The following is a 230,686-nucleotide window of genomic DNA, read 5'->3' as shown; positions in this document are numbered from 1 at the left end:
GTCCTGACCCTGTACGTGGACTTCCCCGACGCCCCGGCCACCGACTCCACCGAGCCGTACGCCGCCCACCTCGCCCCGGCCGCCGGCTGGCTGGGCCGCGCGAGCTACGGCCGTCTGCGACTGGACAACACCCCACTGCACCGGTGGATCCGGATGCCCGCCGAGTCCACCTCCTACGGTTTCGCGCGCGGCCTCACCTTCGAGGCCCACGAGAAGTACCTCCGCGACGCGATCACGGCCGCCGACCCCTACGCGGACTTCTCCCGCTACGACACGGTCTACGTCGTCCCCGCCAGGACCGCGACCGCCATCCCCTTCTCCCCGACCTACCTCTACGACCCGGCGACGCCCGGAATCACCGCCGACGGCACCCGCCTCAAATGGGCCGTCACCTTCGGACAGGACATGTGGCGCTGGGGCCACAAGGTCGCCGCCCACGAGACCGGCCATACCTTCGGGCTGCCCGACCTGTATGCGTTCACCGGCGCCACCCACCAGTACGTCGGCGGCTGGGATGTCATGGGCGACATCGCCGGCCACGCCCCGCAATACCTCGGCTGGCATTCCTGGAAGCTCGGCTGGACCCGCGACGACCAGGTCGCCTGCCTGCCCGTGTCCGGTCGCCGGACCGTGCGGCTGACCCCGGTGGAACGGCCCGGCGGAACCAAGATCGCCGTGCTGCGGACCGGTGAGACGACGGCATACGTGGCGGAATCCCGCCGCGCCCAGGGCAACGACGCGGCCGCCTGTTCCACCGGCGTCCTCGTCTACAAGGTCGACTCCGCCGCCCGGACCGGCGAGGGCCCGGTGCGGATCATGAACGCGAACCCGACCACGACCCCGCCCACCGGCTGCACCCCGCTGGACCTGGCCGCGTACGCACCCGGACAGAGCTTCACCGACCCCGTGACCGGCGTGCGCATCGACGTCCTCGCGGGCGGACCGACGGGAGACACGGTGCGGCTGAGCCAGGAGTGACTCCGGTCGGGGCCGGTCGGCGTCCAGCCTCCGCCCCCTGACTCACCAGGGGCTGCTGCTGCTCGTCGAAGTCGGGCCGTCGGAGGCCGTGCGGGCCGGAGAGGCGGCGGGCGGGCTGCTGAAGACGGAGCCGCCCGACGAGCACTGGGTGGGGGAGTGGGCGGGGCCGCCCGTCGCGAAGCGGGCGAGAGCCGGCGTGGCCGACGTCGACCGCATCGCTGTCCATGACGGAACACCCTCGACCAGTTCGTGCGTGCGCTCGGCCCCCTCGCCGATCCGTTCCAGGCGCAGCACCAGATTGCGTTCGTGCTGGTTGCCCTGTGGCCAGTCCACGTCCTTGCTGGTGACCGTCTGCGTGGGGACTCCGTCCACCGTCTCCCAACGGCTCCTGACGGCCCGGACGTTGGGACGCCACCTGCCCTCGTACCGGTGCTCCACCTCCAGGTGCCAGCTCGGCGCGTCCACGTGCCGGACCGCCCCGACCTCGCCCGGGATCTCGATCCGCACTCCCCGTGAGCCGGACACCGCGACCACCGCGCGCTGCGGCCAGTCGGCGTCGACGCCTATGACGGTGATCCGGCAGGGGCCCTCGTACCAGGCCATGGGTGTCCTCCAGTGTTCTCGGGTCGGGGGAAGTCGCTTGCGGTCGGGGGCGGGAAGGCGTCAGACGCGGCCGAACTCCTGCGCCACCAGCGACGCGAGTTCGTAGTACGCGGCCCGGGTCCGGCCGCGCATCCACTCGGGGTCGACCTCGCAGCCACGGGCCAGGTGGGGGTCGTACGGAACGGTCACCACGGCCCGGCAGCGCTGCCGGAAGTGGGCGACGATCTCGTCGACCCGGAGCAGCCGTTCCGCTGACGACCGCACGCCGGAGACGACGGTCACCGCGTCCCGCGCCTTCTCCTCGTAGCCGTGGGCGGCCAACCAGTCGAAGGTGATGCTCGCACTGCTCGCGCCGTCCACGCTCGGCGTGGCCGTGACGACCAGCTGGTCCGACAGGTCCAGGATCCCGCGCATGGTGTCGTGCAGCATGCCGGTACCGGAGTCGGTGAGCACGATCGGGTACTGGCCGCTGAGCAGTTCGACGACCTGCCGGTAGTCCTGGTCGTCGAACGTCTGCGAGACCGCCGGGTCCGAGTCGTTCGCGATGACCTCCAGGCCGCTGGGCGCCTGGGAGGTGAACGCCCGGATGTCCATGTAGGTGCGCAGGTGGGGGATCGCGGTCACCAGGTCGCGCACGGTGGCGCCGGACTGCCGCGCGACGCGACGGCCCAGGGTGCCCGAGTCCGGGTTCGCGTCCACGGCGACGACCCGGTCGGCCCGCTCGCGCGCCAGCACCGCGCCCAGGGCCAGGGTGGTGGTGGTCTTGCCGACCCCGCCCTTCAGGCTGATCACCGCGATCCGGTGGCTGCGCCGCAGCGGGGTGTAGAGGGCTTCGGAGACGTTGCCCGGTGCCCGGCGCGGGCCGATCCGGAACCGCTCGCGGGAGGTGCGGCGCACCAGACGCTCACCGGACAGCTCCCGGTCCGCGGCCCGGCCGAGACGCCGTGACGGCGTCTCGGCGGCCACCGGGGTCTGTGCCGGGCGCACGGCTGGTGTCGGTTCCGTGGAGAGCGCCGCCGGCGCGGCCGGGGACAGGGGGGAGACCGTCTGCGGGGGCGCTTCGGCCGGGACCGGGGCGGTGGGTTCCGCTCGCGGCGCCGAGGCTTCGGCCGGCTCCGCGAGGCCGGCCGGATCCGGCGGGCCCGGGTCCGTGATCTCCGCCGGCTGCTCGCGCCCCGGCTCCGGCCGCCGCACCGGGTGGTCGGCGTCCGGCTCCCAGGCCGCCACCGCCGGGGCGGCGGCCGCGTTCGCGGCTTCGCCCGGGCCCGTCGGTACGGGTCGCGCGGGTACGGCTCCGTCACCCCGCGCGCCCTCTCCACGCGCCGCACCGGCGCATGGAGCGCCGTCGTCGTCCGCGTGCGGCACGGTCGGCGGCCCCCCGCCCCGCCCCGCGCGCCACTGCTCCGGGCTGTAGTCGGGGGCGTCCGTCCAGTGCCCGGGTTCGTCCATGTCGTTTCTGGCTACGACGGTGCCCACCTGGCGGTCCCCTCTCGTCGGTCGTCCGGAGGAACGGCCTGACAGGCGCATCCGGTTCAGGCGGGCGCGGGCCGCGCGGTCACACCGGGGCGAGGCCGCGCTGTTCCAGTACGGGGCGCAGTGCCCGTACGGCATAGAAGTTGCGGGACTTGACGGTGCCCGGCGGGATCCCGAGCACCGCGGCCGCGTCGGCGGTCGAGCGGTCGTTGAGGTGCAGCTCCACCAGCACCTCCCGGTGGTGCGGAGCCAGTTCGGCGAGCGCGTCGCCGATGGCGTGCGCCGCCAGGACCTCCTCGTACGGGTCGTCCGAGGTCGCGCGCTCCTCCGGCGTCTCGTCACCCAGCTCCTTCGCCCGGGCGGACTGCGCCCGGAAGTGGTCGATGGCGATCCGGCGGGCGACGGTGAAGAGCCAGGGGCGGCCGTGCTCCGGGCCGCGGGTCAGCGCCTGCGGGTTCTGCCAGGCGCGCAGGAAGGTCTCCTGGAGCATGTCCTCGGCCTTGCCCCGGTCCCCGCTGGTCAGGCGGAGCAACGCGCGGAACAGGGCGGAGGCGTGGAGCCGGTGGAACTCCGCCAGGGTGTCGCGGTCCATGACGGGTCTGGGCCGCGCTTCCGCGCGGGTGTCCGGCTCCACCCCGTCACGGACCGTGTCGTCCGTCGCGCTGTCGGCGCTGTGCCTTTGCGTTCCCACCCCGGCTGTTCCTCCCGCGCTGCGCCGTCGACGGCTCTGCGGCGGTCGACGGCGGTACCAACCGACCGCCGGCTCCATGCTCGCCGGGGTCGTATGGGGAGACACTCGCAACCTTGACTAACGCGTCGCTAATGATCCGCCCCTGGGAGCGCCCTGCGCGCTAACGCGTCGCTCGCCTGTCTCTGAAACGGTTCTGATCTGCGGTTCTCCTCCGGCGCCGGTGCCCGGTAGCCGCACGGTCGCCAACCCCGTCGCCGCCCTCGCGGCACCACGGCGGAGGCACCCGCCACCCCCGCCAGCACCGCCAGGGAAACGGCCGACACCCACCAGGCGGGACCCGCGGCGGACGAGCCGGGACCGGGCGGCATCACCACGCCGGGCGCCGGCGCCCGGGAACTCCGGGACGCGGCACCGCGCAGCTCCTCGGAGAGCACGGCGGTGACGGCGGCCACCGGGTCGACGGGCCCGTAGCCCCGCGCCGGGTCCGGCACACGTCCGCCCGGCCCCGACGTGGTGGCGCGCAGCCGGTGTACGAGCGCCTCGGCGCTCAGGTCCGGGTGGTAGCCGAGGATCAGAGCCGCGGTCCCGGCCACCAAAGCGGCCGCGTAACTCGGCCCGGACGCCGTGAACTTCCCCTTGCCCCCCGGCCCGGGGCCCATCACCGCCTCGCCCGGCGCCGTCAGGTCCACCCGGCCGCCCTGGCCGCCCTGGGGGCCCTGTCGGGGAGCCTCCCCGCTGGGGCCGGTCCCCGCCACCGACAGCACCCGCGGGTGGGCCGCCGGGTAGGACGCGCCGCTGTTCCCCCCGTCCGGGGCGGCCGGGGCGATCACGACCGCGCCCTCGGAGAGCGCGTACTGTACGGCGCTCGACAGAGCCGGGCTGTCCGCGCCGGCCACCGCCACCGCGGCGATGACCCGGGCGCCGCCCTCGACCGCCACCCGGATGCCCTTGGCGAGGAGGTCGGGCGTGGTGTTCCCGCGCCGGTCGGTGACCGGGACGTCGAGGATCCGCGCGCGGGGCGCGAGCCCCGCGAACCCCACCCCCGGGGTACGGGCCGCCGCGATCAGACCGGCCGTGAAGGTGCCGTGCCCGGCGCAGTCCGTGGCCGGGCCGCCGTCGAACTGGCGCGGTGCCCGCTTCAGCCGGTCGCCCAGCAGCCCGGCGGCGTCGTCCACACCCGAGCCCACCACGGCCACCGTCACCCCGGCCCCTTCGGACAGCGGCCAGACCAGGTCCGGACGCAGTCGGGCCTGGGGCCACGGCAAACCGGTGACCACGCGGTCCGATGCCTTGCGGCACGTGTCGTCGGAGAGCTGCTGCGTGATGGCGGGCAGCGAGGCGGGATCCGTACCCGGAGCTGCCCTGACCGCCGCCCGGGCCCCAGGCCCGCCGTCCGGACCGGGCGCGGCCGTCGCGCTCCCCGGATGCAGGACCAGGGCCCCGCACAGCAGGGCCGTCGCGAGGACCGCCGCACCTCTTCGTGCGCCCCGGCTCACGCGTCACCGCCCGGCACCCGGTCCCAGGGCACGTCCTGCGGCAGCAGCAGGCTCAGCTCGGCCACGTCGTCGACGTCGAGTGTGCTGAGCCGCCCGGCCTGCCGGGTGATCAACGACTCCAGGGTCTGGCGGGCGAAGCGGCCGTTGCCGAAGCTGCGGTCGCGGGGCACCGCCGAGAACAGCTCCGTGAGCGCGGACAGGGTCTCGGGCGGGCACACGTATCCGGCCTTGTCGGACAGCACCTCGACGATCCGTACCAGTTCCTCGTCCGTGTAGTGCCCGAAGGCGACGGACCGCGAGAACCGGGACGCCAGGCCCGGGTTGGAATCCAGGAAGCCTTGCATCTCGTCGGCGTAGCCGGCGACGATGACCACGACCTCGTCGCGGTGGTCCTCCATCAGCTTCATCAGGGTGTCGACGGCTTCCTGACCGAAGTCGTTGCCCGTGCCGCCGCGCGGCGTCAGCGTGTATGCCTCGTCGATGAACAGGACACCGCCCCGCGCCCGGTCGAAGGCCTCCTTCGTCAGCTGCGCGGTGTGCCCCACGAACCGGCCCACCAGGTCCGCCCGTGCCGTCTCGATCAGCTGGCCGCCCGGCAGCACGCCGAGCTCGGCGAGCAACTGGCCGTACAGACGGGCCACCGTCGTCTTGCCGGTGCCGGGCGGGCCCGAGAACACCAGGTGGTGGCTGATACTGGCCGTCGGGAGTCCGGCCTCCTTGCGCCGGTTGACCTGTTTGATCAGGTTGACCAGGTCCTCGACCTGCTCCTTGGCGGCGGGCAGGCCGATCATCGCGCGCAACTCGTCGAGCAGTTCCGTCTTGCGCTCCGCGGGCTCACTGCCCGTGGCCGCGGCGGCCGTCAGCCCCACGTCCTCGGGTGTGAGCAGCGCCAGGTCGGTGTTGCGGATTTCGGACAGCGCGGCCAGCCGTGAGGCCTGCCGGTCCACCATCTCCTCGAAGACCTTGCGCGCGGCCCGGCCGTTGCCGAAGTCGGCGCCCTTGGCCACGCCCTGGAAGCGCAGCGACAGCGCCTCGCGGGTGCCTGCGGCGAGCTCGTATCCGTGGGACGCCGCGGACATCGCCACGATCGTGGTCAGCTCGTCGTCCGAGTAGTTCTCGAACTCCACCGTGCGGCTGAACCGGGACGCGAGCCCGGGGTTGGAGTCGAGGAAGCCCCGCATCTCCTCCGAGTACCCGGCGACGATCACCACGACCTCGTCGCGGTGGTCCTCCATCAACTTGACCAGCGTGTCGATGGCCTCCTGGCCGAAGTCCGGCCCGCTGCCACCGGTGCCCTGCGACAGCGTGTACGCCTCGTCGACGAACAGCACGCCGCCGAGCGCCTTCTGGAACACCTCCGTCGTCTTGATCGCCGTACCACCGATGATCGACGCCACCAGGTCCGCGCGGGCCACCTCGACGAGATGCCCCGACGGGAGTACGTCCAGCTCGGCGAGGATCGAGCCGTAGAGCCGGGCCACGGTCGTCTTGCCGGTTCCCGGCGGACCCGCGAAGACCAGGTGGCGGCTCATCGGGAGCGCGGGCATGCCCGCCAACTCCCGGCGCCTGGCCAGCTTGTTGAGGTTGACCAGGGTGGCGACCTGCTCCTTCACCCCGTCCAGGCCGACCAGCGTGTGCAGCGCCTCCAGCGGCCCGTCCTGCCGGCGCGGCGCGGCGGGCGCCGGCAGGTCCATGACCTCACCGGAGGGGCCGCCCTTCGTGCCTTCACCGCTCTCGTCCCGGCGCCTCCCGCCCACTTCGCCCCCCGTCCCGAGGGCCGAGGCGGCGATCTCGCCGTAGGAGTCCGGCAGTTCGTTCTCCACGCTCGTCAGGTTCTCCACCGCCAGCCGGACCGACGGCTTGAGCTGGCGCAGCCCCGAACCCCGGTTGCCGGAGACCGTGCAGTCGTGCACCCGTACCGCCTCCGTGGAGTCGACGCGGATGCCGTCGGCCGTGTTGTCCACCGCCTCGCACTGGCTGAGCGTGGCCCGGCCGCCCGCCGCGACCCGGAAGCCGTAGCGGCGGCAGGACCGCGCGCGGGTGCGGGTCGCGGTCAGCTCCCCGCCGTCCTCGACCAGCACGCCCTCCTGCGGCGAGCCGGTGACGTCACAGTCCCGCAGCGTGGCCACCCCGCCCCCGCCGATCGACACCGCGACGCCACCGGTCTCCCGGACCACGGTGTTGCCGACGTACGCGTTGCCTCCGTCGGCGATCCGCACCCCGGCCTGGCCGGTGGCGGAGATCTCCGAGCCCTCCAGGCGGCCACGGCCGTTGCGGGTCACCTCCACGCCGGGTCCGGCGACGTCCGACACGGTCACCCGCCGCAGCATCGGGTTCGCACCCTCCAGCACGCGCACCCCCGCCCCCGCGCCGTCGCGCACCTCCAGCCGGTCGAAGTCCGGCGTGCTGTCCCCGGTCAGCTGGACCCCGGCCCCCTTCGCGTTCCGCACCGAGCAGCGCTTGAACGACGGCCCCGATGTCTCCTCCACCCAGATGCCGCTGCCCTCGGCCGCGGTGACCTCGCAATCCTCGAAGGAGCCGCGCGAACGGCCCGTGACGTGGATGCCATTGCCCTTCGTGCGCGAGGTGCGGCAGCGGCGCAGCGCCGGGTCGGTGCCCTCGGCGAGCGCGATGCCGTGCACCTTCGTACCGGACACCGAGCACTCCTCCAGGACCACCCGTTCCTTGGAACTGATGAACACGCCCAGCAGACAGTCCCGCACCGAGGTCCGCAGCACCCGGGTGGCGCTGTTCTGCTCCAGGGCGATGGCGGGCTTGTCGGTGGCCGAGATCTCGCAGTCCTCGATCAGCCCCCGGCCCTCGCCGTTGGCGCACACCCCGTTGCCCCGGGCGTCGCGCAGCACGCAGTTGCGGAACGTCGGATTGGCCCGCTCGCCGATGACCACCGCCGAGGTGCCCAAGTGCTCCACGACACAGCCGTCGATCACACTGGTGCCGGTGGACGTTTCCACGATCCCCGCGCCACCGGGGTTGGTCACCCGGCAGCCGCGCATCGCCAGCGAACCCTGCTGGCGGGTGAGTACGGCCGCCCAGGCATTGCCCACCACCTCGCAGTCCTGGAGCGCCGCCTGACCGCGCGGCACGTCGACGACCGGCAGTTCGTCGTCCTGCCCCTGCAGCACCAGCCCCGTCAGCTGCACTGCCTCGGCCACCACCTGCACTACCGTCCCCCGGGGCGGCACGATCCGCACGCTTCCGCGCGGCTCCTCGGCGGTGATCGTCACCATCTTCGTGACGACCAGGTTCTCCTCGTACCGGCCCGGACGCACCGAGATCACCGAGCCGCTGCGCGCCACCTCCAGGGCTGCCCCGATCGTGCGGTAGTGGCCGCCGGAACCGGACGGGCGGTCGCTCTGCGCCTCGGCGCTCACGGTCAGCACATGGCGCGACATGCGTGGATGTTCCCTTCGTCGTGGGCCGGTGGCCGCGGATGGACGGACCGCTTCAGGAAGCGGTGCACTCGACCCGGGCGGCGTCGCCCGCGTGGTGGGCGTAGGTCTTCTGCGAGCCGGACCAGTCGAGCCCCCGGTCGTGGAGCTTCACCGTCAGCTGGCCGTGGGTGATGGTGACGCTGCCCGCGCTGATCCATCGACCCTGCTGGGAGGTCTGGTTGACGGTGAAGGAGCGCAGGATCGGCTCGTTCCCCGTCGCACCGGCGTGCACGGTGTAGTACGACGGCTTGCCGCCGACCGCCTTGATGTCGCTGTTGCTCGGGATGTGCACCGAGACCTGGCAGGTGCCGGAGGTGACCGAGCCGGTACGGAACGTCCAACGCAGGGAGTTCCCGGCGTCCTTGCTCGCGCTGCCGGACATCGGCAGTGAGTAGAAGCCGCCGTCGCAGCCCGAGCCGGAGTAGCCGCCGGAGCCGTACCGTCGCCAGCCCTCCTTGCCGTCCGTGTACCAGCCGTTGTAGTCGAAACTCGCGCCCGAGCCCGCACAGCCCGGGCCCGCCACGGCCGCGTACTGGTTCTTCGCCGGGGGAGCCGCGGCCTTGCCGGGCGTGCTGACGGCCTCCCGCTCGCTGACGGTCTTCTGCTCCTCGCCGGGAGCCGCGCTGGGCTGGGTTCCGGGGGAATGACTGGAAGTGGGTGTGGAGCCGTCGGCGCCGCTGCCCACGCCCGTCCCGGCGCCGAGGCCGGCGGCGGACTTGGGCAGGGGCATGTTGGCGGTGCCGGGACTGCCTTCCCGTCCGTCGCCCGCGGCTCCCGGTGCGGCGGCACCGGGCAGCGAGGAACCCTTCTCCGGCGCGTCGATCCCCGGTACGAAGCCGTCGGAGCCTCCGTCGGCCTGGCTGTAACCGGCGGGGCGCGGAGGTACGGGAGAGGGCCCCGAGCCGCCGCCGAGCTGCGAGAACAGCAGGGGTACGCCCATCAGGACGACGCCCGAGGTGGCCGCCGCCGCGATCAGCGGCTTCGAAAGGCGTTTGGCGGGGCGGGAGCCGGCGCGAGGGGTCGCGGCGGTGGTCGCCGCCGCGGCGAGGCTCTCCACGTCGGGTGCCGCCTGCTGTTCGCCCTCGCGGCCGCTGGCCGGCGTGTCCTGCCCGGCGGCCTCGGCCTCGCCGTCGGGGGCGGCGGTTCCGGAGGAACCGGGGGTGGTGGCCCCGGTGCGGTCGGGGAGGGCCTGGGTGGCGCCGCCGACGGTGACGCCGGCGGTCTCCGGCTCGGAGACCGCCTCCGGCCCGGTGCGGGCGGGGGCGGTCCCCGGATCGGACCGGGCTCCTGTGTGCGCCGCGCCGGGCCCCGGCTCCGGCGCCGTGGCGCCCCCGGCCGGCTCTTCGCCCGCCGCCTGCCAGGCGACCGTCGGCAGGCTGATGGCCGATGCGGTCCGTGCGGTCCGCGCTTCGTCGTTGTCCACCCATGACTCCCCTCGGTCTTCGCGGACCCTCCGCGACAAGTACGAACGGTCCGGTGGTGTCCCGCGGTTCACCGGGCCCGGTCAGCTCAGGGGGAGGATCTGCGTCCCCTCCGGCGCCGGGGTCAGAACGAAGGCGGCGGCGCGCTCGACGACGTCCTGGCCGAGGGGGCCCGGGGCCGCGTAGCCGGGGCTGTCCAGGTGCGCGAGCAGTCCCGGTTCGGGAGCGAGCGCGTACTGCTCCAGGTAGTACGTGACGGTGTCCGTCCACACCCACTGCCCGTCCGTACGGAAGTTGACCGGCACCTCCGCGACCCGGGTGGGGTCCAGCACGTCGTCCGTCAGAACCGGTGTCATCAGTACGGGCGTCCCGGCGTTCAGCCGCTCCACCAGCAGGGCGCGGAGCTCCGGGTCCTCGATCACCGGGTGGTCCACGGCGAAACCCGGCCCAGTCTCCGGACCGGCGTGGTCGAAGACGGAGGCGAGCTGGAACTCCGGGTCGGTCATGGCGAGGTCCTGTCTTGGGATCGGGGCGGCCCGGCGGCCGCACGCCCCCGGAGGAACGTACGGAACACCGGACACGGTTCAGCTCCCGTGCGGCCCGGTCCGGTCAGAACGACCAGTCCACGGTCGGCAGCGTGAGGACGGCCCCCGTACCGAAGTGCACGTACCAGTCGTCGTCCGGGGACCCGTACCCCTCCCCGGCTGCGGCGGCGAACGCGCGCACCGCCTCGGCTCGTGCCGAGGCACCGGGGTCGCCCCCTTCCTCCCGTGCGCGCCACAGGTCGGCCAGCGCACGCGCCAGCACGGTCGGCCCGTTCATGCGCTCGGGGTCGGACCGCTCCAACTCGGACGCGATCGCATTCAGCCGACTGCCGTAGTGCGCGAGGTTGGCCTCCACGGCGCGCAGCATGTCGGCGTCCCGCTGACCGGCCCGTGCACCGTCCCGCAGGGTGAGGTGGTGGCCCTGGGGATCACCCGCCAGCACCGGGGTCACGGAGCCGGCGGCGGGGGCGCCCTGGACAGTGAACCGGTGCAGGGTGTGCTCCACGCCGTCGCGCGTGAAGCGGACATACGACTCGGGGTCGACGGCCAGCCGTATCCCGCCGGTGGCGGCCGGGTCGGTTCGCGCCTCCTGGACGGCGTCCGGCGTGGCGTAGAACTCCCTGACCGGGCCCCCGTGGTCCGGCAGCGCGAACCGGTGGTCCGCGGACACCTGGAGGGCGGGCCGCTGAACCGACTCGACGGGGCGCACCGGCCGGTACAGGGGGAAGGACGCGGCGTCGCCGGATGTGCCGTTGAGGGCGCGCGCGATGGGATCGGCTTCGTCCGCGACGACCTCCACGCGCGTCTCGCCGGCCCAGGTGTGCCATGTCGTTCCGCCCGCTTCGTAGTCGTCGAGGCGGTAGGGGGCGGACGGCGGGGCCTGCGGATCCTGGTCCGTGAGAGGTGTGGGCGTTCTGAACGGCACGGAGTCGGGGAGGTTCCCGGCACCGTCGTCCTGGGCGATGAGGTACCCGTCGGGGGCGGGGACCGTCTCGGGAACGGCGTCCGGTGGCAGTTGGCCGTCGGGCGGCATGTGCGCGCCGAGGACCGTGGCCTCGACCACGGCGTCCTCGCCCACCGGGAGGGTGAGGCGGACCCAGTGGTCGGGCTCGACGCGCGGCCTGCCGTCCGCGTCCCAGACGACCTTCCGCGCGACGGTCGTGTGACCGGGGCCCGTGACGTCGGTGGCGAACGGGCCGGTCACCCGGGGCACGAACCACAGGGCGGACCGGGGCGCGTAGGCGGTCAGGGGCAGGTCGGGCCGCAGCTCCCGGAGCGCGCGCAGGGTGCCGGCGGCGTACGAACGCTCCAGTTCACCGCCGGCACCGCAGGCGGCGAACTGCAGTGGCTTGGCCGTGTCCCAGACACCGTCGTCGGCGAGCCGGGACAGCACGGCGCCGAGTTCGCCGGCGGTGACCCGCTGCCCGCGCCAGGTGGGCGCCCCGTCGGACCCCACGACATGGCTCGCGAGCGTGAAGAACCGCTCGTCACGCGGGAACCGCCCGATGGCACTGCGCACCCGCTCCGCCTCGGCGGGGGCGGTGGCGGGGTCGATGAGGTGGCGGGTGTCGTTCTCCTGCCGTGACCGCGTGAGGGCCACGACGAGCTCGTCGACCCGGTCGGCGGAGTTCTGGAGGGAGGCGGGGGCCGGGGCGGGGGCGGCGTGCGGGGACGCCGGGGAGCCGTGGCCCCCGGCGCCCCCGAAGCCCAGAGCGCCGAACATGTCCTCGTCGTCCTCATCGCTCTCCTGCGCGACGGGCTCCGGTTGTTCCTGCCGCGCGTTGTACGTGTCACCCAGCCTTCCGGCCTCGGTACGCAGGCGCGATGTCCCGATCTCCTCGAAGTGCCTCTTCGCGGTGGCGTTGTCGGCGAACATCGCGGCCAGCTCGCGGTATTTCGTCTCGTACCCGAACCTTTCGTTTCCGTCGGTCTTGTCGACGAGCAGGAACCTGCGGTACGCCGGGAAATCACCGTCCGCCGGATCCACGGACACAGGTTCTCCGGCCAGCTTCGGGCCGCGTCCCGGCGTGGACCCTCCGCCGTCGTCAGGACTGTTCGAGGGCGGTTCGAAGTACTTGTTGAAGGAAGGCTTTCCGGCCCTGCGTTCGCCTTCGTCGTGGTAAACGCTGTAGCTCGTATAGGAGGAGAGGTCGGCCTGGTAGTACTGGTGGAACTCGTGGAACAGCTGCCGGACGGCCTTCAGTTCCGTGTCCCCCAGGTCCACGAGACGACGCCTGGCTCCCTCCGTCGTCATCACCGGCTTCCCGGTGAGTTTGAGGGCTGCCTCGGCGATCCACTGGAACGTGTCCTTGTGGTCGGTCTTTCCGCGGTAGTAGAAGCCCAGCGGGTCGGAGTCGACCATCAGCAGAGAGGCCTTGAACGCGAAACGGACCTCTTCCTCTTCCATGTCGCCCCAGAGGTGCCGGTAGCGGCTCATGAGCTCGACGGCGCCACGGTGCTCGGGTTCGTTGTCGTGTACGTCCTTCCCGTCGCCGTACATCGCCTTCGAGTTCAGCTTCTCGATGTCGTGGAAGAAGATCGCCTTGACGACGGCGTCCACGGGTACCAGGCGCGCGGCTCCTTCCCGCTCGTCGGCTACGAGCTTCAGGTACTGGCCCGCCACCATCTGCGCGTGCTGGTAGAACGTGTACTCCTCGTTCGCGGCGCAGAACACCTCGTAACGGCGGTTGAGCTCGGGGAACTCCTCCTTCAGGAGGTCGAGCATGCGGAACACCGGCTGGTTCTCCCGCCGGAGTGCGGTCAGCTCCGTACCCACCCGGATCTGCCGGGCGACCTCTCCGGCCCGCTCCTGGCGCATGGCGGCGAAGTCGTGCGCCACGGGTGTCGCCGTGACGTTGAGGTCCGCGGCGGCCGCCTTGTCCTGGCGCGCCAGTTCGAGGGCGATGGCCGCGTGCGTGGCCCAGACCAGCACCGTCTCGTGCATGAGACGGCCGACGGACGCCGGTCCGTACCGTGCCGCCCACTCAGCGGGCGCGGGGTTGACGACGTCGAGGAGATCCTCGTGCTTCGCCAGGAACTTCTCCAGTTCCCTCTCGCGGCCGGTATACGGGATGTCATCGTCCTGGAGGGCGTGCTGAACCCGGTCGACGGGCTTCTGGTTGAGTTGCTCCCATGTCACGTAGTGCTGGCGCAGTTTCCTGGATATCCAGTTGAGCTTGGATTCGCTGTTCTGATGGGTCTTGCCCTTGACGTAGGTGTCGAGCGTATCCGCGACCTTCTCGGAGGCGATCCAGGGGTTGTACTCGGCGCTCAGCTCACGGCTCTCGGAGTCGGGAATGCCGAGCCGGTCGCGCAGTTCGTTCACGTGCAGGTGTTCACCGTGCTTCTGGAAGGTGTGGCCGGGAAGGTCCTCGTCCTCGCTCAGGTGGTTCTTCGGGCCGTCGTAGTAGGTGATGAGGGAGTTCGGCAGAATGTTCTCGCGGAGCAAGGTGAGATCCGTCCCGCGGATTCCGAACTGGTTGCGGTCCGCCGAGTGGTCGACGTTGGTGGTCTTCCTGTCCGTGGAACCCTCTGGCGAGTCCAGGTGTACGGCGGCGCCAGTGATCCGGTGGTAGATGTCCTGGGGGACCAGGTAGGAGCGAATGAGCGGCTCCTTGCCCTCGCCGTGCTCCGCCCTGTACTTCATGCCCCAGGCGACGGCCCGTGCGGGAGTGCCGATGCTCGTCCACATGGTGGTGTCGCCCTGGCCGGTGCACAGGAGAACCTGTCCCGTCGCGGGGTCCTGCTGGACGTCCTTGTGGTTCTCGGCCGATGTGGCCCGTCCCCGCACACCCGGGGTGATCTCCAGAGCGACCTCCTCGACCACGGCGGTGTAGAAGCGCACGTACGGAGCGCCGTCGACCACCTCGACCTCCACCTCACCGCGGTGGACGTAGTGGTTCGTCTCGAACGCGTACCGCTTGTTGCTCCAGCGAGGCTTCGGGTCCGTGGGACGGCTCGGCCCCGGATAGCTCATGCCGGGGACGCCGATGGCCGGGGTGTTCCGGTCGGCCGGCCGCGACGGGCCCCGCTCGGAGCCCACGGCCGCCTGCGGGTCAACCTCGCGGATCTTCACCAGGGACCGGCCGTTCGCCGCCCGTGTCACCGACTTCACCTCGTAGTGCGAGCCGGGCGTGAAGACGATCCGGTCCCCGCCGAGGACCTTGCGCGCGTCCCACGCGACCAGCGGCTGGACCTCGAAGAGCACGTTGTCCCCCGGGCGGGACTCGTGACCCCGCCTGGTCGTCCAGCCGGGCACGGAGGGCACCAGATCACTCAGCGGACGTGCCGTACGAGCGTCCGCCAGCTCCCGGAGTCCGGCCAGCCGGTCGGCAGGGATCCGGGCACCGGACTGCACCGGGTGCCGGTAGGGCTTGACGATCTCGTGGATCTCGGCGATCGCCTTCGCCACCTGCTGGTCCGGCTCTTGTGCCAGGTCACGCAGAACCCCGTCGCCCTTGGCGTGACCGATGACCAGCGCCAGTCGCGAGACGTCGATGTCGACTCCGACGAGCTGCTGGAGTGCCCGCGCCTCCTCGTAGTAAGCCGTCAGTGTCCGTACGTCGCTGGAGACGGTGCCCCGGCGCCGCGACTCCGCCTGCGACGCGCCGCTCGGCGTGAGGGCCTCCTTCACCGACAGACCGCGCGGCCGACGGTCGAAGTCGACCTTGTCCACCAGCCTCTGAGCGGCGTCCGGCCCGCCCGCCGCGTTCTCGATGCTTCTGGTGAGCGCGTCGACGATGCCGTTCACGCGCTCGGTGGCGGCTTGCGCCGCCTTGGCGGGGATCCGGTTGTTGCCTCCTGCGGTCACGGTGATCGTGAGCTTCCCCTCGCGGGGCGGCTGCCGGCGCTCCAGCTCGGGGAGCAGCCGCGCGGCGAAGTCGTCGAGCTGCCCTCGCTGGTCCTCGCCGAGGCTCTTGCCCCCCTCGGGGAACCGCAGGGTCAGCGTTCTGGGTGTGGAGGGCTCGCCGCCGGGCCCGAAGAGCACGGTCAGCGACGCGTCGTCCTCCTCACCGACGTCACCGAACCGCACCGCGCCGGGATGCTCGAGGGTGCCCTCACCGGCGTCGCGCACGGCGTGGTCCGGGGCCCCGTCATGGTGGGTGGAGGTGCTTTCGGCGGTGTGGTCGTCCGTACCGAGGTCGGTGTAGCGGTGCCAGCTCGCGTCGTCACCGCTGACGGTGATCTTGCCCTCGGCGGTGACGCCGACGTGGCGCGCCGTGACGAGCGTGCCCCCCGGCACGGACCAGACCGGGGCGTCGGCGGCGAGCGCGGTGAGGGAGTCGGGCCCCGCACCCCCCTGGGCACGGTGCTTCCACAGGCCGCTCATCACCTCCCTGACGGTCGCGTCATGGAGGGCCGCCAGACCACAACCGGTGAACTGGATCTCGGTGACGCCGTCGAGCCTGCCGTCGTCGTGGGCGTCGATGAGTGCGGTGAGTACGAGGTCGGCACGGGGCGCACCGTCGTCGCCGGTGTGCATGCCGACGACGAACCGGTTCGGCTGCGGGCGAAGGGCGGCGAGCGCCCGGGCCTGGGCAGGACTCAGCCCACCGACGGCGATACCGGAGGGGATGCCGCGCACGGGCTGCCTGCGGATGAACTCACCCATGCCCGCGCTCAGTTCGTCCACCACGATGGACGTGTCGCGCCCCCAGAACTCCGGGGCGTGGCCGTCCTCCCCCAACAGCGCGGGCGGGTAGCCCTGGTCCACCAGGAGGCGCGGGACCAGGATCCGTACGTCGGCGGTGATTCCCGTACCCGGTGACGACGCCGGAAGGTCCGCGAAACCCTGGAGCGTCTTGACGAGATCGACGAGTGCCGTCAGCCGCACCCGGTCGCCCGGATCCGTGGACAGCACGTCGTAGTAGCGGTCGAAGGCGGTGTCGAGGCCGTCCCGGACGGGGTCGGGGGCGGGGAGGGATTCGGAGTCGGCGTCGTCCGGGTCGAGAAGGTAGAACCGCTCCATGATCGAGGTGAGCTCGTCCCGCACACCGATCTGGTCGTCCGGTCCGGCGTCGTCCGGCTGCTCGATGCGGCGCCGCAGCTCCAGGTAGGAGTCGGCGTGCAACCGCCGCCAGTCACCGATGCCGGTTCCCTCGCCGAGCGCCTCCCGCATCAGTCGGGCCGTACGGTCGTTCAGCCCGGGAGTCCCGGCCAGCAGCACGGCCAGGTCGCTGTCGTCGAGCGTGCGCGCATTGCGCGGCGAGGGCTGCAGGGGGGCGTCGGCCCGGTCCCGTGGGTCCACCAGCACCGTCTCACCGGCTTCGAGCCCTAGGGCGACCTCGTCCGGGAACCTCCCGCCGGGCATGGCCGACCGGAGCGACGCCTCGGGCAGTGGCGCGAGCGACCGGAACCTGCTCCAGTCGTCGGTGTACCCGAGCACGTCGGTGTGGTCCTCCCCGGACAGGACGTCCTTCTCGAAGGCGTCGGCCGCCGTCATGATCTCGTGGAAGGTGTGGTGGCCGATCGGAAGCATGTCCGCGAGCAGGGCCGACCGCACCAGTTGGTAGTCGACCGGCACCTCCCACTTCGTGGCCATGGCGTGGACGAACGCCAGGGTGAAGTACGTGGTGTTGGACGTACCGGCGCTCATCAGACCGCCGGTTCCCTCCGCCGTCACCTGACTCTCGGTCTTGAGCGCGATCTGGCGGTGGCGCTCGCCGGGCTCCCAGGTCAGCCGGTCACCGTCCAGCGCGTGCGCGCGCTCGCGGTCGCTGAGCGGCGGCACCACCTCGTCCGGCGCGAGCTCGGTCCGCCGGCGCAGCTCCAGAGAGGCGACGAGCGCGTCCCGCTCGGGACCCTCGGGCCGGGTCTGCAGGAGCCGCTGCCGGTCCTGCTCGATGAGCTGCACGACATCGGCGTCCTGCTGGATCCCCGGGCCCCACTCCCGCTCCAGGATCGCGGGCCTCTTCTTGGCCAGGCCCAACGGGCGGGCGAGGTCCGTGCTGTGAACCGCGGTGACGAGCAGGTGCATCCGCTCGCGGATGTTCCCCTTCTCGACGACCTGCCGCAGGGTCTCCGTATTGGTGCCGACGGAGCCGCTTCCGCTGCCCCCCGGACTGCCCAGCTTGTGGCGGTCCTCGGGGGCAGTCTTGTCCCAGAGGACCTCGACCAGCTTGCGCACCTGCTTCTGGACGTCCGGCAACTGGGCGAGGTACTCGCCCAGGGGACGCTCGGCGGCGCGCGAGGCCTCCGCGTACGCGATGCGGGTCGCCGCCCGGACGATCGCATGGTGCTCGGTGCGGTCCGGGTTGGCGTGCAGCGCCTGCCCGACGCGCGTCAGCACGGTCAGGGGCAGCGGCCGCGCCCCACTGGCGTACGGGCTGTCCGGGGTGTGCAGGCCCTGCTGGAACCGCTGGATCGCGTCGACCTGGTCGGCCGGACCGGTGACGGTGACGGCGGCCAGATGGTCCTTGCCGACCAGCAGCCGCCCGTCGCCCGTGTCGACGGCGCGCCCGGGGGGGATCCGCACCGCCAGCCAGTGCGTCGTGTTCGGCGGGAGTTCCCTGGTGAGCGTGGCGTACGGCTCGTCCCGGGTGCGCAAGTGCCGGTCCGCGAGGCCCACCAGCCGGACCGGGGCGTCCGGCAGCTCCAGATAGGCGGTGGTGTCCTCCCGCGTACGTGTGCCGAGGGCGTCCAGCTCCGCCCGCCAGTCCTTCGGACCGTCCGCCTCGTCCTCGTTCCCGCCGCGCGCCGATCCGTCCCGCGTCACGTCGCCCTGTCCGGCAGCGGGCCCGTCGGCGGTCGTGGACGCGCCGGTACCGGTCGGCGGGACATCGCCTCCGGCCCGTCGGCCCGTGGTCGTGTCCTGGCCGTCGCCGGGGTTCGGGTCGCCCGTCCGCGCGGCGTCGCCGGCCCGGCCGTCCGCGGGTGCGACCGACCGGGACCACTCGCGGCTCGACGCCACGGTGGCCATGGCCACGTCGGTCGCGAACTGCCGGAGTCGCGTGGCCTTCGCGGAAGGAATCCTGGGTTTCTTCCACGCGTTCTCGCCATGGAGCTTGCCCGGCAGAGGCACCGGGGTGATGCCGAGGTCCAGGAGCATGCGCGGAACCACGAAGCGGGTGTGGGCGGTGAGCGCGCTCTGCGTGGACGTCGTGAGCCCGGTGACCTGGTGGAGCGCCAGGACCGCGTCGGCGACGACTTCGAGCTGCTTCATGCGCCCGGTCGACGCGGCCAGGTCCGTCTCGTACTTCGCGAAGACGGCGTCGAGCTGGGACCGCGCGCCCTGCTCGGGCGGCTTCTGTTCGGTCCCTTCGATCCGGCCGAGCAGGGCCAGGTAGACATCGGCGTTGAGCGTGTGCCAGGCGCTGCCCGGGGTGTGTGCTCCGTCCAGGAGGTCGCGGAGTACGCCCGTCATGTTCTCGTCGGGGTCGGCCAGCAACCCCGGCAAGGCGTCCTCGGGCGGCAACGGTGCCGGCGGGGCGGTGGTCGTGTCCGGGACGGGCGAGGGGTGGGGCGTGGCGAGGGGGAGGTCGGCCATGCCGAGGGCCAGCTCGCCCGCGAGCACTCCGAGGACAGGATTCCGCCAGAACTCCGTGGTGCGGGCCTCGGGGGACAACCGCGCCGGGGGGAATCCCTGGTCGAGGAGCAGGCGCTGGACCAGGATCTCGGTGACCGGGGTGAGCGACCCGTCCGCTGTGTCCCCCTGGAGCCCCTTGAGCAGGCCGGCGATGGCTTCCAGGCGGCCCCGGTCGTCTCCGGCGGAGGAGACATCGGTGCCGTAGTTGTCGAACGCTTCCGTGATGTCGTCGTCGGACAAGCCGGCCCTGTCGGAGTCCGGCACCCGGGCCAGCAGCTTCCGGTACGCGTCCGCGTTCATCGTGTGCCAGTCGCCGCCCGGGTCCTGCCCGCGGTCCGCCACCTCTTCGAGCACGCCCGACCAGCGGAGATCGGACAACAGCAGTCCCCAGTGCTCCTGCGGAAGGTGCTGTGACAGGGGGCCCGCGGTCGCCCCGCCGCTTCCGAACGTGACGATCGCCCCGCTGCCCGGCATGAGGGGGACGCGCAGGTCATCGGCGCGGGTGGTGGTGAGATCGGGGGTGTGGTCGGGCGCGCCGGAGTCGGCGTACTCGTACCAGGCGGCGTCGTCGCGGCGGACGGACAGTTTGCCGTCAGGGGCGACGGAGATGTCGGCGGCGGTGACGAGACGGCCGCCGGGGACGTACCAGACGGGGGCGTTGGCGGCGACGGCCTTGAGGGGGCCCGGAGGCGGCACGTCGCCGGCGCGGTGCTTCCACAGGCCGCTCATGACGGTCTTGACGGTGGCTTCGTGGACGGGTGAGGCGAGGTTGCAGGCGGTGAACTGGATCTCGGTGATGCCGTCGAGGTTGCCGCGGTCGTGGGCGTCGGTGAGGGCCTTGAGGACGGTCGCGGGGTCGTGGGGGGTGTGGGGGTCGGTGTGCATGCCGACGACGAAGACGCCGGGGCGCTTGGGCAGGGCGTGGAGGGCGGTGTTCTGGGCGGGGGTGAGGGCGCCGACGGAGACGCCGGAGGGGATGTCCCGTACGGGGCCGTGGGGCGGGGTGGCGCCGTTGTCGTCGTCGCCGACCGTGGGCGTGGGGCCGGCGTCGCCGACGACTGCCGGATGCTGCGCGGCGGCGTCGCCGGCGGGCGTGCCGGCGTCCTCGACGTCGAAGAGGAGGTAGTCGAGTCCTTCGGCGGCAGCCTTGTCCGCGTCGGCTTGGAGCGGGTGGGGCTTGGCGCCGGGCACTCCGGCGCGGGCCTCCGTCGAGTCCTCGGCGGCCTTCGGCACGGGTGCGGCGAACTGGTCGCCACTGCTCTGGGTCACGGTGTGAGCCGTCGGCCGGTCCTGGTCCGTCGGCCGGTCCTCATCCGTCCGGTTCGAGGTCCGGCCCTCCGCGTCGTCGCCCAGCAGGGAGGAGAGGTCGGATGAGACGGTGGCCCGGGAAGGCGCGGAGACCGTCTCCGTGTCCGGGCCCTCCTCCTTGCCGCCGTCCTTCGTCGTGCCCCCGTCCGTGGACGTGTCGCCGTCGGATTCGGTCCGGAACAGCGGGTCATCGGCGATCTCGTCGGCGAACGACGGCCCGAGGTCGACGTCCAGCGGCTTGGCAGCGCCGTCACCGTCGCTCTCGACCTTGACGTCCGGCTGATGGGGGGCGTCCGCGAAGAAGGGGGTGCCGGTGAAGGGGTTGGAGAAGACCCACTTCACCATGTCCTTCATATCGCGCGCGAAGTTCGGGTCCGGTGTGTCCGACGTGGGGCGGGGCACCGGCCACGGTGCCGAGCTGCCCGTCATGTTCGCCACGAAGGAGGCGATGTTCAGGGGATGCAGCAGTCCGAAGTACTTGTTGTCGTCGGTGTTCTCGGCGTACTGGTGGCTCAGGATCCAGTTCTGGTACTTGATCATGACCGGCTCGAACATGCGGTGCAGGCCGTGGCTCAGCGCGCCCATGGCCACGCCGGCGGCGAACGGACCGGCGGTGACCTTGAACGTACCGTCCCCGAAGAACAGGTTGTAGAACCCCTCGCTCAGCATCTCGTGCGTGCCCTCGCTGAGGAGCGACGCGACGGCTCCGCCGAGCTGGTACATCGGGCTGCCCTGCAGGGGGTTCTCCTGCTTGAAGATGCGGGCCAGGGCGTTGCTGTGCTCGGAGCGGGCGAACAGGTCCGGCATCGCGTCGGCGAGGTTCTTGAGCGGCGCCAGCTGCCCCAGCTCGCCCATCGCCTTGGTGAGGAGTCCGGGCAGTTCGGCGTGGTCCGCACCGAGGCGGACCCACTTGCGGGCCAGCATCTCGCCGAACTCCCTGCCCGCCGCTTCGGCGCCCTTGTGCGCGAGGTGCTTGGCGAAGACGTCCCCCATCTTGTCGGCGAACGCGTTCGCGATGGTGCCCTCGCCGAACCGCAGGAACCCGGTCTCCAGCTGGCGGGTGACGCCGCCGAGGAGTTCGCCGACGTCCTTGGCGAAGTCCGAGCGCGCTTCCTTGGTGGCGAGCAGACCGTCCAGCGGGTTCTCGGTGTCGCCCGCGGTGCGGCCCGCCGCCGATGAGCCGGAGGACTTGGAGCCGGTCGTCGGTGCGTCTGCGGTAGCGGACTTGCCCGCGCCGGGGACGTCCTTGCCGCCGACGGTCTCCGGCTTGCCCGTGGCCGGAACGTCCTTCGTGCCCACGGCGGGAGCGTCCTTCCCGCCCGTCGTGGGTGCGTTCGGCTTGTCCTTGGCCGCGGCGCCGCCCGGCGCTTCCGGCTTCGCCCGGCCGGGGGCGGTCGCGGTGTCCGGCTTGGGCCGGGTGGCGGGCGGCGGCGTGACCCCTTCGGTGGCGGTCTTCGGTGGCACCGGGGGAGGCGTCACGGTGTCCGTCGTCCGGTTGACCGGCGTGGGCGGCAGCTCCTTGTCCGTCTTGGACGCGGTGTCGTCGAGCTTCGACTTCGGGCCCGCCCCGTCCGTCGGGACGTCCGGCGTCTTGTTCTTCGGGACGTTGCCCAGGCCGTCGTCGGCCTTGTTCAGTACGTCGTCGAGCCGCTTGCTGATGATCGAGCCGGGGGTCCTGCCGCCCAGGAGCCTGCCGAGCAGCTTGCCGCCGTAGTGGAAGACGACCTCCAGCGGGCCGCCGACCAGACCGGTCAGGGCGCCCTGCTTGATGGAGTCGATCAGCGATTCCGTGTTCCAGCTCGTGGTGTGGCCCGCGCCGAGCTGGTAGAGCTGGATCACCGTGTCCTGGAAGATCCCGCCGGCGATGCCGATGAACGTCTGGCTGAGGATGGTCTGGAGCAGCCACCGGAAGAGGTGGTGGATGCCCTCGCGGGTCGCCGCGAACATGGCCGACACGGGGCCCCACACCGAGCCGAAGGTGAACACCGAGAAGAGCGTGGCGAACAGGATCTCGGCCAGCAGCTGCACGAGCTGGAGGATCGCCATGATCTTCGTGTACTCGACCTGGTTGGCGACCTTCAGCGCCACCTCGGACAGCTGACGGGACAGGTCTGCCGTCTGCTCCAGCTGGTTCGCGCCCGCCGTCTGGCCCGTCAGGTCGTTCATGGCCATCAGGAACGAGTTGGCCGCCTCGCCGTCGAAGTCGTTCTTGACGATCGGAATGAGTTCCACGACGTACCCGGACAGCGTCTCCAGGTCCCGCGCGATGGAGCCGTAGTGCTCCGACACCCGCCGCATGAGGTCCTCGTCCGCCTCGGGCCATTCCATGCCCGATACGAAGCCGAGGAAGTCGGCGATCCCTTCCGGCGGATTGATGGCCATGGCGTGGTGGTCCTCTGATCGGGCGGACGGCTGTGCCCGGGGGAACGGGGACAGCCATCCGCACGGTTCAGCAGCGTCCGGTTCAGCAGCGTCCGGGTCGGAAGGTCCGGCTCAGAAACCGTCCGCCTGGGAGCCCGCCTCCTCGTCCGACTTCTTCATCTCGTCGGAGGTCTCGTTGCCGGCGTCCACCACCGTCCCCAGCCGCTTCGTGATGTACGCGAGGGTCTCGGTGAGGTTCTCGGTGGGGGCGTCGACCTGCTGGTGGTAGGTCTTGCCGATCTCGTCCTGGCCGGCGGACTCCTTGTTGATCCGGTTGATCTCCACGATCGTCCGGCTGAGGTCGGTCAGGCACCGCTTGTACTCGTCGTAGTACTGGAACTTGCCCTTGAGGTCGCCGAGTACTTTGAGGTCGTCAGCCATGGAACTCCTCCTGCTTCCCGATGGGGATGCGGCTCTCCGGCTCGAGGGCGAACTCCTCCTGCTTTCCTCCCTGTTCAGAGCTGACGAGCACCGCCTCGTCCTCGGCGGCGAACTCCTTCTGCCTGGCCGCCCTCGCCTCCTCCTGGGCCTCCTCCAGGCCGAAGGACGGACGCATCGCCCGCAGCGGCTTGAGCAGCTCCTCCATGTCGCCGGGCATTCCGCTCAATCCCGTCACGCTGCGCAGGTGTCCGCTGAAGTCCTCGAACCCCTTGATGTGCTCGATGACGTGGGCGCCCATCTCGGCCCGTGCCTCGTTGAGCACGGTGACCAGGGCGGCGGACAGTTCGGCCGGGGCCATGGACTGGTACGCCTTGGTGTGGAAGGTGAGCGAGACCACCTGGCCCTGGGGGCCGACCGTGACCGACACCATGTGGTCCTTGGAGGTGACGGACGCGGTCGCCGCGTCCAGTTCGCGCTTGGCCGCGAGCATCCTGTCGCGCTGGCCGTGCAGGGCCGACATCGCGTCCTTGAGCATGCTCTCGAAGTCGAGGGCCATGGGCCGCCTTTCGTGGGGCTGAGGTAGGTGGTGCCGTGACGTGTGTCAGCGGCCGATGACTCCGCTGACGGAGCCGGAGTCGGTGCCCCAGGTCTCCTCGTCCTCGGTGAGCCACGTGGTGCGCTGCCGGTCGTTGCCCTGGTTGGGCTGGCCCGCGCCCGCTCCGGCGCCGGGGCTCATCGGGGGCATCATGGGGGGCGTCATCGGCGTCGTCGTCCCGGTCATGCTGCCCGCGGGGCCGCCGGTCGACTGCTGCTGTGAACCGCCGTTGCCTGCCGTGGCGGTGCTCCCGAGACTTCCGGCGGGGAGGCCGATGGAGCCGGCCGCCCGTTCACCGAGCAAGGTGGCGCCACCCGTGCTCGTGGCGCTGAAGCTCTTGGGCTTCGGCGGGTCGCCGAGGCCGCCGCCACCCGAGCCGAAGTGGGTCAGGTCGGGCAGTTTGCCGGTCGTTCCACCGCCGCTGGTCATGATCTTCGCGTCCGGACGCGAGTTGATGGCGTGCTCGGCGTTGGTCAGCAGCTGGTGGGAGCGGCTGATCGGCTTGCCGTTCGCGTCGACGACGATGCCGTCCTTGAGGGTGGCTCCCTCGGGCAGGGCGTAGGGGTTGCCGTTGGAGTCGAGCAGCGGCTTGCCCTTGGCGTCGACCACGGTTCCGTTCGCCAGGACCTTCGCGCCCTCGGGAAGGCGGAGCTGGTCATACGGGTTCGAGCCCGCCAGCCCCCCGTTCTGGTTCTCGTCGCGCGGGGCCGGCTGGCCGACCTTGCCGCCGGGCGGCGCGACGACCTGCTTGCCGCCCGAGCCCATGACCGGCTTGCCGTTCGCGTCGTAGACCTTGCCGTCCTTGCCGATGCGGGAGCCGGGCGGAACCATGACCGGCTTGCCGTCGGGGCCGAGTACGGGCTTGCCGTTCTTGTCGAGCAGCGGAGCGGTGCCGCCGCCCGTCGACCCGGTCCCGGGCAGGCTGCCCGGTGGCGGGGGGCCCGTCCGGCCACCGTTCCCCCGGCCCGGGAGGGACTCGGGGATCTTGGTCTTCGGGCCGCCCGTGCCGCCCGAGCCGTTTCCGCCCTTGTTCTTGCCGAAGGGATCGCCGATCCCGGAGCCGCCGCCCTTGCCGCCGCCGATCCCTCCTCCGGTACCGCCGCCCTTGCCGCCGCCGATGCCTCCTCCGGTACCGCCGCCCGTGCCACCTCCGGCTCCTCCCGGGGGCCCTGCGGAGTTGGGTCCGGTGCCACCGGTGGGCATCTGGATACGGGGCTGGTAGATGCCGTCGCGCAGTGCGTTCCCGAGCTTGAGGTACGCGTCGTCCAGCGGGCCCATGTTGGCCTTCGCGGCTTGGTCGAGCACGCTCAGGTTCTTCGCCCAGTTCTGCTTGGCGACGCTCTCGATGCCGTCGAGCCAGAACTGCTGGGTGACCTCGGATCCGCTGTTGTCGAAGACCCTCAGGTTCTCCACCGAGAAGCTGACCGTTCCGGGTTTGTCCTTGCCGCTCTGCTTCCACGTGAAGGTGCACGTGGCGGCCGACATGACCCCCTTGAACACCTCGTACATCTGACTGACCGGGCTGGCCCCGGGGTTCATGTGGGGGCTCCCCGGCGGCCACCACCAGTTCGCGAGTTCGGTGTACATGTTCCAGACGGAAGTCCTCAGCCGGTTCTCGGCATCGGAGATGAGCGTCTCGTAACCGCTCGCCGCGGAGAGGTCGATCGTCTCCGGCGGCTTGGTGCCGGGCTGGATCTGGGGCTGTGCGAGGTCGAACTGGACCTTGCTCATCTCCGTGGAGATGACGTCGAGGAACTTCTTGAAGGCTCCGGCCGCGCTGCCCTTCCACTCGCTGTCGTCGGCGTCGACGTTCCCTTCCCATCCCTTGATGAGCGGGCCCCACTTCCTCAGCCAGGCGTTGACGTCACGGATCAACGCCGCCGCGGACTGGAACGAGGTGAAGTTGGCGACACCGGAATCGCGCGGCGAGAACACCAGAGCCGACAGGGCCTTGTTGGCGTCGTGGTGGAACATGTTGAACTTGGACTGGCCGTTGTCCAGGAGCCTCTTCCACGGCACGTTGAACCCGATCACGCACGAGAGCTGCCCACTCGCGTTCGAGTTCGTGTCGAGGGGGATGACGTGGGAGATGTCGAAGTTCTTGGCGTGGGACTCGCCGTTGCCGGCCACGGTCACCACATGGACGGTCTCTTGGTCGAGCCACTTCTCGGACATCACCGCATCGCGGTTCGTCAGCGAATTGGTGTCGGGAAGAAGCACCTTGATGGCCTGTTCCCAGGTGAAGTCTGCCATGGTGTGCGCGGAACTCCCTTCCGGAGGTGACGGCGCTCGCGCTACTTCTCGGGCGAGGGAGTGGGCCCGGTACTCGGGGCGGAGCCCTGCTGGATTTTGGTGAGGATCTCCCACATCTCGGCGACGTCGACCGATTCGTCGTCCGCGTTCTGGAAGGTCTCCTTGACGAACATCAGATCGAGGTTGGCGGACTTCGCGACGAGGCGGAACACGTTGAGCGAGCTGTTCAGCTGTTTGCAGAGCGACATGAAGCCCTCTTGCACGGTCAGGGCGCTCGGCAGCACCTTGCCGTTGCCCGGCATGATCTTGCTGTCGCCCGAGCCCTTCTCCCACTGGAGCAGTGCCATCACGGCAGGGTCCTGGAAGTCCCTGAGCAGCGTGTCGAACTTCCAGGCGTAGTCACGCAGGACGTCGTCGGTGATCGACGTGACCTTGCCCTCGTTGTCGCCGTCCGGGTCGTTGTCGTTCGGGGTTCCCATGCGTGCTCTCCTGCCGAAGTCTCGGTCGTAGGCCATCCGGACCGTCCGGCACGGAGAACGGAAACACACCGCGCGAAGGTTCAGCCCGGTCGGCCCGGAACCCGAGGACCCGGCACGCCCGGCGAACAGGGGCGGGCCGGGTCCTGCAGCGGGGTTCAGCGCTGGAAGAGGAAGGCGCTCTTGCGGTCCCCGTTGCGGATGATGCCGTGGGCGTCCGACAGCAGGTCCGCGCCCTTGTTGAACTGCTGCGACAGGTTGGAGTCCAGGCTGTTCACGGCCTGCTTGAACTCCGCGAACTCCTTGGCCGCCTCGCCGGTGAACTCGGACCGGATGGCGTCGAGCCGCTGGACGACGGTCTCCAGGGCCGAGTTCATGGTGGCGGCGACCTGCTTCATCTGGGCGTTCGCATCCTCAAGCGCGCCATGCTTGATGTCCATGTCCATTTCGCTCATGCGCGTTCCTTACGTAGGAGGGGAGAAGGGGCGGAGGCGGCGGCGTACGGGGAAGCGCCGGCCGGGGTCACTTGCTGAGGACGTCGTAGACGTCGCCGGACCACAGGTCCATGTTGGCGTCGGCCTCACCGGCGGTGTCCGTCATGACCTTGCTGGTCGTGCCGACGGCCTCCAGGAGGTCCCTGTACTCGGCCATCACCGTGCGGTAACCGCGCTGCCAGTTCTCGATCTTCGCGATGAACTTGGTGCCCGCGGAGGACCGCATGCTCATCGCGACCTGGTGCGCGATGTCCTCGGACTGCGTGTAGGCGCGCTCCATCGTCTGGAGGTGCACCTCCAGCTCGTTGAGGGTCTGGGTGAGTACCGCTGACGAAACCTTGAGGTTGTCGTTGGGAACGTCGGACACCTGATCTCCTTGGTCGTACGGTCGGTGGGATTCGCGGCAGGGGGAACGGGCCGTTCAGGGTGAGGGGTTCACCAGCCCTACGGCACCGGCCGCCCCCGCTACACGTCGTACGGTGGACACACCGGCGTTCAGCCCTTGGAGACCGGCTCCGGACACACCGGGTCGAGCGGGCCCGCGGGTGCGTCGACCACCCCCGCAGCCGCCAGCGCCTCCGGGTCCAGGCCCGGGCCCGACGGCAGCATGGTCAGCAGCGTCGCGGGCACCCCCACCGCCGTCGCGGCCGCGTAGCCCAGGGCCTTCGCGGACTGCTGCGTCGGCAGGGGGTACTTCACGCCGTTGTCCGCGACCAGGTACGTCGTCCCGGCCGCGCCCGCCCCGGACAGCGCCCGCACCAGCGCGCCGCCCCCGGGCCGTACGGAGATCCGGTCCGCCGTGCCGCACGCCGCCGTCACGCCCGGCTGGGGCGTCACCGGCCGGCCCGCGACCGCCGCCGTGTCGACCACCGTCACCAGGGTGCTGGGCCCGCCGCCCGCCGAAGGCCGGACCGCCGTGCACACGCCCTGTCCGGCGCCCGGCGCCACCAGTTCGGGCGGCGTCGCGGGAAGTCCCGCGTCCGGCAGGGCCCCGGCCGGCGCCGGGTGGGCGGCCAGGTCCGCCGCGCCCACCACGGCGGCGACCGCGGGAGCCCCCGCGTACGCCTGGTTCTGCGTGCGCGGGTCACCGCGCAGCAGCTCGAACCGGGTGCGGCTGAGCGGCGCCAGACCCTTGTCGGTCAGGACGTACGGCTCACCGCCCGGGCCCGTGAACAGCTGGCCCACCCGGGTCGGCAGCCCGGCGAGGGCGGGACCGGGACTGCCACGCTCCGCGAGCTCGGGCGCGACCAGATCGGGCCCGGAGGGAAGGGAGTTGAGATAGGCCGGTGCCACGGGGTACGGGGCCGGGGTGGCCGCGCCGTAGCCGAGCGCCGTCCCGGCACCCGCGCCCAGCCGCAGCCGCTTCCCCTGCCACAGCACGTGGCGGGCGCCGTCCGGGGTGGTCACCAGGAGTCCTTGATCAGGACCCAGCGCCCGGCCCTGGCTCACGGAGCCGACGGCCAGCGAGACCACCGGCCCGGCCTTCCCCGACGCCGTACCGCCCACCAGTCCGCACACCAGCCAGTCGCCCCTGGACAGCGCGGACGCGGCCGGGAGCCCGTCCGGCGCGCCCACGATTCCCAGCGGCCCGCCGCGCGGCGCCGACGCGAGCGACTTCAGGCCGACCTGGGTGACGGTCATCTTCTCCCCGGCCACCAGCCGGGCGCTGGCCTGGTTGAGCACCGGCCGCAGCTCCCCGCCGATGAACAGGTACCGGGCACCCGTCTCCTTGACCACCACCAGGTTCCCCGGCTTGGCCCAGCTCGTCGAGCCGCCCGGTCTGATCGCCCCGTACAGGCCCATCACCAGGGCGATGAGGACGGCGATGAACAGCCCGGTGCGCACACCGCGGGTGGTGCGCCGGGTGGGAAGGTCCAGGGCGTCCGGCTCGCCCCGCAGCATCCCGGCCCCGAGCCTGCTCATCACGAACAGGTGGGCCTGCACCTGGTCGCGCCTGGACTGCATGTGAACTCCTCAGTGAAAAGGTACGTGGGGGCGGGGGGACGTCCGGCGGCATTCGGCCCGCGTCGACGTCCCGGCCCCGGTGGGGCCGGCGGCGGCAACACTCACCCGGTGAGCCCGCGCACCCACGCGAACACCCCGGCCACGGTCAGTGCCAGCGGGAGCAGGCTCAGCGCCAGGGCGCTGTGCAGCAGGTCGGCGGCCCGCCCCCAGTACGGCAGCATCCGCCGCCCGGGCAGCGTCCACGAGACGATCGCGAGCGCTGCGGCCACCGCCGTCAGTCCCGCCAGCAGGTACAGGCGGCCGGTGGGGCCGAGGGTGAGTGCCCACGCGGTCGTGAGCAGGGCGAGTCCGTACACGCCGGGCAGGATCAGGGCCAGCCGCTGCCACCGGGAGCCCAGCTCCCGGGCGTGCAGGACCAGCAGCAGGGACAGCACGGCCGCCAGTGCCACGGGAGCCCAGCCGGGCGCGGAGGCCATCAGCGTGAGGCAGCCGGCGCACAGGGCGCCGGTCACCACGTGGAAGGCGGTGAGATAGCCGTCGGCCACGGCACTGCGGTCCACGACGTCCTGCGCGGGATACGGCTCGATGTCCTCCTGGAGCTCCTCGGCGCTGCGCGGCAGCGCGGGCAGCTTCAGCCCCGAGAGCCGGAAGGCGAACCCGGGCAGGAACGCCCCGAACGCCACCACCAGCACGGCCAGCATCCCCGCCGTCTCCGAGGCCGTGAACCCCGCCAGGAGGAGGGCACCCGCCACCGACGTGGCAACCGCGGTGATGAGCAGCCCGAGGAACAGGGGTGCCGAACAGGCCACGGCCGCGAGCGCGAGGACCGAGGCGCTCGCGGCCGCCGAACCGCCCGCGAGCAGGCGGGCGGCCGTCAGGTCGCTGTCCCCGGTCGGCAGCAGTGCCCCGGCCAGTGCCAGGTAGGGGACCGCCGCAGCGCCGAGCGCCGTACCGGCCCCCGCGTCGCCCACCGCCCGCGCGGCGCTGCCGGCGCCCAGGAGCAGCAGCATCCCGGTCACGGCCGCCGAGACCACCCGCAGCGGCCCGATGCCACCGGAGAGGGCCAGGAGGAGGAAGCCGCCCGCCAGCGCGAGCAGCGAGAGGCCGAGCGCCAAGTGGTGGGTGAGGGCAGGGCGCCACGCGTCGCCGCGCCGGTCGAGCCCGGCCGCGACGCCGTCGACGACGTCGTCGAAGTGCACCTCCGGCAGTGACTCGCGGCGCAGCCGCAGGTAGAGGCGTTCGCCGTCCCGCAGGCCCAGGGCCTGCGCCGTCCGCTCCTCGTCCAGTGGCTCCTCGCCGAGCCGCTGAAGCACCCAGCCGCCGGCCTCGACGGCCTCCTCCTCCAGGCCGTCCCCGGAGTAGCCGATGATGGTCGGCAACAGGTCCGCCAGGGGAACGTCGGCCGGTACGGAGAGTTCGACCAGCTTGTGTGGCCCGTGGAACCTCAACCGGCACAGCCCCGTCACCGCGCTACCGCTCACTGCCCGCGTGTCCTTCCCGCTGTCCAGCCGAGGTGGGAACGCCCTCGGCGTGCAGTTGAACGGAAGGAGCCGGGCGGCGGGTTCAGCCGCGGCGACGCAGTTCGCGTACGAGTGCCTCGACGCCCTGCTCTCCGTGCCGTGCCAGGAGCACGGCGACCAGGTCCGCCACGGTCCGCCGCTCGTCCTCGCTCCAGCCGCCCGCCGCCGGATGCTCGTCGACCACGAGCACGCGCGCGATCAGCCGGGTCTCCCGCGCCGGCGCGTCAGCGGGGGTGGTGGGGCCGAGCAGCCGGACCAGCGTGTCCTCCACCTCGGACGCTGTGGCCTCCGGCACGTCCAGGCCGGTCGCGGTTCCGGCGAGCGGATCCTCGTCCTCCGGGCGCGTGCTCGGCAGCCACGCGCTCAGCAGCGCGCGCGTCTCGTGCGCCTCTGTGTCCTGGTCCCCGTACACCGCTCTCCCGCAGACACCGCCACGACGGGCGTGCACACACCGCCTCGCCCACCCCGGAGACCGGTCGGTACGACGCCCCGGCGCGCGCACGTAGTCGCACAGTCTCCCACCCTTCGTCCGCTCCTGTCCTACGGAGTGATCAACGCGTCCCTCGGCCGTCGAGGTTCACCCGGGGCACCGCGCGAGCGGTTTGAACCGTCCGGCACCGCCCGTCCGTTCCCGACTGACGAGGAATCCGCACACAGTGGGCCACCAGGCGTGAGGAGCGTTGTTCGTTGAGCGTGGTACAAGTCAACCGCCCACCACGGCGGCCGGGCCCCGAGATGCCGGACGGCGAGATCCAGCTCCAGGAGCCACCCGGCCTGCCGGAGAAGCAGAACGGCATGGGCAGCATCATCACGATGGTGCCGATGGCGCTGTCCTCGCTCTCCATGGTGTTCATCTTCCTGCGGCCCAACGGCGGCATCATGACGTACATCGCGATGGGCACCATGGCCGTGTCCGCGATCGGCATGGTCGTCACCCAGATCATGCGCGGCAACGCCGACCGCAAACAGGAACTGACCGGCGAGCGCCGTGACTACCTGCGCTACCTGACGCAGATGCGACGCCAGGTGCGGAAGGAGGTCCTGCGCCAACAGGAGGCCCTGGCATGGCGGCACCCCGACCCGGCCGAGCTGGCCTCCCTGGTGCGGACCTCGCGGCTGTGGGAGCGGCGCTCGTCCCACCCCGACTTCAGCGACGTACGGATCGCGCTGGGCTCCCAGCGCCTCGCGGTGCGCCTCGCCCCGCTCGCCACCAAGCCGGTCGAAGACCTCGAACCGCTCAGCGCCCACGCGCTGCGCCGCTTCATCCACGCGTACGGCTCCATCGCCGGCCAGCCCGTCGCCATCCACCTGCGCGGCTTCTCCCACGTCCTGATCCGGACCGCTGACGGAGCCGAAGCCGACGGCGGGGCGCCGGACGGCGCCGACGACCGGCCCCGTGCACTGGTCCGCGCGGTCCTCGCCCAGCTGGCCACCTTCCACGCGCCCGACGAGCTGCGCGTCGCGGTGGTCGCCGCGCCCGACCGGCGCGCGCACTGGGAGTGGACCAAGTGGCTGCCGCACGCCCTGCACCCCACCGGGACCGACGGCGCGGGGCCGCTGCGGCTCGTCGCCGGAACGATCGGTGAACTGGAGCAGCTGCTCGGCGAGGAGTTCGGCGCCCGGCCGCCCTACGAGCCCGACGCCACCCCGAGCCGTGACGAGCCGTACACGGTCATCGTGCTCGACGGAGCCGCGTTCACCGCCCCCCACCGGGCCGCGCTCGCCGGCTACCGCAACGCCACCGTCGTCGATGTCGGCTCCACGCTGGAGTGGAAGCACAGCAGGCTCATCCTCCGCCTGCGGATCACCAGAGACCAGGACGCCACCGGCAGCGCCCTGGAGATGGTCGTAGCCGACCGCAACCGCAAGGACCAGGCCACCTCGCTCGGTGTTCCGGACGGTCTGGGGCCTGCCGCGGCCACCCGGCTGGCCGCGGCCATGGCCCCGTACCGGCTGGGCGACAGCGTCGAGCAGGGCGAGCCGCTGGCCACCGACTTCGATCTGACCGCCCTGCTCGGCATCCAGGACCTGCACCGCTTCGACGTCAAGGAGCACTGGGCCCAGCGCAACCAGTCCAACAAGCTGCGGGTTCCACTCGGCCTCGGCCCCGACGGCACGCCCATCGACCTCGACATCAAGGAGTCCGCCCAGGGAGGCATGGGCCCGCACGGCATGCTCATCGGCGCCACCGGCTCCGGCAAGTCGGAGCTCCTGCGCACCCTCGTCCTCGCCCTGGCGCTGACCCACTCCTCCGAGATCCTCAACTTCGTCCTGGTCGACTTCAAGGGCGGCGCCACCTTCCTCGGCCTGGACGGCCTGCCCCACACCTCCGCCGTCATCACCAACCTCGCCGACGAGTCCGACCTGGTGGACCGCATGCGTGACGCGCTGCACGGCGAGATGATCCGCCGCCAGGAACTGCTGCGCGCCGCGGGCAACTACGCCTCCCTCCTGGAGTACGAGACGGCCCGCGCCGCCGGCACCCCGCTGGATCCGCTGCCCACACTGTTCGTCATCGTCGACGAGTTCTCCGAGCTGCTGGCCGCCCACCGCGACTTCATGGACCTCTTCGTCATGATCGGCCGCCTCGGCCGCTCCCTCGGCGTCCACCTGCTGCTCGCCTCCCAGCGTCTCGACGAGGGGCGCGTGCACCAGCTGGAGTCCCACCTGTCGTACCGGATCGGCCTGCGCACCTTCTCCGCGATGGAGTCCCGAGGCGTCCTGGGCGTACCCGACGCCTACCAACTGCCCTCCCAGCCTGGCAACGGCTACCTGCGCAGCGACATCTCCACCCTCACCCGTTTCAAGGCCGCCTACGTCTCCGGCGCCTACCAGCCCAAGCGCCGTCCGGCCGCCCAACGCGCGGTCATCGAGGGCCAGGTCGTGGCCTTCGGCACCGACTACGTCGCCCCGCGCGTGCTGCCCACCGCCCCGGACACGGAGGACGAAGCCGAGACCGAGGCGACCGGGACGCTCCTCGACATCGGTGCCGAACGCCTCGTCGACGCGGGTCCCCCCGCCTACCAGGTGTGGCTGCCGCCCCTGGACGTGCCACCGACGCTGGACGAACTGCTGCCCCCGATCGGACCCGACCCGGAGCACGGCTTCACCGTCGAGGGCGGGGCCCGCGGCGGCCTCAAGGTTCCCGTCGGTGTCGTCGACCGGCCCTTCCAGCAGGTCCGTGACCTGCTGATGGCCGACCTGGGCGGCGCCGACGGACACATCGGCATCGCCGGAGCCCCGCAGTCCGGCAAGTCCACCTTGATCCGCACCCTGATGGCGGCGCTCGCGCTCACCCACACCCCGGCCGAGGTGCAGTTCTACTGCCTGGACTTCGGCGGCGGGACCCTGTCGGGTCTGCGCGGCCTGCCGCACGTCGGCGGGATCACCGGCCGTCACGACCCGGATCGCGTCGCCCGTACGATCGCCGAGGTCAACGCGGTCATCACCCGTCGCGAGCAGTACTTCGCCGAACTCGGGATCGACTCCATCGCCGCCTTCCGCCGCAAGAAGGCGGCCGGGGAGCTGCCCGACGATCCGCACGGAGACGTGTTCCTGGTCGTCGACGGCTGGAACACCCTGCGCCAGGAGTTCATGGACCTCGTCCAGCCGCTCACCCTGATCTCCCAGCGCGGCCTCAACTACGGCGTTCACCTGCTCGTCGGTACCACCCGCTGGGGCGAGATCACCGGAGCCCTGCGCGACCAGCTCCAGACCCGTTTCGAACTGCGCCTCGGCGACCCCGTGGACTCGGTCGTCAACATGCGCGCGGCGGGCAAGGTGCCCAAGACGCCCGGCCGCGGACTGACCGCCGACCAGATGCACTTCCTGTGCGCGCTGCCCCGCATGGACGGCATCGGCACCGCCCACGACCTCGGCGAAGGTGTCGCCGATCTGGTCGACGTCGTCGCCGACCACTGGTCCGGCCCGCGCGCCCCCGAGGTCCGGATGCTGCCGCTGGTCCTCGACGCCGCCGCACTGCCGGAACCTCACGGCTCGTTGAGGATCCCGCTCGGCCTGGAGGAGCATGACGTCCAGCCGCTGTGGCACGACTTCTCCCAGGACCCGCACCTGATCGTCGTCGGCGACAGCGAGACCGGCAAGACCAACCTCCTCAAGCACATCGCCACCCAGATCATGCGCGCCTACACCCCCGACCAGGGCCGCCTGATGCTGGTCGACTTCCGCCGCGAGATGTACGAGACCGTGCCCGAGGAGTACCGCCTCGGCTACGCGGTCTCCGCCGACCCGCTGCGCCAGATGGTCGCCGGCGCCGCCAAGGCGCTCACCAACCGCATCCCGCCCGCCGACATCACCCCGGACCGGCTGCGGCTGCGCGACTGGTGGAGCGGCCCGGAACTGTTCGTGCTCGTCGACGACTACGACCTGGTCAACAGCTCGATGTCGGCCCACCCCTTCGCCGCCGTCCTCGACCACCTCGCCCAGGGTGCGGAGATCGGCCTGCACGTCATCGTCGCCCGCTCCGCCAACGGAGCCGGACGCGGCCTGTCCGACCAGCTCCTGCGCAAGCTCCAGGACATCAACACACCGGCCGTCCTGCTGTCCTGCCCGCCCACCGAGGGCTATCTCTTCGGCGGTACGAAGCCGAAGGTGCTGCCCACCGGACGCGCACTGCACATCACCCGCCGCCGCACGGTGCAGCTCCAGACCCCACTGCTCGACCCCGACGGCCAGACCCCGCAGAACGGACACGCCGGATGACCACGTCCGCCCCCGCCACCGGATCGAGGGTACGTTCCGTCGGCCCGCACCTGCTGATCGCGCCCGAAGAGACGGCCGCGGCTCTGACGGCCGCGCTGAGCGGGCTGCCTCCGCTGCCCGACGCGCTCTTGGTCCTGGCCGCCGCGCCGGACTCGGCACCGGTGCTCCGCCGTGCCCTGCCGGACCTGGTCGCCCTCGCAGGGGAGCGCGGCGCGACCCGCCTGGTACTCGCCGCCTCGGGCCTGGCGGCGCCGGGCCCCCACGGCAGCCGCCCGGTGGAGACGGTCGCCGCGACGGCGGACTTCACGGTGATCGCTCCGGACGGCGTGGTGAGCATCGAGCCGGACGGCGCGCTGCGGATCGGGGAGCCGGGGACCTGGTGGCTCACGGAGCCGGGAGCGGAGCCGCGCGAGCTGGCGGCGGGGTGGCCGCCGGGGGCGGGGGAGCGGGAGAGCGGACAGACCGGGTCGCAGGAGCCGGAGGCGGCCGCACCCGACGACGGCCTTCCCGCGCAGCCGGGCGACGAGGACGAGGACCCACCGGTGGCTCTTCGCCTCGTGCCGGACGAGGATCCGGGGCAGGACGGGAGCACGCGGGCGGCCTCCCGGACCGGCCGGGACGGAGAACCCGCGCAGGAGGAGGAACCGCTCCCGGCGCCCGTGCCTCCCGTCCCCGTCGTGGCGGAGTCCCGGGGCGGTGCGCACGGGTTCGGAGCGGCACCGTCGCGGGACGAGAGCCATCCTGTTCCGGGCGGGCTCTGGCTGGGGCGACTGCCCGAAGCGGCCGAGTCCCTGATCGGCGTCGGCCCGGGCACCTTTCTCCTGGGGGTCGGCTCCCCGCGGCAGCCGGCGCTGACCGCCGCCGAACTCCTGGACCGCGTGCCGGAGGCCGCGGCGGACTCGCAGGACGTGCTGCTGGCCGCGCCGTGGGCCGCACCGTCGGAGCTCACCGCCATGGCCGTGGCCCTCGCGGACCACTTCGGCCGTACGGTACGGGTGGTCGTCGGCCTCCCCGTACGGATGGCCGACGACCACGCCACCACGATCCTCGACGAGCGGGGCGCACCCACGTGGCAGCCCCCGCTGTTCGAACTCGCCGCCTCGCCCGAGCACCGCCGCGTGGTGCCGTCGGCGTGGCTTCGGCTGCCCGGAATGGACGCGCTGACGCCGGCCCTGCACCGGTGCGCGGACCTGGAGGGCTGGGTACTGGAGTCCGTACCGGCGGGGCTCTGGTTGCGCCCGGCGGGCCAGGTGCAGGACTCCCGGCCCCGCATGCTGCGTCCCGACCCGGCGCGCCCTGTCCTGGTCGTGGGCGACGGGGAACAATGCGTCGGCCCCGAAATTCGGCAGGCGCTGCCCGGAGTGCTGGCCGCGCTGCCGGACCTGGGCGCGGCGGAGCCGTACGGACTGCTGGTCCACGGGAACGAACCCGATGGGGCGGCGGGCCGGCCCCGGGCCGTGGTGCCGGATCCGCACCGGCCGGGTCCCACGACGTCCGGGTCCGCGCCTGAGGTCCGTACCGGACAGGCCCCGCCTCAGGCCGCGGTCGAACCGGCCGGCAGCGCCCCGGAACCGGGGGAGCCGGAGGTCCCGCCGCTGCCCGAGCCGGACGAGGGGCCCGCCCCCACCACCCCGCCGGCTGGACCGCACGGCGGCGACGACCCGGCGTCGCGAGCGGTATCCGTCCCCGCTGCCGCTGCCGAGCCGACACCGGGACCGGGGGTGCGCAGCGGCCCCAGGGACCGAGTGGCTCTCCGGGGGCTCCTCGGTGAGCGGTACCACATCCTCGCCGGCAGGACGGAGTTGCTGGCCTCCCGGTTGCCCTCATTGCGCTCCACGGTTCAGGACGACCTCAAGCCGGACATGGTCGCCATCGCGCTGTACCAGGCCGACTCCCCCGACCCGGTGTCCCGCGCTGGACTGGCCGAGGCCGCGCGGGCAGCCGCACCGGGCCCCTTCACCCCGCTGCTGCGCTGCCTGGGCTCGGGCCTGCGCCGTCTGCCGGGTCACTACGGGGCGGTCATGCTCGCCGCTCCGGCGCAGGAGGTGCCGCTGGACCGGTACGTGCCGGGTGCGGTCTTCGTCGAGCCCGCCGCGGTGGCGGCCGTCCCGGCGTGCGACGTCGAGCTGGGGGGCGCGGTCGAGTTCGGGATCTGGTCCACCACCGGCCGCCGTACGTCCGTCTTCCTCGGTACGGACGACGAACCGGAGGTGGTGTTCCCACCGGGCACGGCCTTCTCGGTACTGGCCCTCCATCTGCCTCAGGACGACGCGTCCCCGATCCGCGTACTGCTCCGAGAGGTCTCGCCCGCGGACGCCCGGTCGGCGGACGGGACGGACGACCGCTTCCGGCAGCGTGACGCGCAGGCCCGAACGCGCCTGACCGACTGGTTCGAGCGCAGGGACATGCTCGAACCCCACGACCGCCGCACCCTGTCGAGCGCGTCACGCTTCCACGTGGCCCCGGGAGCGGCCCTGCGGTGAGAGATGAGCAGGGCCCTGTTATCGTGCGCCGATGTCAACGATCAAGCAGTTCCAAGTGACCTTCGACTGCGCGGAGCCTGCGCGCCTCGCCGCCTTCTGGTGCGAGGTGCTGGGGTACGTCGTGCCGACGGTCCCGGAGGGCTTCGCCACGTGGGAGGAGTACCACCTCTCGCTGCCGCCCGAGGATGAGATCTACTTCGCGTGCACCGATCCCTCGGGTGTGGCCCCGCGCTTGCTCTTCCAGCGAGTTCCCGAAGGCAAGGTCGTCAAGAACCGGGTGCATCTCGATGTGCGGGCCGGCACCGGGCTCGTGGGTGAGGAGCGCCTCGCCACACTTGAGGCCGAATGCGCACGACTGATGGCACTCGGCGCGAAACACGTGCTGACGCAGCGCGCTGATGGCGTCAACGAGTCGTGCATCACGATGCAGGACATCGAGGGCAACGAGTTCTGCCTCACCTGATCCTCCTCTGAGACTGCGAGGTGGGGAGCCATCTCCGGCCTTGGGGAACATCGGGGCAGCCGATGTCGGCTGCCCCGATGTTCCCCAAGGCCGGTCTCCCGCGTACCTCTCGGGTCCCGCATGCGGCGGGAGTCATCCCGCCCAACGCCACACCCCTGTTCGACGTCGAGCGATCGTCCTGCCGGGTCTGCCGATGTTCGCTCTCAGCGGCAACTGCGTTTGCACTCCACGCTTGCGCACCAAGATCAGTCCGACGGCACGAGGCCGTCAGGACTCCCCTGGAGTGGACATGAGTGATCGGCAGACCGGAACCGTGAAGTGGTTCAACGACGAGAAGGGCTTCGGCTTCATCACGCCGCAGAGTGGCGATGACCTCTTCGTGCACTTCAAGGCCATCCAGTCGGACGGATTCAAGTCCCTGAAGGAGGGCCAGCAGGTCTCGTTCATCGTTACCCGCGGGCAGAAGGGCATGCAGGCGGAGGAGGTACAGGTCATCTGAAGACTCCAGCTGAACCGCGACCTGTGCTGAGCGCGCCAGTTGGCCGGTCTGGCGACTGGCGCGCTCAGTCGCATGGGTCTGGTGACACAGTGAGGCGGGGGCGCAGCTAGTGGGCTGCGCCTGTCGCAGGCTCACGCGGTGGCCCTCGCCACCGGCCCGGAGCCCTACGGCGACGGATACTCCGTTGCTAGCGGCATCGAGGAAGCCATGCCGGCGAGTTTCGGCAACCGCGGGATCCTGCTCGCGACGAAGGACGGCCGGCCCATCCGTGTGGCTCCCGGAGACCAGCCCGACGTCCTGGCGTACTTCGCCAAGCAGGCGTACGGAGCCGCCGACGGAGGCCAGGTGGCCATCGGCCGCTCCCACCAGAGGGCAAGCGGAGTGGTCCAGTCATACGAGGAAGCCCTGAACGCCCTCGACCTCGCCGCACGTCTGGAGCTCGACAGTCCGGTGCTGTACGCGGCCGACCTCCTCGTCCACCCCGTCCTCACCCGGTACCGGCAGGCCATGGCCGACCTGGTCGAGAGCGTACTCGGCCCGCTCCAGCAGGCCCGCGGCGGTCCACAGTCCCCTGATCGGCTCTCGCTCAGCGTGCGAGCCTTCACCTGTCGGCTGGAACGGATCCACACGCTCACCCAAGCCGGGCCCGGTCGGTCTGAGGAGGGTCGCGGAAGGTTCAGCGGTGACCGAGGAGTCGGACCACTCCGACCGGGACGAGCGCGGGCCGGTAGGGCCGTACCTCCTCGGCCGTCTCGCCCCGGCATCCACGTCGGTGGCCGACCCGCGTACGACGCGGCGCCGTACGCGGGCCCCGGAGCCGGCTCAGCCCGTGGACCGGGAGTGCAGGGCCGCCAGTCCGCGGGCGTGGTCGAAGGCGGCGGCGACATCGGCGTGGTCGTCCCAGGGGGCCGCGCCGCACCACCCGCCGATGAGCCGGAACTGCTCCAGGGCCTGGGGGAACCGCCCCGTCTTCACGAGTGCGGCGGCGTAGAGATGCCGTACGGAGGGCAGCAGGCGGTCGTCCGGGGCGGCCTGGGCCAAGTCCTCCCGCACGCGGGCCAGCATGGACCTGGTGGCCCAGGTGCGGTAGGCCCCGTCGCCCTCCTGGCGGGCGGCTTCGTACACGGCGTGGAGGTGGATCCCCGTCAGCAGGCTGCCGGGCGGGGCGGACTCGGCCGCCGCCCTGGCGAACTGGAACATCAGTTTTTGGGAGCCGTGCCACTTCTGGCACCAGTACTGGAGGGCCTGCCAGTGGGCGTCGTAGTGGTGCGGCGCGCGGCTGACGACCTCGCCCCACAGCCGCCGGAACTCGTCGTGCGGGAGCCCCAGCCCCCGCGCGGCGGCGACCATGGTGATCCACGGCGACGGGTCGCGCGGTGCCAGCCGTGCCGCCTCTCCCGCGGCGTGCACGGCGGTCGGGAGCAGCTCGGAGAAGCGCGCGACCTGCTCGTCCGAGGTGTGCCTGATGTCCTTCTCGCCGCGGGCCTCCCAGGCGCGCAGCAGTATGGAGTGGGCGTGCACGACGACGGCGTCCGCGTCCTGCGGGCGTGTCGCGCGCCAGACGCGCAGCCAGTGCTCGTCCTCCACGCAGACGTCCGCGAACACCTGGACGAGCCGCCAGCGCTCGGCCCAGTCCTCCGACTCCGAGGCCGCCGCGAGCATCGCGGCGGCCGGCGCCCATTCACCGTCGAAGGCGGACTCGACGGCCAGGCGCAGCGCGGGCTCGTCCCGGGGCGGCCCCGAGTGGCGGGTGTCGAGCTGTTCGCGGGGGACGAGCCCGTATGCGGCGGCGTCGAAGCGCCCGGCCTTCCGGTTGCGCTGGGCGTTGCGCGCGGTACTGAGGATCGCCCAGAGGAGGACGGCGAGACCGATGACACTGACGAGGTTCATGAGCACGATGTGTCATCGTGCCTGATCACGGTCACGGTAAGCGAACGTTCAGGCCAAGGGCCGGACTCGTTTGGCCCGCGACTCTCGGCGCACCCCGGCACGCTGCGCCGCGACTCGGCTGCCAAGCCGCCGTCGCCGAGAGGGAGTTCGGCCGGTTCTGCCCGTATTGACTTGTTCGGCCTTTACCCGCCTGGCCCGCTGTGCGTATATTTGCCGTAGAGCAACTATTGCCGTGCATCAACTCTTGGTGCCGACGGGGGCGCTTGGGCAGCCGGTGAAGGGAGACCCGCGTGGTCAGCAGTGCGGCCGGTACGGCCGATGTCCGAGGTCTCGTGGTGGAGTCGCTGAAGGGCCGGGCCGACGACATAGCTGACCGCTGGGTCCTGCTGCAGATGGAGCGGGCCCCCATGGACCCCGCCAACAGCGAGCGCGAGTTGCGCTACGAAGCGGACGTGCTGGCCTCCGCGCTCCTGGGCGGTCTGGACGGCGCGCTGCCCGTGGAGCGGGTGGCCGCCGAGCACCGCGAACTGCGCGAGGCGGTCCGGGACCTGTCGCTGCGCCGGGCACGGGCCGGGGCGGCACCGACGGCGACCTCGCTGTCCGTACTGGCCCTCAAGGAGGTCCTGCTCGGGATCGTCCAGGAGAGCATCGACGACCCCCACGCGCTGCTCGCCGCGGCGCTGCTGATCAACCGGCTCCTCGACGCGGCCGGCGCGCTGTCCTTCGCCACCTACGTGGAAGGCCGCGAGGACATCATCCGGCGGCAGAGCCGGCAGTTGCTGGAGGTCTCGACGCCGGTCGTCCGGCTGTGGCGGCAGGTCGTCGCGGTGCCCCTGATCGGCACCCTGGACACCGCGCGCACCCAGGTGGTGATGGAGAACCTGCTCCAAGCCATCCAGGACGAGGACGCCCAGGTCGCGATCATCGACATCACCGGGGTCCCGACCGTCGACACGGCCGTGGCCCAGCACCTGATGCAGACCGTGCGGGCGGTGCGCCTGATGGGTGCGGACTGCGTCATCAGCGGGATCCGTCCCACCATCGCCCAGACCATCGCGCAGTTGGGCATCGACCTCTTCGACATCCTCACCCGGGCCACGCTCGCCGAGGCCCTGTCCGAAGCAGTGAAGATCACCGGCGGTTCCGCGCCGGCGCCCCGTGCTCCGGTCATCCGGTGACGGCGCCCTCCTCGGCCGTGCCGATCCTGCGTCTCGGCGACGTGCTGGTCACCGGGCTGCTCGACGAGCTGGACGACAAGTCGGCCGTCGCCTTCGCGCGGGAGCTCACCGAGCGGATCTCCGCCGACCGGGCACGGGGTGTCCTCATCGACATCTCCCGACTGGAGATCATCGACTCGTTCGTGGCACGGAACCTGTTGGAGGTCACGAGCATGGCCCGTTTGCTGGGAGCCAGGGTGATCGTCGCGGGGATGCGCCCTCCGGTGGCCATCACCCTCGTGGAGCTGGGAATCGAACTGGCCGGTGTGGAAACGGCGTTGCACGCCGAACAGGGCATGGCCGCGCTGGGCTGGACCCGGACGGCGCCGCCCCGGGAAGGGGCGCCAGATGAGGCCGCTGGCTGACGGCAAGCACACCAGGGACGGCGGCCACCCGGACGCCCCGCAGTCGGCCGTCCCCGACGACGGGCCCCTCCTGATCCCGTTGACCACGGAGGACCACCTGCTCATGGTCCGGCATGCCGTCCGTTCGGCCTCGGTCGCGGCCGGCTTCTCCATCATCGACCAGACCCGCGTGATCACCGCGGCCAGCGAACTGGCGCGCAACGCCTACGTCCACGGCGGCGGCGGGAGCCTGACGATCGATGCCGCGCGGGAGGAAGGACGCACCGGGTTGCGCCTGACGATCAGTGACCACGGCCCGGGCATCCCCGATCTGGCGGCCGCCCTGACCGACGGCTACAGCACCGGGGTGGGCCTGGGCCACGGGCTGGGCGGAGCGCGCCGCCTGATGGACGAGTTCGAGGTGCGCACGGAGCCGGGCGCCGGTACGACGATCATCACCACGCGGTGGCGGCGTTGACGTCCCGCGGCGTGTCACCGGTGTCGCCTCCGGGCCAGGGAAGAGCGGTGCGGGACGCACCGCGCACCGCGGGGCGGCTCTCCCCGGGCGTCCAACTTCCCCTGCGGAGCCCCCCGGAGGCGCTGTCCGCGCTTCCGGGCCACCCGGAGGACGCGGGCGGGGCGGCGGCGGTGGCGGCTCGGACCCCGCGACCATGAGCCGGCTGTTCTGGGCTCTGACGCCGCTGCGCGAAGAGGTGCGCGACCTGGCCGCGGTCTACCGGCTGCCCGCCGACCTGCGGGGACGTCTCGTCCTGTCCGTCACCGACATGGCCGCCCCCGAATTCGAGGCCGGGCATCCCGTCAGGCTGACCGCCGTCCGCGACGCGTCGGGCACGGGCGCCCACCTGGCCGTCACCCTGACCGCTCCCCGGGCACAGTGCCCCCTGCAGGCCGGTGGGCTCGCCCTGACGGCGCTGGCCGCTTCCGCCACCTCGGTGACCTGGAACATCACCCTGCCGGCCCCGGCATCCACGTTCCCCGGCGGAGCGCGGTGCGCCGACCGACCCGAGCACGGCCCCGGTGCACCGGCCGACCACACCGGAGCGGCTGACGAGGAACTGCGCGCCGCCCTCGCCCTCGCGGACGGGCTCGCGGCCGAACGCCGGCGGCTCAAACACGAACTGGCGGAGACCAACGCCGGGGTCCTGGCCCTGTACGTCCACCTGGAGGAGCGGGAGGAGGAGGCCGGCCAGGCGCACGGACGGGTGCTGCGGGAACTGGAGGACGCGTTGCGCCCCGAGCCGCTGGAGGTCGAGGGGGTGGAAGTGGCCGTGCACTTCGCCCCCGCCGATCCCGGCGCTCCGACCGGCGGCGACCTGTACGACTGGTTCGCCCTGCCGGACGGCACGGTGCACATCACCGTCGTCGACGCCCTGGGCCACGGCGTGCGCGGTATCCGGACCGCCATCACCGTCACCCACGCGGTGCGCACTCTGGCCCTGGAGGGGCATTCGCTGGACTCCGTCCTGGCCCGCAGCCACCACATCCTCATGTCCTTCGATGCCGATCTGATGGCGACGGTGCTCCTGGCCCGGCTCAACGTCGTCACGGGGGAACTCCGGATCGCCAACGGCGGCCATCCCGCGCCGGTTCTTGTGCGGACGAGCGGAACCGCCCGGTACCTCGAAGCACGGGGAAGGGGCATCGGTTACCCCGGCTCGGGCGGTGAGGGAGTGCGCGGGGAGCGCCTGGCCCCCGGTGACCTGCTCCTGCTGTACACCGACGGACTCGTGGAAAGCCGCGAGGATCCGGTCGAAGGCGGGCGCAGGCTCATCGCGTCGGCCCGGGCGCACGCCGACCGCCCTCTGCGCGAAGTCCCTGCCGCCATCGCCGCGGACATGCACTCCGTCGTCCCGCACGCGGACGACACCCTCGCCCTGGCCGTCCGGATCACACCCCGCGTACCGCCGTCGGCGCCGCCTCGGCCCGTGTGACGGTGGTGAGGTGCTCGGTGGAGGCACGGCGGGCCGGACCGGTGCAAAGGCGGCCCGTGGGACCGGTTCGGCCGGAGCGCCCCCGCGGCCGCTCACGGTCCAGGGGCGCGGCCGGGTGGAGCGCTGTCCGGGGGGTGTGCGGCGCGGGTGAAAGCGCGCAGGCCGGCCAGGAGGACGTCCCGTTCCGCGTCGGGCAAGCGCCGCAGGACGTCGCGCAGGTCCTCCGCGCGACGTTCGGACAGGGACAGGAGGGCGTCCGCGCCGTCCTTGGTGAGGGAGAGTCCGATCTCGCGGCGGTCAGTGGCGGCGCGGTCGCGGCGCAGGAAGCCTGCGGCCTCGAGCCGGTCGCACAGTCTGCTCGCTGCCGGAACCGATGCGCCGACCATCTCCGCCAACCGGGAGAGGTTGGCTCCCGGAGCGCGCCGTACGGCCACCAGGGCCCGGACCTGAAGGGCGGAGAGGCGGGGTGAGGAGTTCTGGCCCGCGCGGTTCCAGCAGTCCACCAACGCCTCGGCGGCGTCCGCGACCTCACGGGACGCCTCGTACAGAGGAGCGTCGGCCGGTTCCGCGCGGTCCATCGTGGCGGTCGCCTCCATGAGCAGGTGCAATGCCCCCAGAGGCCGCCGGCATCCGCCACCGCCTCCGCGCGGGGTCTCCCGCGTCTGCCCTCTCTGACGAGAGTATGCCCTCTGGGACGGCCGCGTCCCGCCCGTATACCGACGACAGCACGAGCAACTCCTGTCCCGGACGGCGAGTGGCGTCCCCGACCCGGAAGGTGAGGAGCGGCCGGCGCGCCGGGCCGGCGTCGGCCGTCATCTCGCCACGGAGCGCCAGGACTTCATGGCCGGGCGGCCTGCGAAGAGTGACCGGCGGGTGCGGGTCCCGCTTTCCTTCGGAAGCCCGCCCCGCCTATAGTTGCTGGAGGGCAACAGTTACCGTCAGGCAAACATCCGGACCTGCCGACGGGCCCCGGCCCCTGCCCGAAAGGCACCCTCGTGATCAGCAGCGCGGTCCGTACCCGCCCACGCGCAGAGCCCCGGCTGGAGCGGCGGAAGCGACAGCACCGGCCGCCGGGGCCTGCCGCAGCCGCACCGCGGCCCCCGGCCTCCGGACGGGGCGCCACATGAGGACCGGGGAACACGACAGGTGGTGGACGCACTGATGGCCTGCTCTCCCGCGCCGGCGACCCGCCGGGTGCGCATCGACCACCACAGCGCCGTGCACGACGCCGCCGAGACCGCACGGTCCCTCGCACGGGAATGCGGGCTGCCCGGTGCCATGCCGGACCAGGCGGCGGTCCTCGCCTCCGAGCTCGCCGGAAACCTCGACAAGCACGCCGTCGACGGCAGCCTCTACCTCCAGCCGCTGCCGCTGGGCGGCGGCCTGGAGATCCTGGCCGCGGACCGCGGGCCGGGCATGGCCGAACTCGAACGCTGCCTCACCGACGGCTACACCACCAAGGGCACCCTCGGCGCGGGGCTCGGCGCCGTCCGCCGCATCGCCACGGACCTCAGCATCAGCACGCGTGCCGGCACCGGAACCCTGATCTGCGCCCGGCTCGCCCTTCCCGACGCACGCGAAGCGGCCCGGGAGGCGGTAGGACTCCTCAGCCTGCCCGCCGCGAACGAGGACGAGTGCGGGGACGCCGCAGCGGTCACCGACCTCACCGGTCTGCGCACCGCCGCCGTGGTGGACGGCCTCGGGCACGGCCCCGACGCTTCCGAGGCCGCGCAGGCGGCGGTGCGCACCTTCCGGACCCACGCCGAACGGCCGCTCACGGAGATCATGGCCGCCATGCACCGGACCCTGCGTCACACCCGCGGCGCCGCCGTCGGCCTGCTGCGGCTCGCCGCCGGAGAGGCCGAGTACTGCGGCGTCGGAAACGTCCGGGCCGTGGCCATCGGCCCGGACGAGGTCCACCACCGGCTGACCGGCCGGCCCGGTACGGTCGGCTGGCGGATGCCGGCGCCCCGGACGCACGGCTTCCCCCTCGCCGGCGCCGCCACCGTCGTACTCCACAGCGACGGCATCGACCTCCGCTGGGCCCACACCCCACCGCCGCATCTGCTGCGTCTGCCGGCCCCCCTGCTCGCCGCCGCCCTCGTGCACGGCTACCACCGCACCCGTGACGACGCCACCGTGGTCGCGGCCCAGCCCTGCGGCTCACGATGACGCACGGTGAGACCTTCCGCGACGTGACGGCCCTGCGCCGGGCCGTACGCGCCCTCGCCCACCACCACCGGCTGCCCGCCGAGGTGCGCGGCCGTCTGGTCCTGTCCGTCACGGAACTGGCCACGGGGCAGTTCGAGGCCGGACACCACGTCGAGCTCGCCGCCGCCTGCGACAGCGGCACCGGACACGACGGCGCCCAGCTCGTCGTCACCCTGACCGCCCCGCAGGCAGCCGCGGCCCTGGCCTGCGACGGCTCGGCGCTGCCCGCCCCCACCACCACGGCGACCTCCGCCACCTGGCGGACCGCCCTCACGCACTCCCCGGGCCGGCTCCCCCCGCCCCGAAAGCAGACGTCCCCGGGGCGGTGGACCGACGCCCGGGCCGACGCGGACGCCCAGGCCGACGCCGAGGAGGAGATGCGCGCCGCACTCGCCCTCGCGGACTCGCTCGCGGCCGACCACCGGCTCCTCAAGCACGAACTGGCCGAGACCAACGCGGGCGTCCTGGCCCTCTACGTACAGCTCGCAGAGCAGGAAGAGCAGGCGCGCAGCGCCCACGGCAGGGTGCTGCGCGAACTCGAGGATGCACTGCGCCCCCCGCCACCGCGAGTCGACGGCCTCGAACTCGCCGTCCACTACGCACCCGCCGACCCGGCCGCCCCCACCGGCGGAGACCTGTACGACTGGTTCGTGATGCCCGACGGGACCGTCCACGTCACCGTCGTCGACGCCCTGGGTCATGGCGTCACCAGCACCCGCAGCGCCATCACCGTCACCCACGCCGTGCGGGCGCTGGCGCTGGAGGGACACTCCCTGCAGTCGCTCCTGGCCCGGACGCACGACCTCCTGAAACCCATCGACGCGGACCTGATGGCCACAGTGCTCCTGGGCCGGCTCGACCCGGCCACCGGGGAACTGCAACTGGCCAACGGCAGCCATCCGCCCGCCCTCCTCCTGCGGGATGACGGCACGGCGCACTACCTGGAGGTGAGGGGCAGGGGCATCGGCTTCCCCTCACCGGGCAGCGACACGGTCCTGACCGTCCCCATCGCCCCGGGAGACCTGCTGCTCCTGTACACCGACGGGCTCACCGAGAGCCGCCGGGACATGATCGAAGGCGAGCGCAGGCTGATCCGGGCACTGCGCGACCACGCCCACCTGCCGATGGCCGAGATTCCCGGCGCCGTCGCGGCTGACATGCACACCATCGTGTCCCACGCCGACGACACCCTGGCCCTGGCCTTCAGAATGAGGGGACCGAAGAGATGAGCCGGACCGGCATCCCGACCGGGCGGCACCCCGTGTGCCGCGGATGGGCACACGCGAGCGGGCTGGCGAACGCCCGCAGGGGTGACTAGATTGGTGCGATGCCGCACGCCTTCCCGTTGCCGTCCCCCCACCCCGAACAGGTGGCTCTCGAGGCGTCCGCTCTCCTGGAGATGCTGGACCTGCTTTGGGTCCGCGGTCAGGAAGCCATGACCGCCGTGCCGCCGTCCCAGCTGCGCGCGCTCAGCGTGATCGACGAGCGGGAGGGCATGAACCTGCGCGACCTCGGCGAAGTGCTCGGCTCGACGCCCCCGTCCGTCAGCCGGCTGTGCGACCGGCTGGAAGCCGCCGGCCTCATCCACCGCTCCCGCGCCACGTCCAACCGGCGGGAACTGGAGGTGCGGCTCAGCCGCGGGGGACGCGCCGTCCTCGCGTCCGTACGCGCCGTCCGGGCGGGCGAGCTCCAGGCGGTCCTCACCCGCATGTCGCCCGCGCAGCGTCGAGCCCTCTTCGAGGGCATGACCGCGTTCCACGGTGCCGCCCTGGAACACACGGGCGTCACCGAAGAAGCTCCCGCCGCGAACGGCATCTGCGACATCGCCTGATCGACGGATGCCGCCGGGCGGCGGGGCCAGTGCCCCTCAGCCCGCGACCGCGCGGCCGAACCAGTCCATGCACAGCACCAGGGCGTCGTCCTCGGCGTCCGCGCCACGGTGCACGGCCAGTTCCTGGAGGATGCCACGCGGCACCGCGGCGGCGGGCAGCAGACGGGTGGCCTGGATGGCCCGGGCCAGCGCCCGCTCGCTGTACGCCTCTCCGCCCGCGGAAGCGGCCGCGTACACACCGTCGCTGACGAAGACCAGCCGGTCGCCGGGCAGCGCGGCGAAGTCCTGCGTCACATAAGGGGTCTCCTCGAACATGCCCAAGGGGAGCTGCGCCTCGAACTCGACGCGCTCCACCGTCTTGTCCCGCAGCCTCCACAGCTGCGGAGAGCCGGCGTCCACCACGTGCCCGCGCCCCGTGGCCAGCTCGACGGACAGCAGGAGCGTGGAGACGTACTCAGCGCCCCGGTAACGGGCGTAGATGGCCTGGTCGGCCAGAGCGGCCTGATCGGCGATCCCGATGCCCGCCCGACGGGCGTTGCGGAGGGCGTTGATGGCGAGGTTCGTCAGCAGTGATGCCTCGATCCCCTTGCCCATGCCGTTGGTGACGGTCAGGGTGAGGGTCTCTCCGGTGGTGGACCAGTCGAAGTTGTCGCCGTGGATGTCGTAAGCGGGCTCCAGCTGGGCGCCGATCGCGTACTCCGGACGGGCACAGGAGCGAGCGGGCAGCATCTGCCACTGCATCTCCGCGGCCAGGGTGAGCCGGGAGGCCCGGCGTGCCTGGAGGTACAGGTCGGTGTCGCGTTCGGCCACGATGATCTCGTGCCCCAGCAGCTCTGCCAGTTCCCTCAGTTCGCGGACGGCCTCGGACGTGCATCTGTGCTCGGGAAGGCGCACCGTCAAGATCCCCAACCGGTCACCCCGTACCGTGACGGGCAGATGCAGATCGACGGCGCCGTTCTCGGCCGCGTCCTGCCGGTACGGTTCCTGACTGGCGAACGCCCTGCCTTCGGGGGTGCTCTGCACGGGGAGCGGCTCAGCGGTGTGGGGCAGGAAGGTCACGGGCTGCAGGCACGTGAGACTGTAATCCGCCATGAGCAGCTCCACCGCGGTCGCCTCGAAGTGCTCGACCAGCGCGTCGCGGAGAGTACGCAGGAGGTCGTCCGGGGCCGCCGTGCGGACAGCGCGCTCCACGGCCAGGAAGTTCGTCATGGTGAGGACCATTCTGTCGAGACGTTACGAAAGGGGAAGAGACCTGTGGTGTGGGAGCGCATGATGAGCCGTACGCGGCCGGGGGTGCCCGCACGACCACCAGGCCGAGCGGGTCCCACAGCCGTCGGGGCAGTCAGCCACCTTCATAGTTGTCATGTGGCAACTAAGAATGCCAACCGGCCCCGTGATGAAGACTCGCCGACGGGGAGCCGTCGAAGGGCGGCCGGCGCCGTGTCACCGCCTGCGCCCGGGCCTCTCCCTCGGGGGACCTCGCCGGACCCGGCCTCGGCCGTGGCGGCACTCGGTGTGCGGCCGGCGCGGCCGTCCCCCGCCCCCAGGCTCCGGCGGAGCGGCCGGAGGAGTTCCGGACTCCTTCACCACCTCTGCGCACATCGAGAAGGCATTGCGGCCGCTTAGTCCGCGGCATCACCAGAGGGGGACGGCACGGCCCTGCGTCCGCGCGCCGTCGGGGCCGGATGGCGCGGCATGCGGGCGCGTACGGTCTTCCCGCCGCGCCCTTCGCGGGTCACCGTGACCGCGTTCGCCAGGCGGTGCACCAAGGGCAGTCCGAACCCGCCCGTCTCACCGCTCACGTCGGGGGGACGGATGAGCGGAAGACGGGAGCCGGTGTCGCGCACACAGACGTCGACATGGCCTTCGGCGGCCGCCAGCTCGAAGGAGCACGTGCCGCCCGAGTGGCGCAGGGCGTTGGTGACCAGCTCGGAGACGACCAGCACGACCGCGTCGCCCACGCCCTCCTCGACGGCCGGGTCCAGACCCCGCAGGAACCCCCGTGCCCGCCTGCGCGCCTCCGCGGCAGCTCCGGGCCGGCGTGCCGAGAGGCAGACGACTTCCCGTGCCGACACAACGGCTGTGCTCTTCTCCCAGCGATTCACGCGGCTCACCTCGGCTTCTGGCCTTCCGGTTACGACGGCTTCCACCTCGAAGCAGTTGCCCGGAATAACAGGCGTGTAACACCGCCTGTCACGCCGTGCCGAATAGCCGCATCCCGGGCTCTTCCTCGCCGTGCGAAGCCGGTGCGAGCCGGCGGTCCGTGGTCCGGCGAGCGGCGGCGCCGAAGCGGAGTGGCGTATCGGCACGCTCTTTACGGGATCTTTAGTGGTGCGGATCGCTGTCGAGAGGCGCCGAAGCGCGCTTCCGGGGGTCGGTGATGCGATCGTTGTCCGGATCTGAGGTTTCCTGAGCGAACACGGCGTGCTGGGTGATCGCCCGTGAGGGCTCCCGCGGTGGGCTGAGGACGCCATGAGGGGGAAGGCGACGGGGATGAACTGGCTGATCACCTTCGGGGGCGCGGTCCTCGTGTCGGTCGTCCTGCGGGACGTGTTCCACACCCTATGGCACCCCACGCGCCACGGCGGCCTCAGCCGTCTGGTCATGACGACGCTCTGGCGGCTGTCCTCCCGCCGGCCGCTGCGCCGCGGACCCTCAGGGCTGGCGGGCCCCGTCGCGATGGTGGCCGTCGTCGCGGTGTGGGCCCTCACCGCGGTCGTGGGATGGGGTCTCGTCTACTGGCCGCACATGCCACGGGCCTTCACCTACGCCTCCGGTCTGCGCCCCGCCGAGCACGCGGACTTTCCGGACGCCCTGTACGTATCCCTGGTCCACATCTCCACCCTCGGCCTCGGCGACATCGCGCCCGCCGAGGGGTGGCTGCGCATCCTCGCCCCCGTGGAGGCCGTCGTCGGTTTCGCCCTGTTCAGCGCCACGGTGGCCTGGACCCTCGGCATCTACCCCGCCCTCGCCCGGCGCCGGGCCCTGGCCCTGCGGATCTCGCACCTCGCCCGTACCCGTCCTTCGACGGAGCAGATCGACGCCGACGCGGGCGCGGCCATCCTCGACGGCCTGGCGGGGGCCGTCTCCGTGGTGTCCGTCGACTTCCAGCAGTACGCCGAGTCCTACTACTTCCACGACGGGGACGACCGCACCTCCCTCGCCCGCCAGATCACCTCGGCCCTGAACCTGGCGGACCAGGCGGCCGGCGCCCGTCACCCGGACGTCCGGCTCTCCGCCGCGGTGCTGAGGGCGGCGCTGGACGACCTGGCCGCCATCCTCGACGAACGCTTCCTGCATGCCGGAGGCACGGCGCGCCAGGTCTTCGCGGCCTTCGCGAGTGATCACGGCCGCCACGCCGGGGGCGGCGCCTGACCCGCGCGGCTCCACGGCTCCGGGGACGGTGCGAACGCCGGCCGGAACAGGGCCCCGTGCGCCGCTCCGCGTCAGTGCAGGGGGCCCGCGATCGCCGTGAGCGCGGCGATGTGACGCCGGTATGCGGCGGCTCCGGCCTCGGTCAGGAGCAGCCAGGTCCGCGGCCGGCGGCCGACCTGTCCCTTCTCGACCGTCACCCAGCCCGCTTCCTCCAGGCGCGAGACCTGTTTCGACAATGCGGAGTCGGTGATCTCCACGAGGTCGCGCACGTAGGCGAACTCGGCCTTCTCCACGCCGGCGAGGGCCGCGACGATCGACAGGCGCACGGCCGACGCCAGGAGGGTTTCGAGCCCGTGTCGCGGGTGAGGACCCCGCCCCGCGGCCGCTGCGGTTTCAGGGGTCATGCGGAGCGCGCCTCCCGCCAGGCCGTGAAGCCGGCCGGCAGCGCACACGCGAGGGCGGCCGCGGCCGCGAAGGCGACGCTGTCCACGAAGGCGGTGAGGCCGAGGGCGAGAGTCAAGGCGTAGGTGACCGCCCAAGCGCCGATCACCCTGAGGTGCCGGCCGGCGTAGCCGCGCGGAACCACGGGCTGCCGCACGGCGAACACGGACAGCCCCACGACCACGAGGGCGTTCGCCAGTGTGCTGACGATCGTTCCCCTCGGCCCGTGCCACAGCAGCACCGCGGGCACGAGGACCAGCTGCCACGCGGCGAACAGCCACAGGTAGCGGGAGTGCCAGCCGCTCCGCCCCCGCGCTGTCGCCTCGATCCGCGCGATCCCCTTCAACGCCGCGGCCGCGTCAGCCTGTTCACCCATCCCGAACCCCTCCCGTGGTCGCCGGGCACCTCGTACCTGTCTACCCGGCATGTACTTGCCATAGTAGCAACTACTTGCCAAAGGGGTGGCGACACCACGCTCCTGGGGCCGGACACCGGTGCCGCCCGGCTGGTCGGCGACGCGCCCGGAACTGCTCACCGCCGTGGACGGGGTCACCGCCCGGCCCGTCGCGCAGATCCGCTCCCCCCGTCGCAGCACCCCGACGGACCGGCCGGCGGCAACCGCGAGCTGCCGTGAGCAGATCGGCGGGCCCGGTCAGATCGTGACCGGGCCGTGGGCGGTGGCGAACTCGACCGAGACCAGGCCCGGTTCCTCGTCCTCGACCCAGGTGACGTCGATCTGGTCGAGGGGGTGGTCGGCCGGTTCGCCGAGGAATTCGGCGATGGAGGCGGCGTCGCCGGCGATGGAGACCCCGCGGATGGTGGTGGAGGTGCGCGGGCCGGCGCTCGGGCGCTCCTCGGCGGGGACCAACCACTGGAGGAAGTAGGGGAGTTGCGGGTCGTCCAGCAGTTCCAGCAGGCCGATCTGCTTCCACCTCAGGTCGTAGCCGTCGGGACGGACACGGTGGCCCTCGGCCGAGGTGCGGCCGAGGCGGGCCTCGACCGGGGCGATGTCGTCGACGGAGACCACCCAACCGAGCCAGCCGCCGCCCTCGGCGGCGCGGCGCGCGACCGCCTGGCCGAAGGGCGCGCGGTCGGCGGCGGGGTGGTCGAGTGTGGTGACGACCTCCACGTAGGTGCCGCCGCTCAGCGGGAGAACGAAATTGCGGGTGCCGAACCGCGGGTGCACGCCCCCGTCGACGAACCCGGCTCCGAGGGCCGATCCGATCCACTGGACGGTCGAGACGAAGCTGTCGCGGGCCACCGCGTAGGACACGTGATCAAGTCGCACCGCGCCATCATCACCCGACAACCCGCACAAATCCCGGCGCCACGCACGCCACCCCGGACGCCGTGGATTCAGCCGCGGGGCTCCGGGGCCGGCGTCGCGGTTCCCCGGGCCCCTGATGATGACGAGACCGTGCCATAGGCCCGGAGGGCGTCGGCCAGTTCGCCGGGGCGGCCTCGCACAGTGGCGTCCAGAAAGGCGAGGGTGGCCGCGACGACGACGCGCGGGCTCTCGGTGCGGCCCAGGGTGCCGACGATCGAGGGCACCGGCGGCAGGTAGAGCGGGCCGTCCATGAAGGTGAGGTGCCCGGCGCCGGGGACGGTGAGCCGGTAGCTCGTCGCGGTGTTGTTCTCGAGGGCCTCGGTGAGCCGGGGCAGGTAGCGCGGGTCCGTGCCGGCGGTGATCTCCTGGGTGAGCGCGAGCGCCGGCTGCTCCAGGGCGGGCGCGGTGGGGCCGTGGGGGTAGCCGTCCAGGTCGATGACGGCGTCGAACCGGCGGTCCTGCCGGGCCGCCCGCAGGGCGGCGGCTCCGCCCAGGGAGTGGCCGGCCACGGCGGCGCGGCCGGTGTCCAGGCGTCCGGCCAGCGGGTCGGCGGTCTCACCGTGGTCCAGTCGCTCCAGCCGGGAGAGTACGAAGCCGAGGTCGGCGGCCCGGACGGCCGTCCAGCCGGCGGCCAGCTCCGCGTCCTTGTCGCGGTCCCCGGAGGAGGCGGTGACGGTGCGGATCGTGCGGCCGTCGGCGAGGACGACGACGCTGGAGTCGTACGGGTGGTCGAGGGCGGCGACCAGGTAGCCGTGGCTGGCCAGCTCCTCCGCCCAGGCCGTGTTCTGGGACCGCACCCCGCTTGACCCCGGGGAGAAGAGGACGACCGGGAACCGCTCACCCCCGCCGGCCACCGGGGCGTCGACGACCGCGCGGCTGCGGGCCCTCGGGACGCCGTCGACCAGGAAACCGGGCAGGCCGACCCCGTCGGCGAGGGCCTCGGAGACGGTCCGCGCCTCGCCCTCCGTGCGTCCCAGGTACTGGGCCCGAGGGATGCCCGCGGGGCTCTTCCGCGCCGGGTACCAGAGCTGGACCACGACCGTGCGCCGGTCGTCCGGATCGGCGGTGAAACCCTCGGGGCGCTGCGGGTCGGTCCACTGCACCACCCGGGTGCCGACTGCGAAGGCTCCCGTCGGCTCGGGGAAGACGGGCACGGGGAAGGCCCAAGCGGCTACCGGGCCGGTGGCGATCAGGCCGGCGCAGGCCAGCGATCCCGGCAGGGCCAGCCACCAGCGGGCCCGCCACGCCGGTCGGCCGGCACCGCGCCGCAGCAGGGGCGGGAGGGCGAACGCCGAGGCGACGGCGGCGCCGGACAGGACCGGCAGCATCTGCCAGCGGATCCCCACGACGCCCAGCACGAGCGCCGACGGCACGAGGACCGCCCCCGCCGCGACGGTGACGGGCCGGCGGGCGGCCGGGGGGAGCCAGCGCGCCACCAGCAGCGCGACGGCGCCCAGCAGGACGAGGACTTCCGGAAGGGACAGGAACAGCCCCGGGATGGTTTCGGTCACCCGGCCATGCTCGGCGCCGGGCCCGCGCCGCCGCATCGGCCCCGGGTCGCCGCCGAATGCGACCGGAGTGGCAGCCGGGCGCCCCGGACCGGCACCCGGCGTGCGACCGCAGGAGGTGGCGGGTCTCCTCCCGCGGTCGTACCCCGGCACCTCGCGCTCCGACGCCGGGCTGATGCGCGGCGGGGGAAGCGTTCGGGGGCGCGGTGGCTCTCGTGCTCGCGCCGGCCCGTCGGCTTGGTGGGAACGGTGCCGCACCTCTGACCGTCAGTCGCGCCGGGCGTCACGGAGTGGCGTTGCCGCCCGGGCCGAGATCCTCGAGGAACCGCCGCTGGTCGTCCAGGAATCCCTCCGCGAAGAGCGAACGGGGCGAGAGGAGCGCGGTGAGCGTGGTCTTGAGGCCCGACTGCTCGATGGACCGTTTGAGCAGCGAATGGGCTCCGTCCGGGTACCGCTTGACCGTCAGGGCGCCGCCTCCGTCCAGCGCCCCGCGGTAGCCGCGCTCCGTGTCGGCGGTGTCCACGTTGACGTCGTGGCCGGCGAGGGTCAGCAAGACGGGTACGCCGTGCAGAGCGCGGAGATCGTGCGTGGCGTCCGCGGTGTGGTTCTTGGAGATGAAGCCCCAGCGATCGGCGGTCATGCCGTTCGCGTCGCCGCCCATCGCCCTGACGTACTCCTCGAAGGTCGCGTGGCGTTCCAGCAGCCGGCGTGTCGCCTCGCTCCTGGTGATCTCGGCCTGGACGCGGACCTCCGACGCGCCGGCGGCGCGGAGCTCGGCCAGCAGGTTGTGGCGGCCCTGCTGGAGCCAGTTGATCGCGGGCGAGACGGCGATGACGAAGCTCACGGGCGTCTTGGCGGCGACCTTCGGCACGACCCAGCCCGCCTGGCTGGCGCCCCAGAGCCCGATCCGGTCGCCGTCGATGTCCGGGCGGGCGCGCGCCCAGGCGATGGCGGCTGCGGCCTCGTCGGCCCGGTCGTCCATGGACTGGTCGAGCCAGTTGCCGGGTGCGCCCGCCACTCCGGGTTTGTCCCAGGACAGGGAGGCGTATCCGGCCCTGGCGTTCGCTTCCCACATGGGCTTGTACCCGTCGTCGTGGGTGGCGCTGACGGGGCCGTCGCCGTGGACGTACACGACCAGGCCGTGCCGCTCGCGGCCGTCCCTGGGGGTGGCCAGTACTCCGTTGAGGGTGTGGCCGCCGTGGCGTATCGAGACCCGTCGCTCCTCCATGGCGTAGGTGTTCTGCCACAGCGCCACGCCGACGAGACCGGCGGCCACGAGCAGGACCGGGACGAGCGACCACACGGCGATGCGGAGCCCGCGCCGTCGGGGCTGGAGCTTGGGAGACATGACGTCTGACCGCCTCTGTTCGGTTCTTCACGCAGTATCGGAACTATCGCTCATGGAACGATCGTTCATCAAGTGATAGTTTTGCGTGGAGGGTACGGCGACAAGAGGGGGAACGGCATGGGATTCGACGCGACGGACACCGGCACCGGGCCGGTCACGGTCCGGCGGGGCATACCGGACGGAGCCGAGCGGCGGGCGGCCGAGCTGTACTGGGACGCCTTCGGCCGCAAACTCGGCCCCGCCCTGAACCCGCCGGACAAGGCGGTGTCCTTCCTCGCCGCCCACCTGAACGCCGACCGCGCGGTGTGCGCGTTCCTCGACGGGCGGCTCGTCGGCCTCGCCGGCTACCAGCTCGGCGGCCGGGCCCTCACCGGGGGCTCGGCCGCCGCCGTGCTGCGCGCGTACGGACACCTGCGGGGACTGCACCGGCTCCTGCTCCTCGCCCTGTTCGAACGCCACCCGGCCCCCCGGCAGCTCGTCATGGACGGCATCGCCGTGGACCCGGGCATGCGTGGCCGCGGCGTCGGGAGCCTGCTCATCGAAGAAGTGGCCGCGGTCGCCTCCGAGCAGCGCTGCCGGGAGATCCGACTGGACGTGATCGACACGAACCCGCGCGCCAGGGCGCTGTACGAGCGGCGCGGCTTCACGGCCGTACGGACCGAGCGCACGCCCTGGCTCCGCGGGCTGATGGGCTTCGGCGCGGTGACCACCATGCACCGCCCCGTCGGCGGGAACGGACCGGGAGACTGAGCACACCATGACCGAACACATCGAGATCCCCACCCGCATGCTCGTCCACGCGCTGATCCGCGAGGACGGCACCGTCGGCGCGGACGAGCTCTACACCGTCGCCAACACCCTGGGCATGAGTGACCAGCAGGTGCGGCTGTGCGTCAAACGCCTCGTGGCCGAGGGCCGGTTCACCCACGAAGGCCGCGGCCGCAAGGCGCAGCTGCACGCCACCGCGGACACCATGCGTACCCTCGCCCCCAACGCGGACTTCCTGCGGCACGCGTTCCGGCAGGACGCCGGGCTCGCGCCCTGGGACGGTGTCTGGCACCTCGCCGCGTTCGCGGTGCCCGAATCGGCGCGCACGGCCCGCGACTCCCTGCGCGAGACCCTCGTCCACCTCGGCGGCGCCCCGCTCCAGGGCGGACTGTACGTCTGCGCCAACACCTGGGAACCGTACGTCGAGGAAGCGGCCCGCCGCCTCGGCGCCCATGACGCGCTCACCCTCCTCACCACGACGGACCTGCGAAGGGGCGCCACCCGGGAGCCCGCCGAACTCGCCCGCCGGCTGTGGCCCCTGCAGGAGATCGCCGAGCGCTACCACCGCCTCGGCCGCCTCGCCGAGCCCCGCCTGGCCCGGCTCACCGGCCCCGACCGGCTTTCCCCCTCCGTACTCCTCACCATCGCGGTCGAACTGGCCGCCGAACTCACCCGCGCCATGGAACCCGACCCGCTCCTGCCGTCTCAGCTCCTGCCCCAGCCTTGGCCCGGCACCCAGGCCCGGGAGCTCGTCGCCCGGTGCTGGGCCGCCCTGCACCACCGAGAGCACGGTGAAGCCCGTCCGGCCCTCTTCCGCCTCTACGCCGACATCACCCGAGAAGCGGCGGACCGTGCCGGGCGCTGAGGAGGGGGTCCGCCCGCCCTGATGAGTCCGTGCCTCCGCTCCCGCCGGGCAATCAACGTTCCGGTGCGGGCACGGCTTCGTGTACGGCCCTGTGGACGGCGCGCGCCAGGCGGGCGCCCCATACGGAGCGGGGACCGGCGAAGGCATGGACCTCCTTCCCGGGACGCGGGGCGCGTGCGGCGATGCAGACCGCGTCCGTGGGGGTGCCGGAGCAGTCGTACCCCGCTTCCAGCAGCGCCTGGACCTTGGCCTCGGTGGCGGTGGCGACCGCGTTGACCAGGGCGGCATCGGACAGGGCGACGGGAAGCGCGGCAATGATGTTGATCGTGCCCGGCTCCGTCGGCGGGGGCGTGCCTTCCGCCGGGGAGGCGGCCCATCCGCGGACGGTGACACCCGCGGTCGCGACGGTCTCGACGCCTTCGTCGCGGGCGTGGGCGTACGCCGAGACGTCTGCGGCCGTCATCATCCCCACCCCGCCGCCGTGCGCGCTCACCGCGCCCGCCACCTCGGCCAGGTGCCGGCCCGGGTCCGTACGCCGGTAGCCATGGGACACCTGGGCGTTGAGCACCCAGCCCCGCTCGCCGATGCCACCGCCCACGACCGCGCTGCTGATCATCCGCCATCCCGGCCCGGCCGACCACAGCAAGGCCCGCAGCTCCTCGCCGTCCTCGATCCGCGTCAACTGCCGCACGGCGAGCAACGGGACGGTGCGGGGCGGGGGGAGGACGACGGTCACCGGGCGGATCTCCTTCATGGGACGGCGGACCGGCTGATGGTACGCGGGTGCTCCATCCTTTGATCGACCCCGTGTCCTTCGCGGGACGAGCGTTTTCGAGGAGGGCGACGTGCACCTCGCACCTCCCATACGTCAGCTGGAGCGGTCCCGTTGGGGAAGCAGGAGCATCAGCGCCCACATCGCGAGGAGTGTGCCGACGACGTACCACAGGCTGTCGGCGAAGGCCGTGCTCACGGCGGGGCCGCGGGTATCGGCGCTGATGTGGGTGAAGAAGACGACGGTGGTCAGGGCCGTGCCCAGCGCGATGCCCAGTTGGGTGGCGGTGTTGAAGAGGCCGGAGGCCGATCCCGCGTGGTGGTGGGCGACCTTGCCGAGGGTCAGGTCGGCGAGAGGCGCACCGATCATGCCGAGACCGAAGCCGGCGGCGAGCATCGGTGCCGCGGCCGGCAAGGTTCCCATGCCCGCGCCGTGGGCGGTGATGAGGTGGTGGTAGCCGCACAAGGTGGCTGCGGCGAGCAGGGCACCGGCCTGCGGCACGGCTCGTCCGTAGCGCGCGACGAGGCCCATCGCGAGCCAGGCGCCGCCCATTTCGCCGAGCGAGGCGGCGACGAAGCCGACGGCGGCCTGGCCCGGAGTGAGGCCGAGGCCGTTCTGCATGAAGAGGACCCAGGACAGGAAGAAGACGCCGGACAGGAGGCCGAAGGCCAGTTGTGTGGCGAGCCCGGCACTGAAGGTGCGGCCGGTGAAGAGGGAGAGGACGACCAGAGGGGAGCCGTCCTTGCGCGACTTGATCTTCTGCTGGACCACGAACGCCGTCAGGACGAGCGGGCCGGCGGCCATCGTGACGAACGTCCACACGGGCCAGTCGTGTTCGCCCCCCATCGTCAGCGGGAGCATGATCAGCAGCAGGCCGAGGCCGGAAAGGAACGCGCCGAGCGGGTCCAGGTGCGAGGTGCGGTCGTGGGACTCGGGAAGGAAGCGCCGGCCGAGGACGACGGCGGCGATGCCGATGGGCAGATTGATCAAGAAGATGGGCCGCCAGCCCAGGCCGAACAGGTCGGCCTGGGTCAAGACCCCACCCAGGACCGGGCCGACGACGCTGCCGAGCGACATGACGGTCCCGTACAGTCCGAACGCCTTCGCCCGGGAGCCCTCGTCGAAGGTGACGTGCAGGGTCGCGAGGACCTGCGGCACCATTACGGCGGCCGCCGCGCCCTGGAGCACCCTGGCGGCGATCAGCACGTCAGGACCGCCCGCGAGCCCGCACAGCAGCGATGACAGAGTGAAAGCGGCGGTACCGGCCAAGAAGATGCGCCTGCGGCCGTAGAGGTCGCCGAGCCGGCCGCCGGTGATCAAACCGAGGGCGAAGGTCAGGACGTAGGCGGCGTCGATCCACTGGAGGGCCGCGGTGGTGGCGCCGGTGGCGGCGGCGATGGAGGGCAGAGCGGTGTAGACGACGGAGCCGTCGAGCGCGTTCATCAGCTCTGCGGTCAGGACGACGGCGAGGGTGACGGCACGGGCCCGTCCGGGGGCCGGGGGTGCGGGGCGGGGCGGGCTGCTGGTGGTGGTCCGGTCGGTGTCGAGGGACACGGGAAGAAGACTCCTGTTGCGGTGAGGGCCGGGGAACGGGCGGCCCGGGGCCGCGTACGCCGACTGCGCACAGGAAGAGGCGGGCCCGGGCCAGGGGAGCCGTCCGTTACGGGCACGCCGGTACGGCACCGCGCGGGTGCTGTCCGTGCCGGAACGGGGACGGCTATCGGGCCTGGGCGATAAGTCATCACCTCTCACGTCGAGGACGGCGGAACACGTCCGCCTGGGCTGGTGGGGAAGATCTGGGCCGGAGACGCACTCGGGGCCCGCGGCGGGCCGGCGGCCCCGCCCCGCACGGGGTGGGGCCGCCGGCCGCGGTTCAGGCGGCCTTGGCCGGCTTGGGCAGCCGGAACATCAGCGCCCACATCACCGCGAGAGCGGCGACGACGTACCAGACGCTGCCCGCGAACGCCTCGGTCACGGTGGTGCCGTGGCTGCCCGCGGGGGCGTGGTTGAAGAACACCACGGAGGCCGTCGCGATACCGAGTGCGGTACCGAGCTGCATGGCGGTGTTGAACAGCCCCGCTGCGGAGCCGGCGTCCCCGTGGCCGACCTGGCTGAGGGTGAGGCCGGCGAGACCCGCGCCGACCAGGCCGAACCCGGCACCGACGAGGATCATCGGCGCGACGGCGGCCACGAACGGCATCCCGGTCTGCTGGGCGGAGACCAGCAGCTGGTAGCCGGCCAGCGTCGCGGCGATCAGCACCGCCCCGGCCTGCGGCACGCGCCGCATGTGGGCGCCCGCCCACTTGGAGGCGAGCATCGCGCCGGCCATGCCGCCGATGGAGATGGCGACGGACGCGGGAGCGAACCGCCCGGGCGAAAGCCCGAGGCCGGACTGCATGAACAGCACCCAGGTCAGCAGGAACACGCCAGAGACCAGGCCGAAGACCAGTTGGGCGGCGAGCCCGCCGGCGAACGCCTTGCTCTGGAAGAGCGACAGCGCGACCAGGGCGGAGCCGTCCTTGCGGGTCTTCGCCCGCTGCTGGACCACGAACGCCGCCAGCACCAGGGCGCCCGCGACGAGCATGACGAAGCTCCACGTCGGCCAGTGCTTCTCGCCGCCCACGGTGAGCGGGTAGGCGAGGAGGAGCAGGCCCGCGCTGGAGAGCAGCATGCCCAGCGGGTCCAGACGCCTGGCCTGCTGGTCCCGCGATTCCGGGATGAACCGGACGGCGAACAGCACGGTGGCCAGGCCGATGGGCAGGTTGATCAGGAAGATCGCCCGCCAGCCGAGACCGGCGATGTCGGCGGAGGTCAGGACGGCGCCCAGGACCGGGCCGAGGACGCCACCGAGCGACATGATCATGCCGTACATGCCGAACGCCTTGGCCTGCGACTCGCCCTGGAAGGTGACCGCGATGGTGGCCATGACCTGCGGCACCATCGCTGCCGCGCCGGCGCCCTGAAGGGCCCGGGCGGCGACCAGGAACTCGGGGCCCGTCGCGATCCCGCACAGCAGCGACGCCAGCGTGAACAGCACGGTGCCGGCGATGAAGACCCGCTTGCGCCCGAAGAGGTCACCCAGGCGCCCGCCCGTGATCAGGGCGAGGGCGAAGGTGAGGGTGTAAGCGGCGGGGATCCACTGCACCACGGCACTGGAGGCACCGGTGTCCGCCTGGATGGAGGGCAGGGCGGTGTGGACGATCGAGCCGTCGAGCGCGTTCATCAGCTCGGCGATCAGCACCACGACCAGGATGACCGTGGCGGCACGGCCGGCCCCTGTGGGGCGCGGCCGGCCGTGGGTATGGGTGTCGGTTGACACGAGGAGAATTCCTGTTCGCGTACAGAAGGAATAGGGGGCAGGGGCAGGCCTGGGCATGCCTCCGCGCGCCTACAGCGCGACAGGGAGAAACAGGGTGCAACGAGCCCAGGCCACCAGGGAGCACCGCCGTCGAGGCATGCGTCGGAAGCCCGCCATCGCGGACAACCGGAAAAGAGCCTCGGAACGAGCGGCTACTTACTTGGCCTGGGAGATACGTCATCACCTCGAAACACAGCGTCGGGCCCCGGAACGGGCACCGACGGAACCGCCACAGGCTAGAAGACCCGCGAACGCCGGTGCAACGCGATTACTCACCGCCGGAGCCTCCCGGCGCGGTGCCGGTCGGTGGGCCGGGCAGGAGACGGGTGCGGTCGGGGCCGCTGCCCTGGTGGAGTGCGAGGGTCGGGCTCTTGCCGCGCCTGGCCGGCGCGCGCCGCGGGCCGGGTGAAGGCGCCGTGCTGGTTGTTCCGGGGGTCGGTGTTGCGGTTCCGGGCGGGGCTGCCGCGTCGACCGTGCCCGTCGGGGACGTACCGGGCGCGGTCCCTCGTGCCGCAGCAGCGCGGTGTCCTTCGGGCGGGCGCGCGCGGCGGAGCCGGACCGGCCGTCGTACACGAGGTCGTCCGTCGGGTGTCAGTGGCGGGTACGAGGATGTGACCGTACCGCTGAACCGGCAACGTCCAAGGGAACCCTCATGTCCGCACCCGCACCCGCACCCTTCCGTTTCCCCACCGGATGGTGCGCCACCGACCTCGGCTCCCACCGGCCGTGCGAGTCGACCTACGAGGTCTACCCGCTGGACGGCCTGCCCTCCCTGGACTCCGGCCGCCTCGACGGTGGTTTCGGGTGGCTGGGTGGGCCGGGTACGCCGGACGGGCCGGAGCCGGGCCACGGGGAGCACCTCGCGGCCGTGGAGGCGGACCTGGCCCCCCTCGGCCTGCGCCTTCCCGCCGACTTCCGCACCTTCTACCGCAGCGGCAGCCTCTGCCGCGCGTTCGACGAGGTGTCGGTGACCGCCTGCTGGAGCGACCTGTCCGGCGCGCTGCGGAGCCCGGTCGAGGAGGGCGCGCGCCTCGTACGGTTCCTCCGGGACCAGCAGGACTGCGTCATCTGGTACGTGTACCTGCGTCCCTCGGGGGAGACGTTCGTGGTCTTCTCGCACCTGGACCTGGACGTGGAGCTCGCCGAGCATGAACTGACCGCGGCGCAGGCGGCCGAGTTCCGTGCCGCGGCGGCGGAGTCGCTGGTGCGGTGCGCCTCGACCTTCGAGGAGTTCGCCTACCGTTTCGTGGTGGAGAACGAGCTGTGGATGCACCTGAACACCACCGACCAGGGCGCCGGGCCGGCCCCCCACCTCCAGGAGTACCTCGACCACTACGCGGCCGCCGCCTCCTGACCCCCGCCGGCGATCGGGGACGGGGCCGCGTGGGGGCGAGCCAGGTGACGGCGTGGTTGACGTCACGCGCGGAGACGATGCCGAGCAGGACTCGTGTGGCGGGGTCGAAGCTCGTACGCCAGCGGCGATGCGAAGAACGCGGCGGCGGTCACCAGCCCCAGACCCCAGTAGGCGGCCGCCTTCGCGTCGGACGGAAGTCCCTGGCATGCGCCTACCCGGACCGGCCGCCGATCCGCACGGCGAGCGTGCTGTTCGGCCACCGCCCTGAACGAGACCCGCCGGTGGCACTCCCGCACGTCCTGCGGCACCCCGACGACCGGTCGTGGGCCGTCGGTCACCCGGCGCGTTCGACGCTCCACAGCGGCAGCTGCTCGAAGAAGGTGACCGCCTCATCCCGCCACCGCGACCGCCAGCCCGCGGCCACCGCGGACGCCTGCTGCGCATGGCGGTGCATGTCCGCCCGCATCCTGCCCGTCACCCCGCGGCGCTCCGCGATCTCGCGGACGGCGGCGACGGTCTCCGGCGGGCAGGACCGGTCACCGAGCGCCGCCACCACCACGCGGCGCTCCGCGTCGTCGACGGCGGACAGCAGGGCGCGGACGGTGTAGCTGTGCTTGCCGTCGCGGAGGTCGGTACCGGTCGGCTTGCCCATGACGGCCGCATCCCCGAACAGGTCCAGGTAGTCGTCGCGCATCTGCCCGCAGATCCCCACCAGCCGCGCGTACTCCCGCAGCTCCTCGTCCCGGGGCGCCAACGGTTCGCCCGCGGCCAGGAGGCCGAGCTGCAGGGGCGCGAGGATCGAGTACCGGGCGGACTTGTAGTCGGCCACGCGGTGCAGGACGTCTTCGTCCGGTGCGGCGGCGAAGTCGCGTTCCAGGTCGATGATCTGGCCCATGAACGTGTCGGCCGCCGCCCGGGTCTGCACCTCGACCATGGCCTGCCGCACCGCGACGGACACCTCCGCCTCCAGCAGCACCCGCAACGACAGGGCGAGCGCCAGGTCACCCGCGAGCACGGTCAGACCGAGAGCCGTCTGCGGGTGGTCGGGGAACTGCTCGCGGTAGGCGTAGTAGGTGGACGGGCCGCCGCGGCGGGTGGGGCTGTCGTCGATGAGGTCGTCGTGCACGAGGCCGTGGGTCTGCAGCAGCTCGATGCTCAGTGCCGCGGCGTCCAGTCCGCCGACCGGCTCGTCCGTCACCAGGCGCGCCGCCTCATGCAGCAGGACGACCCGTATCCGCTTCCCGCCCCGCAAGGACAACTCCCGCAGCAACCGCAGGCATTCCGGGGTGAACCGGCTGGACGGCGGCGCGTCGAGCGCGGCACCCACGGTGTCGAAGTACTCCTCGAAGAGCGCGTTGAACCGGTGCTCGTATCCGGCGACACGCTCGAGGATCTGCTGGGTCATGACGCGTTCTTCCTGCTCGGGGTACGGCCGGGGCACACCACGGTGGCCGTGCGACGGTCGGGGCTCGTGCCCCGTGGTCGGCCGCGACGGGGTCAGGAAGTGTACTGGGGGGCTTCGAGCACCGGTCCACGCGGAGCACGGTCCGCGATGGTCGCGACGGTCGCGGGGAGCGCGGAGAGGATCTGTCACTCCGGATCGTTCCGGGTGCCTTGTCCGGGTGGACCCCACTACCTTGTCGACCGCGTCCGTCAGACCGACCAGTCCGGAGCCCGGGGAGCAGTGATGCCGACGACCGCCACCACCGACCGCCCGACCGGCGCCGTGCTCGGGCAGCAGGAGCGCGAGGTGCTCGCCGCCATCGGCTGCGGCCTGGGGGACGGCGAGATCGCCGCCGCCCTCTCCCTCTCCGAGGAGGGCGTGGCCGAACACCTCGCGCGGATCCTCGTGAAGCTCGGGCTGCGCGACCGGGCCGCCGCCATCGTCCACGCCTTCGACTGCGGCCTGGTCGTCCCCGGGTCCGGCCCGCGCACGCGGGCGGTGAGCCCCGCACCGCCGTCGACCGCCTCCGGCCGGACGGCGGGACCGGAGGTACGGATCTCCGTACTCGGACCGCTGCGGGCATGGCATGACGGGCGGCCCCTGAACCTGGGGCACTTGCGCCAGCAAGCCGTACTGGCGGCGCTGGCGCTGTGCGCCGGGCGGACCCTCAGCCGGCAGGAACTGCTCGACGACGTATGGGGGACGGAAGCGCCGGCCGCGAACGTGGTGCCGGTGTACGTCTACCGACTGCGCAAGGCCCTGCGCGCGGGAGACGGTCCGGACGCGGTCATCGAGCACGCCCGACGCGGATACCGGCTCGTGCCGGGCGCGGTCGACGTGGACCTGATCCGCATGGAGCAACTGGTCACCGACAGCGGGGCGGCCCACCGGGCGGGCGAACCGGCCGAAGCGGTGCGCCTGTGTGCCCGGGCCCTGGAGCTCTTCCACGGGGAGCTCCTGGCCGGTTTGCCCGGGCCGCTCGCCGAACTGGAGCGGCTGCGGCTCACCGAGCGCAGGATCGCCATCGTGCAGCGGAAGGTGGAGTGGCAGCTGCGCCTCGGCCAGGACGCGGAAGCGATCGCCGAACTGTTCGCCCTGTCCGCGGCACACCCCCTGAACGAGCCGCTGGCCGCGATGCTGATGAGGGCGCTGTACCGGCACGGCCGACAGGCCGACGCGTTGACCGTGTTCGACCGCACCCGCCGCCGTCTGGCCGGCGACCTGGGGGTTCCTCCGAGCCGGATGCTGCGGCGGACGCGGCAGATGATCCTCCTCGGTGACGAAGCCGGCCTCGGCCTCACCCCCCTTGGCCGGGTGGAGGCGCGTACGTCCTGAGGGGCCGGACGGAAGGTCCTTCCCGGCCGAGGCCGAGGCCGTGCCCGAGCCGTGCCCGAGGGCCGAGGGCCGAGGGCCGACTCCGTGATTACGCGGGGTACCAGGCGCCGTTGTACCACTGCTCGTTGGCGCTGTCGTTGTGGTGATCCATGTTGAAGTCGGCCGGGTAGTTCTTGACGTGGTTGTTCGGGTAGGTCCAGATTCCGGCGGACTCGTCGCAGACGTAGTCCCAGTGGCAGATCGTCTTGACCGGCACGTTGCCGAAGAACCTGTCGGCGCCGGCGAGCGGAGCACCGACGAAACCGCCGAACGGCACGGCTCCGCCGTTGGCGCCGGGAGGGCCCTGGCGCTTGGGGTCCGCGATGAGAACGGCGTTGACGTTGTCGAACGTCTGCCAGTTCTCGGTGACCCAGATGTGCACCACCGCGGCACCCAGGGAATACCCGCCCATCTTGACGTGCTGGTCCGGGCACGCGGCGCGCTGGTCGCGGACCAGGCGGTTCAGCTCGTTGACCCCCGCCCGGGCGCTCGCGCCGTTGGGGATCTGGGTCGGGTATCCGACGTGCTGCTGGATGTTGCCGTAGAAGCCGTCGTTGTTCCACGAGCTGCCCGTGCCACCGACGACGATCGTGTAGGTGCCCTCGCACGAGGCCGCCGCCTGGGCCGTGGGCGCCTGGGCCACCGAAAGCCCGGCCGTCAGCAGAAGTCCGGCTGACGCGGCCGCGATCCGCCTGGTTCGCATTCGATCCTCCCGAAGTAGTCGGCCCGCGCGTCTGCTTTCCGATGCGGTACGCGGTCGGCCGAAGTCACCCGACGACCGTGACAGCGGCCGATGACATCCCGATGAAACCCGCGGGGCCGACGGACAGGGCGGCCTCGAATCCAGGTGGTACCGGCCGATTCCATCGGCATTTCATCGATGACCCCTACTGTCGGCCACCGACGACCGGAGGGTCCGGCGGGGCGTGCGGGCCATGCGGCAGGGCCGGGGCCGGGAGCCCGCCGGATTCCGCGCACTTCGCTGCACCCGCACCGCAACCGCACTGCACTTCGCTGACTTCACTTCACCACGGAAAGGTACACAGTGGCAGGAAACGGCTTGTACCGCGTGCTCACCAGACTGGCCGTCGTGGCCGGTATCTGGGCGTTGGTCATCGGGATGACCCCCTCGGTCTCCATCGCCCGTCCCGGGCCCGGTCCGGATCCGGGCGCCGAACGGTCCGGCGTCTCCCGGTACTTCGCGGGCCCGGAGGGGCTGGCCATTCCGACCGAGCCCTGTGATCCGGCCGGCCCGTCGGCCGCCGACGGCATCATGGCCGACCAGCTCAACCCGCAGTTGCACGCGAAGATGGCCGGCTACCTGAACGCCTACAAGGTGTCCTGCGCGCGGATGGTCACGCAGGCGGTGAAGGACCGGGGGCTCAACCCGAGGGCCGCGGCGATCGCCATCGCCACGATCATCGTGGAAAGCAGCATGAACAACTACTCCCAGGCCGTCGACTACACCAGCCTCGGACTGTTCCAGCAGCAGGACTGGTGGGGCACCCGGGAACAGCGCCTGAACCCGGCCTACGCCACCAACGCCTTCCTCGACGAGATGGAACGCCTGTTCCCGGGCGGAAGGTGGAACGACGAGGCGATCGGTGACGTCTGCTGGAACGTCCAGCGGCCGAGGGAGGACCTGCGCGGCCTGTACGCGGTCGAGGCCGGCGACGCGACCCTCATCGCCAATGCGCTGTGGTCCGGCACCGGCGGCGGCCCCGCCCACCCGTACGCCTCGGGCCGGGTGGTGTCCGGCCGGTCCGCGGACGGGCGGCTGGAGGCTTTCGCCGCCGGCGCCGACGGCGTCTACCACGCGTGGCAGACGGCGGTGAACGGCGCCTGGTCGCCGTGGCGGTTCGCGGGCGGTCCGCGCGATGCGCAGCTGGCGGTGGCGTCCAACGCGGACGGCCGGCTGGAGGTGTTCGCACTGTCGGACAGCACGTTCGATCACATCTGGCAGACCGCGCCCAGCGGGGGTTGGTCCGCCTGGGAGAACTTCGGCACCGGAGGGTACCGGCTGGCGGCGGGCAACAACGCCGACGGCCGTATCGAGGTGTTCGCCTCCAACACCAGCGGTGTGTTCCACCGCTGGCAGACCGCGCCCAGCGGCGGTTGGGCGGCCTGGGAGGGCACCGGCGGCGGCCCGGCCCGTGCGCGGCTCGCCATCGAGAACGCCCCCGATGGGCGGCTCGAGGTGTTCGCGCTGTCGGACGCGACGTTCGAGCACCTCTACCAGACCGGCGCCAACGGCGGTTGGTCCGCCTGGGAGAACTTCGGCGGCGGTGGGCACGCCGTCACCGCCAGCCACAACCAGGACGGCAGGCTCGAGGTGTTCGCCTCCAACGCCCAGGGCGTCTTCCACCGCTGGCAGACCGGCCCGGCCTCCTGGTCGCAGTGGACGGGCACCGGCGGGGTCGCCAACGCCGAGCTGACCACCTCCCGGTCGGTCGACGGCCGCGTCGAGGTGTTCGCGATCAACGCCGACACCGCGAGCCACGCCTGGCAGACCGGCCCGAACGGGTCGTACGCCCCGTGGGAGACCTTCGGTGGCGGCGGCACCGCGATCGGCGCGAGCAACAACGCCGACGGCCGGATCGAGGTGTTCGGCACCAGCCGCGCCGGCGTCCACCACAGGTGGCAGACCGGCTTCACCAGCTGGTCGGAGTGGGGCTGGCTGAACGACTCCGGCCCCGCGATCGGCTGAAGCGAGGCGTGAGCGGCCCCCCTTCACGCCCACGTCCATCCCACTCACCCAGATTTCCCAGAGGAGGAGCGTCTTGTGTTTTCCGGACCGTCCCGACGCGCGTTGAACTGGTTCCTCGCGGCGACAGCCGCCCTCCTGCCGGCGCTGGTGGCCACGACTCCGGCCGCGGCCCGCACCACGGACTCCGCCGCGGCCTGCCCGGCCGCCGGTATGGTCTCCCAGCACTTCCACAGCCGTCACAACGGCGTCGACATCGCCAATGACGTCGGGACGCCGATCTACGCGGTGGGCGACGGTGAGGTGACCATCTCGGGATACATCGGCGACTACGGCCAGTGGATCCGCATCCAGCACCCCGACGGGAGGATCTCCGAGTACGGCCACATGTCCCGCCGGGACGTCTCCGTCGGCGACCACGTCGTGGCCGGCCGGCAGATCGCCCTGATGGGCTCCGAGGGCAACTCCACCGGTCCGCACCTGCACCTGCGGATCTGGGGAGACCGGTCCGCCTCCTACGGCATCGACCCCGAGGCCTACCTCGCGGAGCGCGGCGTGGTGCTGCCCTGTACCCCCGGCAGCGGTCCGCGGCCCGAGCCGCTGGTGTATCCGGCGGAGTCGGGGCGGGTGGTGTCGGCGCGGTCGGCGGACGGGCGGCTCGAGGTGTTCGCCGCCGGTGCCGACGGCGTGCACCACGCCTGGCAGCGGGAGGTGAACGGCAACTGGTCGGGCTGGGAGCCGCTCGGCGGACCGGGCAACGCAGAGCTGGCCATCGCACCGAACGCGGACGGCCGCCTGGAGATGTTCGCCGTCAACGGGAACACCTTCCGGCACCGCTGGCAGCTGTCCCCCTCGGGGGGCTGGTCCGACTGGGAGGACTTCGGCGGCGGCGGCAAGGACACCGCGGCCGGCGTGAACGCCGACGGCCGCATCGAGGTCTACGCCTCCGGACCGGTCGGGCTCTTCCACCGGTACCAAGTGGCCCCGAACGGCGGCTGGTCCGACTGGCGGCCCGCCGACGGCGGCCCCTCGGACAGCCGTATCGAGATGGCGAAGGCACCGGACGGCCGCCTGGAGGTGTTCGCCCTCAACGGTGACACCTTCCAGCACCGCTACCAGACGGCTCCCAACGGCGGGTGGTCCGCGTGGGACACCTTCGGTGGCGGCGGCCGTGACCTGACCACCGACCACAACGCCGACGGCCGCCTGGAGGTCTTCGCCTCCGGTCCGGTGGGCGTGTTCCACAAATATCAGACCGGTCCGGCCAGTTGGTCGGAGTGGGAGCCGACCGGCGGGCCCGCCGATGCCCAGCTCACCAGCGAACGGACCCCCGACGGCCGCGTCGAGGTCTTCGCCGTGAACGGCGCCACCGCCATGCACACCTGGCAGACGGCCGTCAACGGCCCTTACGGCGACTGGGCCGCCTTCGGGACCGGAGGCACCGAAGTCACCGCGGCCGCCAACGCCGACGGCCGGATCGAGGTCTTCGGCACCAGCCGCGCCGGCACCTACCACACGTGGCAGACCGGCTTCGCCACCTGGGCGGACTGGATCTGGGTCAACGACAGCGCCGGACCCGCCCTCGACTGACCCTCCTCCGACCGCCCGCGCATACGACCGCATACGACCCCGTACGACCCGCGGCCGGCCGTGCCCGTACGACACCGCCGGCCGCCCGGTCCCCCTGGAGAGGCCCATGCTCCCGATCAGCAGACGGAACCTGTTACGGGGTGTCGCCGTGGCGGGCACCCTCCCGTTCCTGCCCGCCGGCCGGGCCGCGGCCGCAGCCTCCGAGGACGCCCCGCCCCACGAGTGGGTCGGAGCGGGCCCGATGGCGTACGTCCACGACCCGTCCACACCGGCCGGCCCGCGCTACCTCAACGACCACACGCTGATCAAGGTCCAGGGCCGCTGGCACCTGTTCGGCATCGTCGGGGACAGCGCGCCGCGCGGCGAATCCCCGGACAGCGCGGCGGAGATCTCCTTCGCCCACGCCTCCGCGCCGAGCCTGCACGGGCCGTGGACCGCCCACCCCGACGCCCTCACCGTCGACCCGTCCTACTTCGGCGAGGAACACCTGTGGGCACCGCACGTCATCGAGGCGGGCGGCAGGTTCCTGATGTTCTACGCCGCGGGCGGCGGGAGCGGTGCCGCGATCAACCTCGCCACCTCCACCGACCTGTTCACCTGGACCCGCGAACCGTCCGGCCCGCTGTTCCGGGGGCTCGCGGCGCGTGACCCGATGGTGCTGCGGGTCGGCGGCGAGTGGGTCATGTACTACACCGAACTCTCGGGCGCGGGCGGCCGGCACGTCGTGGCCCACCGGCGTTCCGCCGACCTCCTGCGCTGGAGCGACCCGGGCGTCGCGTTCACCGACGCGAGCACGGACGCGACCGTTTCGGTGACGGAGTCCCCGTACGTCGTCGAACGCAACGGCTGGTACTACCTGTTCATCGGGCCGCGGGGCGGCTACGAGGGCACCGACGTACTGGCGTCCCGCGACCCGTTCCACTTCGACCTCGCCGCATACGCGGGGCACGTGCCCGGTCACGCCGTCGAGGTGGTCGCCGACGGGGAGACGTGGCACGCCGGCTCCGCCGGCTGGTTCCGGCAGGGGCTGTACGTGGCGCCCCTGTCCTGGCGGGACACACCACCGCCGTGGCAGAGCCCGGACCATCCGGTGGCCGGCCTCGACGCCCGCGGCCGCCTCACGGTGTTCGCCCTCGACGCCTCCGACCGCTCGATGCTGCGGCGCGTCCAGACCGACCCGTACACCGACACCTGGACGCGGTGGGAGCCCTTCGGAGGGCCGGCCGGCGCGGCTCCCACGCTCGGCCGCACCACCGACGGCACGCTGGAGGTGTTCTCCCTCGCCCCGGGCGGCGTCAACCTGCACCACCGGGTGCAGCGGCCGGACGGCGGCTGGTACGAGTGGGAGGAGTTCGGCGGCCCGGCCGGCGCCGCCCCCGCCGTGGCCCGCGACGCCGGCGGCCGGCTGGAGGTCTTCGCCCTGAGCCCCGGCGGCGCCTCCGTCGCACGGCGACGGCAGCGTTCGCCCGGATCTCCGGACTGGGACCCGTGGGAGCCCGGCTTCGGCGGGGCCGCGGGCGCGCCACCGGCCGTCGCGGCGAACGCCGACGGCCGGCTGGAGGTGTTCACCCTCGCACCCGGCGGGGCCGCGATCCATCACCGGTGGCAGGAGGCCCCGGGCGGCGCCTGGACCCCCGCATGGCACCGCTTCGGCACCGCGGCCGGCGCCGCACCGCGGGTGGCCGGGGACGGCAGCGGCCGGCTCACCGTCGCCGCGATCGGACCGTCGGGCCTGGGAACCTTCTCCCGGCTCCAGTCCGTGCCGAGCGGCCGCTGGGAAGAGTGGCTGCCGATGTCCGGCTGGAGCGCCGCCGCCCCGGCGTTCGCCGCCAACGCCGACGGCCGGCTGGAGGCGTTCTTCCTGACCCCCGGCGGCGCCCGGCTCGACCACCGCTGGCAGATGGCTCCAGGCGGCGGCTGGGATCCCGGCGGGGAGTTCGGCGAGCCCGGCATCCGGCTCGCGGCGACGCCCGTGGCCGCGCTCGACCCCACCGGGCGGATGCACGTCTTCGCCGTCACCGCCGAGGGCCGGATGAGGACCCGCGTCCAGGCCCGCCCGAGCGGCGGGTGGCGGCCCTGGACGGCCTTCGGTGATCGCGCGGTCGCACCCCTCGTGTCGGGAGCTCCGGCACTCTGAGGCCGGAGGGGGGACCGGAGTCCGGATCTCGCCACCCGAAGGGGCGAAATGGTGGTCCGGCCGCGCTGCGACCCCCCCGAAGCGTCCCCACCCCCTCCGTAGACGGTGAGTTTCCCCACCTTGCCGGGTGCGCGGCGAGGCATCCGCGCCCGGCGCACGCGGGCAGGTCCCCGCCCCGGAGACGGTCCCGGCCGAAGTGGCCGAAGTACGCCGGTGAACTCCCCCGGGAGATGAGTATCGTTCCGCTCGTCCGGCAAGTGCGACGCGTGGAACAGGGGGAACGGTGAGCGGCGTAGTCGTCCATCTGCCGCAGGGAAGTGGTGGCGCCGACGACGGCGAACCGTGCGGTGACCCGGTGACGTTACGGCTCGGCCCCGGCGAGGTCGCCCGCTTCGGACGGGGCTCCACGACGGTCCCCGTCGAGCTGCGCCTCGCCGACGCGGCGATCTCCCGGCTCGCCGGGGAGATCCGCGTGACCGACGACCACTGGCAGTTGACGAACCACAGCACCACCCACAGCTATCTCGTGGAGAACCCGGAGGGAGCGGGGGAGTACCTGAGGGTTCCCCCACGACGGGTCGGGGCGCCCATCCCGTTCGAGTTCTCGCGCGTGGTGCTGCCCACCCGCGGTGACGTCCCCGTCTCCTTCCAGGTGTTCGCGCCCGACCACGTCTACCTGGACCCGGACGCCATGGGCGTCCCCTGGGGGAACCGCACGGTCACCGCGTACTCCCTGGACGAGACGGCCACCTACTTCCTCGTCCTCGTCGCGCTGTGCGAACCGCGCCTGCGCGACCAGTCCCGCGTGGCGGTCCCCACCACTCCGCAGATCGTCGAGCGGCTGAGGTGGCATCGCGCTCACGACGCCCTGACGGCGCGGGCGGTCAGTTCGCACATCGACTACCTCGCCGAGGAGAAGCTGCGCATCGGCGTCCTGGGCACCGGCGAACGCGGCAAGGGCGACCGCCGCAACGGCAAGCGGGAGGAGATCGTCGGGCTCGCGCTGCGTTTCGGGCTCGTACGGGAAGACCACCTCGCGCTGCTGCCGTCCCCGACACGCGCCGGCGGGCGGGAGCGGCAGGCGGGGCGATGACACCGCCTCACGGCCCGGGCCGCACCGCGGAGTGCGACCGCACGGACCTGCTCCCGCCCGGCTACCGGGTGGGAGACTGGGTGGTCACCGAGCTGATCGGGTCCGGAGGCTGGTCCACGGTCTACGCGGCGAGGCCGGCCGACAGGCGCCCGGACCGGACCGGCGGAGCCGCCCCCGAGCGGTCTCCGTGCCCCGCCGACGTCGCGCTGAAGATCATGCCGACCGCCGGACTCGCGCCGCGCCAGGCGCGCCAGACCGTGGAATCCGCCCGCCGCGAGGTCGAACTCGGGCGCAGGGCGGGGCATCCCCGTCTGATCGGGTTCGTGGAGGCCTTCGTTCTCGCCGCACCGGACCGGCCCTCCCTGGACGGGGCGATCGTCCTGGTGATGGAAAGGGCCGCGGGTAGTCTGCGGGAACTCGTCGACGCCGGTGTGCCCGAGGCCGACCGCGGCCGACTGATCGCGGGAATCTGCGAGGGCCTCGCCCATCTCCACCGCTCGGGATGGGTCCACGCCGATCTCAAGCCGGAGAACGTCCTCCTGGGCACGGACCGCTCCGTGAAGCTCTCGGACTTCGGCCTCGCCACCGAGCTGACGGGCACGCACGGGTACGTGCCTCCCCTGGGCACCCTGGACTACCTCCCGCCCGAGCGCTGGAAGGCGCCCCTCGGGGAACTCGGCGTGCAGGTCAGGCCGAGTGCCGACATCTGGGCCCTGGGCATCGTCATCCACGAGGTGTTCGCGTCCGGTGGCTCACCGTTCTCCGGCGCCACACCCGTGGCGCGGGGCGCCGCGGTCCAGGAGTACGGCGCGGGGCGTGCCCCGCTGCGCATGGACCACGCCCTGCCACCGTTCTGGCGCGCGCTGGCCGCCGACTGCCTCGCCCCGACCCACGCCGCCCGCGCCGCGCACACCGCCGAGAGCCTGCTCGCCCGCATCCGCGCCCACCAGGGGACGCGGGGGACCGGGACGGTACGGCTGCGGGGCCGGGCCCGCGCCGCCGTCCTCGCCACCGCGCTCTGCGGGATCGCGGGCGCGACCCTGTACGCGGACGCGGAACGGGTGGGCTCGCCGGCGCCGTCCGGCCGTCCGGACGCGACGGCCGGCGAGATCCGGGTGTTCAACGCGGAGCGTGGCTGCCAGGAACGGGCCGACCGTGACCCGCGGTGCAGTCTGGGCCTGGCTGTCGATCCCCTGAAGCCGTACGACGCGGACAACGTCGTACCGACGCGGGTGTGGCACGGCGACGTCCTCGCCGCCGACTGCCAGTCGGCCGACGGGCAGCCCATCATCGACGAGGAGGGCCTGCGGTCCACCCACTGGTTCCGCGTCCGTCTCCCGCGCGGCTCCGCGCCCCCCACGGCGTGGCTCCCGGCCGTACGCACCAAGGAACGGCCGGCGCTACCGGGGTGCCCGCACCCCACGGCCGTGCGCTGAGGCGGACGGCCACGGCGACCGGCCGCCGACCGCCCGCCGGCCGGGAGGGCCGGCGGGCGGTCGGCTTCGAGGCCGTCAGCCCCGGCCGTCACACGCCTTGCAGTCCCCGCTCCCCTTGCAGCTGTCGCACTTGGCCCCGCTCCAGCCCCGGAAACCGGAGCCCCCGCAGGTCGTGCACTTCCCGTCGCCCTTGCAGCGCTGGCACATGCCGGCCCTCACCCCCGGCCCTTGGCGGGCGTGTACACGTGGGCCTTCTCCCAGCCCGGCGCCTCGTTCAGGACGGCGCCGAAGTACCGGTTCGGCGGGGTCGCCGCGCCGTCGGGCAGGCGGCCGCCGCCCAGGGAGGGGCTGTACTTGCGGAAGATCGCGATGGCCTTGGTCAGGCAGTTGTTGTGGCTGATCTGGTAGCCGTTGGCCTTCATGTTCTCGTACGTGCGCTGCGCCGCCCGCAGGTCACCGCCGGGGGTGTTGGTGCACCGGTAGTGGTCGTAGAAGCCCTTCCGGTGCCCGCTGTCCGGCTTCAGGCTCTTGCGCAGCGCCTCCCACGACCCGCCGGCGATCCAGCTGCCGTTGGGCTTGCCGGGCTCGGTGTACGAGTCGCCCTCGGCGTTCTCGGTCGCGCCCCAGATCCAGTGCCCGGCGTTCTTCGGGTCGCGGACGGCCCAGGCGATGTGCCCGGCCCCGCGCGCCCCCTCCGCGTCCTGGAAGAAGCACACGCGCCCGCCGGCGGCGGCCTGCGCCTGCCCCGCGGGCAGGACGGCGGGGGAGGCCGCGCCGAGCAGGGCGGCGCCGAGCAGCGGGAGCGCGAACGCGGCGCGGCGGCCGCCTGCCCGAGTGAATGATCGGATCATGCCGTTCTTCTCCTCTCCGGGGTGAACCCCGGCCTGAGCGGTGCGTCCGTCGCACCGCCGAGAACGACAATGACGGCGGGTCCGGGGCCGGAGGAGGGGTGGCGGGCGGTCGAATGCTGCACCCCCGGTTTCACCGCTCCGACCTGCGGTTTCAGTGAATCGGTGCAACGTGTGCAGGGGTGTGGTCGTGTTGGGGAGTGCTCGTCCGTCGTTCATCGGGCTGGCCGCGGAGTTCGGCGGGGCACTGGACGCGTGGTCGGCGGCGGTCAAGGAGGCCCTCGCCGCGGAGGGCCGGTACCAGAACTGGCTGGCGCGCAGGCTGGGCACACCCGCGCCGAAGGTGTCGCTGTGGCTGCGGGGACGGGAGCAGATCTGGCTGAGCGGCGCGGGCCTGCCCGGCGCGGCCACCACGCGGGCCATCGTCCGCGAACTCGGCCTGGAAGGCCCGAGGGCGGAGGAGCTGGCCGCCCTCGCGGCCCGCGTCGACGGCCTCCAGCGGCAGTTGGAGGACCTCCACCCCCGGGACTGGCGCAAACGCGCGGTGGAGCACCTCCGCGAAAACACCCCGGACACGCCGTCGCCCGCCCTCCCCGCGTCGGTGCCCGACGAGCCGACCACGCCCCCGCCCGACGGCACCCCCGCGGCCCGCCGACGGCGGCGCCGCACGGCGTCCCGGCTGGCGGCCGCGGCCGCGGCGGGAGTGGCGGCGGCCGCCCTCGTCGCCCACCTCGCCTCCACCCCCACGACCCCCGACACCGCGAAGCCCCCCGCACCCCCGCGGGCGGCGGCGACCACCGCCGCATCCACACCGGCGGCAGCGCTCGAACGACCGGGCCTGGAGAAGGACACCCTCGGCGCCGACAGCCGCTGCGGAGAACCCGTCCCCGGGCCGGAGTCGGTGGTCTGGCGGGTGTGCGCCCGGGTGGACGCGGACCGCGTGGCGTTCGCCGTGAAACTCACCAACCAGGCCGACCGCGCGGCGACGGCCCGCGTCCGGGTCAGGGTGCAGTACGCACGGCAGAAGGCCTTCCACGCGTGCCCGGAGGCACCGAACCCGCAGCCCGTCGACGTCCCCCCGGGCCGCACGGTCATCACCGACCCGGCCCGCTGCTCGCTCCCGCGCGAGCCGGTTCCGTACGCGTACCAGGGAGTCGGCTGGGTGGTCCCGGCGGACGCGAACGCCGGCGCGTACGAACTCTCCCCGACGGCCCACGTCTACCCGGACCGGACCATCTGGAAGCCCGACCTCCTCTGAGCCGGAGCGGCGGGTGCGGAGGGCGTGTGCGTGGGGGCGGCCGGATTGCGCGGGGTGTTCTTGCGGGGCTTCGGGGGGTGTGCCAGCATGCCAGGACGTGATCGTGATCTTGGAGTCGGCTGTGGTGCCCCCGTGAGCGGGCCGCGGCGATCCGCTGACGAGAGGTGCGACGTTGAATTCGTCTGCCGACACGGCACCATCCGCTGGAACGAACCCGGCCGGCCGGCCCGGACGGCCTGAGCCCGCCTTCGTGCCCGGCCAGGTCCCCCGTCCCGGCGGTGCCGATCCGGACGTCGCCGCCGTCGATCCGGTCGTCGAGCGGTTCCACTTCCTCGTGAACGCCCCGGCCCTCTTCAACGCCATCGTCACCGCGCTCGAATGGGACGTCTTCGGCCATCTCTGCGCCCACCCCGGCGCCTCCTTCGAGGAGCTGCGCGCGGCCGTCGGGGTGCCGGCGCACTCCCTGCGGGTCCTGCTCCACGCCGTGTGCACCACCGGCCTGCTGGAGCGGGACCCCGACGGCGGCTACCGCAACGCGCCCGCCGCCGCCGAGCTCCTCGCCCCCGACGGCCCCGACAGCTGGCGCCACATCCTCACCGGCTGGCGGGAGATCTACTACCCCGCCTTCTCCCGCATGAGCGAGGCCCTCGCGGCCGGCACCAACCTCGCGCTCGACGCGCACCCCGGCGACGAGCCGACGCTCTACCGCCGCCTCGCGCACGACCCGGAGCTCGAGGCGGTCTTCCACCGCAGCATGAGCGCCTTCACCCTCAAGAGCCTCGACGCGCTCGTCGAGACCGAGGAGTTCGCCACCGTACGGCACCTGCTCGACATCGGCGGCGGCGACGGCACCACCAGCGCCCGGCTGCTCGCCCGCCACCCCGGCATGCGCTCGACCGTCTTCGACATCCCGTCCGTCGCGCGGCTGGCCGCCGAAGCGAAGTCCGGGGCCGAATCCGGAGCGGAAGCCGGGACCGGAGACCGCATCCGGCTGCACCCCGGCGACCTCTTCACCGACCCCTTCCCGCCCGGCGCGGACGCCGTCCTCTTCAGCCACGTCCTGGAGATCTTCTCCGGCGCGCAGATCACGGAGCTGCTGGCGAAGGCGCACGCCGTCCTCCCCTCCGGCGGACGGGTGTTCGTCTACGGCTACAACGCCTCCGACGACGAGACCCGCGGCTGGTACTCCGCGCGCCTCTCCCTCTACCTCAACGTGCTCGCCAGCGGCCAGGGCATGGCCTACCCGGCCCGCGACTACGAGGACTGGATGCGCCGGGCGGGCTTCGACGCCGTGCGCACGCTCACCGGCTACCCCTACGAACACGGCCTGACCATCGGCACCAAGCCATGAACCGCGACAGGTTCCCCGCCGCCGACCCGGGGGCGCCCGCCACCGGCTCGCCGGTCCGCTTCCTGGTGTGGCTGGCCACCCGCCACCGCGGCAGCCTCGTCCTGGCCACCGTGTTCGGCGTGCTGTGCACCCTCGCGCAGGCGCTGGTGCCGGCGGCCGTCGCCCTCGGCATCGACCGCGGGCTGCTCCAGCGCGACCGGGAGGCGCTGCTGCTGTGGGGCGGGGCGGTCCTCGCCCTCGGCGTCTTCCAGGCCGTCATCGGCATGCTGCGCGACCGGGCGTCGACCACCAACCGGTTCGGCGCCGTGTACGGGACCACCCAGCTCGTCGTCCGCCACGCCGCCGACCTCGGCGCCGACCTGCCCCGGAGGGCCTCCACCGGCTCCGTCGTCAGCGTCAGCGCCTCGGACGTCGGCCACCTCGGCACCGCCCTGGAGGGCACGGCGCGCGGCACCGGAGCCGTCGTCTCCATCCTCTTCGCCGCCGTGTTCATGCTGGTCACGTCCTGGCAGCTGGGACTGGTCGTGCTCGTCGGCGTCCCGCTGACCGCCGTCGCCGTCACCCGGCTGATGCGCGTCCTGCACGGCCGCCAGCAGCGGCTGCGCGAGCAGCAGGGCGCCCTCACCGACCTGTCGGTCGACATCATCGACGGGCTGCGCGTCCTGCGCGGCTTCGGCGGCGAGAAGACCTACGGCCGCCGCTACCGCGAAGGCTCCCAGGCCGTGCGCGCCGAGGGCACCCGGGTCGCGGCCACCGTCGCCGACATCGCCTTCCTGCGCGTCCTGCTGCCCGGCGCGCTGCTCGTCGCCATCGTCTGGCTCGGCGCGCACCAGGTGAGTACCGGCCGCCTCGAACCGGGCCTGCTCGTCGCCTTCTACGGGTACGCCGTCTTCCTCACCGACCAGCTCGGGCAGGTCACCGCCATGCTCGACCAGCTGACCCGCGCCGGCGTCGCGGCCGGCCGCGTCCTGGACTTCCTGCGCCTGGAACGGGAACGGCCCGGCGGCACCCGCCCGCTCGACGACGGCGCGGACGCCCTCCCGCTGCACGACCCCGACTCCGGGCTGACCGTCCCGCCCGGCCGGCTCCTCGCCGTGGTGTGCGGCACGGAAGGGGACGCCCGTACGCTCGCGGAACGGCTCTGCGGCCACACCGGCTCCGCCGTCCTGCTCGGCGACACCCCCCTGTCCGCCCTCCGCACCGACGACGTGCGCCGCCACGCCCTCCTCGCCGACAACGACGCCACCCTCTTCGCCGGGCGGCTCGGGACCGAGCTCGACCCCCGGGACCGCCCCGGCGGCGCCCGCGACGGCCGGCCCGCCGACGGCCTCCTCCGCGCCCTCGACGCGGCCTCCGCCCGTGACGTCGTCGACGCCCTTCCCGACGGCCTCGCCCACGAGAGCACCGGCGGACGCGAGTTCTCCGGCGGGCAGCAGCAGCGGCTGCGCCTGACCCGCGCCCTGCTCGCCGACCCGCGGGTGCTCGTCCTCGTCGAGCCGACGAACGCCCTCGACGCCCACACCGAGGGCCGCGTCGCCCGGAACCTCGGCCCCTACCGCGCCGGCCGCACCACCGTCGTCTTCACCACCAGCCCGATCGTCCTGGACCGCGCCGACTCGGTGGTGTTCGTCAAGGACGGCAAGGCCGTCGCCGAAGGGCCCCACCGGACCCTCCTCGCCGACCCCGACTACCGTGCCGTCGTCACCCGTGAGGTCCTGGCATGACCGCCCCCGCCGACACCGCCCCCGACCCGGGCGCCCCGCCGACCGACCGGCTGCCCGTCGCCTCCGCCCGGGAGGTCCGCGCGCACGCCCGGCGGACCATGCTCAGGCACCGCCGCCCCCTGGCAGGCTCCCTCGCCCTGCACGCGCTGGCCTGCGTCGCCGCGCTGGCCGCACCCCAGCTCCTCGGCCGGATCGTCGAGGACGCCGCGCACGGCACGCTCGCCGTCACCCCGGTCGCCCTCGCGATCTGCGCCGCGGTCGTCCTCCAGGCGGTCCTCACCCGCTTCGCACGGCTGGCCTCGCTGCGGCTCGGGGAGACCGTACTGGCCGAGCTGCGCGAGGAGTTCGTCGACCGGGTGCTGTCCCTGCCCACCCCCGTCGTCGAGCGGGCGGGCACCGGCGAGCTCGTCACCCGGACCACCCGGGACGTCGACGTCCTCGCCCTCACCGTGCAGCGGGCCGTCCCCGACACCCTCGTGGCGGGCACCACCATCGCCCTGACCATCGGCGCCGTCTGCCTCACCGACCCGCTGCTGGTCCTGCCCTGCCTGGTCGCCGTCCCCGTGCTGTGGCTCTCGACCCGCTGGTACCTGCGGCGGGCCCGCGGCGGCTACCTGCGCTCCAACTCCGCGTACGCCCGCCTCACCGACACCCTCGGCGAGACCGTCGCGGGCGCCCCCACGGTGGAGGCGCTCCGGCTCCAGGGGCGGCGCCGCCGCCGCACCGACGCGGACATCGCCGCCTCGTACGCGGCCGAACGGCACACCCTGAACCTGCGCAGCACCTACCTGCCGGTCGCCGACACCGGCTACATCCTGCCGGTGGCCGCCACCCTGGTCATCGGCGGTCTGATGTACATCGAGGGGCTGGTCGGCCTGGCCGCCGTCACCGCCGCCACCCTGTACGTCCAGCAGGTGATCGGGCCCGTCGACACCATGCTGTACTGGATGGACGAACTCCAGGTCGGCGGCGCGTCCATGGCCCGCATCCTCGGCGTCCGCGACGCCGCCGCCCCGGACAAGGTCCCGGACACGACGGCCCCGCGACCCGACGCCCCCCGCGACGGCGCGATCGACCTACAGGGCGTCCACTTCGCCTACCGGGACCGGCAGGAGAGCCTCCGCGGCGTCGACCTGCACGTACGGCCCGGTGAGCGGCTGGCCGTCGTCGGCCCCTCCGGGGCCGGCAAGTCCACCCTCGGCCGCCTCCTCGCCGGGATCGACAGCCCGGGCCGGGGGACCGTCAGCCTGGGCGGCGTGCCCCTGACGGAGCTGCCGCCGGAGGAACTGCGCCGCGGCGTCATCCTCGTCACCCAGGAGTACCACGTCTTCCGCGGGACCCTGGCCGACAACCTGCTCGTCGCCCGCCCCGACGCGACCCCCGCGGACCTGGAGCGCGCCCTGCGGGCCGTCGCCGCCTGGGAGTGGGCGTCGGCGCTGGGCCTGGACCACGAGGTCGGCTCCGGCGCGGCCGAACTGCCCCCGGCCCGCGCCCAGCAGCTGGCCCTGGCCCGCCTGCTGCTGCTCGACCCGCCGGTGGTCGTCTTCGACGAGGCGACCGCCCTGCTCGACCCGCACACCGCGCACACGGTGGAACGGGCCCTGGCCGGGCTGCTCGGCGGCACGGTCGTCTCCATCGCCCACCGGCTGCACACCGCCCACGACGCCGACCGCGTGGTGGTGATGGAGGACGGCCGGATCACCGAGACGGGCACCCACGACGAACTGGTGGCCCGCGGCGGGGCGTACGCCCGCCTGTGGAGGTCCTGGCACGGCTGAGGCGGCACGGCGCCGACGGGTACGGTCCCCTCACCAGGCCACGGGCAGCCGGTGCACCCCGTAGAAGCCCATGTCCTCCCCCAGCGGCACCTCCGACGGCGGCACGGCCAGCTTCAGCCCGGGGAAGCGCGCGAACAGCGCGGGGAACGCGATCCGCATCTCCGTGCGGGCCAGGTGCTGGCCGATGCACTGGTGCGCCCCGTGGCCGAAGGCGAGGTGGCCGGAGGCCGGGCGGGCGAGGTCGAGGCGGTCGGGGTCGGCGAAGCGCGCCGGGTCGCGGTTCGCGGCGGACAGCGAGACCGTGACGGACTCCCCGGCGCGCAGGGTGTGTCCCTCCAGGACGACGTCCTCCAGCGGGGAGCGGGGCACCCCGAAGTGGAAGATGGTCAGGTACCGCAGCAGCTCCTCCACCGCGTTCCCGGCCAGGGACGGATCGTCCGCCAGCCGGGCCGCCTCGCCCGGGTGGGACAGCAGCGCGAACGTGCCGAGCCCGAGGGAGCCGGCGGTCGTCTCGTGCCCCGCCGACAGCAGGAGGGCGCCCACACCGGCGACTTCCGCGGTGGACAGCTCGCCCCCGGCGGCGAGCGCGCTCAGCAGGTCGTCGTCCGGCGCCCTGCGCCGGTGCCCGGCCAACTCGGTGAGGAACACGTCGAGTTCGCCCATCGCCGCCGCGGCCTCGGCGGCGGTCGCGTCGATCCGGAACAGGGTGGCGCTGTTGCGCTGGAAGGAGGCGCGCTCACCGTACGGCACGCCCAGCAGCTCGCAGATCACCAGGGAGGGGACGGGCAGCGCGAAGGCTTCGACGAGGTCGGCCCGGCCGCCGAGGGCGGCCATCGCCTCCAGGCGCTCGCCGACGATCCGCTCGATCCGGGGCGCCAGGGCCCGCGTACGGCGGGCGGTGAACCAGCCCATCAGCTGCCCGCGCAGCCGCGTGTGGTGGGGTGCGTCCATGTCGACGAGCCAGCCCGGCAGGGCGGGGCTGCCGTAGAACGGGTCCGTCCCCGGCCGGGCCACCGGCACCCGCTTGAGCTCCGAGCGCGCGCTGAAACGGGGGTCGGCGAGCACCCGGCGCGCCGCCTGGTGACCGGTGACGAGCCATCCGAGGTGGCCGTCGGGGTAGCGCAGGCGGCTGACCGGGCCGCGGGCGCGCAGCGCCGCGAGCTCCGGCGGCGGGTCGAACGGGCGGTCCCGGTCGCGGGCGGTGGGGTGGACGGGGACGCCCCGGCCCCCGCTCACGTCCCGCCCCCCGGCCTCGTGCCCGCCCCGGCCCGTGGCCGGGCGTGCTCCCTGAGGAAGGCCCCGAGCCGCCGCACGCCCTCGTCGATCTCCTCCGGATCCAGGTAGCTGCACGACAGCCGCAGCGTACGGGTGCCCCCGCCGCCCGGGTGGAAGGGGGCCATCGGCGTCCACAGCACCCCGTACCCGGCCGCGGACGCCTCCAGCAGCCCGGCGTCCGCCGGCACGGGCAGCCGCATCCGTACGAAGAACCCGCCGTCGGGCCGGTTCCACTCCACCCCCTCCGGCAGCCCGGCCGCGCCCTCGCGGTCCAGCGCCCGCAGCAGGTGGGCCAGGTTGCGCCGGTACAGCACGGACCTGGTCCGGCTCAGTTCGGCGAGCGAGCCGCCGTGCTCCAGCAGCATCCCGGCGATCAGCGCCTGGCACACCGGCGAGGTGTTGACCGTGACGGCGGTCTTCAGCCGCGCCAGCTCCGCGGCGAGCGGGACGGCCGCGGCCCCGCCGGCGGTGGACACGGGCTGGTCGGCGACGACGTAGCCGACGCGCGCCCCGGGGAAGCACACCTTCGCGAACGTCCCGATGTGCACGACCCGCCGCCCGCCGTCCAGGGCCTTCAGGGCGGGCAGTTCGGTGCCCGGGGGAGCGGTGAACCCGTACGCGTTGTCCTCCAGGACGAGGAAGTCCTCCCGCTCGGCCAGCTCCAGCAGCCGCGGCCGCCGCCCGGCCGCCATGCGGGTGCCGCCGGGGTTGGCGTAGTCGGGGGCGACGTAGCAGGCGCGGATGCGGCGGCCGGAGCGGCGGGCCGCCCGGCACGCCCCGGCCAGTGCGTCGAGGTCGAGGCCGTCGGCGTCCTCGGGAACGGGGACCACCCCGGCGCCGAGCAGGCTGGCGGCGCTGGTGATGCCCACGAAGCACGGATCGGAGACGGCCAGCAGGTCCTCCGGCGAGCCGATCAGGGCGCGCAGCACGAGGAACATCGCCTCCTGCGCCCCCACGGTGATCACCAGCGCGTCCGGGTCGGCGTCGATGCCCTGGTCGCGGCGGAGGGCGTCGGCGACGATCCCGTTGATCAGGCCGCGGGCCGGCCCGTACTCGTACAGCAGCCGGGCCGCCCGGTCCGGCCCGAGGCCCGTCGCGGCCGCGTGGGCGGTGAAGCGGTCCAGGTAGCGGGCGGTGTCCAGGCCCTCGTACGGGGCCGGGTGCGGGGCGCCGGGGGCGAAGGAGAGGGCGTCCGGGTAGCGGCCCATGATCTCGTTGAGGAAGCCGATCGACTCCAGCACCGGGTCCTGGAGCGAGGCGTGCAGCGCCTCGCGGGCGAGGAGGGTCATGCCGGGGCCCGTCCGGAACGCGCCGAGTGCCGCTCGGTCTTGGCCACCACGTCGGGGCTGTGGATGCGGCGGGCCTGGACGACCGCGAACTCCGCCAGGTAGCCGCGCAGCAGCTCCAGGGGCTCCTCGGCCAGCGTCAGCATGGCCCGGTTGGCGGCCACGGCCGGTCCGGCCAGCTCGCGTACGGCGCGCTCGGCGGCCGCGTCGAGCGCGGCGGCGGGCAGCACCTCGTCGACCAGCAGGGCGGCCGCCGGGTCGGAGGTGCGGACGCGGCGGCCCGAGAGGATGATCTGCCGGGCCGTGCGGGCGCCGGTGAGCCGGGTGAGCCGCAGGTTGCCGAGGCCCGGGACGATGCCCTCGTCGGCGGCCGGCAGGCTCAGGAAGGCGCCCTCCTCGGCGATGACGCGGTCCAGGACGAGGAGGAGCTGCATGCCGCCGCCGATGGCGAACGCGTCGACGACGCCCACCCAGGGTTTGCCGGCCGTGGCGCCGCCGGCGGCGACCGGGCCCTCGCGCAGCAGGCCGCGGGCCAGCTTGTTGACGTAGCCGAGCTCCCGGCCGAGGAGGAACTCCACGAAGGAGATCCGGCCCGCGTGCAGCTCCTTGAGGTTGATGCCGGCGCTGAAGATCCGCCTCCCGGCGTGGCGCGGGTGGGTGACGGGCCCGCCGCGCAGGACGCCGACGCGGATCCGGTCGTCGAGGAGGGCCACGTCGACGGCGGTTTCCAGGCCGGCGATGAGCCGGTTGTCCTCGGCGTTGAGGCAGTGGCCGTTGCGGAAGGTGACGTGGGCCGCCTCGCCGCGGCGTTCGAGCAGCACGGCGGGCAGCTCCAGCCGGTCCGTGCGCCGGAACTCCGCGAGGCGGGCCGCCGAGCCCGGCGCGGGCCGCAGCATGCTCTCGATCAGGTGCGTGCCCGCGGCGGGGGAGCGCAGCAGGGCCCCGAAGAAGATGCCCTGGTCGATCTCGCGGCCTTCCTTGTGCGCCTGGAGGCGGCCGCGCTCCTCGGCGAGTTGCGCGGCGTCCGGTACGAGCCCGGGGAAGCGTACGGCGGCCTCCGCGGCCAGCTCGGGCAGCCGGGGCCGCCGCGTCCGCCCGGCGGTGAGCTCGTCGTAGACGGCGTCGGCGTGGCGGGCGAGGAAGGCGTGCCGGGCCGCCCGGCAGTCCTCGTGGAGGCCCTCCGCCCGCTCGGCCTCGGCGGTGGTGCGCTCGGGGCGGGACGGCAGGAGGGCGAGCCTCCGCTCGGCGTCGGCGGCGTGCCCGGCGAGCAGCTTGGCGTCGACGGCGAGGTCACCGCGGAAGCCGGGGTCTCCGCCCGAGGGGCCGGGGTCTCCGCCCGAGACGGCGGGGTCTCCCGAGACGGCCGGGTCGGCGGAGGCGGCCGGGTCGGCGGAGGCGGGGCCGGCGGCCGGGATGCCCGGCTCCCGGCGCCCCGCCCCGTCACTCACCCGCCCCTCCCGCCGTGTCGCCCGGCTCCTCGGCAGCCGCCGCGGACGCGGCCAGGCGCCGCAGTTCCCGGTCGCAGGCGGCGAGATGGGGGCCCAGCGCCTCGTCGAACTCCAGGCTCTGCGCCTCCAGCAGCAGCTGCCGGCGGATCGCGAGCTCCCGGTCGGAGATCCGGCCCATCAGCACGGCCGCCGTGTGCGCGGCCTCCTCGGTGTCGTCCGCGAGCTGGTCGATCAGGCCGAGGTCACGGGCCCGTACGGCGTCGATGTCGTCGCCCCACAGCACGATCTGCCGGGCGCGGGCCGCCCCGAGCTGCCGGGATATCCGGTGCACGGCCATTCCGGGCCAGAAGTGCCCGTCGTTGACCGGCGCGAGGAGCCGCAGGTCCGGGGACCCGATCCGGTAGTCGCTGACCAGCAGCAGGTCGAGGGCGGGACCGCCGCAGGCCCCGGAGGCGACGGCGATGCTCAGCGCGGGCAGCCGCTCCAGCCTCCGCACGGCCCGCTCCCAGCGGTTGATCTGCTGGATGTCCACCTGCCCCGGCCAGGCCCGCGCCCCGGCGGGCGCGTCCGGCAGCCGCAGGAGGACCACCGAGCCGTCGGACCGCGCCTCGGCCCGGTCGCAGGCACCGGTGACCGCGGCGGTCAGCTCGGGCAGCGGCTGCCGGGCGTCCAGCTCCACGGTGGTGCACAGCCCGTCCGCGGGGCCGTCGGGCACGGTCCTCCCCGTGCCGTCCGCCGGTTCGCCCTCCGCGGGCGGCGGCAGCGTGTCGTGCGTCCGCATCGCAGTTCCCTTCGTCGTCGCGCCGCCGCCCGCCGTGCGGCCCGGGATGCGGGTCACCACCGCGCCAGCGCCATCTCGATCGTCGAGCCGGGCCCCATCGTCATCAGCACGCCCAGGTCACCCGGCCGGACCGAACCTTCGGACGCCAGGCGCTGGTAGGAGAAGAGGAAGGAGCCGCTCGACAGGTTTCCGTGGTCGCGCAGCACGCCGGTGGTGTGCCGTACGTCGTGCCGGGTCAGCCCGAGGTTGACCCGGACGGAGTCCACGACCTTCTTGCCCCCGGAGTGCACCACCCAGTGGCCGATGTCCGAGGCCAGCAGCCCCGTGCCGTGCAGCAGCCGCCCCAGCGCCTCCTCGGCGTGCGCGCCGACGACGTACGGGATCTGCGGGTCCAGCCAGAAGCTGAACCTGCCGTGCCCCTCGTCCCAGTCGTAGCGCATGGCGTCGACGGCGTCGGGGATGATCCGGCTGGAGAACCGCAGCAGGGCCGGTGACGGCACCCCGCCCGGATCCGCACCGCCGCCGCCCCCGGGCGCGGTGACGGCGACGGCCGCCGCGCCGTCCCCGAAGAGGCTGTTGACGACGGAGGAGCGCATCGTGCCGTCGAAGACGTACGCCGCCGAGCACACCTCCACGCACACCAGCAGCGCCAGCTCCCCGGGGTGCGCGCGGGCCCAGCCGGTGACCGCGCCCAGGGCGTTGAGCCCGGCGTTGCAGCCCATGCCGACGACGTCGAGGCGCGAGCAGCCGACGTCGATGCCCATCTCCTTGATGAGCAGGGCGGAGAACCCGGGCGTCAGGAAGCCGGTCGACGTCACGCAGCACAGGTGGCGCACGTCCGACAGCCGCGCCCCGGTGTCGGCGAGGCAGTTCTCGATCGCCCGCCGCCCCAGCAGCAGCCCCTGCTCGGTGTGCTTGCGCAGGAGCTCGCCCTGCGACTCCACCGCCCGCGAACCGTCCGGGCCGGCGGCGGGCAGCGTCAGGCCGCGCCGCTCGATGGCGCTGTTCAGGAAGAGCGAGCGGACCCGGGGATCGGTGACGGCCAGCAGGTCGAGCAGCTCGCGCTGGCTGTAGCTGGTGTCGGGGACGGCGGTGCCGACCCCGGCGAGCCGGGCGGCGCACCCCGTGTCCGGCAGGCTCATCCGAGGTAGTCCTCCAACCCGCCTTCGCGCACCGTGTCCAGCGTGAAGCAGTGGAAGCCCCCGCCGAACAGCCGCCGGTGCCGGTGCCGGACCGGGACCGCCGTGAAACCGTGCTTCTCCAGGGTCCGCGCCAGCTCCGGGCACGCCTCGTTGACCAGCACGGTGTCCGGGCCGGCGGACAGCACGTTGAGGTCGATGAACGGGCTGGTCAGCACCAGGTCCTCGTCCTCGTAACGGGGGAAGTTGTCGCTCTCCGGAGCGGGCGCGACGATCCGGTCCCACTTCCGCAGCGCCTCGGGCAGCTTCTCGGCGACGGCCTCCGAGCGCACGAGCAGGGTGCCGGGCCGCAGCGCCAGGACCATGCTGTCGATGTGGCTGTCGCTGAGCCGGTGCACGCGGTGGATCCGGAACCGGCCGCCGACGTGCCGCTCCAGCCAGTCGCAGGCCAGCGCGTGGTGCGCGGTGGAGACGTTGACGACGAGGTCGCGGCCGAGCCGCAGCACCTGCGCCCCGTCGAACATCATCTCGATGCCGACGTCGTAGGGGGAGGGGCTCGGGGTGCCGATGGGCTCGGTCGGGCCGCCGATCGTGCTCTCGCGGGCGTAGTCGAGGTCGAACGACGCGTCCGTCATCAGGGGCCGCGGCATCACCGTCCAGCGGGCGCCCCGCGCGAAGTACCGCTGGAACACCGGGGTGAGGAACTGGGTCTCGAAGTACCGGGAGCGGATCATCGGCGGCGTCTCGATGATCTCGTCGCCGAGGATCAGCGTGTTGTCGCGGATGTTCAGCGGCGGGACGACGGAGGCGGACCAGGCCGGGGTGCGCACCTCGCTGGTTCCGGGGTCGAGGTCCATCGGCCGGAGCACGGTGACCCCGAGGCCCCTCAGGGCCGCCGCCATGCCCTCCAGGTCCTCGACCAGTTCGTCCACGTAGCGCTGCTTGATGGGCACCCGCCCCCGGCGGGCCCCGTCCGGTCCGGTGTTCCCGTCCGCCCCGCCGACGGTGAGCCGCGGGTAGTACCACTCGGAGCGCGTGGAGTTGTCGCCGGCGATGTTGTCGTGGAAGAAGAGGTCGAAGGACAGCTCCCGCTCGTGGGAGGTGTAGTGGGCCGCCGAGCCGAGGACCACCTCCTTGAGCGGGGACCATTCGTCGAAGCTGTTCAGCGTCATCGTGAGCTCCCTTGCTCGCTTGAAGTGCCCGTCCCCGCCGCACGCCCGGGCAGCGCGGGCAGCCCGGACCGGAGCGGCAGCGCCAGGGAGAGGTACTTGCCGTCCTCCTCCAGGCAGATCCCGTGCGCGACGCAGGAGGCCAGGAACTCCTCGACCTCCGCCCGCTCCACGGCCCTGCCGTCCGGCCGCGTACCGCCGCCCAGCTCCCGGTGGACGCGGGCGGCACCGCGCGGGGCGTCGCCGCACAGCTCGTACGCCTGCGCCCGCCACCCGGCGAGGGTCGTCTTGCGGCGCCGGCCGCCCCGTGTGTCGAACAGGGTCAGCCAGTCGGGCCCGCGCCGGTACGTGAGGGCGGGCCGGTCGGCCGAGGCCCATTCCCGCCCCCACGCCTCCACGGCCTTGGCCAGCTCGGCGACGGCGTCCGGGGAGGCGGTGTCCGGCGCCCGGTAGTCGAAGAAGTACGCGATGCGGCTGTGGTCCAGCCCGGGGACCGGGAACGCCAGCCGGTAGGCGCTCTTCGGCGTGATCTCGCCCATCCCGAAGGAGGGGTCGGTGAAGTAGGGGCTGAACCGCTCCAGCCAGATCCGCCCGACGCCGGCGGGCGGCTCCAGATGGGTCAGCAGCGGTACGAGGGCGGCCTGGCCGGTGTAGTCCTCGTCCGTCTCGCCGGGGAAGCCGGCGAGGAGGTTCCAGTCGACGCGGACGCCGTAGTAGTGCGCCCACTTGAGCAGCCGGATGTTGAGGAGCCGCGAGGAGCCCTTCCGCATCAGCCCGAGGACGTGCGTGCTGAGGCTCTCCAGACCCGGCTGGATCTTCCACACCCCGGCCTCGGCCAGCAGGCGCACCTGGTCCCGGGTCAGGTTCGCCTTCACCTCGAAGAACAGGGCGGTGTCCCACGGGGCCCCGCGCAGCCCGGAGCAGAAGGTGTCGAGGTAGGCCATGTCGAGGATGTTGTCGACGGCGTCGACCGCGAGGACCCGGTGCCGGCGCATCAGCTCCTCCAGCTCGGCCAGCGCCCGCGCCGGGGACTTGGCCCGGTACTGCATGCCCAGCGCGTTGAGCCCGCAGAAGGTGCAGTGGTGCTTCGCCCCCCACCAGCAGCCGCGGGAGAACTCCACCAGCAGCCGCTGCGTGTTCCGGCCGATCACCCGGTCCCGGCCGAGGGCCTCCAGGGCCGTGAAGTAGTCGTCGTAGTCCGGTACGGGCAGCTGGTCCATCTCCCGGGTGCGGACGCCGGGGGAGGGGGTGGTCACCCGGCCGTCGGAGGTGCGGCCGCAGACGCCCGGAAGGGCGGTCGGGTCGCCGCCGCGCGCGACGGCCGCCGCCAGCCGGGGGAGCGTCACATCGCCCTCGCCGACGACCACGTAGTCGATGAAGCCGAAATTCCTCAGGTACTCGGGCCCCATGTCGCCGTCGTAGTTCGCACCGCCGAATACGATGATCAGATCGGGGTGGGCTTCCTTCAGGCGGCGCGCGAGCGCCAGCGCGGCGACGTTCTGGATGAAAGTCGATGTGAATCCGACGACGTCGAGTTCCGACCAGATGTCGCGGGCGGCGAGTTCGTCCAGCCACGCCGGGAGACGGCGGCCGCGCAAGTCGGCCACGGCGTCCCAGTCCACTCCCGCTTCGGCGCACATTTCGGCCACTTCGGGGAATTGCAGCCGGTAATCCTCCACGTCCTCGGTCACCCCGAACGCCGCCGTCCCGAAGAGCCACTCACCGAAGAGGTGGACCCGTTCGGAAGGGGCCTCGGTGATGATCTCGTACAGGTCCTTTCCCAGCTCGGCGGCCAGTTCCAGATTCGGGTAGACGCTCCGCGCGTCGTGGCCGAAGGAGCGGAGCGCGGCCTGGAGCAGCCCGCACTGGATGGAAGGGGTGTCGGTGCGCGCCCACGGCATGTTCACCAGCCCGATCCGCAGCGGTCTCGCCGGGACGCAGTCCGGCGGAAACAGGGGCTCGCCGATCAGTTTCAACTCACCGCGGCCTGACACGATTCCTCCGTACGTCCGCTCCGGCAGGCCGGACCCCTCCCCGGCAGGCGGGGAAGGACCCGGGTCACGCACTGGTCGGTCCGCCGGCTCAGCTTCAGTCCTTGACGTTGCTGGCCGAAACGACGCCTACGTCCTTCACGTTGCTGTCCGAGACGATCTCCGCGACATCCGCGTCCTCGATCTCGGTCCAGAGGATTTCACGCTCCATGGTTCACCTCCTTCCTCATATCCGGACATGAGATTCCGTCGGTGAACGGTCAACGATCGTACGAACCCCTCCAGCGGGGAACAAGGTGGCGATCCGGCCACCGGAGCATCCGGCCGGCCGTCACCGGCGGATTCCGGTGGGGCCTTGGAGGCGGAAGAGGCGCTCTTGACGCCGTCTCACGCCGCTTTTCACAATTGACAGTCCAGCCGGGCCGAAATCCTTCGCCCGCCGCCGGAAAGGGCACTGCGACCACAGGGAGTATTGCCGGATGCTGCGACTGCTCATCGGAAACGACTGGAGCGAGGAACTGGAAGAGCCGGTCGGCACCGGCTGGGCCGTGCAGCGCCTGCTGTGGTTCGCCCGCGACGGCGACGTCCTCGTCCTGCCCGTCCCGCCCGAGAAGGAGTTCCTCTCCTACGTCACCTCCCTGACGGGCACCCGTACGGACTCCCTCCAGATCGTCGTCCCGCCGCCCGGCCGCACCGGCACCGGCGCCCTCACCGTTGACCGGCTCACCGACCCCGCCTTCGTCGCCGAGCTGCGCGAGAGGACCGCCGGCCGGCCCGTCGACGAGGTCTTCGCCCTGTGGCCCGACGCCGCGGTCGCGGCCGCCGCCGATGCCCTGGGCTGCCCCGGAGCCCTCGAAGGGCACGCCTTCCTCACCCAGAGCGGCGGACTCCTCGGCAGCAGCAAGGCCGTCTTCCGCGCGCTGGCCGCCGGCGTGGGCGCCCCCCTCCCGGACGGCGCGGTCTGCGCCGACCCCCGGCGCGCCGAGGAGCACATCGTCCGCCTGCTCGACGGCGGCAGCCCCGTCATCCTCAAGCAGGACTTCGGCTCCGGCAGCGACGGCAACGAGATCCTCGGCCGCACGGGCGACGTGGACCTGCGCGGGGCACGCGGCGTACGCGCCCTCCCCGACCGGGCGGCGGTCGCCGCGTACCTCGCCGAGCGCTGGGACTGGCTGACCGTCGGCGGCCGCGACCGGGTCGTCGTCGAGCGGTACCACCCCGGCAGCCGCGCCTACTTCGCCGAGTACTGGATCTCCGACGCGGGCATCCGGCTCGGCGGGCACGGCGAGATGCAGTACCGCCCCCTGCCCAACGCCCAGGTGATGCCCGCCCCGGACCTGACCGCCCACCAGCTCGACGCCCTCCTCGACGGAGGACACCGCATCTCGGAGGGACTGCGCGCCATCGGCTACCGGGGGATCCTCAGTGCCGACGCCGTCGTCACCCCGGAGGGCGACGTCCTCTTCACCGAGTACAACGGCCGCGCCACCGGCTCCACCCACATCTACGAGATCGTCGGCAAGCGGGTCGTCGGTCCGGGCTTCGGCACCGACCGCATCCTGCTGGAACGGGTGTGGCCCCGGCACTGGGAGGTGCCCTCCTTCACCGCCGCCCTCACCCGGCTCCGCGAGTCCGGTCACGCCTACGACCCCGCCACCCGCCGCGGCGCGATCATCCTGGCCGCCTACCACCCGGGCCGCAAGGGCGTCATGCTCTGCTTCGCGGACGACACCGTCGAGGCCGCCCTCGAACGCGAGGAACAGGTCGCCTCCCTCTTCACCCCGGCCTCCTGACCGGCCGTCAGCCGCGCGGGCCGGGCAGCCGGCGCCGGTATTCCACGGGTCGCTCGCCGACCAGCTCCCTGCCGAGGAGGGTGACGGTGTGTCTCTGGACGCGCTGGGCCATCAACCAGCAGTGGACGGGATGGGTCTTCCCGGGCAGGCCCGATCCCTTCGGTTCCGCTCGCGCCGCCAGCAAGGTCAACGTGCGGGACAGCGTGGTCGACGGCGACTTCCGCACGGACCTGTACCTGGTGTACGGCAACGGTGTCACCGTGAGCAAGACCCGCCTCGCTACCGGAGCGGGCCGGCTGCCGTGGGACCTCCCCAACTGCTGCTGATCGCCGAGTTCCTCGCGGGGTCCCCTATGCTCGCGAGGCAGGGGGTACGAACAGTTCGCCGAGGGGGCGTGGAGCCGTATGGCCGACGAGATCAGGTACGAGTACAAGTCCGTGCGGGCACTCCGCGGCACCGACGGCTTGGTGATCTCGAAGATGCGGAAGGACGGCTGGGAGCTCGTGGAGCAGACCCAGGGCGGGCTGCGCTCCACCCTCGACTTCTGCCGGCCGAAGAAGCCCCTGCCGCGGGCCTTGATCGGCGCCGCGGTCGGCGGTCTCGTCGCCCTGGCCGTCGTCATCGGCGTAGCCGCGGCACTCGAGGACGAAGGCGAGGAGGAGGACGGGTCGAACAAGCCGGCGGCAGCCACGGCGAGCGCGGGGCCCTCCACCGCGTCGACTCCGAGCGCCGCCGGGGCGGCTGCCGCTGAGGTGATCACGGCTCAGAACAACCCGGAGTTCGCGGCGCTGCTCAAGACGCCGGACTCCTGCGACCAGACGAACGCGGACTTCGCGGCCAAGTACAAGGGCAGGACGGTCGCCTTCGACGGCTCGATCGTGCACATGGCACCCCACGGTGACAACGCCACCCGCTACGACTTCCTCCTGGGCCCGGGCGACCAGGGAACGAAGACGGGGATCGGCCCGGCCTTCAGGTACGAGGACGTCAACGTCCTCGGCCTGAAACTGACCGGCCGGAACACCCCCGCCACCGTCCGCGCGGGCGACAAGTTCCGCTTCGTCGCCGAGGTGGGCGAATTCAACGCGAAGCAGTGCCTCTTCTTCCTCGACCCGGTCTCAACGGAAATCCGGTAGCCGAGAGGGACAGAGGGGCGGCCGCGTGAGGCACGGAAAGGCGTGCGCGGCTCGCGCGGGCGGTCTCGACCAGGACGATGAGGGTCGGTGCCGGGACGAGCTCCCGCTCGATCGCGGCAGCCTTTTAGGATCCGTGCATGGCAACAAGACTCGTGCAGATCAACATGAAGGCCCATGACGACGTGGCGCTGGGTCGGTTCTGGGCGGAGGCACTCGGTTGGGGCGTCGACAGTGAGGGACCCGGTGTGACCAACCTCGAACCCGTGGGTTTCACCTACCCGGACCCCGCGGCCGTGTGCATCGACATCATCGCCCGCCCGGAAGTCAAAACCGTGAAGAACCGGGTGCACCTTGATCTGGCCACGACCTCGACCGCCCATCAGGCGGCTCTGGTCGCGCGCCTGCGGGGTCTCGGTGCGACGCTCGCCGACGTGGGGCAGGGCGACGTCCCCTGGACGGTCATGGCCGACCCGGAGGGCAACGAGTTCTGCGTCCTGGAGCCCCGCCCGGTCTACGAGGACACCGGGCCGGTCGCCGCGGTGGTGGTCGACTGCGCCGACCCGCGGGAGATGGCCCGGTTCTGGAGCCAGGCGATGGACTGGACGCTGCACGAGGTCACGGACGACAAGGCGACCATGCGCTCCGCCAAGGGGGTCGGTCCCTACCTCGAGTTCCTCCGCACCCCCGACACCAAGAGCGTCTGGAACCGTGTCCACCTCGACGTCTGCCCCTACCCCGGTGACGACGTGGAAGCGGAAGGAGCCCGGCTGCGCGCCTTGGGCGCCACCGACCCCGGTATCGACCAGTCCGCGATCCACTGGACGGTCCTGGCCGACACCGAAGGCAACGAGTTCTGTCTCCTCAGCCCGCGCTGACCCTGAGCAGAGGCTCCCGCCGCGGCCGGGCCGCCGCGCGCGGAGGCGGTCAGGTCCGGGTGGCGGAGTCGGCGTCGGGGTGGAGGGGGAAGACCTGGTCGAGGCCGACGACGCGCAGGATGCGCAGGGTGTTGGCGGGGACGGAGGCGAGGGCGATGCCGGCCCCTGCGGCCTGGGCGTGGTTGCGGGCGGCGAGCAGCGCGGTGATGCCGCTGGAGTCGCAGAACTCCATGCCGCTCAGGTCCAGTACGAGGCGCTGGCCCGGCCGCAGGGTGAGGGCCGTGACCAGCGTCCGCAGCTCTGTGGCGGTGGCGTAGTCCAGGTCGCCGGTGATCTCCAGGACGGGACCGGTTCCGGCGTCTCGGGTGATGATCGTCAGCGGTTTCATCTCGGGTTCTTCGTCGTAGGTCCGGCGGTGGGGACGCCGAGGGCGAGCAGGGCGGTGTCGTCGTCGAGGCCGTCGCCGAAGTCGTCCAGCAGGCCGGTCAGGGCTTCGATGACGGCCTGCGGGGGCCGGCCGGCGTGCCGGGCGACGAAGGCGCGCAGGGCCTGGTCCCCGTACAGCTGTGTGCGGTCACTGCCGGTACGCGCTTCGGTGAGGCCGTCGGTGTAGAGCAGGAGGGTGTCACCGGGGCCGAGGGTGGTGGTGGCCGCGGTGAAGCGGGCGGCGGGCAGGATGCCGACGAGCAGGCCGCCGGGGGTGGGGAGGAACTCGGCCGTGCCGTCGGCGCGCAGGATGAGGGCGGGCGGGTGGCCGCCCGACGCCAGGCGGACGTCGACCTGCCCGGTCGCCGGGTCGGACTCGACGGTCCCGAAGACGGCGGTGCAGTAGCGCGGGTCTCCGCCGGAGTAGCGCTCGTGGAGCACCTGGTTGAGGGTGGTCAGGGCGGACACCGGGTCCGGATCGTGCAGGGCGGCGGCGCGCAGGGTGTAGCGGGTCAGCGAGGTGACGGCGGCGGCCTGGGGGCCCTTGCCGCACACGTCTCCGAGGAAGAAGGCGAAGCGTTTGCCGTCGACGGGGAAGACGTCGTAGAAGTCGCCGCCGAGCCGGTCGGGGGAGGCGGTGCGGTAGTGGGCGGCCGTCTCCATGCCGGGCAGCGGCGGCAGCGTGTCGGGGAGCAGCGACTGCTGGAGCACGGCGAGGGCGTCCTGCAGCCTGGCCCGGTCGGCCTCCGCCTGACGGCGTGCCTCTTCGGCCGCTTCCCGCGATCTCAGCAGCTCCTCTTCGTAGGCGCGGCGGTCCCGGGCGTCGAAGACGGTGGTACGGATCAGCAGGGGTTCGCCGGATTCGCCGTGCTTGACAACGGAGGAGACCAGTACCGGCATTCGCCCGCCGTCGGCCCGGGTGATGTCCAGGGCGATACCGCCGATCTCGCCCTGCATCCGCAGCAGCGGCGCGAAGTGCGTCTCGTGGTACAGCTTGCCGCCCACCGTCAGCAGGTCGGTGAACCGGAGCCGGCCCACCACGGCCTCCCGCTCCAGGCCGAGCCAGCCCAGCAGGGTGGTGTTGATCTTCGCGATGGTGCCGTCCATCAGCGTGGACAGGTACCCGCACGGCGCGCTCTCGTACAGCTCCTCCGCACTGCCCTCCAGCAGCGAGGCGAACACAGCGTTCGACGCCTGCTCGTCCCCGGCGTCGTACGGTTCCGGCTGCTGCCCGACGCGGCACATCACCGCAGACTCGCGAGGAAGCCGGTGATGGCCTCGTTGGTGGCTTCGGGCGCGGACAGGTGCGGGCAGTGTCCGACCGCGTCGAGTGTGACCAGCGTCGAGCCGGGGACCGCCCGGTGGACGAAGGCGCCCACCTCGCGCGGAGCGATGGCGTCCTGGGTGCACTCCAGTACCAGCGTCGGCACCCGCACCCCCGGCAGGTCGTCCCTCGAATCGGAGAGGAAGGTGGTACGGGCGAAGACGCGCGCCATCTCCGGGTCGGTGGCGCAGAAGCTGTTCTTCAGCTCCTCGGCGAGCTCCGGCCGGTCCTCGTTCGCCATGATCACCGGCGCCATGGCCGCCGACCAGCCGAGGTAGTTGGACTCCAGGGAAGCCAGCAGCTCGTCGATGTCCTGTGCGCTGAACCCGCCCCGGTAGCCGCCGTCGTCGACGTACCTCGGCGACGGGGCGACCATCACCAGCGCCCCGATCCGCTCGGGGGCCGCACCGGCCGCCAGCACCCCGATCATCGCGCTGACCGAATGCCCCACGAACACGGCGTCGCGCAGGTCGAGCTCCTCGCAGATCTCCACCACGTCCCGGGCGTACCCGTCGAGGGAGGCGTACCGCTCCGCGGAGAACGCCGACAGGTCCGAACGGCCCGCGCCCACGTAGTCGAAGAGGACCACCCGGTATTCCCCGGCCAGGGCGGGAACGGTGAGCCGCCACATGTGCTGGTCACAGCCGAACCCGTGGGCGAGCAGCACCGTCCGGCCCCGCGGGTTGCCGGTGACGGTGACGTTGTTCCTGCGAACGATGTTCATACCCGTCAGTCTGGCAGGCGCGGGCCGCAGCTCCGGCACGGGCCCCCGGGCCGCCCCGACCCACCGGTGCCCGGCCGGGATCACACCGGCGGGTCGTCATGCACCGCTCATGATCCGGACGGGACGGGGAACACGGCCGTGACCGGCCGCAGGGCGGGCAAGGGAGGGGAGGTTCCGCATGAGGTCATCGAGGGCGGGCGGGAAACGGGACCGGCCGCGCGCGCCGCTCGCGCGTGACGTGGTACTCGCCGTCGGACTCGTGGGTACCGGGGTCGGCGGACTGGCGGCCTTCGCGAAGGCCGTCGGAGCGTCCGGCATCCGGATTCCGGTGGTGCCCGTGGTGCTGCTGGTGGTCCTGGCGGGCGCGACGGCACTCATGGCGTGGAGCGTCCAGCCCGTGCGGGCCCGCCCCGCACCGTGCCGCGGTCCCGGCGCGGACGTTTCGCCCGCGGGGGCCGGACCCGGCCTGCCGGACGTGACGGCTCCGGCGCTGGACCACGAGGCGGTCGACGCCGACGGCTTCGAGCACACCGTCGCCGCGCTCTGCGCGCGGGACGGCTGCACCCCGGTGGAGGTGTGCGGCGGAGCGGGCGACCTCGGCGCCGACGTGCTCGCCACGACCGCGGACGGCCTGCGCGTCGTGCTGCAGTGCAAGCACTACGGCGCGGACAACCGGGTCAGTTCGCCGGAGCTGCAGCGCTTCGGCGGGACCTGCTTCGCCGTCCACGAAGCCGACGTGGCCGTCTTCGTCACCACGAGCTCCTTCACCACGCCCGCCCTGGAGTACGCCGCCGCCTGCGGCATCGTCTGCGTCGACGGCGACGCGCTGGCGGCCTGGACGGAGCTCGCGGCGCCCCCGCCCTGGGAGCCGGCGGGCAGCCGCTCCGGCCCTGCCGCGGCGGTGCAGACCGACCGCTGACGGGGGCCGCGCACCCGTGGGGCCGTCCAGGCGACGGATGGGATATGAGCCCGTCGCCGGGGTAGCCGGGTCGCATGGACACCGGAACGGCCCGCCGCGCGCGGGCGCGCCGGTCCGCGCGGTGTCCCGCCGGCTCGAAGCCGAGTCCATGGCCGCCGTCCCCGTACCCGCCGTCCCCCGACGGCCTTCAGAACAGAGCGAACAGGACGTGATCCCGATGCCCTCCCGCGGTGAACCCCACCTCCCCGACCCGGTGCACCTCCATCCGCGCCCTCCGTTCCCCGAGCAGGACCAGGAGCACCCCGGCTCGACCGGCGCGATGGACCCCCGTCCCGACCACGGTGAGGACACCTACCGCGGTCACGAACTGCTCCTGGACCGCAGGGCGCTCGTCACCGGAGGGGACTCGGGGATCGGCCGGGCGGTCTGCCTCGCCTTCGCCCGGGAAGGAGCCGACGTCGTCTTCACCCACCTGCCCGAGGAGGCCGCGGAGGCCGAGGAGACGGCCCGCCTCATCCGCGAGGCGGGCCGTACGGCACTGCCCGTCGCCTGCGACATCCGGTACGAGGAACAGTGCACCTCCCTGGTCGAGCGGGCCGTGCGCGAGCTGGGCCCGGTCGATCTCCTGGTCAACAACGCCGCGTACCAAATGGCCCAGCCCGACGGGATCGAGGCGATCACCACCGAGCAGTTCGACCGGGTGATGAAGACCAACCTGTACGGGATGTTCTGGCTCACCCGCGCGGCCCTGGCCCACATGCCGCGCGGCGGCTGCGTGATCAACACCACGTCCGTGCAGGGCTACCAGCCCAGCCCCCACCTGCTCGACTACGCGATGACGAAGTCGGCGATCATCTCCTTCACCCACGGGCTGGCGCAGATGCTCGCCGAGCGCGGCATCCGGGTCAACGCCGTCGCCCCCGGACCGGTCTGGACGCCGCTGATCCCCGCGACGATGCCCGACCCGACGAAGTTCGGCGAGCAGTCCCCCCTGGGCAGGCCGGCCCAGCCGTCCGAGATGGCACCCGCGTACGTCTTCCTCGCCTCTGCCCAGGCCGGCTACATCACCGGTGAGATCGTCAACGCCACCGGCGGCACCCCGCTCCCCTGAGCGGGGCCCGGGGCCGGGGGGGGCGAACAGCTCCCCCCGGCCCCCCGGCCCCGTCGCCCGGAGCGGAGAGTGCCCCGGCCGGGGAGCGCCCCGAGGCCTACCGGCAGTCGCGCACCGGGTCGTCCTGGGTCATCGCGCAGGCGATGCGCTGGCCGCGGACGGTGCCGTAGCGGGCGATGAGGGAGCTGCGGAAGCCCGCCCACTGGGCGCGGGTGTCGGCGATGGCCGCCTGGACGGCGGCGCTGAAGTTGCCGGCGACCTGCCCGCGGGTGGTGGTCGGAGAGGAGGCCTCCCCGGTCACGGGGTCGATGATGCCGTTGTCCTTGTTCAGGACGCCGTGGGTGACGCGATTGCCGCAGCCCCACGGGTTGAGGCTGAAACAGCCGGTCGTGAGGTCGCCGGGGATGTCGGAGGCCGAAGGGGCCGGGGCGGCCAGCCGGAGGAAGGGCGCCGGGCCGGTACGGGCCAGGCCCGGCGGGTTGTTGACGCCGATGGCGTACCTGCTGTCCGCCTTGTCCGCCCAGTTGCTGTGCGAGTAGAAGTCCTCGGTGCCGTGGAGCGCCCGGCCGAAGCCCTCGATGGCGTTGCACTTGCCGCGGCCCGCGACGCCCAGCACGAAGGTGCAGTCGGAGGAGAGGTCGGTCGCGGAGGCGCTGACGCCGCCCGCGGCGTCCACGAGCGCGTCCGCCTTCTCCACGCCCCGGTTGAACTCGCCCTTGAGGTGTGCGATGCAGGCCAGCAGCACCGAGGTGGCCTGCGCGCGGGTCCGGGGGTAGCCGGCCGCGTTGAGGTGGTCGGCGCCGTCGCAGTGCGCGGCTTCGGTGAACACCTGGTCCACGTCCGGCGAGCCGATGGCCCCCATCGTTCCCTTCGCCCCCGCCAGCTGGCGGATGGACGCCGGCTGGAAACAGTCCCCGGTCGCGCCCGGGGAGGTGCCGGTCGGACACGCGAGGGCCGCACGGGTGATGCGTTCGTGCTCGGAATTCTGCCCGAAGCTGTCGATGGTGCCGAAGTACTGGATCGGCGGTATGCCGGGTCCGGGCTTCTTCGCCTTCGGGGCCGGGCCGGTGGGCGTGAGCACGGGCCCGGTGACCGCCCCCGCGGTCGCCCCGTCCTTCGGCCCGCCCTGCGTCGTGTCCGGAAGCGGAGCGGCGTCGGCGGACGTCGCGAGCCCGAGCAGCAGGGCGGTGGCCGCGATCCCGGCCGAGAGCGTCGAGAGCACTGGCCTGCTCCGACGGTGTGTCATCGTCATGATGATTTCCCCTTGTTGAGACCCGTGCGCCTCCCTCGGGCGTACGAGCCGTCAAAATATAGCTACCAGTCAGTAGCCGCCGGGCACCGGTGCCGCGAGCCGTCTCCGGGGCGCCGGCCGGAGGTCCGTGGCGGGACGGCCGTTGCGGCGCCCGTTCGCCGGGTAGGAGCGGCCCACGTGTCGGCGAGGAAGGCGGGTTGGCTGTGAGCGGAGCGTTGACGGCGGGAGGATGGGGGCTGTTCGCGGGGGCGGCCCTGCTGGCAGGGGCGGCCGTCGGCTCGCTGGTGCGCGTCCCGCCACGGCTGATCGCGCTGGTGATGGCGTTCGGCAGCGGCGTACTGATGGCTGCGGTCTCCTTCGAGCTGATCGCCGAAGCCTACGAGCGGTCGGGGATGTGGCCGGTGGCGGCGGGAGCGGTCGGGGGCGCCGCCGTGTACTCGGGCGCCAACGCGCTGCTGGCACGGCGCGGTGCGCGACACCGCAAGCGCTCGGGGGAGCAGCAGCCTTCCGAGGACGAGGCACCCGGGTCCGGGAACGCCATCGCCCTGGGGGCGCTGCTCGACGGGATCCCGGAGTCCGTGGTGATCGGGACGAGCCTGCTGGGCGGCGGCCATCTGGGAGTCGCCACGGTGGGGGCGGTGTTCATCAGCAACATTCCGGAGGGGCTGGCCAGTTCCGCCGGGATGAGGAGTGCCGGACGCAGCCGGACCTACGTGTTCGCCCTGTGGGGGACCATCGCCGTGATCAGCGGACTCGCCGCCCTGTCCGGGTACGCGCTGCTCGGAGGGGCTTCCGAGGCGACGATGGCCGTGATCACCGCGGTGGCCGGCGGGGCGATCCTGGCGATGATCGCCGACACGATGATCCCGGAGGCGTACGGCGAGGTGCACCTGCTGACGGGACTGGTCACCGTGGTGGGCTTCCTGTCCGCGTTCGCGCTGTCCCACCTGTAGCCGCCGCGGGCCGGGCGGGCCCCGCCCCCGGACCGCCGGCGGTCCCGGCGGCGGTCCGGCCGGCCGGGGCTGCCTGGGGAGCCGTCCTCCCCGGGGCGGACGCCGTACCGGGACGAGGGTCCCGGGCCGGCGGCGGGCGGGACCAGGGTCCTCGTGCCCGGGGGCGATGTGCCGTACGCGGGCCCGTTCGTAGCCTCGGGGCATGCGATCACCCCGAACGGCCATCAGCCCGCCCCTGCGCAACGCCCTCGCCCTGGGCCTCGCCCTCTCCGCCTGCCTCACCGGGTCTCCCGCCCTCGCCGCGGCCGACGAAGGGGGCGGCGGGCTCGACCGCTACTACCGCCAGCGGCCCGACTGGGGCAGCTGCGCCAAGGGACCTGACGACACGACGGGCCGCGACCTCGACCGGGCCGGCGTACGCTGCGCCGACGTGACCGTTCCGCTGGACTACTCCGCCCCCCGGGGCCGCACGATCACCGTCGCCGTGTCCCGGCTCAAGGCCACCGACACCCGCCACCGCATCGGCTCGATCCTGCTGAACAACGGCGGCCCGGGCGGAGGCGCGGTCGCGTCACCGCCGGACATGCGCAAGGCGATGAAGGGCGTCGGCGCCCGCTACGACATCATCGGCTTCGACCCGCGCTTCGTCGGCCGCAGCACCCCGCTGGACTGCGGCTGGCCCGTCGGCATGAGCTGGCTGTCCTCGGGCGACGGCCGGGCGGGCTTCGACCGGCAGGTCGCCCTCCAGAAGAGCCTCGCCGACAAGTGCCGCGCCACCAACGCCTCCGTGCTCCCGCACGTCAGCACCCGCAACACGGCCCGCGACATGGACGTCATCCGCGGCGTGCTCGGAGAGCGGAAGATCTCCTACCTGGGCTACTCGTACGGCAGCTACCTGGGCACGGTCTACACCCAGATGTTCCCCACCCGCTACGACCGGGTGGTCTTCGACGGGGCGATCGCCCCGGCCGACTACCGTGCCCGGCTGCTCCAGGGCACCGAGCGCGAGAACGAGCAGGCGCTCGCCGGCTGGGCCGACTGGGCGGCGCGCCGCCACGACACCCACGGGCTCGGCCGCACCCGCGCCGAGGTGCTCGCCACCATCGGCCGTATCGTCGCGGCGTCGGCCCGCGGCCCCTTGACCATCGGCACCGGCACCGACGCCTTCCGGATCGACGACAGCCAGGTGCCGCTCCTGCTCTTCTCGGGCATCGCGGACGACACCGACCCGGCGCGGGCGTCCTTCGCGGAACAGATCTCCGCCCTGGCCAAGGCCGCGGAGGGCGTACCGAGCACGCTGTCGCCGGAGTTCGCCGCGGCGCTGCGGTACGCGCTGCGCGGCGAGGGCGAGCCCACGGGCGCGCAGGCCGCGATCATCTGCGGGGACGTGGCCGCCCCGCGCGACCCGGAGCTCTACTGGCGCGACATCGAACGCAACCGGGCGAAGCACCCCCTCTTCGGCCCCCTGACCGACAACATAGGCCCGTGCGCCTTCTGGGACCGCCCCCGCGAGGAACCCACCCGGGTGCGGCGGGACACGCCCGCCCTGATCGTGGCGGCCACCGGCGATCCGCGCACCACCTACCGCAGCAGCGTCGCCCTGCGCGGCCTGCTCCCCAGCTCCCGGCTGCTCACCCTGGAGGGCGCCAACCGGCACGCCCTCTTCGGGCTCTACGGCAACACCTGCGTGGACGACCAGGTCAACGCGTACCTGGCCACCGGCACCCTGCCGAAGCAGGACCGGACCTGCGCCAAGCAGGCCGGACCCCAGTGACGAAGCCGCCGGCGGCCGCCGGTACCTGATGGTTCCCGGCCCGGTACGCGGTCGGTGAGGCCGGACGTGTCCCGGACGGCCGGTGGCCCGGCGGGGCGCCCACGTCCCGTCCCACGACCTGCATACCGTCGCCGACGAGACCCAGGAGGAGACCCGATGACCGAGCACCCGCACATCACCGTGTTCCATCGAGCCCTGGCCGCCTTCTCGGCCGGCGACATGGACGCGCTGGCGGAAGTCTTCCACCCCGATGTGGTCTGGCACATCGGGGGGAGGAACCTGTTGGCAGGGGAGACCAGAGGCCGAGAGGAGACGTTCGCACGGTTCGGCCGGGAGTTCGAGCTGACGGGCGGCACCTATCGCCCGGCGCTCCAGGACGTCCTCGCCGACGACGCCAACACGGTCGCCCTGCTGCACGTCACGGCGTCACGCGAGGGAAAGCGGCTCGACATGGACAACGTGATCGTCTTCCGCATCGCCGACGGCGTGATCACCGAGGGCCGGGTCTTCGTTGCGGACCCGCCCCTCTACGACGATTTCTGGTCGTAGAAGCACGCCGGGGGCGCGCCGTTCCGCCAGATCCCGCCAGGCCGGCCGGCCCGCGGAGCCGGGCCGGTCCGCGGTCACGGCCGGACCTGCCCGGCGCCGGGCCGTGCGCCCTCGTCGCTCACCGGAGCCGGCCGTCGTCCGGCCGCGGCCGCCCTGCGCTTGCGGCCGCCGCGCACCGGGGCTGCACTGGATTCATGGACGCTGCGATGACTCCGTCCTAGGGAGAGCAGCGATGACAAGCACGGACAGCTTCAACCTTCTGCAGCCGTACGAGATCGCCGAGGAGACGTTCGTCATCCCGTGGGCCCTGCAAGCCCCACCGGTCGGCCACTTCCCGATGAACTCCATGGTCATCCGGGGAGCGGAACCGGTCCTCGTGGACACCGGGGCGCCCGCCGTGCGCTCCCAGTGGCTGGAGGCGGCCTGGTCCGTGGTGGATCCCCTGGACGTACGGTGGATCTTCCTCACCCACGACGACCGTGACCACGCCGGCAACCTCCTCGCGGTCCTCGCGGAATGCCCGAACGCGACACTGCTGACGACCTGGTTCTCCATCGGCCGCATGGCCGAGGAATGGGAGACCCCCGTCAACCGGTGCCGCTTCATGAACGACGGCGACACCATCGACGCGGGCGACCGCACCCTGGTCGCCAAGCGGCCGCCCCTGTACGACAACCCCACGACCCGCGCCCTCTTCGACACGAAGACCAGCGTCCTGTGGTCCGTGGACACCTTCGCCACGAACGTTCCCGCCCCCATGCCCGAAACGGCCGCGCTGACGGCGGACGAATTCCGCGACGGACAGTTCTTCGGCGGACGCCTGGTCTCCCCCTGGTCCGCCCTGCTGGACGACGAGAAGTTCGGGGCGGTCGTCAACGCCTTCCAGGACCTGGACGCCGAGGTCATCGCCGGCTGCCACTGCCCGGTCCTCCGCGGCCCGCACATCCCCGAGGCCTACGACCTCCTGCGCCGGCTCCCCGGGATCCCGCCGTGGACGGAGTTCACCCAGGCCGACCTGGACCAGTGGATGGCGGCGGCCGAAAGCTCGGTTCCGCCGGAGCAGCCGCGGCCGTCGGGGACCTGAGCGGCGCCCGCCGCGGCTCAGGCCAGTTCCACGCTGTCCAGCTCGGTGAAGTACTCACCCTTGGACAGACGGACCGTGTTCCGTCCTCCGGACAGGGTCACCGACGTCTCGGTCGTCTTCCAGGTGTCCCAGCCGGTGTGCCAGTAGCGGACGGTACCGGCGGCGGTGCCGTTGACCGAGAGGCGGTGGGTCGCGTCCACGGGGGCTCCCGCGGCGTCCCTGGAACCGTTGCCGAACCGCACGGACAGCAGGTGTTCGCCCGCCGACGCGGCGAAGACCGTGAACTCCACGTAGCTGTCGTCGTGGTCGATGCCCCCGACGGCCCGGCCGCCGGAACTGCCGGCGGCGTCACGGACCAGCGCGTGGTGCACGCGCGCGTCCTCCGCCTGATGGAGGACCTTGCTGCCGCGCACGACGGGGCGCCCGTGCGCGAAGCCCAGGTCGGCCATGTACATCGGCCGGCGGCCGTAGTCGGCGCTCCAGCCGTGGAAGACGATCCGGTCACGGCCGTCCGGGCCGGCCACCACGTCCTGCCCGCCGGGGCCGCGTACCCTGCCGGAGAAGCTCTCCGTCGTCATCAACGGGCCGGCCGCCTTGACGTACGGACCCGTCAGCGCGGGTGCCACCGCGTAGCCGGTCCTGTACGTGTCACGCCGGTAGTCACCGGCCGAGTAGAACAGCACGTAGTGGCCGCCCCGTTCGACGAGGGTGGGCGCTTCCACCAGCCCTTCCCCCGGGTCCTGCCCGATCAGCCTGACCGGGTCCCCGGTCGTACGGGTGCCGTCCCACGAGGTGGGCTGGAGATACAGCCAGGTGTCCATGCCGCAGCAGTTGCCGTCGTTCTTCCACAGCAGGTAGCGCTGCCCCCGTTCGGTGTGGCTGGAGGCGTCGATCGCACCGCCCTCCGACGCCGGGCACACCAGCGGCCCGTCACCGGCCGGCCGGAAGGGGCCCGCCGCGGAGGAGGACAGCGCGACACCGATGCACTGCTTGTCCGTCGCCCTGTCGCGGGCCGTGTAGTGCATGGTGAAGCCGTTGCCGTTGTCGTACACCTCCGGCGCCCACACGAAGTCGCGGTTGGGGACCGCCCAGTCGCCCAGCACGGGCAGGACGTCAGCGCTGTCGACCTGCCAGCGCACCAGGTCGGCGGAGGTCGCGTGCTGGATGTTCTTGCCGTCGCCGTTGGTGGCGTACGCGTGGTACGTGCGGCCCACCCTCACGACGTCCGGGTCGGGAAAGTTCCGGTCGAGCACCGGACCGTCCGCGGCGGCCAGGACGGGACCCCCGGCCGGGCCCAGGACCATGGCGGCGGCGACGGCGGCCAGGGCGAGACAGCGCCCGAAGCGGCGCGTGAGGCGGGTTTCGCGATGAGGAAGGGGCATGGCGCTCCGATCCCGCGCGTCCGGGCCACCCGGAGCCGGTGGTACCGAGGATGGCCGGTGGACCGCGCGCGTGAGGTCAGTGTCCGGACGGTTCCGCAGTGACAACGCGCCGGGGCGCCCGCCGTTGCGCGACACGGCGGATCAGGAGCCGCGGACCGCCCGCCGGCGGTGCCCACGGCGGCCCGTTCCGCCGGGACGCACGGCTGGGCCGGGGAGATCAGCCGCGGTCACGCGTGAGGGTGGTCCGGCCGCGGGCCGCCTTGTCCCCGTCCGCCATGGCGTGGCAGCGTCACATGTCCTTGATCCAGACAGAGGGAGACGCCCCGATGACCGAGGACCTGGCCACAGACACCATCCGGAAGCTGGAGGACCTCGTGGCGTCGGACTCCCTGCCGGAGCACACCGTCGAACTGCTCCAGGTCTCCCTCGACCAGGCCCGGGCGGCGAAAGCGGCGGGCCACGACCAAGAGGCGATCACCATCGCCGCCCAGGCCCTGCAGACGGCGGAGGACGCTTCCGGGGACCGGTAGGCCGCCTCCCCGGCGGCAGGGGAACCCGGCGTCGCCGGCGGAGCTGTTCGAGTGAGGAGTGGCCGTGCGGGTGGCAGTGGTGGGCCAGGGGTACGTCGGGCTGACGGCGGCCCTCGGGCTGGCGGCGAAGAAGCACCAGGTGGTCGGGGTGGAAGCCGACCCCCGGCGGCTGCGGCTGCTGACCGAGGGGGAGGTGCCGTTCGAGGAGCGGGGCTTCGGGGCGCTCCTGGCCGAGGCCCGCGGCGCCGGTACGCTGGCCTTCGCCGGGGCGCTGTCCGCGCTCCGCGATCCGCTGGACGCCGTACTGATCGCGGTCGGCTCCCCGCCGACCCCCACCGGCCGGCCGGACCTGGGCCAGGTGAGGGCCGCCCTCGCCGACGTGCTGGCGCTCACCGCGCTGCCCGGCCTGGTGGTGGTCAAGTCCACGGTGCCGCCCGGGACCAGCGCCGACTGGCTGGCCGCCCCGGACGCGGAACCGCTGCGCACCCGCTACGTCTACAGCCCCGAGTTCCTCAGCCAGGGCCGCGCCGCCGAGGACTGGAACCATCCCGCCCGGATCGTCGCGGGCCTCGCCGAGCCCGGACTGCTCGACCAGGTCCGCGAGCTGTACCGGGGCATCGACGCCCCGTGGGTGGTGACCGACCCCACCACCGCCGAGACGGTCAAGTACGCCGCCAACGCCTTCCTCGCGACCAAGGTCAGCTTCGTCGGCGACCTGATCACCCTGTGCGAGGGAACCGGCGCCGACATCGACGACGTGCTGACCGGCGCCGGACTCGACCCGCGCATCGGCCCGGCCTTCCTGCGCGCCGAGGCCGGCTACGCCGGATCCTGCCTGCCCAAGGACACCCTCGCGCTGCGGTACTGGTCCCGCCTCGCCGGGCATCCGCTGCCGGTGATCGAGGCCGTCATCGCCGCCAACCGCGCCCAGGTGCTGCGTCCGGTCAGGCTGGTGCGCGACCACCTCGGCCCGGTACCCCTCGCCGGGGACGGGGCCGTCGTCGCCGTCCTCGGCCTGCGCTACCAGGCGTGGACGGACGACCTGCGCGACGCGCCGTCCATGACGATCGTCCCGGAACTGCGGGCGCTGGCGGGCACCGTACGGATCTGGGAGCCCTCCGTCCCGGCGGCGGAGATCACGGGGCTGTTCCCCGGCACCCAGCCGGCCGCCGACCTCACCGAGGCGCTCGACGGGGCAGCGGCGGCCGTCGTCCTGACCGACTGGCCGCAGGTCACCGCCGCCGAGTGGGCCACCCACGGGCGGCGCATGGCGGCGCCGCGGCTGCTGGTCGACACCAAGAACTGCCTGCCGCCCGCCGCCGTCGCCCACACCGGTATCCGCTACCTCTCCATGGGTCCCCGCCGCAGTGACGGCCGGAGCGGCTCCTCGGCCGGCCCGGGCGACCGCTGACCCCGCGGACCGCAGGGACGAGCCCCGCCGCGCCGCTCAGTCGGCCCTGGTCACCGGTGGGACGTACTCGGCCACCAGGCCGCGCTGCCACCAGGCGCCGGTGGCACGCCGTTCCCGTCGGCTGGTGAAGCGGTAGTGGTAGAGCCGGGCGCGCAGATGGGTGGGGGGAGCGGTGGGGAAGGGGTTGTCCCTGAGCAGCTTGAGGACCGCCGGATCGTTGTCGAGGAGCTTGCCGAGGAGCGGTCCGAACCAGGTGCGGGCGTACGTGGGCGAGAGCGCGGCGAACCACAGGAGCCAGTCGAGCCGCAGGTGGTAGGGGGCCACCTGCGGGGGCCGCCGGCGGACGTCACCGGGCTTGCCCCGGAAGCCGTACTCCTTCCACCGCGTGTCCGCCGTGATCTCGGGCTCGTCCGTCCCCTCGATCACCACCTCCAGGCGGATCCTGGTGACGCTGCCGAAGGCTCCGTAGGTGTTGACCAGGTGGAAGGGGTTGAACGAGGAGTTCATCACCTGGTGCCGCGAGAGCATGTTGCGCACCGGCCAGTAGCTGAGCACGGCCACCAGGGCGGTGACGGCGATGACCAGGCCCTGGTACCACCCCGGTGGGGCGGCGAGGGCGGGAGGCTCCGGCAGGGGGAGCACGTCGGCCGCCCGTCCGCCGTCCACGGCGGACAGCGCGAGGAGGACGGCCAGCCAGTTGAGCCAGGCGAAGTTGCCGGACGCCACGAGCCACAGCTGGGTCACGACGATGAAGCCCGCGGCCACGCTCGCGACGGGCTGCGGCGCGAACAGCAGCACCGGTGCCAGCAGCTGCGCCACGTGATTGCCGGCCACCTCGACCCGGTGCAGCGGCCCGGGCAGGTGGTGGAAGAACCGGCTGAGCGGTCCCGGCATCGGCTGCGTCTCGTGGTGGTGGTACAGGCAGGTCAGGTCGCGCCAGCAGGAGTCTCCGCGCAGCTTGATCAGTCCCGCTCCGAACTCCAGCCGGAAGAGCAGCCAGCGCAGCAGGAACAGGACCAGGACGGGCGGCGCGGTGCGCTCGTTGCCGAGGAAGACGGCCAGGAAGCCCGCCTCCAGCAGCAGCGACTCCCACATGAACGCGTACCACGTCTGCCCGACGTTCACGATGGACAGGTACAGCACCCACAGGACCGCCCACATCGCCATCGCGGCCCACAGGGGCACCCGGTCCGCCGCCCCCGCGGCCAGCGCGGCGGAGAGCGCCACCCCCGTCCACGCGACGACCGCGAAGAAACGGTCCGAGTAGTGGAGGTGGAAGACGGACGGGGTCCGCCGGAACGTGGTGGCGGCCAGGAAGCGTGGCACCGGCAGCAGCCCGCCTTCGCCGATGAGCGCCCGGTACTGGTGCACCGAGCTGAGGAAGGCCACCAGATACAGGACGGCCAGACCCCGCTGGAACACCAGACGGCCCAGCCAGTAGTCGGTATCCGTGAACCACTCCACGGCACCCTCCCGCGCGCGAACGCGGCCGCCGCGACCGCTCCCGACCGGCCGCCATACTCCCTACCAGTAAGAACACCCGGGGCCGGCCGGCATTCCTGTGCGCAGCCCGCCGAAGCCGCCGAGGCGTTGGCCCAGGTGGTGGACGAGTTCCCCTGCCCGGTCGCGCTGCCTGGGTGAGGCCCGGTTCCGTGCGGTACGACTTGACCGATCCCTACGTCTGCCACGGGGCTGACGGACGTCACCCCGCCCTGAGCGGCGCGGGCCGACGCTACGGCGGGGGCCATGGGCTTCAGCCATCAGGAGGAAGCATGAGCGCGGGATTCGACACGATCGTCGAGCACGAACCCGCAGTGCACACCACAGCCACGGTGACGCTGGTCGAGGGGCCGACGTTCTGTGTCTCCGGAACGTCGGGGGACATGGAGGCGGACTCCCCGCAGGGGCTGTTCTTCCGCGACACCCGCATCATCTCCGACTGGCGGCTGCGACTGGACGACCGCCTTCCGCACGAGCTCACGGTCCTGTCCGGGGACCCGTACAGCACGACGTTCGTGGCCCGCGTCCCCCCGAGGGGCTCGGAGACCGAAGTGCTGCTGGAACGCCGGCGGTACGTCGGTGACGGCATGCGGGAGGACCTCCACCTGCGGAACCTCGGCAACCGGCCGGTGTCACTCGTGCTCTCCCTGCACGTGGGGGCCGACTTCGCCGACCTGTTCGACGTGAAGGAGAACCGGGTGCAGTCCCGTGGCGAGGTCACCGCCTCGCCGGACGGCTCCGGTCTCACCTTCGCGCTGCTGGCGGGAGAAGCACGGCGAGGGGTGCACGTGGAGGCAGCCGGTGCCCGGGCCCGGCCGGACGGCCTGGACTTCAGCGTCAGCCTCCCCGCACACGGCGACTGGCGCACGACCGTCCTGGTCCAGCCGAACATCGACGGGCAACTGATCACCGGCACGTTCCCGACGGGAGCGGAGGTGGGCGAATCCTCCCCCGCGCGGCGGATGCGGGCGTGGCGCGAGGGGGCCCCGCGCGTCGGGGAGATCGAGGACCCCGAGCTCCGGCGGACGCTGCGGCGCAGCGTGGAGGACCTCGGCGCGCTGCGGATCTTCGACCCGCAGCATCCGGAGAACGTGGCCGTCGCGGCCGGCGCGCCCTGGTTCATGGCGCTCTTCGGACGTGACTCCCTGCTGGCCTCCTACATGGCGCTGCCGCTGGACCCGAGCCTGGCCCTGGGTACCTTGCAGACCCTGGCCCGCGCGCAGGGCCGCACCGTCGATCCCCGCACGGAGGAGCAGCCGGGACGGATCCTGCACGAGACCCGGTTCGGTCTGGACTTCCCGCTGGCCCGCGGCGGCGGCAGCGTGTACTACGGCACCGCCGACGCGACCCCGCTGTTCGTGGTGATGCTGGGGGAGCTGCGGCGCTGGGGGATCGCACCGGCGGCGGTCGACGCGCTCCTGCCCCATGCCGACCGGGCGCTGGAGTGGATCGAGCGGTACGGCGACCGGGACGGCGACGGCTTCGTCGAGTACCACCGGATGACGGACGACGGCCTGCTCAACCAGGGCTGGAAGGACTCCTTCGACGGCGTCAACTTCGCCGACGGCCGCCTCGCCGAGTCACCGATCGCCCTGTGCGAGGTGCAGGCCTACGTGTACGCGGCGTACGTGGTGCGGTCGCACTTCGCGCACGAGGCCGGGGACACGGCCGCGGTCGAACACTGGGCGCGGCGGGCCGCCGCGCTGAAGGAGGCGTTCAACGAACAGTTCTGGCTGCCCGACCGGGGATGGTTCGCCATCGGCCTCGACCGGGACAAACGTCCCATCGACTCGCTGGCCTCCAACATGGGGCACTGCCTGTGGACCGGGATCGTCGACGAGGACAAGGCGGCCCGGGTGGCGGAGAGGCTGCTGTCGCCGGAGATGTTCACCGGCTGGGGGGTCCGTACCCTCGCTTCCTCCATGGGCGCCTACAACCCGATGAGCTACCACAACGGCTCGGTCTGGCCGCACGACAACGCCATCGTCGCGACCGGCCTGATGCGCTACGGCTTCGTGGAGGAGGCCCAGCGCGTGGCGACCGGCATCCTGGACGCCGCGGAGGCGTTCGGCGGCAGGCTGCCCGAGCTCTTCTGCGGCTTCGACCGCAGTGAGTACGAGGCACCGCTGCCGTACCCGACCTCCTGCTCCCCGCAGGCCTGGGCGGCCGCGGCCCCGGTCCAGCTCATGCGGGCGCTGCTGCGGCTGGACCCGTGGATGTCGCACCGGCAGGTGTGGGTGGCGCCGGCCTGGCCCCAGCGCTACGGCCGTCTCCACGTCCACAACCTGCCGCTCGCCGGCGGCCGTGCGGAGCTGTGGGTGGACGGGCCCTCGACCCGTCTGGAGGGCCTCGCCGACGACGTGGAGGTCATCCTGCAGCCGCGCAAGCCGCTCGCCGCGGCGCCGAGCCACCGGAGGACGCCGACGGGCCCGCCCCCGGCCGGTGGCGCCGCAGGCCACGCGGGCCACTCAGCGCACCCAGACCATGCAGCGCACACGGACCACGCAGGCCACACGGACCACGCAGGCCACACGGACCACGCAGGCCACGCAGACCACTCCGGGCCCGCGGGGTCCGCAGGGGGGAGCAGCTCATGAACCGTCCTCTGGACATCGCCATCGTTTCCACGCCCTGGTTCCAGCTTCCGCCCGCCGCCTACGGGGGCATCGAGTCGATGTGCGCCGACCTGGTCGACGGCCTGGTGGAGCTGGGCCACAAGGTGACCGTCATCGGAGTGGGCCTCAACGGGACCAAGGCCGATTTCATCGCCACCGACACCCTGCCCCGGGGAGACACACGGCTGGGGAGGGCCGGACCGGAGGTGCTGCACGCGGCGCGCTCGGCACAGGTGCTCCGCACCCTTCAGCCGGACATCATCCACGACCACAGCACCGCCGGACCGCTCCAGGCGGGTCAGCGGCCCGTGCCCACCGTGGTGACCGCGCACGGCCCCGTCTCCGGCGAGCTCGGGGACTACTACCAGGCGCTGGCCGGCTCGGTGAGCCTGGTGGCGATCTCCCGCGCCCAGCAGGAGCAGGCCCCCGGCCTCCCCTGGGCCGGGCAGGTCCACAACGCCGTCCGCACCCTCGACCACCCCTACCGCGAGCGCAAGGGCGACCGCGTGGCCTTCCTCGGCCGGATCGCCGCCGAGAAGGGCGTCCACCTCGCCATCGACGCCGCCCGCCGGGCCGGCAAGGCGATCACCATCGCCGGCAAGTGCAACGACCCGGACGAGGAGCCGTACTTCAGGAACGAGGTCCTGCCCCGCCTGGGCGAGGACGCCGAATGGGTGGGCGAGCTGGACCAGGCGGCCAAGCGCGAGCTGCTCGCCGAGGCCCAGTGCCTGCTCTTCCCGATCTGCTGGGAAGAGCCCTTCGGCATGGTGATGATCGAAGCCATGGCATGCGGCACCCCCGTCGTGGCGCTGCGGCGGGGATCCGTACCCGAGATCGTCGACCACGGTGTGACGGGCTTCGTGTGCGACGACCCGGCCGAGCTGCCGGACGCCATCCGCAGCGTCAGCCGACTTTCCCCCCGCGACTGCCGGGCACGGGTGCTCGACCGGTTCGACACCTCGCGCATGGCGGCGGCGTACGCCTCGCTCTACGAGGAGCTCGCCGGCCAACGCACGGACCGCGCATTGCGACGCGAATCCCTGGGCAGGCGCCGGACATGAACCCACGCCCCTCCCCGGGCCGGTCGTACTGGATGCAGACGGCCGAGATGCCCGCCTTCGCCCCCCTGTCGACCCCCACCGAGGCGGACGCGGCCGTCATCGGCGCCGGCATCGCCGGCCTCAGCGTGGCCTGGGAACTCGCCCGTACCGGGCTGAGCGTCGTCGTGCTGGAGGCCGACCGCCTCGCGGCAGGCGTGACGGGCCACACCACCGGAAAGCTCACCGCCCTGCACCCCGGCGTCTACGACACGCTGCGCAGCAAGCACGGGGAGGACGCCGCCCGCCGTTACGCCACCTCCCAGAGCGCCGCGCTGCGCCACGTCATCGAGGTGGTCCGGGACCTCGGCATCGACTGTGACCTGGAACGCCGCCCCGCCGTCACCTACTGCGAGCGGCCCGACGGCGTCGAGGCGCTGCGTGCGGAGGCCGAAGCCGCCCGGGCGGCCGGTCTCGACGCCTCCTTCGTCACCGAGACCGGTCTGCCGTATCCGGTCGCGGGCGCCGTCACGCTCGGGGACCAGGCGCAGTTCCACCCCCTCGGATACCTCCGCGGTCTCGTCGAGGACCTCGTCGCGCGTGGTGGGCGGCTGTACGAGCACACCCGTGTCACCGGCCTCGACGGGGGCGATCCGTGCCGCGTCACGACCTCCTCCGGGACCGCCGTCACCGCCCGGCACGTGGTCATCGCCACCCACCACCCGGTCTTCGACCACGCCTTGCTCGCCACCCGGCTCACCCAGCGACGCGACCTGGTCATCGCGGGACCCCTGCCCGCGAGCCAGGACCCGGACGGCATGTACATCACCAGGGAAAACGCCACGCGGTCCGTGCGCACCGCGCCCCTCGCGGACGGCGGCCGGCTCCTGATCGTCGGCGGAGAGGCCTTCACCCCGGGCACCGGACAGGACACGACGGAGGGGTACGCCCGCCTGCAGGCGTGGACCGAGCGGTACTTCCCCGGTGTGCCGATCACGCACCGGTGGGCGGCACAGGACAACAGCTCCACCGACACGCTGCCCCTCATCGGCCGCTGGGGCTCCGACGGCGACCACGTCTACGTCGCCACCGGATTCGCCGGGTGGGGCATGACCGGCGGAGTGCTGGCCGGGCAGCTCATCGCTTCCCTCGCCACCCGCGACGAGGACCCGTGGTCCGGACTCTACGACCCCCGCCGCTTCGGCCCCGCCCTCCGGTCGGCCCCCGAGTTCCTGAAGGCCCAGTGGGACGTCGGGAAGCACTTCGTCATGGACCGGCTGAAGGCCATGGGCGACGGTACGGGCGGCCCGGTCGGCGCGCTGCGGCCCGGTGAGGCCACGGTCGTCCGAGCCGACGGCGGGCCGTGCGCCGTACACCGGGACGACCAGGGGGAACTGCACGCGGTGTCCGCCGTCTGCACCCACCTCGGCTGCCTCGTCGCCTTCAACAACGCGGAACGGACGTGGGAGTGCCCCTGCCACGGCTCCCGCTTCGGCATCGACGGCGAGGTCCTCCAGGGCCCCGCCCTCGACCCCCTGGAACGACGGGACCCGAAAGACCTCTGACGCCTGATCCGGGCTGCTCAGCCACGGGGCGCCGAGGCCCCGGCAGGCCGCGCCGGGGAAGGCGTGGCCTGCCGGGGCCCGGTCAGGATCCGGCCTTGCGCTTGTTGTAGACGTCGAAGCCGACGGCCGCGAGCAGCACCAGGCCCTTGATCACCTGCTGGTAGTCGGTACCCACGCCCACCAGTGACATCCCGTTGTTCAGTACGCCCAGCACCAGACCGCCGGTGAGGGCGCCGAGGACGGTCCCCACGCCGCCGCTCGCGGAGGCACCGCCGATGAAGGCGGCGGCGATGGCCTCCAGCTCGAAGTTGATGCCGGCCTGCGGCGTGCCGGCGTTGAGCCGCGCCGCGAAGACCAGTCCGGCCAGGGCCGCGAGGACTCCCATGTTCACGAAGGCCAGGAAGACGACCCGCTTGCTCTTCACCCCGGACAGCCTCGCCGCCGCCTCGTTGCCGCCGATGGCGTAGGTGTGCCGGCCGAGGATGGAGTTGCGCATCACGTACCCGAAGCCGACCAGCAGGACGCCGAAGATCAGCAGGACCACCGGCACCCCGTGGTAGCTGGCCAGCAGCAGCGTGAAGGCCACCACGGCCGCCGCGATCGCGCCGAGCTTCAGCAGGAACAGCCCTCGCGGGAGCAGTTCCAGCCCGTACGACGCGGCCCGCCGCCGTCCGCGCACCTCCTGGAGGACCGTGACGGCCAGCACCACGAGGCCCAGCAGCAGGGTGAGGTTGTGGTAGTCGGTGTGGGGGCCGACCGCGGGGAGGAACCCGCTGCTGATGTTCTGGAAGCCCTTGGGGAACGGCGCCACCGACTGGCCGTGCAGGAGGATCTGGGTGCCGCCACGGAACAGCAGCATGCCGGCCAGCGTGACGATGAACGACGGGATCCCGAGATGGGCGATCCAGAACCCCTGCCAGGCCCCGGCCAGGGCCCCGATCAACAGCGAGACCACCACCGCCACGGGCCACGGCACCTCGTGCTCGACCATCATCACCGCCGCGGCCGCCCCGACGAAGGCGGCGAGCGAGCCGACCGACAGGTCGATGTGCCCGCAGATGATGACGATCATCATGCCGATCGCCAGGATGAGGATGTAGCCGTTCTGCTGGATCAGATTGGTGATGTTGAGCGGCTGGAGCAGGATGCCGCCCGTCCATATCTGGAACAGCAGCACGATCAGCGCCAGCGCGAGCAGCATCCCGTACTGGCGCAGGTTGCCGCGCAGCGCTCGGGCCAGTGCGGCACCGGCCGACGGCCGTCGGCCGGTCCGCGGGACGCCGGGCTTGGTGTCTGGGGTGGTCTCGGTCTGCGCCATGCCTCACACCTGCTTGTCGGGGTATGCCGCGCTCATGGTCATGAGCCGCATGAGGGATTCCTGGGTGGCCTCCGCACGGGGCACCTCACCGGTGATCCGGCCTTCGGCCATGGTGTAGATGCGGTCGCACAGGCCGAGAAGTTCCGGGAGTTCGGAGGAGATGACGAGGACCGGCTTGCCCTGGTCGGCGAGTCCGGCGATGACGCTGTAGATCTCCGCCTTGGCGCCGATGTCGATGCCCCGGGTGGGTTCGTCGAGGATCAGCACCTCCGGCCCGGCGAAGATCCACTTGCTGAGTACGACCTTCTGCTGGTTGCCGCCGCTGAGCTTGCCGGTCTGCGCGAACACCGAGGGAGCCTTGATGTTCATGCTCCGCCGGAACGATTCGGCGATCCGGGTCTCCTCGTGCCGGTCGACCCAGCCCCGCCGGGCGACCTTGCCGAGGGCGCTCAGCGAGATGTTCCGGCTGATGTCGTCGTTGAGGTCGAGGCCGAGCTGCTTGCGGTCCTCGGTCACGTACGCGAGGCCGTGCCCGATCGCCTCCGGCACCGTCCGGGTACGGATCTCCCGGCCGTGCAGCCGTACGCGGCCGCCGGTCCACCGTCCGTACGAGCGGCCGAAGACGCTCATGGCCAGTTCGGTGCGGCCGGCGCCCATGAGGCCGGCGATGCCGACGATCTCCCCGCGGCGGACGTTCAGCGAGACGCGGTCGACCACCCTCCGCCGCTGGTCGACCGGGTGCAGGACGCTCCAGTCCTCGATCTCGAAGGCGACCTCACCGATCGCCGGGGTGCGCGCGGGGTAGCGGTGTTCCAGGTCGCGGCCGACCATGCCGCGGATGATCCCCTCCTCGGAGATGCCCTCGGACCCGATGGTGAGGGTCTCGACGGTCCGGCCGTCGCGCAGGATGGTGACGGCGTCCGCGACCCGGGCGATCTCGTTCAGCTTGTGCGAGATGAGGACGCAGGCGATGCCCTGCGCCTTGAGTCCCAGGATGAGGCCGAGCAGCTTGCGGCTGTCCTCGTCGTTCAGCGCGGCCGTCGGCTCGTCCAGGATGAGCAGCTTGACGTCCTTGGCGAGGGCTTTGGCGATCTCGACCAACTGCTGTTTGCCGACGCCGAGGTCGGTGATCCGGGTGTGCGGGCTCTCGTCGAGTCCGACCCGCCGGATCAGTTCGGCGGCGTGGGTCAGCGTCCGGTGCCAGCTGATGAAACCCCGGGTGGCGTGCTCGTTGCCCAGGAAGATGTTCTCGGCGATGGACAGGTGGGGTACGAGCGCGAGTTCCTGGTGGATGATCACGATGCCCTGCCGCTCGCTGGCCCGGATGTCCCGGAACCGGCAGGGACGGCCCTCGAAGCGGATCTCGCCCTGGTAGCTGCCGTGCGGGTGGACCCCGCTGAGGACCTTCATCAGGGTGGACTTGCCGGCGCCGTTCTCGCCGCAGAGGGCGTGCACCTCACCCGCGGCCACGGTCAGGTTGACCTCGGAGAGCGCCTTGACGCCGGGGAACGACTTGCTGATCGAACGCATTTCGAGAACGGGTCCGGCCATGGCTGTGCATCCGTATCGTTCGGGGCGGTGCGCGTGCGGGTGCGGGGCGATGGCCCGGGCGTCGCGCCGCCGGTTCGGCTCGGGTCCCCTGGGCGGGGCCCGAGGGCTACTTGAGCTGGTCCGCGGTGTACTGGCCGCTGTCCACCAGGACCTTCCGGTAGTTGTCCTTGTCGACGCTGACCGGCTGGAGCAGCTGGGCCGGGACGGTCTTGACCCCGTTGTCGTACTGGGTGGTGTCGTTGACCTCGGGCTTGCCGCCGGTCAGCAGGGCATCGCCCATCTGGACCGCCGCCTTCGCCAGTTGACGGGTGTCCTTGTAGACGGTCTGGGTCTGTTCGCCCGCGATGATCGATTTCACCGAGGCCAGTTCGGCGTCCTGGCCCGTGACGACGGGCAGGGGCCGGCCGGTGCCGTAGCCGACGCCCTTGAGCGAGGAGATGATGCCGATCGAGATGCCGTCGTACGGCGAGAGCACGGCGTCGACGGGGGCGGCGGTGTACGACTTGCTCAGCAGGTTGTCCATCCGGGACTGGGCGAGACCGCCGTCCCAGCGCAGGGTGGCGATCTGGCTGAACGAGGTCTGGCCGCTCTGCACGACCAGCTTCTTCTCGTCGACGTACGGCTTGAGGACGCTCATGGCCCCGTTGAAGAAGAAGTTGGCGTTGTTGTCGTCCGGTGAGCCGGCGAACAGCTCGATGTTGAACGGGCCCTTGCCGTCCTTGAGGCCGAGTTTGTCGACGATGTAACCGCCCTGCAGGACGCCGACCTTGTAGTTGTCGAAGGTCGCGTAGTAGTCGACGTTCCCCGTGCCGCGGATCAGCCGGTCGTAGGAGATGACGGGGACGTGCGCGTCGGCGGCCTTCTGCAGCACGTTGGTGAGCGAGGAACCGTCGATGGGGGCGATCACCAGCAGTCTGGCCCCCTTGGTGATCATGTTCTCCACCTGGGACACCTGGTTCTCCACGACGTTGTCCCCGTACTGGAGGTCCGTCTTGTAGCCCTTGGCCTGGAACTCCTTGGCCATGTTGGTGCCGTCGTTGATCCAGCGCTCCGACGACTTGGTCGGCATCGCGATGCCGATGAGGCCGCCCTTGGCGTTCCCGCCGGCCCCGTCGTCGCCCGCTCCGTTGGCGCTCTGGCCACAGGCCGCCAGCGACAGTGTCAGACCCACGGTGGCAAGGCTCGCCGAAAGCTTCCGCACAGTTCCTCCAGTGGTGGTGCGCGACCGGCACGGTGCGACCCGGCTGGGCGGCCGGGAGCGGTCGGGCAGGACCGGCCGGGGAGTGGTTTCCTCGCCCTCGGCGAAGTCCGGTTGCTGCGGCTCCGGCCTGGCGATACCTGAGTGTTAACGCTCACAAGAGCGTCGTCAAGGGCCGTGTCCGGATCATCGTCGGGCAACGACGGAGCAGGCGGCCGGGCTCCTCGGCGGGGCGTCCGCGCACCACCCCCCGCGTTCGCCGGCGCCCGCGTGGCCTTCGGCGGGGGGCGGTGGCGTACCGTGGCCCGCAGTCGAGGAGGGAGTGCGAGTGGGAGCCGACGGTGCCGGGACCGGGCAGCGCCACCCCGTGATGGCGGACGTGGCCAAACTGGCCGGCGTGTCCCACCAGACGGTGTCACGGGTGCTCAACGGCGCCCCGCACGTACGGCCCGGCACCCGGGACCGGGTGCTCGCCGCCATCCGGGAGCTGGACTACCGCCCGAACTCCGCCGCCCGGGCCCTGGTCACCCGCCGCTCGCAGAACCTCGGGGTGGTCAGCTTCGGCTCGACCCTCTACGGCCCCGCCTCGATGCTGGACGGCATCGAGCAGGCCGCGCGCGGCGCGGGGTATTCCGTCAGCGTCACCAGCCTGCGTTCCCTGGACGGCCGCTCGGTCCAGGAGGCCGTCGACCGGCTCCGCGACCAGGGCGTGGAAGGCGTCGTCGTGATCGCGCCCCAGATCTCCGCCGTCAGCGCGGTGGCCGGGCTCTCCAGCTCCGTGCCCGTCGTCGCGGTCGGATCGGGCAGCCGTTCGCGGGTTCCCATGGTCTCGGTGGACAACCGCTCCGGTGCCGAAGCCGCGACCCGGCACCTGCTCCAGCTGGGCCACCGGACCGTGCACCACCTCGCCGGCCCGGCCGGCTGGCTGGAGAGCCAGGACCGAGAGGAGGGCTGGCGCGGCACGCTGGAGGCCGCAGGGGCCCCCGTGCCGCCTGTCGAGCGCGGCGACTGGAGCGCACGCTCCGGCTACCGGGCGGGCCTGCGGATCGCAGGGCTGAGCGACGTCACCGCCGTCTTCTGCGCCAACGACCACATGGCCCTGGGCCTGTTGCGCGCCCTGCACGAGGCCGGCCGCTCGATCCCGGGCGACATCGGCGTCGTCGGCTTCGACGACATTCCCGAGGCGGCCTACTTCACCCCGCCCCTGACCACCGTGCGGCAGGACTTCGCCGAGCTGGGCCGCCGGGCCCTGGAACTGCTCGTCGAGGAGCTGGAGGGCGCCGCGCACGCCCGCACCCACGTGCGGATCGCGCCCGAGATCGTGCTGCGCCGCAGCGTGGGGCCCGCGCCCCGCCGTTGAGCCCGCCGAGCCGGCCGCTTTTTTCACCGAGCCGCTCCTCGCCGGACGCTATCCCGCGCACGAGGCCGAGACCCGGGCGGACCGGGCTCGCCGACGGCCCCTGGCGGGCGACCTGGAGCTGATCGGCGCCCCGCCGGACTTCCGCGGCGTCGACTTCCGCCGCCCGATGACCGCCGCCGCAGCGCCCCACCGCGCCAGGACCCGGGACTGCGCACCGCCATGGACCGGCCCGTCGTCCCGGACGCGCTCACCGAGCTGCTGCGCGAACTGCACGCCCGCCAAGCCGGTTCGGTGCCGCAGCGGCCGGAGTACGCGCCGCCCGGTGCGAGACCCGACGCCGGGAAGGTGCACCGGGACGGCGCGGTGGGATCGAGCCCAGCGCGGGTGAGCGGCGCTGCGGGTGGACACCTGACGGCCGTGGCGGCGGGAGTTCACCGCGGGCGGGCGGGTGCCGACCCGGCCGGCGAGCGCGGCACCGGCTTCGCCACCGACGCCGCCGGCCGGCACTTCGTCCACGTGACCCCCGACGGCCCGCACCCATGGCGGCTGTGGTTCGGCGGGTCGGCCGGGCCGTGGCACGCACGGCCCGGCTCCCGGGCGCCGCGCCTCAGCGGGCGCCGAGGAGGTGTTCGAGGGCGAGCTGGTCCAGCTGCTCGAAGGCCATGCCGCGGCGGGCGGCGGCCCCGGCGTCGAACCCGTCGAAGGCGGAACGGTCGGCCAGCAGCCCGGCCAGGCCGTCCTCGGCGGTGGGCAGGGCGAGCTCGGGCAGCCGGGAGGCGTCGAGGGCGGCCCGTACGTCCGGATCGGCCCGGAAGGCGCGGGAACGCTCCGCCAGCAGCAGGTAGTTGCGCATGCAGGCGGCGGCCGACGCCCACACCCCGGCGGAGTCCTCGGTGCGCGGCGGCTTGAAGTCGAAGTGGCGGGGGCCGTCGTATCCGGCCGACTCCAGCAGGTCGACCAGCCAGAAGGCCTGGCGCAGGTCGCCCGCGCCGAAGCGCAGGTCCTGGTCGTACTTGATGCCGGACTGGCCGTTGAGGTCGATGTGGAACAGCTTGCCGTGCCACAGGGCCTGGGCGATGCCGTGCGGGAAGTTCAGCCCGGCCATCTGCTCGTGGCCGACCTCCGGATTGAGGCCGACCCGGTCGGCCCGCTCCAGCTCGTTGATGAAGGCCAGGGCGTGGCCGATGGTGGGCAGCAGGATGTCGCCGCGCGGTTCGTTGGGCTTCGGCTCGATGGCGAAGCGCAGATCGTAGCCCTGGGTCTCGACGTACTCGCCGAGCAGGTCGAAGGCCTCCTTGAGCCGGTCCAGCGCCGTGCGGACGTCCTTGGCCGCGCCCGACTCCGCGCCCTCGCGGCCGCCCCAGGCGACGTACACGGAGGCGCCGAGTTCCACGGCCAGGTCGATGTTGCGGATCGTCTTGCGCAGCGCGTAGCGGCGTACGTCCCGGTCGTTGGCGGTGAACGCGCCGTCCTTGAACACCGGGTGGGTGAACAGGTTGGTGGTGGCCATCGGCACCTTCAGCCCGGCCGTGTCCAGTGCGGTGCGGAAGCGCTTGACCGCCTGCTCGCGGGCGGAGCCGCCGGCGCCGAAGGGGATCAGGTCGTCGTCGTGGAAGGTGACGCCGTAGGCGCCGAGCTCGGCCAGCCGCTGCACGGCCTCGACCGGGTCGAGGGCGGGCCGGGTGGCGTCGCCGAAGGGGTCCCGGCCCTGCCAGCCGACGGTCCACAGGCCGAAGGTGAACCTGTGCGCGGGAGTGGGGACGAGCGGGTCGCTGGTCATGGGGCGCTCCGGATCCATACCGAGGGCTATTTGTTATGGCGGAAAACAAATTAGTATGCCGAGACGCCAGAAGGAACCCCACCGGAGGAACGCATGTCCGCTCAGCGTGTCGTGATCGGTGTCGACAGCTCCACCCAGTCCACCAAGGCCCTCGCCGTCGACCTGGACTCCGGTGCCGTCCTGGGCGAGGGCCGCGCCCCGCACACCGTCAGCGCGGGCGCCGGACGCGAGAGCGACCCCGAACGGTGGTGGCGGGCGCTCGGCGAGGCCGTGACGGCCACGGGGTGGGCCGACCGCGCCGCCGCGTGCTCGATCGCCGGCCAGCAGCACGGCCTGGTCACCCTCGACGCGGCCGGCCGGCCGGTGCGCCCGGCACTGCTGTGGAACGACGTACGCTCCGCCCCGCAGGCCGCGGCACTCGGCGCCTCGTTCGGGACGGCCGAACTCGCCCACCGCACCGGCAGCGTCCCGACGGCCGCCTTCACCGCCGCCAAATGGGCCTGGCTGCGCGCCCACGAGCCCGCCGCCGCCGACCGCGTCGCCGCCGTCCGGCTTCCCCACGACTACCTCACGGAGCGGCTGACCGGGGAGGCGGTGACCGACCGCGGTGACGCGTCGGGAACCGGCTGGTGGGGCCCGGACGGCTACGACCGGGACATCCTCGGCCGGATCGGCCTCGACCCCCGGCTGCTGCCCCGGGTCCTCCCCCCGGGCGCCCGGGCAGGCGTCGTCCGGGCCGGGATGCCGCTGCGCGAAGGCGCGCTCGTGGCCACCGGAACCGGCGACAACATGGCCGCCGCCCTCGGGCTCGGCCTGACGCCCGGACGGGCGGTGCTCAGCCTCGGCACCTCCGGCACCGTCTACGCCGTGGGCCGGACCCGGCCCGCCGACCCGAGCGGAACCGTCGCAGGCTTCGCCGACGCCCTCGGCGGCTGGCTGCCGCTCGCCTGCACGCTGAACTGCACCCTCGCCGTCGACCGCTTCGCCGCCCTCCTCGGCCGCGACCGCGAGGATGTCCAGCGAGGCGGCACGGTGGTGGTGCTCCCGTACCTGGACGGCGAACGCACCCCGGACCTCCCCGGTGCCTCCGGTCTCGTCCACGGCCTGCGCCACGACACCACACCGGGACAGCTGCTCCAGGCCGCCTACGACGGCGCCGCCCACGCCCTGCTCGCCGCCCTGGACGACGTGCTGCGCGCCGGAGGCGAGACGCCGGCCCCCGACGAACCGCTCCTGCTCATCGGTGGCGGCGCCCGCGGCAGGGCCTGGCAGCGGACCGTCCTGAGGCTGTCCGGCCGGGCCGTCCAACTGCCAGACGCCCGGGAACCGGTCGCGCTCGGGGCCGCCGCACAGGCCGCCGCACTGCTCACCGGAGAGCCCGCCGACGCGGTCGCCCGGCGCTGGCGCACCGCGGAGGGCCGGGTGCTGGAGCCCGTGCCCCGGGACGACGACGCGCTCGAACGGATCACCGATACGCTGCGTCGGGCGCGGACCTTGCAGGAAGTCCCGCCGGCACAGCGATAGGAGGGTCGGCCCGTGACGGGGATCGGCAGGGCGAGCGGGAGCCCGGAAGCCGCGCCCGCCTCGCAGCAGGGGATGCGCCGGCAGAACCTGGCGGTGGTGATCGGCGCGGTCGCCGCGCACGGCCCGCTCTCCCGGGCGGACGTCGCCGGGCACACGGGCCTGACCAGGCCGGCCGTCTCCTCCATGGTCGACGAGCTCATCGGCCGGGGAGCCCTGACCGAGACGGAGACCGCGCCCAGCGGACGCGTCGGCCGCCCCGGCCGGGCACTGGCCCTGAACGACCGGGGCCCCGCGGGCCTCGGCCTGGAGATCGGCGTCACCCACCTCGCCGCCTGCGTCGTGGACCTCCGCGGCGAACCCCGGGTGTGGCGCCGGGTCGAGCGGGCCAACGCGGGCCGGCCGGCCGGGCGGGTCCTGGCGGAGGCCGCCGCACTGGGCGCCGAGGCGGAGTCGGAGGCCGCCGCCCTCGGCCTGCGCGTCGAAGGCCGTGTCCTGGCCGTGCCGGGGGTGGTGCCCAACGCGCCGGGCGGGCTGGTCGAGAACGCGCCCAACCTCGGCTGGCAGGCGGTCCGCCCCGCCGACCACTGGCCCGGCCCGGAGGCCGTTCCCGAGCCGGAGAACGAGGCCAACCTGGGGGCGCTCGCCGAGCAGTGGCACCGGGGGAACCCCGCCGAGACCTTCGTCCACGTCTCCGCCGAGGCCGGAATCGGGGCCGCACTGGTCATCGGCGGGCAGCTGTTCCGGGGCGCCCGCGGCTTCGCCGGCGAACTGGGCCACCTGCCCGTCCACCCGGAGGGTCCCCGCTGCGCCTGCGGGGCGCGCGGCTGCCTGGAGCAGTACGCGGGCCGGGCCGCCGTGCTGCGCGCGGCCGGGCTCGGTTCCGCCGGCGATCCGGTGGCCCTGCTGGCCGAGCGGGCGGCCGCCGGGGACGCGCGGGCCCTGGGCGCCCTGGACCGGGCGGGACGGGCCCTCGGCCTCGCCCTCGCCTCGGCGGTGAACCTGATCGACCCGGACGCGCTCGTCCTGGGCGGAGCCTACGCGGAACTCGCCGACTGGCTCCTCCCGCCGGTCCGCGCCGAACTGGCCGCCCGGATCACCGTCCGCCCCTGGGCCCCGGAAGCGGTACGCCCCTCCGCCCTGGGTCGGCGCGGGCCGGTGCTGGGCGCGGCATGGTCGACCGTACGGCGCATCATCGCCGATCCCACCCGCCTGCCCCTGGGCTGACGGTCAGCCGTCGATGGCCCGGAGCGGACGGAGTCCGTCGAGGGTGCGCTCGGCGAAGCCGGTGGGCCGTTCGCAGACCGAGGGGGCCTCGCCGACGGCGACGTCCTGGTGGCCCAGTGCCGCCAGATGCTCGACGCACAACGCGCCGGTCGCCTCGAAGCCGAGGCCGACGCAGGTCGGCCCCGAGGTGTCGGCGGGCAGCCCGATCCGCACGGACGGACGGCCGGCGCCGCGCGGCAGCGGAGGCCGCCCGTCGTCCAGTGGGCGCCGTCGCCGGGGGAGCCGGGCGGGGTTCGGCCAGCAGCCCGGTCAGGGGCCGCCCACGGTCTCCTCGGCCGTCCGCCCGGCAGCAGCCGCCCGCCCCCGCTCCAGCCGCTCACCCTGCCCGGATCCGCTCCCCGGCCCGCGCGCTCCGGTCGCCGACCGTAAAGGGAGATCCGGAGTCACCGAAGAGCCCTCCACCGCCCGCGGAGCCGAGCCGCGGGGTTCACAGTCCCTGTGCCAGGCGGTAGTACGCCTGGCTCCAGCGGAGTTCGCGCCGGAACCGCTTCGGGGTGGTGGTCCCGTCGATGAGGACGAGTTCCATGCGGAGCATCTCCGCCAGGTCGTCGAGGTGGTCGGAGGTGAGGGCGGTGCTGAGGACGGTGTGGTGCGGCCCTCCGGCCGTCAGCCAGGATTCCGCGGAGGTCCGCAGGTCGGGGCGGGGCCGCCAGACTGCGCGGGCGACGGGCAGGGCGGGCAGCGGCCGGGGCGGTGCCACCACGTCGATGTCGTTGGCGATCAGACGGAACCGGTCGCCGAGGTCGGCGAGGCCCACCACCACCCCCGGCCCGGGGGCCGCGTCGAAGACCAAGCGCACCGGGTCCTCCCGCCCGCCGATGCCGAGGGGGTGGACCTCGCACCTGGGCCGGTCGGCCGCGATCGTGGGGCAGACTTCCAGCATGTGCGCCCCGAGGATGAGCTGGTCGCCGGGCGTCATGTCGTAGGTGTAGTCCTCCATGAAGGAGGTGCCGCCCGGGAGCCCGGCGGCGGCCGCCTTGAGGGCGCGCAGCAGGGTTGCGGTCTTCCAGTCACCCTCGCCCCCGAAGCCGTAGCCCTGGGCCATGAGCCGCTGGACCGCGAGGCCGGGCAGCTGGCGCAGGCCTCCCAGGTCCTCGAAGTTGGTGGTGAAGGCCCCGAAGCCGCCCGCTTCGAGGAAGGTGCGCAGACCGGCTTCGATGCGGGCCGCGTAACGCAGCGCGTCGTGCCGTTCTCCTCCCGGCCGCAGTTCCGGCGCCAGGTGGTACAGGTCCGCGTACTCCTTGACGAGGTCGGTCACGCCGGTCTCGTCCGCGCCGTCGACGACCTCCACCAGGTCGTTGACCCCGTAGGTGTTGACGGAGACGCCGAAGCGCAGCTGGGCCTCGACCTTGTCGCCCTCGGTGACGGCGACGTCGCGCATGTTGTCGCCGAACCGGGCGACCTTGAGGGTGGCCAGTTCGGTCCGCGCGGCGGCGGCCCGCGCCCAGACCGCGACGCGTGCGGTCGTCACCGGATCGCTGACGTGCCCGGCCACGGTCTTGCGGGGCACGCCGAGACGGGCCTGGACGTGCCCGAACTCCCGGTCCCCGTGCGCGGCTTGGTTGAGGTTCATGAAGTCCATGTCGATGGTGTCCCAGGGCAGGGCCACGTTCGACTGGGTGTGGAGGTGCAGCAGCGGCTTGCGCAGCGCGTCCAGTCCGGCGATCCACATCTTGGCCGGCGAGAAGGTGTGCATCCAGGCGATCAGGCCGACGCACCGGTCGTCGGCGTTCGCGTCGAGGCACGTCCGGCGGATGGCGTCGGCGCCGGTCAGCACCGGCTTCCACACGACTCGGGCGGGAATGCCGGGGACGTCGGCCAGGGTGGTGGCGATCCGCCGCGACTGTTCGGCGACCTGCTTGAGGGTCTCCTCCCCGTACAGGCCTTGGCTGCCGGTGAGGAACCAGATTTCCTGGGCGGGAGACGTTCGGCTGGGCACATGGACTCCTGGAGGTGACGTCCCGCCACGGGGGTGGGGGCGGCGGGCGGGGAAGTGGTGACGGACAGCGGGGCGAGGGGTCAGCCCCCGGTGCGGGCCGTGTCGCGGATGCTCCTCAGCCGGTGCAGCATGCCGCCGGTGCCGAAGTGGTCGTGCAGGAGCCGGTATTCGGCGAAGAGGGCGTCGTAGGCGTCGGCCCGTGAGGCGTCGGGCGTGTAGACGGCGGGCCGTCGGCGGCCCATGGCGGCGGTGGCCGTGCGTACGTCCGCGTGGGCGCCGGCGGCCACGGCGGCGTGGATGGCCGACCCGAGGGCGGGGCCCTGGCCGGACGCGGCGAGGGAGACGGGGCGGCGCAGCACGTCGGAGTAGATCTGCATCAGCAGTTCGTTCTTGGCCAGTCCGCCGGCGACGATGAACTCGCGCACCGGTACCCCGCCCGCCTCCAGCGCCTCCACGATGACGCGGGTGCCGAACGCGGTCGCCTCGAGCAGCGCCCGGTAGACGTCCTCGGGGCGGGTCGCGAGGGTGAGGCCCACGACGACCCCGGAGAGGTGGTGGTCGACGAGGACCGAACGGTTGCCGTTCAGCCAGTCGAGGGCGACCAGTCCGTGGGCGCCGACCGGCTGCCCGGCGGCCTTCCGGGTCAGCAGGGTGTGCAGGTCCTCGCCGCGGTCGGCGGCCTCGGCGAGGTACTCCGCGGGGACGCCCTGGTCCAGCACCCAGGCGAAGACGTCGCCGACCGCGCTCTGGCCGGCCTCGTAGCCGTAGGTCCCCTCGACGATCCCGCCGTTGACGACACCGCAGATGCCGGGGACGTCGGCGAGGACGGGGGCGTTCACGACGTGGCAGGTGGAGGTGCCCATGATGGCGAGCAGCTGCCCGTCCTCGACGGCCCGGGCCGCCGCCGCGGTGACATGGGCGTCGACGTTGCCCGCGGCCACGGCGATGCCGGGACGCAGCCCCGTCCATGCCGCCGCCTCCGTGCTCAGCGAGCCCACTCGGGAGCCCAGCGCGGAGAGGGGGAATTCGAGGCGGGTGCGCGCGAAGTCGGCGAACCGGGGGTTCAGCGCGGCCAGGTACTCCTCGCTCGGGTAGGCGCCGTCCTGGTGGATGCCCTTGTACCCGGCCGTGCAGGCGTTGCGGGACTCGGTTCCGGTGAGCTGCCACACGATCCAGTCGGCGGCCTCGATCCACCGCGCGCAGGTGTCGTAGACGAGAGGATCCTCCTCCAGGACCTGGAGGGCCTTCGCGAACTGCCACTCGGCGGAGATCCTCCCGCCGTAGCGGGCGATCCACTTCTCCCCGCGGGCGTGGGCGAGTTCGTTGATCCGGTCGGCGTACGGCTGGGCCGCGTGGTGCTTCCACAGCTTGGGCCACGCGTGGGGCCGTGCGGCGAGCTCGGTCTCGGCGAGGGGCGTTCCGTCGGCCAGCGCGGGCAGCACGGTGCACGCGGTGAAGTCGGTGGCGATGCCGATCACCGCGGCGGGATCCACCCCGGCCGCCGCCACCGCCTCCGGGACGGCGCGGCACAGCACGTCCCGCCAGTCCTGCGGGTGTTGCAGGGCCCAGTCCGGAGGCAGCTGCGCGCCGCCGTGCGGCAGGTGCCGGTCGATGACCCCGTGCCGGTAGGCGTGGACCGCCGCGGCCAGCTCCTGACCGTCGCGGACCCGCACCACCACGGCGCGGCCCGACAGCGTGCCGAAGTCGACGCCGACCGTGTACTGCTCCGGTTCCTCGGGACTCGGGGTGGGCGCGGGGGGATGGGGTGACGTCAACGGAGTGCCTTTCGATGGAGTCGGAGGGCAGCGGGCGGCCCGGCGGACGCGGTTGCCCGCCCGCGATCAGGGCAGTCGGCCCGCGTGATCGGTGGTCGGCCCGCGTGATCGGTGGTCCCCGCAGTGTGAGCGCTAACAATGCTGCGAGGCAAGGGGCCCGGGCGGTCGTATGCGAGCTTCTTCGGTGCGACGGCCTGCGCGCGCCGGACGGGCGAGTCGATCTGCCCGGGGGTGCTGCGGGTCGCGGCACGCCCAGGGCGGCGAGGCGGACGGCATCGCGGAAAGCCGGAGCCCGTCCCGCGGCCGCACTGGGGTGGTCACGGACAGGTAACGCACGCAAGGGGCTTGAGAACGTGACTTGTTAGCGCTCACAATGCGACGGCGCCCCCTTCCCAGGTGACCCCCTCTCCTGCCGATCCCCTCCCCGCCCCACCCCGGCCATTCCGGCCGTCGTGTGCCGCCGCCTCCTCCGTGCACCCCGAAAGGACCCCCGACATGGCTCGCAGAACAGCCCTCGCCCTCGCCGCCGCCCTCCTCGCCTCCTCGGCGTTGACCGCCTGCTCCACCGAGAACCCCGGCTCCGCCTCCGCCCCGGGGGCCAAGAAGGGCTCCGGCGGCGCCATCACGCTCGGCTTCGCCCAGGTCGGAGCCGAGAGCGGCTGGCGCACCGCCAACACCAAGTCGGTCCAGGAGGCGGCGAAGAAGGCCGGGATCGACCTCAAGTTCTCCGACGCCCAGCAGAAGCAGGAGAACCAGATCAAGGCGATCCGCAACTTCATCCAGCAGAAGGTCGACGTCATCGCCTTCTCGCCGGTCGTGGAGTCCGGCTGGGACACCGTGCTGAAGGAAGCCAAGGACGCGGGCATCCCGGTCATCCTCACCGACCGCGCCGTGGACACCAAGGACACCTCCCTCTACAAGACCTTCCTGGGCTCGGACTTCGTCAAGGAGGGCAAGTCCGCGGGGGAGTGGCTGACCGGCGCGTACGCGAACGAGCAGGGCCCGGTCAACATCGTCGAACTGCAGGGCACCACGGGCTCCGCACCCGCCAACGACCGCAAGGCCGGCTTCGCCGACGTCATCCGCGCCGACGGCAAGTTCAAGATCGTCGCCTCGCAGTCGGGCGACTTCACCCGTGCCAAGGGCAAGGAGGTCATGCAGGCGTTCCTGAAGTCCGAGAAGGACATCGACGTCCTCTACGCCCACAACGACGACATGGCCCTCGGCGCCATCCAGGCGATCGAGGAGTCCGGCAAGAAGCCCGGGACGGACATCAAGGTGATCTCGGTCGACGGCATCAAGGACGCCTTCGTCGCGATGACCGAGGGCAAGATCAACGTCGTGGTGGAGTGCAACCCGCTGCTCGGCGACCAGCTGATGGAGCTCGCCAAGAAGGTCGCGGCGGGCGAGGAGGTGCCGCCCCGCGTCGAGACCGAGGAAGGCGTCTTCCCGCAGGACAAGGCCGCGGCCGCGCTGCCGTCCCGGAAGTACTGACGCGGCCCGTCCGGTGACGGAGGAGGCCCGGAGCCGGTGTCTCCTCCACTCCCCGAGCCCGCTCCACCACCCCACCCACGAGAGGAGGGCGGATGGCATCCCCGTCCACCCCGCGGCCCGCGGACGCCGGCGGCCCGCCGCCGGTCCTGGAAGCCCAGGGCATTCGCAAGCAGTTCCCGGGGGTGCTCGCCCTCGACGGAGTCGCCCTGCGGCTCTTTCCCGGTGAGGTGCACGCCCTGATGGGCGAGAACGGCGCCGGCAAGTCCACCTTGATCAAGGTGCTCACCGGTGTCCACCCCGCCGACGGCGGCACCGTCCTCGTCGACGGCCGGCCCCACACGTTCGGGGACCCCCTCCAGGCGCAGCAGGCCGGTATCAGCACCGTCTACCAGGAGGTCAACCTCTGCCCGAACATCTCGGTCGCCGAGAACATCCTCATCGGGCGCGAACCGCGCAGGTTCGGCCTCGTCCACTGGTCCGCGATGCGCCGGCGGGCGGCGGAACTGCTGACGGAACTGGACCTCGACCTCGACGTCACCGGTCTGCTCGGTTCGCACTCCCTGGCGGTGCAGCAACTGGTCGTCATCGTCCGGGCGGTGGACGTCTCGGCGAAGGTGCTCGTCCTGGACGAACCCACCTCCAGCCTGGACCGGGAGGAGGTCGCCCAGCTCTTCACCCTGGTACGGCGCCTGCGCGACCGCGGTGTGGCCATCCTGTTCGTCACGCACTTCCTCGACCAGGTCTTCGACCTCTGCGACCGCGTCACCATCCTGCGCAACGGCCGCCTGGAAGGCGAGTACGCCATCGGTGAACTCACCCCGGTGACACTGGTGCAGCGCATGATCGGCGGCGAACTGGCCACCCTCGACCAGCTGTCCGACCGCGCCCACGAGACGGCGGCCGAACGGGCGGCAGGCGAACCCTTCCTCCGGGCGCGCCGGCTGGGCCGCACGGGCTCGATCGAACCGTACGACCTCGACATCCATGCCGGTGAGGTCATCGGTCTGGCCGGCCTCCTGGGCTCGGGCCGCACCGAGGTGGCCCGTCTCCTGTTCGGCGCGGACAGCGCGGACGCCGGGGACGTGAGCATCGAGGGCGAGAAGGTGCTCCTGCGCACGCCCCGCCACGCCATCGCCCGGGGCATCGCCTTCTGCTCCGAGAACCGCAAGTCCGAGGGGCTGGTGGGCGAGCTCACGGTCCGCGAGAACATCGTCCTCGCCCTGCAGGCGGCCCGCGGCTGGACCAGGCCGCTGGCCCGTGCCACACAGGACGAACTGGCCCGGAACTGGATCACAGCCCTGGACATCCGCCCCGCCGACCCGGAGGCGCAGGTACGCCACCTCAGCGGAGGCAACCAGCAGAAGGTCCTCCTCGCGCGGTGGCTGCTGACCGACCCCCGGCTCCTGATCCTCGACGAACCCACCCGGGGCATCGACATCGGGGCCAAGGCGGAGATCCAGAAGCTCGTGGCGCGCCTGGCGGGCGAGGGCACCGCCGTGCTGTTCATCTCGGCGGAACTGGAAGAGGTCCTGCGCCTGAGCCACCGCATCGCCGTGCTCCGCGACCACCGCATGGTGGCCACCCTCAGGAACGACCACACCGTCACACCCGAACGCATCCTCACGACCATCGCCACCGGAGCGGACTCATGACCCCCCAGCCCGGCACGTCCGGGGCGGCCGGCGCGATCCGGAGACGACTGGCCGGCCACCGCCTGCTGTGGCCGACGCTCGTCCTCCTCGCCCTGCTCCTCGGCAACCTCGCCTTCCACCACGACTTCTTCTCCGTCCGGGTACGCGACGGCCACCTCTACGGCAGCCTCGTCGACATCCTCCAGTTCGGCGCGCCCCTCACCCTGGTGGCACTCGGCATGACCCTCGTCATCGCCACCCGCGGCATCGACCTCTCGGTCGGGTCCACCGTCGCCATCGCCGCGGCCGTGGCCTGCGCGCACATCTCCACCGCCACGCGTCCCGGCAGCGTCGCCACCATGCTCACGGCCGTCGCCCTCGCCCTCGGCGTCGCCCTCGTGCTGGGCCTCGCCAACGGCTTCCTGGTGTCCGGGCTGGGGGTGCAGCCCATCGTGGCCACCCTGATCCTCATGGTCGCGGGCCGCGGCGTCGCCCAGTTGATCACCGACGGCCAGATCATCACGGTGAGCAGCGGCCCGTACAAGATGATCGGAGGCGGCTACTGGCTGACCCTCCCCTTCGCCGTCCTCCTGGCCGCGGCCCTCGTCGCGCTCACCGCCTTCGTCACCCGGCGCACCGCCCTCGGCATGCTGATCGAGTCCGTGGGCGGCAACCCCGCCGCCAGCCGCCTGGTCGGCATCCGCGCCGGCGGCCTGCTCGCCCTGGTCTACGTCTTCAGCGCGCTGTGCGCCGCCGTCGCCGGACTGATGATCAGTTCCAACGTCTCCAGTGCCGACGGCAACAACGCCGGCCTGTGGATCGAACTCGACGCGATCCTCGCCGTCGTCGTCGGCGGCACGGCCCTGACCGGAGGACGCTTCTCCCTCGGCGGCACCGTTCTGGGCGCCCTGATCATCCAGACCCTGTCCACCACCGTCTACACCCTCGGCGTCCCGCCCGAGACCACCCTCGTCTTCAAGGCCTTCGTCGTCATCGTCGTCTGTCTCGTGCAGTCCCCCGTCTTCCGGGCCAAGGCCCTGCGCCGCCGCGGGACGCGCACCCCCCGATCGCACACCACTGCGGGCGCCGCCCCGCAGCAGCAGGAGGTACGCGCATGAGTACCGGCATCGCGGCCGCCGCCGCGCAGCTGACCCGCCCCTTCGCGACGGTGTCCCCGCGCACCCGCACCCGTATCCCGCTGATCGTCACGGCCGTCCTGCTGGCGGGCATGTTCAGCATCGGATCGGTGCGCTACGAGGGCTTCCTCTCCGCGCAAGTCGTACTGAACCTGCTGATCGACAACGGATTCCTCCTGGTCGTCGCGGTCGGGGCGACCTTCGTCATCCTCACCGGCGGCATCGATCTGTCCGTCGGCTCCATGGTGGCCCTGTCGACCATGCTCACCGCATGGCTGGTCGAGTCGCACGGCTGGCCCCTGGCCACCGTCGTACCCCTGGTCCTGCTGGTCGGTGCCGCGAGCGGGACGCTCATGGGCTGGATCATCCACACCTTCGAGATCCAGCCGTTCATCGTGACCCTGGCCGGCATGTTCCTCGCCCGCGGCCTCTGCTACACCATCAGCACCGAATCGATCACGATCAGCGACCCCGGCACGGCGGCCATCGCGCAGACCCGGCTGTACGGCCCGGGAGGACTCTTCGTCTCCATCCCGGTCGTCATCGCCCTGGCCGTGCTGGCGACCGCCTTCGTCGTACTGCACCACACCCGCTTCGGCCGCAACGTGTACGCGCTGGGCGGCAACGAGTCCTCCGCGCGCCTGATGGGTCTTCCGGTGGGCTCCACCAAGATCGCCGTATACGCCGTCAGCGGCCTGTGCTCGGCGCTCGGCGGCCTGCTGCTGACCTTCTACATGCTCTCCGGCTACGCCCTCCACGCCATGGGCATGGAACTCGACGCGATCGCCGCCACCGTGATCGGCGGCACGCTGCTGACCGGAGGCTCCGGCTTCGTCCTGGGCACCGCCCTCGGCGTGCTCGTCCTCGGCATGATCCAGACGGTCGTCAACTTCCAGGGCACGCTCAGCTCCTGGTGGACCCGGATCGTCATCGGTGCCCTGCTGCTCGTGTTCATCGTGCTGCAACGGCTGATGAGCGGGCGCCGCCCCGCCGCCGACTGATCCCCCGCCCCCTTCCGCCCGTACGTCCCGTGCCGACGCGTTCGGGTGCCGCGACCCCGGCCCGCCGCGCGGCCCCCTCCGATGGACCGACTCCCAGGGAACACCGCCGTGACCAACGCATCCGAACCCGCCGGCCGCACCACCGGGACCCCGCGGACCGCCCCCGGCCCGCGGACGGGCCGCCCCCCGCGCACGGACGGTGAGGGAACGGGGGAGAGGTGGCGGTTCGGCTTCCCCGGCCGGGCCCGCGCGGAGGTCCACACGCGCGGCGCCCGCCTCCATTCCCTCACAGTGCCGGACCGCTGGGGCCACCCGGCCGATGTGGTGCTCGCCGCCCTCGACCCCGCCGCCTTCGAGGGCTCCGCACGCTACTTCGGTGCGACGGTGGGCCGTTACGCCAACCGCATCGCGGGCGGCCGGCTCGTCGTCGACGGCGTCACCCACCGGCTCGCCACCCAGGAGGACGGGCACACCCTGCACGGCGGTCCCGACGGGTTCGACCAGCGCGTGTGGCGGTGCGAACCCTTCCACTCCGCGCACCGCACCGGTGTCCGGCTGTTCCTGCACAGCCCCGACGGCGACCAGGGATTCCCCGGAGCCCTGGACGTCCGCGTGACCTACGCGCTGGACCGCCAGGACAACCTGACCGTGTCCTACCGGGCGGTCGCCGACGCGCCGACGATCGTCAACCTCACCAACCACGCCTACTGGAACCTCGAAGGAGAGGGGCGCGGCAACGTCCTCTCCCACCACCTCCAGGTGGACGCCCCCCTCTACACCCCCGTGGACGCCGAGCTGATCCCCGACGGCCCCCACCGCCCGGTCAGCGGCACCCCGCTCGACCTCCGTCGCCCCCGGCGGCTCTCCGACGCCCTGACCCGTACGGATCCGCAACTGGCCCTCGCCGGCGGCGGCTTCGACCACAACTGGGTCCTCGACGACGCCCGGCGGGCCCGCCCCCGGAGGGCCGCCGTGCTGTACGCGCCCGCATCCGGCCGGCGCATGGAAGTGCGCACCACGGAACCGGGCATCCAGGTCTACACCGCCCAGGGCCTGACCGGTGACATCACGGGCAAGGGGGGCAGGCCGTACCGCGCCTACGCGGGCGTCGCGCTGGAAACCCAGCACTTCCCCGACTCCCCGAACCGCCCCGACTACCCGACGGTCCTGCTGCGCCCGGGCCGGCCGTACCGGTCCACCACGGTCCACGCCTTCACCACCGTCGCCGCCTGACGGGGCGCCGTACGCGGTAGCGCGGGGGCCGCCCGTCCCACCGCCCGTGGGGGAGCGGTCCCCGGGCGGTGGCGGTGGAGGTCATTCCCGGGCGGGAGGGATTCTGCGGGCCGTACTGGCGCGCACGATGAGCTCGGGCGCCACGACCAGGTGCGTCGGCTCGTCCGTCCGGCCCTCGATGTGGTCCAGGAGCAGCCCGATGCTGTCGCGGCCGAGGGAGGCGAAGTCCTGACGGATCGTCGTCAGCGGGGGCGGGAAGAACTCCGCCTCCGGGATGTCGTCGAAGCCGGCGACCGCCACGTCCTCCGGCGTGCGCAGGCCCGCTTCCCGCAACGCCCGCAGGACTCCGAGGGCCATCTGGTCGTTGGCGACGAACACCGCGGTGAGACCCGGCCCCCGCCCCCGTGACGCCCGCACCCGGCCCGCGAGCTGCTGGCCGGCCTGGTACCCCGACAGGGGGCTCCAGTCGCCGCGCAGCAGGGGCGGCACCTCGGCGCCGGCCTCGCGCAGCGCGTCCTCCCACCCCTGCGTACGGGCCTCGCTCTCCAGCCAGTCGGGCGGGCCCGCGACGTGCCACACGGTGGCGTGGCCCGAGGCGAGGAGATGTTCCGTGATCAGGCGGGCGCCGAGGTGCTGGTCCAGTGACACCCCCGGCAGGTCCAGGGTGTGGCCGCCCTCCACGGTGACCACCGGACACGGTGCCTCCAGTGCCGCCAGGGCCCTCACCGCGTCCCGCTGGGGAGTGACGGCGACGATCCCCTCCACCCCCCACCCGGCGAGGTGCTGCATGGCTTCGGCGAGGGCCGTCCGCGTGGCGGTCCGCAGCGTGACGGCGGAGGTCAGGTACCCGCGCTCCCGGGCCGCCTCCTGGACTCCCGCCACGGTGCTTGCGGGCCCGTGCAGCGTGGTGTTCACCGCGATGACGCCCAGCGTGTGGGTCCGGCGCGTGGCCAGGGCCCGGGCCGCCGAGTTGCGGCGGTACCCCAGCTGCTCGATGACCTGCGTCACCGCGGCCCGGGTCTTGGCGCTGACGTTCGGGTGGTCGCTGAGCACCCGGGAAACGGTCTGGTGGGACACGCCGGCGACGCGCGCGACGTCCGTCATCGTGGGCGCTCGCGGGACGTCTGGGAGCTGGGTCAACCCTCTTCCTTTCCTCGTCGAGCGGCCTTCCCTCACGGTACCGAACCGGCCGCGGCCCGCACACGTCCCGGACCGATCGGGAGCATGGCGGCACGGCATCGATGTTGGCGCTCACATTATGCAGCGATGAGCGGGTCCTGTGGGAAGGAATCTTCTCCTCTCCTCTTGAGCTTCACGCGTGTTAGCGCTCACAATCTGAACCGGGGGAGCTCCGCTCGTCGCAGCCGCGACGCCGGGCGCGCGTGCCCCGATCGGTCCAGCCCATCCATGCGCGACCGCGGGACCCGCCGGAGGCCGGCACGGGAACCGGCGCGCATGCCGAGAGACGGTGAGAGCGTAGTGAGCGAGACCCTCCTCAAGGACCTCCGTCGCGAGGTCCTCGCGGCCAACCTGCGCATCCCGGAAGCCGGACTCGCCACCCTCACCTGGGGAAACGTCAGCGGAGTGGACCGCGACGCCGGTGTCTTCGTGATCAAGCCGTCCGGGGTCTCGTACGCCGACCTCACCGAGGAGGACCTGGTGGTGGTGGCATTGGAGGACGGGCGGGTGGTCGACGGGCACCTCAGGCCGTCCACCGACACCGAGACCCACCGGTGCCTCTACCGGGCCTTTCCCTCCATCGGCGGCGTCACCCACACGCACTCGGCGCACGCCGTCGCCTTCGCCCAGGCGCGCCGCCCGATCCCCGTGCTCGGCACGACGCACGCCGACACCTTCAACGGGCCCGTTCCCGTGACGGCGGACCTCACCGCCGAGCAGTGCGCGAAGGACTACGAGTACAACACCGGACAGGTGATCGTCGCCCGGCTCGACGGCGATCCCCGCCGGGCCGACGAGGTCCCCGGAGCGCTGGTCTCGCGGCACGGCCCCTTCACCTGGGGCGCCACCGCGAAGGCGGCGCTGGAGAACGCCATCGTCTGCGAGGCGGTGGCGGAGATGGCGCTGCACACCCTGGCCCTGGGGTCCCGCCTCGGGCACACTTCCGAGCCGCCGGCCCACCTGCTGGCGCGGCACTTCACCCGCAAGCACGGACCGGACGCCTACTACGGCAACACCCCTCCCGCCCCACGCGCCTGAAGGGGGCGGGGCGGGCTGACCGGGCCGGGTGGTGCCGTGGCTGCGACCACCACCCGGCCCGGAGTCTCAGAAGGCCGCCGCCGCCCCGGATGCGGCGGCGTGTTCGTGCTCGCAGGCGTCGTCGATGCCGTACGTCTCCCACGCGGGGAACTCGTCCCCGGCCGGGACCGGTTCGTCCGGGCTGAGCAGGCAGGCCTCGAGCGCCGCCCGGAGCGCGTCGGCGCGCAGGCCGGTGCCGATGAAGACCAGCTCCTGGCCCTGGGCGGAGTCCGGGCCGCGGGCCCCCGAGGGCTCGAACCGGGCCACCGCGCCGGCCTGGGACCACAGGCCCGTCACCCGGGGGCGGCTGGCGAGCCAGAAGAACCCCTTGGAGCGCAGGACCCGGCCGAAGGTGCCGCTGTCGAGGCCCTTGGTGACGAACGTCCACAGCCTGCCGGGGTGGAAGGCCGTGTCGGCGCGGAACACCAGCGAGGAGATGCCGTACTCCTCGGTCTCCGGGACGTGGTCCCCGTTGAGCTCCTTGACCCACCCCGGGGCCTGCTGGGCCCGCTCCACGTCGAACAGCCCGGTGCCCAGGACCTGTTCGAGCGCCACGTGGCCGCGTACGGCCGGCACCAGCCGGGCCTCGGGATTGAGCCGGGCGAGGGTGGCGCGCAGCCGGGCGGCGTCGTCCGGTCCGACCAGGTCGAGCTTGTTGAGGACGATGACGTCCGCGAACTCGACCTGGTCCATGAGCAGATCGCTGACGGTCCGCTCGTCGTCCTCGTACTGGTCGAGACCGCGCGCCACGAGTTCGTCCCCGCCGGCGAGTTCCCGGAGGAAGTTGGCGGCGTCGACGACGGTGACCATGGTGTCGAGGCGGGCGAGGTCGCCGAGGGTGGCGCCGTCGTCCCGTGGGAAGGAGAAGGTGGCGGCCACCGGCATGGGCTCGGAGATGCCGCTGGACTCGATGAGCAGGTAGTCGAACCGGCCTTCGCGTGCCAGCCGGTCGACTTCCTCGAGCAGGTCGTCGCGCAGGGTGCAGCAGATGCACCCGTTGGTCATCTCGACCAGCCGCTCCTCGGTGCGCGAGAGCGCCGCCTCGCCGCCGCGCACGAGCGCGGCGTCGATGTTCACCTCGCTCATGTCGTTGACGATGACCGCGACCCGCAGGCCTTCGCGGTTGCCGAGGACATGGTTGAGCAGGGTGGTCTTCCCGGCGCCGAGGAAGCCGGACAGGACCGTAACCGGCAGGCGGTCGTACGGGGCCACGGGGTCAGCCTTCGGGATGGACGAGGCCGCGCTCGTACGCCTTCACCAAGCGTTGCGGGACCTGGTGGACGATCCCGTCGACGGTGACCGGCACGAGCCGGGGCGTGGTCGCCTTCCACTGGGCGCGGCGGTGACGGGTGTTGCTGCGGGACATCTTCCGCTTGGGGACGGCCATGGTGGGGCTCCTCGGTCTCGGTTACACCGGGAAGCTATATGAAAATGGATCCCATTACCAAATCTGGGTCCGCGTACGCGTGCGGCGCCGCCGGGGCCGCGGGTCCCCGTCGGAGTGCCGCACGCGTACGGACGTGGAGGCCCGCTACCAGGAGGACTTGGTCACTCCGGGCAGGAAGCCGGCGTGGGCCTGCTGCCGGACCCGCACGCGGGAGAGTCCGAACTTGCGCAGGTGGCCGCGGGGGCGGCCGTCCACGCTGTCGCGGTTGCGGACGCGCGTGGCGCTGGCGTCGCGCGGCTGGCGGCGCAGCTCCGCGAGGGCGGCCTCGCGTTCGGCCGTGGTGGAGGGCGTGCGGCGGATGACCTCCTTGAGCTCGGCGCGCCGGGCGGCGTACCGCTCGACGGTCTCCTCGCGCTTCTCGTTCCGCGTGATCTTGCTCTTCTTCGCCATCAGACCTTGCCTCCCCGGGCGCGGATCCGGGCCACGGCGGCCTCGATGCCGATCGCGTCCACGGTCTTGATCGCCTTGGCGCTGAGCGTCAGGCGGACGTGGCGCCCCTCGCCGGCGAGCCAGTACCGCTTGTGCTGGACGTTGGGGTCGAAGCGGCGCGAGGAGCGCCGGTGCGAGTGGGAAATGGTGTTGCCGAAACCGGGCTTGGCGCCGGTCAGCTGGCAGTGGGCGGACATGGTTCTGCTCCTTCTTCGGGTGGTCCCATTGTTGATAATGGAAACCATTGTCATATACTAGCGGCACGAACGCGGCGGGATCCGCCCGGTCACCGGGCTCCGCTCTCTTGCGGACGGCGCGTTCGCCCGCGTCACCCGCGAGAACCGGCCGCCGCGCCGCCTTCCGCGAAGGGCGCCGACTCCGCGCCCCCCGCCCCACCATCGAAAGGCCCCCTGTCATGAAGCCCGGGATCCACCCCGCCTACGGGCCCGTCGTCTTCCGCGACTCCGCCTCCGGCACCGCTTTCCTCACCCGCTCCACGATGACCAGCGACAAGACCGTCGACTGGGAGGACGGCCACACCTACCCCGTCGTGGACGTGGAGATCTCCTCCGCGAGCCACCCCTTCTACACCGGCACCGCGCGGGTGCTCGACACCGCCGGCCGCGTCGAACGGTTCGAGCGCCGCTACGGGGCCCGCTGATGGCCCGCGGCCGGCAACTTCCCGTCGTGCTCGTCGCGGGCCTCCACGCCGAGGCCCGCACGGAGGTCGTCGAACGCCTGCTGCGGAGCGTCCCGGGCAGCGTGGCGCTGCACCACGACCTGGCGACGGCACCGGACGGCACCGTGCTCCGCCTGGTGCGGGACGCCTCGGGCGTCCTGTCCCGGGCGGAGACGCCCCTGGTCAACGACTGCGCCTGCTGCGCGCTGCGCGAGGACCTGGTACCCGAGCTGGAGCGCATGGCGGACGACGGCCTGACCCGGCTCGCCGTGGTCGAGCTGTGGGACTCGGTCGAACCGAAGGCCATGGCGGAGGTCATCGCCGGACACGGCGGCGAACGGCTGGCCGTGACGGGCGTGATCACCGCGGTGGACCCCGCGCTCGTCCTGCCCTGCCTCGCCAACGGCGACGACCTCGCCGAGGCCGGACTCGCCGCGGCCCCCACCGACCAGCGGACCGTCGGCGACACCTGGGCCCGTCAGCTGGAGTACGCGTCCGTCCTCGCCGTCGTCGACAGTGACGATGCCGATGACGAGGACCACGCCCTGCTCGCACAACTGCATCCCACCGCCCGCCGCGTCCCGGCCGCGTCGGCCGATCTCGCACGGGCCGCCTTCGCCGGTTTCGACATCGAGGCCGCGGCGGCCGCACAGCACCCCGCCTGTGCGCTCCTGCCCCAGGACGCCGACGAGGCCGGTGTCACCACGTTCGTCTGGCACCGCCGCAGGCCCTTCCATCCGGAACGCCTCTACCGGGCGCTGGAGGACCTGTGCTGCGCCGCCGCCCGCAGCCGCGGCCGGTTCTGGCTCGCCGACCGCCCGGACACCCTGCTCGCCTGGGACGCGGCCGGCGGAGCGCTGTGCGTGGAGAGCGCCGGGCCGTGGCTGGCGTCACTGCCCGACGCGGCCTGGGAGATGGTCCCGCCCGTGCGCCGGGCGGCGGCCGCACTCGACTGGCACCCCGACCACGGCGACTGCTGCCAGCACCTCGTCTTCACCTCGCCCGGCCTGGACCGCGACGGTCTCGAACGGCTCCTGGACTCCTGCCTCCTGACGGACGCGGAGTACGAGGCCGGGCGTGAGGGCTGGAAGCGCCTGCCCGCCGCCTTCGACTCCCTCCTCGACGCCGCCTGACCCGTACGCCCTGACCGCGGCCGCCCGAGGCCGCAGCCGAAACGTCCAGAACAAGGAGACACCGCCATGGCCCGAACCCCCCAGCCCCGCAAGCCCCTGAAGTCCCGCCCCAACCCGCTCGACGCGGCCGGGATCACCTCCATCGACTACAAGGACACCGACCTGCTGCGGAAGTTCATCTCCGACCGGGGGAAGATCCGCAGCCGGCGCGTCACCCGGGTCACGGCCCGGCAGCAGCGGGCCCTCGCCGCCGCCGTCAAGAACGCGCGGGAGATGGCCCTGCTGCCCTACGCCGGCCGCTGAACCGCCGCGCCCGCCGGGGAGGAGGCGAAGGCGGGCGACGGCGCGGCCCCCGCCGCGGGGAGCGGCATCTCGAAGTGGACGGTGCCGAAGCCTCCGTGTTCCCCGGTGGTGCGGGCGTCGAAGACCTCGGTGGCCATGCTGCGCCAGAAGTGTTCCGCGCCGGGGATGTCCACGTTGGTGTGCAGGTAGACGCGTTCGTAGCCGGGTACGGCCGCGGCGAACGCGCAAGCGGTGTGCACCATGGCGCGGGCGAGCCCGTGCCGCCGGTGGCCGGGGCGCACGTACACGCGCAGCAGCTGCGCGGTCCGCTCCGAGGGGTAGCGCTCGGCGAGGGCGCGCGGGTGCGGCGGATGGGCGGGGCCGCGCGAGTGGAGTGCGGTGGTGCCGACCACCTCGCCGTCGTCGCGTACGGCCACGACGAGGGTGTGGCGGGGATGCCGCAGGTAGGTGCCGTCCAGATCGACGACGTCGGAGTGCCAGTCCGGCACGTACCCGTAGCCGAACTCCCGGTAGAAGGTGTCCAGCATGACGCTCCGGGCGCCGGGCAGGTCCTCGGCCTTCGCCTGCCGCACCGTGTACGGGCCGATCCTCTGATCCCGCGTCAGCACTTTCATCGCACTCCGCCTCTCGTGTTCCGGGGGCCGCAGGCTATCGGAAAACTGATCTATTGGAAATGAAAACGATTTCCTATAACGTCTGCGTCGCACAGAGCCGACGCAGTCTGGGAGGAAGTCCTGTGGGACATCTGCTGGTGATCGAAAGCTGGGTGGGGTCGATGAGCAGGCTGCTGCCCAGGGCCATCCGAGAGGAGGGGCACGAGTTCACCTTCGTGACCCGCGACCTGCACCACTACCTGCGCGCGCACCCCGCGGGGGACGGGCCGCATCCGCTGCTCACGGCCCGCAACGTCATCACGGCGGACACCAACGACACGGCCGCGCTCCTGGAGCGGGTGGAGGGCCTGCACGCCGTCCTCGGCTTCGACGGGGTGGTCTCCTCGTGCGACTACTACCTGCCCGCCGTCGCGCACACCGCCCGCCGGCTCGGCCTGCCCGGGCCCTCCCCGGAGGCCGTCGAGGCGGCCTGCCGCAAGGACCTGACGCGCCGTGTGCTCGCCGGTGCCGGGGTGGCCGGGCCCCGGTTCGCGCTCTGCGAGGGGGTTGGGGAGGCGGCCGCCGCCGCTCGTGAGATCGGATACCCGCTCGTGGTCAAACCGGTGGACCTGTGTGCGGGCATGCTGGTCCGCGCGGTCGGCGACGAGCGCGAACTGGAGCACGCCTGCCAGGCGCTCGCCGAGTTCCCGGTCAACGCGCGCGGCCAGGACCGCGCGCCGGTCATCCTGCTCGAGGAACTGCTGCACGGACCCGAAGTCAGCGTCGAGACCGTGTCCTCCGGCGGCACCACGCACGTCGTGGGCATCACCGACAAGAGCGTCGCAGGGGCGCCCGCCTTCATCGAGACCGGCCACATGTTCCCGGCGGGCATCGACGCGACCACGGCGTCGGAGGCCGCCGGGACCGCGCTGGCGGCGGTCAAGGCCCTGGGCCTGGACCAGGTGGTCTGCCACACCGAGATCAAACTGACGCCCGACGGACCCCGGCTGGTCGAGGTCAACCCCCGCCCCGCCGGCAACCGCATCACCGAACTCGTCCGGCACGTCACGGGCGTCGACCTCGCCGCCGCATGCGTCGACGTCGCCCTGGGGCGTACGCCCGACCTGACGCCGCGCCCCACCGGCGTACGCAGCGCCGCCATCTCCTTCCTGCTCCCCGGCACCGACGGCGTCCTCGCGGGCATCGAGGGCGCGCAGGCCGTACGTGCCCGGCCCGAGGTGCTGGAGCTCGGCCTCGCCGAACCGGGGCGCACCGTGCGGGCCGCCACCAGCAACAACGAGTACCTCGGCCACGTCATAACCGCCGACACCGAGGGCGGCGGCGCCCGTGCGGCCGCCGAGCGGCTCCTCGCCGGCCTGCGCCCCTGTTACGAGCCCTCCACGGCGGTGCCCGCGTGACCCTGTCCTCCCCGCCCGCACCCCGGACCGGAGCGATGCCGCCCGGTGGCCGCCCGCAGGCCGAGCCCGCCGTCCGGACCGTCGTCCAGCTGGTCGACGCGGTCCTGGCGGGGGCGTACGGCCCCGACCCCGCCCACGAGCGGATCTCGCTCGCCTTCACGACCGCCCAGGCCGTCCGGCACGAAGGGCGCAGCGGCGGCTACCGCAACGAGGTGCTCAGCCTGCGGCTCGACGCGGCCGTCGGATCCTGTGCGGTCGAGCCCGGAACGCTGCCCCGGGGCGCCCTCGACGACTGCGTGGGCGCCACCGTCGCCGACCTCCTCGGCCACCCGCTGCTGCCGGTGCGGATCGCGGCGCTCGACGCCTACCTGGCCCACGTCCGCCCGCACGCGCCGGACAACGGCGCCCGCCCGTACCCCCTGCCGGCCGGCAGCTCGCTCAGCCGGTCACGGGCCCGGGCCCGTGCCGTCGTCGACCTGCTGCCCGCCGCACCCTCCCCGCCGGGCGGGGGCCGGCCGGTCCTGGTGGTCGGAGTGGTCAACTCGCTCCTGGAGCAACTGCGCGCGCGGGGCCTGGACTACCTGCCGTGCGACCTCAAGGGCGGCACCACCGAGTGGGGAGAGCCCGTCCTCACCGACACGGCCGCACACCTGGAACGCTGCGGCGCCGTCCTCGCCTCCGGCATGACCCTCGGCAACGGCTCCTTCCAGACCCTGCTCGAGCACACCGCCGCGACCGGGAAGCCCCTCGTGATGTTCGCCCAGACCGGCAGCGCCGTCCTGCCCCGCTTCCTCGGAGCCGGGGTGAGCGCGGTGTCCGCCGAGCCGTACCCGTTCTTCTGGCTCGACGGCGGCCCTGGGGTCATCCACCGCTACGGAGGCCGTCCATGACCCTCGCTCCGCCCGTGCACCGGTCCCGGTCCGCCGCCAACCCGGACCTCCTGCCCCTGCTGGGGCGCACCCCCGTCGCCCGCGTCCACACCGACCTGCCCCACCCCCACCCCGGATTCTGGGCCAAGCTCGAATGCCTCAGCGCCGGCGGGATGAAGGCCCGCGCGGCGATGTCCATGCTCACCGGCGCCCGCAGGCGCGGCGAACTGCGCCCGGGAGCCCCGGTCGTGGAGTCGACCTCCGGCACCATGGGCATCGGGCTGGCCTTCGCCGGACAGGCCCTCGGCCACCCCGTCATCCTCGTGGGCGACACCGAACTCGAGCCCTCCATGCGCCAGTTGCTGCGCACCTACGGCGCCCGCCTGGAGCTCGTGGACCGCCCGGCGCCCCAGGGCGGCTGGCAGGCGGCCCGCATCGCCCGGCTGCGCGAGGTCCTGGCCCGCTCCGAAGGCGCGTACTGGCCCGACCAGTACAACAACCCCGACAATCCCGCAGGTTACCGCTCCATGGCCGCCGAGTTCATCGCGCAGCTCGACCACCTGGACGTCCTGGTGTGCAGCGTGGGCACCGGCGGGCACAGCGCCGGGCTGGTCGGCCCGCTGCGCGGCCGCTGGCCCCGGCTGAAGGTCATCGGCGTCGACTCCGTCGGTTCCGCGATCTTCGGGCAGCCCGCCAGGCCCCGCCTGATGCGCGGACTCGGCAGCAGCATCCACCCCTCCAACGTCCGCCACGGGGCGTTCGACGAGGTGCACTGGGTGGGTGCCGCCGAGGCCGTCGACGCCTGCCGCCGGCTCGCGCGCGGCAGCTTCGTCAGCGGCGGCTGGAGCACCGGAGCCGTCGCCCTGGTCTCCGCCTGGGCCGCCAGGGCCGAGCCCGGCGCCGTCGTCGCCACCGTCTTCCCCGACGGGCCGCACCGCTACCTCGGCACCGTGTACGACGACGACTTCTGCCGCGCCCAGGGCCTGACCGCCACCGCACCGGCCACCCGGCCGCTGGAGATCCCGTACCCGCGTGCGGCCGAGGCCCTCGGCTGGACCCGCTGCCGGACCGTCGTCGATCCCGCCACGGAAGCCCGCGCCCCCCGTGTCCCGGCCCCCGGAGGTGCCGTATGAGACTCACCTGCCACACCACCTCGCTCGAACTGGCCGAACCGCTGCGCATCTCCCGCTCCGTGATGGCCCGCCGCGACGCGGTCTGGGTCTGCCTCGAACACGGAGGGCTGCGCGGCTGGGGGGAGGCCGTGAGCAGCGTCTACCTCGGACTGCCCGCCGACCGCATCCTGCGCCGCCTGAGCGCCCTGCGCCCGGCGCTGGAGCGCCTGCCGGACCCCGAGACCGCCTGGGCGGAACTCGCACCCGCGGGCCCCCTGGGCGCGGAACTGCCCGCGGGGGTCCTCGCCGCCGTCGAGTCGGCCGTACTGGACCTCGTCGGCAAGCGGGCCGGCGAACCCGCGCACCAACTGCTCGGCAGTCCCCTGCCGCCGTCCGCGGTCACGGCGCGCACCATCGGCATCGTCGCGCCCATCACCGCGGCCGCCCAGGCCAGCCGGCTCGCCGGGAGCGGCTTCACCATCCTGAAGGTCAAGGCCGGATCACCCGACCCCGCCGAGGACCTGGCCCGGATCGAGGCCGTCCGCGCCGGAGCGCCCGACGCGGACCTGCTCCTCGACCCCAACGGGGCCTGGACCGAGGACCAGGCCCACGCCCTGCTGCCCCGCTTCGCGGCCCTCGGCGTCACGGCCGTGGAACAGCCCATCGCCGCCGGACAGCCCGATGCCCTGGCCCGGGTCGCCACCGCCTCCCCGATCCCCGTGATCGCCGACGAGGACGCGGTCACCCACGAGGACGCCGCCGCCCTCGCCGGACGGGTCCACGGGGTCAACGTCAAGCTCGCCAAGTGCGGGGGCGTACGGAACGCGCTGCGCATCCACGCCGCCCTGGACGGCAGCGGCACCGACCTCATGCTCGGGTGCCTCACCGCCAGTTCGCTCGGCATCGCGCCCGCCGTACACCTGGTGGACCGGGCGCGCTGGGTCGACCTCGACGGACACCTGCTCCTCGCCGACGACCCGTGGTCCGGCATCGGCGGCACCGGCGGCACCGTGGCCCCCTCCCCGCGCGGCGGCCTGGGCGTGCTGCCCCGCGCCGCCATACCCGTGGGCGCGGGACGATGAGAACCCTCGCCGCGGTGCGCGGCTTCCCGCCGGCCGTGCGGCTCCTGCTCGTCAACCAGCTCGGCGTCAACATCGGCTTCTACCTGCTCATCCCGTATCTCGCGACCCACCTCACCGACGACCTCGGACTCTCGGCGGCCGTGGTCGGCCTCGTCCTCGGCCTGCGCAACCTCAGCCAGCAGGGGCTGTTCCTGATCGGGGGCTCCGCCGCCGACCGCCTCGGCGCCCGCGGCGTGATCATCGCGGGCTGCGGCCTGCGCACCCTCGGCTTCGCGCTGTTCGCCATCGGCGACGCGCTGCCCGTGCTGATCGCCGCATCGGTGCTGAGCGGGCTGGCCGGCGCCCTGTTCAACCCCGCCGTACGGACCTACGTCGCCCAGGAGTCCGGCGACCGCAAGGCCGAGGCCTTCTCCCTGTTCAACGTGTTCGCCACGGCGGGCGCGCTGATCGGGCCGCTGCTGGGGAGCCTGCTGCTGTACGGCGGCTTCCGGGTGGCGGCGCTCACCGCGGCGGGGGTGTTCGGGCTGCTCACCCTCGCGCAGGCCGCGGTCCTGCCCGCCCGGAGCGTGCCGCGTCCGGCCGGCTCCGTCCTCGGCGACTGGCGGGAGGTCACGGGCCACCGCCGCTTCGTGGCCTTCTCCCTCGCCATGGTCGGCATGTACGGCATGGAGAGCCAGCTCTACCTGCTGCTGCCGCACGCCGCGCGGCAGGCCACCGGCTGGGCGGGATCGGTGGGGTTCGTCTTCGTCGTCGGGACCCTCGCCAGCCTCCTGCTGCAACTGCGCATCACCCGCGGGCTGACCGCGCGGGGCGGCGGCCGGGGCCGGTGGATCGCCGCCGGGCTGGCCCTGGGCGGGCTGGGCTTCGTACCGCCGATGCTGACGGCGGCGGCCACGGGGACGCATCCGGCACTGCTGCTGCCGGTCCTGGCGGGGGCGCTGCTGCTGTCCCTCGGACTGATGACCGCCCAGCCGTTCGTCATGGAACTCATCCCCGCCTTCGGCCGCGCGCGGCTCACCGGCACCTTCTACGGCCTGTTCTACGCGGTCTCCGGAGTGGCCGCCGCGGGCGTCGGCGCGGGCGTCGGGTCGGCCATGGACGCCGTCACCCGCGGCGGCCCGGCCTGGCTCCCGTACGCCTGCTGCACGGCCCTCGGCCTCGCCTCGGCGACGGCCGTCACCGCGTTGCACCGCCGCGGGGCCCTGCCCCGCCCCCCTGCCCCCGCGGCGGACCCGGCCGCCGCCGAAGCCCCCGACCCCCGCCCCGCGCACCCCCACCCCCCGGAAGCAGACACCGCGGGCACGCCACCGGGCGCGGCACCCGCCGCCCCGCACGGCGACCCCAGTCCCCTGAGCGAGACCAGATGAGCACCGGAAACCTCCTCACCGACCACCCCGAGCTCTACGAAGAGCGCTTCCCCGACCCCGACCGGGTCGCCGCACGCTGGGCCGAGGACACCCTGCGCCGGCACGGCGCGGGAACCCGTGTCCTGGACCTCGGCTGCGGCACCGGCCGTGACGCGGCCTGGCTCCACCACCACGCCGGACGCCAGGTCACCGGGATCGACACCGCGCAGGCCATGCTCGCCCACGCCGGCCGCAGCCACCCCGGCCCGGACTACCGCCGGGCCGACATGCGGGACTTCGACCTCGGCCGCACCTTCGACGCCGTCCTCTGCCTGGACAGCGCCCTGCTCTACTGCCACACCAACGAGGAACTCGCCTCCTGCCTCGCCGCCGTCCGCCGCCACCTCGACCCGGGCGGACTGCTCATCGCGGAGATGCGCAACGGAGCCTTCTTCCTCGGCAACACGGAACTCCTCGACGGGCCGCGCACCGCCTCCTTCGCGTGGCGCGGCACCACCCACACCTCGCACACCACCCTGTGGATCGACCACGGCGCCCAACTCCTGCGCCGCCGCCGCGCCTGGACCGCCGACGACGGCACCCCGTCGAGTGCGCGGCAGGAGCAGCACTCCGCCTGGCGGCTGCTGTTCCCCCAGGAACTCCGGTACTTCCTCACCACCGCCGGCTTCGAGGTCCTCGACCTGTACGACCGCCCCGGCCCCCGGACCGAACCGGCCTGGCGCGAAGGCGACGTACCGCACACCACCGTCACCTCCGACCGCCTGCACCTCGTCGCCCGGCTCGCCCCCAGCCCCAACCCGCCGCACAGCAACGGAGAAACACCGTGACCCACCACCGCGCCGGCCTCGCCCGCCGGGGATTCCTCCTCGCCACCGCCACCACCCTCGCCCTCACCGCCGGCTGCGCCGCCGACACCGGCGGGACCGCCGACAAGGGGAACGCCGCCGGGACCGGCAGCCCCAAGCGGGGCGGCACGCTGCGCGCCGCGTTCGCGGGCGGCGGGGCGAACGAGACCCTCGACCCGCACGCCGCCAACCTGTTCGTCGACGCCGCCCGGGCCAAGGCCCTCTACGACAAGCTCGCCGACTTCGGCAACGACCTCGCGCCGGTCCCACGGCTCGCCGAGCGGTGGGAGCCCAACGAGACCCTCGACACCTGGAAGATCACCCTGCGCAAGGCGTCCTTCCACGACGGACGCCCCGTCACCGCCGAGGACGTCCTCTACAGCTACCGGCGGATCGCCGACCCCAAGGGCACCTTCCGGGCCAAGGCCTCCCTGGAGCCCATCGACCTCGCCGCCAGCCGCGCCCTCGACCCGAACACCGTCGAGTTCAGGCTCAAGCGCCCCTACGCCGAATTCCCCAACGTCCTCGCCGCGTTCGGCGCCCACATCGTCCCCAAGGACACCACCTCCTTCGACAGGCCCGTCGGATCCGGCCCGTTCACCTTCGCCTCCTTCACCCCCGGCAAGTCCCTCGTCGTCAAGCGCAACGACGCCTACTGGGAGGGCGCACCCCACCTCGACCACGTCGAGTTCGTCGTCGCCACGGAGGAATCGGCCCGCACCAGCGCCCTGCTCGGCGGCCAGGTCCAGTACGCCCACGAACTCAGTCCGGCCACCGCCCGCACCCACGAGGGCAAGGGAAAGATCGAGGTCGTCCGGCTGCCCGGCAGCTCCATGCAGGGCTTCGTCATGAAGACCGACCGGCCGCCGTTCGACGACAAGCGGATCCGCCAGGCGTTCTTCCTCATCGCCGACCGCAAGGAGCTCGTCGACGGTGCCCTGTCCGGCGCCGGCGAGACCGGCAACGACCTCTTCGGCAAGGGCTACCGGTACTACGCCTCGGACCTGCCGCAGCGCACCCAGGACCTCGACCGGGCACGCGCCCTGCTGAAGGAGGCGGGCGCCGAGAACCTCAAGGTCACCCTGGACACCGCCCCCGCCGCCACCGGCTTCGTCGAGGCCGCCGGGATCTTCAGGGAACAGGCCGCCAAGGCCGGGGTCACCGTCGACGTCAAGGTGGGCAACAAGGACACCTACTGGAAGGACATCCTGGACAACGGCACCTTCGCCTCCTACCGCTCCGGCGCCATGCCCATCGAGTCGCACGTCTCGCAGCGGCTGCTCACCGGCTCCACCACCAACGCGACCAAGTGGCGGCAGAAGGACTTCGACGACCTGTACCAGCAGGCCCAGTCCACCCGTGACGAGAAGGAGCGGGCCGCCCTGTACGAGCGGATGCAGCGCCGCCTGCACGACGAGGGGGGCTTCCTGATCTGGGGCTTCGCCGACTGGATCGTCGCCACCGCGCCCTCCGTGCGCGGCGTCTCGGGGAAGGCACCCGCCAACACCCTCGACTGGGCCCGCTTCGACAAGCTCTGGCTCGCGTGACCCGGCACCTGAACTGGGCCGTCCGCCGTCTGCTCCTCGGTGTGGGGCAGACGGCGGCCGTCGTCCTGTTCGTCTTCGTCCTCACCGAGGCACTGCCCGGTGACGCTGCGGTCGCCCTGGCCGGCGACCAGCCCGACCCCGAGCGCATCGACCGGATCCGCGCGGCCCTGGAGCTGGACCGGTCCGCCGCCGAACGGTTCCTGGACTGGGCCGGCGGACTCATGAAGGGCGACCTCGGCACCTCCCTGGTCAGCGGCCGGCCCGTCGCCGGCTACCTCACCGGCGGTCTCGGGCCCACGGCGACCCTCGCCTGCGCCACCCTCGCCGTACTCCTGCCGCTGTCCGCGGGGCTCGGCGTGCTGTGCGCCCGTCGCGAGGGCGGCCCGCTGGACCGGACCCTCAGCGCGTTCACCCTCGCCGTGCACTCCGTCCCCGAGTTCGCCCTCGGCGTGCTTCTGGCCACCCTGTTCGGACTGTGGCTGGGCTGGCTGCCGCCCACGGCCGTCGGCGCCGACCCGCTCACCGAGCCGGCCGTGCTGGTCCTGCCCGTCCTGGTGCTCGTCGCCCGGCCCGTCTGCACCATCAGCCGCCTGGTCCGCGCCGGGATGATCGACGCGATGGCCTCGCCGTACGTCGCCCAGGCCCTGCGCTACGGCGTCGGCGGCGCCCGCGTCCGCTGGACGCACGCCCTGCCCAACGCCCTCGCCCCGGCCGCCCAGCAACTGGCCCGTACCTGCGACTGGCTGCTCAGCGGGGTGATCGTCGTGGAGGCCCTCTTCGTGATCCCGGGCCTGGGGACCGTGCTCATCGACGCCGTCGCCGCCCGGGACGTGCCCGTCGTCCAGGGCATGGCCGTCGTCTTCGGCGTGGTCACCGTCCTGGCCAACCTGGGGGCCGACCTCGTCGCCCGCCGGTTCGCCCCCCGCGCGGAGGTGATCGCGTGAGGCGCCCCTCGTCCGGATACGCCCTCGCGGCGGGGCTCATCGCCGTGCCCCTGCTGCTGGCGGCCCTCGGACCGCTGTTCGCCGGAACGGCCGGCCCGCGCTCGGTGTCCTTCGAGTCCGGTGCCGGGCACTGGCTGGGCACCGACTTCTCCGGCCGGGACGTCTGGCGGCAGGTCCTGCTCGGCGGCCGCTCCGTGGTCCTCGTGGCACTCGCCGCCACCGTACTCGCCTACCTGGTGGCCGTCCCGCTCGGGCTGACGGCCGCGCTCACCGGCCGCCCCTGGCTGGAGGAGACCCTCATGCGGCCCCTCGACGTCCTGATCGCCGTCCCCTCGCTCCTGCTGGTGCTGCTGGTGGCAGCGACCCTCACCCCGGGCCCGGCCGGCCTGGCCGTCCTCGTCGGCCTGGCCGCCGTACCGGACGCCGCGCGCGTGGTGCGCGCGGCGGCGGCCGAGGTCTGCGCCCGGCCCGCCGTCGAGGCCCTGCGGATGCAGGGCGAGTCCTGGTGGCGCACGGCGTTCGGCTACGTGCTCCGCAGCATGCGCAGGACCCTCGCCGCCGACGCCGGGATCCGGCTGACCGGGGCCCTGTACCTGGTCGCGACGGCGGCCTTCCTCGGGATCGGCGTCGAACCGGACGCCGCCGACTGGGCGGTGATGGTCGACCGCAACCGCACGGGCCTGTTCCTCCAGCCGTGGGCCGTGGTGGTGCCCGCGCTGCTCATCGCGGCCCTGTCGATGGGCACCAACCTGCTCTTCGACGCCGCACTGCGCACCGGGCCGAAGGCCGCCCGGAAGGGAGACCGAGCATGAACCCGGTAGCCGAACTGGAGGACCTTCGGGTGGAAGTGGCCGGCAGCACGCTGGTCGACGGGGTGAGCCTCACGGCACGCGCCGGACGGATCACCGCCCTCGTCGGGCCCTCGGGCAGCGGCAAGAGCACCACCGGACGCGCCCTCCTGGGCGAGTTCCCCGCCGGCGCCCGGATCGACGGCTGGATCAGCACCCCCGGCCCCGGCTCCGTCGGCTACGTGCCCCAGCACCCCGCCGCCGTCCTCAACCCCGCCCGCCGGGCCGGAGCGCTCCTGCGGGACATCGCCGCCCTGCGGGGCGGAACCCGCCGCGAGATCCGGGACCGCGTCGGACACGCCCTGCGCCTGGCCCGGCTGCCCGACCCGGAGACGGTGCTGCGCCGCTACCCCCACCAGCTCTCCGGGGGCCAGCAGCAGCGCGTCGTCATCGCCCAGGCACTGCTCCTGGGAGCCGAGGTGATCGTCGCCGACGAACCCACCACCGGCCAGGACCCGGCCACCAAGCAGGGCATCGTCGAGGCGCTGGCCGGTGTCGCCCGGCAGGGCATCGCCGTGGTCCTGCTGAGCCACGACGGGGACGTCGTACGGCGACTCGCGGACGACGTGGTCGTCCTGCGGGCCGGCCGGGTCGTGGACCGGGGCCCCGCCGACGAGGTGCTGCCCGCCCCCGCGCGGCCCGTGCTCCCCGGGCCGCGGGCCGCCCCCCGGCCCGCCGCCGCCAGGATCGCGGTACAGGAGGTGACCGCCCGCCACCGTACGGCGCACGGCACCGTCGCCGTCCTGCACGGCGTCACGCTGTCGGTCGCGCCGGGGGAGTGCCTCGCCGTGACGGGCCGGTCCGGCAGCGGCAAGACCACCCTGGGCCGGTGCCTGTCCGGCCTGCACTCCGCGTACGACGGTGCGGTCCTGCTCGACGGGGTCCCCCTGCGGCGCGGTCTCCGCGCCCGCACCCGCAACGAACTGGCCGCCGTGCAGTACGTGTTCCAGGACCCCAAGGCGGCCTTCGACGAACACCGGCCCGTCCTCGACCAGGTCGGCCGCACCGCCGTCCGGCTGCGCGGCGCCGACCGGGACACCGCCCGCCGGACCGCCGTGCGCACCCTGGGGGAGCTGGGGCTGGCCGAGGACCTGACGCTGCGTCGCCCGGGCGCGCTCTCCGGCGGCGAACTCCAACGGGCGGCCCTGGCCCGGGCCCTGCTGGCCGCGCCCGCGGTCCTGGTCTGCGACGAGGTCACCTCGGGACTCGACGCGGAGACCCGCGACGCCATCCTCGCCCACCTCGCCGGGCTGCGGGACCGGGACGGGCTGAGCCTGGTGTTCATCACCCACGACCGGGCGGCCGCCGAGGCCCTGGCCGACCGGACCGCGGTCCTCGACGTCGGCCGGTTGGTCCCCTCCCGGTAGCCGCCTGCCCCGCATCGCCCCGGCGGGGCCGGGACGGCCCGTCACGCGGAACCGGCCCGGGAACCCTCCCCGCCGCTACGCGGGGGCCGTCATGGCCGTGGGGTCGCCGCGCAGGGCGAGCGAGGCGGAGTAGCGGCGCAGCAGCAGGACGGCGGTGGTGGCCAGGCCGGTGAGCAGGCCGAGCCAGATGCCGAGGAGGTCGAGGCCGAGCGCGTAGGCGAGGAGCCAGGAGGCGGGCAGTCCGACGGCCCAGTAACCGATGACGGTGATGCGGAAGCCGCTCTTGGTGTCGTCGAGCCCCCGCAGGAGTCCGACCCCTATGTTCTGGGCGCAGTCGAAGAACTGGAGGAAAGCGGTGACGATCAGCAGCTGGGTGGCGATCGTCAGGGCCTGCCCAGAGCCGGGCCCGGAGTCGAGGAAGGGGGCCAGGACCAGGCCGGGGAGCGTCAGGTAGAGGACGCCGACGGCGGCCATGACGGCGGCGGCGCAGGCGAGCGCGGTGTTCTTGATGCGCCGGGCGTGATCCGTGCGGCCCAGCGCCAGTTCGCGGCTGACGTTGATCGAGGCGGCGTGCGAGAGCCCGACGGCGACCTGGAAGACGATGTAGACGAGCTGGTTGACGGCCGTGTGCGCGGCGAGGGCGTCGGGGCCGAAGGAGCCTGCCATCAGCGCGGTGATGGAGAAGAACCCGGCTTCGGAGCCGTAGGTGGCGGCTATGGGGACGCCCAGTGCGACGAGGCGCCTGACGGTGGCCGGGTCGGCCCTGAAGACGTTCGGCGTGAGCAGTGGCGCCAGCTCGCCGTCCTTCCTCGCGGAGAGGTACAGGGCGACGAACGACAGGAGGTAGACCGTCGAGGTGGCGACGCCGATGCCGGTCAGACCCAGCCGGGGCAGACCCCATGTGCCGTGGACGAGGACCCAGTTCAGGCCCGCGTTGACGGCCACGGACGCGAGGGTGATCCGGAGCAGGCCCTGCGGGCGGCGCATGCCGACGGTGAACTGGCGGACCGCCTGGAACCACAGGCAGGGCAGCAGGCCGGGGGCGAGGGCGAGCAGCATCGTCCGGGTGCGCTCGACGACCGCGGCGTCCTGGCCGAGCCAGATCAGCGCCTGGCCCAGGAGGACCATCAGGACGGCGCCGGCCGTGCCCGCGAGCGTGGCGACGGCCAGGCTCGCGCGGACGATGCCCCGGACCTCCTCGTTCGCCCCGCCCCCACCGGCCGCCCCTCCGCCGTCCGCCCCGCCCTCGCCGGCCCGCTCGGCTCTGGCCGCGGCGGCGGCTATCTGGTTGCCCACGGCGGTGACCAGGCCGACGCCCATGGTGCGGAGCTGGTTGAAGATGACGAGGGCCAGGCCGCCGGCGGCGAGCTCCTCGGTCCCGAGGAATCCCATCATCACCGTGTCGGTGGTCGTCAGCGCGACCTGCGCGAGCTGGGTGAGGACGAGGGGCACGGCCAGGGAGGCCAGTGCGCGGCTGTCACGGAGGAGGGTGGTCAGCATGGGTCAGGATCACCGCTTCCTGCGGAGTTTGGTGAGGAGTTCGTCGATCTCGCGCTCCGCCTCGGCGTCGAGGAGGCCGCGTTCCCGCATCCACGCGTCGTCGAAGACGGTGTCCATGTACTTCTCACCGCCGTCGTTGACGAGGGCGACCATGGTGGTGCCCGGGGGCAGGGCGGTCAGACGGGTCAGCGCCTCGTACACGACGCCGCCGGCGGACCCGCCGATGAGCAGACCGGTACGGGCCACCGCGCGGCAGGTCGCGAAGGCCTCGACGTCGCCGACCTTGACCCCTTCGTCGATCAGGTCGAAGTCGACGAGGGCACCGATCTCCGCGCCTTCGGGAGTGCCGGTGCCGGACTGGTAGTAGTCGTGGGCCGGGCCGCCGAAGGCGATGGACCCCTTGGGCTCGACACCGATGACCGTGAAGCCGGACATCAGCCTGCGCAGCTCCCGGCTGGTGCCGCACAGGGCGCCGCCGGTGCCGACCGCGCCGATCAGGACGTCGAGACCGCCGTCGAGCGCCTCGTGCAGTTCGTGCGCCACGGGGAAGTAGCCGACACCGTTGGCGGGGTTGTTGTGCTGCTCGGTGAAGACCGTGTTGTCCCGGCCGCGGGCCAGTTCCTCGGCGAGTTCCTCACGGGCGGCGGTGGCGAGCTCGCCGGTGCCGGCGTCGGGAACGTGGACGAGTTCGGCGCCCAGGGCCTTCATGGTGCGGAGCTTGTCCGCGCAGGCGTGGTCGTCGACGACGGCGGTGAAGGCGTAACCGCGTTCGGCGGCGATCACGGCGAGTCCCAGACCGGTGTTGCCGGAGGTGGACTCGACGACGCGGCCCCCGGGACGCAGCTCGCCGGCCCGCTCGGCCGCGTCGACCATCGCACGGGCCATACGGATCTTCGCGGTGCCGGTCGGGTTGAACATCTCCAGCTTCAGCAGCAGGCGGCTGCCGGTCCCCGTGGCGGCGAGTTCCAGCAGGGGCGTGCGGCCGATCAGGTCGGACACTCGGGAGACCACGGCGGGGCGCTGAAGTGCTCCGGGCATCGAAAGCTCCTGTGAGGGGGAGGACGGTCGGATGGTCTCCGGCTCAGGCGGAGTGGCGGTCGAGGCGCCAGCGGGGGCGGGGGCCGCCGGTGCGGTCGATGACGACCTTGGGCGGCAGGGCGAGGTCGTGGAACGGGGACTCGTTGGAGTCCATCTGGTACCCGGCGGTGTTCGGGTAGACGAGGAGGTCGCCCGTGCGGGGGCGGCGGGGGAACCCGACCTTGCGCCAGGTGAGCATGTCGGACTCCAGGCAGGTGGCCGCCCCGACGCTCGCCGGGTACACCCCGGGGGGCCCGGTGGTGTCCTGGGACAGGAGGTGGGGGTCGGGCAGGTACTCGCTGTTGAACCACTGCTCGGACAGGCTCAGGCTGGTGCCGTCGACGGTGAGGATCCGGTACCCCCCGCGCTCCTTGACGCCCTGGATCCGGAAGACGGTGGCCCCCGCCCGGTCGAGGAGGGCCCGGCCGGGCTCCAGGAGCAGGGCCACCCCGGCGTCCCTGAGGAGGCCGGCGAGCGGCCGGCCGCGGCCTTCGGGCCGGGCCGCCAGCAGCGCGGCCAGGGCGCCGGCGCCGGAGACCGGCGAGTGGTAGGGGTAGAAGTCGCCGGTCCGGAACGTCTTGCCCGCGTGGTAGTGGCGGCTGTGGTGCCGGGTGAGGAAGGTGTGCCAGCTGTCGGCGTCGGTGTAGCTGACGGGCAGGCCGCCGCCGATGCTGATGCGGGCGGCCTCCAGGCCCTGGGCGCGGGCCTTGAGGCACAGGTCGACGAGGTGTCCGGCGAGGTCGGCGCGCGGCTGGAGGGCGTAGCCGGACAGGTGGAAGCTGAAGCCCTCCATCCGGACCGCGTCACCGGCCCGGACGCAGCGGTCCGTCGCTGCGTCCAGTTCGGCACCGGTCATTCCGAAGCGGCTGTGCGGCTGGGCCGGGGGAAGGCAGCGCAGCAGCACGCGGGCGGGACGCACCGGTCCGGTCAGGGCGATGGTGACGAGGGCGTCGAGCTCGTCCAGGGCGTCGACGGCGATCAGGGCGCCCTGCTGGACGGCCAGGCGGAGCAGGACGGTGTCCTTGGCCGGGCCGGTGACCACGAGGTGCTCGCCGCGGACGCCGTGTCCGAGGGCTTCGCGCAGCTCGCCGGCGGAGGCCACGTCCACCCCGGCACCGCCCGCCGCCGCCCGTTCGGCGAACACGGCGGCCTTGTTGGCCTTCTTCGCGAAGTACACGAAGCCGTCCACGCCCGCGGCGGCGAGGGCGTCCCGCAGGGCCCGCAGGTTGGTGTCGAACGCCTCGGGCAGCAGGAAGTGGAAGGGGCCGCCGAAGGCGTGGGCGAGTTCGGGAAGGAGGCCGCTGGCCAGCACGGCGTCCGTCGCGGCGTCGGGGAGGGGAGGGAGGGCGGGGGAGTGGCCGGTGCCGGGGCTCACTGCCACAGTGGCACCTCGGTGCCCAGGCCCTGGTCGATGGCCAGCTGGGCGAAGCGGTGACCGAGGGCGATGTCGGTGACCACCAGCCCGCTGTTGTAGGCGAAGACGTGTTCGGTGCCGCTCCGGCGGCCCGCGGCCTCCCCGGCCAGCACGGGCGCCAGCTCGGCGTCGACCGCGGGGAACTTGCCGTCGGCGTCGGCCATGTCGGTGCCGGTGACGTGCATCTGCGCCTCGCTGGTGGCGATGACCCGGTCCGCGTGGTGCAGGGTCGAGGGCGCGAGCCCGTGTCCGACGAGGACGGACAGCGTGCCGGGCCCCAGCCAGTCGGCCTCGATCGCGGCGGGCGTGTGGGCGCCGGCGGTCGCGACGATGACGTCCGCTTGGGAGGCGGCCGCCCGCAGGTCGGTGACGATGTCCACGTCCCGGTCGGGGAAGTGGGCGCGCAACCGCTCGCGGACGGCACCGATGCCCTCGGGGTGGGTGCCGAACAGCATCAGCCGGTCCAGCTCCGGCAGCGTGGTCAGCAGGAACGGCAGGGCGAGGCGGCCCTGGGTCCCGGTGCCGACGACCAGCGCGGACCGGGCTCCGGGCGCCGCGCACTCCCGGGCCAGCAGGGCGGAGACGGCGGGGGTGCGCAGCGAGCCGATGCGGGAGCAGTCCATCATGGCCACGGGGAGCCCGGTGCTGTCGTCGTAGAGCGTCAGCGCGGTGTAGTAGTGCTGTTCCTCGCGGCCCTTGTCCAGGCCGTGCTTGTACGAGGTTTTGATCGCCACCACGTCGCGGGAGCCGTCCCGGCCCAGCATCGCGTAGGAGACGGAGTGTCCGTCCTGCGGCTTGACGGTCAGCTTCCGGGGGTTGTCGGACCGGCCGGCGTGCAGGGTGCGGTAGGCGCCCTCGACGGTGGCGACCACGTCGGCCAGGGACACGTCGATCCCGGCCAGGTCGGTGGTCGACAGGACGCGCAGGTGTGTGCCGTCGCCGGCCGCCGGGGTGGCGGCGGGTGCGGCCGGGGTGTCCGTCATGGTGGGTCACTCCTCCGGTGCGGGACGGGAGTTCAGCTCGCGTGTGCTTCGAGGGCGGTCTGGCCGTATCCGTGCTCGCCGGCTTCGGCGGCGGGGCGGGTGCGGCGTCCGGGTACCCGGACCGAGGCGCGCTTGAGCCAGCGGTCGGTGCCGTCGTACCGGGCGCGGAAGGGGACGCGGCCGTGGACGACGAGGTCGTTGTCCACGACGAGGACCTCGCCGGGGCCGAGGCTGACGGCCACCGAGACGCGGGCGAGTTCCTCCGACAGGCGGTCGTACGCGGACCGGTACGCGGCGTCCGCTTGGTGCAGGGGGGTGTACGCGGGGTCGTAGCGCAGAGTCATCCCGTCCTCGCTGGCGTAGAGGGCCGGTACGGCGGGCGGGGCCCCGCCGTTGTAGCCCTGGGCCGCCCGGTAGGCGTCGTCGGGCAGGATCGGCAGGACCGGCCGGGTCAGCAGGGCGATGTCGGTGTCCGTGAGGCGGGTCCTGCGGATGCTGGCGGCGGTGGTGGCGATGCCGTCGGGGTTGCGCATGCAGCCGAGCATCAGCAGGTGGGCGCGGCCGGGGTGGAAGGCGTCCTCGGTGTGCGGGCTGAGGAGCACGGTGCTGGAGGCGCCCGTCTGTTCGGTCTCGTGTCCCCGGGAGGGGACAATGTTGTGGACGAAGCGGCCGTCCTGCTGGCCATGCCAGGCGATGGGGTTGCCCATGACGGTGGCGAGCAGGAGCAGCGCGATGTCGTACACCGCGCCGCTGTCGTGCGCGGTGGCCCAACTGGCGGGCGTCGGGCCGATGGCCCCGTCGTGGACGGCGAGGCCGCGCAGGACGAACAGGCCGTCGGCGGTGTCGACGGGGCGGCACTGGTGGCGCAGGTCGTCGCCGAAACCACCGGCCACCTCCTGGACCCGTGCCAGGAGGGCGGGGCTCGTGGCGGACGTACCGAACGTGGCGAGCAGTTTCTCCGCGGCGTCGCGGAGTTCTCCCGCGGTGTGGGGGTTGAGCTGGCGGACTGGGGCGGCTGCCGTGCTCATGGCGAAGGAATCCGTTTCGTTCGGATGGCAGGGGGGAACCCGGTTTCCTGGCGCGGTTCATCTCTCCATGACGGGGCGGGAACTGTCAACTGGCAAGGGCCCAACGGCAGTTGGCGTGCCAGCCGTGAACCTGCGGAACCGGCGAACGATTCGAACGCTAGCAGGAGATGAAGGTAAGGCAAACCTTACTAACGGGTTGACGTTCACCCGGATTCGGATATGCGTCCCATCGTGAATGACGGCTTGCGGAAATGGTTGTCATTAGGGTAGGCAAACCTAAGAACATCCCAGTCCGCTCAGTGGATCGAGGACGTACGTGAAGATGAACAGGCGTCAAGTTCTGTGGTCGGGCGGAGCGTTGGGTGCGGCGGCCCTCCTCGCCGCCTGCTCCTCCGGGGAAGCCGGCACCGCGGATGACCCCGCGGCGGGTGACGGCAAGCCGAAGAGCGGGGGTACCCTCCGCGTCGGCGCACTCGGCCGCGCCGGCGCCATCACCCGCGACCCGCACGGTTCCCATGCCAACGAGAGCGACTACCTCGTCATCGCGCTGGTCTACGACACCCTCACGACTCCCGGCGCCAGGCCCAACACCCGTCCGCGGCTGGCCGCTTCGTGGGAGCCTTCGGCGGACCTGAAGACCTGGAAATTCAAGATCGCCAAGGGTGCCGTCTTCCACGACGGCCGCCCGGTGACGGCCGACGACGTCGTCTGGTCGCTGCGGCGCCTGCGCAACACCCCCTCCGGCGCTTCGCGCCTGCCCGGCATCAAACCGGAGAACATCACGGCCGAGGGAACCGACACCGTCGTCCTCGTCTCGGACCACGCCAACGCCGAACTGCCGCTCCTGACCCGCCTGACGACCTTCGTCCTGAAGAAGGACACCGCCGACGGCGCGCTGGAGAAGGCGCCCGGCACCGGCCCGTTCAAGCTGGACTGGTACCGCGGCGGCAACGCCCGCCTGGTGCGGAACGACACGTGGTACGGCGGGACCGTCCACCTCGACGCCATCGAGGTCACCATGTTCGAGACCCCCCAGGCGATGGCCAACGCCCTTCTCGCCGGGCAGATCGACGTCGCCTCCAACGTCGGCGCGGTCGCCGCCCGTACCGCCGAGGCGCGCAAGGACGTCCAGGTCCTGCGCCGCCCCAACGACATGGCCATGCCGATCGTCATGCGTACCGCCGCGGGCAGCCCGTTCGCCGATCCCCGCGTCCGCGAGGCCATGCGCCTGATCGTCGACCGCGAGGCCATGGTCAAGCAGGTCCTCTCCGGCTACGGAACCGTCTCCAACGACATCATGGGCACCGGGGACCCGAACTTCGCCAAGGACATCCCTCAGCGTGCGCGGGACCTGGCCAAGGCCGGGAAGCTCCTCGCCGAGGCGGGATTCGAGCTGTCCCGGACCTACGACCTCGTCACCACCGAGGACATCCCCGGACTCGCCGAGTCCGCGACCCTCTTCGCCAACCAGGCCAGGGAAGCGGGCGTCAAGGTCCAGGTCGTCAAACAGGAATCCGGCGCCTTCTGGGACAAGACCTGGAAGACCGGCGACTTCTACACCACCTACTGGGGCACCAACGACTCGGTCGTCTTCTTCGCCTCGAAGACCATGGTCACCGAGGCCGCCACCAACGAAGCGGCCTGGTCCGACAAGGAGTTCGACGCCTCCTACCTCAAGGTCGTCGGCACCGCCGACGAGACCGCACGCGCCGCCGCCCTGAAGGAGCTCCAGCGGATCGAGTACGACCGGTCCGGCTACCTGCTGTGGGGCATGGCCGACGGCATCGACCTGGCCGCCGCCAAGGTCCAGGGCCTGCCCAGGCTCGCCGGATACGGCCGAGTCCAGCTCGAGGGCGTGTGGCTGCGTTGAGCCACCCGGCCCGGGACGAGAAGGCGGCCGCCCCCGCACGCCCCGGGGCGGCCGCCGCCTCACGGCGTGCCGCCGCACTGGTCACCAGGGCGGCCAGGGCGGCCGGGGCGGCGGCCCGGCGGGCCCTGCTGCTCGTCGTGCTGCTGGCCGTCGTCTTCGCCGCCGTCGAAGCGCTGCCCGGCGACGCCGCCACCGCCGCCGCCGAGCGGGGCGAGAGCGCCGCCGACCTGGCGGCGCGACGGCACCTGCTCGGACTCGACCGGCCGCTGTGGGAACGCTTCTGGGAATGGATGACCGCCCTGCCCACCGGCGACCTCGGCACCTCGGCGCGGGGCCGGCGGGTCACCGAGCTGCTGGCCGACCCCCTCCCCAACACCCTGCTGCTGGGGGCGGCCGCTTTCCTCCTGACCGTCGTCCTCTCCCTGGCCCTCGGCTGCTGGGCGGCCTCCCGCCCCGGCCGGCTGGCCGACCGGATCATCGGGCACACGGCCACCGCCTCCTTCGCCGTACCCGAATTCGTCATCTCGGTCCTGCTCCTGCTGCTCCTGTCGCTGTGGACGGGGTGGCTGCCCGCCGTCACCGTCACGGGAGCCGACGGGGCTCCGGCCGCCTGGACCATGCTGATCATGCCGGTCATCGCCCTGGTGATCCCCCAGACCGGCTGGAACACCCGCATCGTGCGCGGCGCCCTCGCCGACCAGGCCGCGACCCCCCATGTCGAAGCCGCCGTCCTCGACGGGCTGCCGGCCCGCCACGTCCTGCTGCGCCACGCCCTCCCGGGCGCGGTACCGGCGATCGCCACGGGCATCGCCACCTCCACCGGCATGCTCCTGGGCGGAGCGGTCGTGGTGGAGACCCTCTTCAACTACCCCGGCATCGGAACCGTCCTGGCCGGCGCCGTCGCCGCACGCGACACCCCGCTCATCGCCGGGGTCGTCATCTGCGCCGGTGCCGTCATCAGCCTCGTCCTGCTGGCCGCGGACCTGCTCCGCGCCCGCACCCTGGGAGTACGCGCATGAGCGCCGCCACCGTCGCCGCCACGAGGACGCGGCCCCTGCCCGGACGGATCCGGGCCGTGCGCGGCATCGCCCCGGCACTGCTCCTCGTCCTGCTCGCCCTCTGCGGGCCCTTCCTCGCCCCCCACACCGTCGACACCCCCGTCACCGCCCCCTACGCCACCCCCGGCCGGGACGCCCTCCTCGGCGGGGACCAGCTGGGCCGCGACGTCCTGAGCCGTCTGCTGCACGGCGGCACCGCACTCATCGGCAGCGCCCTCGTCGTGGCCGTCACCGTCACCCTGCTGGCCACCCTGCTGGGCTGCGCCGCCGTGCTGCGCCCGGCGCTCGGCCGAGCCGTCGAACGCACCGCGGACGTGTCCATCCTGCTCCCGTCCGTCCTCGGCATCATGCTCATCGCCCTGGCCTGGCCCGGGGGCGGCCGCGGCCCGGTCGTCATCGCCGCCACCGTCCTCGGCACCCCGTACGCGGTGCGCATCGTCGCCGGCGCCGCGGCGCCCCTGGCGAACTCCGGCTACGTCGAGGCCGCCGTCACCCGCGGCGAGGGGCTCGCGTACATCGCCGTGCGCGAGCTGCTGCCCAACCTCCGCGCCACCGTCCTCGCCCTGTTCGGCCTGCGGTTCGTCGAGGGCATCTACGTGATCTCCATGGCCGGTTTCCTCCAGATCGGCCCCCAGCCACCCGCCGCCGACTGGGCCCTGATGGTCCGCGAGAACGCCCCCGGCATCCTCCTCAGCCCCTGGGGGGTCCTCGCCCCGAGCCTGGCCATCGCCGTGCTCGCCATCAGCGTCAACCTCGCCTCCACCTCCCTCGCCCCCCACTCCGTACGCAAGGCGGTGACCACCTCGTGAGCGACGCCGCGCCCCGGGCGGAAACACCTCGGGCCACGGCCCGGCCCGTCCCCGACACCCCGCCCCTCGCCACCGCTACCGGTCTCGAAGTCTCGATGGAGGACGGCGGCGTCCTGCTGCGGCCGACCTCGGTACGCATCCACGCCGGCCGCGTCACCGCCCTCACCGGCAGCTCGGGCTCCGGCAAGACCACCCTGCTCCGCGCCCTCGTCGGCCACCTCCCGCCCGGCGCCGCCGTCACCGCCGGCACGCTCGACGTCCTGGGCCACGACCCCGTCGCCCTCACCCCCGGACAGCTGCGGCGACTGCGGCGCTCGCGCGTCGCCTACGTCGGGCAGGACCCCGGCTCGGCCCTCAACCCGCGGATGACCGTGCGCCGGCTCGTCGCCGAAATGGCCCCCGACCGCGGCCACGCCACCGTCCTCGGCCTCCTGAGCGAGTGCCGGCTCCCGCTCGGCGACGGCCTGCCCGACCGCCGGCCCACCGCGATCTCGGGAGGCCAGCAACGGCGTGTCGCCCTCGCCCGCGCGCTGGCCCGGACCCCCGACATCCTGCTCCTCGACGAGCCCACGGCGGGACTGGACCCCGCCCTGCGCGACGAGATCGCCGAGCTGCTGCGTGACCTCGCCGCCGACCGGGGGCTGGCCGTCGTCATGGCCACCCACGACCCCGAACTCGTCGGCGCCTGCGCCGACCACACGGTCCGCCTGACGCCCGCCCGGCCCCCGGCCGTCCCCACACCCCGGACCCCGCCACGCCCCCCTTCCGGGCCTCCCGCCGCCGCCCGGAAGGAGGGCCAGGGGCTGAGCGCCCGCGCCGTCGGCGTCACCTTCCGGCACGGCGGCACCCGCCACCGCGTCCTCGACGCGGTCGACTTCACCGCACCCCCCGGATCCGCCACCGGCATCGTCGGCCCGTCCGGCTCCGGCAAGACCACGCTGCTGCGGGTGCTCGCCGGACTGCATCCCGCCGACACCGGCAGCCTGGAGCTGGACGGCCGGCCCCTGGCGTCCCTGGCGCGCAAGCGCACGCGGGAGGACCAGCGGCGCATCCAACTCGTCCCGCAGAACCCCCTCGCGGCCCTCAACCCCGCGCGCACCGTCGGCGCGGCCCTGTCCCGGCCCCTGCGCATGCACGGCGGCCTGTCCGGGGCGGCCGTACCCGGCCGGGTCGCCGAACTCCTCCGGCAGGTGGAACTGCCGGCCGGGTTCGCCGGCCGCTACCCGGCCGAGCTCTCGGGCGGTCAGCGCCAGCGGGTCTCGATCGCCCGCGCCCTGGCCGCCGGACCCGACGTCCTGCTGTGCGACGAGATCACGTCCGCCCTCGACCCCGACACGGCCCGCGCCGTCATGGAGCTGCTGACGCGCCTGCGCGCCGAGCACGCGCTGAGCGTGGCCATGGTCTCCCACGAACTCCACCTGATCGGCGCCTACACGGACACCGTGCACGTCCTGGAGGGGGGCCGCCTGGCCGGGTGCGGCCCGACCTCAGCGCTCGTGCCCGCCGGCTGATCCGGCGTACCCCTCGCCGGGGGCGTCGCGCAGGCCCAGACGCAGGTGCTCGACGTGGAAGAGGGCCTGGTCGAGCAGTTCGGCGACATGGCCGTCGTACAGCTCGTAGACGATGGAGCGGCCCCGGCGCTCACCCGTCACCAGGCCCAGGTTGCGCAGCAGCCGCAGCTGGTGGGAGCAGGCCGACTGCTCCATGCCGACGGCCTCGGCGAGTTCGCCGACCGGGCAGGGGCCCTCCTGGAGCCGGGCGAGGATGTGCAGCCGCGAGGGCGTGGCCAAGGCCTGGAGCGTCGCGGCGACATCGGAGGCGCCCACGGCGTCCAGCCGCTCGCGGGTGCTGACCGTGCTCTTCGAATCGACTCCGTGGCCCATGGGCACCATCCTACCGGCGATACATGAAGAGATGTTCATTCGTTCCTGTATCCTGACGGTGTCGCCCCTCCCGTGCCGTGAAGGGTCTCTTCGCCATGCCTTCCTCGCCTTCCACGCTCACCGAGCGCTCCCCCTCCGCCTCCTCCTCCGCGAGCCGCCGGGGTGCGCCCCGGCCCCGCCGTACGCGGGTCCTCGCCCTGGCCGAGGCCCGCTGGGCCGCGGCGGCGACCGCCGCGTTCCTGCTCGCGCTCCCGCTCCAGCTGACCGGAGCTCCGCCCTGGCTCTGGGGACCGCTCTACGCGCTCGCGTACCTGACGGGCGGCTGGGAGCCGGCCTGGGCCGGCGTGCGGGCGCTGCGGGAGAAGACCCTGGACGTGGACCTGCTGATGATCGTGGCCGCGATCGGGGCCGCGGCGATCGGACAGGTGATGGACGGCGCGCTGCTGATCGTCATCTTCGCCACCTCCGGCGCCCTGGAGGCCCTGGCCACCGCCCGCACCGCGGACTCGGTGCGCGGGCTGCTCGACCTCGCCCCGGCCACCGTGACCCGGCTGCTCGACGCGGGCGGGACGGAGACGGTCACCGCCGAGGACCTGGCGGTCGGCGACACCATCCTGATCCGCCCCGGTGAGCGGGTCGGCGCCGACGGCCGGGTCCTGTCCGGGGCCGGCGAGGTCGACCAGGCCACCATCACCGGGGAATCGCTGCCCGTGCCGAAGCGGGCGGGTGACGAGGTCTTCGCCGGCACCCTGAACGGGACGGGCGCACTCCGGGTCAGGGTGGAGCGGGAGGCCTCCGACTCCGTGATCGCCCGCATCGTCGCGATGGTCGAGGAGGCCTCGGAGACCAAGGCCCCGACGCAGCTGTTCATCGAGAAGGTCGAGCAGCGGTACTCGATCGGCATGGTGCTCGCCACCCTCGCGGTGTTCGCCGTACCGCTCGCCTTCGGCGACGACCTGACCGGCGCGCTGCTGCGGGCGATGACCTTCATGATCGTGGCCTCTCCGTGCGCGGTGGTGCTGGCGACCATGCCCCCGCTGCTCTCGGCGATCGCCAACGCCGGACGGCACGGCGTCCTGGTGAAGTCGGCCGTGGTGATGGAGCGGCTGGGTGAGGCCGACGCGGTGGCGCTGGACAAGACGGGCACCCTGACCGAGGGCACCCCGCAGGTCACCGACGTCCGCCCGCTGCCCGGCAGCGGTCTCGACGAGGACGGTCTCCTCGTGCTCGCGGCGGCGGCCGAGCACCCCAGCGAGCACCCCCTCGCCCGTGCCGTCGTCGACGCCGCCCGTCGGCGGGGCCTGGACCTGCCGCCCGCCGAGGACTTCACCTCGGCTCCCGGCGTCGGCGTACGGGCCACCGTCGGCGGGCACGCCGTCGCGGTCGGAGCGCCCCTGCGGCTGGCCGAAGCCGCCGGGCACGGGACGGCGGCGGACGCCCTGGCGGTGGCCGGGAGCCTGGAGGACGACGGCCGTACCGCGGTACTGGTCCAGCGGGACGGGGCGCTGGTCGGGCTCCTCGGCATCACCGACCGGCTGCGCCCGGACGCCTCCGCCGCCGTCGCCGCCCTGGCGGCCCTGACCGGCGGTGCCCCGACGCTGCTGACCGGGGACAACCCCCGTGCCGCCGCCCGTGTCGCCGGGGAGGTGGGCATCACCGACGTCCGCGCCGGGCTGCTGCCCGAGGACAAGGTCGCCGCCGTGAAGCGGCAGGAGGGCGCCGGCCGCAGGGTCCTGGTGATCGGCGACGGCGTCAACGACGCCCCCGCACTCGCCGCCGCCCACACCGGGATCGCCATGGGCAGGGTCGGCTCCGACCTCGCCCTGGAGGCGGCGGACGTCGTCATCGCCCGGGACGAACTCGCCGCGGTCCCCACGGTGGTCGCCCTGTCCCGTGCCGCCCGGCGCCTGGTGACGCAGAACCTGGTGATCGCCTCGGTGTTCATCTCCGCCCTGGTGATCTGGGACCTCGTCGGACACCTGCCCCTCCCGCTCGGCGTCCTCGGCCACGAGGGGTCCACGGTCATCGTCGGCCTCAACGGCCTGCGGCTGCTGCGCGAGTCCGCCTGGCGGCGGGCGGAGGCGGCGACCGGCCGCTGAGCGGCGGCATCAGCGCCGCGGACCGGAATGTCATCTTCCGAAAATCTCCACATGGTGTGCGCGAAACCGGACGGAGTCGTTCCGTCGCCGTCCGGACGGCCGGATCACCCGATGCGTTTGCTGGTGGCATGTCCGCATATCTCCCTAGGGTGAGGAGGGCCGCACGTATCTGTTACTCGATCTCACGGAGAGGCTGTGGTCATTGCGTGAACATAGCTGCACGCCGATGGACGGGAGTGAAGGCGGGGCCGTGATGGGGCGTCAACTCAATTAGGCCGGTCACCCGTTCGCGTGCTTCTATCTGCGCACCGCGGCGGTTCGAAAGAACAGCGGCCGGCATTTCCGGCCGTTGAACCGCCGTGGCCGTGGAACATTTCGATGAAGGAAAGGTGCGCACGCATGCGTAACGACATTGAGACCCGTGAGATGGACGACGCCGAGCTGGACGCCGTCTCCGGTGGCATCGTCAGCGTCAACGGTGGCCTGGCCGGCGCCGTGACCGGCGACGTCAGCACCGTCCTGGGCGCCGTGGGCTCCCTCCAGACCGTCCAGGCCGCGCAGGGCCTCGTCGGTGCCGCCCCCGGTCTCGTCTCGGGTATCACGGGCGTTTCGGTGCACACCGGTATCGCCGGTCTCTGATCGGAATATGCCCCCGAACCCCGGAGTGCCCCCCACGGCTCCGGGGTTCACGGCTGCCCTTGATCCCACTCCCACTTCATTCGAATGCGGTTGAAGGAATAGTTCGTGCAGTTCCGCCAAAAGGCGCTTTCCAAGCTGCAATCGCCCGAAGAACTCGACCTGCCCGTACGCTTCGCGCGCCCGCAGGGGCGCCTCGTACTGGCCGTCACGGTCGTCGTCATGGCCGCCGCGAGCTTCTGGGCCGTCACCGGCACCGTGTCCGCGAAGCAGAGCGCACCCGGCGTCCTCACCCGTGCCGAGGGCAGCTACACGCTGCAGAGCCCCGTGTCGGGCCAGGTGACCGAAGTCCTCGCCGAGGAGGGCCGCATCGTGTCCCCCGGAACGCCACTGCTCACCGTCCGCACGGACCAGGGCGACCGGCCCGTGCGCGCCGTGGCCGGCGGCCGGGTGAGGACGATGGCGGCCAGGACCGGCTCGGTCGTCACGACAGGCGCCGAGGTGGCCACCCTGGAACGGGTGCGGGGTCCCGAAGACCCGCTGGTGGCCGTGCTGTACGTGCCCGCCGGCAGCGGCCCGGCCATCCCGGTCGGCGCCCCGGTCGACCTGAGCGTCCAGTCCGCCCCCCGGCAGCGGTTCGGCGTGCTGCGCGGCCGCGTCCAGGCGGTCGGCCGCGTCCCCCAGACCGAGACCCAGCTCAGGGGCTTCCTCGGCGACAGAAGACTCGCCGAACAGTTCTACCGGCTGGGCGACCCGGTCGCGGTACTCGTACACCTGGAGCGCTCCACCACCACCAGGTCCGGCTACGCGTGGTCCTCCACGGACGGACCCCCGTACACCCTCGACTCCACGACGCCGGTCACCGGCTCCGTCCACCTCGCCGCGCAGCGCCCCGTCGACTGGCTCCTGCCGTGAGCGCCCCGCGCCGTCGCCGCCGCCCCGGACCGGCGGCCGGGCCCACGGGACGCCGCCGATCCGCGCGCACCCCCGGGGGCAGGACGCCCCGCGCCGTACGCACCCCGACCGTGCTCCAGATGGAGGCGGTGGAGTGCGGCGCCGCCGCCCTGGCCATGGTGCTGGGACACTACGGACGCTTCGTCCCGCTGGAAGAGCTGCGGATCTCCTGTGGCGTCTCCCGTGACGGCTCCCGCGCCGGCAACCTCCTCAAGGCCGCCCGGGGATACGGCCTGCGGGCCAAGGGCATGCAGATGGACCTGGCCGCGCTGGCCGAGGTGCCCGCGCCGGCCGTCCTCTTCTGGGAGTTCAACCACTACGTCGTCTACGACGGCATGGGCCGCCGCCTCGGCCGCAGGGGCGTCCACGTCAACGACCCCGGCAAGGGCCGCCGCTTCGTACCGCTGGACGAGTTCGACAGCAGCTTCACCGGCGTCGTGCTCACCTTCGAGCCCGGTGACGGATTCCGCCGCGCCGGCCGCAAACCCGGCGTCCTGGGCGCCATGCCGGCCCGCCTGCGCGGCACGTCCGGGACCATGGCGGCCGCCGTGATCGCCAGCCTCCTGCTCGTCGTCGTCGGCTCGGCGGTACCGGCGCTGAGCCGCACGTACATCGACATGTTCCTCATCGGCGACCAGACCTCCCTGCTCGGCGTGCTGTTCGCGTCGATGGCGGTCGCCCTCGTCCTCACCGCGACGCTCACCGCGCTGCAACAGGCCAACCTGCTGCGCGGACGCGTCATCTCCTCCACCCTGGGCAGCGCCCGCTTCCTGCGGCACCTGCTCAGGCTCCCCGTCGCCTTCTACTCCCAGCGCAGCCCGGCCGACCTCGTCCAGCGCCTCCAGTCCAACGACGCGGTCGCCGAGACCCTCGCCCGCGACCTCGCCGCCGCGGGCGTGGACGCCGTCGTCGTCGTGCTCTACGCGGTACTGCTGTGGACGTACGACCCGCAACTCACCGTCCTCGGCGTGGCCGTGGCGCTGCTCAACGTCGCGGCCATGCGGATCGTGATCCACCTGAGGTCCACCGGCACCCAGAAGCTGCGCGCCGAGAGCGCCCGCCTGACGAACACCTCCTACAGCGGTCTCCAGCTCATCGAGACGATGAAGGCCACCGGCGGCGAGGACGGCTTCTTCCGCCGCTGGGCCGGACAGCACGCGCTCACCCTCGAAGTGCAGCAGCGGCTCGGCGTGCCCAGTGCCTGGCTGGCCGTCGTCGCACCCACGCTGGCCGCGCTCAACAGCGCGCTCATCCTGATGCTCGGAGGCCTGCGGGCGGTCGAGGGGCACCTCTCCGTCGGACTGCTCGTCGCCTTCCAGGCACTGGTGACCAGCTTCACCGCGCCCATCACCCGCCTGAACGGGGTCGCCGGACGCGTCCAGGACTTCGCGGCCGACGTCGCCCGCCTCAAGGACGTCGAGAACTTCCCCGTCGACCCGGTCCACTCGCGGCGGGAGCCCGCCGCGAGCACGCGCCGGCTCAAGGGCCACGTCGAACTGGACGCCGTCACCTTCGGCTACAGCGCCCTGGACGCCCCCCTGCTCAAGGACTTCTCGCTGACGGTCGGCCCGGGACAGCAGATCGCCCTCGTCGGCGGGTCCGGCAGCGGCAAGTCCACCGTGTCCCGGCTGATATCCGGCCTCTACACCCCCTGGTCGGGGACCATCCGGATCGACGGCATGCGGCTGGCCGACATCCCCCGCGGCGCGCTGGCCGCCTCCGTCTCCTTCGTCGACCAGGACGTCTTCCTCTTCGAGGGCACCGTCCGCGACAACGTCACCCTGTGGGACCCCTCCATCCCGGACGAGGCCGTCGTCGCCGCCCTCCGGGACGCCGCCGTGCACGAGGTGGTCGCGCGCCGCCCCGGCGGCATCCACAGCCGCGTCGAGCAGGACGGCCGCAACTTCTCCGGCGGCCAGCGCCAGCGCCTGGAGATCGCCCGGGCGCTGGTCCGACGCCCCAGCGTCCTGGTCCTCGACGAGGTGACCAGCGCCCTGGACGCGGCCACCGAACAGGTCATCATCGACAACCTGCGGCGCCGGGGCTGCGCCTGCGTGGTCATCGCCCACCGGCTGAGCACGGTGCGCGACAGCGACGAGATCCTCGTGCTCGACGCGGGCACGGTCGTGGAACGCGGGCGGCACGAGGACCTCCTCGCCGCGCGGGGCCCGTACGCCGACTTGGTCAAGGAGCACTGAGGTGACGACCCACCACCACCCCGCGGCCCCGGCCGCACGGCCGGGCACGGACCCGGGCGGGAGCACCGGACCGGAAACCGACCCGGTCGTCACGGCGCTGGGCGGCCTGGGCACGCCGGTCGACCGCCCCGGCCTGCGCAGCGTCTCCCTGGAGGGCCCGCTCGTGCTGTGGCTGGTCGTGCACGGCGCGCTGGACCTGTTCGCCGTCGACACCGCACAGGCCGGCCCCTGGCACCACCTGGGCCGGCTGGAGGCGGGCGCGCTGCTGATGGGCCCCGCCGAGGGCACCGGGCACACCCTGGTCGGCCGCACCCCGCACGGCTGCCGGCTGCGCCGCATCGAGCTGCGGGAGCTGCACCGCCCGCCGTACGGCGACGAGTGGCACGGGTACGGGTACGGGTACGGGAACCCGGGCCAGGGACCGTACGGGTACGCCGAAGCCGGCGGCCGGCTCAGCCCCCTGGAGGACGCCTTCGCCCTCGGCGTCGGCCGCGGCCTGCGCGTCCTCTACGAGGCACCGCTCGACGGCCGCACCACCACCGGGCACGCGGGGGACGACGACGAGGTCCTGTGGATGCGGATCACCCCGGGCAGCGTGCAGTACGGTGCCGCGTACGAGGCGGAGCCCGTCGGCACCCTCCTCCTCGACGGGGCGATGTGGCAGGGCATGGTCGACCAGCAGTACCGGCTGCTCCACGCCCTGGACGACTGGATCGAACAGCTCGAGCGCGCCCACGAGGGCCGCACCGCGGCCGGCATCGAAGCCGGCCGGGCGGCCCGCGTCCAGGCGGACCGGGCGCTGCTGTCCTCCATCGGCGGCTCCGGCCGGACGCCCGGCCGCGGGGCGGGAGACGACGCGACCCTCGGCGTGTGCCGGCTGGTCGCCGCCGAGGCCCGCATCACCCTGTCCGGACCGGGCGCCACGGCCACCGTCGCCGAGCACGCGGACCCCGTCGAACGCATCGCGCTGGCCGCCCGGATCCGCACCCGCCCCGTCCGTCTGGGCGGGCGGTGGTGGCGGGAGAACAGCGGTCCCCTGGTGGGCCGGCGCGCGAAGGACGGGACACCGGTCGCCCTGCTGTGGCGGCGCGGCCGGTACGAGGCGGTCACCGCCTCCGGCCGCCGCGAGCGGATCGACGCGGCCACCGCCGGCTCCTACGAACCCCGGGCCGTCATGTTCTACCGGCCGCTGCCCGAGGGGAAGCCCGGCCTGCCGGCCCTGCTGCGCTTCAGCGTCCACGGCACCCGCGGCGAACTGCGCGGCCTCCTGCTGGGCGGGCTGGTCGCGGTGCTCCTCGGCGCGCTGGTCCCCATCGCCACCGGAAAGGTGCTCGGCCAGTACGTCCCCGAGGCCGAGACGGGCCTCATCGTGCAGACGACCCTCGCGCTCATCGCTGCCGCCGTCGTCTCGGCCGCCTTCATGCTGCTGCAGAACACCGCCCTGCTGCGCATGGAGGGCCGGATCGAGGCCACGCTCCAGCCCGCGGTGTGGGACCGGCTGCTGCGGCTTCCGACGACCTTCTTCGCGGGCCGCTCCACGGGCGAACTGGCCAGTGCGGCCATGGGCATCAGCGCCATCCGCCGCGTACTGTCCGGCATCGGCCCGGTCTGCGTACAGGCGGGCACCGTCGGCACCGTCAACCTCGTCCTGCTGTTCGTCTACAGCGTGCCGCTGGCGCTGGCGGCGATCGCCATGCTGCTCGTCATCGCGGCGGTACTGCTGGGCCTGGGCCTGTGGCAGCTGCGCTACCAGCGCCGGCTGGTCACGCTCGGCAACAAGATCAACAACCAGGCCTTCCAGACCCTGCGCGGGCTGCCCAAACTGCGCGTCGCCGCCGCCGAGAGCTTCGCCTACGCCGCCTGGGCCCGGGAGTTCGCCCGTACCCGTGAGCTCCAGCAGCGCGCCGGCCGGATCCAGAACCTCATCACGGTGGTGGGCGCCGTCCACCTGCCGCTGTGCACCCTGGTGATGTTCGCGCTGCTCGCCGGCCCGGCCCGCGGCACCATGTCGGCCGGCGAGTTCCTCACCTTCAGCACCGCCGTGACGATGCTGCTGTCCTCGGTCACCCAGCTGACCGGCGCGCTCCTGTCGGCCGCCGCCGTGCTGCCGATGTACGAGCAGGTCAAGCCGGTGCTGCGGGAGACCCCCGAGGTCCGCGGAACCAGCACCGCGCCGGGCGTGCTGAGCGGCGCCGTGGAGGCCCGGCAGCTGTCGTACCGGTACACCGACGACGGCCCCCTGGTGCTCGACGACGTCAGCCTCCGCGTGGAGCCCGGCGAGTTCGTCGCCGTCGTCGGCGCGAGCGGCTGCGGCAAATCGACCCTCCTGCGCCTCCTCATAGGCTTCGACAAGCCCTCCGGGGGCAGCGTGCTGTACGACGGCCAGGACCTGGCGGCCCTGGACCGGGCGGCCGTCCGCCGCCAGTGCGGGGTGGTCCTGCAGAACGCCCAGCCCTTCAGCGGCTCGGTCCTCGACTGCATCCGCGGCGCCGAGGCGCACTCACTCGAAGAGGCCTGGGAGGCCGCCGCCATGGCGGGTCTGGCCGAGGACATCAAGGCCATGCCGATGGGCATGCACACCATGGTCTCCGAGGGCGGCGGCACCTTCTCGGGCGGCCAGCGGCAGCGGCTGATGATCGCCCAGGCGCTCATCCGCAAGCCGCGCGTCCTGTTCCTCGACGAGGCCACCAGCGCCCTGGACAACGAGGCGCAGCGCGTGGTCATCGAATCCACCCGCACCCTGCGCGCCACCCGCGTCGTGATCGCCCACCGGCTGTCCACCATCATGGACGCCGACCGGGTGATCGCCATGGCGGACGGGCGGATCGTCCAGCAGGGCCGGCCCGCGGACCTGCTGGCCGACCCGGCGGGCCTCTTCCACGAGCTGGTGCGCCGTCAGCTGCGCTGAGGCGCTGCCCCCGACGGGACGCGCCCGTCACGGATCCCGTGGGCGTTCCGGCAGCGCCGCGACCGCCGCCAGCACCTCGTCCACCGTGATGCGCAGCAGCCGTACGTCCGGTTCCGAGCCGTGCGGGTCACCCGGGCGGAAGGGGTCCTCGCCCGGCTGGAGCCGCCACAGAGCGCGGTGCGGGCCCTGCGCCGGCGGCCCCCACAGCCGGGGCGAGACCGGCCCGAAGAGCACCACGGACGGAGTGCCCAGTGCCGAGGCGAGGTGGGCGAGGCCGGTGTCCCCGGCCACGAGGCAGCGCGCCTGCGCGACGAGCGCGGCGAGTTCGGTGAAGGGGACGTCCCCTTCGCCGCCGATCACCGCCTCCGGAGGCAGCCCGGCCTGCCTGGCCACGTCGTGCGCCAGCCGTCCCTCGCCGTGACCCGCCGTCACCAGGACCTCGGCCCCGGCCCGGGCGAGGCGGCGGCCCACCTCGGCGAACCGCCGGGCGGGCCAGCGCCGGGCACCCGCGTCGGCGCCCGGGTGCAGCAGCACGGCACCCGGCGCGGGGGAGGGGCGTCCGGGTGCGGTGATGCGCAGGTCGTCCGGATCGGCGTCGAGTCCGTACCAGGCCAGCAGGCGGCACCAGCGGGACCGTTCGTGCTCCTGGTCGTCCCAGGGCGGTCCGGGCGGCTCGGGGAGTCCGGGATGCCGGAACGCGAGGAGCCGCCCGGGGCGCAGGGCCCGCAGCGGCAGGCGGCTCGGGGGTCCGTTCCCGTGCAGGTCCACGGCGACCTCGGGCGGCGGCCCACGCCAGGGCAGCGTCGTGGGGACCTCACGGCCCGGGGCGCTGGTGGGCAGGAGGCGGTCCACCGCCCCCGTGAACCGTGCGGCGGTGCGCAGGCGTGCGGGAGCGGCCAGCACCAGTTCGTGGGCGGGCCAGGCCCGCCGCAGCGCACGGAGCGCCGGCACGGCGGCGAGCAGATCGCCCAGGCCCAGCGCGCGCAGGACCAGTACGGCCGGCCGGCGGGAGCCGGATCCCTGGCCGCCCATCAGCCGGCCGGCGGGCGGACCGCCGCGGACGCGAGGGCGGCGCGCCGGGCCAGGCCGGTGGTGGAACGGCCGTCGAGATACGGCAGTACGACGGCCTGGCCGCCCCAGGACGCGAGCACCCCCGCCTCCGGCAGGTCCTCGCAGGAGTAGTCGCCGCCCTTCACCCAGACGTCCGGGCGCAGCGACCGCAGCAGGGCCTCCGGGGTGTCCTCGTCGAAGGGGACGACCGCGTCGACGCTGCCCAGCGCGAGCAGGACCCGCAGCCGGTCCTCCAGGGGAGTGAGCGGACGGCCCGGTCCCTTCAGCCGCGTCAGGGACGCGTCCGAGTTCACGCACACGATGAGGCAGTCGCCGATGCTCCGGGCGCTGTCCAGCAGCCCCACGTGGCCCGCGTGCAGCAGGTCGAAGCAACCGCCCGTCGCCACGACGGTCCCTCCCCGCGCCCGTACGGCGTCGGCGAGGGCGAAGGCGTCGGTCTCGCCGCCGCTGTCGTCGGTGCGGGCGGGGCCCGCACCCCGATCGGGCCACAGGGTGTGCGAGGAGACCCCGCCCGCCGTGATGAAGGCGGCGGCCCCGGCCGTCCCGCGCGTCACCGCCTCCTCCGGCAGTGCTCCGTCCGCCAGCGCGCAGGCGGTCAGCGCGGCGAAGCAGTCGCCGGCGCCGCAGGGGTCGCCCTTCGCCCGGTAGGGGGACGGAACGAGCAGGGGGGCCGCCGCGTGGGCGCGCACGAGCAGCGCGCCGCGGTCGCCCAGGGTGACGGCCACCCCGGCCGCCCCCCAGCGCCGTGCCAGCGCGGATCCGCGCCGCGCGTGAGCACCCCACGAGTCCCCTTCGTCCGGGACGAGGGCCGCGGCCTCGGCCGCGTTCGGGGTGACGAGCCTGGTGCCCGGCACGGGCGGGCCGCCGCGCGGGTGCGGGTCCCACACCACCGGCACCTGACGCACGACGCCGGACAGCAGCGGACGCATCGCCTCGACGGTGCCGCGTCCGTAGTCCGCGACCAGCACGGCGCGCGCCGCCGCCAGCGCCTCCCGGGCCGCCCCGGGGGGCGGGCCCACCGTCCCGCCTCCCCGGTCGACGCGGACGAGGGGCCTGCCGCCGGCCATCACCCGTGCCTTCACCGGCAGCGTTCCGCGCAGGGGCAGCTCCACCAGCCGCAGCCGGCCGCTCAGGGCGTCCCGGACCTCCCGGCTGGCCGCGTCGTCGCCGAGGGCGGTGATCAGGGTGACCTCCCGGCCGGTGCGGGCCGCGAGCAGTGCGGCGAGCCCGGCCCCGCCGGGACGCGAACGGTCGGAGGTGACGTCGACGACCGGTGCGGGGGCGTCCGGGGCGAGACGGCCGGCGACCCCGTCGATGTCGCGGTCGAGGAGGACGTCACCCACGACGACCACGGGCTGGTGGCGCCCGCTCACGAGGCCCCCTCGGCGGCCGCCGCGGAGGGCTTCACCGCGATCTTCAGCCTGCGGGAGGGCCTCGGGGTGACGGCCGCGTCGAAGGACTCGCAGAGCAGGTGGACCGCCACCAGGTGCGCCTCCTGCACCGTGGCCGTCGAATCCGCGGCGATGCACAGGGCGTCGTCGGCGGCCTCGGCGAGCGGGTTCGGAGCGGGCCCGGTCAGGGCCCACACGCGTACGCCGCTCGCGCGGGCCGTCATCGCCGCGGACAGCAGGTTCGTACTGCGGCCCGAGGTGGACAGCAGGACCAGGACGTCACCGTCCCGGCCGTGTGCCGCGACCTGGCGGGCGAAGACCTGCTCGAAGCCGTAGTCGTTGCCGATGGCGGTGACGCTGGACGTCTCCGCGTGCAGGGCGATCGCGGAGTACGCGGGACGTTCCCGCCGGTACCGGCCGACGAGTTCGGCCGTGAGGTGCTGGGCCTGCGCCGCGCTGCCGCCGTTGCCCGCGGCGAGCAGCCTCCCCCCGGCGCCCAGGACGGCCGCCAGGTGGGTGCCCCACTGGGAGATCCGGTCGAGTCCGTCGCGGCGCAGGGCGTCGAGCGCCTCCTGCAGTGACCGGCAGTGCCGGTGCGCTTCCGAGGTTCCGTGGGAAAGGCTGGGATCCATGGCGTTGACCCGGCCGCCGCGGTGGGCCGGCCGGGCCGCACCTCCTTCTGGCTTCGGAACGGGGGAGTCGTTCGGCGGGGGCGGCGGACGTTTCACACCGGCTCCGCGACGCTGAACCGGGCGGTGAGGACGGACCGGTAGACGGCTTCCGTGGCGGCCGCCACGCGGTCCCAGCCGTACCGGTCCAGCACCCTGCGGCGGCCGGCCTTGCCGTACGCCAGACGCCTCGCCGGGTCGTCCAGCAGCACGGCCACGGCCGAGGCCAGCGCGGCGACGTCACCGGGCGGGACCAGCAGACCCGTCTCGCCGTCGGCCACGGTGTCCAACTGGCCGCCGACGGCGCTGGCGACCACGGGCCGGCCGCATGCCATCGCCTCGAGCGGCACGATCCCGAACGGTTCGTAGTCGGCCGGGCACAGCACCACGTCGCAGGTGCCGATCAGGCCGGGGACCCGGTCGCCGGAGACCGCGCCCAGGAAGCGCACCCGGTCGGCCACGCCGGCGCCCCGGGCGATGCCCCGGAGCCGGCGGACCTCGGGGTCGCGGTCGAGCGCGTCGGCGGGCGGCCCGCCGGCGATGAGCAGCTCGGCACCCGGCAGGTGCGCCAGCGCGGCGATGGACAGGGCCGCCCCCTTGCGGGGGACCAGCCGGCCCAGTTGCAGCAGCCGGTACCGGTGCCCGGAGCGCTGCTCCGCGCCGGGATCCGGCGGCCGGAAGCGCTTCGGATCGACCCCGCAGGGCACGATGTCGGCCTTGTCCGGCCCCACCCCCATGAGGGAGAGCTCGCAGACCTCGTCCCGGCAGGTGGCGATGACCCGGTCGCACCGCAGACCGACTTCCTTCTCCAGGGCGATCCGGGCCGCCGGACTGGTGTCGGAGCTTCCCTGGTGGCGCTTCTTGACGCTGCCCAGGGCGTGGTAGGTGTGCAGCAGCGGCAGCCGGTGTTCCTGCGCCGCGAGCAGCGACGCCACGCCCGACATCCAGAAGTGGGCGTGCACGACGTCCGGTGCCCCCGCCCGCCACTCGTTGACGAGGTGGTAGCCGAAGTCCCGCATGTGGGGCAGGAGTTCGTCCTTGGGGATCGGCTCCGCGGGGCCGGCCGGTACGTGGTGGACCTCCACGCCCGGACGCATGCGGGTCCGCTCCGGCAGGTCCCGGCCGTCCCGCCGGGTGTACACGGTGACGTGGTGGCCGCGGTCCGCCAGTGCGCCGGCGAGGGCGGCGACGTGCACGTTCTGGCCGCCCGCGTCCACGCCTCCGAGGGCCGCGAGGGGGCTGGCGTGCTCGGAGACCAGGGCGATCGACAGCGGGCGGGATCCCCGGGAGCGGCTGGACACCCTCATGAGCGCACCTCCGAGAACAGGCGTTCCCAGTCGTCCAGGAAGCGTTTGAGCCCGTACCGTTCGAGGGCCGCCTGCCGGGCCCGGGCGCCGTCCTCGGCGGCCGCTTGCGGCTCGTTGACGTAGTGGCGGGCCGCCCGGGCCAGTTCCTCGGGCCGGGTCGAGAGGACACCGGCCCCGGCCGGTACGGCTTCCACCGCCTCGGTGGTGGCGAGGGTCACGACGGGCATGCCCAGGTGCATGGCCTCCAGGAGCGACAGGCCGAGGGAGGTCCACCGCACCGGGTGCAGGTAGAGGCGGCGTTCCGCCATCGCGGCGTGCAGGTCGCGCTGCGGCAGGTCCTGGGCGCGGCAGCGGTCGGCGGGCAGGCCCAGGTGCGCGGCCAGCCCCTCCGTGCGCATGCCGAAGACGTCGAGCGGCGCCGCCTCGGCCAGCCCCGGAAGCAGATCGGTACCCGTGAACCGGCCGCGCCGGACGGGGTCGTTGACGACCACCGCCGCCCGGGGGAGCCGCCCGGTGTACAGGTGGCCGGGGTCGACGACGCCGTGCTCGATCACCACGGTGCGGGTACCGCCGTTGTCCCAGAACAGGCGGTTGAAGTGCGTCACGTGGACCAGCGTCAGGTCGGGGCGGTCGGCGAACGGGTGGCGGGTGTCGGGCACCGCCCCCGCCGGAGCGTTGTGCTCCAGGTAGACCGCCGGCACGTCGCGGCCGGGCCGTCGGCCCAGCCAGCGCTCGGCGAGTTCCCACTCGTGCGGCCGCTGCAGGACGACGAGGTCGACCGGCGTGTGCCGCAGTTCGTCCACGGCGACCTCGCGCACCGACTCCGGCCACTCGAAGGTCCGGGCCCGGCCGAGGCCGTCCGGGCCGCGGTCCGCCGTGACGGGGACCAGGTAGGAGTGGGGGCCTTGGACGAACGCCGTGGTCCAGGAACCGTGCACGTGCCACAGCAGGATGTTCATACGTTCGCTCCTCGCTCGGTCTCCCGGGGTTCCGCTGGGTGCGGCCGGCCGCCCCCGGCCCGCCCGGCCGCCGGGTCCGGTGCGATCAGGGACTCCAGGGCCGCGAGCACGTCGGCGTCGGTCACCGAGTCGAGGCAGGGGTGGCCCGCCACCGGGCAGTCACGGGCCCGGCTCCCGGCGCAGGCGGCGTGCTGATCGCCGAGCAGCACGTGCGGCACGCGGTACGGGCGCCAGCGCTCGGCGGGAACCACCGGCGCGAACAGGCACGCGACCGGTGTGCCGACGGCGGCCGCGAGGTGCGCCGGGCCGGTGTTACCGGTGACCACCGCGCGGGCCCCGGCGAGGACGCCCGCCAGCTCGTGCAGGTCCGTGGTCACCCCGCCCAGGTCCAGCGCGTGGCGCCCGGCGACCCGGGACGTCAGCTCCTTCTCGGCGGCGCTGCCCGTGATCACCACCCGGTGCCCGGCCGCGTGCAGGGCGGCGCAGGCGCGGGCCGCACGGTCGGGGCTCCACGAGCGGGCCGCGACGGCGGCTCCCGGATGCAGCACCACGTACGGTTCCGGACCGGTCAGCCGGGTCGTGTCGGGCGGCGCGCCGACCCGGAGCGCCCCGTCGTCACCGGCCGGCAGGGCGAAGCCGAAGTCCCGTACCAGGTCGAGGGCGGCCTCGGTCTCGTGCCGTCTGGGCAGCCGGTGGTGGCGCAGCGCGAGCAGGGACCCGGGGTAGTCCTCGCAGTCGGCCGCGACGGACGGCACGCCCGCCATGGCGAGCAGCAGAGCCGCGGGCAGGGGGCTCTGGTGGTAGGAGACCAGGATGACGGCGCGGTCGAAGTGCTCCGCCGCCAGCGCGTCCACCAGCATGTCGCACTCTTCGCGGGAGGTCCGGGCGGGCCGCAGCCCGACCCAGGCGGCATCGTGCACCAGGATCCGGTCCACGCCCGGCAGCAGCCGGGCGGCCGCGATCCCGGACGAGCCGCACAGCAGCGCGGTGTACGAGGAACCGGCGGCCACGGCCCGTACGGCCGGACCGCTGAGCAGGACGTCGCCGGCGCTGTCCAGCCGCACCACCAGGGTGCGCGGGGCGCTCACCGCGACCGCCCCGCGGACCGGCCGGGAACGGCGAAGGGCCCGACGGGTACGGAGCCGAGGGCCAGGCGGACCGCGGCCATCAGGTCGGCCGCGCACGCGTCGGCCCCCGCGACCTCCTCGGGACGGGTGGCGGGGGTGGGGACGAGCACGCCGCGGGCCCCGGCCGAACGGGCCGCTTCCAGGTCGGAGCCGATGTCGCCGATCACCACGGTGCGCCCGGGCGACGCGCCCAGCCGTTCGCAGGCGGCGGTGACCAGCCCCGGAGCGGGCTTGCGGCAGCCGCAGCCGGTACCGGGCCCGTGCGGGCACACCGCCCACAGCGCGAACGGGCCGAACAGGGCGTCGACGCGGCGCCGGACCGCCTCCACCTGGCGCCGGGTCAGCAGCCCGCGGGCCACGCCCGACTGGTTGCTGACCACGCCCAGCGGGACGCCCAGCCGCCGCAGGGCCGACACGGCGGCACGGGCCGACGGCATGGGGGTCACCCGGGCGGGGTCGCCGTTGTAGGGCACGTCCACGACGAGCGTCCCGTCGCGGTCGAAGAGGACCGCGTCGGGCAGCTGCCGCTCCGCGCTCGCGCCCCGCCGGCGCGCGGCCGCGGTACCCGGGCCGCCGCCGGACGGCGCCGGGGCGGGACCGTCCCACAGCCACGGGCCGCCGGCGGCGCCCGGCGTGCCGCCGCCGGTCACGACCCCACCTGCGCGCGCGGCGCCCCGTCGGACCCGGGGCCCACCGCGACCGGCACCGCGGCGGCCGCCGGTCCGCGCGCGGGCGTCCCGCGCGGGACGGCCCGGTGCGCGACGTGGCCGCGCAGCCAGTGCCAGGCGGCGGCGGGCGGGATGAGCAGGCTCGTCACGGCCATGGTGAGGACCTCGGACCGGGTACGGGGACCCGGGGCGATCCTCGCGGCCGCGAACTCCGTGGTCCCGGCCAGCCAGGCCGCGCCGCAGACGGCGGCGGCGCGGTGCCTGCCGGACAGGGCGCAGCCCACGGTCAGGCCGGCCGCCGTGCTCACCGCGAGGTGGCGCGGGAGCCGGCCCCGCGGCGCCCCGGCGCGGTGCCACCAGTCGCGCCCGTGCAGTCTGGTCATCAGTACGTCGTCGGCGTTGCCTTCCTGGACGCGTACGGAGATCCACCGGTCGGCGGGCCGTACCGGGTGGGTGGTCCGCCGGGTGCCCGACGCAAGCGTCCAGCCGCCGTCGAGCAGGCGCAGGGCCAGGTCGGCGTCCTCGCGGAAGGCGCGGCGGAAGCGTTCGTCGAAGCCGCCGGACGCCTCCAGGGCCGTAAGCCGGAAGGCCATGTCGGCGGTGATCCAGCGTGCCGTCGCCAGGCCGGCCGTATTGCGCTCCCAGTCCGTGGGGCGCCGGCGGACGGGCAGCGGTACGTCGATGCGGGCGGTGACCGCGGCGGTGTCGCGGGAAGCCGATGCCAGATCGCGGGCCAGCTCGCGGCCCCACGCCGGCCCGGGTACGACGTCGTCGTCCAGGAAGACGATCCAGGGCGCCGGGCCGGCCTCCCGCATCCCGGCGTTGCGGGCCGCGGCCGGCCCGCGCCCCGCCCCCGGCACCACGACCGTGACCTCGCGCAGCCGTTCGGGCACCTCCACGGGCGGCACGCTGCCGTCGGGGGCCGGCCGGTCGTGCACGATCACCACCCGGTCGGGCCGGGGTCCGTCCGCCGTCGCCGCGTCCAGGGCCTCCAGGCAGACGCCGAGGCTCGGCCGTCCCACCGTGGGAACGACCACCGCGTAGGACGGGACCGACGCGTACCCCGTCGCCGCGCTCAAGCGCCCTCTCCCGCCGCGAAGAGGCCGCCGCGCCGGACGGCGTACGGTCCGATGGCGAGCAGGTCGACCGGTGAGGAACCGAAGCACTCCAGGGCGTCCCGGGGATCGTCCACCATCGGCCGCCCGGCCGTGTTGAGGCTGGTGTTGACGACGACGGGCAGCCCGGTGCGCCGCTCGAACTCGGTCAGCATCCGGGCCACCAGCGGTTCGCGCGCCGAACTGACCGTCTGGATGCGCGCCGTGCCGTCGACGTGGACGACGGCCGGGATGCGCTCGCGCCACTCCGGGGCGACGTCGTGGACGAACAGCATGTACGGGCTGGGCAGCGGCCCGTCGAAGATCTCGTCGGCGCGGTCCTCCAGGACCATGGGCGCCACCGGACGGAACTGCTCGCGGCCCTTGACGTCGTTCAGCCGTTCGAGGTTCCCGGCGTGGCCGGGGTGCGCCAGCAGGGACCGGTGCCCCAGGGCCCGCGGCCCGAATTCCGAACGCCCCTGGAACCAGGCGACGATGGCGTTGTCCGCCAGCGCCTCGGCCACCGTCGCCGCGATGTCCGCCGGCCGCTCGAAGGGCACGCCCGCCGTCTTCAGCCATCCGCCGAGCTCCGCGTCGGACCAGTCGCGGCCCAGGTCGGCGCCCGCCATGGGCTCCACGGCGTCGCCCTCCGTGGCTGCCACCAGCAGCGCCGCCCCCAGGGCCGTACCTGCGTCGCCGGCGGCGGGCTGGACCCAGACCCGGGAGAAGGGGCCCTCCCGGGCGATGCGGGCGTTGGCGACGCAGTTCAGCGCGACCCCGCCCGCCAGGGTGAGCACCTGGTCGTGCGTGCGGCCGTGCAGCCACCGGGTCAGGTCGAGCAGGGTCTCCTCCAGGACCGCCTGGGCGCTGGCCGCCGTATCGGCGTGCTCCTGCGTCCACGGTTCGTCCGGGCGGCGCGGCGGGCAGAGCTCGTGCCAGGGGACGTCCGAGGCGTGGAACCCGCCGTCGCCGGTGGGGAAGACGTGGCGGCGCAGCTCGGGCAGCATCCGGGGCCGGCCGTGCGACGCCAGGGCCATCACCTTGAACTCGTCGCTGGACCGCAGGAAGCCGAGGTGGTCGGTCAGTTCCTCGTACACCAGCCCCAGGGAGTGCGGCAGTTCCTGCGCGCGCAGCGGTTCCAGCCGGTTGCCCCTGCGGGTAGCCGCCAGGTGGGAGCCGCGCTCCCCGCGACCGTCCAGGACCAGGACGGAGCTGCGCTCGGCCCCGTCGGCGGCGAAGGCGCCGGAGGCGGCGTGGGACATGTGGTGCGGTACGAAGCGGACGATGCCCGGGTCGAGGCCCGGAAGGGCCGTCGCCAGGAATCCGGGTGCCTCGCGGGCGTAGGTCTGCCGCAGGTGGTCCCAGGGGTCGTGCAGGCCCATGTCCGGGGCCGGCAGGGCGAGTTCCGGGTCGTAGGCGTAGGCGACCACGTCGAGGTCCTGGGGGCGCAGCCCGGCGTAGCGCAGGCACCAGGCCGCTGCTTGTTCGGGCAGTTCCCAGGCGGAGAAGGGTACGGGCCGCTTGCCGTGCTTACGGCGGGAGAAACGTTCCTCCTCTGCGGCGGCCACGGTCGTGCCGTCGATGACGAGGGCGGCGGAGGGGTCGTGGAAGAGCGCGTTGATGCCGAGCACACGCATGGCGGTACGAGCCTTTCGGCCGGCGGGATCGGGGCACCGGGACGGGCGCCGGACACCGCCCGCCCGGACGGGGGGTGCGGTACCGGGAGCGCCCGCCGGTCAGTCGTCGAGATGGGCGCGGAACCATTCGATCGTGCGGCGCAGGCCTTCCTCGGCTCCCACCGCCGGCTCCCACTGCAGCTTGTCGCGCGCCAGCGTGATGTCCGGGCAGCGCACGGCGGGATCGTCCGTGGGCCGCTCGATGAAGGCGATCTCCGAGGGGGAGCCGGTCAGGTGCCGGATGTAACGGGCCAGCTCGAGCATGGTGATCTCGACCGGGTTGCCGATGTTCACCGGCCCCCGCATGCCGTGCGCCGCCATCGCGAGGATCCCGGCGACGGTGTCGTCGACGTAGCACAGCGAACGCGTCTGGAGGCCGTCACCGGTGACGGTGAGGGGCGCGCCGGTGAGCGCCTGCCGGATGAACGTCGGGACGGCGCGCCCGTCGTACCCCCGCATCCGGGGGCCGTAGGTGTTGAACAGCCGGACGATGGCCACGTCCGTGCCCAGGGCCGTCGCGTGCGCCGTGGCCAGTGCCTCGCCGAAGCGTTTCGCCTCGTCGTAGACGCTGCGCGGGCCGACCGGGTTCACATTGCCCCAGTAGCGCTCGTTCTGCGGGTGCTCCAGGGGGTCGCCGTACACCTCGGACGTCGAGGCCAGCACGAAGCGAGCCTCGCTGCGGTGCGCCAGCTCCAGCGCGTTGCGGACACCGAGGCTGCCGGCGTCCAGGGTGTGCAGCGGCAGCCGGAGGTAGTCGGCGGGAGACGCCGGGGAGGCCAGGTGCAGGACGAGATCGGGCTCACGGTCCACCGTGAACCCCTCGGACACGTTCGCCTCGCACAGGACGAAGTCCGCGCGCCCGACGAGGTGCTCCACGTTCGCCCGGCGGCCGGTGCTGAAGTCGTCGACGCAGGTCACCGCGGTGCCGGAGTCCACGAGGGCGGAGCAGAGGTGTGATCCGACGAAACCGGCGCCGCCCGTGACGACGGCGTGCGCCCAGCGTCGGGCCGGGGGACTACCCATGGTCATCTCCTGATGGGACGGGGGGTTGCGCGACGCGGGGGTCTCGGTGGGGCGGCAGCGGCCCCGTACGCGTCGGCCGGCCCCGCGGGGCCGCCAGAGGATCCCAGCGTGCACGCGGACCCGGCCGTCGGCACGTCCACGCCGCATTGGAGTGATGACGCCGCGTAATCCCCCCGGCTCGGGATCAGGGCCAGGACGGCTCGCACCGCGGTACGACGACGACCTCGGGCACCACGCTGCCGACGGGCACCGACAGCAGCGCGTACATGACCGTGTCCGCCACGATGTCCGGGCTCTGCAGCATCGACACGTCGGCGTCCGGGAAGCGCTCCAGGATGAAACCGGTCTCCATGCCGCCCGCGATGACGCCGGTGATCCCGATGCCCGCGCAGTCCCGCTGCGCCTCCTTGAAGAGCGTGTGGGTGAAGGCCCGCAGGCCCGTTTTGCTGGCGGCGTACGGACCGGCCTCGGTCCACGTCCGGTTGGCGGCGGTCGACAGGATGTTCACGATGTGGCCGCCGCCCCGGGCGACCATGCGCCGGTAGGACTCCAGACAGAGGTACATCGGCCCCAGCAGGTTGGTCGTGACCACGCGCGTGACCTCCTCCGCCGACAGCTGCTCGACGGCCTTCGACACGTCCACCGCGGCGTTGTTGACCAGGATGTCGACCGCCTGGCCGTCCTCCTCGATGTCCCGGAACACGGCCGCGACCGCTTGCGGGTCGCACACGTCCAGCTCCACGAACCGCGCCTGGCCTCCGGCCACCAGCAGGTCCGCGCACAACTCCTGCGCGAGGTCCTTGCGCACGTCCGCCACCAGGACGGTGGCTCCCGCCGCGGCCAGCCGCCGCGAGATGGCGGCGCCCAGCCCGCGCGCCCCTCCCGTCACCAGCGCCAGCTTGCCGCCCAGATCTGCCTGTGCTGCGGTCACGTGCCCACTCTCCTTCCGCGCCGCCGTACGGGTGGACGGGCCGGACGGCCCGCCGGAGACGGCACGGCCACACTGTGGCAGTGACCCTCGGGGCGGACGGGCCGGACCGCGCCGAAGTGTCGCGGAGACGGCGGACAGCCGTGCCCGGCCGCGTACGTCCGGACGGGTGAGGGCCGCCGGACCGGAGGGCAGGGCGCGTACGTGGCCAGGCCCGCGGCTGAGGCGCCGACCAGCGCCGGCCGCCTCGACCGGCCCGGCGGCCCGCTACGGCCGGTGACGGGAGGCCGCGGCCGCTCCGTGTGAGCCGTATGCGCTCTGTGGGCCGTGTGGGCCGTGTGAGCAACCCCACCCCGCGCCCAACTCGCCCCGTGTACCGGCGACCTAGGGCCGCCGCCGGCCCGCCGGCCCGCCGGAGGCCGGGACGGGCCGGCAAGGTCTGCCACCATGGTTGCGGCGCGCTCGTCGCCGCCCGCCGCACCGCAGCCTCCGGGCCGTGCGCCGCCGGGGCGGAACGCCGCCCGCCGCTCCCTGTCGCCAGCCGCACCCCGCGGCCGTTCCCGAGTGCCGCCCCTGTGTCTGCCACATCCTCCGCCCTGCCCCCCTCCCCTTCTCCCGTCACGTCCTCCGCCGAGCGGTCGCCGTCCGCCCGGCCCGAGGTCCCCGTCGACCGCTCGCCCTGGCGCAGCCTGCGCTACCGCAGCATGCGGTGGTGGGCGGCGGCCAGCCTGGTGTCCAACGCCGGCACCTGGATGCAGCTGACCGTCCAGAACCTGCTGGTCCTCCAGATCACCGGATCCGCCGCCGCCACGGGACTGTCCATCTCGGTGCAGGCCGCTCCCGGTCTGCTCTTCGGCCTGCTCGGCGGCGCCGCGGTGGACCGCTGGCCCCGCAAGCTGACCGCGGCCGTGAGCCAGGCCGTCCTCGGAGCCGTGGCCCTGGTGACCGCCGTCCTCGTCGGGCTGGACCTGCTCAACCTGCCGGTGCTGATGGCCCTGGCGGCCGTCACGGGTCTCATCGCCACCGTCGACGGACCGGCCTGCTCGCTGCTGGGCAATGACCTCGTGCACACGCGGGACGTGCCCTCGGCCATCGGCGTGGGCTCGCTCGTCCACAGTGCCGGAAGGCTCATGGGTGCCGCGCTCGCGGGCATCGCCGTCGGCGTCATGGGCACGGCCTCCGCCTACGTGGCGAACGGCCTGTCGTTCCTGTTCGTGGCCGGTGTCATCCCCTTCCTCAAGCCGGTCCGGCCAGCGGCCCCCGTCGCCGTCCCGCAGGCGGCGGCCCCCGCCGCCGAGACGCTGAGCGCCCGCCAGGGGCTGGCCTACTTCATGAGCCGTCCCCGTCTGGTGGCGCTCGCCGCCATGAACGCGGTGAGCGCGCTCTTCGGCCGCAACTACTCGCTGACCCTGGTCGTGCTCGTCGCCGGCCCCCTCGCGGGCGGCGCCGGTTCCTTCAGCAAGGTCTCGACCGTGCTGGCCGTGGGCGGCCTGCTCGGTGCCGTACTGGGAGCCAGGCTGCGCAACCCCGGCGTCCGGCTGGTGGGGGTGCTGACGGCTGCCGGAGGACTGCTCCAGGTCCTCGCGGGCGTGTCCCCGTCCCTCGCCGCGCTGATGGTGATCGTCCTGCCGATGGCCGTCGCGGAGTCGGTGGCCGACACGGCGCAGTCCACCGTCCTGCAGACCGACCCCCCGGCCCGGATGCGGGGCCGTGTCCTGGGCGCGTGGTCCAGCATCCGGACGGTGTGGAGCCTCGCGGCGCCGCCCACGCTCGGCCTGCTGATGGAGCTGGCGGGAGTCCGGGTCACCCTGGTCGCGGGAGGTCTGATCGTGGCGGGCGCCGTCACCTGCGGCTACCTGCTCAAGGGCCGCCGGCCCCGGCGCGCGACGCCGCCCGTCGTGATGGCGGAGCCCGCCGTGTCGCGCCCGGCCGCCCCGGTGGCGGTGGGCACGGCGGCCTGACGGCCTTCGGCCGGATCCTGCCGGGTACGGCTTCCCGGTCCGGGCACTGCCGGTTACGGCGTTCCGGTCCGGGGCCCGGCAGGTACGTCCTTCCGCCGGGTCCGGGCGGGGGCCGGCGTGCGGCCGGGTCCCGGCGGGGGCGGTGTTCCTGTCCGGGCACTGCCAGGTACGGCAATCCCCTCCGGGCCCCGGCGGGGGCGGCTTTCGGCCGGGTCCTGGCGAGGGCGCCCTACTTGTCCGGGTCCTGCCGCGTCCGGCCGGTCCGGGCACTGTGAAGTACGGCGGACCGGGCTGCGGCGGGCCCCGGTAGGCACCCCCGTGGGCCGGCCCTCTCGCCGCAGCCGCCCCCTGACCAGCGCGCGCGCCGACCGCACCCGGCGCAGCACGCGGGGCTGAGCCGGCCCCGTGCGCACCGCCGCGCCCGGGACGGACACCCGGCGGGCGGCCGATCCCGGAGGTGACCGGGCCGCGCTCACCGGCCGCGTCGCCGGGACCCGCGTCCGTCCCGGCCCTGTGGGCCGTGCGCCGGCCGGGTGACCGGCATCCGGGCCAGTCCCGGCCCTGTGGCCGGGCGTACCGGCCGGGTGACCGGGATCCGGCCAGACCCGGCCCCGTGGGCCGTCTGCCGGCCCGGTCGCCTGGCACCCCGGCCGACCGGGCCATATGGCCGCGCGCCCCGCATGCCGTCGCGCCCGCACGGGTAGGCGCCGGGCATGAAGAGCCCCGATGCCGGCGGGCACCGCTTCCCGCCGCTGCCCGATGACGGCTCGGGGCAGGCGCGGACCCCGCGTGCCCGGCGCGACGCGGACCGACGGCTGTCGTGAGGCTGCGGACCAGTGATCCCCACGCGCCCGGGTGGCGGCGGGTACGCCACGGGCGCGGTTTCCGGTACCTGGACACCCACGGGCGGCCCCTGCCGGAGGCGGACGTCGAGCGGGTCCGCGCGCTCGTGATCCCCCCGGCCTGGCGGGAGGTCTGGATCTGCCCCTGGCGCAACGGCCACATCCAGGCCGTGGGAACGGACGCGGCGGGCCGGCGCCAGTACCTCTACCACCCGCGCTTCCGTGAGCAGCAGGACGCCGCGAAGCACGAGCACGTCCAGCGCGTGGCCCGGGCACTGCCACGGCTCCGGGAAGAGGTGACGCGGGACCTCGCGGGCCGCGGACTGTCCCGCGTACGGGTCCTGGCCTGCATGACGCGCCTGCTTGACCTGGGGTTCCTGCGGATCGGCGGCGAACGCTACGCCCGGGAGAACGGCAGCTACGGCCTCACCACCCTGCTGCGCGAGCACGCCGTCTGCCGCGCCGGCGAGATCCGCCTGCGCTTCCCCGCCAAGTCGGGCCGGACGGTCGACCGTACGCTGGTCGACGCCCAGGCCCACGCGGTGGTCCGGGCGCTGCTCCGCCGCGAGGACCCCGGCCCGCGGCTCTTCGCGTACTGGGAACGGGGCGCGTGGCACGAGGTCCACGCCGAGGACCTCAACGCCTACCTGCGGGAACGGGCGCGGGAGGACGTGACCGCGAAGGACTTCCGGACCTGGTACGCCACCGTCCTGGCCGCGGTCGCCCTGGCGGTCTCCGAGGCCACCTCGGACGCCTCCCGCGCCCGGCGCGGCAAGGTCGTCGCGCGGGCCGTGCGCGAGGTGAGCGAATACCTGGGGAACACGCCCGCCGTATGCCGGGCGTCCTACATCGCCCCCCGTGTCATCGAGCTCTACGAGGAGGGCGAGACCGTCGCCGCCTCCCTCGGCGAGCTGGGCGAGGACGGCCTCTTCGGCCGGCCCGCCACCCACGGCGCCGTGGAGCAGGCGGTCCTGGACCTCTTGCGGACGGGCCGGGCCTGAAGGGGCGATGGGACGCCCGGGTACGGGTAGGCGCCGGACATGGAGACGACCAACCCCCTGGCAGTCGTCACCGGTGCGTCGAGCGGCATCGGTTACGAGCTGGCCAGGCAATTCGCCGAACACGGCTTCGACCTGATCATCGCCGCGGAGGACGACGCCCTCGCCCCGGCCGCCGCCACCCTGACCGGCCACGGCACCCGCGTGGAGGCCGTCCGGACCGACCTCGGCACCCGGGACGGCGTCGAGGAGCTCCACCGCGCCGTCACGGCCACCCGCCGGCCCGTGGCGGCCGTCGCGATGAACGCGGGCGTCGGGCAGGGCGGACCCTTCCTGCGGACCCGTCTGGCGGACGAGCTGAAGATCATCGACTTGAACATCACGTCCACCGTCCACCTCGCGAAACTGCTGCTGCCGGGCATGGTGGAGGACGGGGAGGGGCGCGTACTGATCACGTCGTCGATCGCGTCCACCACGCCCGGCTCGTTCCAGGCCGTGTACAACGCCGGCAAGTCGTTCCTCCAGTCGTTCGCCCAGGCGCTCCAGAACGAGCTGAAGGACACCGGGGTCACCGTCACCGCGCTGATGCCCGGCCCTACCGACACGGAGTTCTTCGCACGGGCCGGCATGCTGGACACGAGGGTCGGCCGGTCGCGGAAGGACGACCCGGCCCAGGTGGCCGCGCGGGGTTTCCAGGCGATGATGGCCGGCAAGGACAAGGTCGTCGCCGGCTCCTGGAAGACCAAGGCCCAGGGCCTGGCCAACCGCGTCCTGCCCGACAGCCTGAAGGCCCAGGTACACCGGGGCATGGCGGAACCCCGTTCCGGCGCGCACGGCTGAACGGCGCCGCGGCCCCCGCGACGCGCAGACCGAAACGATCCAGGAGCGGAAACCCCTGTCTCACACCCGCTCCGGATGGCAGTCTCTACTCCTCGGAAGCGTCGTCCTGGGGGGATCACGAGTGATGGAGCCGGGTACCGGCATGGGCCTGCGGGGCCGCAGCGGCATCCTGTCCCTGGTCGACGCGTGCCTGAAGGAGAGCCCGGCGGCCGAGCGGCCCCTGACCGTGCTCCTCGGTCCCGCCGGCAGCGGAGCCAGCGAGGCGCACAGCGCGCTCATGGAGCACTTCGGGCCCGACTACCCCTTCGCCTTCGTCAACTTCGGCGGGGCCCAGTCCCTGCTGCCCCGCTACGCCCTCGGCCTCCTGGCCCGCCAGCTCGAACGCAAACTGCCCCGCTACGGCCGCTCCCACTTCCCGCTGCTCAGCCTCGGCCTGCTCGCCTCCGACCAGGAACTGAGCATGCGCAGCCTTCCCGAAGGACGGCGCGCGGTGCAGCGCCGGCTCGACCGGTTCCAGGAGGAGAACGAGGCCAGGCACGGCGACTACCTGGCCGCGTTCTTCGAAGTCGGCATGGGCGCGGTCGGCATGCCCGAAGGCGCCTCCAACGCCGCACTCGCCCTCTTCCAGGACGCCCTGCGGCGCGGCCGCCGCACCGTGCCCGGACTGTTCGGCGGCCGGCTGGGCAACCGGCTCACCGCCGGAGCCCACTGGTACGGACGCCACCCCATGACCCGCAGCGCGGACCCCATGGAAGCCCTCGTGGAACTCAACCTCTGGCGGCACGAGGGCGACGAGAACGAACAGGAACGGCTCGACCTCATCCTCTTCTCCGCCTTCCTGGAAGACCTCAGACGCAACACCGCCCGCAACTTCATGCCCCGCTCCTACCTGCTGCTCCTCGACAACTCCCACACCGAGTACGGCCGCCGCTTCCTCGACCTGCTGCTGCGTTCCCGCCACGACGAGACGGTCGTCGCCGGCCGTACGAGCGACCCGCTGACCGTCGTCGCCAGCTCCAACCGCTGGCTGCCCCGCTGGGGCCCGGCCACCGGGGAGTCCTGGCCCTGGCAGCTGCGCGGACCCGACCGGGCCTCCCTGGCCGACTGGAACGCCCACCGGCCGACCCGCGACAGCGAGGACTCCTGGTGGTACCCGTTACGCCTGCGCGACCTCAACCTGGACGAAGTGCGGATCCGGATCGAGCTCCAGCTCGGAGGGCACAGCGACCTGGCCCCGCTGACCCGCCTCACCCCCTTCGTGCACCGCCTCACCGGAGGCCTGCCCCGCGCCGTCCACCAGGTACTCGACGTACTGCGCCAGGCCGGGCCCCCCAGGGAGCCGGGTCCGGGGCAGGACCGCTGGCTGCGCACCCTGCCCGACCGGCCGCTGCGCACCGGGGAGGACTCCGCCACCCTCGCCGACACGGCCCTCGGCCACCTCCTGCGCGACTTCGACAGGACCCAGCGCACCGCCCTCGCCGAATGCGCCGCAGCCCGGGACTTCTCCGTCGCCACGCGGCTGCTCAGCCCCGACGACTCCCTCTTCGGCGACATCCGCTCCCGCTGGCTGCTGAGCGGGCCCGTCTCCGTCGTCCCCGTACTCCACCCGTGGCTGCGCCGGCTGCTGCTGTGGCGGCTGGCCGCACGTCCCGACGGGTGGGACGCCGTGCACGAACTCCTCGCGGAGTACTACCACGGCGAGGGCAAGCCGGTGCAGGAGATGTACCACCAGCTCGCCCGCGGCCGGACCGAGGAGGTCACCACCCACCTGGCGCGGCGCTTCACCGCCGTACCGGCCGCCCAGTGGATCGCCGAGTTCGACGCGATCACCGCCGCGCCGAACCGCCTGCCCGCCGACAGCGGACCCCTGGAACTCCTCGCGGGACTCGTCCCCCGCCGGCCCGGGCGGGTGATGGACACCGAGTCCGTGATCCACACCCTGGTGACCACCCGCTGGGTGTGGAGCGATCCGCTCGCCGACCCCGCCATGCGGCTCAACGACATGATCGCCGACGGCTACACCCAGCTGTCCCAACTGCGGAGGAACGACATCGTGGCCCTCTTCAACGAGGCGGAACGGTACCGCCACTGGCGCGATCCCCAGACCGCCGGCTGGGAGGGCTGAGCACGTGCCCAGACTCGAATGGCCCCTGCACGTCGTGCGCCGCGTCGCCCTCGCCACCGCGGTCGTCGTCGCGCTGGCCGCCGGGCTCTGGCTGGGCCTCGGCTGGCTCCAGGACCGCCAGGCACGATGCGGTGACGGGGTCGTCGAACGGGGCGCGCAGGACGAGTGCGTCGGCGTGACCGACGGCTCCTACGTCTTCGCCCCGCACCTCGACGCCGTCAGCGAGAAGATCGAGGAGGAGAACCGCAGGGTCCTCGCCAACGCCGGCGACGAACCGTACGTCAGCGTCGCCTACTTCACCTCCTTCACCACCACGGCCGAGGACAGCAACTCCGCCGAGGGCGTCCGCCACGAACTCCAGGGCGCCTACCTCGCCCAGTACCGGCACAACCGGGGCGACCTCGCCGCCACCCCCAAGATCCGCCTGCTGATAGCCAACCCCGGCAGCAGGTCCACGCAGTGGAAGCACACCGTCGACGAGCTGATCGCACGCAAGGACTCCCCGGACCGGCTCGTCGCCGTGGCCGGCCTCGGCCCCAGCACCAACGAGAACCTCGCGGCCATAAAACGCCTCTCCGAACACGGCATCGCCATGGTCGGTGCCACCCTGACCGCGACGAACATCCAGGACATCAACGGCTTCGTGCGGATCGCCCCCACCAACGAGGACGAGGCGTACGCGGCCGCCGGCTACCTCAAACGGCACGGGGTCGCCACCGCCGTCGTCCTCCAGGACGTGGCGGCGGGCAACCTCTACGCCTCGACCCTGGGCACCGCCTTCACCAAGGCCTTCCACGACGGCGACAAGCACCGGCTCGTCTCCGAGCGGATGACCTACGACTCGTCCGTCAGCAGCGCCTGGCAGAACGAGCTGCGCTACATGCCCGGCCAGTTGTGCCAGCAGCGGCCCCAGCTCGTGTACTTCGCGGGCCGCGGCCGCCACCTCACCCACTTCCTCGACGCGCTGTCCAACCGCAGCTGCACCGACCAGCAGTTCACCGTGTTCGCCGGGGACGACACGACGAACCTGAGCGCCGAGCAGCTCGCCCACGCCGCCGAGACCGGCATCCAGGTGCTCTACACCGGCCTCTCCCACCCCGACATGTACCGCTCCGCGCCCCAGGCGGTGTCCGCCCCGTCGGCGAAGAACTTCCAGCCGGGCGGACTGCTGCACCAGTGGTTCCCGCACGACCCGCGCGAGGACGGCGGGGCCCTGATGGGCCATGACGCGGTCCTCGCCGCGGCCCACGGCATCCAGATGGCCGCCCGCTGGCAGGGACAGGTCGCGGGCGACGCGGTGGCCCGGATGTTCCACCAGATGGACGGCACCCAGCAGGTGGCCGGCGCGAGCGGGTTCATCTCCTTCCAGAACAACGGCAATCCGCGCAACAAGGCCGTCCCGATCCTGCGCCTCAACGGCAAGGGCCAGGTCGAGTTCGTCGAGGTGTCCGCGGCGGAGGGCAAACCACCGCAGGAACAGTGACGCGGGCCGTCAGGCCGCGACCCCGACGGCGAGGGCGCCGATCCCGGAGTGGGCGCGCGGAACGTTCCGGCGGGCCGCGGGAAGGGGCCGGCACCGGGGTGCTCCGATCGTGGACCGGCGGGACGGGCCCGTCCGGCCGGGACGGGTGCACGGGCGTGATCAGGGGCACGGCACCGCACCGGATCCGGCCTCCCGCGGCGAGGGCGCGTCCGTCCCCGGTGCGGCCCCGTCCGCCGGGCGGTGTCAGTAGCGCAGGGCCGTGCCGGTCCGGGCCTTCACCGTGCCGGACAGTTCGTGCGTGCTGCGCGCGGTGCCCCGGCCCGTGCCCCCGCCGGCGACGTCCGCGACCGTCACCACGACGGTGTCGAGGACCTTGCCGCCCTCGTCCTCGAATTCGACCTGCACCGCGAAGGACTTCTGCCCCTCGTCGGTGTTGCGTACGGTCACGGGGACCGACGTACGGCCGTCCGTGTCCTTCGTCACCGTCCCCAGGGTCACCTGGTCCTTGGCGTCGACCCCGTCCTTGACCTCGGCGAGCTTGTCCTTGGCCACGGCGGCGGCGGACTCGGCGGCCCTCCCCGCCTCGGCGGCTGCCGACGAGACGGCCTCGCCGGCCGACTTCACCGCCTCGGCGGCGCTCGACACCGCCCCGGACGGCACGCCGCCGTCCGAACAGCCGGCGGCGCCGAGCACCACCGCCGCCAGTACCACCACGCCCGCCGCCCCACGCATCCACACGACCGCCGCCACCACGCCTCCAAGGGTCTTCCGGGCTCCCAGTCAAAACCCCGGCGGCCCGGACGCCCACCGGAAGGGGCAACCGGGTGACCGCCGGAACGGGCGGCTCCTCCCGCGGCTCCTCGCGCGCCCGCCCCGCGACCTGTGGGCCGGCTGTGAAACCGGGCGGTACGGGAGGTGTGGTAAAAGAGCCGTGCCGAGAAGTTCTATATTCGTATGAAGCATCCACGCGCGGCCCGGCTGCGGAGATTCAGGGGGGTACGACCGCGATGGCCGAGACCGACGCCGGCACCCGGGCGAAGTCCCGTACGGCCCGCAAGGCCCGCCGCAAGACGCGCAACCGCAAGCGCCTGGGCATAGCCGGGGCCGTACTCGTCGCCGGCGGGGCGGGCGTCGCGTTCGCGGTCGGCTTCCCGGGATCCTCGGAGGCCGAGCGCGACGCCAGGCTGGCGGCCCCGGCGGGTGCGGGCGCGGTGACCGGCGGGCCCGGCATCGGCAAGGGCCCCAAGCCGGACTGGGACGGCAAGGTCGAGGTTCTGGGCGACGGCTCCACCTCCTACACCGGGCCGCAGCCGGGACAGCTCAAGCCCGAGAAGCTGAAGCCGGGCGAGAAGCCGCCGCAGTTCGTGGTCTTCTCCTGGGACGGCGCGCTGGAGGGCGACGACCACCTCTTCTCGCACTTCCGCAAGGTGGCCAAGCAGAACAAGGCCCACATGACCTTCTTCCTCACGGGCATCTACCTGCTGCCGGAGAGCAAGAAGTCGCTCTACCGCCCGCCGCAGCACGGCCAGGGCGCGGCCGCCATCTCGTACCCGACCGTCCCGCACGTGCGGTCCACGATCCAGCAGCTGCGCGGCGCCTGGACCGACGGCCACGAGATCGGTTCCCACTTCAACGGGCACTTCTGCGGCCCCAAGGGCGGCGGGGACTGGAGCCCCGAGGAGTGGAAGAGCGAGATCGACCAGACGTACGCCTTCATGAAGGGGTGGAAGACCAACACCGGCTTCACCGGTGAGGCACCCCTGCCGTTCGACCCCGACCGGGAGGTCGTCGGCGGCCGCGCGCCCTGCCTCGAGGGCCAGAAGAACCTCGTGACCGCGATCAAGCAGTACGGCTGGCGCTACGACGCGAGCTCCTCGGGCGACTTCCAGATGTGGCCGTCCAAGATGGACGGCATCTGGAACTTCCCGCTCCAGCTCGTCCCCCTGCAGGGCAAGGAGGTGCAGGTCCTCTCCATGGACTTCAACTTCCTCTACAACCAGTCGGGCGACAGCACCCAGGGCGACCCGTCGAAGTTCGCCGCCTGGCAGGCGCAGGTACGCGGCTCGTACATGAACGGCTTCAACCGCGTCTACAACGGCAGCCGGGCGCCGATGTTCATCGGCAACCACTTCGAGGACTGGAACGGCGGCATCTACATGAAGGCCGTCGAGGACGTGATGAAGGACGTCTGCAACCGCCAGGACGTGCGCTGCGCGTCCTTCCGGGAGGTGGCGGACTGGATGGACGTCCAGGATCCGAAGGTCCTGGCCCAGCTGCGGATGCTCGACCCGGCCCAGGCGCCGGACTGGAAGGCGCTCATCAAGTGACCCGGGCCGGCGCGGCCGGGACGGCCGGCTCCCGCCGGGCCCGTCGTACGGCGCGCCGCCCGGGGCCACCGTACGACGGCCCCGCCTACTTCACGGCCTTCGCGTAGTCGGCCCACAGGCCGACCGCCCGCGCGCTGCCGGGCGTCGTGGGGGCGTCGCCGGCCAGCCCCGTCAGCGGCAGCGGGATCAGGTCCAGCAGCGACATCCGGTAGACCACCACGGCCGTGGTCTCCTGCGCGGTGGTGCCCACGAACCAGCCCGCGGTGTTCGCCGCGGTCGTGCCGGTCTTGCCCGCCGCACCCGGCTGGGCCTTGGCCGCGGCCTTGGCCGAGCCCTCGCTGACGGCCGCCCGCAGGGCCTCCGTCACCGTGCGCGCGGTCTTCTGCGACATCGCCCTGACCGCCTTCGGCGGGTCCAGCGGCACGGTGGCGCCGGCGCGGGTGGCCGACCGCACCGAGTAGGGGTCGGTGTGCATTCCGTCCGCCGCGAAGGTCTGGTAGGCGCCGGCCATCCGGATCGCGCTGGGCGTGGAGTTCTCCCCGAGGGCGAAGGTGGGGATCCGCTGCCCGAGGCTCGAGGCGAGCAGCCCCGAGCGCTCGGCGTACGACTCCACCCGGTCGAGCCCGACGTCGAGGCCGAGCTGGAGCATGGGGGTGTTCACGGAATGGGCCACCGCCTGCTGGAGGGTGATCTGGCCCCAGCTGCGGTCGCCCTCGTTGTGCCCCTTGACCACCTTGCCGCTGCGGTCCCAGTAGGGACCCTCGGGCGTCTGCACCGTCGCCTGGTCGTTGCCGTCGTACACGCTGGAGGGGGAGACGGGGGTACGGGCCTGGCCGCGCGTGCGCAGCACCCCGTCCTCGAGCGCGGCGGCGTAGACGAGGGGCGTGAACACCGTGCCGGCCGGGATGGTCGTCGCGTTCGCCTCGTTGAAGCCCTGCTTCAGGTAGTCGGGGCCGCCGTACACGGCGAGCAGCCGGCCGTCCCGGGCCACACTGGCCGCGCCGATCTTCGCGTACTTGTCGGTGTCGGGACGCCGCTCGGGGTCGATGTCCTTCTGGGCCTGCTGGACCGCGGCGGTCAGGGCCGCCATGCGGTTCTTGTCGAAGGTCGTGTAGATCTGGTAGCCGCCGAGGTCGAAGTCGGACTCCTTGAGGTGTCCGGCCTTGATCGCGTACGCCTTGGCCATCTCCACCAGGTAGCCGTTCTGGGCCCCGGGCATGCCGACGAGGGAAGCGGCCGAGGGCTCCGGGAACTTCGTGTACGTGGCGCGTTCGGCGGGGGAGAGGTGGCCGGTCTCGACCATGCGGTCCAGGATCCAGCTCCAGCGCTCGACGGCCCGCGCGTGGTTCTCCTTGCCGAGGGAGGGGTCGAAGAGACCGGCGCCCTTGAGGAGGGAGGCCAGGAAGGCGCCTTCGCTGGCGTTGAGCTGCGAGACGTCCTTGCCGTAGTACGCCTGGGACGCGCGCTGGATGCCGTAGGTGCCGCGGCCGAACCAGCTGGTGTTGAGGTAGTCCTCCAGGATCTGCTTCTTGCCCGCGCGGCTGTCCAGCTTCACGGCGAGCAGCAGCTCGGTGAACTTCCGGGACAGGGTGCGGTCCTGGTTCAGGTACGCGTTCTTCACGTACTGCTGCGTGATGGTGGATCCGCCCTGGGTCTCACCACCGGTCACCGCGGCGCGGATCGCGCGCAGCACGCCGGACGGGGAGACGCCGGGGTCGGAGTAGAAGCTGGCGTTCTCGGCCGCGAGGACGGCTCCCTGGACCTTCTCGGGCACCTTCGCCAGGGGCATCTCCTGCCGCTGGACCCAGCCCGTGCGGGCCATGGTGGAGCCATCGGACCAGTAGTAGACATTGTCCTGTTGCGTGGCGAAAGAGTTGAGGTCGTCGGGTATGTCCGTGGTCGCGTAGGCGATGCCGACGAAGCCCGTCATGCCGACGAACAGGTACAGGAGGGCGCCGGCCCACTGGCGCCCCGAGGGGACCCACCGGCGCCAGCCGTCGCGCCCCGGCCTCGGGTACGCCGGCCGCAGACGGCGCAGCGCGGGGCGCGCCGCGGCGAGGACCGGCGCGAGCGCCGCCGGGAGACGGCCGGCCGGACCGGTGCCGGACCGCGCCCGGCGGCTCCCGGACTTCCTGCGGCGGCCCGAGGCGGCCGCTCCGCTGTCCTTCGGGGCCGCCCGTCTGCCCCGCGATCGCCCTCTTGAGGACATGTCCTGCCCGCCCACTCCGAATGCCCCCCGTACTGTGCTTCCGCCTACACCCTAGATGCATCTCCTGTGAAGCCGGCGGGGAGGTGGGGTGAAGGCGGACGGGCCGCGGGGACGATGTCCCGTCCGGAAACGGAAGCGCGCGGACCGGCGCCTGGCATGATCATTGCCGGGCGAGAGGGGACGAAACGGAACACGGCCACGGCGTCGCCCAGTTGTGCGAAGATTCCGTCGCCCGGTCCGTGCGGACCGGGTGACAAGGGGATGCACAGTGATACCTAAGAGGTTCAGGCTGGCCGCCATCGGCGCCCTGACCGTGGCCATGGCGTCCGGCAGCCTGTTCGCCTACTCCGCGAGCGCGGGGACGACGGAGGAAGCCGACCGCGCCACCGCGGACGCCTTCGCCCGCATTGCCGACGACGTGCTCTCGCAGCGCACGCAGGCCCTGGTCGACGGTCACGTGCGGCACCGTGAGGCCGCGCCTTCCTCCAAGAAGAAGGCCCGGCTGTCGGACAGGCTGAAGAAGGACGAGCACGCGGCCATCGCGTCGCTGAAGTCCCGCAAGACCCGCCTCGCGGAGCTCGGTGAGGCCTACACGGCCGCCGACACCAGCGTCGTGGTGGACCGCGCCACCCTCACCGGCGGCAAGGCGACCGTGCAGGTCACCGAGCAGACCACGCTCACCTACGAGAAGGTGCGGGGGGACGAACCGGACACCACCGACTTCAAGACGCGCTACGAGCTGACCCTGACGGGCAAGAAGGGCGGCTCCTGGGAGCTGACCTCGATCAAGTCCCAGGACAGCGCGAACGCCCCCGTGGCGGTCAACGAGCCCGTGGCGGCAAAGGTCGCCGTCGTCAAGGACGACGGCAACCAGTACCCGGACGGCACGCCCGCGTCCACGAAGTACCCGGCCACGCCGAATCCGAAGAAGACCACCGGCGGCGCGTACGACTACAACGCCATGGCGAAGTACGCGGAGAAGTACTGGAGCAACTACAACCCGGCGTACCGGAAGTTCAACGGCGCCGGCGGTGACTGCACCAACTTCGTCAGCCAGTCGCTGAAGGCCGGCGGCTGGAAGCCCGTTCCGGGCACCTCCTCGGACTACCGCAACTGGTGGTACGACGGCACCCGCCAGTCCGTCTCCTGGATCGGCGTGAACGAGTGGGCCTGGTTCACGCTCTCCAACCAGCGGGCCACGAACCTGGCGAACGTCTACCAGATGGACATCGGTGACGTCATGCAGGTGGACTTCAACAAGGACGGGTCCAAGGACCACTCCATGATCGTCACCTACCGCAGCCGTGCCGGGATGCCGTACCTCACGTACCACTCCACGAACACGTACCGGAAGTCGCTCGCGAGCATCATCGCGTCCTACCCGGACGCGCGCTACTTCGCGTACCGCACCTGACGGTCGCCCTCCTGGGGCCCCTCCCGCCGGCGGAAGCCGGCGGGAGGGGCCCCTTTTTCGTGCCCGCCGAGCGGGGCGCGGGAGCCGGAGGGTCCGGCTCCCGCCCGGCGCCGGGTCAAACCTCCAGTTGCCCAAGATCACTGCATCGAGGTAATGGCCTCGGCATTTCAAGGTCATCCGGGTGGGCCGCTGGTTACTGTTCCCCGAGATCTGGACGGATTCCCGGATATTCGCCCCCATTTTTTTCCTTTTCACCGGTGACGTGCCCCTGTGTCCCTCGCCGCGCGTACGAAGGAGAGCTCGCCCTCATGACCGTTGACACCAGCCCCGAAGCGCAGCTGGATCCGCCGCAGCAGTCCAGCCTGAGCACGGCGGCCGCCCGCAACCTTGCCTCCACGACCAAGTCCGCCCCGCAGATGCAGGAGATCACCTCCCGGTGGCTGCTGCGGAGCCTGCCCTGGGTGGAGACCAAGGGCGGCACCTACCGCGTCAACCGCAGGCTGACCTACACCGTCGGCGACGGACGCATCGACTTCGTCCAGGACGGTGCCTCGGTGCGGGTGATCCCCCGGGAGCTCGGGGAACTGGCCCTGCTGCGCGGTTTCGACGACCTGGAGGTGCTGACCGCCCTCGCCGGCCGGTGCGTCCAGCGCGACTTCCGGGCCGGTGAGGTGCTCGTCGAACGCGGCGCCCCGGCCGACCGGATCCACATGATCGCGCACGGCCGCGTCAGCCAGACCTCCCTCGGCAAGTACGGCGACGAAGTGGCCGTCGCCACGCTCGCCGACGGCGACCGCTTCGGCGAGAACGCCCTCCTCGACACCGACGCCGACTGGGACTACACCGCCACCGCCGAGACCCCAGGCACCCTGCTCAGCCTCTCCCGCGAGGACTTCGCGGCCCTGGCGTCCTCGGCGCCCAGCCTCCAGGCCCACATCGACCGGTTCAGCTCGCTCCCGCAGCAGCGGCAGAATCGTCACGGCGAGGCCGAGATCGCGATGTCGGCCGGCCACACCGGCGAGCACGAGCTGCCCGGCGCCTTCGTCGACTACGAGCTCAACCCCCGCGAGTACGAGCTCTCCGTCGCGCAGACCGTCCTGCGGGTCCACACGAGGGTCGCCGACCTCTACAACGGCCCGCACAACCAGACCGAGGAACAGCTCAGGCTCACCATCGAGGCGCTGCGCGAGCGCCAGGAGCACGAGCTGATCAACAACCGGGAATTCGGCCTGCTCCACAACGCCGACTTCAAGCAGCGGATCCAGACCCACTCCGGCCCGCCCACCCCGGACGACCTCGACGAGCTGCTGTGCCGCCGCCGCGGGACCAAGTTCCTCTTCGCCCACCCCAAGACCATCGCGGCGATCGGACGAGAGTTCAACGCGCGCGGGCTCTACCCGGACCACGTCGACGTCGGCGGTCAGCAGGTCCCGGCGTGGCGCGGAGTGCCGATCCTGCCCTGCAACAAGATCCCCATCAGCAAGGAGAACACCAGCTCCATCCTCGCGATGCGCACCGGCGAGGACAACCAGGGCGTCATCGGCCTGCGCCAGACCGGTCTGCCCGAGGAGTACGAGCCGGGCCTGTCGGTGCGCTTCATGGGCATCAACGAGCAGGCGATCATCTCCTACCTGGTCACCACCTACTACTCCGCCGCCATCCTGGTGCCCGACGCCCTCGGCGTCCTCGAGAACGTACAGATCGCCCGCAGGCGCGACTAGGCCCTGTCGTCGAAGTCCCGCCTGGCCCGCGGCCCCCGGCACCGCACCTCGCCGCGTTGTCGCGGCCGCAGCGGCCCGGCAATATCCCGGGCGGGCCGCGCGCGCCCGGGATCCGGGCCACCTCACCCACCTCACCAAGGAGTCACGGATGCCCGAGCCCGGGCCTTCCCCTCTGCAGTCGGGCCTGCCCTCCGCCGCGGCGCACCTCGGGGCGCACGTCCTCCCCAACGTCCTGGGTGCGGGCCGCGCCCCGGACCACGCCCCCGCCGCCGGGGCGGCGGCCGCCGAGGCCGTCGTGGCGGCACCGGTCGCCGAAGCCCCCGTCGCCGCCCGCCCCGCCTTGCCGACCGCACCCGTCCTGCCCTTCGGCACCGCCCCCGCCCCGGGAGCGGTACCCGCACCCGCGGAGGACGCCGCGGCGGTGGGGCAGGCGGACCCCGCCGCCCTGCAGCGGATCCTGCGCGGGCCCAGCGGCCTCGGCACGGCCGCCCTGCACCTGGCCCCGCCCGCGCGACCGGCGGCGCCCGCCGCACCGGCGGCGGGGCGGCCCGTCCCCGGCCTCTACCACCACCCCGTGCCGGAGCCGGACCCGGTACGGGTCGAGGAGGTCAGCCGCCGCATCAAGCGCTGGGCGGTGGACGAGGTCCAGGCGTACCCCCCGGAATGGGAGGACCAGTTCGACGGCTTCTCCGTGGGCCGCTACATGGTCGCCTGCCACCCGGACGCGCCGACCATCGACCACCTGATGATCGCCACGCGGCTGATGGTCGCCGAGAACGTCGTGGACGACGTCTACTGCGAGGACCACGGCGGCTCGCCCGTCGGTCTCGGCGGAAGGCTCCTGCTGGCGCACACCGCCCTCGACCCCCTCCACACGACGCGGGAGTACGTGCCGGCGTGGGAGGAGTCGCTCTTCTCGGACGCCCCGCGGCGCGTATACCGCTCGGCCATGGAGTACTTCGTCCGGGCGGCCACCCCCTCCCAGGCCGACCGGTTCCGGCACGACATGGCCCGGCTGCACATGGGGTACCTCGCCGAGGCCGCCTGGGCCGAGACGGAGTACGTCCCGGAGGTGGCCGAGTACCTGGCGATGCGCCAGTTCAACAACTTCCGGCCCTGCCCCACCATCACCGACACCGTCGGCGGCTACGAACTCCCGCCGGAGCTCCACGCCCAGCCCGCCATGCAGCGGGTCATCGCGTTCGCGGGGAACGCCGCGACCATCGCCAACGACCTCTACTCGTACACCAAGGAACTCGACTCCCCCGGCAGACACATGAACCTGCCCGTGGTGATCGCCGAACGCGAGGGCCTGTCCGACAAGGACGCCTACCTGAAGGCCGTCGAGGTCCACAACGACCTGATGCACGCCTTCGAGGACGAGGCCGCCCGACTGGCCGCGGCCTGCCCCGTACCCACCGTGCTGCGCTTCCTGCGGGGAGTGGCCGTATGGGTCGACGGCAACCACTACTGGCACATGAGCAACACCTACCGTTACAGACTGCCCGATTTCTGGTAAGGACGGACTTATCCGTGACTAGCACTGATCTCACCACCGCCACCTCTGCGGCCGGCTCCCTGCCCATCCCCGCGCCGAGCACCCCCTACCAGGGGGACATCGCCCGCTACTGGAACGACGAGGCCAGGCCCGTGAACCTGCGCCTGGGCGATGTCGACGGCCTTTACCACCACCACTACGGCATCGGCGACATCGACCACGCCGCCCTCGGTGACCCCGCGGACAGCGCATACGAGAAGAAGCTGATCGCCGAGCTGCACCGGCTGGAGTCGGCCCAGGCCGAATTGCTCCTGGACCACCTCGGCCCCATCGGACGCGACGACACCCTCGTGGACGCCGGCTGCGGCCGCGGCGGCTCGATGGTCATGGCCCACCAGCGCTTCGGGTGCAAGGTGGAGGGCGTCACCCTGTCGGCCAAGCAGGCCGACTTCGCCAACCAGCGCGCCCGCGAACTCGGCATCGAGGACCACGTCCGCGCCCGGGTCTGCAACATGCTGGGCACCCCCTTCGAGACCGGGCAGGCCGCGGCCTCGTGGAACAACGAGTCGAGCATGTACGTCGACCTGCACGACCTCTTCGCCGAGCACGCCCGGGTCCTCGCGGTCGGCGGCCGCTACGTGACCATCACCGGCTGCTGGAACCCCCGTTACGGCCAGCCCTCCAAGTGGGTCTCCCAGATCAACGCCCACTTCGAGTGCAACATCCACTCCCGCCGGGAGTACCTGCGGGCCATGGCCGACAACCGCCTCGTCCCGCAGGCGGTCATCGACCTGACCCCCGACACCCTGCCCTACTGGGAGCTGCGGGCCACCTCCTCCCTGGTCACCGGCATCGAGGAGGCGTTCATCAACTCCTACAAGGACGGCTCCTTCCAGTACGTCCTGATCGCGGCCGACCGCGTCTGATCAGGCACTGACGGGGCTCCGGCCGAGCCCCGGCCACCGCCCCGAGGGGCCGGGACCGCCAGCCGACGGACCCGGCCCCTCCCCGGCATGTGACCATGGCCCCCGGTCCATCCGCACCACCTGGGGGAAGCATGTCCACCCGCACCACCGCCGCGCGTTCGCTCGCCGCCGCGCTCGCCGCGCTGTTCGTCCTGTCCGGCTGCACCTCACCGGACAAGAGCCCGCGGCCGGCGGGCAGTTCCCCTGCGGGCACTGCGGCACCCCCGGCACCGGGCGGCACGGGGGGCGGGTACGAGGGGCCGCGGCCGCAGGACCAGAACCTGCTGGCGTGGACCGGCGACCCCAACGACGCGGGGCACGTCACCGCGCAGTCGGCGGCCGGCGTCGGTGGACGGGTCACCCTGGTCCGGGTCGTCCTGCGCCAGGAGATCACCTGGTCGAACATCTGGCTGGGGCTGGCCGGACTCGACCAGGGGGCCCGGCTGTCCGACTGCTACCTCGGCGTGTACGACGCCACCGGCACCCTGCGCGCGGCCACTCCCGACATCTCCCCGCAGCTGATGACCGACCCCGTCGCCAAACCGCTCGCCCTGGCCAAGCCGTTCACCGCCGCCCCCGGGACCTACTTCATCGCCCTCCTCCTCAACGGCGACTGGGCCACCAACGCCCTCACCCTGAAGTCCACGGGAGCCGGCATCTCGGTCAACGCGGGCCTCACGCCCCCGAACCTGCGCTACAGCACCATCCTGACCGGCCAGAGCTCCCTGCCGCCCACCGTGAACCTCGCCGAGCAGTCCACGAGCACCATCAACACCGGCTGGGGCAGCCAGTGGTACGGGATCTCCTGACCCCGGCACCGACCGGCCCGGCCCGGTCCCGGCCCTGATGACCCCGGCCCCGGCCGGCGGGCGGCACGCGTCCCGCTCGCCGGCCGGGCCGGAGGTCAGGCCGCCACGGCCTCCGGGTGCGCCTGCCGGGCCGGCGCGGCGAGACGGCCCGTGCGGTCGAGTCCGTACAGCGCGGCCGTGCAGCCGAGGCCCAGGACGAACAGGGCCAGCCAGGGGAGCGCCGACATCCCGGCCGAGCGGGCCGCGTCGAGCGCCGCCCCGGTGAGCAGGTTGCCGACGGCGATGCCCACACCGCAGACCGTGTTGTACAGGCCGTAGTGCGTGGCGACGAGGCGGTCGCCGCAGAGGCGGACGATGGTGTCCATCTCGAAGGGGTACGCGATCATCGTCCCGGCGGCCAGCAGCAGCGCCGACAGCACCGGCGGCACCGCCGCCAGCAGCCGTGTCCCCCACTGCGACTCCGGTAGGGGCAGTGCCGTGGCCGCCAGCAGGGGCAGGAAGGCCACCCCCATGGTCAGCAGGCCCGCCGCCAGCGCCCGGCCCGGCTCCAGACGGGCCTTGCACCAGGCCGTGACCCGGGTCTGGAAGAGGATCGTGCTCAGCCCGGACACCGCGAAGAGCACCGCCACCGAGGCCGTCCCGAAGCCGCCCTCACCGCCGACCCGCCGGACCTCCAGCGGCAGCGCCATGTAGACCTGGAAGGTCATCACGTACGAGCCGATCATCGCCACGGAGAACAGCAGGAACGGGCGGTTGGCGAGGATCCCGCGCCACTGGACCAGCACCCCCTCCCGGGGGCCTCCGGCGCGCTCGGCGGCGTCGTTGCCGCGGCGGGCCGGCAGGGCGCGGATCTGCACGACGCTCAGCACCGCGAAGATCCCCGCCGCCACCAGGCAGGTGACGCGGAAGTCGACGCCCGTCAGCACCATGCCCACCAGCGGGCCCAGCAGGATGCCGGCCTGGTAGAAGACGTTGAACAGGGCGAAGGCCTCCACCCGGCGCTCGCCCGCGTCGGCCGCCAGATAGGCGCGGGTGGCCGGGTTGAACAGGGCACCGGCCAGGCCGGTGGCCGCCGAGGCGGCGATCAGCGCCGGCACGGAGTCGACCAGCCCGAGCGTCGCGAAGCCGGCGATGCGCAGCGCGAGCCCGGTGATGATCATCGGCTTGTAGCCGAGGCGGTCGGCGAGGGTGCCGCCGATCAGGAACATGCCCTGCTGGCTGAAGTTGCGCACGCCGAGGATCAGCCCGACGGTCCAGCCGGCCAGCCCCAGCGGCCCGGCCAGGTGCGTGGCGAGGTAGGGCATGAGCATGTAGAAGCCGAGGTTGATGGTGAACTGGTTCACCATCAGCAGCTGGACGCTGCGCTCGTACGTGCGGACCTGCGCGAGGGTGTCCTTCATCACGCCGCGACCTCCGGCGCGCGCAGGGTCAGCGGGTCCACCACGTTCGTGCAGCGGGTCCAGCGGGTGACCTCCTTCTCGTCCAGACGGCCGATCGTCTCGGGTTCGGCGGCGGGGGGCGAGTCCATCAGCCCGTGGGCGGCGCAGTAGTCGTCGTCGTACACGGTGCCGAGGTAGCGCTGCGGGCCGTCGGGGAAGACCGCGGCGATCCGGGTGTCCGCGGGCAGGGTCCGGGCCAGCCAGCCGGCCACGAGGGCGACCGCGCCGACGCTCCAGCCGCCGGCGGCGTAGTGGGACGCGGCGAGCTGGCGGCAGGTCCACACGGCCTCGCCCGGCGCGACCCAGTGCACCTCGGAGAACTGCTCGTACGCGACGTTGCGCGGGTAGATGCTCGAACCGAGACCGCGCATCAGACGGGTCCGTGCGGGCTGGCCGAAGATGGTGGAGCCGACGGTGTCCACGCCCACCAGCTTCAGGTCGGGGTAGAGCTGGCGCAGCACCCGGGAGACGCCCGCCGAGTGCCCGCCGGTGCCGACGCTGCACACCAGGACGTCGATGTGGTGGAGCTCGGTGGCCAGTTCGAGGGCCAGCGGGGTGTACGCGGTGGTGTTGTCCGGGTTGTTGTACTGGTCCGGGCACCAGGAACCGGGGTGCTCCCCCAGCAGCTGGGTGACGCGGTCGCGGCGGGCCTGCTGCCAGCCGCCGGTGGGGTGCGGCTCGGAGACGACGTCGACCTGTGCCCCGTACGCCGTCAGCAGGCGGATCATCGACGGTTCCAGGCCGGGGTCGGTGACCAGGGTGACGGGGTGCCCGTGGACCATGCCCGCCAGGGCGAGGCCGAGGCCGAGGGTGCCGCTGGTGGACTCGATGATCCGGGCGCCCGGCTCCAGCTCGCCCCGCGCGCGGGCCCGTTCGACCATGTGCAGGCCGGGGCGGTCCTTGATGCCGCCGGGGTTGAAGCCCTCGAGCTTCGCCCAGAAGCCGCGTCCCGCCGGGGCCAGGGGCTCCGAAACGCGCAGCAGGGGGGTGTTGCCGACCAGCCCGGAGATTCCGGTGCGGGCGGGAGGGGTGACGTCGGTGGCCGAAGAATGCATTGTTCCGCTCTCGTTTGATGGTGCTTCGGGTGGTCGCGCTCGTGGGAATGCCGAGCCGGGGCAGGGCAGGGTCCGCCCGTTGGGCATACGTCAGCCGTTGCGAACGGGCTTACGGGAGCGGACTAGAGCCGCCATCGACAGACGATGGTCAGAGTGGAACGTCCCGAGCGGACGGCCGCCGGTCCGGTGGTGCTCGCGGGTACGGCCCGGGCGGCCGCCGGAGCGGCGCCCGCACCCGCCGAGGGCCGCGCCGGCCCGGCGGGCAGCGGGGTCGGGGCCTGCGCCGAGGCGGCCGGGGTGGAGGAGGCGCAGCTGGTGCCGTGCCCGGGATGCGGGTGCGCGTGACCCAGCGGTTCTGCGGGAGGTGTCGGTCCCGGCTGCAGCGCGGCTCCAGCGGCTGACGAGCCGTACGAGACGTCGGCGTGCCCCTGCGCGGAGCAGACGAGAGTCGCGGACAGCAGCGCGCCGAGGGTGACGACCACCAGCGTGCGGAACCAGGACGAAAGGGGGCGTAAGGGGCGTGTGAGGGGATGGGGCAACAGAGTTCCTCCGTGCGGCGGGCACCCCACGGCCCGGAGGGCGCGGGGTGGTGGGGATCGCGGGACGGGCCCGGACGGATCCCGGGCCTACACCTGGAGGACGGCGGAGGCTCTGGAGTGCGCCGGGGGCGCTGCTCCGGCCTGGTGGCGGACCGCGCCGTCGTGGCGGGCCCCGGCCCGGTGGGCCGCGAGGACGGCCCGGGCGACGGCCGCCGGCGGGGGAGCGGCGGTCGCGTCGGCCGGGGAGCCGGCCCGGGGAGGCAGGGGGGTGCAGCCGTGGACCGGGTGGGAGGGGTCGTGCCGGTCGGCGGGGGCCGCCGAGACCGGCATCGTGGTGCCGGACGGCGCCGCCGGTACGGATGAGCCCGGCACCGGCACGGCCGAGCCCGGCACGGCCGAGCCCGGCACGGCCGAGCCCGGAATGGTGGACGCGTGGGCGGGGGACGCCGGGGCGGTGGCGTGGGTGGCGCCCTGGGAGCCGGCGCCGTGTGCGCAGAGCAGGCCGATCAGCAGCAGGGCCAGCCCGAGCAGGTGCGCCAGGCCCGCTGAGGTGCGGACCCGCGGCGTACGGGAGGACCGGGCTGTGACCACGCCGTGATCGTAGCTCGCCCCCCGCGTGATGTACGGCCCCGAACCGGACAAACGCCGGCCGCGCCGTGGCCGGGGACGTGCCCCCCGGACCGCGCCCGGCCGGGACCCCGGGGGACGGTTCACCCGGCCAGCTTCCGCGTGTCCAGCGGGAGGTGCCACGCGTTGCGGCGGCGCACGCTCTGCAGCTGGGCCTCCAGCGGGTTCGGCGGCACGGCGAGTACGGGGCACGGCGCGTGCGCCAGGCAGTGGCGGGCCACCGAGGGCCGCAGGGCCCGCAGCAGCCGTCCGCGGCGGCCGGCGCCGACCACCAGCAGGTCGTCGGCGTCCCGGGCGGCGTCGGTCAGGACGGCCCGCGGGGTGCCCCGTACGATCTGCGCGACCAGGGGGACGCCCGGACCGCCCGCCCCGAAAGCGGACACCAGGGCGTCGCGCAGCCGCCCGGCCGCCGCCGCCCGGTACTCGGGGTAGGACTCGCAGGCGCAGGCGTCCGGGCTGCCCGGAGCCCCGCCCGGGGTCTGCCAGGCCAGCACCGCCCACAGCTCCGCCCCGCGCAACCGGGCCTCGTCCGCGGCCCGGTGCAGGGTCGTCGCACTTCCCGGACCGCCGCTCACACCCGCCACTACCCGTCGCCCCACCGCCGGCCCCTCCCGAGTCGCCCGCCGTCCGGCTCCCATTGAACTCCCGCGAGGGCGGCCCGTACGTCAGCGGTGCGTACGGACCCGGCCGGGCGGCGTCAAGTTCCCGTCAGAAAGGGACGGCCGCGCTCCGCTACCTGCCCGAGGAGCCGCCGTTCCGGCACGGGCGGTGCGCCGGGAACTGATCCGGTGCCGTCGGCAGGACCGCTCGCAGGCGGGCACCGCGGGCCGAGGGTTCGGCGGTGAGGGTGCCCCCGTGATGGGCGGTCAGGTCGCGGGCGATGGCGAGGCCCAGCCCGGCGCCGCCGTGGTCGCGGCTGCGGGCGTCGTCCAGCCGGGTGAACCGTTCGAAGACCCGCTCCCGGTCGTCGGGCGGGATGCCGGGACCGTCGTCGAGGACCTCCAGTACGGCGGTCCGCGCCCCGGAGCCGCCGGTGGTGGTCAGGACGATCTCCACCCGCCGGCCGGCGAACCGCTGGGCGTTGTCGAGCAGGTTGGTCACCACCCGGGTCAGCCACAGCTCGCTGCCCTCCACCGTCACACCGCTCTCCAGCTCCATCCGTACGGGGACCCGGTCGCCCAGCCGTGACTCCACGGCGGAGCGCACCACGGCACCCAGGTCCAGCCGGACCGCCGCGACGGGCCGGGCCGCGTCGATCCGGGCCAGCAGCAGCAGGTCGGACGCCAGGTGCTGGAGCCGCTCGGTGTCCTCGAGCGCCCCGCCGATGAGCTCCGGCCACAGCTCCGGGTCCCGGACGGCCAGGGCCACCTCCAGTTGGGTGCGCAGCACGGTGAGCGGGCTGCGCAGTTCGTGCGAGGCGTCGGCGATGAACTGGCGCTGACGGTTCCCGGAGGACTCCAGCCGGTCCAGCGTGGCGTTCATGGTCTCCGCCAGCCGGGCCACCTCGTCACGGGTGGGCGGCACCGGGACCCGGCGGTGCAGGTGCCGGTCGGTGATCTCGGCGACCTCCGCGCGGATCGCCTCGACGGGCCGCAGGGCGCGGCCGGTCACCCGCCAGGTGACCAGGGCCACCGTGGCGAGGAGCAACGGCCCGCCGACCGCGAGGGCGGCGGCGGTGGTGTCGTCCGCCGCGTCCACATCACGCAGCGAGGTGCCCACGTACACCGTGACCAGGCCCTGCGGGGTGTCCGTGGTGACCTGTACGACCCGCAGCCGGTGTTCGCCGCCGAGCGGCCGGACCCGCCAGGTGTGGAAGGCGGTGCCGGGGCCCGACCGCCCGCCGGGGCCCAGCGCGGGCGCGCCGGCCAGGTTCGGGGTGGCCCGCAGCACCCGGCCGCGCGCGTTGACCACCTGGACGAAGTCGGCTCCGGGCAGCGGTGCGCGCATCCGGTCGAGGCCGCCGCCGGCCGCGAGCCGCGCGATGGCCACGGCCTGCCGCTCGGCGTCGCGCTCGGCGTTGCGCAGCAGGTTGGCCTCCAGCAGCCCGATCAGCGCGAACGAGGCCAGGGCGAGGGCCGCCGCCACCACGAGGACGGCGCCGGCGGTGGCGCGTCCGCGGACGGTGGTGGGGCCGATCCGGCGCAGCAGGCGGCGTACGGGTTCGCGTACGGGACCGAACGGGCGGGGTGCGCGGGTCTTCGGGCGCGTCCCCGGAGGCGCCTTCGGGCGGGGCTCAGCCACCGTCCGCCGCCAGCCGGTACCCGGCGCCGCGCACGGTCTCCAGGGCGGACCGGCCGAACGGCGCGTCGATCTTCCGGCGCACCGCGCTGACGTGCACCTCGACCACGTTCGGATCACCGTCGAAGGCGCTGTCCCACACCTGTTCCAGGATCTCCCGCTTCGGCACCACCTCGCCGGCGTGCCGGGCCAGGTACTCCAGCACGGCGAACTCCCGGGCGGTCAGCCGTATCTCCGTCCCGCCCCGGGAGCACAGGTGGCGCGCCGGGTCCACCAGCAGGTCGCCGAACTCCATGGTCCGCGGGACCCGGCGGCCCGTGCGCCGGGCCAGCGCGCGGAGGCGGGCGACGAGGACGAGGTAGGAGAAGGGCTTGGAGAGGAAGTCGTCGGCGCCGGTGTCCAGGGCCTCGGCCTCGTCGTACTCGCCGTCCTTCGCCGTGAGCATCAGGATCCCGGACTCGTTGCCGGCCGCGCGCAGCCGGGCGCAGACCCGGTAGCCGTTGAGGCCGGGCAGCATGATGTCCAGCACGATCAGGTCGTAGTCGTGCTCGCAGGCCATCCACAGGCCCTGCGGCCCGTCGTGGGCCACGTCCACCGAGAAGCCCTCCGACTGGAGCCCCCGCTGGAGGGCGAGGGCCAGTCGTCGTTCGTCCTCCACCACCAGTACGCGCATGCCGCCCAGGGTCTCAGGTGGGGTCCGGGCTTTGCTGAAGGGGTCTTCAGGTGGCTTCAGGTGGGCTTCAGCATCGCCTCGGCATGCTCGGCGGCGAGCCGGGTGCGGTGCCCGGTTGTGCCAGAGGAGTCCCGCCATGTCTGAGTCCTTCCCGCAGCCCGAGCAGCCCGAGCAGCCCACGCGTGCCGCCGAGCCGGCGCAGCCCGCGCAGCAGCCGGCGAAGTCCCCGCGCCAGGCGCTGGGCGCGGCCGTCACCCGGGGCGCGGCCGCGCGCTGGGCGCTCGGCGTCGGCGCGGTCGCGGTGATCGTGGGCGGCGGGGTGGCGGCCGTGGCCGTGGCGGGCCACGGCCACGGCCGCCACGACGACCACGGGGACCGGGCCGCCGCCCGTCACCTCGTCCGGCCGGAGCCCGGCCGCGAGCACGCCCTCAAGGGCGGCCCCAAGGCCGTACGGGAAGGGGCCGGCCCGGCGCGCGGGGGCTTCGCGAAGCACGCCCCGGCGGCGCCCGTGCCGCTGCCCGCCCTGCCCATCGGGCAGGCGGCGGAGAAGGCGGCCGCGGCGGTGGAGGGCGGCAAGGTCGCGGGCCTGCGCGCGGTCGCCCAGGAGGGCGGCGGCAGCGCCTGGCTGGCGGTCGTCCTGGGCCCGGACGGCGTCCGCCACGCGGTGACCGTGTCCGGCTCCGACGGCTCGATCACCTCCAACGTCCCGCAGAACCACCGGTAGGCCGCGCCTTCCGGCCCCCTGGCCCGCCGCCCCCGCCGCCCGGCTGTCCGCGCCCGTTCGGGCCGCCCGGGCGCCCCGGCCGGTTGCGGCGCCCGCCCGGCCGGCGGTGGGAACACGTCCGGTGGCCGGTGGCCGCCGTGCCGCGCCGGGTGGTACGCCTCCCCGCCGGCGGCCGCTCCGCCACCGACCCCGCCCGCGAGGCCGGCGCCGTCACCGGCCGGGGGAGGGAGGACCGGCATGACCGGTTCCGTTGCGCCGACTGCGGTACGGCCGTGACCGCCGAGGTCGACGAGGTGCCGCTGCCGGAGGGGGAGGGCCCGCTGCCCTACGAGGCGGAGGCCGGGGGCGCGTGGCCGCCGCGCATCCCGCCGGGCCGCTTCGCGTACGACCCCCGGCCTTCGCGTTCTCGTGGAAACCCGGCCCCTCCCGGCAGCCGGGCAGGGTCCCGGCCGGCCGGCCCCGCAGCATCGTCCTCAGCCCGGGCGACGCCCGCGGCATGACCCCCGCCACCGACCTGGGCAGTCACGGCGGCTGCCGCGGCCCCGACGGCCTGGGCGGCGCCAACCCGCTGTGCACCGGCTGCTCCGCCCGGCTCGCGATCGAGAGCGCCGACTGCCGGCTCGCCCGGCAGATCCTCCTCGACCCGCGCCGCGTGAGCGCCGCCCCGGAGCCGGGCCGGCCCGCACCGTGATGTCCGCCCCGCCGGGTGCGCGCAGAATGAAGGGGAGCGGCGGGCCCCCCGCCCCGCGCGGGCGGTACGGGGACTGGGCGCGCCCCGGGCATGAGGAGGCTTCCGGTGCCGTCGGAGCAGGCGGGGGACGCGGGGACTGCCGGCCCGATCCGGTCGGAGCCGGGGTCCCTGCTGGAGCACGTGGCGGTGGCAGTCTTCGGCATGGACGCGGCCGGCCGGATCCGCTTCTGGGGCCCCGGCGCGCGGGAACTCTTCGGCCACGAGGCCGCCGACGTGCTGTCCCGGCCGGCCGCCGGGCTCTTCCCCGCGCCCCCCGAAGGCGCCCCGGGCGCGGCCGAACGGCTGGCGGAACGCGCCCTGGCCCTCGGGTACTGGCGGGTGCGGCTGCCCGCCCTGCACCGGGACGGCTCGGTCTTCGACTGCGGGTTCCGGGTCTTCCCGGTGGCCGGCGACGCCGACGCGGTGATCATCGGGCTGGCCAGCAGGGGAGACGAACTGGACCGGGTGAAGACCAACCTCGCCTTCCTCGACGCCCTCTTCGAGACCTGCCCCATCGGCCTGGTCATGCTCGACCAGGACCTGCGCTACGTCCACCTCAACCAGGCCCTGGCCGACATGGACGGGCTGCCCGTCGCCGACCACCTCGGCCGCTCCACCGACGAGATCATGCTCACCTCCGACGGAGGAGAGTTCCAGCGCATGCTGCGCGCCGTGGCCGACGAGGGGCGGCCCCTCGTCGGCGCCCTGGTGGGGCTGCGCACACCCGGCCGCCCCGACCGCGACCAGGTCCGGTCGGTCAGCCTGTTCCCGCTCAGCCGCTCCGGCGGGACCCGCCCCGGGGTGGGCGGCCTGCTCGTGGACGTCACCGACCGGGAACGGGCCCTGCTGGAGGCCACCGAGGCACGCCAGCGCCTGGCCCTGCTGGACCGAGCGGCCGCCCGCGTCGGCACCACCCTGGACGTGGGCACCACCGCCCGGGAGCTGGTCGACGTGGCCGTACCGGCCTTCTGCGACGGCTGCGTGGTCGAGCTGGTGGAGTGGACGAACCCCGCCGAGGCCTTCGACCCGGACCTGCCCCTGCTCACCCGCCGCATCGCCTCCGGCACCGTCCTGCCGCCGCCCGCCCCCGAGCTCGTGGCGGGCCTGGATCGCGTGACGTACCCGCCGGGTTCCGGCATCCACAGGATGCTCGCCACCGGCCGCCCGCTCTGCGCCGAGGTCGACGAGGAGTTCGCGGCCCGGACCGCCTCCCGCCGGGACCGCGCCCGGCTGCTCCTCGACAGCGGTCTGGCCCGCATCCTCATCGCCCCCCTCGCCGCCCGGGGCACCGTGCAGGGCATCGCCATGTTCGGCCGCACCGCCGCCCGCCCCGACTTCACCGAGCAGGACCTCAGCCTCGCCGGGGAACTCGCCTCACGCGCCGCCCTGTGCCTGGACAACGCCCGCCTCTACAGCCGGGTCCAGGACATCGCGCTCACCCTCCAGCGCGCCCTGCTGCCCAGCGCCCTGGCCCACAGCGAGCACGTGGCCATCGCCCACCGCTACCTCCCCGGCAGCCGCGCCACCGAGGTCGGCGGCGACTGGTACGACGTGATCGACCTGCCAGGGGACCGGGTCGCCCTCGTCGTCGGTGACGTCATGGGCCACGGGGTGCCCGCCGCCGCCTCGATGGGCAGGCTGCGCATCACCGCCAAGGCACTGGCCCGCCACGGCCCCGACCCCGGACGTCTCCTCGGCGAACTCGACGCGTGCGCGCGCGAGTCCGGCATCGAACTGGCCACCTGCGTGTACGTGGAGTACGACCCGCACACCGGCCGCGCCCGCATCGCGAACGCCGGCCACCCCCCGCCCCTCGTGCGCCACCCCGACGGCACCGTCGAGACCCTGGGCGGCGGCCTCGGAGTCCCGCTGGGCGTCGGCGGGGTCCCCTTCCGCCCGGCCGGGGCCCCCCTCCCCGACGGGGCCGTCCTGGCCCTCTACACCGACGGCCTGATCGAGGCCCGCGGCCGGGACATCGAAACGGGACTGGACGCCCTGCGGGAGCAACTGGCCGCTGTCGAAGGGGACTTGGAGGAAGAGGTGGACCGCGTCCTGGAGGCCCTGCTGCCCGGAGCGGCCACCGACGACACGGTCCTGGTACTGGCCCGGATCCGCCGCGCGGGGTGACCGGCCCCGTCGCGGCGCTCAGTCCATGCGCAGGGCCGCCGCGAAGTCCATCTTGTCCTCCAGCCGGGCCAGGTTCCGCCCGGTCAGCGACTCGATACGGCCGATCCGGTACCGCAGCGAGTTCACGTGCAGGTGCAGGGCCTCCCCGCAGCGGGCCCAGGAGCCGTCGTGCTCCAGGAACGTCCGGAGCGTGGTGACCAGTTCGGAGTGGTAGCGCCGGTCGTACGCGTGCAGCGGCGCCAGCAGCCGGCGGCTGAAGGCCCGCCGGACCTCAGCCGGGATCAGCGGCAGCAGCGACATGACGTGCGCCGCCATGTCCCCGGTCCCGCGCACGGCGACGGCCTCCCCGTCCGGTCCGGCCGCTACCTGACGGGCGTTGCGGGCCTCCGCCAGCGTGTGGCGCAGGTCGTCCGGCTCCGCCACCGGATCCCCGAGTCCGAGGCCGAGCCGCTCCCCGCCGCGCAGCCCGCGCGGCAGCGCGCCGCACGCGGCCTCCCGGACCGCGTCCGGGGTCAGCTCCCCGCCGGGGGCGACGCGTACGAAGGCCACGGCCTCCCGGCCGTCCAGCGCGGCGGCGACCCCGATGCGCCGCGCCGCTCCGGGCCCCAGGCACGCCGGGTGCAGCAGCACCTCCTCCAGCAGGTCCCGCACCGGCGACGGCCCGCCGTCACCCGTCGCGCCGTCCAGCCGGGCGGCTACGGCCTGCCAGCGGGCCTGCCCGGCGGGCCCCTCCGCGGCCAGCCGCCCGGCCGCGTCCCGGACCAGCTGCCGTGCCTCCGCCCCGGTGCCGCCGGAGTCCAGCAGCCCGAGCAGCCTCCCGGCGGCCCGCCGGCGCGCGGTTCGGTCGGCGTCACGGCCGCCGCGCTCCACGGCGATCAGTCCGGCCAGCCGCTCCACCAGGCCGATGCGCTCGTCGTGCCAGTCCCCGGTGTCGGCCTCCACCGCGACGGCCCAGTCGGTCAGCGCGGGCCCGGCCCCCGGGCCGGACCGCACCGGGAACAGCGAGTACGGCAGCCCGTGGGCGACCGTACGGTGCGGGGCGCGCCGGCCGGAGCGCTCGGCGGCCAGGAACCGCCCGGCCAGGGCGGCCGCCGTACCCTCCGGCAGCGGCGGCCGGGCGCCGGCGATGAGCCGTCCGGTGGGGGACAGCACGTGGGCGCGCAGGTCCAGTTCGGTCAGCAGCAGTTCGAAGAGCGCACCCGCCCCGGCCCCGCTCCCCGGCCGGGAGGCCATCAGCCGCCGGTGCCGGTCCACCAGCGCGGCGAGGTTCCCGACGCGGGCCCCGCTGCGGCCCCGCGCCACGAACTCGGCGACGGGCCCGAAGGGCACGTCCACGCCGACCGCGAACAGCGGCAGCCCGTGCCGGGCGCAGGCCCGCACCAGTTCGTCCGGGACGTGCCCGAACTCCGCCTCGCCCGCGCCGAGGGCGACGGCGCCCGCCTCCACGGTGATCCGTACGAAGGCATCGGCGCGCCCGAGGTCCTGCCGCAGCCACACCAGCCCCGACAGCACCAGGTCCCCCGGGGAGACGAACCGCCCCGGGTCCGGCAGGTCGATGGTCACGGCGGCGAGCACGGGCCGCTCCAGCCCCTCCTCGCCGCCGAGCAGCCGGAACGGAGCCGGGCCGCCGGACAGGATCACATCGCGCAACTGCATGGCCACAGCCTGCCATGTGCGTGCGGGGCCCCGACTGGCGCCCGGAGCAACCACTTGCGGCTTATGACTGCCCCAGGATCCGGGCCGCGGTCTCCCGCATCTCGACCTTGCGGACCTTCCCGGTGACCGTCATGGGGAACTCGTCCACGACGTGGACGTAACGCGGGATCTTGAAGTGGGCCAGGCGGCCCGCGCAGTACGCGCGGACCGCCTCCGCCGTCAGCGGCCCGGCCCCCTCGCGCATCCGCACCCACGCCATCAGCTCCTCCCCGTACTTGGCGTCCGGGACGCCGATGACCTGGACGTCCAGGACGTCGGGGTGGCCGTGGAGGAACTCCTCGATCTCACGCGGGTAGAGGTTCTCGCCGCCCCGGATCACCATGTCCTTGATCCGGCCCGTGATGCTCAGGTAGCCGTCCGGGTCCATGACCGCCAGGTCGCCGGTGTGCATCCAGCCCTCCGGGTCCACGGCCTCCGCGGTCTTCTCCGGCTCGCCCCAGTAGCCGAGCATCACCGAGTAGCCGCGGGTGCACAGCTCGCCGGGGGTGCCGCGGGGCACGGTGGCACCGGTCTCCGGATCGATCACCTTGACCTCCAGGTGCGGGCCGACGCGGCCCACCGTGGTGACCCGCCGCTCCACGGAGTCGTCCACGCGGGTCTGCGTGGACACCGGAGAGGTCTCCGTCATGCCGTAGCAGATGGACACCTCGGCCATGCCCATCCTCTCGATCACCTCGTTCATCACCTCCACCGGGCAGGGCGAGCCGGCCATGATCCCGGTCCGCAGGCTCGACAGGTCGTACCCGTCGAAGCCGGGAGCGGCCAGTTCGGCGATGAACATGGTCGGCACCCCGTACAGGGAGGTGCACGCCTCCGCCTCCACCGCGGCCAGCGTGGCGGCGGCGTCGAAGACGGGCGCCGGAATCACCATCGCCGCGCCGTGGCTGGTGCAGGCGAGGGCGCCCATGACCATGCCGAAGCAGTGGTAGAAGGGCACCGGCACGCACACCCGGTCCCGCTCGGTGTAGCCGCACAGCTCCCCGACGAAGAAGCCGTTGTTGAGGATGTTGCGGTGGGAGAGGGTCGCCCCCTTCGGGAAGCCCGTGGTGCCCGAGGTGTACTGGATGTTGACCGGGTCCCGCGGTTCGAGCGCCGCCGCGGCCCGCTCCAGGTCCGCCGGGTCGCCCTGGGAGCCGCGCTCCAGCAGCGCGTCCCACAGCGGACCGCCCAGCAGGACGGTGAACTCCAGGCCGGGACAGCGCGGCCGGACCTCCTCGATCATCGCCGCGTAGTCGGAGCTCCTGAAGCGCTCCGCGGCGACCAGCAGCCGGATCCCGGACTGGTTCAGCACGTACTCCAGCTCGTGCGAGCGGTACGCCGGATTGACGGTGACCAGGACCGCCCCGATCTTGGCGGTGGCGTACTGCACCAGGGTCCACTCGGCGCGGTTCGGGGCCCAGATGCCGACCCGGTCGCCCCTGGTGATGCCGAGGTCCAGCAGGCCCAGGGCGAGGGTGTCCACGTCCGCGGTCAGCTCCGCGTACGTCCACCGGCGCCCGGCCGCCACGTCCACGAGGGCGTCGCGGTCCGGGAAGCGGCGCGCGGTGCGGTCGAGGTTGTCCCCGATGGTCTCGTCCAGCAGCGGGACCGGGGAGCTTCCTGACGCATGGCTGGGCGCGACGGACACGTGTACCTCCACGACTCTGCGGCCCGGCAGGGCCGGCGGGTGCGGCCATGATCCTCTTCCGGCCTCCCGGGAGGCTACCCCCCGTAGCACCCCATTCGATCGAGCATGTGTTCGAGTACGGGGTAGGCTGGTCCTATGCACGCACTCCAGGGCTCCCTCTTCGACCAGACCGACGAGATCCGGCTCGGACCGCTCTCACCGGTCCGGAGGACCGTGCTGGGAGCCGGAGCCTGGGTCGACCACCTGCCGGGCTGGCTCACGGGGGCCGACGCCCTGTTCGAACGGCTCGCCGCCGAGGTGCCCTGGCGCGCGGAGCGGCGCCAGATGTACGACCGCGAGGTGGACGTGCCCCGGCTGCTGGCCCACTACCGGGAGGGCGAGCCGCTCCCGCACCCCGTGCTCACCGAGGCCCGCGACGCACTCGGCCGGCACTACGCCGCCGAACTCGGAGAGCCCTTCGTCACCGCCGGGCTCTGCCTCTACCGCGACGGCCGCGACAGCGTCGCCTGGCACGGCGACCGCACCGGCCGCTCCTCCACCGAGGACACCATGGTCGCCATCCTCTCCGTCGGCGACCCCCGCGACCTCGTCCTGCGCCCGCGCGACGGCGGCCCCACCCTGCTGCGGCTGCCGCTGGGCCACGGCGACCTGGTCGTGATGGGCGGCTCCTGCCAGCGCACCATGGAACACGCCGTCCCCAAGACGACGCGGGCCGTCGGCCCCCGGATCAGCGTCCAGTTCCGCACCCGCGGCGTAATGTGAGGCCATGCGCAGCGGGAGCCGTCTGAGGGCCTGGTCCTCATCGCTGCCGCCCGCCGCGGGCGGAGCCGTCATGGCCTCCGGGATCCTGTCCGTCGGCCTGGAGCTCACCGGCCGCACCCGGCTCTCCCTCACCGCGTTCGCCGTCGCGGTCGCCCTGTGGCTCGTACTGGCCGCCGACTTCGCCGCCCGGCTCATCGGCGACCGGGGCCGCTTCCGCACCGAGGCCGACACCCCGGCCGCCCTCACCGCCGTCGCCGCGACCACCGTGCTCGGCGCCCGCGTCTCCCAGCTCGGCCGGCAGCGCGAGGCCGCCGCCCTGCTCGCGCTGGCCGCCCTGCTGTGGCCCGGGCTCCTCACCGCCGTCGTACGGCACTGGCGCCGCCGCATGCCCGGCCCCGCCTTCCTCGTCTGCGTCGCCACCCAGGGCCTCGCCGTCCTCGCCGCCGCCCTGGCCGCCGCCGCGGACCTCCACTGGCTCGCGCCGGCCGCCCTGGCCTGCTTCTGCCTGGGCCTGCTGCTGTACGGCCTCGCCCTGGTCCGGTTCGACTTCCACGAGGTCGTCAGCGGCGCGGGCGACCACTGGATGGCGGGCGGAGCGCTGTCCATCACCGCCCTCGCCGGGGCGAAACTCACCGCCCTGTCCGTGTGGACCGGCCCGGCCCACACGGCCCTGCGCACCGCCACCCTGACGGCCCTCGCCCTCTCCCTGGCCTGGTACGCCGTCCTCCTCGCCGCCGAACTCCGCAGCCTCCGCCCCCGCTACGACATCCGCCGCTGGTCCACCGTCTTCCCCCTCGGCATGACCGCCACCGCCTGCCTCACCGCCGCCCCCGCCACCGGCACCCCCTGGCTGCGGCCCCTCGGCGAGGTCCTGCTGTGGATCGCGGTCGGGGCCTGGGTCCTCACCCTCCTCGCCTTCGCCCTCAGCCGCCGCCCGGGCCGCCGGCCCGCCTGACGGCGTTTCAGCCCGTGCCGCGCGGAGCGGCTGGCTAAAGTCCCGCCATGGCCTACACGTTCCAGGTGACCGTCGACTCCACCGACCCCCACCCGCTCGCCGACTGGTGGGCGGACGCCCTGGGCTGGGAGGTGGAGCCCTCGGACGAGAAGTTCATCCGCCACATGGTGGAGGCGGGCCACGCCACCGAAGAGGACACCACCACCCACCGCGGCACGCTCGTCTGGAAGGCCGGCGCCGCGATCCGCCACCCCGACGGCCTGGAGCGGGCACCCCGCGTGCTCTTCCAGTTCGTCCTGGAGCCCAAGACCGTCAAGAACCGGGTGCACCTGGACGTCCGCACCGGGGAGGACGACCCCCGCGCCCTGATCGAGCGCCTCGTCGCCAAGGGCGCCACCTTCCTCCACGAGGGCAGCCAGGGGCCCTACCAGTGGACCACCCTCACCGACCCCCAGGGCAACGAACTCTGCGTCTCCCACTGAGCGGAGCCCCGGCGGCGCGGGAGCCCTTAGGGTGAAGGCGTGAACGTCATCCTCTACGGCGGAACCGGAATGATCGGGCGCGGCGTACTGCGCGCCTGCCTGCGCGACGACGCGGTGAAGAGCGTCCTGTCCGTCGGCCGCACCCCGCTCGGCGTCAGCCACCCCAAACTCCGGGAACACGTCCGGGCCGACCCCGCCGACCTGACGGAGCTCGCCGGCGAGCTGTCCGGCTACGACGCCTGCTTCTTCTGCCTGGGCGTCTCCTCCGTCGGCATGAAGGAGGAGGCCTACCGCGCCGTCACCCACGACCTGACGCTCGCCGTCGCCCGCCCGCTGGCCGCCGCGAACCCGGCGCTCACCTTCGTCTACGTCTCCGGCCAGGGCACCGACAGCACCGAGCGGGGCCGCTCCATGTGGGCCCGGGTGAAGGGGAAGACGGAGAACGACCTGCTCGCCCTGCCCTTCCGCGCCTACATGTTCCGCCCGGGCCTCGTCCAGCCCGTCAGCGGCATGCCCTCCAAGACCCGGCTCTACCGGACGCTGTACGCGCTCACCGCGCCGCTCTTCCCGGTCCTGCGGCGGATCGCGCCGAACCAGGTCACCACCACCGAGGCCCTCGGCCGGGCGATGATCACCGTGGCCACCCCCGGAGCCGAGGTCGCCACCCGGATCCTGCACCCCCGGGACATCAACCGCCTCGGCCTCTGACCAGTCGTAATTGATTACCGGCCCCTCCCTCCCGCACGTGAGAATGAGGCATCTCGAACCGGGAGGAACCCATGAGCCAGGACCACCTGACTCTGCACGGCCTGCTGCCCGCGCAGGAGTTGGCGCAGGCCATCGACGCCGGGCACGTGACCCGCAAGCAGCACCCCGAACTGCCCCTGTCCCTCTACACGTACACGCGCGCCGCGCAGTACGAGCAGATATGGAACGGGGTCACCACGCGCTGCCGCGGCCTCGTCGCCGACGACGAGACCGGAGCGGTCGTCGCGCTGCCCCTGCCGAAGTTCTTCAACGTCGGCGAGCATGCCTCCGGCCGCCCCTACGCGCCCGCCCTGCCCGACGAGACGTTCGAGGTGTACGACAAGGTCGACGGCAGCCTCGCCGTGGTCTTCCACTACGCGGACCACTGGCGCGCCGCCTCCAAGGGCTCCTTCACCAGCGCCCAGGCCGGCTGGGCGCAGCGCCGCCTCGACACCCGCGACACCACGGCCCTCGTGCCCGGCGTCACCTACCTCGCGGAGATCCTGTACCCGCAGAACCGGATCGTGGTCGACTACGGCGACCGCCGGGACCTCGTCCTGCTCGCCGCGTTCCGCCTGGACGGCACCGAGGTGCCGCTCGCCGAGGCCGCCGGCCACTGGCAGGGCATCGGCTCCGTCGTCAAGGTGTGGCCCGCCATGCCGCTCGACGAACTGCTCGCCCTCGCCGACTCCAGCACCCTGCCCGGCGGCGGGCCCGCGACCGGCACCGACGCCGAGGGCTTCGTCCTGCGCTTCGCCTCCGGCGTGCGCGCGAAGGCCAAGCTCTCGGAGTACGTACGCCTCCACAAACTGCTCACCGGCGTCACCGAGCGGGACATCTGGCGCAGCCACGGCATCCAGCGCTTCGCCGGGACGTCCGTCAAGCGCCTCGCCCAGGGCCTCGGCTACTCGGTCGCCGAGCTCGACGGCATCCGCTCCAAGGGCGGCCGCCCGCTGGACGAACTGCTGGAGCAGGTCCCCGACGAGTTCGACACCTGGGTGCGCGAGGTGATAGCCGGTCTGGAGGCGGCGTTCGCCCGCCACGAGCGGGCCATCGACGAGGCCTTCGACTCGCTGGCGCACCTGGCCGGCGACCGCGGTGCCTTCGCCCGCGCCGCCAAGGAGATCCCCGACGGCCGGATCCGCTCGGCCATGTTCACCCGCCTGGAGGGCCGCGGCACCGAGCTCGTCTCCTGGCGGGCCGTACGCCCGGAGGCCGCCGACCCCTACACCACCGACGAGGAGAACTGAACGTGTCCGAAGAGCCCGAACTCCCCGTGGTCCACGTCATGACGGGGTTGCCGGCCTCGGGCAAGACGACCGCCGCCCGCGCCCTGCAGGCCGAGGCCGCGGGACGCATGCGCCGGGTCAACCTCGACGACCTGCGGGCCATGCTCGACGTGCCCGACCCCGACCGGGGCCGTTCCTACCGGCACGAGCAGACCGTGCTGGCCGTCCAGGACGCGGCGGTCCGCGCGGCCGTCGACGACGGCTTCGACGTGGTGGTCGACAACACCCACCTCACCTCGCACGTCCCCAAGCGCCTCAAGGCGGCGGTCGCCGGCCGCGCCACCTTCGTCGTGCACGACTTCACCGGGGTGCCCGTAGAGGAGTGCCTGCGCCGTGACGCCGCACGCGAGCGGCCGGTCGGCGAGGAGATCATCCGGATACTCGCCGACAAGCACGCAAAGGCGAAGAAGGGCGGCTGGCGGCTCACCGCGGAGTGGCTGAACGACCAGCCGCCCGTCCGCCCCTACGTGGCCGACCCGGCCCTCCCGCCCGCCGTGATGTGCGACATCGACGGCACGCTGGCCCTCACCGGGGACCGCGGCCCGTACGACTTCTCGCGCTGCGAACTCGACCTGCTGAACGCGCCCGTGCGCCACGCGCTCGACGCCTTCCGGCGCGCCGACGGGGACACGATCGTGCTGCTGTCCGGGCGCGGCGAGGAGCACCGGCAGCAGACGGAGTCCTGGCTGCGGCGCCACGAGGTGCCGTACGACGAACTGTGGATGCGGGCCGCGGGCGACACCCGCCGCGACGACGTGGTCAAGGCGGAGCTCTTCGACGCTCACGTGCGCGACCGCTACGCCGTGCGGGTGTCGCTCGACGACCGGGACCGGGTGGTCGCCGTCTGGCGCCGGATGGGTCTGCCGACCTGGCAGGTCAACTACGGCGACTTCTGACGCGCCGCCGGGCGTACGGGAGACGGGGCGCGCGGCCCCGTCCCGTACGCCCGGCGGCGCGGCCCGGGAGGGTCAGGAACGGCACCACCTCACCGGGGTGATGTCCTTGACGTAACGGGCGGAGACCCACGCGCGCTTGCGCTCGTACATCTTGTCGTCGACGCGGTCCTCGCCGTCCCCGGCCGCGCGGTCGTGCTTGCGGTCCAGCAGGTACCAGAGGTCGTTGCCGTCGACCTTCTCGCCGTGCTTCTTGCACACGATCGACAGCTTCTGGCGCGGGTGCACCTTGCCCAGGGCCTTCGAGCGGGTGGTGGGCTTGCTGCGGATCTTCAGCGGGCCCTGCGAGACGACCCTGCCCAGGGCGTGCCTGGGCTTGGGGTACGTGACGGCCCCGTCATCGCCGGACTGCTCGTCCTCGTGCTCCTCGTAACCGGGGTCGTACTCGTCGTACTCGTCGTAGCGGGGGTCGTCGTCGAGGACCGCCCCCGCACGCGGTCCGTCGGCCACCGGACCGCCGTCCGCGACGGCGACGCCCGCGCCGAACAGGCCGAGCACCATGCTGCCGGCGGCAAGAGCGAGGATGGTCCTGGTGGGCTTCAGCATGAGCCGCTCCTCCACGAAGGCTTCCGCCCGGCCGCCGGGCGCGGCTGGGGGTGCAGCCCGCGGGCCGCCACCGACGACTATGACGACGGGGCGGGAAGCGCCCGGGCCGACGCACCGGCCATTAGCCCGATATGCGCAATTTCGCCAGAATGGCGCCGGTCGTACGCGCGCGTCCTGAGGATGCGGCGGGCCGCCCCCGGCAGCACAGTGTGCCCATGGGTATCGAAGACTACGGCGGCGGCCCCGGCGCCCAGCAGACCGGCGTCCTGGTCGTGACCACCAACGACGTCCCGGGCTACCGCGTCGAGCAGGTCATCGGGGAGGTGTTCGGGCTCACCGTGCGCTCCCGGCACCTCGGCAGCCAGATCGGCGCCGGCTTGAAGTCCATGATCGGGGGCGAGTTGAAGGGCCTGACCAAGACCCTCGTGCAGACCCGCAACCAGGCCATGGACCGGCTGATCGAACAGGCGAAGGCGCGCGGCGCCAACGCGGTGCTGATGACGCGCTACGACGTGACCGACGCCGCCGACGTCGGGACGGAGGTCTGCGCCTACGGCACGGCCGTGGTGCTGGTGCCCTCCGGGACCTGATCCGTACCTCCGGTACGTCGGCACTTCCAGGGGCGGCCCCCAAGGGCGGACCGGGCGAGCCGGTTACGGGCCCGAGGGCTCCCCGCCTCCCCGCAGCCCCAGCGCCAGCCCGGCGATCACCACCGCCAGGCCCAGCCACACCACCGGGCCCGGCGTCCCGCCGCCCGACAGCACCCCGGCGCCGGCCGCCGCGAGCGGGGCGACCCCGGTCAGCAGCCCCGCCCGGCCGGAACCCACGGCGGCCACCGTGCGGTACCAGAGCAGGAACGCCACCGCCGTGACCAGCACCGCGAGGTACCCGACTGCCGCCCACTGGCCGGCGGTCAGCTCCGCCAGCGCGGTCGGGCGTTCCGTGCACGCCGACAGCACCGTCAGCATCACCGCCCCCATCCACACCGCGTGTACGGACACTCCCCACGCGCCGTGCCGCCCCAGAACCGGCACCGCGAGCAGGGTGAACGCCGCCTCGCAGGCCAGCGCCAGGGCCGCCCAGCCCACCCCCGCCGCATCGGTCCGCCCGGTCCCCTCGACCAGCACCGCCCCCGCGACCACCACGGCCGCCGCCAGCAGCACCCGGCGGCTGGGCCGGCGCCGCTCCAGCAGCGGGCCGACGAGCCCGAGCAGCACCGGTACGGAGGCCACGGCGACGGCGATGACGGCCGGCTCGGCGTGCGCGACGCCCCGGACGACGGCCACGTTGAACAGCACCAGCCCGCCGGCCGCGATCCCGGCCAGCCACAGCCACTCCCGCCCCCTGGGCCGCGACAGCGGGACCCGGGCGGCGCGGGCGAGGCCGGCCAGGATCACGGCGGCGACCACGTAGCGGACCGCCTGGGAGGCGAACAGCGGGGCGTCGACCAAGGCGCGGGAGACCCCGACGCTGCCGCCGACCAGCGCCATCCCGGCGATCCCGGGAGCCAGGTCCCGCAGGGCGGTGGAGCGCCCGGGGGAAACGGGCGCGGCGGCGCGGGCGGCCGGGGTCGCGGAAGCCGATGTCGATGTCGAGGGCGGGGGCGAGGTCGAGGGCGTAGTGCTCATGCGGTCCAGCCTGAGGGCACAATGGTCCGGTGAGCAGGTCCAATGAAGGCGCCTCCCAGGGGTCCATAACGGGCTCCGACTTCCTCCAGCTCGACATCGGCCAGGCCCCGCCCGGCAACCGCACCGAGTGGCTCGCCGGCCGGCTGCGCGCCGCCATCGCCGACGGGACCCTCCCCGTCGGCAGCAGGCTCCCCGCCAGCCGGGTGCTCGCCGCCGAGCTGCGCGTCTCCCGCGGACTGGTGACAGAGGCCTACCAGCGGCTCGCCGAGACCGGCCAGGTGGCGGGCCGGGGCCGGGCCGGGACCGTGGTCGTCGCCGCGCCGCCGCCGCCGCCCGCGCCGGCCGGGCCCGCGGCCGCCGTACCGCGCGGCGGGCCGGTGGACGCGCTGCGCGCCGCGCCCTGCCGGATCGACCTCTCGCCCGGGGTGCCCGACCTGACCGCCTTCCCGCGCGCCGCCTGGCTGCGGGCCGAGCGCCGGGTGCTCGCCGCCCTCACCGCGGCCGACTTCGGCTACGGCAACCCGCAGGGCGCGCCCGCGCTGCGGGAGGCGGTCGCCGGCTGGCTGGCCCGCAACCGGGGCATCCGGGCGGATCCCGCCGAGGTGGTCGTGGTCGCCGGGGTCGCGCAGGCCCTCGGGCTGCTCGCGCAGGTGCTGCCCGGGGCGGGGGTGCGCCGGGTGGCGGTGGAGGACCCCGGCTCGCTGGGGGCGCGCCGGCAGCTGGAGCACGGCGGGCTGGACGTGGTGGGCGTACCCGTCGACGGGGCCGGCCTGGACGTGGCCGCGCTGCGGGCGAGCGGGGCGCAGGCGGTGCTGATGACCCCGGCGCACCAGTTCCCGACCGGGGTCGTCCTCGACGGGGAGCGCCGCCGCTCCCTGCTCGACTGGGCCGCCGCCGGAGGACTGGTCCTGGAGGACGACTACGACGCCGAACACCGCTACGACCGCGCGCCCGTCCCCGCCCTGCGGGCCCTGGCGCCCGAGGGGGTCTGCTACGCGGGAAGCGTGTCCAAGCTCCTCGCCCCGGCCCTGCGGCTGGGCTGGCTGCTGGTCCCGCGGCACCTGCGGGACCCGGTCGTGGAGGCCAAGGGCTACGCCGACCTCGGCAACCCCGTCCTCGCACAGCTCGTCCTCGCCCGGCTGATGGACTCGGGCGAACTGGAGGCCCACCTGCGCTTCGTACGCCGCCGCCACCGCCGCCGCCGGGACGCGATGCTGCGGGCCGTCGCCGAGCGGCTGCCCGGGGCCCGGGTGCACGGCGCCGCGGCGGGGCTGCACCTGATGGTCACCTTCGACGGCGCGTCCTTCTCCGACACCGCCGTGGCGGAGGCGGCCCTCGCCCTCGGCGTCAAGGCGCACCCGCTGTCCTGGCACCGGCTGCGGCCCGGCCCGCCGGGCCTCGTCCTCGGGTACGCGGCCGGTCCGGCCGGTGAGATCGAGGAGGGCGTGGCCGTTCTGGGCCGGGCCCTGCGCGCGTGCGTACGTGATCAACGACATTGACAACCGCCGTGCCGCTTGCGTCTAATGACGGACGGTGTCGCGTGACTCCGGCCAAAGAGCAGTGGGCCGGCCGGTGATCGGGCGAACACCCTTGATGCAGGGACCCGCCATGAGCCAGTACTCCGCGCCCCGCAGTTGACGTAGAGCAGCCGTACCCACGGCTCCCGCGTCGCGGTCCGGCCTCCGAGCCGGCACCGCTTTTCCTTCCTTCACGCCCGCGTACGCGCGTACGTCCGTACGCCTGGTTCCGCACGCCCCGCTCCGGCGACTCCCGCTCCACAGCGGCCCGCCGGGGGACCGGTGGCGTGCCGGCCAGGCACGCCCAGAGAGAGAAACGCCCTGTGCCCACGCCCGCCCATGACTTCAACCGGTCCGTCATCGAGGAGTTCCGCGCCCGCCGCGGCAAGGTCGGTGGCCCCTTCGAAGGCGAGGACCTGCTCCTCCTCACCACCACCGGCGCCCGGTCGGGAGCCGGACACACCACCCCGCTCGGCTACGTCCGTCACGACGGCGCCCTGCTGATCGTCGGCTCCAACCTAGGGGCCGACCGCCACCCGGCCTGGTACCACAACCTCCTGGCGCACCCGCAGGTGTCCGTGGAGCTCGGCGGCGACACCTTCGAGGCCCTCGCGATACCGGCCGAAGGGGCCCGGCGCGCGGAGCTCTTCGAAGCCGTCGTGCGCGCCGTCCCCGGATACGCCGACTACCAGGCCCGCACCACCCGCCCGCTCCCCGTCGTCCGTCTGGAGCCCACCGACCCCGCCGGGCCCGACGGCCGGCAGGCGCCCGCCCCGGTCACCACCCTGGCGGGCAAGCTCCTGGAGGTCCACACCTGGCTGCGGGCCCAGCTGCGTCACGTCGGCGCCGAAACGGAGGCCCACTTCGCCGCCCGCGCCGCCCACACGGGGCCGGGCGGACCGCCGGCGCCGGGGCTCGGACTGCAGATCCGCCAGCGCTGCCTGGCCTTCTGCCAGGGCCTGGAATTCCACCACACCAGCGAGGACGCCCACCTGTTCCCCGGGATCGCCGCCCATCACCCGCACTTGGCGGCCACCTTCGAGCGGCTGCGCGAGGAACACCGCACGGTCGCCCGGATCCAGACCGAACTGGCCTCGCTGCTGGGCGAGGTGGCCATCACCGAACCCGAGCGGTTCCGCGCCGGGCTGGCGCGGATGACGGCGGAGCTGACGGCCCATCTCGACTTCGAGGAGGAGGTGCTGTTGCCGCTGCTGGAAGAGGTGCCCTGGCCGCCGCCCCGTCCCTGAACCCGGGCGGGCGGGACGGCGCGCGAAGTTTTTTCCGCGACAGCGGCAACCGATCGGGCACTCGCGCGTCGTGCGGGGGTGAAGGGCGGATTTCCCGCCCCGGACCCGACCGTGGAGAGCCACTGTGAAGAACCTGAAGCGCGTTGTTCCCGTCACCGCCCGCCGGGCGGCCGTCGCGGCGGCCGCCGCCGGGGCGGTCCTCGCCCTCGCCGGGCCGGCCTCCGCCGCGCAGGGACCCTCCGCCTCACCGACGTCCGCCCCCGCCCCGGCGCCGAGCACCGTCCCGACGCTGCCGGGCGGTGCGACGCCCACCGCGGTCCCCTCGCGGCCGGCCGGCGGAGCCCAGCCCACCGCGGTGCCCTCGCGGCCGGCGGGCGGCAACGGCAAGCCGAGCACCGTCCCGACGCTGCCGGGCGGTGCGACGCCCACCCCGGCCCCCTCGGTCCCGGCCGGTGGAACCCAGCCCTCCGCCGCGCCCTCCGCGTCGGCCGCCTCCGGTGAGGGGTCCGAGCTGGCGCATACTGGCTCCTCGGCGACCACCGTCGCCCTCGGGGCCGGAGCGGCCGCACTGCTCGCCGCCGGCGGCGGTGCCCTGTTCGCCGTGCGGCGCCGCGCCGGCAACTGAGGACACCCGTGCTCGAACTCGCGACCACCGCCAGCCCCCTCACGCCCGGCTCCGCCCGGGTGTGGCGGGGCTTGTGGTGGTGGCTCACCCGCCGCGGGCGCTCCGCCCCGCCGGCGGCCGGCCACCCCACTCGCGCGACCGGCGGCCACGCGTACGCGTACCCGCACGACGGCGCGTACCGCACCGGCGGCCACGGCGCGGGGGAGCCGCCGCGCCCGCCGACCGTCAGCGAGCTGTACCACGCCCACCGCCTGGGCATGGTCCGCCTCGCCGTGCTCCTCGTCGACGACCTCGGCACCGCCGAGGACGTGGTGCAGGACGCCTTCACCGCCCTCTACCGCCGCCACGGCGAGCAGATCTCGGAGGTGGACAACGCGCTGGGCTACCTGCGCACCTCCGTGGTGAACGCCTCGCGGTCCGTGCTGCGCCGCCGGCGCACCGCCCGCGCCTGGATCCCGCCGGTCACCGCCGACGTCCCCTCCGCCGAGGCCTCCGTGGTCCTCGGCGAGGCGCACCGGGAGGTGCTGGCGGCACTGGGCGAGCTGACCCCGCGCCGCCGCCAGGTGCTGGTCCTGCGGTACTGGGCGGACATGAGCGAGGCGGAGATCGCCGAGACCCTGGGCATCAGCCGGGGCGCGGTGAAGTCGAACGCCAGCCGCGCCCTGGACGCGCTGGAACGGATTCTGGAGGGACGGGTATGACCGGTTCTACGGGTACCGCGCCCGACGGCGAACGCCCCGTGGAGCGACGGCTGCGCCAGGCCCTGGAAGCCCGGGCGGAGGAGGTGACGGTCCGCTCGCTGCGGCCCGCCGATCCGCCGGGTCCGCACGGGCGGCGGCTGTCCCCGCGCACCCCGTGGCTGCGGCGCGGGGCGTGGACCTTCGCGGGTCTGACCGGCCTGGCGGCGGCCGCGCTGGCCGGCCACCTCGTGCTCGGCGGGCACGACCAGCGGCCGGCCAGGCCCGAGCCGCCCGCCGCACCGCCCGAGCTCCGCCCGACCGCGCCCGCCGACACGGACCGGCCGAGCGCGTCACCGTCGGCCCCGGTCACGCCGGGCCCGCCGACCGTGCCGGCGGGGCCGAGCACCGGGCCGGCCGTGCCCACCCCGGCCCCGTCGGTGACCCCGGAGCGGCCGCCGCGCTCGGCGACGCCGACGGCCCCCCGGGTGCCCTCCGGCGCCCCGGCCACGACGGCTCCGGCGGGCGGGACCGGCGGTCCGCGGGCCACCCCCAGCCCATCGAGGTCGGGGGGCTAGGCCCTGTCGTCAAAGTCCCGCCTGGCCCGCGGCCCCCGGCACCGCACCTCGCCGCGTTGTCGGGGCGCCCGAGTACGTCCAGTACTCGGGC

At 73.4% G+C, this 230,686-nt stretch carries 186 protein-coding genes and 2 pseudogenes (1 of these 188 cut by a window edge); 100 read left to right on the top strand and 88 right to left on the bottom strand.

Annotated elements, in window-relative coordinates; all coding sequences use genetic code 11:
• A protein-coding gene (locus ACZ51S_RS05715; protein ID WP_468959846.1) for a M6 family metalloprotease domain-containing protein crosses the window boundary here: on the top strand, positions 1-978 show its 3' portion. The gene continues 201 nt to the left of window position 1, outside the view; only the last 978 of its 1,179 coding nucleotides appear in the window; its start codon lies off the left edge, out of view; the stop codon is at positions 976-978.
• A gap of 42 nt (positions 979-1,020) precedes the next feature.
• Here ACZ51S_RS05715 and ACZ51S_RS05710 read toward each other — a convergent pair whose 3' ends face one another.
• From ACZ51S_RS05710 to ACZ51S_RS05630, 17 genes are all read right to left on the bottom strand, one after another.
• Positions 1,021-1,581, bottom strand: coding sequence for a hypothetical protein (locus ACZ51S_RS05710; protein ID WP_468474725.1), 561 nt, complete (start codon positions 1,579-1,581; stop codon positions 1,021-1,023).
• Positions 1,582-1,641: 60 nt separating this feature from the next.
• Positions 1,642-3,030, bottom strand: coding sequence for a MinD/ParA family ATP-binding protein (locus tag ACZ51S_RS05705; protein WP_468959843.1), 1,389 nt, complete (start codon positions 3,028-3,030; stop codon positions 1,642-1,644).
• A gap of 106 nt (positions 3,031-3,136) precedes the next feature.
• Positions 3,137-3,745, bottom strand: coding sequence for a sigma-70 family RNA polymerase sigma factor (locus ACZ51S_RS05700; RefSeq protein ID WP_468474727.1), 609 nt, complete (start codon positions 3,743-3,745; stop codon positions 3,137-3,139).
• A 128-nt stretch (positions 3,746-3,873) separates the two neighbouring features.
• Positions 3,874-5,241 carry a S8 family serine peptidase gene (locus tag ACZ51S_RS05695; protein WP_468959841.1) on the bottom strand — a complete coding sequence of 456 codons (1,368 nt, stop codon included), beginning with the start codon at positions 5,239-5,241 and terminating at the stop codon, positions 3,874-3,876.
• Positions 5,238-8,654: a right-handed parallel beta-helix repeat-containing protein gene (locus ACZ51S_RS05690; protein WP_468959840.1), complete on the bottom strand. Its 3,417-nt coding sequence runs from the start codon at positions 8,652-8,654 to the stop codon at positions 5,238-5,240. The genes ACZ51S_RS05695 and ACZ51S_RS05690 overlap by 4 nt, the downstream gene beginning before the upstream one ends.
• A 52-nt stretch (positions 8,655-8,706) precedes the next feature.
• Complete coding sequence (locus ACZ51S_RS05685) at positions 8,707-10,116, bottom strand: hypothetical protein (protein WP_468959838.1); 1,410 nt, start codon at positions 10,114-10,116, stop codon at positions 8,707-8,709.
• Positions 10,117-10,197: 81 nt separating this feature from the next.
• A complete protein-coding gene (locus ACZ51S_RS05680) occupies positions 10,198-10,620 on the bottom strand; it encodes a hypothetical protein (RefSeq protein WP_468802622.1) in 423 nt (140 codons plus the stop codon).
• A 103-nt stretch (positions 10,621-10,723) separates the two neighbouring features.
• Complete coding sequence (locus tag ACZ51S_RS05675) at positions 10,724-22,873, bottom strand: WXG100-like domain-containing protein (RefSeq protein WP_468959836.1); 12,150 nt, start codon at positions 22,871-22,873, stop codon at positions 10,724-10,726.
• Positions 22,874-22,984: 111 nt separating this feature from the next.
• On the bottom strand, positions 22,985-23,293 hold the full coding sequence (locus tag ACZ51S_RS05670; protein WP_468474733.1) for a hypothetical protein: 309 nt from the start codon (positions 23,291-23,293) through the stop codon (positions 22,985-22,987).
• A complete protein-coding gene (locus ACZ51S_RS05665) occupies positions 23,286-23,849 on the bottom strand; it encodes a YbaB/EbfC family nucleoid-associated protein (protein ID WP_468474734.1) in 564 nt (187 codons plus the stop codon). Before ACZ51S_RS05665 ends, ACZ51S_RS05670 begins: the two co-directional genes overlap by 8 nt.
• A gap of 45 nt (positions 23,850-23,894) precedes the next feature.
• Entirely contained in the window at positions 23,895-26,141 is a 2,247-nt protein-coding gene (locus ACZ51S_RS05660; protein ID WP_468959835.1) for a hypothetical protein, read from the bottom strand.
• A gap of 41 nt (positions 26,142-26,182) precedes the next feature.
• Positions 26,183-26,620 carry a hypothetical protein gene (locus tag ACZ51S_RS05655; protein WP_468474736.1) on the bottom strand — a complete coding sequence of 146 codons (438 nt, stop codon included), beginning with the start codon at positions 26,618-26,620 and terminating at the stop codon, positions 26,183-26,185.
• A gap of 155 nt (positions 26,621-26,775) precedes the next feature.
• Positions 26,776-27,072 carry a WXG100 family type VII secretion target gene (locus tag ACZ51S_RS05650; RefSeq protein ID WP_468474737.1) on the bottom strand — a complete coding sequence of 99 codons (297 nt, stop codon included), beginning with the start codon at positions 27,070-27,072 and terminating at the stop codon, positions 26,776-26,778.
• A gap of 67 nt (positions 27,073-27,139) precedes the next feature.
• Positions 27,140-27,478 (bottom strand): hypothetical protein, encoded by a 339-nt coding sequence (locus ACZ51S_RS05645; RefSeq protein WP_468474738.1) that lies wholly within the window; start codon positions 27,476-27,478, stop codon positions 27,140-27,142.
• A gap of 128 nt (positions 27,479-27,606) precedes the next feature.
• Positions 27,607-29,076 (bottom strand): type VII secretion protein EccB, encoded by a 1,470-nt coding sequence (gene eccB / locus ACZ51S_RS05640; RefSeq protein ID WP_468959833.1) that lies wholly within the window; start codon positions 29,074-29,076, stop codon positions 27,607-27,609.
• 101 nt (positions 29,077-29,177) lie between these two features.
• Positions 29,178-30,557 carry a type VII secretion integral membrane protein EccD gene (eccD, locus tag ACZ51S_RS05635; RefSeq protein ID WP_468474740.1) on the bottom strand — a complete coding sequence of 460 codons (1,380 nt, stop codon included), beginning with the start codon at positions 30,555-30,557 and terminating at the stop codon, positions 29,178-29,180.
• A gap of 82 nt (positions 30,558-30,639) precedes the next feature.
• Positions 30,640-31,008: a hypothetical protein gene (locus ACZ51S_RS05630; protein WP_468474741.1), complete on the bottom strand. Its 369-nt coding sequence runs from the start codon at positions 31,006-31,008 to the stop codon at positions 30,640-30,642.
• A 275-nt stretch (positions 31,009-31,283) separates the two neighbouring features.
• Between ACZ51S_RS05630 and eccCa the strand changes: the two genes are divergently transcribed.
• The 5 genes and pseudogenes from eccCa to ACZ51S_RS05605 all read left to right on the top strand — a co-directional run.
• The gene (gene eccCa / locus ACZ51S_RS05625; protein ID WP_468959831.1) at positions 31,284-35,318 is read left to right on the top strand and encodes a type VII secretion protein EccCa; all 4,035 of its coding nucleotides are present in this window, start codon (positions 31,284-31,286) and stop codon (positions 35,316-35,318) included.
• Positions 35,315-37,801 (top strand): hypothetical protein, encoded by a 2,487-nt coding sequence (locus ACZ51S_RS05620; RefSeq protein WP_468959828.1) that lies wholly within the window; start codon positions 35,315-35,317, stop codon positions 37,799-37,801. Before eccCa ends, ACZ51S_RS05620 begins: the two co-directional genes overlap by 4 nt.
• Positions 37,802-37,832: 31 nt before the next feature.
• Positions 37,833-38,264, top strand: coding sequence for a VOC family protein (locus tag ACZ51S_RS05615; RefSeq protein ID WP_468474744.1), 432 nt, complete (start codon positions 37,833-37,835; stop codon positions 38,262-38,264).
• Between the two features lie 289 nt (positions 38,265-38,553).
• A complete protein-coding gene (locus ACZ51S_RS05610; RefSeq protein ID WP_214940509.1) occupies positions 38,554-38,763 on the top strand; it encodes a cold-shock protein in 210 nt (69 codons plus the stop codon).
• A gap of 111 nt (positions 38,764-38,874) precedes the next feature.
• Positions 38,875-39,321, top strand: a pseudogene (locus tag ACZ51S_RS05605) (CdaR family protein); the annotation flags it as partial.
• A gap of 264 nt (positions 39,322-39,585) precedes the next feature.
• Here ACZ51S_RS05605 and ACZ51S_RS05600 read toward each other — a convergent pair.
• A complete protein-coding gene (locus tag ACZ51S_RS05600; RefSeq protein WP_468474746.1) occupies positions 39,586-40,653 on the bottom strand; it encodes a hypothetical protein in 1,068 nt (355 codons plus the stop codon).
• Between the two features lie 290 nt (positions 40,654-40,943).
• Between ACZ51S_RS05600 and ACZ51S_RS05595 the strand changes: the two genes are divergently transcribed.
• From ACZ51S_RS05595 to ACZ51S_RS05580, 4 genes are all read left to right on the top strand, one after another.
• Complete coding sequence (locus ACZ51S_RS05595; RefSeq protein ID WP_468474747.1) at positions 40,944-41,831, top strand: STAS domain-containing protein; 888 nt, start codon at positions 40,944-40,946, stop codon at positions 41,829-41,831.
• Positions 41,828-42,235, top strand: a complete 408-nt coding sequence (locus tag ACZ51S_RS05590) for an STAS domain-containing protein (protein ID WP_468802613.1) — start codon at positions 41,828-41,830, stop codon at positions 42,233-42,235. Before ACZ51S_RS05595 ends, ACZ51S_RS05590 begins: the two co-directional genes overlap by 4 nt.
• Complete coding sequence (locus ACZ51S_RS05585) at positions 42,219-42,692, top strand: anti-sigma regulatory factor (RefSeq protein ID WP_468474749.1); 474 nt, start codon at positions 42,219-42,221, stop codon at positions 42,690-42,692. Before ACZ51S_RS05590 ends, ACZ51S_RS05585 begins: the two co-directional genes overlap by 17 nt.
• 193 nt (positions 42,693-42,885) lie before the next feature.
• Positions 42,886-44,166: a PP2C family protein-serine/threonine phosphatase gene (locus ACZ51S_RS05580; RefSeq protein WP_468802612.1), complete on the top strand. Its 1,281-nt coding sequence runs from the start codon at positions 42,886-42,888 to the stop codon at positions 44,164-44,166.
• A 92-nt stretch (positions 44,167-44,258) separates the two neighbouring features.
• On the opposite strand, the gene ACZ51S_RS05575 is transcribed toward ACZ51S_RS05580, so the two are convergent.
• A complete protein-coding gene (locus tag ACZ51S_RS05575) occupies positions 44,259-44,762 on the bottom strand; it encodes a MarR family winged helix-turn-helix transcriptional regulator (RefSeq protein WP_468474751.1) in 504 nt (167 codons plus the stop codon).
• Between the two features lie 550 nt (positions 44,763-45,312).
• On the opposite strand from ACZ51S_RS05575, the gene ACZ51S_RS05570 reads away from it, so the two are divergent.
• The 3 genes from ACZ51S_RS05570 to ACZ51S_RS05560 all read left to right on the top strand — a co-directional run bounded on the left by ACZ51S_RS05570 (position 45,313) and on the right by ACZ51S_RS05560 (position 48,208).
• Positions 45,313-46,338: a SpoIIE family protein phosphatase gene (locus ACZ51S_RS05570; protein ID WP_468802611.1), complete on the top strand. Its 1,026-nt coding sequence runs from the start codon at positions 45,313-45,315 to the stop codon at positions 46,336-46,338.
• Positions 46,335-47,606, top strand: coding sequence for a PP2C family protein-serine/threonine phosphatase (locus tag ACZ51S_RS05565; protein WP_468802610.1), 1,272 nt, complete (start codon positions 46,335-46,337; stop codon positions 47,604-47,606). The genes ACZ51S_RS05570 and ACZ51S_RS05565 overlap by 4 nt, the downstream gene beginning before the upstream one ends.
• Before the next feature lie 98 nt (positions 47,607-47,704).
• Entirely contained in the window at positions 47,705-48,208 is a 504-nt protein-coding gene (locus tag ACZ51S_RS05560) for a MarR family winged helix-turn-helix transcriptional regulator (RefSeq protein WP_468802609.1), read from the top strand.
• A 36-nt stretch (positions 48,209-48,244) separates the two neighbouring features.
• Here the strand turns inward: ACZ51S_RS05560 and ACZ51S_RS05555 are convergent, their stop codons facing one another.
• Positions 48,245-49,417, bottom strand: a complete 1,173-nt coding sequence (locus ACZ51S_RS05555; protein ID WP_468474755.1) for a PP2C family protein-serine/threonine phosphatase — start codon at positions 49,415-49,417, stop codon at positions 48,245-48,247.
• 413 nt (positions 49,418-49,830) lie between these two features.
• Positions 49,831-50,283 (bottom strand): ATP-binding protein, encoded by a 453-nt coding sequence (locus ACZ51S_RS05550; protein ID WP_468802608.1) that lies wholly within the window; start codon positions 50,281-50,283, stop codon positions 49,831-49,833.
• A gap of 418 nt (positions 50,284-50,701) precedes the next feature.
• Between ACZ51S_RS05550 and ACZ51S_RS05545 the strand changes: the two genes are divergently transcribed.
• On the top strand, positions 50,702-51,583 hold the full coding sequence (locus ACZ51S_RS05545) for a potassium channel family protein (RefSeq protein ID WP_468802607.1): 882 nt from the start codon (positions 50,702-50,704) through the stop codon (positions 51,581-51,583).
• A 71-nt stretch (positions 51,584-51,654) separates the two neighbouring features.
• On the opposite strand, the gene ACZ51S_RS05540 is transcribed toward ACZ51S_RS05545, so the two are convergent.
• From ACZ51S_RS05540 to ACZ51S_RS05520, 5 genes are all read right to left on the bottom strand, one after another.
• Positions 51,655-51,909, bottom strand: a complete 255-nt coding sequence (locus tag ACZ51S_RS05540; protein ID WP_468802606.1) for a winged helix-turn-helix domain-containing protein — start codon at positions 51,907-51,909, stop codon at positions 51,655-51,657.
• A 74-nt stretch (positions 51,910-51,983) separates the two neighbouring features.
• Positions 51,984-52,400: a hypothetical protein gene (locus tag ACZ51S_RS05535; protein WP_468802605.1), complete on the bottom strand. Its 417-nt coding sequence runs from the start codon at positions 52,398-52,400 to the stop codon at positions 51,984-51,986.
• Positions 52,401-52,676: 276 nt separating this feature from the next.
• Positions 52,677-53,312 (bottom strand): VOC family protein, encoded by a 636-nt coding sequence (locus ACZ51S_RS05530; protein WP_468474760.1) that lies wholly within the window; start codon positions 53,310-53,312, stop codon positions 52,677-52,679.
• Positions 53,313-53,380: 68 nt separating this feature from the next.
• Positions 53,381-54,898, bottom strand: coding sequence for an alpha/beta hydrolase family protein (locus ACZ51S_RS05525; protein ID WP_468802604.1), 1,518 nt, complete (start codon positions 54,896-54,898; stop codon positions 53,381-53,383).
• Positions 54,899-55,142: 244 nt separating this feature from the next.
• Complete coding sequence (locus ACZ51S_RS05520; RefSeq protein ID WP_468802603.1) at positions 55,143-56,207, bottom strand: alpha/beta hydrolase family protein; 1,065 nt, start codon at positions 56,205-56,207, stop codon at positions 55,143-55,145.
• A 117-nt stretch (positions 56,208-56,324) separates the two neighbouring features.
• Here ACZ51S_RS05520 and ACZ51S_RS05515 point away from each other — a divergent pair, with 117 nt between their 5' ends.
• Both ACZ51S_RS05515 and ACZ51S_RS05510 read left to right on the top strand, forming a co-directional pair.
• Positions 56,325-56,957, top strand: a complete 633-nt coding sequence (locus ACZ51S_RS05515; protein WP_468802602.1) for a GNAT family N-acetyltransferase — start codon at positions 56,325-56,327, stop codon at positions 56,955-56,957.
• Between the two features lie 7 nt (positions 56,958-56,964).
• Positions 56,965-57,840: a PaaX family transcriptional regulator C-terminal domain-containing protein gene (locus ACZ51S_RS05510; RefSeq protein ID WP_468474764.1), complete on the top strand. Its 876-nt coding sequence runs from the start codon at positions 56,965-56,967 to the stop codon at positions 57,838-57,840.
• 52 nt (positions 57,841-57,892) lie between these two features.
• Here ACZ51S_RS05510 and ACZ51S_RS05505 read toward each other — a convergent pair whose 3' ends face one another.
• The 3 genes from ACZ51S_RS05505 to ACZ51S_RS05495 form a co-directional block, all read right to left on the bottom strand.
• Positions 57,893-58,576 (bottom strand): adenosylcobinamide amidohydrolase, encoded by a 684-nt coding sequence (locus tag ACZ51S_RS05505; protein ID WP_468802601.1) that lies wholly within the window; start codon positions 58,574-58,576, stop codon positions 57,893-57,895.
• A 132-nt stretch (positions 58,577-58,708) separates the two neighbouring features.
• Complete coding sequence (locus ACZ51S_RS05500) at positions 58,709-60,166, bottom strand: MFS transporter (RefSeq protein ID WP_468474766.1); 1,458 nt, start codon at positions 60,164-60,166, stop codon at positions 58,709-58,711.
• Between the two features lie 319 nt (positions 60,167-60,485).
• On the bottom strand, positions 60,486-61,931 hold the full coding sequence (locus ACZ51S_RS05495) for an MFS transporter (RefSeq protein WP_468474767.1): 1,446 nt from the start codon (positions 61,929-61,931) through the stop codon (positions 60,486-60,488).
• A 691-nt stretch (positions 61,932-62,622) separates the two neighbouring features.
• Between ACZ51S_RS05495 and ACZ51S_RS05490 the strand changes: the two genes are divergently transcribed.
• Positions 62,623-63,324 carry a hypothetical protein gene (locus ACZ51S_RS05490; protein ID WP_468802600.1) on the top strand — a complete coding sequence of 234 codons (702 nt, stop codon included), beginning with the start codon at positions 62,623-62,625 and terminating at the stop codon, positions 63,322-63,324.
• Between the two features lie 334 nt (positions 63,325-63,658).
• Here ACZ51S_RS05490 and ACZ51S_RS05485 read toward each other — a convergent pair whose 3' ends face one another.
• Entirely contained in the window at positions 63,659-64,729 is a 1,071-nt protein-coding gene (locus tag ACZ51S_RS05485; RefSeq protein WP_468802599.1) for a polyprenyl synthetase family protein, read from the bottom strand.
• Positions 64,730-65,011: 282 nt separating this feature from the next.
• On the opposite strand from ACZ51S_RS05485, the gene ACZ51S_RS05480 reads away from it, so the two are divergent.
• On the top strand, positions 65,012-66,103 hold the full coding sequence (locus tag ACZ51S_RS05480; RefSeq protein ID WP_468802598.1) for an AfsR/SARP family transcriptional regulator: 1,092 nt from the start codon (positions 65,012-65,014) through the stop codon (positions 66,101-66,103).
• An 88-nt stretch (positions 66,104-66,191) separates the two neighbouring features.
• On the opposite strand, the gene ACZ51S_RS05475 is transcribed toward ACZ51S_RS05480, so the two are convergent.
• On the bottom strand, positions 66,192-66,845 hold the full coding sequence (locus tag ACZ51S_RS05475) for a cutinase family protein (RefSeq protein WP_468474771.1): 654 nt from the start codon (positions 66,843-66,845) through the stop codon (positions 66,192-66,194).
• A gap of 342 nt (positions 66,846-67,187) precedes the next feature.
• Between ACZ51S_RS05475 and ACZ51S_RS05470 the strand changes: the two genes are divergently transcribed.
• The 5 genes from ACZ51S_RS05470 (at position 67,188) to ACZ51S_RS05450 (ending at position 75,102) form a co-directional block, all read left to right on the top strand.
• Positions 67,188-68,849 (top strand): PLL family lectin, encoded by a 1,662-nt coding sequence (locus tag ACZ51S_RS05470; RefSeq protein ID WP_468802597.1) that lies wholly within the window; start codon positions 67,188-67,190, stop codon positions 68,847-68,849.
• Between the two features lie 75 nt (positions 68,850-68,924).
• The gene (locus ACZ51S_RS05465; protein WP_468474773.1) at positions 68,925-70,436 is read left to right on the top strand and encodes a DUF8189 domain-containing protein; all 1,512 of its coding nucleotides are present in this window, start codon (positions 68,925-68,927) and stop codon (positions 70,434-70,436) included.
• Positions 70,437-70,542: 106 nt separating this feature from the next.
• Entirely contained in the window at positions 70,543-72,573 is a 2,031-nt protein-coding gene (locus ACZ51S_RS05460; protein ID WP_468802596.1) for a DUF8189 domain-containing protein, read from the top strand.
• Between the two features lie 283 nt (positions 72,574-72,856).
• Positions 72,857-73,666: a serine/threonine protein kinase gene (locus tag ACZ51S_RS05455; RefSeq protein WP_468802595.1), complete on the top strand. Its 810-nt coding sequence runs from the start codon at positions 72,857-72,859 to the stop codon at positions 73,664-73,666.
• Positions 73,663-75,102 (top strand): serine/threonine-protein kinase, encoded by a 1,440-nt coding sequence (locus ACZ51S_RS05450; RefSeq protein WP_468802594.1) that lies wholly within the window; start codon positions 73,663-73,665, stop codon positions 75,100-75,102. The genes ACZ51S_RS05455 and ACZ51S_RS05450 overlap by 4 nt, the downstream gene beginning before the upstream one ends.
• Before the next feature lie 215 nt (positions 75,103-75,317).
• Here the strand turns inward: ACZ51S_RS05450 and ACZ51S_RS05445 are convergent, their stop codons facing one another.
• Positions 75,318-75,953: a Tat pathway signal protein gene (locus ACZ51S_RS05445; protein WP_468802593.1), complete on the bottom strand. Its 636-nt coding sequence runs from the start codon at positions 75,951-75,953 to the stop codon at positions 75,318-75,320.
• Between the two features lie 187 nt (positions 75,954-76,140).
• Between ACZ51S_RS05445 and ACZ51S_RS05440 the strand changes: the two genes are divergently transcribed.
• The 4 genes from ACZ51S_RS05440 to ACZ51S_RS05425 all read left to right on the top strand — a co-directional run bounded on the left by ACZ51S_RS05440 (position 76,141) and on the right by ACZ51S_RS05425 (position 82,061).
• A complete protein-coding gene (locus ACZ51S_RS05440; protein WP_468802592.1) occupies positions 76,141-77,208 on the top strand; it encodes a hypothetical protein in 1,068 nt (355 codons plus the stop codon).
• A 250-nt stretch (positions 77,209-77,458) separates the two neighbouring features.
• Positions 77,459-78,559, top strand: coding sequence for a methyltransferase (locus ACZ51S_RS05435; RefSeq protein ID WP_468802591.1), 1,101 nt, complete (start codon positions 77,459-77,461; stop codon positions 78,557-78,559).
• Positions 78,556-80,283 carry an ABC transporter ATP-binding protein gene (locus tag ACZ51S_RS05430; protein WP_468802590.1) on the top strand — a complete coding sequence of 576 codons (1,728 nt, stop codon included), beginning with the start codon at positions 78,556-78,558 and terminating at the stop codon, positions 80,281-80,283. Before ACZ51S_RS05435 ends, ACZ51S_RS05430 begins: the two co-directional genes overlap by 4 nt.
• The gene (locus ACZ51S_RS05425) at positions 80,280-82,061 is read left to right on the top strand and encodes an ABC transporter ATP-binding protein (protein ID WP_468474781.1); all 1,782 of its coding nucleotides are present in this window, start codon (positions 80,280-80,282) and stop codon (positions 82,059-82,061) included. The genes ACZ51S_RS05430 and ACZ51S_RS05425 overlap by 4 nt, the downstream gene beginning before the upstream one ends.
• A 30-nt stretch (positions 82,062-82,091) precedes the next feature.
• Here ACZ51S_RS05425 and ACZ51S_RS05420 read toward each other — a convergent pair whose 3' ends face one another.
• From ACZ51S_RS05420 to ACZ51S_RS05385, 8 genes are all read right to left on the bottom strand, one after another.
• Positions 82,092-83,297 carry a cytochrome P450 gene (locus ACZ51S_RS05420; protein WP_468959814.1) on the bottom strand — a complete coding sequence of 402 codons (1,206 nt, stop codon included), beginning with the start codon at positions 83,295-83,297 and terminating at the stop codon, positions 82,092-82,094.
• Entirely contained in the window at positions 83,294-84,625 is a 1,332-nt protein-coding gene (locus tag ACZ51S_RS05415; protein WP_468959811.1) for an aminotransferase-like domain-containing protein, read from the bottom strand. The genes ACZ51S_RS05420 and ACZ51S_RS05415 overlap by 4 nt, the downstream gene beginning before the upstream one ends.
• On the bottom strand, positions 84,622-85,848 hold the full coding sequence (dpgC, locus tag ACZ51S_RS05410) for a (3,5-dihydroxyphenyl)acetyl-CoA 1,2-dioxygenase DpgC (RefSeq protein ID WP_468960190.1): 1,227 nt from the start codon (positions 85,846-85,848) through the stop codon (positions 84,622-84,624). Before dpgC ends, ACZ51S_RS05415 begins: the two co-directional genes overlap by 4 nt.
• Before the next feature lie 214 nt (positions 85,849-86,062).
• The gene (gene dpgB, locus ACZ51S_RS05405) at positions 86,063-86,851 is read right to left on the bottom strand and encodes an enoyl-CoA-hydratase DpgB (protein ID WP_468474784.1); all 789 of its coding nucleotides are present in this window, start codon (positions 86,849-86,851) and stop codon (positions 86,063-86,065) included.
• A gap of 53 nt (positions 86,852-86,904) precedes the next feature.
• Positions 86,905-87,993: a 3,5-dihydroxyphenylacetyl-CoA synthase DpgA gene (gene dpgA / locus ACZ51S_RS05400; RefSeq protein ID WP_468474785.1), complete on the bottom strand. Its 1,089-nt coding sequence runs from the start codon at positions 87,991-87,993 to the stop codon at positions 86,905-86,907.
• A complete protein-coding gene (locus ACZ51S_RS05395) occupies positions 87,990-89,162 on the bottom strand; it encodes a glycine amidinotransferase (protein WP_468802587.1) in 1,173 nt (390 codons plus the stop codon). The genes dpgA and ACZ51S_RS05395 overlap by 4 nt, the downstream gene beginning before the upstream one ends.
• Positions 89,159-91,153: a RiPP maturation radical SAM C-methyltransferase gene (locus ACZ51S_RS05390; RefSeq protein WP_468959808.1), complete on the bottom strand. Its 1,995-nt coding sequence runs from the start codon at positions 91,151-91,153 to the stop codon at positions 89,159-89,161. The genes ACZ51S_RS05395 and ACZ51S_RS05390 overlap by 4 nt, the downstream gene beginning before the upstream one ends.
• A gap of 94 nt (positions 91,154-91,247) precedes the next feature.
• On the bottom strand, positions 91,248-91,361 hold the full coding sequence (locus ACZ51S_RS05385) for a pheganomycin family RiPP precursor (protein WP_388931947.1): 114 nt from the start codon (positions 91,359-91,361) through the stop codon (positions 91,248-91,250).
• Positions 91,362-91,629: 268 nt separating this feature from the next.
• Here ACZ51S_RS05385 and ACZ51S_RS05380 point away from each other — a divergent pair, with 268 nt between their 5' ends.
• From ACZ51S_RS05380 to ACZ51S_RS05365, 4 genes are all read left to right on the top strand, one after another.
• Positions 91,630-92,943, top strand: coding sequence for a preATP grasp domain-containing protein (locus tag ACZ51S_RS05380; RefSeq protein ID WP_468959806.1), 1,314 nt, complete (start codon positions 91,630-91,632; stop codon positions 92,941-92,943).
• 86 nt (positions 92,944-93,029) lie between these two features.
• A complete protein-coding gene (locus tag ACZ51S_RS05375) occupies positions 93,030-93,269 on the top strand; it encodes a hypothetical protein (protein ID WP_468474789.1) in 240 nt (79 codons plus the stop codon).
• Between the two features lie 78 nt (positions 93,270-93,347).
• Positions 93,348-94,079, top strand: coding sequence for a DUF4839 domain-containing protein (locus ACZ51S_RS05370; RefSeq protein ID WP_468959803.1), 732 nt, complete (start codon positions 93,348-93,350; stop codon positions 94,077-94,079).
• A gap of 137 nt (positions 94,080-94,216) precedes the next feature.
• Positions 94,217-94,954, top strand: a complete 738-nt coding sequence (locus tag ACZ51S_RS05365; protein ID WP_468802583.1) for a VOC family protein — start codon at positions 94,217-94,219, stop codon at positions 94,952-94,954.
• 49 nt (positions 94,955-95,003) lie between these two features.
• Here ACZ51S_RS05365 and ACZ51S_RS05360 read toward each other — a convergent pair whose 3' ends face one another.
• From ACZ51S_RS05360 to ACZ51S_RS05350, 3 genes are read right to left on the bottom strand one after another with little or no spacing between them, the layout of a single operon-like run.
• Positions 95,004-95,342 (bottom strand): STAS domain-containing protein, encoded by a 339-nt coding sequence (locus ACZ51S_RS05360; RefSeq protein WP_468474792.1) that lies wholly within the window; start codon positions 95,340-95,342, stop codon positions 95,004-95,006.
• Complete coding sequence (locus tag ACZ51S_RS05355) at positions 95,339-96,625, bottom strand: PP2C family protein-serine/threonine phosphatase (protein ID WP_468959800.1); 1,287 nt, start codon at positions 96,623-96,625, stop codon at positions 95,339-95,341. The genes ACZ51S_RS05360 and ACZ51S_RS05355 overlap by 4 nt, the downstream gene beginning before the upstream one ends.
• On the bottom strand, positions 96,625-97,428 hold the full coding sequence (locus tag ACZ51S_RS05350; RefSeq protein ID WP_468802581.1) for an alpha/beta fold hydrolase: 804 nt from the start codon (positions 97,426-97,428) through the stop codon (positions 96,625-96,627). Before ACZ51S_RS05350 ends, ACZ51S_RS05355 begins: the two co-directional genes overlap by 1 nt.
• A gap of 178 nt (positions 97,429-97,606) precedes the next feature.
• On the opposite strand from ACZ51S_RS05350, the gene ACZ51S_RS05345 reads away from it, so the two are divergent.
• The gene (locus tag ACZ51S_RS05345) at positions 97,607-98,347 is read left to right on the top strand and encodes a restriction endonuclease (protein ID WP_468959798.1); all 741 of its coding nucleotides are present in this window, start codon (positions 97,607-97,609) and stop codon (positions 98,345-98,347) included.
• 217 nt (positions 98,348-98,564) lie between these two features.
• On the top strand, positions 98,565-99,458 hold the full coding sequence (locus ACZ51S_RS05340) for an SDR family oxidoreductase (RefSeq protein ID WP_388931969.1): 894 nt from the start codon (positions 98,565-98,567) through the stop codon (positions 99,456-99,458).
• A 97-nt stretch (positions 99,459-99,555) separates the two neighbouring features.
• Here the strand turns inward: ACZ51S_RS05340 and ACZ51S_RS05335 are convergent, their stop codons facing one another.
• The gene (locus ACZ51S_RS05335; protein WP_468959794.1) at positions 99,556-100,704 is read right to left on the bottom strand and encodes a CinY protein; all 1,149 of its coding nucleotides are present in this window, start codon (positions 100,702-100,704) and stop codon (positions 99,556-99,558) included.
• Between the two features lie 209 nt (positions 100,705-100,913).
• Here ACZ51S_RS05335 and ACZ51S_RS05330 point away from each other — a divergent pair, with 209 nt between their 5' ends.
• The 4 genes from ACZ51S_RS05330 (at position 100,914) to ACZ51S_RS05315 (ending at position 105,070) form a co-directional block, all read left to right on the top strand.
• Positions 100,914-101,663, top strand: coding sequence for a ZIP family metal transporter (locus ACZ51S_RS05330; protein ID WP_468474797.1), 750 nt, complete (start codon positions 100,914-100,916; stop codon positions 101,661-101,663).
• A gap of 202 nt (positions 101,664-101,865) precedes the next feature.
• Positions 101,866-103,437 carry an alpha/beta hydrolase gene (locus ACZ51S_RS05325; protein ID WP_468474798.1) on the top strand — a complete coding sequence of 524 codons (1,572 nt, stop codon included), beginning with the start codon at positions 101,866-101,868 and terminating at the stop codon, positions 103,435-103,437.
• Positions 103,438-103,593: 156 nt separating this feature from the next.
• Positions 103,594-103,986, top strand: coding sequence for a nuclear transport factor 2 family protein (locus ACZ51S_RS05320; RefSeq protein ID WP_468474799.1), 393 nt, complete (start codon positions 103,594-103,596; stop codon positions 103,984-103,986).
• A gap of 232 nt (positions 103,987-104,218) precedes the next feature.
• Positions 104,219-105,070 (top strand): MBL fold metallo-hydrolase, encoded by an 852-nt coding sequence (locus ACZ51S_RS05315; protein WP_468474800.1) that lies wholly within the window; start codon positions 104,219-104,221, stop codon positions 105,068-105,070.
• 17 nt (positions 105,071-105,087) lie between these two features.
• Here the strand turns inward: ACZ51S_RS05315 and ACZ51S_RS05310 are convergent, their stop codons facing one another.
• On the bottom strand, positions 105,088-106,452 hold the full coding sequence (locus tag ACZ51S_RS05310) for a family 43 glycosylhydrolase (RefSeq protein ID WP_468959791.1): 1,365 nt from the start codon (positions 106,450-106,452) through the stop codon (positions 105,088-105,090).
• Positions 106,453-106,778: 326 nt separating this feature from the next.
• Here ACZ51S_RS05310 and ACZ51S_RS05305 point away from each other — a divergent pair, with 326 nt between their 5' ends.
• Both ACZ51S_RS05305 and ACZ51S_RS05300 read left to right on the top strand, forming a co-directional pair.
• Positions 106,779-106,982 (top strand): hypothetical protein, encoded by a 204-nt coding sequence (locus tag ACZ51S_RS05305; RefSeq protein ID WP_388931989.1) that lies wholly within the window; start codon positions 106,779-106,781, stop codon positions 106,980-106,982.
• A gap of 64 nt (positions 106,983-107,046) precedes the next feature.
• Positions 107,047-108,393: a UDP-glucose dehydrogenase family protein gene (locus ACZ51S_RS05300; protein ID WP_468474802.1), complete on the top strand. Its 1,347-nt coding sequence runs from the start codon at positions 107,047-107,049 to the stop codon at positions 108,391-108,393.
• Positions 108,394-108,429: 36 nt separating this feature from the next.
• Here the strand turns inward: ACZ51S_RS05300 and ACZ51S_RS05295 are convergent, their stop codons facing one another.
• The gene (locus ACZ51S_RS05295) at positions 108,430-109,857 is read right to left on the bottom strand and encodes a lipase maturation factor family protein (RefSeq protein ID WP_468885844.1); all 1,428 of its coding nucleotides are present in this window, start codon (positions 109,855-109,857) and stop codon (positions 108,430-108,432) included.
• A gap of 308 nt (positions 109,858-110,165) precedes the next feature.
• Here ACZ51S_RS05295 and ACZ51S_RS05290 point away from each other — a divergent pair, with 308 nt between their 5' ends.
• From ACZ51S_RS05290 to ACZ51S_RS05280, 3 genes are read left to right on the top strand one after another with little or no spacing between them, the layout of a single operon-like run.
• Positions 110,166-112,490: an amylo-alpha-1,6-glucosidase gene (locus ACZ51S_RS05290; protein WP_468959789.1), complete on the top strand. Its 2,325-nt coding sequence runs from the start codon at positions 110,166-110,168 to the stop codon at positions 112,488-112,490.
• On the top strand, positions 112,487-113,569 hold the full coding sequence (locus ACZ51S_RS05285; protein ID WP_468474805.1) for a glycosyltransferase family 4 protein: 1,083 nt from the start codon (positions 112,487-112,489) through the stop codon (positions 113,567-113,569). Before ACZ51S_RS05290 ends, ACZ51S_RS05285 begins: the two co-directional genes overlap by 4 nt.
• Entirely contained in the window at positions 113,566-115,110 is a 1,545-nt protein-coding gene (locus tag ACZ51S_RS05280) for an FAD-dependent oxidoreductase (protein WP_468474806.1), read from the top strand. The genes ACZ51S_RS05285 and ACZ51S_RS05280 overlap by 4 nt, the downstream gene beginning before the upstream one ends.
• A gap of 82 nt (positions 115,111-115,192) precedes the next feature.
• Here ACZ51S_RS05280 and mmsB read toward each other — a convergent pair whose 3' ends face one another.
• The 3 genes from mmsB to chvE all read right to left on the bottom strand — a co-directional run bounded on the left by mmsB (position 115,193) and on the right by chvE (position 119,180).
• Positions 115,193-116,428, bottom strand: a complete 1,236-nt coding sequence (gene mmsB, locus ACZ51S_RS05275; RefSeq protein WP_468959786.1) for a multiple monosaccharide ABC transporter permease — start codon at positions 116,426-116,428, stop codon at positions 115,193-115,195.
• Between the two features lie 3 nt (positions 116,429-116,431).
• Positions 116,432-117,979, bottom strand: a complete 1,548-nt coding sequence (gene mmsA / locus ACZ51S_RS05270; RefSeq protein ID WP_468959783.1) for a multiple monosaccharide ABC transporter ATP-binding protein — start codon at positions 117,977-117,979, stop codon at positions 116,432-116,434.
• A gap of 106 nt (positions 117,980-118,085) precedes the next feature.
• Positions 118,086-119,180, bottom strand: a complete 1,095-nt coding sequence (gene chvE / locus ACZ51S_RS05265; RefSeq protein WP_468885846.1) for a multiple monosaccharide ABC transporter substrate-binding protein — start codon at positions 119,178-119,180, stop codon at positions 118,086-118,088.
• 367 nt (positions 119,181-119,547) lie between these two features.
• On the opposite strand from chvE, the gene ACZ51S_RS05260 reads away from it, so the two are divergent.
• Positions 119,548-120,537 (top strand): LacI family DNA-binding transcriptional regulator, encoded by a 990-nt coding sequence (locus ACZ51S_RS05260; protein ID WP_468802709.1) that lies wholly within the window; start codon positions 119,548-119,550, stop codon positions 120,535-120,537.
• A 607-nt stretch (positions 120,538-121,144) separates the two neighbouring features.
• Here ACZ51S_RS05260 and xylA read toward each other — a convergent pair.
• A complete protein-coding gene (xylA, locus tag ACZ51S_RS05255) occupies positions 121,145-122,317 on the bottom strand; it encodes a xylose isomerase (protein ID WP_468474810.1) in 1,173 nt (390 codons plus the stop codon).
• A 93-nt stretch (positions 122,318-122,410) separates the two neighbouring features.
• On the opposite strand from xylA, the gene xylB reads away from it, so the two are divergent.
• Positions 122,411-123,841 (top strand): xylulokinase, encoded by a 1,431-nt coding sequence (xylB, locus tag ACZ51S_RS05250; protein WP_468474811.1) that lies wholly within the window; start codon positions 122,411-122,413, stop codon positions 123,839-123,841.
• A 72-nt stretch (positions 123,842-123,913) separates the two neighbouring features.
• Positions 123,914-125,065: an ROK family protein gene (locus ACZ51S_RS05245; protein ID WP_468960188.1), complete on the top strand. Its 1,152-nt coding sequence runs from the start codon at positions 123,914-123,916 to the stop codon at positions 125,063-125,065.
• A gap of 27 nt (positions 125,066-125,092) precedes the next feature.
• On the opposite strand, the pseudogene ACZ51S_RS05240 reads toward ACZ51S_RS05245, so the two are convergent.
• The 3 genes and pseudogenes from ACZ51S_RS05240 to araB all read right to left on the bottom strand — a co-directional run.
• A pseudogene (locus tag ACZ51S_RS05240) lies at positions 125,093-125,326 on the bottom strand (LacI family transcriptional regulator); the annotation flags it as partial.
• Positions 125,327-125,552: 226 nt separating this feature from the next.
• The gene (araA, locus tag ACZ51S_RS05235; protein ID WP_468959781.1) at positions 125,553-127,064 is read right to left on the bottom strand and encodes an L-arabinose isomerase; all 1,512 of its coding nucleotides are present in this window, start codon (positions 127,062-127,064) and stop codon (positions 125,553-125,555) included.
• Between the two features lie 80 nt (positions 127,065-127,144).
• Positions 127,145-128,839 (bottom strand): ribulokinase, encoded by a 1,695-nt coding sequence (gene araB, locus ACZ51S_RS05230; RefSeq protein WP_468802569.1) that lies wholly within the window; start codon positions 128,837-128,839, stop codon positions 127,145-127,147.
• A gap of 495 nt (positions 128,840-129,334) precedes the next feature.
• Here araB and ACZ51S_RS05225 point away from each other — a divergent pair, with 495 nt between their 5' ends.
• The 5 genes from ACZ51S_RS05225 (at position 129,335) to ACZ51S_RS05205 (ending at position 135,334) form a co-directional block, all read left to right on the top strand.
• Complete coding sequence (locus ACZ51S_RS05225; protein ID WP_468474814.1) at positions 129,335-130,333, top strand: ABC transporter substrate-binding protein; 999 nt, start codon at positions 129,335-129,337, stop codon at positions 130,331-130,333.
• 92 nt (positions 130,334-130,425) lie between these two features.
• Positions 130,426-131,985 (top strand): sugar ABC transporter ATP-binding protein, encoded by a 1,560-nt coding sequence (locus ACZ51S_RS05220; protein WP_468959778.1) that lies wholly within the window; start codon positions 130,426-130,428, stop codon positions 131,983-131,985.
• On the top strand, positions 131,982-133,082 hold the full coding sequence (locus tag ACZ51S_RS05215) for an ABC transporter permease (RefSeq protein ID WP_468474816.1): 1,101 nt from the start codon (positions 131,982-131,984) through the stop codon (positions 133,080-133,082). Before ACZ51S_RS05220 ends, ACZ51S_RS05215 begins: the two co-directional genes overlap by 4 nt.
• Positions 133,079-134,101, top strand: coding sequence for a galactofuranose ABC transporter, permease protein YjfF (gene yjfF, locus ACZ51S_RS05210; protein ID WP_468474817.1), 1,023 nt, complete (start codon positions 133,079-133,081; stop codon positions 134,099-134,101). Before ACZ51S_RS05215 ends, yjfF begins: the two co-directional genes overlap by 4 nt.
• A gap of 108 nt (positions 134,102-134,209) precedes the next feature.
• Complete coding sequence (locus ACZ51S_RS05205; protein WP_468959775.1) at positions 134,210-135,334, top strand: aldose epimerase family protein; 1,125 nt, start codon at positions 134,210-134,212, stop codon at positions 135,332-135,334.
• A gap of 81 nt (positions 135,335-135,415) precedes the next feature.
• On the opposite strand, the gene ACZ51S_RS05200 is transcribed toward ACZ51S_RS05205, so the two are convergent.
• Complete coding sequence (locus tag ACZ51S_RS05200) at positions 135,416-136,438, bottom strand: LacI family DNA-binding transcriptional regulator (RefSeq protein ID WP_468802707.1); 1,023 nt, start codon at positions 136,436-136,438, stop codon at positions 135,416-135,418.
• Positions 136,439-136,813: 375 nt separating this feature from the next.
• On the opposite strand from ACZ51S_RS05200, the gene araD reads away from it, so the two are divergent.
• Positions 136,814-137,551 carry an L-ribulose-5-phosphate 4-epimerase AraD gene (araD, locus tag ACZ51S_RS05195; protein ID WP_468474819.1) on the top strand — a complete coding sequence of 246 codons (738 nt, stop codon included), beginning with the start codon at positions 136,814-136,816 and terminating at the stop codon, positions 137,549-137,551.
• Positions 137,552-137,617: 66 nt separating this feature from the next.
• On the opposite strand, the gene ACZ51S_RS05190 is transcribed toward araD, so the two are convergent.
• From ACZ51S_RS05190 to rpmB, 4 genes are all read right to left on the bottom strand, one after another.
• On the bottom strand, positions 137,618-138,802 hold the full coding sequence (locus ACZ51S_RS05190; RefSeq protein ID WP_468474820.1) for a GTP-binding protein: 1,185 nt from the start codon (positions 138,800-138,802) through the stop codon (positions 137,618-137,620).
• Positions 138,803-138,806: 4 nt separating this feature from the next.
• Positions 138,807-138,977, bottom strand: coding sequence for a 50S ribosomal protein L32 (gene rpmF, locus ACZ51S_RS05185; RefSeq protein ID WP_468474821.1), 171 nt, complete (start codon positions 138,975-138,977; stop codon positions 138,807-138,809).
• Positions 138,978-139,121: 144 nt separating this feature from the next.
• A complete protein-coding gene (gene rpsN / locus ACZ51S_RS05180; protein WP_468474822.1) occupies positions 139,122-139,427 on the bottom strand; it encodes a 30S ribosomal protein S14 in 306 nt (101 codons plus the stop codon).
• A complete protein-coding gene (rpmB, locus tag ACZ51S_RS05175; protein ID WP_468802563.1) occupies positions 139,427-139,663 on the bottom strand; it encodes a 50S ribosomal protein L28 in 237 nt (78 codons plus the stop codon). Before rpmB ends, rpsN begins: the two co-directional genes overlap by 1 nt.
• A 218-nt stretch (positions 139,664-139,881) precedes the next feature.
• Here rpmB and ACZ51S_RS05170 point away from each other — a divergent pair, with 218 nt between their 5' ends.
• The 3 genes from ACZ51S_RS05170 (at position 139,882) to rpsR (ending at position 141,581) form a co-directional block, all read left to right on the top strand.
• Positions 139,882-140,127: a type B 50S ribosomal protein L31 gene (locus tag ACZ51S_RS05170; protein WP_384532069.1), complete on the top strand. Its 246-nt coding sequence runs from the start codon at positions 139,882-139,884 to the stop codon at positions 140,125-140,127.
• Positions 140,127-141,278: a CobW family GTP-binding protein gene (locus ACZ51S_RS05165; RefSeq protein ID WP_468959771.1), complete on the top strand. Its 1,152-nt coding sequence runs from the start codon at positions 140,127-140,129 to the stop codon at positions 141,276-141,278. The genes ACZ51S_RS05170 and ACZ51S_RS05165 overlap by 1 nt, the downstream gene beginning before the upstream one ends.
• Positions 141,279-141,344: 66 nt before the next feature.
• The gene (gene rpsR / locus ACZ51S_RS05160) at positions 141,345-141,581 is read left to right on the top strand and encodes a 30S ribosomal protein S18 (RefSeq protein ID WP_468474825.1); all 237 of its coding nucleotides are present in this window, start codon (positions 141,345-141,347) and stop codon (positions 141,579-141,581) included.
• Here rpsR and ACZ51S_RS05155 read toward each other — a convergent pair.
• Positions 141,566-142,195 (bottom strand): GNAT family N-acetyltransferase, encoded by a 630-nt coding sequence (locus tag ACZ51S_RS05155; RefSeq protein ID WP_468474826.1) that lies wholly within the window; start codon positions 142,193-142,195, stop codon positions 141,566-141,568. The two genes, rpsR and ACZ51S_RS05155, sit on opposite strands and share 16 nt — an antisense overlap.
• A gap of 122 nt (positions 142,196-142,317) precedes the next feature.
• Between ACZ51S_RS05155 and ACZ51S_RS05150 the strand changes: the two genes are divergently transcribed.
• From ACZ51S_RS05150 to ACZ51S_RS05105, 10 genes are read left to right on the top strand one after another with little or no spacing between them, the layout of a single operon-like run.
• Positions 142,318-143,592: an ATP-grasp domain-containing protein gene (locus tag ACZ51S_RS05150; protein ID WP_468959769.1), complete on the top strand. Its 1,275-nt coding sequence runs from the start codon at positions 142,318-142,320 to the stop codon at positions 143,590-143,592.
• Positions 143,593-143,627: 35 nt separating this feature from the next.
• Positions 143,628-144,482 carry a Rossmann-like domain-containing protein gene (locus ACZ51S_RS05145; RefSeq protein ID WP_468960185.1) on the top strand — a complete coding sequence of 285 codons (855 nt, stop codon included), beginning with the start codon at positions 143,628-143,630 and terminating at the stop codon, positions 144,480-144,482.
• On the top strand, positions 144,479-145,594 hold the full coding sequence (locus ACZ51S_RS05140) for a PLP-dependent cysteine synthase family protein (RefSeq protein WP_468802562.1): 1,116 nt from the start codon (positions 144,479-144,481) through the stop codon (positions 145,592-145,594). Before ACZ51S_RS05145 ends, ACZ51S_RS05140 begins: the two co-directional genes overlap by 4 nt.
• A complete protein-coding gene (locus ACZ51S_RS05135) occupies positions 145,591-146,655 on the top strand; it encodes a dipeptide epimerase (protein ID WP_468802561.1) in 1,065 nt (354 codons plus the stop codon). The genes ACZ51S_RS05140 and ACZ51S_RS05135 overlap by 4 nt, the downstream gene beginning before the upstream one ends.
• Positions 146,652-148,022 carry an MFS transporter gene (locus ACZ51S_RS05130; protein WP_468959766.1) on the top strand — a complete coding sequence of 457 codons (1,371 nt, stop codon included), beginning with the start codon at positions 146,652-146,654 and terminating at the stop codon, positions 148,020-148,022. The genes ACZ51S_RS05135 and ACZ51S_RS05130 overlap by 4 nt, the downstream gene beginning before the upstream one ends.
• Positions 148,019-148,849: a class I SAM-dependent DNA methyltransferase gene (locus ACZ51S_RS05125; RefSeq protein WP_468959764.1), complete on the top strand. Its 831-nt coding sequence runs from the start codon at positions 148,019-148,021 to the stop codon at positions 148,847-148,849. Before ACZ51S_RS05130 ends, ACZ51S_RS05125 begins: the two co-directional genes overlap by 4 nt.
• Positions 148,846-150,414 (top strand): ABC transporter substrate-binding protein, encoded by a 1,569-nt coding sequence (locus tag ACZ51S_RS05120; RefSeq protein WP_468959762.1) that lies wholly within the window; start codon positions 148,846-148,848, stop codon positions 150,412-150,414. The genes ACZ51S_RS05125 and ACZ51S_RS05120 overlap by 4 nt, the downstream gene beginning before the upstream one ends.
• Complete coding sequence (locus ACZ51S_RS05115; RefSeq protein WP_468802705.1) at positions 150,402-151,358, top strand: ABC transporter permease; 957 nt, start codon at positions 150,402-150,404, stop codon at positions 151,356-151,358. Before ACZ51S_RS05120 ends, ACZ51S_RS05115 begins: the two co-directional genes overlap by 13 nt.
• Positions 151,355-152,170 (top strand): ABC transporter permease, encoded by an 816-nt coding sequence (locus tag ACZ51S_RS05110; protein ID WP_468885858.1) that lies wholly within the window; start codon positions 151,355-151,357, stop codon positions 152,168-152,170. Before ACZ51S_RS05115 ends, ACZ51S_RS05110 begins: the two co-directional genes overlap by 4 nt.
• Complete coding sequence (locus tag ACZ51S_RS05105) at positions 152,167-153,573, top strand: ABC transporter ATP-binding protein (RefSeq protein WP_468959760.1); 1,407 nt, start codon at positions 152,167-152,169, stop codon at positions 153,571-153,573. Before ACZ51S_RS05110 ends, ACZ51S_RS05105 begins: the two co-directional genes overlap by 4 nt.
• 75 nt (positions 153,574-153,648) lie before the next feature.
• Here ACZ51S_RS05105 and ACZ51S_RS05100 read toward each other — a convergent pair whose 3' ends face one another.
• From ACZ51S_RS05100 to ACZ51S_RS05080, 5 genes are read right to left on the bottom strand one after another with little or no spacing between them, the layout of a single operon-like run.
• Entirely contained in the window at positions 153,649-155,073 is a 1,425-nt protein-coding gene (locus ACZ51S_RS05100) for an MATE family efflux transporter (RefSeq protein WP_468474835.1), read from the bottom strand.
• Between the two features lie 9 nt (positions 155,074-155,082).
• Positions 155,083-156,111, bottom strand: a complete 1,029-nt coding sequence (locus ACZ51S_RS05095) for a cysteine synthase family protein (RefSeq protein ID WP_468802555.1) — start codon at positions 156,109-156,111, stop codon at positions 155,083-155,085.
• A gap of 43 nt (positions 156,112-156,154) precedes the next feature.
• Positions 156,155-157,531, bottom strand: coding sequence for a type III PLP-dependent enzyme domain-containing protein (locus tag ACZ51S_RS05090; RefSeq protein WP_468802554.1), 1,377 nt, complete (start codon positions 157,529-157,531; stop codon positions 156,155-156,157).
• Positions 157,522-158,547: an ornithine cyclodeaminase family protein gene (locus ACZ51S_RS05085; protein WP_468959758.1), complete on the bottom strand. Its 1,026-nt coding sequence runs from the start codon at positions 158,545-158,547 to the stop codon at positions 157,522-157,524. Before ACZ51S_RS05085 ends, ACZ51S_RS05090 begins: the two co-directional genes overlap by 10 nt.
• Positions 158,548-158,579: 32 nt before the next feature.
• Positions 158,580-159,575: a TauD/TfdA family dioxygenase gene (locus ACZ51S_RS05080; protein WP_468959757.1), complete on the bottom strand. Its 996-nt coding sequence runs from the start codon at positions 159,573-159,575 to the stop codon at positions 158,580-158,582.
• A gap of 322 nt (positions 159,576-159,897) precedes the next feature.
• Here ACZ51S_RS05080 and ACZ51S_RS05075 point away from each other — a divergent pair, with 322 nt between their 5' ends.
• The 4 genes from ACZ51S_RS05075 to ACZ51S_RS05060 are packed head-to-tail and all read left to right on the top strand — an operon-like array spanning position 159,898 to position 164,823.
• On the top strand, positions 159,898-161,445 hold the full coding sequence (locus ACZ51S_RS05075; RefSeq protein WP_468959755.1) for an ABC transporter substrate-binding protein: 1,548 nt from the start codon (positions 159,898-159,900) through the stop codon (positions 161,443-161,445).
• On the top strand, positions 161,433-162,464 hold the full coding sequence (locus ACZ51S_RS05070) for an ABC transporter permease (protein WP_468474841.1): 1,032 nt from the start codon (positions 161,433-161,435) through the stop codon (positions 162,462-162,464). Before ACZ51S_RS05075 ends, ACZ51S_RS05070 begins: the two co-directional genes overlap by 13 nt.
• Positions 162,461-163,312 carry an ABC transporter permease gene (locus tag ACZ51S_RS05065; protein ID WP_468959752.1) on the top strand — a complete coding sequence of 284 codons (852 nt, stop codon included), beginning with the start codon at positions 162,461-162,463 and terminating at the stop codon, positions 163,310-163,312. The genes ACZ51S_RS05070 and ACZ51S_RS05065 overlap by 4 nt, the downstream gene beginning before the upstream one ends.
• Positions 163,309-164,823, top strand: a complete 1,515-nt coding sequence (locus ACZ51S_RS05060) for an ABC transporter ATP-binding protein (RefSeq protein ID WP_468474843.1) — start codon at positions 163,309-163,311, stop codon at positions 164,821-164,823. Before ACZ51S_RS05065 ends, ACZ51S_RS05060 begins: the two co-directional genes overlap by 4 nt.
• On the opposite strand, the gene ACZ51S_RS05055 is transcribed toward ACZ51S_RS05060, so the two are convergent.
• The gene (locus tag ACZ51S_RS05055) at positions 164,800-165,195 is read right to left on the bottom strand and encodes an ArsR/SmtB family transcription factor (protein ID WP_468474844.1); all 396 of its coding nucleotides are present in this window, start codon (positions 165,193-165,195) and stop codon (positions 164,800-164,802) included. The genes ACZ51S_RS05060 and ACZ51S_RS05055 overlap by 24 nt on opposite strands.
• Positions 165,196-165,290: 95 nt before the next feature.
• Here ACZ51S_RS05055 and ACZ51S_RS05050 point away from each other — a divergent pair, with 95 nt between their 5' ends.
• From ACZ51S_RS05050 to ACZ51S_RS05030, 5 genes are all read left to right on the top strand, one after another.
• Positions 165,291-167,294: a heavy metal translocating P-type ATPase gene (locus ACZ51S_RS05050; RefSeq protein ID WP_468959749.1), complete on the top strand. Its 2,004-nt coding sequence runs from the start codon at positions 165,291-165,293 to the stop codon at positions 167,292-167,294.
• Between the two features lie 399 nt (positions 167,295-167,693).
• Positions 167,694-167,933, top strand: a complete 240-nt coding sequence (locus tag ACZ51S_RS05045) for a hypothetical protein (RefSeq protein WP_388932105.1) — start codon at positions 167,694-167,696, stop codon at positions 167,931-167,933.
• A 105-nt stretch (positions 167,934-168,038) separates the two neighbouring features.
• A complete protein-coding gene (locus tag ACZ51S_RS05040) occupies positions 168,039-168,845 on the top strand; it encodes a biotin/lipoyl-containing protein (RefSeq protein ID WP_468885864.1) in 807 nt (268 codons plus the stop codon).
• A complete protein-coding gene (locus ACZ51S_RS05035; protein WP_468474896.1) occupies positions 168,830-171,082 on the top strand; it encodes an NHLP family bacteriocin export ABC transporter peptidase/permease/ATPase subunit in 2,253 nt (750 codons plus the stop codon). The genes ACZ51S_RS05040 and ACZ51S_RS05035 overlap by 16 nt, the downstream gene beginning before the upstream one ends.
• A gap of 1 nt (position 171,083) precedes the next feature.
• The gene (locus tag ACZ51S_RS05030) at positions 171,084-173,990 is read left to right on the top strand and encodes an NHLP bacteriocin export ABC transporter permease/ATPase subunit (RefSeq protein WP_468959747.1); all 2,907 of its coding nucleotides are present in this window, start codon (positions 171,084-171,086) and stop codon (positions 173,988-173,990) included.
• Positions 173,991-174,017: 27 nt separating this feature from the next.
• On the opposite strand, the gene ACZ51S_RS05025 is transcribed toward ACZ51S_RS05030, so the two are convergent.
• The 11 genes from ACZ51S_RS05025 to ACZ51S_RS04975 form a co-directional block, all read right to left on the bottom strand.
• The gene (locus ACZ51S_RS05025; RefSeq protein ID WP_468885867.1) at positions 174,018-175,022 is read right to left on the bottom strand and encodes a glycosyltransferase family 9 protein; all 1,005 of its coding nucleotides are present in this window, start codon (positions 175,020-175,022) and stop codon (positions 174,018-174,020) included.
• Positions 175,022-176,434 (bottom strand): PfkB family carbohydrate kinase, encoded by a 1,413-nt coding sequence (locus ACZ51S_RS05020; RefSeq protein WP_468802549.1) that lies wholly within the window; start codon positions 176,432-176,434, stop codon positions 175,022-175,024. Before ACZ51S_RS05020 ends, ACZ51S_RS05025 begins: the two co-directional genes overlap by 1 nt.
• A complete protein-coding gene (locus ACZ51S_RS05015) occupies positions 176,431-177,084 on the bottom strand; it encodes a D-sedoheptulose-7-phosphate isomerase (RefSeq protein WP_468474850.1) in 654 nt (217 codons plus the stop codon). The genes ACZ51S_RS05020 and ACZ51S_RS05015 overlap by 4 nt, the downstream gene beginning before the upstream one ends.
• Positions 177,085-177,176: 92 nt before the next feature.
• Positions 177,177-178,427: a glycosyltransferase gene (locus ACZ51S_RS05010; protein WP_468474851.1), complete on the bottom strand. Its 1,251-nt coding sequence runs from the start codon at positions 178,425-178,427 to the stop codon at positions 177,177-177,179.
• A complete protein-coding gene (locus tag ACZ51S_RS05005; protein WP_468474852.1) occupies positions 178,424-179,386 on the bottom strand; it encodes a glycosyltransferase in 963 nt (320 codons plus the stop codon). The genes ACZ51S_RS05010 and ACZ51S_RS05005 overlap by 4 nt, the downstream gene beginning before the upstream one ends.
• The gene (locus ACZ51S_RS05000) at positions 179,383-180,474 is read right to left on the bottom strand and encodes a glycosyltransferase family 9 protein (protein ID WP_468802548.1); all 1,092 of its coding nucleotides are present in this window, start codon (positions 180,472-180,474) and stop codon (positions 179,383-179,385) included. Before ACZ51S_RS05000 ends, ACZ51S_RS05005 begins: the two co-directional genes overlap by 4 nt.
• Positions 180,471-181,163 carry a D-glycero-alpha-D-manno-heptose-1,7-bisphosphate 7-phosphatase gene (locus ACZ51S_RS04995; protein ID WP_468474854.1) on the bottom strand — a complete coding sequence of 231 codons (693 nt, stop codon included), beginning with the start codon at positions 181,161-181,163 and terminating at the stop codon, positions 180,471-180,473. The genes ACZ51S_RS05000 and ACZ51S_RS04995 overlap by 4 nt, the downstream gene beginning before the upstream one ends.
• A complete protein-coding gene (locus tag ACZ51S_RS04990) occupies positions 181,160-182,260 on the bottom strand; it encodes a glycosyltransferase family 2 protein (protein WP_468959743.1) in 1,101 nt (366 codons plus the stop codon). Before ACZ51S_RS04990 ends, ACZ51S_RS04995 begins: the two co-directional genes overlap by 4 nt.
• Positions 182,257-183,912 carry a carbamoyltransferase family protein gene (locus ACZ51S_RS04985; RefSeq protein ID WP_468474856.1) on the bottom strand — a complete coding sequence of 552 codons (1,656 nt, stop codon included), beginning with the start codon at positions 183,910-183,912 and terminating at the stop codon, positions 182,257-182,259. Before ACZ51S_RS04985 ends, ACZ51S_RS04990 begins: the two co-directional genes overlap by 4 nt.
• A gap of 99 nt (positions 183,913-184,011) precedes the next feature.
• A complete protein-coding gene (locus ACZ51S_RS04980) occupies positions 184,012-184,974 on the bottom strand; it encodes an NAD-dependent epimerase/dehydratase family protein (protein ID WP_468474857.1) in 963 nt (320 codons plus the stop codon).
• A gap of 184 nt (positions 184,975-185,158) precedes the next feature.
• Complete coding sequence (locus ACZ51S_RS04975; protein ID WP_468802546.1) at positions 185,159-185,905, bottom strand: SDR family oxidoreductase; 747 nt, start codon at positions 185,903-185,905, stop codon at positions 185,159-185,161.
• A 572-nt stretch (positions 185,906-186,477) separates the two neighbouring features.
• Here ACZ51S_RS04975 and ACZ51S_RS04970 point away from each other — a divergent pair.
• The 5 genes from ACZ51S_RS04970 to ACZ51S_RS04950 all read left to right on the top strand — a co-directional run bounded on the left by ACZ51S_RS04970 (position 186,478) and on the right by ACZ51S_RS04950 (position 194,151).
• Positions 186,478-187,863 (top strand): MFS transporter, encoded by a 1,386-nt coding sequence (locus ACZ51S_RS04970; RefSeq protein ID WP_468474859.1) that lies wholly within the window; start codon positions 186,478-186,480, stop codon positions 187,861-187,863.
• A gap of 820 nt (positions 187,864-188,683) precedes the next feature.
• The gene (locus ACZ51S_RS04965) at positions 188,684-189,706 is read left to right on the top strand and encodes a DNA topoisomerase IB (protein WP_468474860.1); all 1,023 of its coding nucleotides are present in this window, start codon (positions 188,684-188,686) and stop codon (positions 189,704-189,706) included.
• A 39-nt stretch (positions 189,707-189,745) separates the two neighbouring features.
• Entirely contained in the window at positions 189,746-190,543 is a 798-nt protein-coding gene (locus ACZ51S_RS04960; RefSeq protein WP_468959738.1) for an SDR family NAD(P)-dependent oxidoreductase, read from the top strand.
• Positions 190,544-190,667: 124 nt separating this feature from the next.
• On the top strand, positions 190,668-192,668 hold the full coding sequence (locus ACZ51S_RS04955; protein WP_468474862.1) for a hypothetical protein: 2,001 nt from the start codon (positions 190,668-190,670) through the stop codon (positions 192,666-192,668).
• Between the two features lie 4 nt (positions 192,669-192,672).
• A complete protein-coding gene (locus ACZ51S_RS04950) occupies positions 192,673-194,151 on the top strand; it encodes an ABC transporter substrate-binding protein (protein WP_468959735.1) in 1,479 nt (492 codons plus the stop codon).
• A gap of 243 nt (positions 194,152-194,394) precedes the next feature.
• Here the strand turns inward: ACZ51S_RS04950 and ACZ51S_RS04945 are convergent, their stop codons facing one another.
• On the bottom strand, positions 194,395-194,904 hold the full coding sequence (locus tag ACZ51S_RS04945) for a hypothetical protein (protein ID WP_468474864.1): 510 nt from the start codon (positions 194,902-194,904) through the stop codon (positions 194,395-194,397).
• A 254-nt stretch (positions 194,905-195,158) separates the two neighbouring features.
• Here ACZ51S_RS04945 and ACZ51S_RS04940 point away from each other — a divergent pair, with 254 nt between their 5' ends.
• On the top strand, positions 195,159-196,478 hold the full coding sequence (locus ACZ51S_RS04940) for a polysaccharide deacetylase family protein (RefSeq protein ID WP_468959733.1): 1,320 nt from the start codon (positions 195,159-195,161) through the stop codon (positions 196,476-196,478).
• Between the two features lie 85 nt (positions 196,479-196,563).
• Here the strand turns inward: ACZ51S_RS04940 and ACZ51S_RS04935 are convergent, their stop codons facing one another.
• Entirely contained in the window at positions 196,564-198,687 is a 2,124-nt protein-coding gene (locus ACZ51S_RS04935) for a transglycosylase domain-containing protein (protein WP_468959730.1), read from the bottom strand.
• 268 nt (positions 198,688-198,955) lie between these two features.
• Between ACZ51S_RS04935 and ACZ51S_RS04930 the strand changes: the two genes are divergently transcribed.
• The 5 genes from ACZ51S_RS04930 (at position 198,956) to ACZ51S_RS04910 (ending at position 205,094) form a co-directional block, all read left to right on the top strand.
• Positions 198,956-200,101 carry an amidase domain-containing protein gene (locus tag ACZ51S_RS04930; RefSeq protein WP_468959728.1) on the top strand — a complete coding sequence of 382 codons (1,146 nt, stop codon included), beginning with the start codon at positions 198,956-198,958 and terminating at the stop codon, positions 200,099-200,101.
• A gap of 308 nt (positions 200,102-200,409) precedes the next feature.
• Entirely contained in the window at positions 200,410-201,822 is a 1,413-nt protein-coding gene (locus ACZ51S_RS04925) for a family 2B encapsulin nanocompartment shell protein (RefSeq protein WP_468474868.1), read from the top strand.
• 148 nt (positions 201,823-201,970) lie between these two features.
• Complete coding sequence (locus ACZ51S_RS04920; RefSeq protein ID WP_468474869.1) at positions 201,971-203,341, top strand: family 2 encapsulin nanocompartment cargo protein terpene cyclase; 1,371 nt, start codon at positions 201,971-201,973, stop codon at positions 203,339-203,341.
• A 14-nt stretch (positions 203,342-203,355) separates the two neighbouring features.
• On the top strand, positions 203,356-204,246 hold the full coding sequence (locus tag ACZ51S_RS04915; protein WP_468802540.1) for a geranyl diphosphate 2-C-methyltransferase: 891 nt from the start codon (positions 203,356-203,358) through the stop codon (positions 204,244-204,246).
• A 131-nt stretch (positions 204,247-204,377) separates the two neighbouring features.
• On the top strand, positions 204,378-205,094 hold the full coding sequence (locus tag ACZ51S_RS04910) for a hypothetical protein (RefSeq protein WP_468474871.1): 717 nt from the start codon (positions 204,378-204,380) through the stop codon (positions 205,092-205,094).
• A gap of 95 nt (positions 205,095-205,189) precedes the next feature.
• On the opposite strand, the gene ACZ51S_RS04905 is transcribed toward ACZ51S_RS04910, so the two are convergent.
• Both ACZ51S_RS04905 and ACZ51S_RS04900 read right to left on the bottom strand, forming a co-directional pair.
• The gene (locus tag ACZ51S_RS04905) at positions 205,190-206,494 is read right to left on the bottom strand and encodes an MDR family MFS transporter (RefSeq protein ID WP_468959724.1); all 1,305 of its coding nucleotides are present in this window, start codon (positions 206,492-206,494) and stop codon (positions 205,190-205,192) included.
• Positions 206,494-207,588 (bottom strand): PLP-dependent cysteine synthase family protein, encoded by a 1,095-nt coding sequence (locus ACZ51S_RS04900; RefSeq protein WP_468474873.1) that lies wholly within the window; start codon positions 207,586-207,588, stop codon positions 206,494-206,496. The genes ACZ51S_RS04905 and ACZ51S_RS04900 overlap by 1 nt, the downstream gene beginning before the upstream one ends.
• A gap of 153 nt (positions 207,589-207,741) precedes the next feature.
• Between ACZ51S_RS04900 and ACZ51S_RS04895 the strand changes: the two genes are divergently transcribed.
• Positions 207,742-207,933 (top strand): hypothetical protein, encoded by a 192-nt coding sequence (locus ACZ51S_RS04895; RefSeq protein ID WP_468474874.1) that lies wholly within the window; start codon positions 207,742-207,744, stop codon positions 207,931-207,933.
• A gap of 281 nt (positions 207,934-208,214) precedes the next feature.
• On the opposite strand, the gene ACZ51S_RS04890 is transcribed toward ACZ51S_RS04895, so the two are convergent.
• The 4 genes from ACZ51S_RS04890 to ACZ51S_RS04875 all read right to left on the bottom strand — a co-directional run bounded on the left by ACZ51S_RS04890 (position 208,215) and on the right by ACZ51S_RS04875 (position 211,665).
• Entirely contained in the window at positions 208,215-208,718 is a 504-nt protein-coding gene (locus tag ACZ51S_RS04890; RefSeq protein ID WP_468959721.1) for a hypothetical protein, read from the bottom strand.
• Between the two features lie 119 nt (positions 208,719-208,837).
• The gene (locus ACZ51S_RS04885; protein ID WP_468885885.1) at positions 208,838-209,353 is read right to left on the bottom strand and encodes a universal stress protein; all 516 of its coding nucleotides are present in this window, start codon (positions 209,351-209,353) and stop codon (positions 208,838-208,840) included.
• Between the two features lie 133 nt (positions 209,354-209,486).
• A complete protein-coding gene (locus ACZ51S_RS04880; protein WP_468802538.1) occupies positions 209,487-210,995 on the bottom strand; it encodes a sensor histidine kinase in 1,509 nt (502 codons plus the stop codon).
• Positions 210,988-211,665 carry a response regulator transcription factor gene (locus tag ACZ51S_RS04875; RefSeq protein WP_468474876.1) on the bottom strand — a complete coding sequence of 226 codons (678 nt, stop codon included), beginning with the start codon at positions 211,663-211,665 and terminating at the stop codon, positions 210,988-210,990. Before ACZ51S_RS04875 ends, ACZ51S_RS04880 begins: the two co-directional genes overlap by 8 nt.
• A 136-nt stretch (positions 211,666-211,801) precedes the next feature.
• Between ACZ51S_RS04875 and ACZ51S_RS04870 the strand changes: the two genes are divergently transcribed.
• From ACZ51S_RS04870 to ACZ51S_RS04860, 3 genes are all read left to right on the top strand, one after another.
• Complete coding sequence (locus ACZ51S_RS04870) at positions 211,802-212,389, top strand: hypothetical protein (RefSeq protein WP_468474877.1); 588 nt, start codon at positions 211,802-211,804, stop codon at positions 212,387-212,389.
• A gap of 496 nt (positions 212,390-212,885) precedes the next feature.
• A complete protein-coding gene (locus tag ACZ51S_RS04865) occupies positions 212,886-213,080 on the top strand; it encodes a hypothetical protein (protein ID WP_468802537.1) in 195 nt (64 codons plus the stop codon).
• Positions 213,081-213,185: 105 nt separating this feature from the next.
• Positions 213,186-215,246 (top strand): SpoIIE family protein phosphatase, encoded by a 2,061-nt coding sequence (locus ACZ51S_RS04860; RefSeq protein ID WP_468802536.1) that lies wholly within the window; start codon positions 213,186-213,188, stop codon positions 215,244-215,246.
• An 18-nt stretch (positions 215,247-215,264) separates the two neighbouring features.
• Here the strand turns inward: ACZ51S_RS04860 and ACZ51S_RS04855 are convergent, their stop codons facing one another.
• Positions 215,265-216,902 carry a PucR family transcriptional regulator gene (locus tag ACZ51S_RS04855; RefSeq protein ID WP_468474880.1) on the bottom strand — a complete coding sequence of 546 codons (1,638 nt, stop codon included), beginning with the start codon at positions 216,900-216,902 and terminating at the stop codon, positions 215,265-215,267.
• Positions 216,903-216,963: 61 nt separating this feature from the next.
• Positions 216,964-218,601: an AMP-binding protein gene (locus ACZ51S_RS04850; RefSeq protein WP_468474881.1), complete on the bottom strand. Its 1,638-nt coding sequence runs from the start codon at positions 218,599-218,601 to the stop codon at positions 216,964-216,966.
• A 123-nt stretch (positions 218,602-218,724) separates the two neighbouring features.
• Between ACZ51S_RS04850 and ACZ51S_RS04845 the strand changes: the two genes are divergently transcribed.
• The 6 genes from ACZ51S_RS04845 to ACZ51S_RS04820 all read left to right on the top strand — a co-directional run bounded on the left by ACZ51S_RS04845 (position 218,725) and on the right by ACZ51S_RS04820 (position 223,720).
• The gene (locus ACZ51S_RS04845; protein ID WP_468802535.1) at positions 218,725-219,351 is read left to right on the top strand and encodes an alpha-ketoglutarate-dependent dioxygenase AlkB; all 627 of its coding nucleotides are present in this window, start codon (positions 218,725-218,727) and stop codon (positions 219,349-219,351) included.
• A 4-nt stretch (positions 219,352-219,355) separates the two neighbouring features.
• The gene (locus ACZ51S_RS04840) at positions 219,356-220,306 is read left to right on the top strand and encodes a tellurite resistance/C4-dicarboxylate transporter family protein (protein ID WP_468959717.1); all 951 of its coding nucleotides are present in this window, start codon (positions 219,356-219,358) and stop codon (positions 220,304-220,306) included.
• 47 nt (positions 220,307-220,353) lie between these two features.
• Positions 220,354-220,788, top strand: coding sequence for a VOC family protein (locus tag ACZ51S_RS04835; protein ID WP_388940030.1), 435 nt, complete (start codon positions 220,354-220,356; stop codon positions 220,786-220,788).
• Between the two features lie 39 nt (positions 220,789-220,827).
• Positions 220,828-221,496 carry a Rossmann-fold NAD(P)-binding domain-containing protein gene (locus ACZ51S_RS04830; RefSeq protein ID WP_468474884.1) on the top strand — a complete coding sequence of 223 codons (669 nt, stop codon included), beginning with the start codon at positions 220,828-220,830 and terminating at the stop codon, positions 221,494-221,496.
• 71 nt (positions 221,497-221,567) lie between these two features.
• Positions 221,568-222,785 (top strand): RNA ligase, encoded by a 1,218-nt coding sequence (locus tag ACZ51S_RS04825; protein WP_468474885.1) that lies wholly within the window; start codon positions 221,568-221,570, stop codon positions 222,783-222,785.
• A 2-nt stretch (positions 222,786-222,787) separates the two neighbouring features.
• Positions 222,788-223,720: a phosphatase domain-containing protein gene (locus ACZ51S_RS04820; protein ID WP_468474886.1), complete on the top strand. Its 933-nt coding sequence runs from the start codon at positions 222,788-222,790 to the stop codon at positions 223,718-223,720.
• Positions 223,721-223,792: 72 nt separating this feature from the next.
• Here the strand turns inward: ACZ51S_RS04820 and ACZ51S_RS04815 are convergent, their stop codons facing one another.
• Positions 223,793-224,323 (bottom strand): hypothetical protein, encoded by a 531-nt coding sequence (locus tag ACZ51S_RS04815; protein ID WP_468480164.1) that lies wholly within the window; start codon positions 224,321-224,323, stop codon positions 223,793-223,795.
• A gap of 215 nt (positions 224,324-224,538) precedes the next feature.
• On the opposite strand from ACZ51S_RS04815, the gene ACZ51S_RS04810 reads away from it, so the two are divergent.
• A complete protein-coding gene (locus ACZ51S_RS04810; protein ID WP_388940040.1) occupies positions 224,539-224,913 on the top strand; it encodes a YbjQ family protein in 375 nt (124 codons plus the stop codon).
• A 63-nt stretch (positions 224,914-224,976) separates the two neighbouring features.
• Here the strand turns inward: ACZ51S_RS04810 and ACZ51S_RS04805 are convergent, their stop codons facing one another.
• The gene (locus tag ACZ51S_RS04805; RefSeq protein WP_468959715.1) at positions 224,977-225,951 is read right to left on the bottom strand and encodes a DMT family transporter; all 975 of its coding nucleotides are present in this window, start codon (positions 225,949-225,951) and stop codon (positions 224,977-224,979) included.
• Positions 225,952-225,980: 29 nt separating this feature from the next.
• Between ACZ51S_RS04805 and pdxR the strand changes: the two genes are divergently transcribed.
• The 5 genes from pdxR (at position 225,981) to ACZ51S_RS04780 (ending at position 230,595) form a co-directional block, all read left to right on the top strand.
• A complete protein-coding gene (pdxR, locus tag ACZ51S_RS04800; protein WP_468959712.1) occupies positions 225,981-227,450 on the top strand; it encodes a MocR-like pyridoxine biosynthesis transcription factor PdxR in 1,470 nt (489 codons plus the stop codon).
• A gap of 341 nt (positions 227,451-227,791) precedes the next feature.
• On the top strand, positions 227,792-228,715 hold the full coding sequence (locus tag ACZ51S_RS04795) for a nitroreductase/quinone reductase family protein (protein ID WP_468959710.1): 924 nt from the start codon (positions 227,792-227,794) through the stop codon (positions 228,713-228,715).
• 124 nt (positions 228,716-228,839) lie between these two features.
• Entirely contained in the window at positions 228,840-229,340 is a 501-nt protein-coding gene (locus ACZ51S_RS04790; RefSeq protein WP_468959708.1) for an LAETG motif-containing sortase-dependent surface protein, read from the top strand.
• 8 nt (positions 229,341-229,348) lie between these two features.
• Positions 229,349-230,041: an RNA polymerase sigma factor gene (locus ACZ51S_RS04785; RefSeq protein ID WP_468480159.1), complete on the top strand. Its 693-nt coding sequence runs from the start codon at positions 229,349-229,351 to the stop codon at positions 230,039-230,041.
• A complete protein-coding gene (locus ACZ51S_RS04780; protein ID WP_468480158.1) occupies positions 230,038-230,595 on the top strand; it encodes a hypothetical protein in 558 nt (185 codons plus the stop codon). Before ACZ51S_RS04785 ends, ACZ51S_RS04780 begins: the two co-directional genes overlap by 4 nt.
• Positions 230,596-230,686: the final 91 nt, after the last annotated feature.

It is taken from the genome of Streptomyces sp. NPDC034043 (assembly GCF_055575675.1).
The sequence above is the reverse complement of the archived record's forward strand: the minus strand, read 5'-3'. Positions and strand labels throughout refer to the sequence as shown.

What these genes read in the sequence shown, in the direction of transcription:
- ACZ51S_RS05710 (WP_468474725.1), bottom strand. Translation starts at nt 1,581, where the DNA reads ATGGCCTGGTACGAGGGCCCCTGCCGGATCACCGTCATAGGCGTCGAC.
- ACZ51S_RS05705 (WP_468959843.1), bottom strand. Translation starts at nt 3,030, where the DNA reads ATGGACGAACCCGGGCACTGGACGGACGCCCCCGACTACAGCCCGGAG.
- ACZ51S_RS05690 (WP_468959840.1), bottom strand. Translation starts at nt 8,654, where the DNA reads ATGTCGCGCCATGTGCTGACCGTGAGCGCCGAGGCGCAGAGCGACCGC.
- ACZ51S_RS05680 (WP_468802622.1), bottom strand. Translation starts at nt 10,620, where the DNA reads ATGACCGACCCGGAGTTCCAGCTCGCCTCCGTCTTCGACCACGCCGGT.
- ACZ51S_RS05675 (WP_468959836.1), bottom strand. Translation starts at nt 22,873, where the DNA reads ATGGCCATCAATCCGCCGGAAGGGATCGCCGACTTCCTCGGCTTCGTA.
- ACZ51S_RS05670 (WP_468474733.1), bottom strand. Translation starts at nt 23,293, where the DNA reads ATGGCTGACGACCTCAAAGTACTCGGCGACCTCAAGGGCAAGTTCCAG.
- ACZ51S_RS05665 (WP_468474734.1), bottom strand. Translation starts at nt 23,849, where the DNA reads ATGGCCCTCGACTTCGAGAGCATGCTCAAGGACGCGATGTCGGCCCTG.
- ACZ51S_RS05660 (WP_468959835.1), bottom strand. Translation starts at nt 26,141, where the DNA reads ATGGCAGACTTCACCTGGGAACAGGCCATCAAGGTGCTTCTTCCCGAC.
- ACZ51S_RS05655 (WP_468474736.1), bottom strand. Translation starts at nt 26,620, where the DNA reads ATGGGAACCCCGAACGACAACGACCCGGACGGCGACAACGAGGGCAAG.
- ACZ51S_RS05650 (WP_468474737.1), bottom strand. Translation starts at nt 27,072, where the DNA reads ATGAGCGAAATGGACATGGACATCAAGCATGGCGCGCTTGAGGATGCG.
- eccB (WP_468959833.1), bottom strand. Translation starts at nt 29,076, where the DNA reads ATGCAGTCCAGGCGCGACCAGGTGCAGGCCCACCTGTTCGTGATGAGC.
- ACZ51S_RS05620 (WP_468959828.1), top strand. Translation starts at nt 35,315, where the DNA reads ATGACCACGTCCGCCCCCGCCACCGGATCGAGGGTACGTTCCGTCGGC.
- ACZ51S_RS05615 (WP_468474744.1), top strand. Translation starts at nt 37,833, where the DNA reads ATGTCAACGATCAAGCAGTTCCAAGTGACCTTCGACTGCGCGGAGCCT.
- ACZ51S_RS05610 (WP_214940509.1), top strand. Translation starts at nt 38,554, where the DNA reads ATGAGTGATCGGCAGACCGGAACCGTGAAGTGGTTCAACGACGAGAAG.
- ACZ51S_RS05600 (WP_468474746.1), bottom strand. Translation starts at nt 40,653, where the DNA reads ATGAACCTCGTCAGTGTCATCGGTCTCGCCGTCCTCCTCTGGGCGATC.
- ACZ51S_RS05585 (WP_468474749.1), top strand. Translation starts at nt 42,219, where the DNA reads ATGAGGCCGCTGGCTGACGGCAAGCACACCAGGGACGGCGGCCACCCG.
- ACZ51S_RS05580 (WP_468802612.1), top strand. Translation starts at nt 42,886, where the DNA reads ATGAGCCGGCTGTTCTGGGCTCTGACGCCGCTGCGCGAAGAGGTGCGC.
- ACZ51S_RS05575 (WP_468474751.1), bottom strand. Translation starts at nt 44,762, where the DNA reads ATGGAGGCGACCGCCACGATGGACCGCGCGGAACCGGCCGACGCTCCT.
- ACZ51S_RS05565 (WP_468802610.1), top strand. Translation starts at nt 46,335, where the DNA reads ATGACGCACGGTGAGACCTTCCGCGACGTGACGGCCCTGCGCCGGGCC.
- ACZ51S_RS05560 (WP_468802609.1), top strand. Translation starts at nt 47,705, where the DNA reads ATGCCGCACGCCTTCCCGTTGCCGTCCCCCCACCCCGAACAGGTGGCT.
- ACZ51S_RS05555 (WP_468474755.1), bottom strand. Translation starts at nt 49,417, where the DNA reads ATGACGAACTTCCTGGCCGTGGAGCGCGCTGTCCGCACGGCGGCCCCG.
- ACZ51S_RS05545 (WP_468802607.1), top strand. Translation starts at nt 50,702, where the DNA reads ATGAACTGGCTGATCACCTTCGGGGGCGCGGTCCTCGTGTCGGTCGTC.
- ACZ51S_RS05535 (WP_468802605.1), bottom strand. Translation starts at nt 52,400, where the DNA reads ATGGGTGAACAGGCTGACGCGGCCGCGGCGTTGAAGGGGATCGCGCGG.
- ACZ51S_RS05525 (WP_468802604.1), bottom strand. Translation starts at nt 54,898, where the DNA reads ATGCGGCGGCGCGGGCCCGGCGCCGAGCATGGCCGGGTGACCGAAACC.
- ACZ51S_RS05520 (WP_468802603.1), bottom strand. Translation starts at nt 56,207, where the DNA reads ATGTCTCCCAAGCTCCAGCCCCGACGGCGCGGGCTCCGCATCGCCGTG.
- ACZ51S_RS05515 (WP_468802602.1), top strand. Translation starts at nt 56,325, where the DNA reads ATGGGATTCGACGCGACGGACACCGGCACCGGGCCGGTCACGGTCCGG.
- ACZ51S_RS05510 (WP_468474764.1), top strand. Translation starts at nt 56,965, where the DNA reads ATGACCGAACACATCGAGATCCCCACCCGCATGCTCGTCCACGCGCTG.
- ACZ51S_RS05490 (WP_468802600.1), top strand. Translation starts at nt 62,623, where the DNA reads ATGTCCGCACCCGCACCCGCACCCTTCCGTTTCCCCACCGGATGGTGC.
- ACZ51S_RS05485 (WP_468802599.1), bottom strand. Translation starts at nt 64,729, where the DNA reads ATGACCCAGCAGATCCTCGAGCGTGTCGCCGGATACGAGCACCGGTTC.
- ACZ51S_RS05480 (WP_468802598.1), top strand. Translation starts at nt 65,012, where the DNA reads ATGCCGACGACCGCCACCACCGACCGCCCGACCGGCGCCGTGCTCGGG.
- ACZ51S_RS05475 (WP_468474771.1), bottom strand. Translation starts at nt 66,845, where the DNA reads ATGCGAACCAGGCGGATCGCGGCCGCGTCAGCCGGACTTCTGCTGACG.
- ACZ51S_RS05460 (WP_468802596.1), top strand. Translation starts at nt 70,543, where the DNA reads ATGCTCCCGATCAGCAGACGGAACCTGTTACGGGGTGTCGCCGTGGCG.
- ACZ51S_RS05450 (WP_468802594.1), top strand. Translation starts at nt 73,663, where the DNA reads ATGACACCGCCTCACGGCCCGGGCCGCACCGCGGAGTGCGACCGCACG.
- ACZ51S_RS05445 (WP_468802593.1), bottom strand. Translation starts at nt 75,953, where the DNA reads ATGATCCGATCATTCACTCGGGCAGGCGGCCGCCGCGCCGCGTTCGCG.
- ACZ51S_RS05430 (WP_468802590.1), top strand. Translation starts at nt 78,556, where the DNA reads ATGAACCGCGACAGGTTCCCCGCCGCCGACCCGGGGGCGCCCGCCACC.
- ACZ51S_RS05425 (WP_468474781.1), top strand. Translation starts at nt 80,280, where the DNA reads ATGACCGCCCCCGCCGACACCGCCCCCGACCCGGGCGCCCCGCCGACC.
- ACZ51S_RS05415 (WP_468959811.1), bottom strand. Translation starts at nt 84,625, where the DNA reads ATGACCCTCCTCGCCCGCGAGGCGCTGCACGCCTCGCTCCAGGACCCG.
- dpgB (WP_468474784.1), bottom strand. Translation starts at nt 86,851, where the DNA reads ATGCGGACGCACGACACGCTGCCGCCGCCCGCGGAGGGCGAACCGGCG.
- dpgA (WP_468474785.1), bottom strand. Translation starts at nt 87,993, where the DNA reads ATGAGCCTGCCGGACACGGGGTGCGCCGCCCGGCTCGCCGGGGTCGGC.
- ACZ51S_RS05395 (WP_468802587.1), bottom strand. Translation starts at nt 89,162, where the DNA reads ATGACGCTGAACAGCTTCGACGAATGGTCCCCGCTCAAGGAGGTGGTC.
- ACZ51S_RS05385 (WP_388931947.1), bottom strand. Translation starts at nt 91,361, where the DNA reads ATGGAGCGTGAAATCCTCTGGACCGAGATCGAGGACGCGGATGTCGCG.
- ACZ51S_RS05380 (WP_468959806.1), top strand. Translation starts at nt 91,630, where the DNA reads ATGCTGCGACTGCTCATCGGAAACGACTGGAGCGAGGAACTGGAAGAG.
- ACZ51S_RS05370 (WP_468959803.1), top strand. Translation starts at nt 93,348, where the DNA reads ATGGCCGACGAGATCAGGTACGAGTACAAGTCCGTGCGGGCACTCCGC.
- ACZ51S_RS05365 (WP_468802583.1), top strand. Translation starts at nt 94,217, where the DNA reads ATGGCAACAAGACTCGTGCAGATCAACATGAAGGCCCATGACGACGTG.
- ACZ51S_RS05360 (WP_468474792.1), bottom strand. Translation starts at nt 95,342, where the DNA reads ATGAAACCGCTGACGATCATCACCCGAGACGCCGGAACCGGTCCCGTC.
- ACZ51S_RS05355 (WP_468959800.1), bottom strand. Translation starts at nt 96,625, where the DNA reads ATGTGCCGCGTCGGGCAGCAGCCGGAACCGTACGACGCCGGGGACGAG.
- ACZ51S_RS05350 (WP_468802581.1), bottom strand. Translation starts at nt 97,428, where the DNA reads ATGAACATCGTTCGCAGGAACAACGTCACCGTCACCGGCAACCCGCGG.
- ACZ51S_RS05345 (WP_468959798.1), top strand. Translation starts at nt 97,607, where the DNA reads ATGAGGTCATCGAGGGCGGGCGGGAAACGGGACCGGCCGCGCGCGCCG.
- ACZ51S_RS05340 (WP_388931969.1), top strand. Translation starts at nt 98,565, where the DNA reads ATGCCCTCCCGCGGTGAACCCCACCTCCCCGACCCGGTGCACCTCCAT.
- ACZ51S_RS05335 (WP_468959794.1), bottom strand. Translation starts at nt 100,704, where the DNA reads ATGACACACCGTCGGAGCAGGCCAGTGCTCTCGACGCTCTCGGCCGGG.
- ACZ51S_RS05325 (WP_468474798.1), top strand. Translation starts at nt 101,866, where the DNA reads ATGCGATCACCCCGAACGGCCATCAGCCCGCCCCTGCGCAACGCCCTC.
- ACZ51S_RS05320 (WP_468474799.1), top strand. Translation starts at nt 103,594, where the DNA reads ATGACCGAGCACCCGCACATCACCGTGTTCCATCGAGCCCTGGCCGCC.
- ACZ51S_RS05315 (WP_468474800.1), top strand. Translation starts at nt 104,219, where the DNA reads ATGACAAGCACGGACAGCTTCAACCTTCTGCAGCCGTACGAGATCGCC.
- ACZ51S_RS05310 (WP_468959791.1), bottom strand. Translation starts at nt 106,452, where the DNA reads ATGCCCCTTCCTCATCGCGAAACCCGCCTCACGCGCCGCTTCGGGCGC.
- ACZ51S_RS05305 (WP_388931989.1), top strand. Translation starts at nt 106,779, where the DNA reads ATGACCGAGGACCTGGCCACAGACACCATCCGGAAGCTGGAGGACCTC.
- ACZ51S_RS05290 (WP_468959789.1), top strand. Translation starts at nt 110,166, where the DNA reads ATGAGCGCGGGATTCGACACGATCGTCGAGCACGAACCCGCAGTGCAC.
- ACZ51S_RS05285 (WP_468474805.1), top strand. Translation starts at nt 112,487, where the DNA reads ATGAACCGTCCTCTGGACATCGCCATCGTTTCCACGCCCTGGTTCCAG.
- ACZ51S_RS05280 (WP_468474806.1), top strand. Translation starts at nt 113,566, where the DNA reads ATGAACCCACGCCCCTCCCCGGGCCGGTCGTACTGGATGCAGACGGCC.
- mmsB (WP_468959786.1), bottom strand. Translation starts at nt 116,428, where the DNA reads ATGGCGCAGACCGAGACCACCCCAGACACCAAGCCCGGCGTCCCGCGG.
- mmsA (WP_468959783.1), bottom strand. Translation starts at nt 117,979, where the DNA reads ATGGCCGGACCCGTTCTCGAAATGCGTTCGATCAGCAAGTCGTTCCCC.
- ACZ51S_RS05260 (WP_468802709.1), top strand. Translation starts at nt 119,548, where the DNA reads ATGGCGGACGTGGCCAAACTGGCCGGCGTGTCCCACCAGACGGTGTCA.
- xylA (WP_468474810.1), bottom strand. Translation starts at nt 122,317, where the DNA reads ATGACCAGCGACCCGCTCGTCCCCACTCCCGCGCACAGGTTCACCTTC.
- xylB (WP_468474811.1), top strand. Translation starts at nt 122,411, where the DNA reads ATGTCCGCTCAGCGTGTCGTGATCGGTGTCGACAGCTCCACCCAGTCC.
- ACZ51S_RS05245 (WP_468960188.1), top strand. Translation starts at nt 123,914, where the DNA reads ATGCGCCGGCAGAACCTGGCGGTGGTGATCGGCGCGGTCGCCGCGCAC.
- ACZ51S_RS05225 (WP_468474814.1), top strand. Translation starts at nt 129,335, where the DNA reads ATGGCTCGCAGAACAGCCCTCGCCCTCGCCGCCGCCCTCCTCGCCTCC.
- ACZ51S_RS05220 (WP_468959778.1), top strand. Translation starts at nt 130,426, where the DNA reads ATGGCATCCCCGTCCACCCCGCGGCCCGCGGACGCCGGCGGCCCGCCG.
- ACZ51S_RS05215 (WP_468474816.1), top strand. Translation starts at nt 131,982, where the DNA reads ATGACCCCCCAGCCCGGCACGTCCGGGGCGGCCGGCGCGATCCGGAGA.
- yjfF (WP_468474817.1), top strand. Translation starts at nt 133,079, where the DNA reads ATGAGTACCGGCATCGCGGCCGCCGCCGCGCAGCTGACCCGCCCCTTC.
- ACZ51S_RS05200 (WP_468802707.1), bottom strand. Translation starts at nt 136,438, where the DNA reads ATGACGGACGTCGCGCGCGTCGCCGGCGTGTCCCACCAGACCGTTTCC.
- rpmF (WP_468474821.1), bottom strand. Translation starts at nt 138,977, where the DNA reads ATGGCCGTCCCCAAGCGGAAGATGTCCCGCAGCAACACCCGTCACCGC.
- rpsN (WP_468474822.1), bottom strand. Translation starts at nt 139,427, where the DNA reads ATGGCGAAGAAGAGCAAGATCACGCGGAACGAGAAGCGCGAGGAGACC.
- rpmB (WP_468802563.1), bottom strand. Translation starts at nt 139,663, where the DNA reads ATGTCCGCCCACTGCCAGCTGACCGGCGCCAAGCCCGGTTTCGGCAAC.
- ACZ51S_RS05170 (WP_384532069.1), top strand. Translation starts at nt 139,882, where the DNA reads ATGAAGCCCGGGATCCACCCCGCCTACGGGCCCGTCGTCTTCCGCGAC.
- ACZ51S_RS05165 (WP_468959771.1), top strand. Translation starts at nt 140,127, where the DNA reads ATGGCCCGCGGCCGGCAACTTCCCGTCGTGCTCGTCGCGGGCCTCCAC.
- rpsR (WP_468474825.1), top strand. Translation starts at nt 141,345, where the DNA reads ATGGCCCGAACCCCCCAGCCCCGCAAGCCCCTGAAGTCCCGCCCCAAC.
- ACZ51S_RS05155 (WP_468474826.1), bottom strand. Translation starts at nt 142,195, where the DNA reads ATGAAAGTGCTGACGCGGGATCAGAGGATCGGCCCGTACACGGTGCGG.
- ACZ51S_RS05145 (WP_468960185.1), top strand. Translation starts at nt 143,628, where the DNA reads ATGCCGCCCGGTGGCCGCCCGCAGGCCGAGCCCGCCGTCCGGACCGTC.
- ACZ51S_RS05140 (WP_468802562.1), top strand. Translation starts at nt 144,479, where the DNA reads ATGACCCTCGCTCCGCCCGTGCACCGGTCCCGGTCCGCCGCCAACCCG.
- ACZ51S_RS05135 (WP_468802561.1), top strand. Translation starts at nt 145,591, where the DNA reads ATGAGACTCACCTGCCACACCACCTCGCTCGAACTGGCCGAACCGCTG.
- ACZ51S_RS05130 (WP_468959766.1), top strand. Translation starts at nt 146,652, where the DNA reads ATGAGAACCCTCGCCGCGGTGCGCGGCTTCCCGCCGGCCGTGCGGCTC.
- ACZ51S_RS05125 (WP_468959764.1), top strand. Translation starts at nt 148,019, where the DNA reads ATGAGCACCGGAAACCTCCTCACCGACCACCCCGAGCTCTACGAAGAG.
- ACZ51S_RS05105 (WP_468959760.1), top strand. Translation starts at nt 152,167, where the DNA reads ATGAACCCGGTAGCCGAACTGGAGGACCTTCGGGTGGAAGTGGCCGGC.
- ACZ51S_RS05100 (WP_468474835.1), bottom strand. Translation starts at nt 155,073, where the DNA reads ATGCTGACCACCCTCCTCCGTGACAGCCGCGCACTGGCCTCCCTGGCC.
- ACZ51S_RS05095 (WP_468802555.1), bottom strand. Translation starts at nt 156,111, where the DNA reads ATGCCCGGAGCACTTCAGCGCCCCGCCGTGGTCTCCCGAGTGTCCGAC.
- ACZ51S_RS05085 (WP_468959758.1), bottom strand. Translation starts at nt 158,547, where the DNA reads ATGACGGACACCCCGGCCGCACCCGCCGCCACCCCGGCGGCCGGCGAC.
- ACZ51S_RS05080 (WP_468959757.1), bottom strand. Translation starts at nt 159,575, where the DNA reads ATGAGCACGGCAGCCGCCCCAGTCCGCCAGCTCAACCCCCACACCGCG.
- ACZ51S_RS05075 (WP_468959755.1), top strand. Translation starts at nt 159,898, where the DNA reads ATGAACAGGCGTCAAGTTCTGTGGTCGGGCGGAGCGTTGGGTGCGGCG.
- ACZ51S_RS05065 (WP_468959752.1), top strand. Translation starts at nt 162,461, where the DNA reads ATGAGCGCCGCCACCGTCGCCGCCACGAGGACGCGGCCCCTGCCCGGA.
- ACZ51S_RS05055 (WP_468474844.1), bottom strand. Translation starts at nt 165,195, where the DNA reads ATGGGCCACGGAGTCGATTCGAAGAGCACGGTCAGCACCCGCGAGCGG.
- ACZ51S_RS05050 (WP_468959749.1), top strand. Translation starts at nt 165,291, where the DNA reads ATGCCTTCCTCGCCTTCCACGCTCACCGAGCGCTCCCCCTCCGCCTCC.
- ACZ51S_RS05045 (WP_388932105.1), top strand. Translation starts at nt 167,694, where the DNA reads ATGCGTAACGACATTGAGACCCGTGAGATGGACGACGCCGAGCTGGAC.
- ACZ51S_RS05025 (WP_468885867.1), bottom strand. Translation starts at nt 175,022, where the DNA reads ATGGGCGGCCAGGGATCCGGCTCCCGCCGGCCGGCCGTACTGGTCCTG.
- ACZ51S_RS05015 (WP_468474850.1), bottom strand. Translation starts at nt 177,084, where the DNA reads ATGGATCCCAGCCTTTCCCACGGAACCTCGGAAGCGCACCGGCACTGC.
- ACZ51S_RS05010 (WP_468474851.1), bottom strand. Translation starts at nt 178,427, where the DNA reads ATGAGGGTGTCCAGCCGCTCCCGGGGATCCCGCCCGCTGTCGATCGCC.
- ACZ51S_RS05005 (WP_468474852.1), bottom strand. Translation starts at nt 179,386, where the DNA reads ATGAACATCCTGCTGTGGCACGTGCACGGTTCCTGGACCACGGCGTTC.
- ACZ51S_RS04985 (WP_468474856.1), bottom strand. Translation starts at nt 183,912, where the DNA reads ATGCGTGTGCTCGGCATCAACGCGCTCTTCCACGACCCCTCCGCCGCC.
- ACZ51S_RS04980 (WP_468474857.1), bottom strand. Translation starts at nt 184,974, where the DNA reads ATGGGTAGTCCCCCGGCCCGACGCTGGGCGCACGCCGTCGTCACGGGC.
- ACZ51S_RS04960 (WP_468959738.1), top strand. Translation starts at nt 189,746, where the DNA reads ATGGAGACGACCAACCCCCTGGCAGTCGTCACCGGTGCGTCGAGCGGC.
- ACZ51S_RS04955 (WP_468474862.1), top strand. Translation starts at nt 190,668, where the DNA reads ATGGAGCCGGGTACCGGCATGGGCCTGCGGGGCCGCAGCGGCATCCTG.
- ACZ51S_RS04940 (WP_468959733.1), top strand. Translation starts at nt 195,159, where the DNA reads ATGGCCGAGACCGACGCCGGCACCCGGGCGAAGTCCCGTACGGCCCGC.
- ACZ51S_RS04935 (WP_468959730.1), bottom strand. Translation starts at nt 198,687, where the DNA reads ATGTCCTCAAGAGGGCGATCGCGGGGCAGACGGGCGGCCCCGAAGGAC.
- ACZ51S_RS04925 (WP_468474868.1), top strand. Translation starts at nt 200,410, where the DNA reads ATGACCGTTGACACCAGCCCCGAAGCGCAGCTGGATCCGCCGCAGCAG.
- ACZ51S_RS04920 (WP_468474869.1), top strand. Translation starts at nt 201,971, where the DNA reads ATGCCCGAGCCCGGGCCTTCCCCTCTGCAGTCGGGCCTGCCCTCCGCC.
- ACZ51S_RS04910 (WP_468474871.1), top strand. Translation starts at nt 204,378, where the DNA reads ATGTCCACCCGCACCACCGCCGCGCGTTCGCTCGCCGCCGCGCTCGCC.
- ACZ51S_RS04905 (WP_468959724.1), bottom strand. Translation starts at nt 206,494, where the DNA reads ATGAAGGACACCCTCGCGCAGGTCCGCACGTACGAGCGCAGCGTCCAG.
- ACZ51S_RS04900 (WP_468474873.1), bottom strand. Translation starts at nt 207,588, where the DNA reads ATGCATTCTTCGGCCACCGACGTCACCCCTCCCGCCCGCACCGGAATC.
- ACZ51S_RS04875 (WP_468474876.1), bottom strand. Translation starts at nt 211,665, where the DNA reads ATGCGCGTACTGGTGGTGGAGGACGAACGACGACTGGCCCTCGCCCTC.
- ACZ51S_RS04870 (WP_468474877.1), top strand. Translation starts at nt 211,802, where the DNA reads ATGTCTGAGTCCTTCCCGCAGCCCGAGCAGCCCGAGCAGCCCACGCGT.
- ACZ51S_RS04865 (WP_468802537.1), top strand. Translation starts at nt 212,886, where the DNA reads ATGACCCCCGCCACCGACCTGGGCAGTCACGGCGGCTGCCGCGGCCCC.
- ACZ51S_RS04855 (WP_468474880.1), bottom strand. Translation starts at nt 216,902, where the DNA reads ATGCAGTTGCGCGATGTGATCCTGTCCGGCGGCCCGGCTCCGTTCCGG.
- ACZ51S_RS04845 (WP_468802535.1), top strand. Translation starts at nt 218,725, where the DNA reads ATGCACGCACTCCAGGGCTCCCTCTTCGACCAGACCGACGAGATCCGG.
- ACZ51S_RS04840 (WP_468959717.1), top strand. Translation starts at nt 219,356, where the DNA reads ATGCGCAGCGGGAGCCGTCTGAGGGCCTGGTCCTCATCGCTGCCGCCC.
- ACZ51S_RS04835 (WP_388940030.1), top strand. Translation starts at nt 220,354, where the DNA reads ATGGCCTACACGTTCCAGGTGACCGTCGACTCCACCGACCCCCACCCG.
- ACZ51S_RS04825 (WP_468474885.1), top strand. Translation starts at nt 221,568, where the DNA reads ATGAGCCAGGACCACCTGACTCTGCACGGCCTGCTGCCCGCGCAGGAG.
- ACZ51S_RS04815 (WP_468480164.1), bottom strand. Translation starts at nt 224,323, where the DNA reads ATGCTGAAGCCCACCAGGACCATCCTCGCTCTTGCCGCCGGCAGCATG.
- ACZ51S_RS04810 (WP_388940040.1), top strand. Translation starts at nt 224,539, where the DNA reads ATGGGTATCGAAGACTACGGCGGCGGCCCCGGCGCCCAGCAGACCGGC.
- ACZ51S_RS04805 (WP_468959715.1), bottom strand. Translation starts at nt 225,951, where the DNA reads ATGAGCACTACGCCCTCGACCTCGCCCCCGCCCTCGACATCGACATCG.
- ACZ51S_RS04780 (WP_468480158.1), top strand. Translation starts at nt 230,038, where the DNA reads ATGACCGGTTCTACGGGTACCGCGCCCGACGGCGAACGCCCCGTGGAG.